Annotated in this window: 184 protein-coding genes, 2 tRNA genes and 2 pseudogenes; 87 read left to right on the forward strand and 101 right to left on the reverse strand. The window is 63.5% G+C overall.

What is annotated here, in order from left to right:
* Positions 1–109 precede the first annotated feature (109 nt).
* From ettA to QQL24_RS12320, 4 genes are all read right to left on the reverse strand, one after another.
* Entirely contained in the window at positions 110–1,765 is a 1,656-nt protein-coding gene (ettA, locus tag QQL24_RS12305; protein WP_284312370.1) for an energy-dependent translational throttle protein EttA, read from the reverse strand.
* A 172-nt stretch (positions 1,766–1,937) separates the two neighbouring features.
* Positions 1,938–2,702 (reverse strand): site-2 protease family protein, encoded by a 765-nt coding sequence (locus QQL24_RS12310; protein WP_284312371.1) that lies wholly within the window; start codon positions 2,700–2,702, stop codon positions 1,938–1,940.
* Positions 2,703–2,808: 106 nt separating this feature from the next.
* Positions 2,809–3,843, reverse strand: coding sequence for a CorA family divalent cation transporter (locus tag QQL24_RS12315; RefSeq protein WP_284312372.1), 1,035 nt, complete (start codon positions 3,841–3,843; stop codon positions 2,809–2,811).
* Positions 3,844–4,217: 374 nt separating this feature from the next.
* On the reverse strand, positions 4,218–4,670 hold the full coding sequence (locus QQL24_RS12320; RefSeq protein WP_284312373.1) for an NUDIX hydrolase: 453 nt from the start codon (positions 4,668–4,670) through the stop codon (positions 4,218–4,220).
* Positions 4,671–5,074: 404 nt separating this feature from the next.
* Between QQL24_RS12320 and QQL24_RS12325 the strand changes: the two genes are divergently transcribed.
* From QQL24_RS12325 to QQL24_RS12345, 5 genes are all read left to right on the forward strand, one after another.
* Positions 5,075–5,356, forward strand: coding sequence for a hypothetical protein (locus tag QQL24_RS12325; RefSeq protein WP_284312374.1), 282 nt, complete (start codon positions 5,075–5,077; stop codon positions 5,354–5,356).
* Positions 5,357–5,532: 176 nt separating this feature from the next.
* Positions 5,533–6,300 (forward strand): glucose 1-dehydrogenase, encoded by a 768-nt coding sequence (locus tag QQL24_RS12330; protein WP_284312375.1) that lies wholly within the window; start codon positions 5,533–5,535, stop codon positions 6,298–6,300.
* A 284-nt stretch (positions 6,301–6,584) separates the two neighbouring features.
* Positions 6,585–6,872: a hypothetical protein gene (locus tag QQL24_RS12335; protein ID WP_284312376.1), complete on the forward strand. Its 288-nt coding sequence runs from the start codon at positions 6,585–6,587 to the stop codon at positions 6,870–6,872.
* Between the two features lie 224 nt (positions 6,873–7,096).
* Complete coding sequence (locus tag QQL24_RS12340) at positions 7,097–8,722, forward strand: SulP family inorganic anion transporter (protein ID WP_284312602.1); 1,626 nt, start codon at positions 7,097–7,099, stop codon at positions 8,720–8,722.
* The gene (locus tag QQL24_RS12345; RefSeq protein WP_284312377.1) at positions 8,719–9,357 is read left to right on the forward strand and encodes a ParB-like protein; all 639 of its coding nucleotides are present in this window, start codon (positions 8,719–8,721) and stop codon (positions 9,355–9,357) included. The genes QQL24_RS12340 and QQL24_RS12345 overlap by 4 nt, the downstream gene beginning before the upstream one ends.
* Positions 9,358–9,373: 16 nt before the next feature.
* On the opposite strand, the gene QQL24_RS12350 is transcribed toward QQL24_RS12345, so the two are convergent.
* Positions 9,374–10,261 carry a hypothetical protein gene (locus QQL24_RS12350; protein WP_284312378.1) on the reverse strand — a complete coding sequence of 296 codons (888 nt, stop codon included), beginning with the start codon at positions 10,259–10,261 and terminating at the stop codon, positions 9,374–9,376.
* A 249-nt stretch (positions 10,262–10,510) separates the two neighbouring features.
* Here QQL24_RS12350 and QQL24_RS12355 point away from each other — a divergent pair, with 249 nt between their 5' ends.
* The gene (locus QQL24_RS12355) at positions 10,511–11,005 is read left to right on the forward strand and encodes a hypothetical protein (RefSeq protein WP_284312379.1); all 495 of its coding nucleotides are present in this window, start codon (positions 10,511–10,513) and stop codon (positions 11,003–11,005) included.
* A gap of 16 nt (positions 11,006–11,021) precedes the next feature.
* On the opposite strand, the gene chrA is transcribed toward QQL24_RS12355, so the two are convergent.
* Positions 11,022–12,245 carry a chromate efflux transporter gene (gene chrA, locus QQL24_RS12360; RefSeq protein ID WP_284312380.1) on the reverse strand — a complete coding sequence of 408 codons (1,224 nt, stop codon included), beginning with the start codon at positions 12,243–12,245 and terminating at the stop codon, positions 11,022–11,024.
* Between the two features lie 326 nt (positions 12,246–12,571).
* Here chrA and efeU point away from each other — a divergent pair, with 326 nt between their 5' ends.
* The 4 genes from efeU to efeO (QQL24_RS12380) are packed head-to-tail and all read left to right on the forward strand — an operon-like array spanning position 12,572 to position 16,799.
* On the forward strand, positions 12,572–13,411 hold the full coding sequence (efeU, locus tag QQL24_RS12365) for an iron uptake transporter permease EfeU (RefSeq protein WP_284312381.1): 840 nt from the start codon (positions 12,572–12,574) through the stop codon (positions 13,409–13,411).
* Positions 13,408–14,595 carry an iron uptake system protein EfeO gene (gene efeO, locus QQL24_RS12370; protein ID WP_284312382.1) on the forward strand — a complete coding sequence of 396 codons (1,188 nt, stop codon included), beginning with the start codon at positions 13,408–13,410 and terminating at the stop codon, positions 14,593–14,595. The genes efeU and efeO (QQL24_RS12370) overlap by 4 nt, the downstream gene beginning before the upstream one ends.
* Before the next feature lie 14 nt (positions 14,596–14,609).
* On the forward strand, positions 14,610–15,920 hold the full coding sequence (gene efeB, locus QQL24_RS12375) for an iron uptake transporter deferrochelatase/peroxidase subunit (protein ID WP_284312383.1): 1,311 nt from the start codon (positions 14,610–14,612) through the stop codon (positions 15,918–15,920).
* A 48-nt stretch (positions 15,921–15,968) separates the two neighbouring features.
* Positions 15,969–16,799 (forward strand): iron uptake system protein EfeO, encoded by an 831-nt coding sequence (gene efeO, locus QQL24_RS12380; RefSeq protein WP_284312384.1) that lies wholly within the window; start codon positions 15,969–15,971, stop codon positions 16,797–16,799.
* Positions 16,800–16,960: 161 nt separating this feature from the next.
* Here the strand turns inward: efeO (QQL24_RS12380) and QQL24_RS12385 are convergent, their stop codons facing one another.
* Both QQL24_RS12385 and xylB read right to left on the reverse strand, forming a co-directional pair.
* Positions 16,961–18,151, reverse strand: a complete 1,191-nt coding sequence (locus QQL24_RS12385) for a hypothetical protein (RefSeq protein WP_284312385.1) — start codon at positions 18,149–18,151, stop codon at positions 16,961–16,963.
* Between the two features lie 85 nt (positions 18,152–18,236).
* Complete coding sequence (gene xylB, locus QQL24_RS12390) at positions 18,237–19,694, reverse strand: xylulokinase (protein ID WP_284312386.1); 1,458 nt, start codon at positions 19,692–19,694, stop codon at positions 18,237–18,239.
* A gap of 192 nt (positions 19,695–19,886) precedes the next feature.
* Here xylB and QQL24_RS12395 point away from each other — a divergent pair, with 192 nt between their 5' ends.
* Both QQL24_RS12395 and QQL24_RS12400 read left to right on the forward strand, forming a co-directional pair.
* The gene (locus QQL24_RS12395; RefSeq protein WP_284312387.1) at positions 19,887–20,510 is read left to right on the forward strand and encodes a L,D-transpeptidase; all 624 of its coding nucleotides are present in this window, start codon (positions 19,887–19,889) and stop codon (positions 20,508–20,510) included.
* Between the two features lie 335 nt (positions 20,511–20,845).
* On the forward strand, positions 20,846–21,331 hold the full coding sequence (locus QQL24_RS12400) for a lipocalin-like domain-containing protein (protein ID WP_284312388.1): 486 nt from the start codon (positions 20,846–20,848) through the stop codon (positions 21,329–21,331).
* 68 nt (positions 21,332–21,399) lie between these two features.
* On the opposite strand, the gene QQL24_RS12405 is transcribed toward QQL24_RS12400, so the two are convergent.
* The 5 genes from QQL24_RS12405 to QQL24_RS12425 form a co-directional block, all read right to left on the reverse strand.
* Positions 21,400–22,248 carry a sugar phosphate isomerase/epimerase family protein gene (locus tag QQL24_RS12405; protein WP_284312390.1) on the reverse strand — a complete coding sequence of 283 codons (849 nt, stop codon included), beginning with the start codon at positions 22,246–22,248 and terminating at the stop codon, positions 21,400–21,402.
* A gap of 117 nt (positions 22,249–22,365) precedes the next feature.
* Entirely contained in the window at positions 22,366–23,394 is a 1,029-nt protein-coding gene (locus tag QQL24_RS12410; protein WP_284312392.1) for an ABC transporter permease, read from the reverse strand.
* On the reverse strand, positions 23,391–24,422 hold the full coding sequence (locus QQL24_RS12415; protein ID WP_431310679.1) for an ABC transporter permease: 1,032 nt from the start codon (positions 24,420–24,422) through the stop codon (positions 23,391–23,393). Before QQL24_RS12415 ends, QQL24_RS12410 begins: the two co-directional genes overlap by 4 nt.
* Positions 24,415–25,932: a sugar ABC transporter ATP-binding protein gene (locus QQL24_RS12420; RefSeq protein ID WP_284312394.1), complete on the reverse strand. Its 1,518-nt coding sequence runs from the start codon at positions 25,930–25,932 to the stop codon at positions 24,415–24,417. Before QQL24_RS12420 ends, QQL24_RS12415 begins: the two co-directional genes overlap by 8 nt.
* A 132-nt stretch (positions 25,933–26,064) precedes the next feature.
* Positions 26,065–27,102 carry a substrate-binding domain-containing protein gene (locus QQL24_RS12425; RefSeq protein ID WP_284312395.1) on the reverse strand — a complete coding sequence of 346 codons (1,038 nt, stop codon included), beginning with the start codon at positions 27,100–27,102 and terminating at the stop codon, positions 26,065–26,067.
* A gap of 177 nt (positions 27,103–27,279) precedes the next feature.
* On the opposite strand from QQL24_RS12425, the gene QQL24_RS12430 reads away from it, so the two are divergent.
* Complete coding sequence (locus tag QQL24_RS12430; RefSeq protein ID WP_284312398.1) at positions 27,280–28,320, forward strand: substrate-binding domain-containing protein; 1,041 nt, start codon at positions 27,280–27,282, stop codon at positions 28,318–28,320.
* A gap of 258 nt (positions 28,321–28,578) precedes the next feature.
* On the opposite strand, the gene QQL24_RS12435 is transcribed toward QQL24_RS12430, so the two are convergent.
* From QQL24_RS12435 to QQL24_RS12450, 4 genes are all read right to left on the reverse strand, one after another.
* Positions 28,579–29,649 carry an FUSC family protein gene (locus tag QQL24_RS12435; protein ID WP_284312399.1) on the reverse strand — a complete coding sequence of 357 codons (1,071 nt, stop codon included), beginning with the start codon at positions 29,647–29,649 and terminating at the stop codon, positions 28,579–28,581.
* The gene (locus QQL24_RS12440) at positions 29,646–30,650 is read right to left on the reverse strand and encodes an HlyD family secretion protein (RefSeq protein ID WP_284312400.1); all 1,005 of its coding nucleotides are present in this window, start codon (positions 30,648–30,650) and stop codon (positions 29,646–29,648) included. The genes QQL24_RS12435 and QQL24_RS12440 overlap by 4 nt, the downstream gene beginning before the upstream one ends.
* Before the next feature lie 479 nt (positions 30,651–31,129).
* Positions 31,130–31,633: an SRPBCC family protein gene (locus QQL24_RS12445; RefSeq protein ID WP_284312401.1), complete on the reverse strand. Its 504-nt coding sequence runs from the start codon at positions 31,631–31,633 to the stop codon at positions 31,130–31,132.
* Entirely contained in the window at positions 31,626–31,949 is a 324-nt protein-coding gene (locus tag QQL24_RS12450) for an ArsR/SmtB family transcription factor (protein WP_284312402.1), read from the reverse strand. The genes QQL24_RS12445 and QQL24_RS12450 overlap by 8 nt, the downstream gene beginning before the upstream one ends.
* A gap of 250 nt (positions 31,950–32,199) precedes the next feature.
* Here QQL24_RS12450 and QQL24_RS12455 point away from each other — a divergent pair, with 250 nt between their 5' ends.
* Positions 32,200–32,472, forward strand: coding sequence for a hypothetical protein (locus QQL24_RS12455; RefSeq protein ID WP_284312403.1), 273 nt, complete (start codon positions 32,200–32,202; stop codon positions 32,470–32,472).
* 117 nt (positions 32,473–32,589) lie between these two features.
* On the opposite strand, the gene QQL24_RS12460 is transcribed toward QQL24_RS12455, so the two are convergent.
* The 3 genes from QQL24_RS12460 to QQL24_RS12470 all read right to left on the reverse strand — a co-directional run bounded on the left by QQL24_RS12460 (position 32,590) and on the right by QQL24_RS12470 (position 39,863).
* Positions 32,590–32,991, reverse strand: a complete 402-nt coding sequence (locus QQL24_RS12460; RefSeq protein WP_284312404.1) for a cupin domain-containing protein — start codon at positions 32,989–32,991, stop codon at positions 32,590–32,592.
* Between the two features lie 65 nt (positions 32,992–33,056).
* Positions 33,057–37,847 (reverse strand): anti-phage protein ProA, encoded by a 4,791-nt coding sequence (proA, locus tag QQL24_RS12465; RefSeq protein WP_284312405.1) that lies wholly within the window; start codon positions 37,845–37,847, stop codon positions 33,057–33,059.
* 249 nt (positions 37,848–38,096) lie between these two features.
* Entirely contained in the window at positions 38,097–39,863 is a 1,767-nt protein-coding gene (locus QQL24_RS12470; protein ID WP_284312407.1) for an MFS transporter, read from the reverse strand.
* 457 nt (positions 39,864–40,320) lie between these two features.
* Between QQL24_RS12470 and QQL24_RS12475 the strand changes: the two genes are divergently transcribed.
* The gene (locus QQL24_RS12475; RefSeq protein WP_284312409.1) at positions 40,321–40,848 is read left to right on the forward strand and encodes a DUF1697 domain-containing protein; all 528 of its coding nucleotides are present in this window, start codon (positions 40,321–40,323) and stop codon (positions 40,846–40,848) included.
* Between the two features lie 302 nt (positions 40,849–41,150).
* Here QQL24_RS12475 and QQL24_RS12480 read toward each other — a convergent pair whose 3' ends face one another.
* Positions 41,151–41,963 carry a class I SAM-dependent methyltransferase gene (locus tag QQL24_RS12480; RefSeq protein WP_284312410.1) on the reverse strand — a complete coding sequence of 271 codons (813 nt, stop codon included), beginning with the start codon at positions 41,961–41,963 and terminating at the stop codon, positions 41,151–41,153.
* 323 nt (positions 41,964–42,286) lie between these two features.
* On the opposite strand from QQL24_RS12480, the gene QQL24_RS12485 reads away from it, so the two are divergent.
* Positions 42,287–43,198, forward strand: coding sequence for an NAD-dependent epimerase/dehydratase family protein (locus QQL24_RS12485; RefSeq protein ID WP_284312411.1), 912 nt, complete (start codon positions 42,287–42,289; stop codon positions 43,196–43,198).
* Positions 43,195–44,199 carry a hypothetical protein gene (locus tag QQL24_RS12490; protein ID WP_284312413.1) on the forward strand — a complete coding sequence of 335 codons (1,005 nt, stop codon included), beginning with the start codon at positions 43,195–43,197 and terminating at the stop codon, positions 44,197–44,199. Before QQL24_RS12485 ends, QQL24_RS12490 begins: the two co-directional genes overlap by 4 nt.
* Positions 44,200–44,479: 280 nt before the next feature.
* On the opposite strand, the gene QQL24_RS12495 is transcribed toward QQL24_RS12490, so the two are convergent.
* Genes QQL24_RS12495 through QQL24_RS12505 form a run of 3 tightly spaced genes read right to left on the reverse strand, consistent with a single transcriptional unit; the run spans position 44,480 to position 47,287 of the window.
* Entirely contained in the window at positions 44,480–45,268 is a 789-nt protein-coding gene (locus tag QQL24_RS12495) for an ATP-binding cassette domain-containing protein (protein WP_284312414.1), read from the reverse strand.
* Entirely contained in the window at positions 45,265–46,302 is a 1,038-nt protein-coding gene (locus QQL24_RS12500; protein ID WP_284312415.1) for an ABC transporter permease, read from the reverse strand. The genes QQL24_RS12495 and QQL24_RS12500 overlap by 4 nt, the downstream gene beginning before the upstream one ends.
* 1 nt (position 46,303) lies before the next feature.
* On the reverse strand, positions 46,304–47,287 hold the full coding sequence (locus tag QQL24_RS12505; RefSeq protein WP_284312418.1) for a sugar ABC transporter substrate-binding protein: 984 nt from the start codon (positions 47,285–47,287) through the stop codon (positions 46,304–46,306).
* Positions 47,288–47,596: 309 nt separating this feature from the next.
* On the opposite strand from QQL24_RS12505, the gene QQL24_RS12510 reads away from it, so the two are divergent.
* The 4 genes and pseudogenes from QQL24_RS12510 to QQL24_RS36615 form a co-directional block, all read left to right on the forward strand.
* Positions 47,597–48,712 carry an ROK family protein gene (locus tag QQL24_RS12510; protein ID WP_284312420.1) on the forward strand — a complete coding sequence of 372 codons (1,116 nt, stop codon included), beginning with the start codon at positions 47,597–47,599 and terminating at the stop codon, positions 48,710–48,712.
* 327 nt (positions 48,713–49,039) lie between these two features.
* Positions 49,040–50,182, forward strand: a complete 1,143-nt coding sequence (locus QQL24_RS12515) for a DegT/DnrJ/EryC1/StrS family aminotransferase (protein WP_284312422.1) — start codon at positions 49,040–49,042, stop codon at positions 50,180–50,182.
* Positions 50,182–50,844, forward strand: coding sequence for an acetyltransferase (locus tag QQL24_RS12520; protein ID WP_284312423.1), 663 nt, complete (start codon positions 50,182–50,184; stop codon positions 50,842–50,844). Before QQL24_RS12515 ends, QQL24_RS12520 begins: the two co-directional genes overlap by 1 nt.
* Before the next feature lie 453 nt (positions 50,845–51,297).
* Positions 51,298–51,519: pseudogene (locus tag QQL24_RS36615) on the forward strand (CatB-related O-acetyltransferase); the annotation flags it as partial.
* 73 nt (positions 51,520–51,592) lie between these two features.
* On the opposite strand, the gene QQL24_RS12530 reads toward QQL24_RS36615, so the two are convergent.
* The 6 genes from QQL24_RS12530 to QQL24_RS12555 all read right to left on the reverse strand — a co-directional run bounded on the left by QQL24_RS12530 (position 51,593) and on the right by QQL24_RS12555 (position 58,691).
* Complete coding sequence (locus QQL24_RS12530; RefSeq protein WP_284312427.1) at positions 51,593–52,474, reverse strand: glycosyltransferase family 2 protein; 882 nt, start codon at positions 52,472–52,474, stop codon at positions 51,593–51,595.
* A gap of 198 nt (positions 52,475–52,672) precedes the next feature.
* Entirely contained in the window at positions 52,673–53,725 is a 1,053-nt protein-coding gene (locus QQL24_RS12535; protein ID WP_284312429.1) for an ABC transporter permease, read from the reverse strand.
* Between the two features lie 80 nt (positions 53,726–53,805).
* Positions 53,806–55,335 (reverse strand): sugar ABC transporter ATP-binding protein, encoded by a 1,530-nt coding sequence (locus tag QQL24_RS12540; protein WP_284312431.1) that lies wholly within the window; start codon positions 55,333–55,335, stop codon positions 53,806–53,808.
* Between the two features lie 231 nt (positions 55,336–55,566).
* Positions 55,567–56,496: a sugar ABC transporter substrate-binding protein gene (locus tag QQL24_RS12545; protein WP_284312433.1), complete on the reverse strand. Its 930-nt coding sequence runs from the start codon at positions 56,494–56,496 to the stop codon at positions 55,567–55,569.
* Positions 56,497–56,573: 77 nt separating this feature from the next.
* Positions 56,574–57,404 (reverse strand): TIM barrel protein, encoded by an 831-nt coding sequence (locus QQL24_RS12550; RefSeq protein WP_284312434.1) that lies wholly within the window; start codon positions 57,402–57,404, stop codon positions 56,574–56,576.
* 264 nt (positions 57,405–57,668) lie between these two features.
* Positions 57,669–58,691, reverse strand: a complete 1,023-nt coding sequence (locus QQL24_RS12555) for a LacI family DNA-binding transcriptional regulator (RefSeq protein WP_284312435.1) — start codon at positions 58,689–58,691, stop codon at positions 57,669–57,671.
* Positions 58,692–58,847: 156 nt separating this feature from the next.
* On the opposite strand from QQL24_RS12555, the gene QQL24_RS12560 reads away from it, so the two are divergent.
* The 4 genes from QQL24_RS12560 to aac(6') are packed head-to-tail and all read left to right on the forward strand — an operon-like array spanning position 58,848 to position 62,003.
* Positions 58,848–59,963, forward strand: a complete 1,116-nt coding sequence (locus QQL24_RS12560) for a fatty acid desaturase family protein (RefSeq protein ID WP_284312437.1) — start codon at positions 58,848–58,850, stop codon at positions 59,961–59,963.
* Positions 59,964–59,993: 30 nt separating this feature from the next.
* Positions 59,994–60,311 carry a MocE family 2Fe-2S type ferredoxin gene (locus QQL24_RS12565; protein ID WP_284312438.1) on the forward strand — a complete coding sequence of 106 codons (318 nt, stop codon included), beginning with the start codon at positions 59,994–59,996 and terminating at the stop codon, positions 60,309–60,311.
* Positions 60,308–61,552: an NAD(P)/FAD-dependent oxidoreductase gene (locus QQL24_RS12570; RefSeq protein WP_284312439.1), complete on the forward strand. Its 1,245-nt coding sequence runs from the start codon at positions 60,308–60,310 to the stop codon at positions 61,550–61,552. Before QQL24_RS12565 ends, QQL24_RS12570 begins: the two co-directional genes overlap by 4 nt.
* A gap of 4 nt (positions 61,553–61,556) precedes the next feature.
* Positions 61,557–62,003, forward strand: coding sequence for an aminoglycoside 6'-N-acetyltransferase (aac(6'), locus tag QQL24_RS12575; protein ID WP_284312441.1), 447 nt, complete (start codon positions 61,557–61,559; stop codon positions 62,001–62,003).
* Positions 62,004–62,041: 38 nt separating this feature from the next.
* Here aac(6') and QQL24_RS12580 read toward each other — a convergent pair whose 3' ends face one another.
* The 6 genes from QQL24_RS12580 to QQL24_RS12605 form a co-directional block, all read right to left on the reverse strand.
* Positions 62,042–63,082, reverse strand: a complete 1,041-nt coding sequence (locus QQL24_RS12580) for a Gfo/Idh/MocA family protein (protein ID WP_284312605.1) — start codon at positions 63,080–63,082, stop codon at positions 62,042–62,044.
* A 101-nt stretch (positions 63,083–63,183) separates the two neighbouring features.
* Positions 63,184–63,969, reverse strand: a complete 786-nt coding sequence (locus tag QQL24_RS12585; RefSeq protein WP_284312442.1) for a ThuA domain-containing protein — start codon at positions 63,967–63,969, stop codon at positions 63,184–63,186.
* A gap of 184 nt (positions 63,970–64,153) precedes the next feature.
* Entirely contained in the window at positions 64,154–65,245 is a 1,092-nt protein-coding gene (locus QQL24_RS12590) for an ABC transporter ATP-binding protein (protein ID WP_284312443.1), read from the reverse strand.
* A 5-nt stretch (positions 65,246–65,250) separates the two neighbouring features.
* Positions 65,251–66,072: a carbohydrate ABC transporter permease gene (locus QQL24_RS12595; protein WP_284312444.1), complete on the reverse strand. Its 822-nt coding sequence runs from the start codon at positions 66,070–66,072 to the stop codon at positions 65,251–65,253.
* Positions 66,069–66,995, reverse strand: a complete 927-nt coding sequence (locus QQL24_RS12600) for a carbohydrate ABC transporter permease (protein ID WP_284312445.1) — start codon at positions 66,993–66,995, stop codon at positions 66,069–66,071. The genes QQL24_RS12595 and QQL24_RS12600 overlap by 4 nt, the downstream gene beginning before the upstream one ends.
* 329 nt (positions 66,996–67,324) lie before the next feature.
* Positions 67,325–68,584: an ABC transporter substrate-binding protein gene (locus QQL24_RS12605; protein ID WP_284312446.1), complete on the reverse strand. Its 1,260-nt coding sequence runs from the start codon at positions 68,582–68,584 to the stop codon at positions 67,325–67,327.
* A 569-nt stretch (positions 68,585–69,153) separates the two neighbouring features.
* On the opposite strand from QQL24_RS12605, the gene QQL24_RS12610 reads away from it, so the two are divergent.
* A complete protein-coding gene (locus QQL24_RS12610) occupies positions 69,154–70,170 on the forward strand; it encodes a substrate-binding domain-containing protein (protein WP_284312447.1) in 1,017 nt (338 codons plus the stop codon).
* Here the strand turns inward: QQL24_RS12610 and QQL24_RS12615 are convergent, their stop codons facing one another.
* Complete coding sequence (locus tag QQL24_RS12615) at positions 70,171–71,064, reverse strand: DMT family transporter (RefSeq protein WP_284312448.1); 894 nt, start codon at positions 71,062–71,064, stop codon at positions 70,171–70,173. It abuts the gene before it with no gap.
* A 320-nt stretch (positions 71,065–71,384) separates the two neighbouring features.
* On the opposite strand from QQL24_RS12615, the gene QQL24_RS12620 reads away from it, so the two are divergent.
* On the forward strand, positions 71,385–72,341 hold the full coding sequence (locus QQL24_RS12620; protein WP_284312449.1) for an NADP-dependent oxidoreductase: 957 nt from the start codon (positions 71,385–71,387) through the stop codon (positions 72,339–72,341).
* Between the two features lie 25 nt (positions 72,342–72,366).
* On the opposite strand, the gene QQL24_RS12625 is transcribed toward QQL24_RS12620, so the two are convergent.
* Positions 72,367–73,014, reverse strand: a complete 648-nt coding sequence (locus QQL24_RS12625; RefSeq protein WP_284312450.1) for a cyclic nucleotide-binding domain-containing protein — start codon at positions 73,012–73,014, stop codon at positions 72,367–72,369.
* A 179-nt stretch (positions 73,015–73,193) separates the two neighbouring features.
* Between QQL24_RS12625 and QQL24_RS12630 the strand changes: the two genes are divergently transcribed.
* Positions 73,194–74,030: a S1/P1 nuclease gene (locus tag QQL24_RS12630; protein ID WP_284312451.1), complete on the forward strand. Its 837-nt coding sequence runs from the start codon at positions 73,194–73,196 to the stop codon at positions 74,028–74,030.
* Between the two features lie 16 nt (positions 74,031–74,046).
* Here QQL24_RS12630 and QQL24_RS12635 read toward each other — a convergent pair.
* Positions 74,047–74,122, reverse strand: a tRNA-Ile gene (locus tag QQL24_RS12635).
* Positions 74,123–74,272: 150 nt separating this feature from the next.
* Between QQL24_RS12635 and QQL24_RS12640 the strand changes: the two genes are divergently transcribed.
* Together QQL24_RS12640 and QQL24_RS12645 are read left to right on the forward strand one after the other, a co-directional pair.
* Positions 74,273–74,989 carry an SIMPL domain-containing protein gene (locus QQL24_RS12640; protein ID WP_284312452.1) on the forward strand — a complete coding sequence of 239 codons (717 nt, stop codon included), beginning with the start codon at positions 74,273–74,275 and terminating at the stop codon, positions 74,987–74,989.
* A 188-nt stretch (positions 74,990–75,177) separates the two neighbouring features.
* Positions 75,178–75,663 (forward strand): Lrp/AsnC family transcriptional regulator, encoded by a 486-nt coding sequence (locus QQL24_RS12645; protein WP_284312453.1) that lies wholly within the window; start codon positions 75,178–75,180, stop codon positions 75,661–75,663.
* Between the two features lie 151 nt (positions 75,664–75,814).
* Here QQL24_RS12645 and QQL24_RS12650 read toward each other — a convergent pair whose 3' ends face one another.
* The 3 genes from QQL24_RS12650 to carB all read right to left on the reverse strand — a co-directional run bounded on the left by QQL24_RS12650 (position 75,815) and on the right by carB (position 80,359).
* On the reverse strand, positions 75,815–76,297 hold the full coding sequence (locus tag QQL24_RS12650; RefSeq protein WP_284312454.1) for a hypothetical protein: 483 nt from the start codon (positions 76,295–76,297) through the stop codon (positions 75,815–75,817).
* A 162-nt stretch (positions 76,298–76,459) separates the two neighbouring features.
* On the reverse strand, positions 76,460–76,933 hold the full coding sequence (greA, locus tag QQL24_RS12655) for a transcription elongation factor GreA (protein WP_284312455.1): 474 nt from the start codon (positions 76,931–76,933) through the stop codon (positions 76,460–76,462).
* A 120-nt stretch (positions 76,934–77,053) separates the two neighbouring features.
* Complete coding sequence (gene carB, locus QQL24_RS12660) at positions 77,054–80,359, reverse strand: carbamoyl-phosphate synthase large subunit (RefSeq protein ID WP_284312457.1); 3,306 nt, start codon at positions 80,357–80,359, stop codon at positions 77,054–77,056.
* A 182-nt stretch (positions 80,360–80,541) separates the two neighbouring features.
* Here carB and QQL24_RS12665 point away from each other — a divergent pair, with 182 nt between their 5' ends.
* Positions 80,542–80,982, forward strand: a complete 441-nt coding sequence (locus tag QQL24_RS12665; protein WP_284312459.1) for a transthyretin-like family protein — start codon at positions 80,542–80,544, stop codon at positions 80,980–80,982.
* 453 nt (positions 80,983–81,435) lie between these two features.
* On the opposite strand, the gene QQL24_RS12670 is transcribed toward QQL24_RS12665, so the two are convergent.
* A complete protein-coding gene (locus QQL24_RS12670) occupies positions 81,436–81,561 on the reverse strand; it encodes a hypothetical protein (RefSeq protein WP_284312460.1) in 126 nt (41 codons plus the stop codon).
* 500 nt (positions 81,562–82,061) lie between these two features.
* Positions 82,062–82,964 (reverse strand): LysR substrate-binding domain-containing protein, encoded by a 903-nt coding sequence (locus QQL24_RS12675; protein ID WP_284312461.1) that lies wholly within the window; start codon positions 82,962–82,964, stop codon positions 82,062–82,064.
* 553 nt (positions 82,965–83,517) lie between these two features.
* Here QQL24_RS12675 and QQL24_RS12680 point away from each other — a divergent pair.
* Positions 83,518–84,390 (forward strand): hypothetical protein, encoded by an 873-nt coding sequence (locus tag QQL24_RS12680; protein ID WP_284312462.1) that lies wholly within the window; start codon positions 83,518–83,520, stop codon positions 84,388–84,390.
* Between the two features lie 312 nt (positions 84,391–84,702).
* Here the strand turns inward: QQL24_RS12680 and QQL24_RS12685 are convergent, their stop codons facing one another.
* From QQL24_RS12685 to carA, 3 genes are all read right to left on the reverse strand, one after another.
* On the reverse strand, positions 84,703–85,587 hold the full coding sequence (locus QQL24_RS12685) for a glycoside hydrolase family 16 protein (protein ID WP_284312463.1): 885 nt from the start codon (positions 85,585–85,587) through the stop codon (positions 84,703–84,705).
* A gap of 243 nt (positions 85,588–85,830) precedes the next feature.
* A complete protein-coding gene (locus QQL24_RS12690; RefSeq protein ID WP_284312464.1) occupies positions 85,831–86,904 on the reverse strand; it encodes an extensin-like domain-containing protein in 1,074 nt (357 codons plus the stop codon).
* Between the two features lie 20 nt (positions 86,905–86,924).
* The gene (carA, locus tag QQL24_RS12695) at positions 86,925–88,136 is read right to left on the reverse strand and encodes a glutamine-hydrolyzing carbamoyl-phosphate synthase small subunit (RefSeq protein WP_284312466.1); all 1,212 of its coding nucleotides are present in this window, start codon (positions 88,134–88,136) and stop codon (positions 86,925–86,927) included.
* A 245-nt stretch (positions 88,137–88,381) separates the two neighbouring features.
* Between carA and QQL24_RS12700 the strand changes: the two genes are divergently transcribed.
* Together QQL24_RS12700 and QQL24_RS12705 are read left to right on the forward strand one after the other, a co-directional pair.
* Positions 88,382–88,843, forward strand: a complete 462-nt coding sequence (locus tag QQL24_RS12700; RefSeq protein ID WP_284312467.1) for a GatB/YqeY domain-containing protein — start codon at positions 88,382–88,384, stop codon at positions 88,841–88,843.
* A gap of 171 nt (positions 88,844–89,014) precedes the next feature.
* Positions 89,015–90,154, forward strand: coding sequence for an alpha/beta hydrolase (locus tag QQL24_RS12705; RefSeq protein WP_284312469.1), 1,140 nt, complete (start codon positions 89,015–89,017; stop codon positions 90,152–90,154).
* Positions 90,155–90,157: 3 nt separating this feature from the next.
* On the opposite strand, the gene QQL24_RS12710 is transcribed toward QQL24_RS12705, so the two are convergent.
* Positions 90,158–91,081, reverse strand: coding sequence for an NAD-dependent epimerase/dehydratase family protein (locus QQL24_RS12710; RefSeq protein WP_284312471.1), 924 nt, complete (start codon positions 91,079–91,081; stop codon positions 90,158–90,160).
* An 83-nt stretch (positions 91,082–91,164) separates the two neighbouring features.
* Between QQL24_RS12710 and QQL24_RS12715 the strand changes: the two genes are divergently transcribed.
* Complete coding sequence (locus QQL24_RS12715) at positions 91,165–92,076, forward strand: LysR family transcriptional regulator (RefSeq protein ID WP_284312472.1); 912 nt, start codon at positions 91,165–91,167, stop codon at positions 92,074–92,076.
* Positions 92,077–92,088: 12 nt separating this feature from the next.
* On the opposite strand, the gene QQL24_RS12720 is transcribed toward QQL24_RS12715, so the two are convergent.
* Complete coding sequence (locus QQL24_RS12720) at positions 92,089–92,256, reverse strand: hypothetical protein (RefSeq protein WP_284312474.1); 168 nt, start codon at positions 92,254–92,256, stop codon at positions 92,089–92,091.
* A 726-nt stretch (positions 92,257–92,982) separates the two neighbouring features.
* Here QQL24_RS12720 and QQL24_RS12725 point away from each other — a divergent pair.
* Positions 92,983–94,248: a porin gene (locus QQL24_RS12725; RefSeq protein ID WP_284312475.1), complete on the forward strand. Its 1,266-nt coding sequence runs from the start codon at positions 92,983–92,985 to the stop codon at positions 94,246–94,248.
* A 181-nt stretch (positions 94,249–94,429) separates the two neighbouring features.
* A complete protein-coding gene (locus QQL24_RS12730; protein ID WP_284312476.1) occupies positions 94,430–95,392 on the forward strand; it encodes a threonine dehydratase in 963 nt (320 codons plus the stop codon).
* A 150-nt stretch (positions 95,393–95,542) separates the two neighbouring features.
* On the opposite strand, the gene QQL24_RS12735 is transcribed toward QQL24_RS12730, so the two are convergent.
* The 3 genes from QQL24_RS12735 to QQL24_RS12745 all read right to left on the reverse strand — a co-directional run bounded on the left by QQL24_RS12735 (position 95,543) and on the right by QQL24_RS12745 (position 98,866).
* A complete protein-coding gene (locus QQL24_RS12735; protein WP_284312477.1) occupies positions 95,543–96,793 on the reverse strand; it encodes a DUF6386 family protein in 1,251 nt (416 codons plus the stop codon).
* Between the two features lie 195 nt (positions 96,794–96,988).
* Positions 96,989–97,873: an alpha/beta hydrolase gene (locus QQL24_RS12740; RefSeq protein WP_284312606.1), complete on the reverse strand. Its 885-nt coding sequence runs from the start codon at positions 97,871–97,873 to the stop codon at positions 96,989–96,991.
* A gap of 105 nt (positions 97,874–97,978) precedes the next feature.
* Positions 97,979–98,866 (reverse strand): VOC family protein, encoded by an 888-nt coding sequence (locus QQL24_RS12745; RefSeq protein ID WP_284312478.1) that lies wholly within the window; start codon positions 98,864–98,866, stop codon positions 97,979–97,981.
* A gap of 166 nt (positions 98,867–99,032) precedes the next feature.
* Between QQL24_RS12745 and dnaG the strand changes: the two genes are divergently transcribed.
* On the forward strand, positions 99,033–100,940 hold the full coding sequence (gene dnaG, locus QQL24_RS12750; protein ID WP_284312480.1) for a DNA primase: 1,908 nt from the start codon (positions 99,033–99,035) through the stop codon (positions 100,938–100,940).
* Between the two features lie 457 nt (positions 100,941–101,397).
* Positions 101,398–103,401 (forward strand): RNA polymerase sigma factor RpoD, encoded by a 2,004-nt coding sequence (gene rpoD / locus QQL24_RS12755; RefSeq protein WP_284312482.1) that lies wholly within the window; start codon positions 101,398–101,400, stop codon positions 103,399–103,401.
* 153 nt (positions 103,402–103,554) lie between these two features.
* Here rpoD and QQL24_RS12760 read toward each other — a convergent pair whose 3' ends face one another.
* The 3 genes from QQL24_RS12760 to QQL24_RS12770 form a co-directional block, all read right to left on the reverse strand.
* Positions 103,555–106,731 (reverse strand): efflux RND transporter permease subunit, encoded by a 3,177-nt coding sequence (locus tag QQL24_RS12760; RefSeq protein ID WP_284312484.1) that lies wholly within the window; start codon positions 106,729–106,731, stop codon positions 103,555–103,557.
* 11 nt (positions 106,732–106,742) lie between these two features.
* Positions 106,743–107,906, reverse strand: coding sequence for an efflux RND transporter periplasmic adaptor subunit (locus QQL24_RS12765; RefSeq protein WP_284312485.1), 1,164 nt, complete (start codon positions 107,904–107,906; stop codon positions 106,743–106,745).
* Between the two features lie 184 nt (positions 107,907–108,090).
* Complete coding sequence (locus QQL24_RS12770; protein WP_284312486.1) at positions 108,091–108,327, reverse strand: hypothetical protein; 237 nt, start codon at positions 108,325–108,327, stop codon at positions 108,091–108,093.
* 219 nt (positions 108,328–108,546) lie between these two features.
* On the opposite strand from QQL24_RS12770, the gene QQL24_RS12775 reads away from it, so the two are divergent.
* Positions 108,547–108,852, forward strand: a complete 306-nt coding sequence (locus tag QQL24_RS12775) for an HlyU family transcriptional regulator (RefSeq protein ID WP_284312487.1) — start codon at positions 108,547–108,549, stop codon at positions 108,850–108,852.
* Positions 108,853–108,937: 85 nt separating this feature from the next.
* Positions 108,938–109,014: transfer RNA gene (locus tag QQL24_RS12780), tRNA-Arg, on the forward strand.
* 210 nt (positions 109,015–109,224) lie between these two features.
* On the opposite strand, the gene QQL24_RS12785 is transcribed toward QQL24_RS12780, so the two are convergent.
* Positions 109,225–110,304: a class I SAM-dependent methyltransferase gene (locus tag QQL24_RS12785; RefSeq protein ID WP_284312489.1), complete on the reverse strand. Its 1,080-nt coding sequence runs from the start codon at positions 110,302–110,304 to the stop codon at positions 109,225–109,227.
* Positions 110,305–110,403: 99 nt separating this feature from the next.
* Positions 110,404–110,634 (reverse strand): nitroreductase family protein, encoded by a 231-nt coding sequence (locus QQL24_RS12790; RefSeq protein WP_431310680.1) that lies wholly within the window; start codon positions 110,632–110,634, stop codon positions 110,404–110,406.
* Positions 110,635–111,485: 851 nt separating this feature from the next.
* On the opposite strand from QQL24_RS12790, the gene QQL24_RS12795 reads away from it, so the two are divergent.
* Entirely contained in the window at positions 111,486–112,061 is a 576-nt protein-coding gene (locus QQL24_RS12795) for a hypothetical protein (protein WP_284312492.1), read from the forward strand.
* 234 nt (positions 112,062–112,295) lie between these two features.
* Positions 112,296–113,051: an outer membrane protein gene (locus QQL24_RS12800; protein WP_284312493.1), complete on the forward strand. Its 756-nt coding sequence runs from the start codon at positions 112,296–112,298 to the stop codon at positions 113,049–113,051.
* Between the two features lie 33 nt (positions 113,052–113,084).
* On the opposite strand, the gene QQL24_RS12805 is transcribed toward QQL24_RS12800, so the two are convergent.
* Entirely contained in the window at positions 113,085–113,714 is a 630-nt protein-coding gene (locus QQL24_RS12805; RefSeq protein WP_284312494.1) for a hypothetical protein, read from the reverse strand.
* Between the two features lie 572 nt (positions 113,715–114,286).
* On the opposite strand from QQL24_RS12805, the gene QQL24_RS12810 reads away from it, so the two are divergent.
* The 9 genes from QQL24_RS12810 (at position 114,287) to wrbA (ending at position 123,456) form a co-directional block, all read left to right on the forward strand.
* Positions 114,287–115,171: an amino acid ABC transporter permease gene (locus QQL24_RS12810; RefSeq protein ID WP_284312495.1), complete on the forward strand. Its 885-nt coding sequence runs from the start codon at positions 114,287–114,289 to the stop codon at positions 115,169–115,171.
* On the forward strand, positions 115,171–115,932 hold the full coding sequence (locus QQL24_RS12815; protein ID WP_284312496.1) for an amino acid ABC transporter ATP-binding protein: 762 nt from the start codon (positions 115,171–115,173) through the stop codon (positions 115,930–115,932). The genes QQL24_RS12810 and QQL24_RS12815 overlap by 1 nt, the downstream gene beginning before the upstream one ends.
* A gap of 32 nt (positions 115,933–115,964) precedes the next feature.
* Positions 115,965–116,792, forward strand: coding sequence for an ABC transporter substrate-binding protein (locus QQL24_RS12820; protein WP_284312497.1), 828 nt, complete (start codon positions 115,965–115,967; stop codon positions 116,790–116,792).
* A gap of 138 nt (positions 116,793–116,930) precedes the next feature.
* Complete coding sequence (locus QQL24_RS12825) at positions 116,931–117,809, forward strand: polysaccharide deacetylase family protein (protein ID WP_284312499.1); 879 nt, start codon at positions 116,931–116,933, stop codon at positions 117,807–117,809.
* Between the two features lie 47 nt (positions 117,810–117,856).
* Positions 117,857–118,699 (forward strand): polysaccharide deacetylase family protein, encoded by an 843-nt coding sequence (locus QQL24_RS12830; RefSeq protein WP_284312500.1) that lies wholly within the window; start codon positions 117,857–117,859, stop codon positions 118,697–118,699.
* The gene (locus QQL24_RS12835) at positions 118,692–120,056 is read left to right on the forward strand and encodes an MmgE/PrpD family protein (RefSeq protein ID WP_284312501.1); all 1,365 of its coding nucleotides are present in this window, start codon (positions 118,692–118,694) and stop codon (positions 120,054–120,056) included. Before QQL24_RS12830 ends, QQL24_RS12835 begins: the two co-directional genes overlap by 8 nt.
* Before the next feature lie 7 nt (positions 120,057–120,063).
* The gene (argH, locus tag QQL24_RS12840) at positions 120,064–121,452 is read left to right on the forward strand and encodes an argininosuccinate lyase (protein WP_284312503.1); all 1,389 of its coding nucleotides are present in this window, start codon (positions 120,064–120,066) and stop codon (positions 121,450–121,452) included.
* A gap of 67 nt (positions 121,453–121,519) precedes the next feature.
* Positions 121,520–122,419, forward strand: a complete 900-nt coding sequence (locus tag QQL24_RS12845) for a LysR substrate-binding domain-containing protein (protein ID WP_284312504.1) — start codon at positions 121,520–121,522, stop codon at positions 122,417–122,419.
* Positions 122,420–122,856: 437 nt separating this feature from the next.
* The gene (gene wrbA / locus QQL24_RS12855; protein WP_284312505.1) at positions 122,857–123,456 is read left to right on the forward strand and encodes an NAD(P)H:quinone oxidoreductase; all 600 of its coding nucleotides are present in this window, start codon (positions 122,857–122,859) and stop codon (positions 123,454–123,456) included.
* A gap of 139 nt (positions 123,457–123,595) precedes the next feature.
* On the opposite strand, the gene QQL24_RS12860 is transcribed toward wrbA, so the two are convergent.
* Positions 123,596–124,540 (reverse strand): cupin domain-containing protein, encoded by a 945-nt coding sequence (locus QQL24_RS12860; RefSeq protein ID WP_284312507.1) that lies wholly within the window; start codon positions 124,538–124,540, stop codon positions 123,596–123,598.
* Positions 124,541–124,655: 115 nt separating this feature from the next.
* On the opposite strand from QQL24_RS12860, the gene QQL24_RS12865 reads away from it, so the two are divergent.
* The 6 genes from QQL24_RS12865 to QQL24_RS12890 all read left to right on the forward strand — a co-directional run bounded on the left by QQL24_RS12865 (position 124,656) and on the right by QQL24_RS12890 (position 131,984).
* The gene (locus QQL24_RS12865; protein ID WP_284312509.1) at positions 124,656–126,050 is read left to right on the forward strand and encodes an FAD-dependent oxidoreductase; all 1,395 of its coding nucleotides are present in this window, start codon (positions 124,656–124,658) and stop codon (positions 126,048–126,050) included.
* A 23-nt stretch (positions 126,051–126,073) separates the two neighbouring features.
* Positions 126,074–126,265, forward strand: coding sequence for a hypothetical protein (locus QQL24_RS12870; protein WP_284312510.1), 192 nt, complete (start codon positions 126,074–126,076; stop codon positions 126,263–126,265).
* A 231-nt stretch (positions 126,266–126,496) separates the two neighbouring features.
* A complete protein-coding gene (locus QQL24_RS12875; protein ID WP_284312608.1) occupies positions 126,497–126,961 on the forward strand; it encodes a phytanoyl-CoA dioxygenase family protein in 465 nt (154 codons plus the stop codon).
* 140 nt (positions 126,962–127,101) lie between these two features.
* Positions 127,102–128,724 (forward strand): ABC-F family ATP-binding cassette domain-containing protein, encoded by a 1,623-nt coding sequence (locus QQL24_RS12880; protein WP_284312511.1) that lies wholly within the window; start codon positions 127,102–127,104, stop codon positions 128,722–128,724.
* Positions 128,725–128,923: 199 nt separating this feature from the next.
* The gene (locus QQL24_RS12885) at positions 128,924–130,138 is read left to right on the forward strand and encodes an MFS transporter (protein ID WP_284312512.1); all 1,215 of its coding nucleotides are present in this window, start codon (positions 128,924–128,926) and stop codon (positions 130,136–130,138) included.
* A 151-nt stretch (positions 130,139–130,289) separates the two neighbouring features.
* A complete protein-coding gene (locus QQL24_RS12890) occupies positions 130,290–131,984 on the forward strand; it encodes a dihydroxy-acid dehydratase (RefSeq protein ID WP_284312513.1) in 1,695 nt (564 codons plus the stop codon).
* A gap of 469 nt (positions 131,985–132,453) precedes the next feature.
* Here QQL24_RS12890 and QQL24_RS12900 read toward each other — a convergent pair whose 3' ends face one another.
* On the reverse strand, positions 132,454–132,681 hold the full coding sequence (locus QQL24_RS12900; RefSeq protein WP_284312515.1) for a hypothetical protein: 228 nt from the start codon (positions 132,679–132,681) through the stop codon (positions 132,454–132,456).
* A 175-nt stretch (positions 132,682–132,856) separates the two neighbouring features.
* Here QQL24_RS12900 and QQL24_RS12905 point away from each other — a divergent pair, with 175 nt between their 5' ends.
* Positions 132,857–133,240: a hypothetical protein gene (locus QQL24_RS12905; protein ID WP_284312516.1), complete on the forward strand. Its 384-nt coding sequence runs from the start codon at positions 132,857–132,859 to the stop codon at positions 133,238–133,240.
* Positions 133,241–133,470: 230 nt separating this feature from the next.
* Here QQL24_RS12905 and QQL24_RS12910 read toward each other — a convergent pair whose 3' ends face one another.
* Positions 133,471–134,133: a FadR/GntR family transcriptional regulator gene (locus tag QQL24_RS12910; protein WP_284312610.1), complete on the reverse strand. Its 663-nt coding sequence runs from the start codon at positions 134,131–134,133 to the stop codon at positions 133,471–133,473.
* A gap of 714 nt (positions 134,134–134,847) precedes the next feature.
* On the opposite strand from QQL24_RS12910, the gene QQL24_RS12915 reads away from it, so the two are divergent.
* Positions 134,848–135,162: an ArsR/SmtB family transcription factor gene (locus tag QQL24_RS12915; protein ID WP_284312611.1), complete on the forward strand. Its 315-nt coding sequence runs from the start codon at positions 134,848–134,850 to the stop codon at positions 135,160–135,162.
* A 24-nt stretch (positions 135,163–135,186) separates the two neighbouring features.
* Here the strand turns inward: QQL24_RS12915 and QQL24_RS12920 are convergent, their stop codons facing one another.
* The 5 genes from QQL24_RS12920 to QQL24_RS12935 all read right to left on the reverse strand — a co-directional run bounded on the left by QQL24_RS12920 (position 135,187) and on the right by QQL24_RS12935 (position 139,651).
* The gene (locus tag QQL24_RS12920; RefSeq protein ID WP_284312518.1) at positions 135,187–136,896 is read right to left on the reverse strand and encodes a M20/M25/M40 family metallo-hydrolase; all 1,710 of its coding nucleotides are present in this window, start codon (positions 136,894–136,896) and stop codon (positions 135,187–135,189) included.
* A gap of 208 nt (positions 136,897–137,104) precedes the next feature.
* Complete coding sequence (locus QQL24_RS12925) at positions 137,105–137,503, reverse strand: dimethylsulfonioproprionate lyase family protein (protein ID WP_284312520.1); 399 nt, start codon at positions 137,501–137,503, stop codon at positions 137,105–137,107.
* A gap of 79 nt (positions 137,504–137,582) precedes the next feature.
* On the reverse strand, positions 137,583–137,759 hold the full coding sequence (locus QQL24_RS36620) for a 2Fe-2S iron-sulfur cluster-binding protein (protein WP_431310681.1): 177 nt from the start codon (positions 137,757–137,759) through the stop codon (positions 137,583–137,585).
* Complete coding sequence (locus tag QQL24_RS12930) at positions 137,674–138,408, reverse strand: FAD-binding oxidoreductase (RefSeq protein WP_284312522.1); 735 nt, start codon at positions 138,406–138,408, stop codon at positions 137,674–137,676. Before QQL24_RS12930 ends, QQL24_RS36620 begins: the two co-directional genes overlap by 86 nt.
* 4 nt (positions 138,409–138,412) lie before the next feature.
* Positions 138,413–139,651, reverse strand: coding sequence for an aromatic ring-hydroxylating oxygenase subunit alpha (locus tag QQL24_RS12935; RefSeq protein WP_284312523.1), 1,239 nt, complete (start codon positions 139,649–139,651; stop codon positions 138,413–138,415).
* Between the two features lie 208 nt (positions 139,652–139,859).
* Here QQL24_RS12935 and QQL24_RS12940 point away from each other — a divergent pair, with 208 nt between their 5' ends.
* The 8 genes from QQL24_RS12940 (at position 139,860) to QQL24_RS12975 (ending at position 148,737) form a co-directional block, all read left to right on the forward strand.
* On the forward strand, positions 139,860–141,203 hold the full coding sequence (locus QQL24_RS12940) for an NAD(P)/FAD-dependent oxidoreductase (protein WP_284312524.1): 1,344 nt from the start codon (positions 139,860–139,862) through the stop codon (positions 141,201–141,203).
* A 21-nt stretch (positions 141,204–141,224) separates the two neighbouring features.
* Positions 141,225–142,196, forward strand: a complete 972-nt coding sequence (locus QQL24_RS12945; RefSeq protein WP_284312525.1) for a GlxA family transcriptional regulator — start codon at positions 141,225–141,227, stop codon at positions 142,194–142,196.
* A 231-nt stretch (positions 142,197–142,427) separates the two neighbouring features.
* Positions 142,428–142,784, forward strand: coding sequence for an ArsR/SmtB family transcription factor (locus QQL24_RS12950; protein WP_284312527.1), 357 nt, complete (start codon positions 142,428–142,430; stop codon positions 142,782–142,784).
* Entirely contained in the window at positions 142,771–143,280 is a 510-nt protein-coding gene (locus QQL24_RS12955; RefSeq protein ID WP_284312528.1) for an SRPBCC family protein, read from the forward strand. Before QQL24_RS12950 ends, QQL24_RS12955 begins: the two co-directional genes overlap by 14 nt.
* A 232-nt stretch (positions 143,281–143,512) precedes the next feature.
* Positions 143,513–144,763, forward strand: coding sequence for a sarcosine oxidase subunit beta family protein (locus tag QQL24_RS12960; RefSeq protein WP_284312529.1), 1,251 nt, complete (start codon positions 143,513–143,515; stop codon positions 144,761–144,763).
* A 113-nt stretch (positions 144,764–144,876) separates the two neighbouring features.
* Positions 144,877–145,152: a sarcosine oxidase subunit delta gene (locus QQL24_RS12965; RefSeq protein WP_284312530.1), complete on the forward strand. Its 276-nt coding sequence runs from the start codon at positions 144,877–144,879 to the stop codon at positions 145,150–145,152.
* Positions 145,149–148,130, forward strand: coding sequence for a sarcosine oxidase subunit alpha family protein (locus tag QQL24_RS12970; protein ID WP_284312531.1), 2,982 nt, complete (start codon positions 145,149–145,151; stop codon positions 148,128–148,130). Before QQL24_RS12965 ends, QQL24_RS12970 begins: the two co-directional genes overlap by 4 nt.
* A complete protein-coding gene (locus QQL24_RS12975; protein ID WP_284312532.1) occupies positions 148,123–148,737 on the forward strand; it encodes a sarcosine oxidase subunit gamma in 615 nt (204 codons plus the stop codon). Before QQL24_RS12970 ends, QQL24_RS12975 begins: the two co-directional genes overlap by 8 nt.
* Before the next feature lie 130 nt (positions 148,738–148,867).
* Here the strand turns inward: QQL24_RS12975 and QQL24_RS12980 are convergent, their stop codons facing one another.
* Both QQL24_RS12980 and QQL24_RS12985 read right to left on the reverse strand, forming a co-directional pair.
* Positions 148,868–149,776, reverse strand: a complete 909-nt coding sequence (locus QQL24_RS12980) for an aldo/keto reductase (protein ID WP_284312534.1) — start codon at positions 149,774–149,776, stop codon at positions 148,868–148,870.
* A gap of 45 nt (positions 149,777–149,821) precedes the next feature.
* Positions 149,822–150,742, reverse strand: coding sequence for a LysR family transcriptional regulator (locus tag QQL24_RS12985; RefSeq protein WP_284312535.1), 921 nt, complete (start codon positions 150,740–150,742; stop codon positions 149,822–149,824).
* Between the two features lie 110 nt (positions 150,743–150,852).
* Here QQL24_RS12985 and QQL24_RS12990 point away from each other — a divergent pair, with 110 nt between their 5' ends.
* The 3 genes from QQL24_RS12990 to QQL24_RS13000 all read left to right on the forward strand — a co-directional run bounded on the left by QQL24_RS12990 (position 150,853) and on the right by QQL24_RS13000 (position 154,231).
* The gene (locus tag QQL24_RS12990; protein ID WP_284312537.1) at positions 150,853–151,602 is read left to right on the forward strand and encodes an SDR family oxidoreductase; all 750 of its coding nucleotides are present in this window, start codon (positions 150,853–150,855) and stop codon (positions 151,600–151,602) included.
* 250 nt (positions 151,603–151,852) lie between these two features.
* Complete coding sequence (locus QQL24_RS12995; RefSeq protein WP_284312538.1) at positions 151,853–153,283, forward strand: aldehyde dehydrogenase family protein; 1,431 nt, start codon at positions 151,853–151,855, stop codon at positions 153,281–153,283.
* Positions 153,284–153,610: 327 nt separating this feature from the next.
* Positions 153,611–154,231, forward strand: a complete 621-nt coding sequence (locus tag QQL24_RS13000; protein WP_348536449.1) for a hypothetical protein — start codon at positions 153,611–153,613, stop codon at positions 154,229–154,231.
* Here the strand turns inward: QQL24_RS13000 and QQL24_RS13005 are convergent.
* From QQL24_RS13005 to QQL24_RS13040, 8 genes are all read right to left on the reverse strand, one after another.
* Complete coding sequence (locus QQL24_RS13005; protein ID WP_284312541.1) at positions 154,217–154,891, reverse strand: tetratricopeptide repeat protein; 675 nt, start codon at positions 154,889–154,891, stop codon at positions 154,217–154,219. The two genes, QQL24_RS13000 and QQL24_RS13005, sit on opposite strands and share 15 nt — an antisense overlap.
* Positions 154,892–155,178: 287 nt before the next feature.
* Positions 155,179–156,924 (reverse strand): ABC transporter substrate-binding protein, encoded by a 1,746-nt coding sequence (locus QQL24_RS13010; protein WP_284312543.1) that lies wholly within the window; start codon positions 156,922–156,924, stop codon positions 155,179–155,181.
* Between the two features lie 50 nt (positions 156,925–156,974).
* Positions 156,975–157,301 (reverse strand): DUF2160 domain-containing protein, encoded by a 327-nt coding sequence (locus QQL24_RS13015; RefSeq protein WP_284312544.1) that lies wholly within the window; start codon positions 157,299–157,301, stop codon positions 156,975–156,977.
* A gap of 2 nt (positions 157,302–157,303) precedes the next feature.
* Positions 157,304–158,101, reverse strand: coding sequence for a carbohydrate ABC transporter permease (locus QQL24_RS13020; protein ID WP_284312545.1), 798 nt, complete (start codon positions 158,099–158,101; stop codon positions 157,304–157,306).
* Positions 158,098–158,991, reverse strand: a complete 894-nt coding sequence (locus tag QQL24_RS13025; RefSeq protein WP_284312546.1) for a carbohydrate ABC transporter permease — start codon at positions 158,989–158,991, stop codon at positions 158,098–158,100. The genes QQL24_RS13020 and QQL24_RS13025 overlap by 4 nt, the downstream gene beginning before the upstream one ends.
* Positions 158,991–160,073 carry an ABC transporter ATP-binding protein gene (locus QQL24_RS13030; RefSeq protein WP_284312548.1) on the reverse strand — a complete coding sequence of 361 codons (1,083 nt, stop codon included), beginning with the start codon at positions 160,071–160,073 and terminating at the stop codon, positions 158,991–158,993. The genes QQL24_RS13025 and QQL24_RS13030 overlap by 1 nt, the downstream gene beginning before the upstream one ends.
* Before the next feature lie 9 nt (positions 160,074–160,082).
* A complete protein-coding gene (locus tag QQL24_RS13035; protein ID WP_284312549.1) occupies positions 160,083–161,159 on the reverse strand; it encodes an ABC transporter ATP-binding protein in 1,077 nt (358 codons plus the stop codon).
* Positions 161,160–161,287: 128 nt separating this feature from the next.
* Positions 161,288–162,100, reverse strand: a complete 813-nt coding sequence (locus QQL24_RS13040; protein WP_284312550.1) for a DeoR/GlpR family DNA-binding transcription regulator — start codon at positions 162,098–162,100, stop codon at positions 161,288–161,290.
* Positions 162,101–162,657: 557 nt separating this feature from the next.
* On the opposite strand from QQL24_RS13040, the gene glpD reads away from it, so the two are divergent.
* The 3 genes and pseudogenes from glpD to QQL24_RS13055 all read left to right on the forward strand — a co-directional run.
* Complete coding sequence (gene glpD / locus QQL24_RS13045) at positions 162,658–164,205, forward strand: glycerol-3-phosphate dehydrogenase (RefSeq protein WP_284312551.1); 1,548 nt, start codon at positions 162,658–162,660, stop codon at positions 164,203–164,205.
* 362 nt (positions 164,206–164,567) lie between these two features.
* On the forward strand, positions 164,568–166,064 hold the full coding sequence (gene glpK, locus QQL24_RS13050; protein WP_284312552.1) for a glycerol kinase GlpK: 1,497 nt from the start codon (positions 164,568–164,570) through the stop codon (positions 166,062–166,064).
* A gap of 69 nt (positions 166,065–166,133) precedes the next feature.
* Positions 166,134–166,331 (forward strand): annotated as a pseudogene (locus QQL24_RS13055) (sugar phosphate isomerase/epimerase); the annotation flags it as partial.
* A 165-nt stretch (positions 166,332–166,496) separates the two neighbouring features.
* Here QQL24_RS13055 and QQL24_RS13060 read toward each other — a convergent pair.
* Both QQL24_RS13060 and QQL24_RS13065 read right to left on the reverse strand, forming a co-directional pair.
* The gene (locus tag QQL24_RS13060; protein ID WP_284312553.1) at positions 166,497–166,847 is read right to left on the reverse strand and encodes a hypothetical protein; all 351 of its coding nucleotides are present in this window, start codon (positions 166,845–166,847) and stop codon (positions 166,497–166,499) included.
* A 227-nt stretch (positions 166,848–167,074) separates the two neighbouring features.
* A complete protein-coding gene (locus QQL24_RS13065; protein WP_284312554.1) occupies positions 167,075–167,479 on the reverse strand; it encodes an oligopeptide/dipeptide ABC transporter ATP-binding protein in 405 nt (134 codons plus the stop codon).
* 148 nt (positions 167,480–167,627) lie between these two features.
* On the opposite strand from QQL24_RS13065, the gene QQL24_RS13070 reads away from it, so the two are divergent.
* Positions 167,628–168,293 (forward strand): TetR/AcrR family transcriptional regulator, encoded by a 666-nt coding sequence (locus tag QQL24_RS13070; RefSeq protein WP_284312555.1) that lies wholly within the window; start codon positions 167,628–167,630, stop codon positions 168,291–168,293.
* Positions 168,294–168,545: 252 nt separating this feature from the next.
* On the opposite strand, the gene urtE is transcribed toward QQL24_RS13070, so the two are convergent.
* From urtE to urtA, 5 genes are all read right to left on the reverse strand, one after another.
* On the reverse strand, positions 168,546–169,241 hold the full coding sequence (urtE, locus tag QQL24_RS13075) for an urea ABC transporter ATP-binding subunit UrtE (RefSeq protein ID WP_284312556.1): 696 nt from the start codon (positions 169,239–169,241) through the stop codon (positions 168,546–168,548).
* Between the two features lie 257 nt (positions 169,242–169,498).
* Positions 169,499–170,272: an urea ABC transporter ATP-binding protein UrtD gene (gene urtD / locus QQL24_RS13080; RefSeq protein WP_284312557.1), complete on the reverse strand. Its 774-nt coding sequence runs from the start codon at positions 170,270–170,272 to the stop codon at positions 169,499–169,501.
* A 53-nt stretch (positions 170,273–170,325) separates the two neighbouring features.
* The gene (urtC, locus tag QQL24_RS13085) at positions 170,326–171,480 is read right to left on the reverse strand and encodes an urea ABC transporter permease subunit UrtC (RefSeq protein WP_284312559.1); all 1,155 of its coding nucleotides are present in this window, start codon (positions 171,478–171,480) and stop codon (positions 170,326–170,328) included.
* A complete protein-coding gene (urtB, locus tag QQL24_RS13090; RefSeq protein ID WP_284312560.1) occupies positions 171,477–173,069 on the reverse strand; it encodes an urea ABC transporter permease subunit UrtB in 1,593 nt (530 codons plus the stop codon). Before urtB ends, urtC begins: the two co-directional genes overlap by 4 nt.
* 137 nt (positions 173,070–173,206) lie before the next feature.
* Entirely contained in the window at positions 173,207–174,511 is a 1,305-nt protein-coding gene (gene urtA, locus QQL24_RS13095; RefSeq protein WP_284312561.1) for an urea ABC transporter substrate-binding protein, read from the reverse strand.
* Between the two features lie 358 nt (positions 174,512–174,869).
* On the opposite strand from urtA, the gene QQL24_RS13100 reads away from it, so the two are divergent.
* Positions 174,870–178,259 (forward strand): hybrid sensor histidine kinase/response regulator, encoded by a 3,390-nt coding sequence (locus QQL24_RS13100; RefSeq protein ID WP_284312562.1) that lies wholly within the window; start codon positions 174,870–174,872, stop codon positions 178,257–178,259.
* Positions 178,252–179,136 (forward strand): response regulator, encoded by an 885-nt coding sequence (locus tag QQL24_RS13105; protein WP_284312563.1) that lies wholly within the window; start codon positions 178,252–178,254, stop codon positions 179,134–179,136. The genes QQL24_RS13100 and QQL24_RS13105 overlap by 8 nt, the downstream gene beginning before the upstream one ends.
* Positions 179,137–179,146: 10 nt before the next feature.
* On the opposite strand, the gene QQL24_RS13110 is transcribed toward QQL24_RS13105, so the two are convergent.
* On the reverse strand, positions 179,147–179,476 hold the full coding sequence (locus QQL24_RS13110; protein ID WP_284312565.1) for a HepT-like ribonuclease domain-containing protein: 330 nt from the start codon (positions 179,474–179,476) through the stop codon (positions 179,147–179,149).
* Between the two features lie 32 nt (positions 179,477–179,508).
* Positions 179,509–179,799, reverse strand: coding sequence for a nucleotidyltransferase family protein (locus QQL24_RS13115; RefSeq protein WP_284312566.1), 291 nt, complete (start codon positions 179,797–179,799; stop codon positions 179,509–179,511).
* Between the two features lie 379 nt (positions 179,800–180,178).
* Here QQL24_RS13115 and QQL24_RS13120 point away from each other — a divergent pair, with 379 nt between their 5' ends.
* The 4 genes from QQL24_RS13120 (at position 180,179) to QQL24_RS13135 (ending at position 183,221) form a co-directional block, all read left to right on the forward strand.
* Complete coding sequence (locus QQL24_RS13120; RefSeq protein ID WP_284312568.1) at positions 180,179–180,880, forward strand: DUF899 family protein; 702 nt, start codon at positions 180,179–180,181, stop codon at positions 180,878–180,880.
* Positions 180,881–180,963: 83 nt separating this feature from the next.
* Positions 180,964–181,338 carry a YciI family protein gene (locus tag QQL24_RS13125; protein ID WP_284312569.1) on the forward strand — a complete coding sequence of 125 codons (375 nt, stop codon included), beginning with the start codon at positions 180,964–180,966 and terminating at the stop codon, positions 181,336–181,338.
* Complete coding sequence (locus tag QQL24_RS13130) at positions 181,335–182,657, forward strand: RNA polymerase sigma factor (protein WP_284312570.1); 1,323 nt, start codon at positions 181,335–181,337, stop codon at positions 182,655–182,657. Before QQL24_RS13125 ends, QQL24_RS13130 begins: the two co-directional genes overlap by 4 nt.
* A 21-nt stretch (positions 182,658–182,678) precedes the next feature.
* A complete protein-coding gene (locus QQL24_RS13135) occupies positions 182,679–183,221 on the forward strand; it encodes an SRPBCC family protein (protein ID WP_284312571.1) in 543 nt (180 codons plus the stop codon).
* A 93-nt stretch (positions 183,222–183,314) separates the two neighbouring features.
* Here the strand turns inward: QQL24_RS13135 and QQL24_RS13140 are convergent, their stop codons facing one another.
* The 5 genes from QQL24_RS13140 to QQL24_RS13160 form a co-directional block, all read right to left on the reverse strand.
* Entirely contained in the window at positions 183,315–184,022 is a 708-nt protein-coding gene (locus QQL24_RS13140; RefSeq protein WP_284312573.1) for an MgtC/SapB family protein, read from the reverse strand.
* A gap of 40 nt (positions 184,023–184,062) precedes the next feature.
* The gene (locus QQL24_RS13145) at positions 184,063–184,383 is read right to left on the reverse strand and encodes a plasmid stabilization protein (RefSeq protein ID WP_284312575.1); all 321 of its coding nucleotides are present in this window, start codon (positions 184,381–184,383) and stop codon (positions 184,063–184,065) included.
* Between the two features lie 196 nt (positions 184,384–184,579).
* Positions 184,580–184,951, reverse strand: a complete 372-nt coding sequence (locus QQL24_RS13150; RefSeq protein WP_284312577.1) for a DUF3175 domain-containing protein — start codon at positions 184,949–184,951, stop codon at positions 184,580–184,582.
* A 205-nt stretch (positions 184,952–185,156) separates the two neighbouring features.
* A complete protein-coding gene (locus tag QQL24_RS13155; RefSeq protein ID WP_284312579.1) occupies positions 185,157–186,050 on the reverse strand; it encodes an SDR family oxidoreductase in 894 nt (297 codons plus the stop codon).
* Positions 186,051–186,130: 80 nt separating this feature from the next.
* On the reverse strand, positions 186,131–186,871 hold the full coding sequence (locus QQL24_RS13160; protein WP_284312581.1) for an SDR family oxidoreductase: 741 nt from the start codon (positions 186,869–186,871) through the stop codon (positions 186,131–186,133).
* A 107-nt stretch (positions 186,872–186,978) separates the two neighbouring features.
* On the opposite strand from QQL24_RS13160, the gene QQL24_RS13165 reads away from it, so the two are divergent.
* A complete protein-coding gene (locus QQL24_RS13165; RefSeq protein ID WP_284312582.1) occupies positions 186,979–187,869 on the forward strand; it encodes a LysR family transcriptional regulator in 891 nt (296 codons plus the stop codon).
* Between the two features lie 112 nt (positions 187,870–187,981).
* On the opposite strand, the gene alkB is transcribed toward QQL24_RS13165, so the two are convergent.
* Positions 187,982–188,629 carry a DNA oxidative demethylase AlkB gene (gene alkB, locus QQL24_RS13170; RefSeq protein ID WP_284312583.1) on the reverse strand — a complete coding sequence of 216 codons (648 nt, stop codon included), beginning with the start codon at positions 188,627–188,629 and terminating at the stop codon, positions 187,982–187,984.
* 3 nt (positions 188,630–188,632) lie between these two features.
* Positions 188,633–189,430, reverse strand: coding sequence for a DUF72 domain-containing protein (locus QQL24_RS13175; protein WP_284312584.1), 798 nt, complete (start codon positions 189,428–189,430; stop codon positions 188,633–188,635).
* Between the two features lie 618 nt (positions 189,431–190,048).
* Between QQL24_RS13175 and QQL24_RS13180 the strand changes: the two genes are divergently transcribed.
* Positions 190,049–191,134: a hypothetical protein gene (locus QQL24_RS13180; protein ID WP_284312585.1), complete on the forward strand. Its 1,086-nt coding sequence runs from the start codon at positions 190,049–190,051 to the stop codon at positions 191,132–191,134.
* A gap of 27 nt (positions 191,135–191,161) precedes the next feature.
* Positions 191,162–191,527 carry a peptidoglycan-binding domain-containing protein gene (locus QQL24_RS13185; protein ID WP_284312587.1) on the forward strand — a complete coding sequence of 122 codons (366 nt, stop codon included), beginning with the start codon at positions 191,162–191,164 and terminating at the stop codon, positions 191,525–191,527.
* Here QQL24_RS13185 and QQL24_RS13190 read toward each other — a convergent pair.
* Positions 191,503–192,234, reverse strand: a complete 732-nt coding sequence (locus QQL24_RS13190; RefSeq protein ID WP_284312588.1) for a helix-turn-helix transcriptional regulator — start codon at positions 192,232–192,234, stop codon at positions 191,503–191,505. The two genes, QQL24_RS13185 and QQL24_RS13190, sit on opposite strands and share 25 nt — an antisense overlap.
* A gap of 122 nt (positions 192,235–192,356) precedes the next feature.
* Between QQL24_RS13190 and QQL24_RS13195 the strand changes: the two genes are divergently transcribed.
* Entirely contained in the window at positions 192,357–192,998 is a 642-nt protein-coding gene (locus QQL24_RS13195; RefSeq protein WP_284312589.1) for a LysE family translocator, read from the forward strand.
* A gap of 49 nt (positions 192,999–193,047) precedes the next feature.
* Here QQL24_RS13195 and QQL24_RS13200 read toward each other — a convergent pair whose 3' ends face one another.
* The 3 genes from QQL24_RS13200 to QQL24_RS13210 form a co-directional block, all read right to left on the reverse strand.
* The gene (locus QQL24_RS13200) at positions 193,048–193,251 is read right to left on the reverse strand and encodes a hypothetical protein (RefSeq protein WP_284312590.1); all 204 of its coding nucleotides are present in this window, start codon (positions 193,249–193,251) and stop codon (positions 193,048–193,050) included.
* Positions 193,252–193,317: 66 nt separating this feature from the next.
* Positions 193,318–193,902 (reverse strand): TetR/AcrR family transcriptional regulator, encoded by a 585-nt coding sequence (locus QQL24_RS13205; RefSeq protein ID WP_284312591.1) that lies wholly within the window; start codon positions 193,900–193,902, stop codon positions 193,318–193,320.
* A gap of 250 nt (positions 193,903–194,152) precedes the next feature.
* Positions 194,153–195,745: a rhomboid family intramembrane serine protease gene (locus tag QQL24_RS13210; RefSeq protein ID WP_284312592.1), complete on the reverse strand. Its 1,593-nt coding sequence runs from the start codon at positions 195,743–195,745 to the stop codon at positions 194,153–194,155.
* 327 nt (positions 195,746–196,072) lie between these two features.
* Here QQL24_RS13210 and QQL24_RS13215 point away from each other — a divergent pair, with 327 nt between their 5' ends.
* Complete coding sequence (locus QQL24_RS13215; protein ID WP_284312593.1) at positions 196,073–197,887, forward strand: DEAD/DEAH box helicase; 1,815 nt, start codon at positions 196,073–196,075, stop codon at positions 197,885–197,887.
* Between the two features lie 42 nt (positions 197,888–197,929).
* Here the strand turns inward: QQL24_RS13215 and QQL24_RS13220 are convergent, their stop codons facing one another.
* Both QQL24_RS13220 and QQL24_RS13225 read right to left on the reverse strand, forming a co-directional pair.
* Positions 197,930–198,301, reverse strand: a complete 372-nt coding sequence (locus QQL24_RS13220; RefSeq protein ID WP_284312595.1) for a hypothetical protein — start codon at positions 198,299–198,301, stop codon at positions 197,930–197,932.
* Between the two features lie 97 nt (positions 198,302–198,398).
* Entirely contained in the window at positions 198,399–201,437 is a 3,039-nt protein-coding gene (locus QQL24_RS13225; protein WP_284312597.1) for a S8 family peptidase, read from the reverse strand.
* A 763-nt stretch (positions 201,438–202,200) separates the two neighbouring features.
* Here QQL24_RS13225 and tuf point away from each other — a divergent pair.
* Positions 202,201–203,406 carry an elongation factor Tu gene (gene tuf, locus QQL24_RS13230; RefSeq protein WP_284312598.1) on the forward strand — a complete coding sequence of 402 codons (1,206 nt, stop codon included), beginning with the start codon at positions 202,201–202,203 and terminating at the stop codon, positions 203,404–203,406.
* A gap of 141 nt (positions 203,407–203,547) precedes the next feature.
* On the opposite strand, the gene QQL24_RS13235 is transcribed toward tuf, so the two are convergent.
* The 3 genes from QQL24_RS13235 to QQL24_RS13245 all read right to left on the reverse strand — a co-directional run bounded on the left by QQL24_RS13235 (position 203,548) and on the right by QQL24_RS13245 (position 206,260).
* On the reverse strand, positions 203,548–204,399 hold the full coding sequence (locus QQL24_RS13235) for an EamA family transporter (RefSeq protein WP_284312599.1): 852 nt from the start codon (positions 204,397–204,399) through the stop codon (positions 203,548–203,550).
* A gap of 211 nt (positions 204,400–204,610) precedes the next feature.
* Positions 204,611–205,228, reverse strand: coding sequence for a LysE family translocator (locus QQL24_RS13240; protein WP_284312600.1), 618 nt, complete (start codon positions 205,226–205,228; stop codon positions 204,611–204,613).
* A gap of 342 nt (positions 205,229–205,570) precedes the next feature.
* Positions 205,571–206,260, reverse strand: coding sequence for a hypothetical protein (locus QQL24_RS13245; RefSeq protein ID WP_284312601.1), 690 nt, complete (start codon positions 206,258–206,260; stop codon positions 205,571–205,573).
* Between the last annotated feature and the right edge of the window lie 69 nt (positions 206,261–206,329).

Here is a 206,329-nt window from a genome sequence, read left to right on the forward strand (position 1 = left end):
CCATGATCGCCTCCAATAACTGCTATAATCGTAGCAATTTATCGATCATGACACTAGGGCGTTTTGCGATTTGACGAAATCGGCAAGAATCGCAAAACGTTCCAGAGATTTAGCGCGAAAACTTCTTGTACTGAATGCGCTTGGGAATGGTGGAATCGATGCCGAGGCGCCGCTTCTTGTCTTCCTCATAAGTCTCGAAATTGCCTTCGAACCACTCGACATGGCTGTCGCCTTCGAAGGCCAGGATATGGGTGGCGAGGCGGTCGAGGAAGAAGCGGTCATGCGAGATGATGACGGCACAGCCGGCATAGTTCTCCAGCGCTTCTTCCAGGGCCCGCAGCGTTTCCACGTCGAGGTCGTTGGTCGGCTCGTCCAGGAAGAGGACGTTTGAGCCTTCCTTCAGCATCTTGGCCAGTTGCACGCGGTTGCGCTCGCCGCCCGAGAGCACGCCGACCTTCTTCTGCTGGTCGCCACCCTTGAAGTTGAAGGCCGAGGTGTAGCCGCGCGAGTTCACTTCGCGCTTGCCCAGATACAGAATGTCGTTGCCGCCGGAGATTTCCTGCCAGACCGTCTTGTTCGGGTCGAGCGCGTCGCGCGACTGGTCGACATAGCCCGGCTGCACGGTATCGCCGAAGGTGATGGTGCCGGCATCGGGCTTCTCCAGGCCGAGCAGCATGCGGAACAAGGTGGTCTTGCCGGCGCCGTTGGGCCCGATGACGCCGACAATGCCGCCTGGCGGCAGGGTGAAGTTCAAATCGTCGATCAGCAGGCGATCGCCATAGGCCTTGGAGACGCCGGCGACCTCGATGACCTTGCCGCCGAGGCGTGGGCCGGTCTGGATCATGATCTGGGCCGTGCTCGGGCCCTTCTCATTGGCTTTGGCGAGCAGGTCCTCATAGGCATTGATGCGGGCCTTGGACTTGGCCTGGCGCGCCTTGGGGCTGGCCGCGATCCATTCCTGCTCGGCGGCGAGCTGCTTCTGGCGGCTCTCCTCCTCGCTCGATTCCTGGGCGAGGCGCTTCTGCTTCTGCACCAGCCAGGTGGAGTAGTTGCCCTCATAGGGAATGCCACGGCCGCGATCGAGCTCGAGGATCCAGCCGGTGACATTGTCGAGGAAGTAGCGGTCATGGGTGACGATCAGGATCGCGCCGGGATAGGTGCGCAGATGGCCTTCGAGCCAGGCCACGGTCTCGGCATCGAGATGGTTGGTCGGCTCGTCCAGCAACAGCAGTTCGGGCGCTTCGAGCAGCAGGCGGCAGAGCGCCACGCGGCGGCGTTCACCGCCGGAGAGATTGTCGACGGCGGCATCGTCTGGCGGGCAGATCAGCGCATCCATGGCCTGGTCGACCTGGCTGTCGAGATCCCACAGATTCTTGGCGTCGATCTCGTCCTGCAGGTGGCTCATCTCGTCAGCCGTCTCGTCCGAATAGTTCATGGCGAGTTCGTTGTAGCGGTCGAGGATCGCCTTCTTGGCCGCAACGCCGTCCATGACGTTCTCGCGCACCGTCTTGGTCGGATCGAGCTTGGGTTCCTGCGGCAGGTAGCCGACGCGCGCGCCCTCCGCCACCCAGCCGTCGCCGGTGAAATCCTTGTCGATGCCGGCCATGATGCGCAGCAGCGTCGATTTGCCCGAGCCGTTGACGCCGAGCACGCCGATCTTGGCATCGGGGTAGAAGGAGAGATGGATGTTATCCAGCACCTTCTTGCCACCCGGATAGGTCTTGTTCAGACCCTGCATGTGGTAGACGAATTGATACGAGGCCATGGTGCCTTGCTGCCGCTTGTCAGAGAAATGGGGATTGGGGCGGTGTGTAGCGGAGGCGGCGCGGCGGGGCAAGGGCGCGCCCGCGAAACTTCCAGCGTCCCGCCCTACGGGTCAGACAGGAGCACAGCCCGCAGAGGCAAGAGTCCGCCCAGGGGCCGGCGCCCCATCGCCGTCAGTTCCAGAAGCGGAACAGGCTCAGGCCGTAGAAGATATATTGCGGGTCGAGGCCGAAGAGATCGGTGAGACGGAACACGGCACCCCAGACCATGCCACCGAACTGGGTGTTCCAGAGGAGGAGCAGCGCCAGCATGGAAACGATGGGGGCCGCCCGGATCGCCTGTGCCTGCATGTCATAGGGCAGATAGGGCCTGATGATGCCGAAGCCATCGAAGCCGGGGATGGGCAGGAGGTTCAGCACCACGGCCGAGCCCTGGAGCGCGGCCAGGAAGGCAAGGCCGCCCCAGAAGGGCGCGGTGCCGACCTGTTCGTGCATGCCCAGCATGAAGGGAATGGAGAGAACCACCAGCACGACGAGGTTGGCGAGCGGCCCCGCCGCCGAGCAGAACGCATCCCAATGCTTGCTGCGCAGGGCGCCCGTATTGATGTAGACGGCGCCGCCCGGCAAGCCGATGCCGCCCAGCAAAAGGAAGAGGATCGGCAGGCCAAACGTCATGAGGGGATGGGCATAGGCGAGCGGATCGAGCGTGAGATAGCCCCGCTGCACCACGCCTCTGTCGCCGCCCCAATAGGCCACCAGCGCGTGGGCCGATTCATGCAGGCAGAGCGTGATGATCCAGCCGGCAACCACGAAGGCGAAGACGGCGATCGGCGCATAAAGCCAGCCGGTGAAAAGCGCGAAGCCCGTCACCAGGAACACTGCCAGGATCGGCAGGAAATTAGGGCTAAGGCCGTTCGGCGCGGAGACGACGCGGGACAAGGATCACTTCCATGATGAGACCACCAAAGTTGCAGGTTCTTATGGAAGCGCGACCGCTCTTTCGCAAGGGCGGCCGCGACGTTTTGGCCCGATCCTTACCAATCCTTCACAGGCGCAGACCCGCTCCCACCCGCTTCAGCACCCAGTAGAACACCGCCGTCGCAGCGACGCCGATGATCATGGCGAACCAGAAGCCGCCTTCCGTATCCGTGAAGGGCAGGTCCTTGGTGTTCATGCCGAAGATGCCGGCCACCATGCTGCCCGGCAGCAGCAACGCGGTGATGATCGACAACGCCCGCAAGGAACGGTTGGTCTCGTCGGCCTGGCGGGCCGCCACCTCGTCGAGCAGCAGCTTGGCGCGCTCCTGCAGCGTGTGCATGTCGTGATCGAGCGATTCGAGCCGGTCGGCCAACCGCTTCGACGAGATGTGCATCGCCGGCTTGTCCTTCTCGTCGCGCGGCCGGGCATGCCAGTTGCGCAGCACCGAGGAGAGCGAGGAAAGCTGGCGATGCACCCGCACCGTGATGCGGCGGACATTGATCAGCCTGCTGCGCTCGGTGGTCGCCATATCAACGACGACGCGATCCTCGGCGGTGTCGAGCTCATCCGTCATCGCCGCGACGCGGCGGGCGACGGCATCGCAGAAGCGATCGATAATGGTTTCGATGAGCTGACCCGCGACGGGAAGGTTGAGCCCGCCCTGGACGGCGCGGTGGATCTCCTCCACCGAGCGTAGCGGGTGCCGGCGCCCGGAGATCACCAGCCTCTCGCTGAGCGCGAAGCGCAGGCGCCCGATATGATCGCTCTCGCCCGCCAGCTCGCTGTGGAAATCGGCGATCACGCCGTAGATGACATCGCCGCCGGCCTGCAGGCCGAGCGGTTCGTCGCTGGCCATGAACAGGGAGCGGACTTCCTCCGGCAACTGCTCGAGCGAAGAGATCCAGTCCCGGGCCAGCCTGTCGGTAAGGCTGAAATGCAGCCAGAGCCAGCCATCCTCGGCCAGGAGCGCGCCCGGCACGTCGCCGGCTTCAAGCGCCTCGGGGGCATACCCTTCGCGGAAACGATAGGCCCAGACCAGGCCCGATATCGCCACCGGCACGAAATTCGTGCCCGGCAGACGTTCCTGTCGAATATTGTCCATGACGGCTCCGCCAGGACCGCCGCCCCGCCCAGCCCGAACAGCCGACGCGCCCTGGGAAGTCACGGGCTAGATCAAGCGTGCGACAGACTCATGACGGTTACCCCAGGGCTCCGAACTCGGGTTAACGGGGGTGTAGACGGCTGGGGCGTCATTCCCACAACCAAACCGGAGGTTTGGTTGGGGAGCGTGTCCTCACAAGCTTTGCTTGTGAGTGGGAACGCCGGAATCCATGAACACTGTCCTCATAGGGTAGTGTTCTTGATTCCGGGTCTCCCTTCGGTCATCCAACCAAACCTTCGGTTTGGTTGTGGGAATGACGATGTCCCCGCCATTATTAACCCGAGTTCTCAGCCCTGACACTGACCCGGCAACGGTCACGCTGCTTCTTCCAGCCCTTCCAGCAGGGCCGACAGGCCCACCTCCTCCACCAGCAGCGCGGCGTCGTGGGGCTTGAACCAGCGCACTTCGCGCTCGCCCATTTCGCGCCAGGCAGGCAAATGGCCGGTCACGTCAAGCTGGTAGACGAGGACGCGGACGAGGTCGAATTGCAGATTGCGCCGCTTCCAGTAGAGGAACTCGCCAACCGGTTCCTTCCGGGTCTTGCCCAGGAGGCCGGCTTCCTGTTCGGCCTCTATGGCGGCGGCGCGGCAGTCCTTGATATCCTTCATCGGCCAGCCCTTGGGGATAGTCCAGCGCCGGGTTTCCCGCGTGGTGACCAGACACACTTCGAGTTGACCCTGCTCCGTGCGCAACGGGAGGGCCGCGACCTGTCGCAGCTCCGGCAAGAGGGATGATGATTTCAGGGGGTGTTTTGCGGCCTTGCCCATGTTTTCGTAAGAAAACCTCTATCGTCGCTTCTCGAAACAGATTTCGATTCCGAATATTTCAAACATAAATGAGTCGGTGTGCGCTTTCGCACACTGTTTTGACTTCTCCCCCAGGGGATTGAAATCGTCCGACAAACAGTCCGGGAGCGATCAAGCCCTGCGGCCCAGAGTGGCTTCCTAAACGGAAAGCGGGACTGGATCTGCTTTATTAGCAACAAACTTGTTATTTTTTTGTCGCCATACGACGGCTCGGGCAGGAAAATGCACGGTTTTGACGATTTTGCGACATTCCTGTCTTGCCAAGCATGCCCGAACCTCCGCTGTTGAAAGACGCTGGGGCTTCGCCTATGCGGGCTGGCAATGGCCGATTCGATCCCCGGCCCGAAAGACAAGGAATGGCCCTGGTGAAATCCGCCCTGCTCGGCGCTCTTGCTTTCGCGCTCGCCTCCTGTGGCGGTGGCGAGGATTGCACGCCCGAGGCGCTGCAGCAAAAACACCAAGATCTGCAAGATGCCATGACAGCGGCCCTCGCCAAGGATCCGGCCAAGGCCACCGCCAATCCCGATGCCTGGGGCAAGGCTTTGGACCTGATGGCGAAGGCGCAATCGGCCGGCGCTTCACCCTCGCAGGATATCTGCAAGGCCTATGACGAGCAGATCGAGGCCGTGAGAAAGCAGTCAACCTGACGCCAGTGCGTCACATTTGTCGGACGAACCAGCTGGCCTCTCCCACCCTCACGCGCTAGGGTCAGGAGATTTTCAAGCGGCACGCCTAGCTCGCGCAAAGGAAATGCGACAAGACAGAATCTGGAGCGCCATCCGGTTCCTTTGGAACCGCTAGCGACCCGGCGCGGGAGGAAACCATGCTGACGGATATGTTCGACCTGACGGGCCGCATCGCCCTTATCACCGGCTCCAGCCAGGGCATCGGCCTGGCGCTGGCCAAGGGGCTGGCCGAGGCCGGCGCCACCGTGATTCTCAACGGGCGGGACCAGGCCAAGCTCGACAGCGCCGCCCGCTCCCTGGTGGAGCAGGGCCTGACGGTCGAAACCGCGGCCTTCGACGTCACGGACCGCGCTGCCATCGAAACGACCGTCGGCGCCATCGAGGCACGCCACGGCCGTATCGACATCCTCATCAACAATGCCGGCATCCAGCGCCGCATGCCTTTCATCGAGTTTCCGGCCGAGGTGTTCCGCGAAGTGCAGACCACCAATGTCGACGGCGTATTCTTCGTGGCCCAGGCCGTGGCGCGCGGCATGATCGCCCGCAAGGCGGGCAAGATCATCAATATCTGTTCGGTGATGAGCGAACTCGGCCGCGCCAACATCGTGCCCTACACCGCCGCCAAGGGCGCGGTGAAGATGATGACCAAGGCGATGTGCGCCGAGCTTGGCCGCCACAACATCCAGGTCAACGGCATCGGCCCTGGCTATATCGAGACCGAGCTCAACACCGCCCTGATGGCGGATGAGAAATTTTCGGCCTGGGTGGAAGCCCGCACGCCGGCCGGGCGCTGGGGCAAGGTCGAGGAGTTGGCGGGTGCGGCTGTCTTCCTGGCGAGCGACGCCTCGAACTTCGTCAACGGCCACATCATCTATGTCGATGGCGGGCTGACGGCCAGCGTCTGACGGCTTCCCGATTGCGGGACCACGACCTTGCGGACACCTTCGCCTGACCTGCGCTCCGGTGCTGCTGATATGGCACACCCCCAAGTTGCACCTTATTCGCATCGCCTCCATGGCGAGCAGGCCGGATCGCCACCGATTCGGTTGCGCGATGTGCGCTTATGCACGTCATGCGCGAATACGGGCAGCTAGCCGTGTGCTGCCCGCGCCGGCTCACCTGCGCTGCGGCACCGAAGAATCATGGCCGGTCAAAGCCGGCCGCCGAAGGTGAGGAAAGGAAGCTTCCCATGAAAAAACTGTTGATCGCCGCCATGACCGGCGCCGTCGCGCTCTCGCTCGCCTCCTGCGGCGGCGGCAGCTCGAGCTGCACGCCCGAGGTGCTGAAGCAGAAGGGCACGGACCTGATGGCCGCCATGCAGGACGCCATGAAGGATCCGGCCAAGGCGGCCGCCAATGCCCAGACCTGGCAGCAGAAGGCCCAGGAGCTGATGACCAAGGCCCAGGCTGCCGGCGACAAGCCGACCGACGACGTCTGCAAGGCCTATGACGACCTGATCAAGACCATCAAGGGCTGATCCGCTCCCATCGCATGGGCGATCCGCCGGTTCTCCAGAGCCGGCGGATTTTTTGTGGCTGCGCGGCAGGGGATGATACGACAGATTACTCCTCCCACGATTTCCCCCTTTCCCATGCAAGCTGGGGATGGAAAGAATGTGAAACACAACTGCCACAATGGCGCCATAATCGAGCCCGCTCATGCGGCAATTCCGTTTGCCGGCAAAAGGATTTGAGCTTGGCGGTGCAGCGTAGCGATGTCCTGGCCGGACTGTCCGTTGCGGGCCTGCTGGTGCCCGAGGCCGTGGCCTATTCGACCATTGCGGGTCTGCCGCCGCAGCACGCCGTCTTTGCCGCTATCGTCGGCCTGGTGGTCTATGCCCTGCTCGGACGCAGCAGTTACGCCATCACCACCGCGACCTCGTCCTCCGCCGCAATTCTCGCCGCCACCGTTGGCTCCTTCCAGTCGGTTGGTGGCGCCGACAAGCAGGCGATCGCCTTCAGCGCCGTTGTCATCGCGGGCGTGGTCTTCCTCGTCGCCGGCTTTGCCAGACTGGGCTCGCTGTCGAGCTTCGTGTCCCGGCCGGTCCTGCGCGGCTTTGCCTTCGGCCTCGCCATCACCATCGTGCTCAAGCAGATCCCCTCCGTCCTCGGCATCCAGGCGAGCGGCGATCCCCTGAGCCTCGTCATCGGCATCGCCAGGCAGTACTCCCAATGGAACGGCGTTGGTCTCATCACCGGCACGGTGGCGCTGGCGGCTCTGCTGACGCTTCGGCGCATCCCTGTCCTGCCCGGCGCCTTCCTCGTGCTGGCTGGTGGTATCGCCGCGACCTATCTCGTCGATTTCCCCGGCCACCACGTCGCCATCGTCGGCCCGATCGACGTCACGCCGGAACTGCCTGTCATCCCCGATCTTACCGGGCGCGAATGGTCGCGCCTGGTGCAGACCTCGGTGCCTCTCGCCCTTATCCTGTTCGCCGAATCCTGGGGCACGGTGCGCTCGCTCGCCCTGCGCCATGACCAGCAGGTCGAGGCCAATCGGGAATTGCTGGCGATCGGTACGGCCAACCTGATCTCCGGCCTCGTGCGCGGCATGCCTGTCGGAGCTGGCTTTTCCGCCTCCTCCGCCAATGAGGCGGCGGGAGCCGTGAGCCGCTGGGCCGGCGTCGTGGCCGCGATCGGCGTCGCCATCCTCATCGGGGTTGCTGGCAGCCAGGTCGCCCGCCTGCCCGAACCGATCCTCGCCGCGGTGGTGATCGCGGCGATGACCCACGCGCTCGATCCCCAGCCCCTGTTGCGGCTGTGGAAGATGGACCGCGACCAATATGTCGCCTGCGCGGCCGCGCTGGCGGTGATGGTGCTCGGCGTGCTCAACGGCATGCTGGTCGCCATCGCCCTGTCCATCGCAGCGACGCTGCGCCGCCTCGGCTCGCCGCAGGTCGCCATGCTGGGCGAACTCGGCGATTCCCGCGACTTCGTCGACGTCGCGCGTCATCCCGAGGCCCGTCTGGACGAGAGGATCGGCATTTTCAGGCCCACGGAGCCGCTGTTCTTCTTCAATGCCGAGGCAAGCCTGGGTCAGGGCCAGCGCCTTTGCCTCGACAAGCCAACCATGCGCGCCGTCATCCTCAGCCTGGAAGACAGCTCCGACATGGATTCGACCGCCCTCGATGCCCTTGTCGAGTTCGAAGGCGTGCTGAGGGGCAAGGGCAAGGTGCTTTACCTGGCGCGGCTGAAGGACGATGCCCGGGCCGGCCTGGTCAAGGCGGGGGCCGGAGACCTCGCCGGGCCCGATCGCTGCTTCTGGAGCGTGTGGGATGCTTATGAAGCCGCTTGTTCCGCGCTCTCATCATCGGGAAGATCACCATGACAAGTACAGCCCGTGTCGATCACTATGTCGATCCCGTCATCAAGCCGGTTCCGATCGACAGTCTCCGGCCCACCCAGATCACCGTCGGGAGGAAGGAGGTCGAGGACAAGCGCAAGCGCTGGAAAGCGCAGGGCATCCGGAAAGAGATGAGCTATGTCAAAGATCACATGATCCCCGTGATCGTCGGCCCCAAGGGCAATTACTACATCCTCGACCACCATCATCTCTCGCTCGCGCTGCATGAGGAGGGCGTCGAAAAGGTCTTCGTGACCGTCCGGGCCAATTACTCCAAGCTCGACAGGCGAGCTTTCTGGTTCGTGCTGGACAATCTCAACCTGATGCATCCCTTCGACGAGAATGGCGTGCGCCAGTCCTACGATGCCATCCCCAAGCGGATCACCGGCCTGGTGGATGATCCCTACCGCTCGCTCGCCGGCTCCCTGCGCCGGGCCGGCGGCTATGCCAAGTCGGATGCGCCCTATGTCGAATTCCTCTGGGCCGACTTCCTGCGCCGCCGGATCACCAGGAGGCAGATCGAGACCGATTTCGGGGGTGCCCTCGACCGCGCGCTGCAACTCGCCCGCTCGGAAGAATCGAACTACCTGCCCGGCTGGGCCGGCCCTGAAGAGGGGTAGAGATGACGAGTAGACTTTACTTCCAGGCTGCCAGCAACGTGCGCAGATGGGCCTCCGCGGCGCCGGCCTCGGTGCCGATCTGCCCCGTCACGGTGCGGAATTCGACGCGCGCCCGCAGCCCCTTGTCGAGGCCGAGCGTACCGACGCAGTAATGCTGGCCCGTCACCGGCCAGACGTCCGCGTCGCAGGAGACGAGGAAGGGATCACCGCCCTTGCCGTCACGTTCCAACCAGACGCCGCCGGGATAGACATCGAAGGTGCCATCGGGCTGCACCGGCGGCGGAGTGCCAGCCTTGATCAGCTGGTTCTTCCAGGCCAGGAAATTCACATATTGCGGCGCTTCCTGGGGAAACATGCTCTCGCCATTGAAGGTGTTGGCATCGTAGATCGCCACCAGGGCAAGGCGGCGCGGCGTGCCCTTGGGCCGCTCCTCGCCATCGCACAGGAAGCGGATGGCCTCCTGCGCCGCATCCGTGCAGAACTCGCTGCGCCAATTGGCGGCAACGCCCCAGTCCTTCTCCATGGCGTCGAAATTGAGCGCGATGGCCTTGGCCGTGATGGCAGGCGCCTGGCAGGCCTTGTCCACGCCCGCCTTGGTGGCGAAATTGATCTCATCGTCGACGCCATCGCCGGTGATCAGCGTCAGGGCCGGCGGGCCGGAGATGTGGAAACTCGCCTGGCTCAGCGTCACCGCGATACCCTCGCGCAGGCAACTTTCGGCACCCCGCGGCGTGGGAACCGAGGCGGCCGGAGGCGCGGGTGGCGATGCCGGCGCTGCAGCCGCCATATCCGCCTCGACGGCGCGGGACGGCGCGGCCGGACGTTGCAGCGCGAAGCCGCCGAACGCCAATGCCAGTCCGATCACCCCAAGGGCCGCCAGGCCGATCTGCTGTCTTGATTCCATCTCGCTGCCTGGACGGAGTTTTTCCACGCCATCGCATGGATGAGCCCGGATATCGCCGCGTCGTCTAGAAATCCGAGTCTTCTCAGAATCCCCGGCCGAAAACTCCGTATCACCGAAGCCGGCGCCTGATAGAACCGCCGAATGCGGCGAAACGGTGGGAAACCCGATCTTTTGGTGATTCTTGCACGCAGCTGTTGCAATCGCGCTACGCCTCCACACATTGTCGTGTGGATTACCCGGGATTATCCCATGACGCTCAAGCGCCTTTTGCTTCTCCCCCTTCAGATCGTCGTCGGCTTCATCGTCATCATCGACGAGCTTGCCCGTCCGCTCTACCGTCCGCTCATCCGGCGCTTTGCGGAACTGCATGTTGTCGAGGTGGCCGAAGCGCAGGTGGCGCGTCTGCCCCGCTTCGTCATCCTGGTGCTGCTCTTGGTGCCGCTCGCCATCGCCGAGCCCCTGAAGATCTACGGCCTGCTGCTGATCGGCGAGACCCATATCACCCGCGGCCTCCTGATTCTGGTCTTTGCCTATCTCGCAAGCTTCCTGCTGATCGAGCGCATCTATGAGGCTGGCAAGCCCAAGCTGATGACCATCGGGTGGTTCGCCTGGCTGATCAATTTCATCGCCTGGATCCGGAGCTCGATCCTGAACTGGCTGAAGGGCACGCCGGTGTGGGGCGTGGTGACGGCCACGAAGGACCTGGTGGCGCGGGCGGTCGCTTCGATCAGGACGGCCCGGTAGCTCTCCGGGGAAAACTTCAGGCCATCACGCCCCGCGCGATACCAATGGCGCCCAGCGCGATCACCACAAGCCAGGGCGGTGCGCGGCAGAAAACCAGCGCGGAGAAGCCTCCCAGCGCCAGCACGATATCGCCGACGCCGGTGATCGTGGATGTCCAGAGCGGCTGGTAGAAGGCGGCGGCGAGCAGCCCGATCACTGCGGCATTGACGCCGCGCATCGCGGCCTGCACGGCACCGATGCGGCGCATATCGTTCCAGAAGGGCAGCATGCCATAGATCAACAGGAGCCCGGGCAGGAACAAGGCCAGCACCGCGATCATGCCGCCGACGATACCGTTCGGCGCCGGTGATGCCACCGCTCCGAGAAAGGCGGCAAAGGAGAAGACCGGGCCGGGCATGGCCTGCGTCGCGCCATAACCGGCGACGAAATCGCTGACGCTCACCCAACCAGGCGCAACCACCACATCGTGCAACAGGGGCAGCACGACATGACCGCCGCCGAACACCAGCGAGCCGGAGCGAAAGAAGCCGGTGATCAGGTCGAGGACATGCGAACCCGTGCCGGCGGCGAGCAGCGGCAGCCCGAGAAAGAGGACCGCGAACGCGACGAGCGCCGTGCCGCCCTGCCCGCGTGAAATCGGCAGTATCGCGTGAGAGATGTCCGGCCCCTCGCCGCCCTTGATCAGGGCGAGCCCGGCCAGCGCGCCCATCGCGATCACGCCGATCTGCGCCCAGGCGCCTTCGAGCGTCAGCGCCATCGCGGTGGCGGCAATCGTGATGGCGATCAGGCGCCCGTCCCAGGCCAGTGTCCGCGCCATGCCCCAGACGGCGTGCGCGACGACGGCGACCGCCACGAGCTTGAGACCGTGCAACAGCCCGACCTGCCAGGGCGCCTGGAAGGCCGGGGCACCATGGGCAAAGGCAAGCAGGAAAATCACCGTCGGCATGGTAAAGCCGAGCCAGGCCGCAAGGCCGCCGGCAATCCCCCCGCCCCTCAGCACCCCGAGCGCGAAGCCGACCTGGCTGGAGGAAGGCCCGGGCAGCAGCTGGCTGAGGGCGATCAGGTCGGTGTAGCCGGCCTGCGAGATCCAGCCCCGGCGCTTGACCAGGGTCTCGTTGAAATAGCCCAGATGCGCGATCGGACCGCCGAAGGAGAGCAGCCCCAGCCGCAGAAAGACGCCCAGAATCTCAAGGAAATGGCCGCTCTGTCGCGGATGCGCGGTGTCGGACGTCTCTGTCATGGCCCATCAGCCGTTGAGGGAGGCGCAAGACTAGCCTCTCCCCATGACGATTTGAAGCAGCGGCAATCTGCCTGGGTCGCCTGGCGTGCTCGCTCCAGAACGCAGCCGGACGTTGCAGGATCAATGGCAACAGCGACAGTTTTGAAAAACTCTAAAGAACAATTTCACACTACGCAGTTTAGAACTACTCATAACTATAATTTAGAACTCCTCTTATCTTTGATTTCTAACATATTTTTGTATCATTACCTCTTGTTCATCAAATTCGATAGCGTGTATTAGCCCTGCACATCGGCAACGCTGCGGGGGCACGCGAGACCACCATTATGCTCGTACCTTTTCTCATCATGCTGCGCGAAGGCATTGAGGCAGCGCTGATCGTCGGCATTGTCGCCTCCTATCTGCGGCAGACCGGACGCGGCAACTGGATGCCGGCAGTGTGGTGCGGAATCATTCTGGCGATTGGTCTTTCGCTCTCGGTCTTCGCCGCGCTCTATGTCGCCGCCGCCGAATTTCCCCAACGCACGCAGGAACTGTTCGAGGCTGTCGTCGGCGTCATCGCGGTGTGCCTGCTCACCACCATGGTGTTCTGGATGCACAAGGCAGTTCGCACCATCAAGGCCGAGTTGCAGCATTCCATCGACGAGGCGCTCGCCTCGCATGATCACCAGGGCATGGCGCTGGTCGGCATGGTGTTCCTGGCCGTGGCGCGCGAGGGACTGGAATCGGTGTTCTTCCTGCTGGCGACCTTCGAGCAGAATGCCGGCTATGGCGCGCCCATCGGCGCCTTCCTCGGTCTGGCCTGCGCCGTTGCCTTCGGTGTCGCGCTCTATTACGGCGGCGCCCGCCTCAACCTGCGCATGTTCTTCCGCTGGACCAGCATCCTCATCATCTTCGTGGCCGCCGGGTTGGTTGCCACCGCCCTGCGCTCGCTGCACGAGGCCGGCCTGTGGAACTACATGCAGGGCGTCGCCTTCGACGTCTCCGGCATCCTGCCCGATGACAGCGCCGTCGGCTCCGTCCTCGCAGGCATCTTCGGCTACACGGCCACACCCAGCAATGGCGAGTTCATCGCCTATCTCCTCTATCTCCTGCCGGCGCTCTTCCTCTTCCTGCGCGCGCCCGCGGTGCCCTCCACTCCAACCTCCAAGGCAGCCCAATCGTGACAGCCCCGCGTATCAATTATCTGGCTGTCGGCGCCGGCATGCTCGTGATCATGGCGGGCGTTGGCGTGGGAACCTATTTCCTCGCCGCCCGCAAGGAGGCGGCGGAAGGGCCGAAGCCGCGCGATGCCGTCGCAATGACCATCACGGCCACCGCCTGCGAGCCCAATGAATTGACCGTTCCGGAGGGGCGCACGACCTTCGTCATTACCAATAAGGCCAATCGGGGGCTCGAGTGGGAAATCCTGCAAGGGGTCATGGTGATCGAGGAGAAGGAGAACATTCTCCCGAGCGAGAACACGTCTCCCGACAAGCTCCCGCGGCTGACGGCCAGGCTCGAGCCGGGCGACTATGAAATCACCTGCGGCCTGCTCACCAATCCGCGTGGCAAGCTGCATGTCACGGCGCTCGCCAATGCACCCAAGCAGGCCACGCCCGGGCTGGTCGACCTCATCGGGCCACTCGCCGAGTACAAGGTCTATATGAGCCTGGAGGTCGACGATCTCGCCGACGCCTCCAAGGCGTTCACCGACGCCATCAAGGCCGGTGACCTCGCCAAGGCGCAGGCCCTCTATGCCTCGACGCGCCCGCACTACGATCGCATCAAGCCGGTGGCCGAGCTTTTCTCCGATCTCGACAAGGCGATCGATGCTCGCGCCGACGTCTATGAGAAACTCGAGGCCGATCCGAACTTCGCCGGCTTTCATCGCCTCGAATATGGCCTGTTCAAGCAGAAGAGCACGGATGACCTGGGACCCCTCGCCGACAAGCTTATGAAGGATGTCACCGAGTTGCAGGGCCGGGTGTCCACTCTCGCGGTCCCGCCCGAGAAGATGGTGGGCGGCGCGGCGATGCTGATGGAGCGGCTCGCCTCCGCCAAGATCTCGGGCGAGGAAGAACGCTACAGCCACACCGATCTCGCCGACATCCAGGCCAATGTCGAAGGCACCGAGAAGATCACCGACCTGCTCGTGCCGCTGACCACCAAGGCCAATGCCGCGCTGCAGAAGAACATCGACGACAATTTTGCGGCGGTGAACACCATTCTCGCCAAATACAAGACGCCGGACGGCGGCTTCAAACCCCATGACACGCTGACACAGGACGATCGCGCGGCGCTTCAAAAAGCAGTGACGACCCTTGCGGATAGCCTGTCGACACTGCGTGGCACCCTCGGGCTGGACTGACAGGGCCAATGACCATGACGAACAAATCCTCCCTCCCCCCCGAAACTGAAAAAGCAGCCGGCCGCAATCCGGCCTCTCCCGGCCGGCGATCGATGCTGCTGGGCCTCGGCGCCGCCGGCGGTGGCGCCCTGCTCGCCGCACTCCCCAGCAAGGCGCAGGCGCAGGGCCAGGCCGACGAACCCGGCGCCGTCACCAGCCTGCAGGACCGCCAGCCCTATCTCGGCATCTACCAGGCCGGCGTCACCACGCCGCGCCAGCCCATGGGCCTCGTGGTCGCCTTCGACGTGCTCGCCACCAAGCGCACCGATCTCGAACGCCTGTTCCGCACCCTCACCGAGCGCATCGCCTTCCTGACCCAGGGCGGCACCCCGCCGGTGATCGACCCGAAATTCCCGCCGCCCGATTCGGGCCTGATGGGTCCCGTGGTCGCCCCCGACAATCTCAGCATCACGGTCGGCGTCGGCGCTTCGCTGTTCGACCAGCGCTTCGGCCTTGCCGGCAAGAAGCCGTCGCAGCTGGTCCGGATGCCGCAATTCTCCAACGACGCGCTCAAGGAAGATCTCTGCCACGGCGATCTGATGGTGCAGATCTGCTCCAACACCACAGACACCAATATCCACGCCCTGCGCGACATCGTGAAGAACACGCCGGACCTGTTGATGGTGCGCTGGCGGCAGGAAGGCTTCGTTCCGCCGCCGCGCGCCGCTGGGGAGAAGCAGTCTTCCCCGCGCAACCTGCTCGGCTTCAAGGACGGTACCGCCAATCCCGACCATAACAACGACGTGGAAATGAAGCGCCTCGTCTGGGTGCAGCCGGACTCGAGCGAGCCCGCCTGGGCGATCAACGGCACCTATGGCGTGGTGCGCATCATCCGCAACTTCGTCGAGCGCTGGGACCGCACGCCGCTGCAGGAACAGGAATCCATCATCGGCCGCCACAAGCCGACGGGTGCGCCGCTCACCGGCAAGGCCGAGCTCGATCTGCCCGTCTACAGCGACGATCCCGAAGGCAAGCGCACGCCGCTCGACGCCCATATCCGCCTGGCCAACCCGCGCACGCCGGAATCGCTGAAAAACCTGATCCTGCGCCGCCCGTTCAACTACTCGAACGGCGTGACCAAGTCCGGGCAGCTCGACATGGGCCTGCTCTTCATCTGCTTCCAGTCCGACCTCGAGGCTGGCTTCGCCCATGTGCAGAGCCGGCTGAACGGCGAACCGCTCGAGGAATACATCAAGCCGGTCGGTGGTGGGTATTTCTTCATCCTGCCAGGCATTGCCGATAAATCCGCCTTCCTCGGGCAATCGCTTCTCGAAGCGACGGCCTGACGAAGACCTGCACGATCCTTCAACCTTGAACTGAAGAGAGAGAACCGCATGAAGAATCTCAGATGGCGCATCCTGCTGGGTGCGGCCGCTTTCGGCATCGCCACCGCGGCCGGCGCGAACACCACGGCGGTCTCCCCGCTCGACCTCGTGCAGCCCGTCGCCGACTACAAGGTCTATGTCGCCAAGGGCGTGAAGAGCCTGGTCGAGGACACCGCCAAGTTCACTGCGGCCGTTAAGGCGGGGGATCTCAAGAAGGCGCAGGAACTCTACGCGCCCACCCGCTTCCATTATGAGATGATCGAGCCCATCGCCGAGCTCTTCTCCGACCTCGACGGCAGCATCGACTCGCGCGCCGACGATCATGAGAAAAAGGAAGAGGATCCGGGCTTCGTCGGCTTCCACCGCATCGAATACGGCCTGTTCGAGAAGAAGAGCACCGATGGTCTGGCGCCCATCGCCGACAAGCTGAACGCCGACGTGCAGGACCTGCAGAAGCGCATCGCCGGGCTCACCGTGCCGCCGGAAAAGATGGTGGGCGGCGCCGCCGCGCTGATCGAGGAAGTCGGCGCCACCAAGATCACGGGTGAGGAAGACCGCTACAGCCACACCGACCTGTGGGACTTCAAGGCCAATGTCGACGGCGCCAAGAAGATCGTCGATCTCCTGCATCCGCTGACCGTCAAGGCCGACAAGGACCTGTCGGAGAAGGTGAACGACAACTTCGCCACGGTCGAGAAGATCCTCGCCAAGTACAAGACGGGACATGGCTACGAGACCTACGACAAGCTGACGGAGGAAGACCGCAAGGCCCTGCAGGGCCCGGTCACCACGCTGGCCGAAGACCTCTCCAAGCTGCGCGGCACGCTCGGCCTGAACTGACCTGGGAGCGCGGACGTCCTACGACACTCAAGAGAGTGTCGGACGATCCGCCTCTTGAACCACTGACATTACAAGGGAAAACGCCGCGGTCGTCACTGGCCGCGGCGTTCTTTTCTCAAGCGCTACCGTTTCAAGAGCGGACGAGACGTCCGCGCTCCCAGCTACTTGTCCAACAACTCGATCGAGCGGCTGAGGGCCACCTTCTTGCCGCCGATGTTGTCCTTGAGCAGCACATCGATGCGGTACGGCCCAGGCTTGTCCTCCGGCTCGAAATGGATGCTGAGGGTGGAGCGGCTGTCCAACACGTTGAAGCGTCCGGGTATCTTGTCCTTGAGGGCAGCGACGCCGCTCTGGCTCGAATTCGGGTCGACCTTGCCGTCCGGCGCCGTCACCTTGATGTCGTAGCTGACGTCGGCCGAGAGATCGTCCGCCAGTTGCATGCCGGAGAACAGCACGGTCACCCCGATCGTGTCGCCGCGGCGGGCCGTGTGCGGCCCATTCGGGCCTGCCATGGCCATGCCATCGGCGTCGTCCTTCTCAGGAAGCAGCAAGGTCGCGATGGTGCCGGCAAAATCGCCATCGTGATCGGGCCCCGGCTTGTATGCCGCCTCGCGGGAGGCCAGCAGGGCGTTGAGGACCTGCTTGTAGGCTCCACTCGCCTCGAGGGAGCGCTGGCGGATATAGCGCTCCAGCACCTCGTGCTGGCGCATGTTGAGGGTCAAGCCTGCCAGCGATGTGTTGCGGATGGCGGCATCGAGTTCGCGACTGCCCGTAAGTGGCCGGCCAGCGTCGAGCGCATCGACCATGGCCGCAACGAAGCCGGGATTGCCCGTCGCGAAGAAGGCGCCCCATTTCAGATCCATCTCAACGTCCGAGCGTGGCGTCAGCGTGTAGAGATTGCCCGGCTTGTCGGTGGCGAAGTTCGGCAATTCGTGAAAGAGCGGATAGATGAGATCGGTATTGCCGGATTGCCAGAGCGCGAAGATCAGCACGGACTTCATGTCCGGCGGGTAGTTGGCGCCGGGGCCGATCCAGCCTTCCAGGCGCGACCGGTTCTGCAGGAAGACCATCGACAGGAAGCCGGCCAGGGATGCCCGCGACAGGCGTGTGCGCGTCAATCCGCCTGGTTCGCGTAGCGCGGCGAAGACCGGGAACAGGGTCGTCGGATCCTTGCGCACATAATAGAAGACGATGGTCTCGGCCAGCCTGATGTCGGCGGGTGTGGGTCTTGCCGGCGAAGCGGCCCGCGCCGCCTGCGGGGTGGGCGCTGGAGAAGGCTGGGCAGCATTCTGCGCGAAGGCCGGCGTGATGCCGAGGCTCCCGAGCCAGATCGCCAAAAGCAATGCACGCATAAGCACCTGTCGAAGATCAAACTGTTCCGTAGACCTGATTCCAGGCACATTAGTTACGGCACAACGCGGCAAAATTGCGCTCGACCTATTCGGTAGCCCCCCTCATGGCCGGATAAAGCCTGCGCCAGCCCGCCCGCGCCTCGACATAGGCGGCGGCGAGCGCCGGATCCGGCTCGATGGTTTCGACCCGTCGCGGCGGCGTGCACACTACGGCTGGATCCTCACCGGTCACCGCCAGGCGAGCCAGGCGAGCCGCCCCGAAGGCGCCGCCGGTCTCGCCATCGGCCAGGCGATGAATGGGAAAGCCCAGCACGTTGGCGAGCACTTCCAGCCAGAAGCGCGAGCGCGAGCCGCCGCCGATCACATCGGCGCCGGCAATGGTGGTGCCGGCGGCAGCCAGCGCATCGCGACAATCGGCAAAAGCGAAGGCCACCCCTTCCAACACGGCCTGCACCATGGCGTCGCGGCCGTTCTCATGGGCGAGCCCGGCGAACACACCGCGGATGCGGGCATCGTCATGGGGCGTGCGCTCGCCGGAGAGGTAGGGCAGGAACTGCACGGGCGATGGGGCTGCCGGCTTGTCGCCGAGCGGGGCCAGCAGCACGGGCTCCCTGGTCTGCAGCACATTGGCGATCCAGGCCAGGCTCGAGGCCGCCGAGAGAATCACGCCCATCTGGTGCCAGGTCTGCGGGATGGCATGGCAGAAGGCGTGCACGGCCCGGTCCGGATTGGGCAGGAAGCGGTCGGTCGTCGCCCAAAGCACGCCGGAGGTGCCGAGCGAGACGAAGGCCGAGCCCGGCTTGATGGCGCCAAGGCCAACGGCGCCGGCGGCATTGTCCCCTGCCCCACCGGCGAAGACCGGTGCCTTGGCCATGCCCCAGCGCGCCACGAGATCGGCGCGGAGCTGGCCGGCGGGCGCGGAGCCTTCCACCAGGCGCGGCATATTCCGGCGCGTCAGGCCGGTGGCTTCGAGGGCGGCATCCGACCAGTCGCGCTTGCCGACATCGAGCCAGAGCGAGCCGGCCGCATCCGACATCTCCTCGATCGCCTCCCCCGTCAGCGCCAGGCGGATATAGGCCTTGGGCAGCACGACCAGCCTGGTGCGGGCAAAGATCTCCGGCTCGTGACGGGCGACCCAGAGAAGCTTGGGCGCCGTGAAGCCCGGCATCGCCTTGTTGCCGGTCACGGTGCGCAATTGTGGCCATTTGGCTTCGAGCTCGGCGCATTCGGCACTGGAGCGGCCATCGTTCCACAGGATCGCTGGCCGCAGGGGCCTGTGGTCGGCCCCCAGCAGCACCGCGCCATGCATCTGGCCGGAGAGGCCGATGCCCTTGACGTCAGCCACTTCCTGCGGATGGGAGGCCTTCAGCACATCGACGGCCGCGATCACGGCGTCCACCCAGGCATCGGGCGCCTGCTCGGAAAAGCCGGGATGGGGGCGCTGCACCGTGAGGGCCACGTCGTGGCTGGCCAGCACGCGCTGCTCGCCGTCGGCCAGAAGCGCCTTCACCGACGAGGTACCGATATCAAGCCCTAAAAACACGCCGCATCCTCCCGAGATTCTCTGGGCCGCGATCATGCGTCAGGGAGAAAAGCGGGAGCAAGCCCTATCGCGGGAATCGGGTCAGGCCGTTTCAGCGCCAATCCCGGCGCCCAACCGCCATTCGTGAAGTCATCATTACGTAAGGTAACTTTCTTTCTTCAATTCGTGCCGATTATCTGGCATGAGGGCAGCATGAAAGCCACGATATCCTGCCTCCTCCTCTGCGGCCTCGCCATGGCCGGCCTCGGCGGCTGCACCGGCAGCTTGACCGATAGCGGCAACGACCATCCCGTGGTCGCCGACGCCTCGCGCTTCTCCGGCGAGCGCTACCCGGTGCGCCTGATCAACCGTGCCCGCTTTCCGGCCGATTTCGCGGTGGCAGAAGTGGCGTATCCCACCACGGAGGCCCGCGGCACCATCATCGTCGATACCGGCGCCAGCAAGCTCTACCTCGTCGAGGGCGACGGCAAGGCGCGGCGCTATGCCATCGCGGTCGGCAAGACGGGCTATGCCTGGAAGGGCGTCGCCGACATCCGGCGCAAGAGCGAATGGCCGTTCTGGTATCCCACCGACGAGATGCTGTCCCAGGCCCCTGGCATGCCCGGCAAGATCCCGCCCGGCGCTGACAATCCGCTTGGCGCCCGGGCGATGTATCTCTATGCCAACGGCAAGGACACGCTCTACCGCATCCACGGCACCAGCGAGCCCTGGACCATCGGCACCAAGGCCTCCTCCGGCTGCATCCGCATGTTCAACGAGGATGTCATCGATCTCTACGCCCGCGCCGACATCGGCGCCAAGGTGATTGTGGAATAGAGCAAAACGCGTTCAGGTTGAAACGTTCTTCCAGCATGACTCACCGAGGCAGGAGCATTTTGCGGTTCCTGGCGATCCGGCCTGAAAATAAAGCCCTCCAGCAACCGCGACGTGCGGTTTTTCACGCACGCGTCACTCACCCTGCCCTATTGAAATTGCTCGTGGACCCCGACTTCCCATCAGGGGCTGCATGACGGAGACGCCATTCCCCGTCATGGTCCGGAGCACCAAACGCTCTGCAGCCCCTGATGCTTTTTTTCGCCAGGTTGCGGCCACGATATTGACTATCCCCTCCTGGCATATTTCGCCGCGATGCAACCATCGCGAGAGTCATTATGGGCACCCCACTCATTGCCAGACTTGAGACTCAGCGCGCGCCCATCCGCCTTCGCGCCATTCTTGTCTGTGTTGCTGCGTCGATTGTCACCACGCCGACCGCCTGGGGCAAAACCGAAGGGACCAAATCCATCGTCGGAAGTTGGGTCTGGAACCGGAAGAACCTGAGCCCGGAAGATCAGCGGATCACGACAGGCTTCACCTTCAAAGCTGACGGAACCATGGAGGCCATGGAGTGGTCGAAAGATGGAATCGGCCCGAACATGGGTGAGGGGCTAGGTGATGAGGGGCATTATCGTCTCAGGGGCGATCAATTGACGATCACGAGTTCGTCGGATCCCCAAACCGGCTGGCCGATCTGGCGAGCCGGTCACCGCGTCCGCTATCATTGCCGGGTGAGATTCGCCGCCAATGCCTCGAGCTTCCATCTTAGTCAATGCGCGATATCGGGAGAATGGCTACGGCAGAAGAACTCTTTCCCCTAAATCTCGCCTTTCGATCCCTTCCCTGGCCAGAGAAAGCCGGCCAGGGGTGACATGAAAATCCATGCGGCTCAGATCAGCCCATACTGCTTGGCCTTGTTGCGCAGGAAGGGCAGGCCTTCGGCCAGGATCTCCTCGCGCGAATTGGCAACGGGACGCCAGACCGACAAAGCCGAGGCAAGCTGCGGCGGCATGTGGATGAAGCTTTCCATCGCCATGCCCCCCTTGAAGCCGATGCCGGCGAGGCCCGCAAAGACCTCGTCCCAGGCGATCGTGCCCATGCCGGGCACGCCGCGGTCGCTCTCCGAGAGATGGATGTATTTCAGATGCTCGCCGGCCTTCAGGATGCCGTTGGCCTGGCCCTTCTCCTCGATATTCATGTGGTAGGTGTCGAGGTGAAGGAAGACATTGGGCGCGCCGATGCGCTCGATGATGCCGACCACCTGATCGGTGGTGTTCATCATGTGGTTCTCGTAGCGGTTCACCGCTTCCAGGCCGATCTCCAGGCCCAGCGTGCGGGCATGGGCGGCGACCTTCGTCATCACCTTGGTCACGGCATCATATTCGGCCTGTGTCGGCGGATTGCCGGTGCGCTCGCCGATCGAGCCGTAGATCACACCCGAGAGAGCCTTGGCGCCGATCTCGGCCGTCTTGTCGAGGGCCAGCGTCAGGAATTCCAGCGCCTTGTCCGGATTGTTGGTGGGGCGGGAATCGTTCGGCAGGCCGAGCGAGCAGACCGCGCCGATCTCATGCTTCTCGAGCAGCGCCCTTGTGTGCGCTGTATCGGCCTTGGCCGGTTCGAGCAGCGCGATCTCCACGAAAGCGAGCTTGTACTTCGCTGCTTCCGCAATCGACAGCTCCGCCGCCTCCCGTGTCCAGCTATGTGCCCAGAGGCTGGTGTGAATGCCAAAGCCCTTCATGATTCAATCCTTACAATGTCAGTTTTCTGGTTAGGAGAGAGGATTTCCCTGGGAGAGCGAACGGGGACACCCGCGCTCCCAGCAGTCGAATGCTAAAGTCTTGCACGGGTCCCAGCCTCACAATGTCGGTTTCCTGGTGAAGAGGGACTGGAGGAACTCCCGTGCCCAGACCCAGCGCAGGATCATGACCACGAGCAGGAAGGCGCCCCACATCGCGGTGGCCAGATGCTGGTTGGCGCCCAGCAGATTGAGGCCGGACGCGATGACCTGGAGGATCACCAGCGCGATGACCACGGGAATCACGCGCCCGAAGCCACCGAAAGGATCGACACGCCCGAGGAAGCAGGCAAGCACCGTGATCAGCAGATAGGATTCGCCATGGCCCACGCGCACCGAATTGAAGCGCGCCAGCATGACGACGCCGGCGATGCCGCACATCAGGCCGGAGAGCGTGTAGATCAACGTCAGCGCCCGCCGGGTGTCGATGCCGGAGTAGCGCGTCGCCTCGATGTTGGAGCCGATCATGCGGGTGGCGAAGCCGAGGCGCGAGCGCGTCATCACCACATGCCAGAGCAGCGCGGCGGCAACCAGGATCCACATCGGCGCGGGCACGCCGAGCAGCGTGCCGTGGCCGATCTCGCCAACAAAGGCGGGAAAGCCCGAAATGTCGCCGCCATGGGTGAGGAACTCGCCAAGCCCGCGCAGGAAGATCATCATGGAGAGCGAGACGAGAATGGGATGGGCGCCCGTATAGGCGATGATGGTGCCCATCAGCCAGCCCGCGGCGGAGCCCGCAGCCAGCGCCGCGATGACGCCGAGGATGAAGGCGCCGACGCCCGCATCGACGCCGCCATAGCTCTGCAGCACCCAGGCCATGGTGAGGCCGGCGATATTGGCGGTGAAGGTCGCCGCCAGGTTGAAGCCGCCGGAGATGATCGGCATCAGCATGGCGAGCGTCAGCAGGCCGAGCTCGGGCAGCTGGAAGGCGATGGAGACGAAGGTGGTGTCGGAGAGAAAGTGATCGGTCGTCAGGCCGAGCAGCACGATGACCACAAGGAGGAAGCCAAGCAGGCCGACAACATCGTTGGCGAGGAGAGCTTTCAGGCCGGACTTGCCGCCGCCCGTCGAGGCAGGAAGGGAACTCATGCCGACGCTCTCCGCGCTTTGGGGCTGCGCCAGGAGCCGATCAGCCTGTTCACGCCGTCGCTCGACAGCGTGATGGCGATCAGGATGATGGCGCCGATGATCATCTTGAAAGCATAGGGGCTGATGCCGAGCAGGTTCAGCCCGTTCTCGGTGATCGCCACCAGGAAGATGCCGAGGATGGCGCCGAGCAGCGTGCCCTTGCCGCCGCCGAGGCGCGCCCCGCCCAGCACCACGGCGGCGAGCACGTCGAGTTCGCGGCCATAGAGCGCGTTTGGCACCACCTCCTGGGCGTAATGGGCCTGCATCAGCCCGGCGATGCCGGCCATCAGGCCGAGCCACCCGAAGGCGAGATAATGCATGGCCCCGATATTGATGCCGACGCGCCGCGCCGCCTCGGGATTGTCACCCATGGCATAGAGCTGGCGCCCGCTGGTGGTCCGCCGCAGCAGCAGCCATGTGAGAAAAACGCACATAGCCATCACGGCGACCGGCAGGGTCAGCTCAGCCGAACCGTCGGCGGTGTCGAGATGCAGGAGCACGATGCGGTCCGACAGCCAGTCCGGCAGGTCGTAGAGCGAGACGCCGCCTGTGCAGAACATCAGCGCGCCGAAAAAGAGATTGAAGGTGGCGATGGTCACCACGATCGAGACGATGCGGAAATGGTAGATCAGCGCCGCGTTGAAGGCGCCGAGCAGGAAGCCGAAGCAGCCGGCCGCGAGGAAGCCGAGCGCCCAGTTGCCGCCGCCGACATACATGACCGTCAGCGTGGTGAGATACTGCACCACCGAGGCGCCGACGGCGAAGGAGATGTCGATGCCGCCCGAGATCAGCACCACCAGCAGGCCGGCGGCGAAGATGATGCTCACGGCGCTGGTGTTCATGAGGTCGAAGATGTTCGACAGCGTGAGGAAGGTGTCGGTGGTCAGGCCGAGGCCCGCCATCATGACCAGGATCACCAGCATCAGCCAGCGTTCGGTGCCGCCGATCAGCCAGCGGCGCTTTTCGCGCGCGGCGGTGTTCTCAGGCATGCACATCCTCCTCGATCTTGTCGATCGGCACGAGGCCCGGGACATAGTCGCCGATGATGCGGCCATCGCGCATATGGAGGATGCGGTCTGCGTTGAAATAAACCTCGGTGATCTCATCTGAGATCAGGAGGATGGCCATGCCTTCCTGTGCGAGCTTGTGGATGATGGCGAAGATGCCGGCGCGGGCGCCGACATCGACGCCCACCGTGGGCGAATCCAGGATCAGCAGCTTCGGGTTGGTAGCCAGCCATTTCGACAGGACGACGCGCTGCTGGTTGCCGCCCGAAAGGGTCGAGACGGCATTGTCGGGCGAAGAAACCTTGATGGCGAGCGCCCGCACCCATTCGTCGATCAGGCCGCGTCGCTTGGCTGGCGAGATCAGCCGGAAGAGATCGAGCAGGCGGTCGAGCACGGTGATGGTGGCATTGTCGCCGATCGATTGCGGCTGGATCAAGCCGAGTTGCAGCCGGTCTTCCGAGACATAGGAAATACCCGCGTCGATGGCGGCTCGGTTGGAATGTAGCGACAGCGCCTTGCCGTTGAGACGGATGGCGCCTGCGGCCGGACGCGTAAGGCCGAACAAAGAGAGCGCCAGCTCCGTCCGCCCTGCCCCGAGGCGTCCGGTCAGGCCGAGGATCTCGCCCTTGCGGATGGCGAGGCTGATATCCTCATACTCGCCCGGCCTTGTGAGTTTTTCGACCTCAAGCACCACCGGCGCGGATGAATGGTCGCGTGCCTGCACGGCCTGGTCGAAGATCTTGCCGGTCATCAGTTCGGTCAGGCGGGTCTGCGTCATGCCGGCGGTGGGAAAGGTGCCGACATAAAGGCCATCGCGCAGCACGGTGACGCGGCTGCAGACATCCAGCACCTCGGCGAGACGATGGCTGACGAACACCACGGCGATGCCATCAGCCGCCAGGCGCCGCACGATCACCAGGAGCGCATCGGTCTCGGCCTGGCTGAGCGAAGCGGTCGGCTCGTCCATGAAGACGAGACGGGCATCGGCGACCAAAGCGCGGGCGATCGCCACGATCTGGCGCTGGGCAATGGAAAGCGTGCGCACCGGCGCATCGAGGTCGAGCCCGACGCCGAGGCGATCGAGGATGCGCCGGGCATCGGCCCGCATGGCGGCATAGTTCACAAGCCTCGGTTTGCCGCCGAGATTGCGCTCGAAGGCGATGTTCTCCGCCACCGCCATTTCGGGAAAGAGCGCCAGGTCCTGCCAGATCACCTGGATGCCGAGCGCCCTCGCCTTCGACGGGTTGAGATTGTCCATGGGCTGGCCGTCGAACAGCATCTCCCCGCCGGGCTCGGGCTGGTAGACGCCGCTGATCAGCTTGATGAGCGTGCTCTTGCCGCAGCCATTCTCGCCGGCAAGGCAGAGCACCTCCCCAGGCATGACGTTGAAGGACACCGACTGGAGCGCCTTCACGCCGCCGAAGCGCTTGGAGATGTTGCTGAGGGAAATCAGCGCCTGCGCGGGGGCAGGCGCCTCAGCCACAGTGGTCATCGCAACCTCACGGCCGTGCAATAGGAGTGGCGGTCTCCGACCGCCATTCTTGGAAACGAGGCGTTAGCGGGGGAAGGAAGATGGCGATCCCGCCTCTTCGGGAGGCCAAAGGGGCTGAAGACCGCCACTCCATTACAACCCCATCTTGGCGAGGTCGTCGACCGTCTTGTCGTTGAGCTGGACAAGCTGGTCGACGATCAGGTTATGACCATCCGGATGCACCACACCGAGGCCTTCGATCTTGGTGCCGTCCTTGATCTCCTCGCCCTTGGTCAGCATGGTGCCGATGGTGACGAAAACCTCGCCGGCCTGCTCCGGGTTCCACATGAAGCCGCCGGTGAGCACGCCGTCATGCACGAGCTTGCGGCCCTGGCCGGGCGAGAACGGGCCGAGCACCAGGATCTGGCCCTTCTTGCCGCGCTCGGCCACGGCGCGCGCGGCACCGATCGGTCCCTGGCTGCCGAAGGCAAGGAAAGCCTTGAGGTCGGGATGGGCGCGGATGAGATCGAGGGCGGTAGAGCGGGAGGCATCGACATCCTCGGCAACGCCGTAGCGATCGCCGATCAGCTTCATGTCGGGGGCATTCTTCTTGATATAGGCGTTGGCCGCATCGGCCCAGGCATTGTGCAGGGGCACGGTGAGCGAGCCGACAAACACCGCATAGCCACCCTTGCCACCAAGCGCATCGATGAGGTTCTTGGCATAGGCCTCGCCGAAGCCCTGCACCGAAGCAAGCTCGAAATCCCAATCGGCCTGCTTCTGCTTCGGCGATTCATGGGTGACGACCTTGATGCCAGCCTTGCGGGCACGCTCGAGCACCGGTTCCAGCACTTCGGCATCGTTGGGCACCACGCCGATGACGTCGACATTCTTGGCGATGAGGTCCTCGATGGCGCGGACCTGGAGGGCCGGGTCGGCGCTGGTCGGCCCGACCATGAAGGCATCGACGCCGAGTTCGGCCGAACGCTTCTTGATGCCGGCCTCCATGGCGTTGAACCAGGGAATGCCGCCGATCTTCACGACCACGCCGATGACGGGTTTTTCCTTTGACGCCCGGGCGGCGCCGAGCACGCCCGGCAGCAGGAGCGAGCCCGCACCCAGGCTCGAGGCGATGAGAAATCTGCGGCGATCGATCTTGGCAGCGCGAATGGAATCGAAGCTCGAAGCCATGTCATTTCCTCCATGAATTATCTTTGCCTGCAGCGGCAACCGCGAGTTGTCGCCCCGCGGAGAATTGCGAGCTAAATCCATTTAGCTTTTGTTGTCAAGCAGACTGAATGGATTTAGCATCCACCCCCGTAGGGTGGGTTTTACTGTCCGCTCTACGGTATCGGAGTGAGGAAACGAATGCCGCGGGCAGCAGGCGGGCGACGGTCCACCATCTACGACATCGCCGAAGCGACGAGCGCCTCCCCGTCCACGGTCAGCCTGGTGCTGAATGGCAGCTGGACGCGCTATCGCATCAAGGAGGAAACCGCCAAGCGCATCCTGAAGACGGCGGGCGAGCTCGGCTATGCCGTCAACATGAAGGCGCGGGGCCTGCGCCTCTCACGCTCGGGGCTGGCCGGCATGATCATCCCACATTACCGCAACCGCTTCTTCGCCGGCCTTGCCGAAGCCTTCGAGGCCGAGAGCCGCAAGCGCGGCCTCTGCCCCATCGTGGTGAGCGGCCAGCGCGAAGAGGAGGTGGAGGCAAACGTTACGTCCACCCTGCTCTCCCAGCAGGTCGAATTCCTGTTCTTTGCGGGCGTGCACAACACCTCGCCTCTCAACGCGCTCTGCCACGCCGCCGGCATCCCCTGCATCAATATCGACCTGCCCGGGAATGATGCGCCTTCGGTGGTCACGGACAACTACGGCGGCGCCTATGCCCTTACCGAAAACCTCCTGCGCAAGATCAAAAAGCGCAAGGCCCATCCGCGCGACCTGTTCTTCCTCGGCGGCGTCCCGGGCGAACACGCCACCGAACAGCGCCTCGCCGGTTTTCGCGATGCCGTCGCCGCCAGCGATCTCGGTACGGAGCCGGAAGTGCTGTGCTGCGGCTATCGCCCCTCCGCGGCCAAGGAGGCGCTGATCGAGCACTTCAACAGCCATGGCCGTATGCCCGGTGGGCTGTTCATCAACTCGATCACCACCTTCGAGGGCCTGATGCAGTTCTCCCTGCTGGTGCCGCGCAGCGCCATGCACCATGTCAGCACCGTCTGCTCCGACTGGGATCCCTTCGGCGCCCACCTGCCCTTCGACGTGACCATGACGCGCCAGAATGTCGAAGCCCTGATCGCCGAGGGCTACGCGCTGGTCGACAATTACACGCCTGGGCAGAACCCGGTGGTGGTGGTGCCGCCGGAGTTCGCTCCGAGCCAGGAGAAGGAGACTATTTGGCGGTAGCGGAAGGGAGCGGGATTGGGAGGCTCCTGAGAAATACATGGATCGACTTTGGGCTGTCATCCCCGGCGAGCACGTCACAAGCTTTGCTTGTGACTGCGAGGGAAAGGGATCCAGGAGCCAAAAGTCTCTACCCCTTCGACCCCTGGATCCCCTTCCCCTCGCCCTCTCTCGCTACGCTCACGAGTGGCTCGGCCGGGGATGACAGGAGCACTCATTCATCGACGGCTCCCTGAGGATCGCTCCAGGTTACTTCGTCATTCACGCCTTCGGCTGAACAATCCGCAAAACACACCAGCGCACCGCCGGCGAGAGCAGGATCTGGAACAGGGATACCAGCACGATGCCGCCGAAGATGCCCACCAGCCGGTCGATGGCCGGCAGGATGTCGGCCGAGGGCGCCTCGCCTGCCACCATGGCGATGATCGCGGCGACGCCCGCCTGCTGGCCGGCATAGGAGGCATCGCCCTGGCGATGCAGGACGTGGCCCGAAAGATAGAGGCCGAGGAACAGCAGTCCCAGCCAGAGGAACAGGGAATCGCCGACGAGGCCGAGGCACAGCAGGCCGTAGGCACCGCCCGCAAGGCAGCCAATGGCGCGCGTCGCGGCAGTCCATTGCGGATCGCGCCGCATGGCGATCATGATGACGAAGGCGGTGATGGGCGTCTGGCCAAGGCCCGGTAGTTCGAGGCTGGTCCATACGCTCGGCACCGACGCAATGGCGAGCCCGGCCGAGATGGCGATGACCAGTTGATCCACATCGACCGGTCTGGAGAAGATCCCCGGTTTTGGGGCGCCTTTCGCCGCATCGCCCCGCTGGGGCGCGAGCATGATATCCACGAAACTCGCCACCGCCACCCCGACGATGATCTCGAGCCCACGATAAACAGCGAGATCGAGGGCCGCGTCCGGCGTCGAGAGTGAGCCGAACATCACGAGGAGGGCGGTGACGCCGACGAGCAGCACCGCATAGCTGTGATCCATGCGCGCCTGGCCGTAGAGCGTGAAGCTGACGATCACCGCGCAGAGGCCGGTAAAAACGGCATGATGGGCCACGGTGGCGGCCGCCACATAGCCGAGGACAGCGCCGGCGATGCTGCCGAGCACGCGGTCGAGCGCCCGCGAGAGCGTGGCGGCGACGTCCTGCTGCAGCAGCCCGAAGGCGGTGATGCCGGCCCAGTAGGGATTGTCGAGATGGGCGGCCAATGCAACCACCACGGCGAGCACGCCCGCCAGGGCGGCGCGGAACGCCAGCCCGGCCGTGGCGCCGGAAAGGGAGATGGCGCCGATCTCGGTCCTGATCTCCCGTCCCAGCCGCTCGAAGGTGCTCACCGGATGATCAGGACGCGCGCGTCCGCTCCCATATAGAGATCGCCCGGCGGCACTGGCGGGTCGAAGACGATGGTGACGGGCAGCCGGCGCAGAAGGCGAATCCAATTGGTGGTGGGCGTCACATAAGGCAGGAGGAGACCGGGCGTATCGTTGCGGGCAATGCCGCGGCCGACACTCTGCACACGTCCCGGGAACAGCCGCCAGGGATGGCTGTCGAGCCAGATCCACACCGTCTTGCCCGGCGCGAGGCTCGCCGCCACATTCTCCTTGAAATTCGCGGTGATGCGGAAGCGGCTGTCATCCACGATGCCGATCAGGGGAGCGCCGACCCTCGCATAGACACCGGGCCGCAAGGTCAGGTTGGTGACATAGCCGTCTACCGGCGCCTTGATCTCGGTGCGGAAAAGGGCATAGGCGGCGATGGCCTGCTCGGCCTTGGCGGTCTCGACCGCCGTCTTCGCGAGGTCAACCTGCCGCCTGGCCACATCCGCCTGGGTGTGCGCCTCGGCGAGTTGGTCCTGCGCCCGGCGCAAGGCATCCGTCGCGCGGTTCAACTCCTCCTGGGACAGGGCCTGGTCCGCCACCAGGGGCTTGATGCGGTTGTATTCCTGCTGGGCGAGTTGAAGCGCCGCATTGGCGGAATCGATCTGCGACGCCGTCAGGGCCGCAGCGCCTGTCTTCTCGTCCGCGTCGGCCGCGGCGGCAGCCACCCGGTCCTGCTTGAGCGCCAATGCAAGGCGATAGGATTCCGGATCGAGCTGGAGAAGGCGGTCCCCGGTCTTGACGGACTGGTTGTCCGTCACCGCGACCGACTGGACCACGCCGTCGACTTCCGGCGCGATGGCCACGAAATCGGACTGCACATAGGCGTCATCCGTGTAGGCGATGACGGAGTCGCCGCCGAAATAGACCACCGCCCCGAGGCACAGGAAGAGAACGATCCACCAACGAAGACGCGACTTGCGCGGAGGAACGGGCGTTTGCGGGGGGTCTGATGCCATGGGAACGCTGAGGGAAAGGGAGATCGGAGGCCGGACTGCGGCAGCGGAGAGCGGCTTCGTCCCGGCCTCTATGCACTATCCGCCCGAAGGGAAGGCAACACCGATAATCCCGTGAAACTCGGGCATCTTTCTCGCCATCCTGCCGATGGAGGTGGTGGCCGGACGATGTCCGGTCCAGGTCGCAGAGGACAACGGCGCTGCACGCCTCATGGCTCATCCCTATGGCTTGCACACATCTGGACATATAGAGCAAAGGCGCCAGGAATCCTTCCCCGACTGCGGGGAAGGTGTCGCCGCGCAGCGGTGACGGAAGGGGGAGAGCGGCGCGATATCACCCATTTCAGATAGGCTGGCACCACGCTACCCCTTCCGACCTCGCTTTGCTCGGCCACCTTCCCCGTAGTCGGGGAAGGATGACCCGCGCTCTTCTTGCATGTGTCGAGCTAGGTGCATGCCATAACCCGCTCATCCGCTCCGTTTCAGGAGCGGGCGGGGATGTCCGTGCTCGCATGTGGGTTCGCGTTCGCGGGATATGCCTGGCGGAAGGCCACCTCTCCCGTCTCCAGCAGGGACTTCAGGTTGGAGAGGATTTTCGGCCAGCCGCCAGAAACGGCCTCGACGAATTTCTCGCCGGGTCCCTCAAGGCCATGGGTGATGGTGAGCTTCACCGCGTCTTCCAGCGGTTCCAGTTCCATCGTGCAGCGCGAATAGCCCTCGTCCCTGAGCTCCGGTCGGAATTCGTTGCGCCATCTGATCACCAGGCGCTTGTGGGCCTCGACCTCGAGGATCTCGCCGGCATCGGCGGTGCGGCCATCCTCGAAGACCAGGCGCCAGGGAGAGCCCGGCTTCCAGCTGCTCTCCTGATGGGTGCCGAACCAGAATTTCTTGTTGAATTCGGCATCCGTCAACGCCGTCCAGAGCTTTTCGGGCGTGGTGCGGATGTAGGTAACATAGACGAACGAGTTGCCAGCCGGGTTAGTCATGGTCGTCTCCTTCAAGGCTCTTCTTCAGGTGAGAAAGCGCGCTGAGGCGCGGGCGGTCGAACTTGCCGATCCAGCGCTCGGCGATCTCGTTGATCGGCACCGGATTGATGAAATGTAGCCTCTCCCTCCCCTGGCGCAGCCAGGAAATGAGATTGGCTTCCTCCAGAATGGCGAGATGCTTGGTCACCGCCTGACGCGTCATGTCGAGGCCCTGGCAAAGTTCGCCCAGCGTCTGGCCGCTGCGCTCATGCAGCCGGTCCAGCAATTGCCGGCGGCTGGCATCGGCCAAGGCGCGGAATACAGCATCGTCATTCATGAACCCTAATATGCAACCATTTGGTTGCATGTCAAGTCACGATGAGAAGCACAGTCTTCTCCTGGCGTCCGATTTGATCCTGCCCTGACCATCGCACGCGCTCGCGTAGGAGAAAAAGACAATGGAAATCAAAAGCATAATGGAATTACCGGAGCCCTGCCATTCGCCGCCCTTATGCTTTCTTTATTTGTGCGGCCCTGCCCGACGGCCTAGCCTCTGCGGCTATGGTTTGCCCGGAGATTTTGGGCCGATGATCGGATATTTGGCAATTCCCGCGCATGTCGCGAAAGTCCTGCTCGTGGTGGCGCCGTTCATGACGGACGAGCCGCGCGTGCCGCTCGACAAGCTGCTGGCGGACGGCTTCCAGGTGCAGTCGGCCGTGCGCGACGACGGTATCGTGCTGTTCCTGCAGAAGGGGCCGGAGCTCTATGGCTGCCAGGTACCCACCACGATGCTGGCCTCCGGCTTTCAGCCCGCCGGCGAGATCCCCTCGCACGAGATCCTCTGCGCGCCTTTCCGGTGAGGTTGGCATCGGAGAGGGAGGCAACCGGCATCGGGGGGCGGGTCTTCAGACCCGGCTCTTTGTGGCGCTGCCGCGGCCAAAAGGCGGGTCTGAAGACCCGCCCCCTAATGCTACTTCCTAACCGACCGTCGGCTCCCAGATGCCTTCGACCGGAAGCGCGTCGCCCTCCAGCGGCCATGGCGGCATGGTCACGCCGAGGATGGCGAGCGGCTCGTCGCCAAGGGAACGGAACTGGAAATGGGTGCCGAGCGGGATGGTGATGCAAAGCCCGGGAAAGACGTCCGTCACGCTTTCCTGTCCGCCCTGCTTGCGCCAGATCTGCCCGCGGCCGGAAAGGATGTACCAGATCTCCTCGACGGTCTTGTGGGTGACCGCCAGCGATATCAGACCCGCGGCCAGCTCGAAATGCGCCATGCCACCGCGCGGCAGGTTGAGCAGGACGCGCACATCCGAGCCGTCGGGTGCCCTGGCATCTGGCTTGTCTGACAGTTTCCTGGTTTCGGGGTAGACGATGGTCATCGGCACTCTCCCTCAGATGAGCCAACCGGCCCCTTCATCAACACGGCGCAGGCGCCAGAGGGGCCCTACCCGCTCACAATCAGATCGTTCTGCCGCTTCAGCCGGCCCTTGAACAGCATCGCGGCGAGCACGTCGTCCAGCCGCTCCTTCAGCACCGAGCTCGTCGCGGCGAAGCCGAACAGGCGGGCGGCGGCGGTGAGCAAGGCGTCGCGTGGCGCGCCATAATTGGCGGCTATGACGGCCAAGAAGGCGGCCTCGATCTCGTCGTCCGGCAGCATATCGGGGCGGCGCAGGCCCAGGCTGACGACCGCCGAGCGGTCGCGCACCGCCACCGGCACATCGGGCAGCGCATAGAAGGGGCCGCCGGTGATCTTGCCGGTCATGCGGGCGACGTCGATGCCGTCCTGGACCGCGTCGCGCACGCGGCTGCCGGCGCGCGCCAGGCCGAAGGCGTCACGGATTCGGGTGACGATCTCCTGCTCATGCACCGGTCCCTCGACCTGCACGACGCCGACGACATAGGCTGCCATGCGGGCGGTCGAGATCTCGTGGAGTTCGTGGGTCCTTGTGGTCTTCAGCAGGGCCTCGACATAGGGCCGGCTGAGCGAGGGCACCTCGACCTCCGCGATAATCGAGACCGATGCGGGGGCCGGTTCGAGTTCCGGCGGCAAGGAGGACAACTCCGGCCGCATCCGGGCGTCGGTCTCGGCGGGCGATGCCGTCGAGACGAGATCCGCCTCCCGCTCAGCCCATGTCGCCTTCGCCCGTGCGATCGCCGCCTCGACCTTGTTGAGTTCTTCCTGCGGGCGCAGATACCAGTCGGTCGACCAGATGCGATGGATGATCCAGCCCTGCGCCTCCAGCACATGCTGGCGCAATCGGTCGCGGTCGCGCGCGGAGCGCGAGGCATGATATTGCGCGCCATCGCATTCGATGCCGAGCAGAAAGCGTTGCGGCTTGTCGGGATCGACCACGGCGAGATCGACGAAGAAGCCGGCGCTGCCGATCTGGTGGGCGATGGCGTGACCGCGCGAGCGAAGTTGCGCCGCCACCTGTTCCTCGAACAGCGAGTCGGCGCCCCTGCCCGTCTCGACCGCTTCGCCCAACTGGCCCGTCTCGGCATAGGTCAGGAACAGCTTCAGGGCGACGACACCGCGGGCATTGGCGCGTTCGAGATCGATATCCTCGCCGCGGATGGAGGAGAACACCTCGCAGCGATATTTGGCGCGCGAGATCAGCACGTTGAGCCGCCGCTCGCCGCCCTCCAGATTGAGCGGGCCGAAGCTCATGGCCAGGTACCCTTCGGCGCTGCGGCCATAGCCCACCGAGATGAAGATCACATCGCGCTCGTCGCCCTGGATGTTTTCGAGGTTCTTGACGAAGAAAGGCTCGTTGCCCTCGCGCGTGAAGAAGGTTTCCGTTGCCGGGCTCTCCCGGCGCAGCACTTCCAGCTCCTTGAGGATGGCCTGGCGCTGCGCCACCGAAAAGGTCGCCACGCCCAGGGACTGCGAGGCGTGGTAGCGGGCATGGGCCATGATCGCCGCGGCAACCGCCTTCGCCTCTTCCGGATTGGTACGGGTATTGCCGCGGTCATAGGCCGCCTTGGGCAAATAGCGGAAGACCAGGCCAGCGGCCTCCGCCCCGCTCGTCCCGCCGCCGAGATAGGGGCTCGGCACAACCATCAGGCGGTTGTCGTAGAATTCGCGGTTGGAGACGGTGATCAGCGACTGATGCCTGCTGCGGTAATGCCAGTTGAGCTGGCGGAAGGACATGCCCTTGGCAAGGCAAAGGTCGAGCACGCTTTCGGCATCGCGCGCCTGGAAGGTCTCCTCGTCCTCCGGCGCCTCATCGCTCTCGCCGGTTAGCTTGGCAAAGAAGCGCGTCGGTGGCAGCTGGCGCTCGTCGCCGACGACCACGATCTGCTTCGCCCGCGCGACGGCGCCGAGAGCATCCACCGGCTCGACCTGCGAGGCCTCGTCGATGACGAGCAGATCGAAGGCGAGCACGCCGGGCTTGAGGAACTGGCTGACCGAAAGCGGGCTCATCATCATCACGGGTTTCAGCCGCTGGATGGCCGGGCCGGCCTTGTCGAGCAACTGGCGGATCGGCAAATGATTGCGCTTCTTGGCGATCTCGCCATTGAGCACGCCCAGCGGGCCGATGCCACCGAGGGCTGTCGGCCGCTCGCGCTGGTGCTTCAGTGCCACGCTTTCGCGGGCCAGGGCGATACGGTCGCGGTCGTGGACCCTGAACTGCTCGACCAGCCGGTCCTGCAGGATGCCATCGAAGCGCTTGAGCTCGGGCTGGCGGGCGAAGAGGTCGGTCCGCAGCGCCTCGTAATAGGCACGGTCATAGGTCGGCACCAGCGCGGCGCCGGCGATGCCGCCGGCAAGCAGTCCGTCGACCAGAGGCCCAAGGCCGGCTTCGCGGGCCTTGCGGCAACGATTGGCGAAGGCGATCCAGCGGCTGACCGATTCCAGATTGGTGAGCCAGAGGCGCAGTTGCGCCAAAATCTCGGAGATCGGCAGGTCGGCGCATTCGCCGACGCCATGGCTGGCTTCCAGATCATAGTCGAGGAAGACGCTGAGCTGCTTGAGGTCCTCGAACAGCCGCGGCACGCTCTGCGTGATCACGGCGCCGAGCGAGCCGAGGTCCCTGCGCGGGCGGGCGGCGAGACGATCGAGGAAGTCAGGATGGTCCCCCCGGCCGAGAGAATCGGGCCGGTGGTCGCGCCACCAATCGGTGACCGCCTGCAGCCTGTCCCAGTCCGAATTCTCGCCGGCCCAGCGCGAACCGAAGGCCCGGGCGCCGAGCGGCGCCAGCGCCTCGAAGCGCCGCCGCTCGTCCTGGGCCGCGACCATGCCGTCGAGCAGGGCCAGGCGCTCGGTGAGCTCACCCGGCATTTCGATGGCCAATACCGCCTTCAGCTGCGTCTTGGCGCTTCTGTAGCTGCCCGACAGGAAGCGGAACCAGGAGGCGCCGCGGGCCGCGAATTCCGCCCTGACCGGCTGCAGGTCGGCACTCCAAGCCTGCTGCCGGAACAGGGTTGCCGCCGCAGCCGCCATCTTCTGATAGCTGCGCCCGAGCACCACCAGCTCGCCGAGGCGGCCGCCTTCCTCGCGCCAGACGGGTTGAGCCAGGAGCTGCCGGTCGGCATCCGCCGGTAGCGCGGCGGTGGACCTTGCAATGCGCAGAAGCGTGTCGAGATCGCGAATCCGGCTCACGGCGACGCCGAAATCCCGGCCGATCGTGGCAGCCGCTTCCTGAACCGCCTCCAGATCCGCCTCGACGCTGCGCATCAGGCTGCCAAGGCGTTCGAGCTCGGCAGGATCGATGGCACCGCGCCGGACGCCGCGCCAGATATTGGCCGTGGGATCGCCCACCGTGCCGAGCCTTGCGGCAAGCTCCACCATCAGGTCCCGACGGGCTTGCGCCTCATCGGCCGTCCAGCCCGCGCCGTTGTCGAGCGCGAAGCCTGATAGGCCGCCGGCCTCGCGGATCGCCAGGAGATGACCGAACAGGCGATAGGGGCTCATGCCGCTCGGGCCTGAGGATGTATGCAGCAAAGCGGCGTGTCGGTTGAGCTCGCCCTGGACCTCGTCCAGCCGCCCGACGACCTTGGGATCCTGCACCGGCATCTTCAGGGTGAGCTCGCGGGTGCGCCGCAGTTCCTCCAGCAGCATGCGCTTGTTGGCCTTGGTGGAATGGAGCTCCAGCGTCATCGGCCCGAGGCCGACATGGCGCAGGCGTCGCTGCACCACGTCGAGCGCCGCCATCTTCTCGGCGACGAACAGCACCTTGCGGCCCTCTAGCACTGCGCCAGCGATGATGTTGGCGATGGTCTGGCTCTTGCCGGTGCCCGGCGGCCCCTTGATCACCAGGTGATGGCCGCGCAGCACTTCCTCGATGGCGACGGCTTGGGAGGAATCGGCATCGAGCACATGGTTGAGCGCCAAAGGCGGGATCACCGGATCGATCGGCTGGTTGTCGGCTACAACGGGCTCATGCGCGGCAAAGCCGTCGCCAAGCAGCGCCGACACCGGCGCATGGGCATCGATCGGACTGCCCAGCGGCCAGTTCTCGGGATCGAGATCGCGATACATCAGGAATTTCGCGAAAGAAAAGAAGCCGAGCACCATGGCATCCGGCAGCACTTCCCAGCGCGCCTTGCCCGTGACCGTACGGGCGACATCGGCGAGATAGGCCGCGATGTCGACGTCGTCCTCGTCCTTGAAGTCCTCGATCGCCAAGCCGAAATCGCTGCGCAGCTTGGCCTGAATCGAGAGGTTCGGCGAGGCAGGCTCGTTGCGCCAATGCAAGGTGAAGCGCTCGGCCGCACTGGAGCGCTCGAGGCGGACGGGCAGCAGGATCAGCGGGGCATGACGGGCGACGTCGGACTTATCGTCCTCGAACCAGCGCAGCAGGCCGAAGGCGAGATAGAGGATGTTGACGCCCTGCTCTTCCTCGAAGCTGCGCGCATCGTACCAGATGTCGAAGAGACGCTTCTGCAGCCCCTCCCCGGTCAGCCGGGTCTGCAGCCTGAGGTCGGTGTAGCGTCTGGGGATGCCGTTCCGATCGAGCTCCTCATCCACCGGTCGGGGAATGACGGCTGTCGCCTCGCTGGCGACATCGAGTTCGGCCTGCTCCTCCTGTGGCGGCTCCCGCCCTGGCAGGAAGGTCAGGCCCTTGCCCTGCGTGAGCAAGGCATAGATTTCGCTGCATTTCTCGTCGACGATCTCGATGGTGCGCACGCCCTTGAGGCGCAGCGGCACATTGATCAGCCGGTTGCGTGTGCCCAGATCGAGCAAAGCCTGCCGCTGAGCCAGCAGACGCTTGCGCACCATCGTGTCAGGCATTGATTCGAAACCCCTTCGCCGGCGAAGTCTATCTTGGCGAGAGGCTGGTTTTCCAGCGTGCGCGCCCGTGCCGGCGGCGCTGTTCACCGGAAATGGAAACGGCACGGCATCACGCCATGCCGCGCCGCAGTTTTTGACCAAAGCGTTTTGCGATCTGACGGCATCGGCAAGACTCGCAAAGACGCGTCGAAACAAAGAGCTAGAGCAAAGCAGCGTTTACGCTTAAACGCGCTTTGCTCTAGGGATCGATCAGGACGGAATGTTGTCGAGATCGCGATCCTTGGTTTCCGGCACGAAGATCAGCCCGATGATGAAGGTCAAAGCCGCCACCACGATCGGGTACCACAGGCCGTAGTAGAGATCGCCGCTGGCCGCGACCATCGCGAAGACGATGAAGGGCACGAGACCGCCGAACCAGCCATTGCCGATATGGTAAGGCAAGGACATGCCGGTGTAGCGGATGCGGGTGGGGAAGAGTTCCACCAGCGCGGCGGCGAGCGGGCCGTAGACCAGCGTCACCAGGATCACCAGCACCGTGAGGACGACGACGAGCATCGGCTTGTTCATCGCTGCATTATCGGCAGGAGCCATGGCATAGGTCGTGGTCGTCTGATCGGTGCCATCGGCATTCTTGGCGACATTGCCGCTGGCATCCTTCACCGGCGTCTGCTTTTCGCTCACCGGATATTTGTGATCCTTCAGGGCCTTGTAGAGGGCGGTGGTGAACTCGCCCGTCTTGGCCTTGGCCGCGGCGGCGTCGAGGCCGGTGGTGGAGACCGACGGGATCACCGTATCGCCGATCTTCACGCTGGCGACGGTGCCCGGTGCGGCGGCCTCATTGGTGTAGGACACCGAGCCGCTGGCGAGGAAGTTCTTGGCGACGTCGCAGGTGGAGGTGAACTTCGCCTTGCCCACCGGATCGAACTGCACCGAGCAATCGGCCGGATCGGCCGTGACGGTGACCTGCGAGGTGGCGAGAGCCATCTCCAGGGCCGGATTGGCATAATGGGTGATGGCCTTGAAGATCGGCATGTAGAAGACGGCGGCAAGCAGAAAACCCACCAGCATGATCCATTTGCGGCCGATCTTGTCCGACAGCCCGCCGAAGATCACGTAGAAAGGCGTGCCGATCGCGAGGGCGATGGCGATCAGGACATTCGCCGTGGTGGCATCGACGCGCAGTGTCTTGGTGAGATAGAGCAGCGCGTAGAACTGGCCCGAATACCAGACCACCGCCTCTCCGGCGACCAGGCCGAACAAGGCGATAAGGGCGATCTTGAGGTTGCTCCAGCGCCCGAAGGCTTCGGAAATCGGCGCCTTGGAACGGGTGCCTTCCTCCTTCATCCTGACGAAGGATGGGCTTTCCGAAAGCTGCATGCGGATCCATACCGAGATGCCGAGCAGCACCACCGACACCAGGAAGGGGATGCGCCAGCCCCAGGCGGCGAAGGCTGCCTCGCCGACGGACAGGCGCACGGCGAGGATCACCAGCAGCGACAGGAACAGGCCGCCGGTGGCGGTGGTCTGGATCCAGCCGGTGTAGAGGCCGCGCTTGCCGTGCGGAGCATGTTCGGCGACATAGGTCGCTGCGCCGCCATATTCCCCGCCGAGCGCCAGGCCCTGGATGATGCGCAGCGCGATCAGGGCGAGCGGTGCGGTAATGCCGATCGAGGCATAGGAGGGCAGAACGCCGACCAGGAAGGTCGAGGCGCCCATCAGCGTGATGGTGACGAGGAAGGTATATTTGCGCCCGACGAGATCGCCGACCCGTCCGAACACCAGCGCACCGAGCGGGCGCACGATGAAGCCCGCGGCGAAGGCGAGCAGCGCCGCCAGGAACGAGGTAGTCTCGTTCAGGCCCGAAAAGAACTGTGCGGCGATGATGGCCGAAAGCGAACCATAGAGATAGAAATCATACCATTCGAACGCCGTGCCCAAGGAGGAAGCGAAGATGACCTTCCTGTCCTCCCTGGAAATCGGCCCGGCAGAACTGGCCGTTACCGAGCTATATGCCATTGGCTTTCTCTCCCAGCCGGCACGGCGCGGCTGAGCGCGAGCGCACCGGTCAATGCGTTTCCCGACGGGCCGTTGGCCGGCCTCTCATGATCTTGATGCCAGCGGATGCTGCTGAAAAGCATAGGCCTTTCCGCCTCAAGCGCTGGGGTCGAGAAAAGAACGGAGCGGGCCGGCGACTCGGCCGGAAGAGGCTGCGCTCCCATAACCTATTGCTTTCACAGATGCTTGGCAGCGTCAAATAGGGATGCGACTTATACTTAGCGGCGTTGGAACCTCCCCGCCTTGCCTGCCAATGGCGGGCCATGCGCGCGTCGTCCATGTGCAGGAAGCCGCGGCTGTCGCCCCCGAAGACGGCGTACTATACCGCATGCACGGTCATCCGTCCTGATTCCGGAGGCAGGCCGGCGCTCGGGTTTGCGCTATTGTGCCGTCCGATTCGCCTCGCTGGGATATCGCCATGCGCCACATCGCCCTGCTCCGCGCCGTCAATGTCGGCGGCACCGCCACGATCCGGATGGCGGAGCTGCGCAGCCTCGGCGAACGGCTCGGCTTTGCCGCGGTGACGACGCTGTTGCAGAGCGGCAATCTCACCTTCGAGACGGATGAGGCCGACCCTGCCCAATTGGAGCAGCGTTGGGAAAAGGCGGTGGAAGAGCATTTCGGCGTCGCCACCGCCTTCATCATCCGCACCGCCCCACAATGGCAGGCCCTGATCGAGGCCAATCCCTTCGCGGCCGAGGCGAAGGCGGACCCTTCCCATCTCCTCGTCCTGCCTTCCAAAGGCTCCATCGCGGAGGCTGGGGTCGGGGCTCTGCGCGGCGCCATCAGGGGGCGCGAGTCCGTCGCCGCCAGCGAGCGCTGCCTCTACGCCGTCTATCCCGACGGCATCGGCACCTCCAAGCTCACCACCAAGGTGATCGAGCGCCATCTCGGCACGCTGGTGACCGGCCGGAACTGGAACACGGTGCTGAAGCTGGCCGGCTGAGGCCGCCGCCAGCCAGCCCGGGTCCAGAGGGACCGCCAGCAGATGCCCGCGCTCAACTCCGCACGACCTATGCCTCCTGTTCCCGGAGTCACAGCCGTGTCCCCCCTCTTCGATTAGAACGCCGCCCATCGAGAACGACGAGACGGACGAGACCGATGACACCCACCGACATTGCCGAGAGCCTGTTCGCCATGGCCCTGCTGGCGCTGGCCAGCCTGCTGCTGATCTCATCCGGCGTGTTCGCGGCGTAACGCTTCAGCAGCTTTCGCGTGCGCCTGTATTCAAATCATGAAGAACAAGCCTTAAACGTCAATATTGGTAAAATACTTCTTGAGAGACGAATTCTGCCGTCGCATCTCCCGCTTCAGCAGCTTCTTATAGATATTCCGAACCAACCCCTTGCTGCTTTCCACTTTTTCGCTGAGTCGCTCCGCCGCATTTTTTTTGAATCGATAATCCACGGCATTGCTCGAGATACCGCCATTCCTGACGATTTCACTCATCTTGGTCTTTCGGCGATCGATCGAGAACACCGTCATGGATTCAAAAAACTCGACCGAATGTATCTGCCGGGCAGGCGGCTTGGTGCCTCGGGTATTTCCCGTGTAACGGCCGTGAATGCGGTCGATAATCGATTTTGCAAATGCGATGAAGCTGTACGGCGAGGGGTTGCCGAACGATTTCATATAGCTGGCATGGGTATCCTCGACGATCAGCAGACCGCCGTCGCGAATGTGATGTACGGCCTTCTGCACCGTAACGATCTGCTGATGGTTCGTGTGACCGCCGTCATCGATCAGGATATCGACAGGCCCCACCTCCTTGAAGAAATTGTCCCAGAACTCCTCGGAGGCCTGGTCTCCGGTAAAAATCCTGAAGCCGTGTTCTTCCCACTTTTTGGCGGATGGATTAAATTCGACGCCGATTATGTTGGCGTTCTCACCAAAATAATCACGCCACATGAAGAGAGAACCGCCGTTCAGTACGCCAACCTCTACTACTGTTACAGGTTTTCCGACAAATCTGTTCAATACTTTGTCGTAGGCATCGAAATAGCTATCCTGCTTGACGGATAAATATTTCGAATTATCGAATGATTCACGCAGCGTCTTCATGTCTCGTCCTTAATTCGATGTCGTGTCGAGCGCTTCGTGGTCGACAAATTTGCGCGTTCGTAGGGCGTATCATGGAAAAAATCAATTCGAGGAAGAAGCGCGCGTTCTTGTCTGAACTTTCGTTCGAGACGATGTTTTAGAGCGTCCTCCAGGTTGATAATTCACACTTTATCTGTCTTCGCGCCCGGAAGAGGCCCGGTTCAAGTTCCATCAGGAAAACCATGGATCGAAGTCCGCATGAGAGGTATACGACCTTCCATGAATGCTCCTGCCTATGGCACTGAGTTCCGAGAGCATCGACTGTATAAGAAGACAGCTCCAGCATGCGAATTCTCGTTACGGGCGGTACCGGATTTGTCGGTCGATGGGCGGTGTCCGCTCTCAAGGAGGCCGGCCACGAAGTCGTTGTTTGCGCCCGGCGCGAGAGCGCCATTCCGGGCTGCCGCACGATCGAGGCGGACCTCCTCGACGACCGGGCGGCAGGACGGGTTATGGACTGGTCCCGTCCCGAGATCGTGCTGCATCTGGGCTGGTATGTCGAACACGGCAAGTTCTGGAACGCCCGGGAAAACCTCGATTGGGTGGCCGCGACAATGCGGCTTGCCACCGCGGCGAAAACCGCAGGTGTGCGAAGGTTCGTCTGCGCCGGCACCTGCATGGAATATGATCTTGAAGGCGAAAGAGGCCCCCTTCCCGAGACTGCCGCCACCAAGCCGAGCAGCCTCTATGGCGTATCGAAAGACGCCACCCGCCAGCTTCTCGAGGGTTATTTCGGGCCTCACGAGATCGAATTTGCCTGGGGGCGCCTGTTCTTCATCTTCGGCCCGAACGAGCAGTCTGACAGGCTGGTTTCTTCTATCGCGATCAGCCTGCTGTCCGGCCGGCCAGCCCTGATGACCTCCGGCGTGCAGGTACGGGACTTCTGCCCTGTTCAGGATGCGGGCGAGGCGCTGGCGGCGCTCGCCGTATCCACCGTAACCGGTCCGGTGAACATCGGCTCCGGCCAGGGTATGCGGATAGCCGAGCTTGCCGAGGAAATACGCGGTGCGGTCGGGGCCGGCGAACTTCGCTTCGGCGCATTGCCCGATCGAATCAACGAGCCCCGGACCATCCTCGCGAATATAGACAGGCTGCAGTTGGAGGTGGGCTACGAGCCAAGGCATGCAATGCGCGAGCGTGTCATTGAAACCGTGCAGTGGTGGAGAGATCGGGTCAATAGCCGCACACCGATTTGACCCTCGGAGCCAAAGCCGTCAGTCCCCCGGGTTATGATATTGCATTCGGCATCCACGACAGAAAGCCAACTCTATTTGGAAGCAAGGCCACCATGGCACGTGTGACTGTTGTATATCTCTGGCGAAAGGTAAACGACCCGAGGTATGCCCACGCATTCTTTCGAAGCATCAGCCAGTTTGCAGCCGGTGAAGACTTCGACTTCGTGTTCGCGGTGAAAGGATACGGTGCCGGGGAATTGCCCCCTTTCGCCGCGAAGATCGACCATGTGCCGGCATCCACGACCAAGGTGATGCATTTCACGGATGATCAGACGCCCCTCACGGTATTTCGGGCCGTCTCGAAGGTGTGCGGCACCGAATTCATCCTGAGCTTCAACTCCTGGAGCCGCATCCTGGCGCCAAATTGGCTGAAGAGTTACCTTGCGGCGTTCGAAACCGTGCCGGATTGTGGCCTGGTCGGCGCCAGCGGCGGCTATGAGACCGTGTGGGATCAGCCGTTTCCAAATATCGGGATCCGCTCCAACGCGTTCATGATCCGGACCGATCTGTTCAATTCGCTCGAGCCAGGAAACCTGGCGACAGTCGCTGGCGACCACCTCCTGGAAGCCGGGCCCAACGGAATGACCAAACAGATCATGGCGCGGGGCCTCCAGCCTGTCATCGCCGATCGCTTCGGCAACGCCTGGCAGGCGAAAGATTGGCCGCGCAGCCGCACCTTTCGCCTTGGGGAACAGGAAGGCCTTCTCATAGCGGACAATCGCACCAACCAGTATGCCTGTGGCAGCCGCCGCAAGCGCGGCCGCCTCGTTGCCCGCTGCTGGGGCCCCGGCGCCAAGGCCAAGCCAGGCTCCATGGCACGCAAGTTCCTGGAATGGCTGTGGTGGAATTATCCGCGCGGTCCCATCGACATCTATCCTGATGCCATGGCCAAGTTTGGTGAGATCCTTGCCAAGCTAACCGGGCGTCCGCCCAAGCCCCGGTCCACCGTCTTCCCAAACTAGAGCGTTCTACCTTCAAATCGAATCACCAAGAATCGCAAAATGCTTTTGATACCAGCAAGTTAATTTCGAAATTCGCTCCTACCTGAACGCTTTTTGCTCCAGCGGGTATTGGCTAGAGCAGAGGCGCTACTCGCGACGCTAGCTAGATGGCGCTCAGGCTTCTGCCAAAGGTCTCCGCCGAGACGCGTGTGCTTGGGTTCGAAAGGGCCCATGAATCGCGAAGGGGCACGAAAGTGTTGCCGCCATGGCATCGGCGACGCATCGAACGTGCATTTCTCCGCTACGCCGCACCCATGATCATCGCGACGAGTTCACGCTGCACGCCCTCTCGAACATCCATCTGGCCTACATCGCGGCCACGTCGCATGACCACCGCACGATCGGCCACGCGGACGACATGATCCATGTTGTGGCTGACGATGATGACGGACAGACCTCGCTTTGGCAGTGCTCGAACCATTTCAAGGATTTCGTCCGATTCGCGCACGCCCAGTGCGGCCGTCGGCTCGTCGAGAATGATTACACGCCGAGCGAACGCCACGGCGCGAGCTACTGCAACAGCCTGACGTTGGCCACCCGACATCAAACCGATTTCATGATCAGGCGCGACATGGCCGACACTTAGCTCCCCAGCGTGCTGGGTCCAACTGGCCCGCTCGCCGCGGGTAGAGATGAAGCCGAGCGGACCCATCCATCGCGGCCAGGTCGTTTCGCGCCCGATCAGGAAATTATCGGAGACCGTCAAATTGTCGAAGACAGCCAAATCCTGAAAAACGGTTTCAATGCCGGCCGAACGCGCGTCTGCCGGCGAACGCAACTTCAGCGGCTTGCCGTCGAGGACAATATCGCCCGAGTCGATCTGCACGATCCCCGTAATTGACTTGATCAGCGTCGACTTTCCAGCGCCGTTGTCGCCTAACAAGGCGAGCACCTCGCCTTTGTGAAGGTCGAGTGAAGCGCCGGCGAGTGCTGTCACGAAGCCATAGGACTTTCGCGCGTCGCGCACCGACAAAACGACGTCGCCGGTCCGTTCCGAGCCGTATGTTTCGAGAGAGGCGGTCGCGATCATGTGTTGGCCTGCCTTGCGCGCAAGACGCGGATTTTGGTTTCGACCTTCTTGCGAACGACATCGAGCTCGAGCGCGACGAGAATGCCGATCCCGATGGCCACCGAGGACCAGAATGGCGAGACATCGAGCTGCTGCAGGCCACCCCGGATGACCGCGATGATGAGCGCCCCAAAGATCACATTGGCTATGTTGCCACGCCCACCGAACAGACTGGCACCACCTACGACGACTGCGGTGATGGCATCGAGTTCGTATCCCGCACCCGATAAAGGCGAGGCCGAGCCGGTGCGCCCGTGATAGAGCATGCCGGCCACGCCGGCCATCACCCCGCACAAGGCGTACGCGCTCATGATAAGTCGATCACGCGGCAAGCCGACCCATTGCGCAACGTCCGGATTGCCGCCCACCGCGTAGAGCCAACGTCCCCACTGCGTTCGTCGCAGCAGCAACCAGAACAGGCCACACAGCAAGATAACCAGGAAGGCATTTGCCGGAATGCCGAGTATCTTCCCATTCGCCAGCCAGTGCACAGCGGGAGAGACGCCGACCAGGGTGTTGCCTCCGCTGATCAACAACGCGACACCGGCAGCAATACCGAGCATCGCCACGGTGACGACCAGCGGCTGAGGGATGCCACCCTTTACGATCAGAAGGCCATTCAACAGGCCGACCGCGAGTCCAACCAAAGGATAGAGCGGCAGTTGGGCCAATGAGCTGGGTGCGTCGACGCCTGTCAACGTCGCGACGACCACGACACTTAACGCCAAGGTGCTGCCCACCGAGACGTCGACGCCGCGCACAAGTATGACAAGAAACTGGCCTAGTCCCAGCGCGCAGACGATTGCGCTTTGCGCCATGAGATTCTGTAAATTGTGAACGGTCAGGAAGTTCGGCGCGATGGCGCCAAATATCGCCACCAGAGCCACCAGGATTACAATGGGCCCGGATTGAAGGAGCAACATGAAGGCGGCGAGATGATCTCGCCGCTCCTGCTCTTTCGCCCGGCCCTCGGAAGGGGCCGCGGATCCAGTCATCTTACTTCACGATCGCGTCTACATTACCGGCGACAACGTCCGAAACAGTCTTCACCATCTGCCCGGCATTCTCAGACGTTTGGACAGGCTGTGCTGGAACGACGACCTTCGCAGGCACGCTTTCGCCACGTGCGAGCGCCGCAGTTGTGTCAGTAGCGGTTTTGGCAATAACCTCGAAGGGATACGGCACAGTGAACTTCCAATTCGCGTCGCCCGCAGCGATGGCCTTCAGTGCGTATTGTTGTCCCCCGATCGAGCCGAGAATAACCTTGCTGTCGGCTGCCTGCAGGGCTTGCGACGTACCCTGCGCGGAAACGTCGAAGATGTCGTAGATCGCCACGAGGTTGGGGTGTGCGTTCAACATACCTTCGGCGATCGTGCGCGAATTGTTCGGATCGCAGCGGGCATCCCCTTCAGCGACGATTTTCAGATTGGTGTCCTTGATCGCATCCTTGAAGGCGTTGATGAAGGCATCAGTGTCGGAGAGGCCGGCGATACACCGGATCGCACCAATTTCTCCGCCTTTCGGCAGCAATTTCACAAACTCCCCCACCACTTCCTTCTCAGCGGCGATTGGATCGTAGTTGACTTGAGCGGTGAGCTGATCGATTGGCGGCGGGGCACCGTCGAACGAAATAACCTTCACTCCGGCTTTTGTCGCTTCGTTGAGGGCTGCGACCAACTCCTGCGAGGTCGCGCCGGTGTTCACGGCGATGACCTTATAGCCGTCAGTAGTTGCGTTGTTGATTGCCTGGATGAAGAAATTCACATCACCGCGCGAAGTGCCCGATTTCACATCGATCTGGACATCGTTGATGAGCTTGGCGCGGCCGAGAGCGACATTGTATTGCCGCACATACGACTGGTCTCCGAGATAGGAGAACAGCATGAGAGCTTTTGGCTTGCCGTCTGCAAAGGCGGGGACAGCAGTGGCCGCAAGCAAAACTGCCGCGGCCACGCCGCAGCGGATGGTGCGAAAGCGCATCACAGTTTTCCTCCCGGTTGGCAAGCGGCGGCTTCTTTTCACGGCACCGGCATGCTGAGGGAACATGGCGTCGAAGGGATATTATGTCAATCTCTTTTCGTTATGGGGTCGACTTATGTATTTTTTTTATCATAATGCGTTGTGTTGAGCAGCTAGTTGATTTAGTCGGGCAATTGTCGTTCGGTGGCACTCGTTGATGGATTTGCTGTGACCCCTAAAATTCGCCGTCCTCGGCTGCCGTCCGCGGGAGCGCTTGAACTGCTGCCTCGGATTGTTTCCGCCAGGCAACCAATATCACGCGGCGGACTGATGGAATCGGCCGGACTCAGCCGAGTTACGATTGGTCAGCGCTTGGGCGAGTTGTTCGAGGCATCGATTATTCGCGAAGGTGATGGCACGTTGTCGTCCGGAGGGCGGCCTAAACGTCAGATCGAGTTAAACAACGAAGCCGGACTCATCGCGGCGGCGGATGTTGGTGAAACCCATCTGCATGTGGGGATCGCGGATCTCGCTGCGAACGTTCTGGCCGACAAGACAATCGCTTTCGATCTCACGCAATCGCCCGAGTCGACGCTGTCCGAGATTGCCGAGGCGGTCGATAGTCTGCTTGCGTCAAACGGCCGGCGCGTGCGTGAGTTGATCGGTATGGGTCTATCCCTGCCGGCTCCGGTAAATTTTCTGGAAGGGACTGTTGTCGGCCCGTCGGTTATGGCGGGATGGGATGATTTCGATATTCGGAGCTTCCTTTCCAGCAGAATTTCAGTACCGGTTACCGTTGACAACGACGTGAACATTTTGGCGCTCGCCGAATCAGCATGCCGCAAAGATCGTTCCGCACAGATAGCGTTTGTAAAAGTTGGTACGGGTATCGGGTGTGGCATAATTGCGGACAACCGTTTGTTTCGTGGTGCCAGTGGCGCGGCTGGCGATATTGGACACATTCAGGTCTCGAGCAATGCTGTGCATTTATGCAGATGCGGCAAGCTGGGATGTGTTGAAGCTTACGCAAGCGGTTGGGCTCTTGCGCGCGACCTCCGAGACAATGGCTTCGACGCTCATACAGCACGCGACGTCGTTGCCTTGGCGCGGAGCAATGTACCGATAGCAATTCAGCTCGTCCGACAAGCCGGAAGAGTTGTGGGTGAAGTCGTCGCGGACCTGGTCAGCATTCTCAATCCAGATCACATCATCATCGGCGGCATGCTGTCGGAGACGGGACATCACTTGCTGGCGGGGGTCAAGGAGATGGTCTATCAGCGCTGTCTGCCCCTTGCGACGCGCAACCTTTCGATCACGCTCGCGGGGCATCGGCCGCTCGCCGGAGTTGAGGGTGCGGCACTCCTGGTCCGCTCGGAAGCCTTCTCGAACGAAAGTGCAAACGCCACGGTGAATAGAATTTTCGACAACCTTCATCCACGAATATGAGCCGTACCCGCCTTATCGCCAAGGTTAAATCTATGCTCGGCAGAGCGTGAGTTGGACCGTCCGAGCTAGGCCGACTGAGCCGGCGAGACCGCCTTTCTCCAGAACACCGGCCTTGGATCGAATGTCGGCTTTTCCTGACGATGCCCAAAAGTGGACTGACGGAAATCCGCCAAGGCCGTCCATCCCGAGAGAACCCACAAGCGCTAGGCAGCTAGGTCGCGTTGAACCCATCAAAAGCTCTGTGCGGAGATACTGGCATCGCACGGCTGGCATCTGCCTGGCAGTCGCGATATGAGTGACCACCCCACTGAAGGCATTTGAGTCACCGTGATCATTGCGCCTGAACGCATCCCTGTCGCCGGCCCCTCCATCACAGATCGCGAGCCGGAGCTCGCCGCCGAAGCCGCGCGCACCGCGTGGTATGGCAACCACTATGCCTACAATGCCCGCTTCGAGAAGATGATGGCCGAATATGTCGGCGTTCGGCATGCCGTCGGCGTGCCGCACGCGACGGCCGCCTTGCACGTCATCTTCGCGGCCCTCGGCATCGGCCCGGGCGACGAGGTCATCGTGCCGGATGTGACCTGGATCGCCTCGGTCGCGCCGGTCGTCTATGTCGGTGCTGAACCCGTCCTGGTCGACATCCTGCCGGATACCTGGTGCATCGACCCGGCGGCGGTCGAGGCGGCCATCGGACCGAAGACCAAGGCAATCCTCGGCGTCGACCTCTACGGCTCCATGTGCGACTGGGACGCCCTGCAGGCGATTGCGGACAAGCACGGCCTCCATCTCATCGAGGATGCGGCCGAAGCCCTCGGCTCGAGTTATAATGGCCGCCGCGCCGGCTCCTTCGGGCGCGCCGCCGCCTTCAGCTTCCATGGCTCGAAGACGGTCGCGACAGGCGAAGGCGGCATGTTCGTCACCGATGACGCGGATCTGGCCAAGCGCATGCTTTTCCTGCGCGATCACGGCCGCAATCCGGGCGACCGCTTCTTCCTCAACCACGAGGTTGCCTTCAAATATCGCATGAACGCCGTGACGGCCGCCCTGGGCATCGCCCAGATGGAGCGCATCGACGAGTTGATCACGCATAAGAGGGCGATCTTCCGCTGGTACCAGGAACGCCTCGGCAATCTGAACGGCATCACCCTCAATGCCGAGCCGGCGGGCGTGGTCAACTCCTATTGGATGGTGACTTCGGTTTTCGATCCGGCGCTGGGCTACGACAAATTCGAGCTGATGGCGGCTTTCGACAAGCGCAACATCGATACAAGGCCTTTCTTCTCGCCCCTGTCTTCCCTACCGGCCTTCGATGACCGCCCCAATGCCAAGCGGCTAGTGAAGCCGGATGATCGTGGGCAAGCCATCGCCAAACATTCGATCAACCTGCCTTCCGGCTACAACATGACCGAGGAGAAGGTCGACATTGTGTGCCGGGCCATGCGCGAGATTCTGTCAGTACCGCGGTGATGACCGATGCAAGCCGCCCTTTGGTGATCTGGGGAGGCACCGGCCATGCCAGGGTGTTGCGCGAACTCGCGCAGACTCTGGGGGCGAGCGTCGCTGTCGTCGTCGATAGCCGCAGCGTGCCGGCTCCGTTTTCAGGCGTCTCCATCGTGCAGGGGCTGGACGGTTTGAGGGCATGGCTCGCCGGGCAGCCCCATTCGCTGGATGCCTATGATTTTGCCATTGCCGTGGGTGGGGGCTTCGGCCGCGATCGCCTGATGCTCGCCTCTCAGTTGAAGGATCTCGGCCTGGTGCCGCGCACACTCGTCCACCCGACCGCAAACGTGGCCGTCGACGCCAGCCTGCAGGAGGGTTGCCAGATCTTGATGGGAAGCGCGATATCGGCCTGCGCGACCATAGGTCGATTCACGATCATCAACACCAAGGCAAGTGTCGATCACGACTGCAGGATCGGAGATGGTGTGCATGTCGCCCCCGGAGCCACGCTGTGCGGAGAAATCCAGGTGGGCGATGGCGCCTTTGTCGCGGCGGGCGCAACCATCTTGCCGAGACTGCGCATTGGAGCCGATGCGGTAGTTGGAGCAGGTGCCCTCGTCACCCGGGACGTACCCGCCGGAGCCACGGTCATGGGCTGCCCTGCGCGGGTCATCTCACCTCTCTCCTGAAGGCACTCCCCCACTCGTTGAAACTGCAGGAAGGCTGGTGCTGATTTGTCCAAGGAAACGAACCCGGAAAGCTCCCGCCAGGTCCTTCTGGATTACCCGCCGGATAATATCATACTGCGCTCGGGCTTCGATCGCTGGCTCAGCCAGGCAAGGCTGCCGCGCTCCTTGCTTAACTCAATACGCAAATACTCCCGAAGCAAATACGCTGCCCGGGACGATCTCATGCGTGCGACCGTGGAGAAACGCTTTGGCATCCCGGTTGGCAAGTACAGTTATGGTTATAAACAGTTCTGTTACAAGAATTCACCTGTGGTAGAGATCGGGGGTTTCTGCTCGTTCGGCCCCAATATCGGGGTGTCTATGGGCAATCATCCCCTTCACCTCGTCTCGACCAGCCCGGTCTTTTACCTGGACAAATGGGGTATCGTGACCCGTACGCGCGATGAAGTCCGGCCCGTGGATGGCCCAATCCGCATTGGCCATGATGTTTGGATCGGCCTCGATGTGACTTTGTTGACCGGCGTCACCATCGGACATGGGGCGGTCATCGCCGCCGGCGCCGTGGTGACGAAGGACGTGCCGCCCTATGCCGTGGTCGGGGGAGTGCCGGCCAAGCTGATCCGCTACCGCTTCGACGAGCCGACAATCGAACGCCTTCTGGCCAGCAAATGGTGGACCTGGCCGGACGATCAGCTCCGGACCGAAGCCGAGGCCTTCCTCAATCCTGCCAGTTTCAATTCGGCCAGTTTCAATTCTGGGTCGTCGGAACCGGCCGCTTGAAATGGCCGGCCAGCTCGCGCTTCAGCACGCGGCGCGCCTTGTAGACGCGCTTGCCGGTGTACGGCCATATGGCTGCGTTCAGGATGAAACGGGTCGTCGCTCCGAAATCACGCTCGGCGAGAAAATCCTGGCAGGATTTGATGAAGGTGGCCCGCATCTTCTTCACATGGTCGAGCGAAGGCTTCTCCCCCTTCTTGGGCGTATATTCCTTGACGACCAGGCGCTGGACAAAGCGCGTCTCCGGCACCGCCACCACCGCACGGTCGAGCAGAAGGGGATAGAGCGTCAGATGATCGGAAGCCCAGGCATAAGGGAATTCGGTCCAGACGCGGTGGACCAGCGGGCGCAGGGTCGCCGTGTCCCATAGGCCATAATACCAGCCGGCATGGGAGCGGAACATCAATTGCACGATCTCGATCGCCGGCAGTGACCGCGCTGGCAATCGGGGCACCAGGATCTCGGTCTTACGCCCGGCGCGGCGGACATGCTCGATCGTTCCGGTCGCCAGCTTCGCCCCAGGATTCTGCTTCAGGCCAGCGAGCAGCTTCTCGATGTAGTCCGGCGAGGAGAGATCGTCATGGGCGCGCCACATGAAATAGGGAGAGGTCGCCTGGTCAAGGGGATCGATGAAATTCTTGATGGCGCCCATATTCTCGGGACGCCTGAGATAACGGATGCGCGGATCGCGGGCAGCAAACCCTTCGATGATCTGCTGGGTTCCATCGGTGGAAGCATTGTCGAAGATCAGGATCTCGATGTCCCGGAAGGTCTGGTTGACGAGGCAGTCCAGGCTCTCGGCAATGAGATCCGCGCCGTTGTAAACCGGCACTCCAACAGTCACCTCAGCCATGGTCACTCCGCCTGAACCGGCAGGCGCCACCATCCTTTCGGCACGCCGGCGCCCTTCCTATTATGGGTCTTACTTACCCATAGCGGCAATACATTGATAGCCCCACAGCGGCAATACATTGATAGTGAGTCCTCCAACATGAAGCGGCCCATTCACCGGGAATGGGCCGCGCCGGTCTCGGTCGAAAGGGCTGGAGCCTTACACCTTCCGGCGCTTGTTCCGGCGATACTGATCGATCACCACGGCCGTCACGATGATGGCGCCGAGCACGATCTGCTGCGGGGCGGCCTGGACGCCCACGAAGGTGAATCCGGACTGCACCACGCTGAGGATGAGGAGGCCGATCACGGTGGAAGTGATGCGTCCGACACCACCGGAGAGCGAGGTACCGCCGATCACCACTGCGGCGATGGCCTGCAGCTCATAGCCGAGGCCCGCACCCGCCTGGCCGGAGCCGGCCCGCGCAATCTGCACCACGCCGGCGAGACCCGAGAGCAGGCCGGCAATGCCGTAGACTTTCACCAGATGCCATTTCACGTCGATGCCGGAGACACGCGCGGCCTGCATGTTCGAACCGATGGCATAGGTGAACTTGCCATAGCGCGTGTAGCACATGGCGATGTGGAAGATCAGCGCCACCGTGAGGAAGATCACCGTGGGCACGTCCACCGAGAAGCCGAACAGTTCCACCGGCGAACCGAGCACGCGGAAGGAGGGCGTGAAGGTCGAGACGGGCTGGCCGTTCGTGTACCAGGTGGCGAAGCCGCGCGCCGAGACCATCATGCCGAGCGTGGCGATGAAGGGCGGCACACTGGCATAGGCGATCAGGGCGCCGTTGATGGCACCGGCGATCAGGCCGGTCGCCAGGCCCGCGAGCACGGGTATGATGAAGGGCAGGTCCGTGAGATGGGAATAGACCACCGAGCGCGCCGTGCTGACCTGCGCCAGCGAGGCCGCGATCATCGCCGTGGCGCCGACGACCGAGCCCGAGGAAAGATCGACGCCGCTGGTGATGATGGTCTGCGCCACGCCCACGGCGATGATGCCGATCACCGCCACCTGCAGGAAGATGATGCTCAGGCGGCCGGAATTGAAGAAGAAGCTCTGGCCCTTCAACGGCCAGCCGATGGCCTCGAACACCGCAATGATGGCGGCGAGTACGACCAGAATGCTCAGTTCCTGCGGCAGCCGTCGATGCGCCTTCACGCTCGATATCTGCGGCGACTTGCCGGTTGCCTCATTCGCAGACATTGGATCCTCCAGTTCTTCTCTTTGAGCGCCCTCTGGGACGCGTTGTCGGGGTTCTTTCCAATTCCAAAACGCAACTCGCGCTAGCGCGCGGCCAGTTCCATGATGCGCACCTGGTCGGCCTCGGCCCTGTCGAGGATGCCGGTGGCGTGGCCGGCATGCATGACCAGGATGCGGTCACTCATGCCCAGCACTTCGGGAAGTTCGGACGAGATCATGATCACCGCCACGCCCTCGCCCGCGAGGTTGCTGATCAAGCGGTGGATCTCCGCCTTGGCGCCGACATCGATGCCACGGGTCGGTTCATCGAGGATGAGGATGCGCGGCTTGGTGAGAAGCCAGCGGCCGATGAGCACTTTCTGCTGGTTGCCGCCCGACAGATTCTCGATACGCTCATGCATGTTGGGCGTCTTCACGCGCAGCGTCGTGCTCATCTGGGAACAGGCGGGTCCGACCTCCGCCGAGGAGACGAAGCCGGCCTTGACAAAGCGTTGCGTCAGCACCGCCATCTGCATGTTCTCGAGGATGTCGAGAATGAGGAAACAGCCGGTGTCCTTGCGGTCTTCGGTGAGGAAGGCCATGCCATGGCGCATGGCCACCGACGGCGCCCCGATGTTGACCTTCCTGCCGTCGATCTCGATGCTGCCGCTGGAAGCGGGGGTCACGCCGAACAGGGTCTCGGCCACATTGGAGCGCCCTGCCCCAACCAGCCCGGCAAAGCCCAGGATCTCGCCGGCCCGCAGGTCGAAGGAGATGTCGTGGAAGACGCCGTTGAGGGTGAGATTCTTGACCGAGAGCACGACGTCGCCGATCGGCACCGTCTCCTTGGGAAACATCTGCGTGATCTCGCGACCCACCATGCGGCGGATGATCTCGTCGCGGGTGAGGTTCTTGGCGAGGTCCGTGCCGATATATTTGCCATCGCGAAAAATCGAGACTTCGTCAGCAATCTGGAAGAGTTCGTTCATCTTGTGCGTGATGTAGACGATGCCCTTCCCCTGGGCCTTGAGGTCATGGATGATCTCGAAGAGGTGGGCAACCTCGGTCTCGGTGAGGGCCGAGGTGGGTTCATCCATGATCAGCACGTCGGAATCATAGGAAACCGCCTTGGCGATCTCGACCATCTGGCGGTTGGCGACGCTGAGCGAGCCGACCTGCACCGTCGGGTCGATCCTGATCTTGAGCTGCTCGAAGAGCTTGGCCGTGCGGCGATTGAGTTCGCCATGGTCGACGAAGCCGAAGCGGGTCAGGGGTTCGCGGCGGATCCAGACATTCTCGGCCACCGTCATGAACTGCATCAGGTTGAGCTCCTGATGAATCATGGCCACGCCATGCTCGAGGGCGTCGAGCGGACCGGCGAAATGCACCTCCTGGCCGCGCAGTTTCATGACCCCGCCATCCGGCTGGTAAACGCCCGCGATGATCTTCATCAAAGTGGACTTGCCGGCGCCATTCTCCCCCATCAGCGCGTGCACCGTTCCCGGCCGCAGCTTGAAGGAAACATTGTCGAGTGCGAGCACGCCGGGAAAGCCCTTGCGGACGCCCTCCACTTCGATGAGATAATCAGAGCTTCCAATGCCGCGGCTCGGCGCGGCCGATTGCGCAACAGCCATCCTTGTTCTCCCTGTGCCAGCGCGCAATCCATTCAGCGAGCTTGATTGCGCTCTTAAGCCCTTGTTTCGTCGCACTTTCCTGACACGAAACGCCATCCGTTCCGCCTGAAAATGCGCCGGCCGCTACTGCGTGCTTCACCGGTTCGGATTCGCATCCAAACGCATGCAGCAGGTGGAGAGAAAATCATGAACTCCTCCGGCCATCGCCGGAGGAGCCATGGCGCAGTTCAATCAGTTCTTCTTGATGTATTTGTCGGCATTGGCCGGCGTCACCAGCTCGAAGGGGATCCAGACCATCGGATCGGCGATCTTCTCCCCCTTGGCGAGCTTCAGCGCGGTATCGACGGCGCCCTGCCCCTGGCCGGCAGCGTTCTGGAACACGGTCACCTGCAGGTCGCCGTCCTTCAAGGCACCGAGGCCATCCTGGGTGGCGTCGACACCGCCGACGAGGGTCTTGCCGCCAGCAATGCCCGCCTGCTTGAGGGCCTGGATGGCGCCGATGGCCATTTCGTCATTGTTGGAGACCACGGCGGCCGGCTTGATGCCGGAGGTCAGCCAGTTGGTCATCAGGTCGATCGCCTGGGTGCGATCCCAGTTGGCAGTCTGCTTCTGCACGATCTTGATGCCGGTGCAAGGCTCCTTGGAAATGACGTCCTCGACGTCCTGCGTGCGCTGGCGGGCAGCCTGGTTGGACAATTCGCCCATGATGACCACGATGTCACCCTTGCCGCCGAGCAGCTTGCAGATTTCCTTGGTCTCGAGCGTGCCGGAATCGACCTCGTTCGAGCCCACGAAGGCCACCTTCTCGGGCAGCTTGTCTTCAGAGGGCATGCGGTTGACATAGACGAGCGGAATGCCGGCATCGGTGGCGAGCTTCGTCATCTGGGGCGTCGCGTCGGTGTCGACGGGATTGACGATGATGGCGTCGACCTTCTGGGCAATGAAGTTCTGGATCTGGCTGAGCTGCTTGTTGACGTCGTTCTGGCCGTCTTCGATCTGCAGGTTCACACCGGGCTTGGTCTTGGCATAGTCGGTCATGCCGTTGCGCAGCACGGTGAGGAAGTTGTCGTCGAATTTGGCCATGCTGACGCCGATATTCTCGGCATAGGCCGTGCCGCACAACAAGGCAGACGCGGCAAGAGCGATAAGGGTCCGTTTCATTGTCATTCCTCCTGGATGTCCGGATGCACCCGTCATTTTCCGGATAATCCCCGTTCAGCGGGGAATTCGCTTGATTGTCAGGACATTACACCAGCCGTGATGAAAGCCATACTGGCGGCGAGAGCCTCGCGGATCTGTGAAGCATCGAGCTCTTGCACGCTCTCGGCGAAGGGCTCGAAGGAGAACGGGCCTGCATAGCCAGTGGCGCGCAAGGCCCTGATCTGGATGAGATTGCCGAGGCGGTCGGCGCCATCGACCAGCACGCGATGGCTGTCGCGCATGTCGCCGACGGTGACCGCGGCATCATCGACCCCGGAAATGTGAACGAGGCCGGTCCGCTCCGGGAATATCGCCCCTTCACCTGCCAGGTGATGATGGAAGGTGTCGTGCACCAGCTTGAAAGTATCGGCACCATCAACCGCATCGATGCCAGCGACGGCCTCGGACTTGCGGCGCAGCGAGCAAATCTCGAAGCCGAGCGGCTCGACGAGGCCGATCAGCCCTCTCTGCGCCAGGATGGGCTTGAGGGCCGTAAGTGCGGTGACGAGATTAGGCAGGCGCTCGGCGTCGCCTCGGCCTTCGCCGTCATTGCGGGGCACCAGCACCAGGCCCCTGGCACCGGAGGCGGCGGCATAATCGGTGAGCTCGATCGCCTCGCGCTCACGCTCCGGCGACCAGGCGTTGAAACGCTGCAGGGCATTGATGGAGATGATCTCGATGCCGGCCCTGCCGGCGGCCTCGGCCACATCGCCCGCCGGAGTGCCGTCGATAATGGCGTTGCCGGCAAGATCGTTGCGGATCTCGACACGCGTGATGTCAAGCGCCTTCGCAAGCGCGAACAGCTCGGCAAGACGCAAATTCGGCGCCGCCATGTGATTGAGTGCGAAGAGCTGCGCTCCGCCTGCCATAGACCTCTCCCTGGTGGCGCAGTGGCGCCCCTCGCTTCCAAAACCCGGCCGGGCGAGAACGCCTTGCCACCATATCAGGCTCAATCAAAATAGAATGATTGAACCTTTTTTATTCTGAATTGGAATTATTATTCCATTTTTAGGAGAGGCCTGTCAAGAGCCCTTTTGCCGCGCAGGCTCGCGCGCGATACTTTTTCGGATTGGTTCAGAAGGGCGGCATTTCGCCTTCGACACCCTTTCACCATGTCACAACCGATTGAATCTTCAGATGTTTTCTGGAAGATAAAGGGTGAAGGGGAGGAAGCTCTGGCTGGGAACGTCGGCGCTGCCCACCAGGCAGGCGAGGGCCATCACGCGGATTAATTCGGCCGGCAGTTGGGCCAGAGGCGTGCCGATGACATAGGTGATCACCTCTTCCGTCAGCGCCAGATGCGAGTCGGTGGTGAGTTCGGGACAAATGGCGATAAGACCCTTCCTTCCCTCCTCCCGCAGCGCCGTGATCACGCCCTCCATGCCGCCCCCGGCGACATAAAGCCCGACGAGGTCGGGATAGCGGCGCAGCAGGCCGAACGTCGTCTCATAGGCGATGCTCGGCTCCTCCAGGTTCACGCGGCTGTCGAGCACCTCGAAATCCGGCGCGTTCTCACGGAAGTAGCTGCGCAGGCCCATCTCGCGCAGCTCATGGCCATGGAAACGATGGCTGCCGACCATGATGCCGACCTTGCCGGTCTGGCGCGCCGTGCGGGCGATCAGCCAGCCGGCGGTACGGCCGGCCTTGAGGTTGTCGATCCCGACATAGCCTGCGCGCAAATCCGTGGCGAAATCGGACAGCAGCGCGAAGACCGGCACACCGCGTTCCTTCAAATCCGCCACGGCCACCGCGATCAGGGGATGGTCGACCGAGACCACGGCGAGCACCTGGCACCGCTCCCCCAGCGCACGCATGCGTTCGGCGAGATGAGCAGGCGAGGTATCGCCGACATGCTCGATGAGGACGGTGATGCGATAGTCGCGCGCCGCGGCGGCAGTCTCAGTGATCAGCTGCGCGAGTTGGCGATAGAAGCGTGAGCCCTTCAGCAGGAGGAAGCCCAGGCGCAGCAGCGGCACATCCCGATCCAGGCGCTGCGCGATCAGCCCGGCCGCGTGATAGCCAAGCGCGCTGGCGGCTTCCGCCACCCTTTTGGCCGTCTCTGGCTTTACCGGAAGGCGCGCGTTGAGTACGCGATCGACCGTCGCGGGGCTGACGCCGGCCTCTCGGGCAACATCCTGGATGGTCGGTCGGGGCATGTGGCTCTGATAGTTTTACATCATAATGACATTTGATTTGATGTGTTTTGATAGATACTGTCAACACCAGCTTGAGCGCCACGCCGCTGCGTCATAGCATTCCCTTCCAAGAACGGAGCGCCTGATAATAGCGGCGCCCGCGGAGGACGTTTTGCGATGATACCTACCCAGCGCGATTACAGCCTGATCGGGCGCGACGCCAAGACTGCGGTCGAAAGCGGGCTCGCCGCCGCCGAATGGTATCGCTGCGATATTCCGCGCAAGCGCCTGAAGGAGCTCATGCAGCGCGAGGATGGCCCGGCGATCCGCGACACAGCCCTGTGGTTCGCGGGCCTGGCGGGCTGCGCCCTCGCCGGCAGCCTGCTCTGGGGCACCTGGTGGTGCCTGCCTTTCTTCGTGCTCTACGGCATTCTCTACGGCACGGCGTCCGACTCGCGCTGGCATGAATGCGGCCACGGTACAGCCTTCCGTACGCGCTGGCTGAACGATGTCGTCTACAGCATCGCCTGCTTCATGATCATGCGCGAGCCGACGATCTGGCGCTGGAGCCATACGCGGCACCACACCGATACGATCATCGTCGGCCGCGACCCCGAGATCGCCGCCATGCGCCCGCCGGCCATGCTGCGGCTGCTCTCCAATATCTTCGCCATCGCCTCGACCTGGGCGGCGGTCAAGGCCGTGTTCCGCCACGCCGCCGGCCGTCTCAGCGAGGAAGAAAAGACCTTCGTGCCCGAGATGGAATGGCCCAGGGTCTTCATGACCTCCCGCATCTGGCTCGCCATCCACGCCGCCGTCATCGCCCTGGCGCTCGTCCTGCAGTCCTGGCTGCCGGTGATGTTCGTGGGGCCCCTGCCCACCATGTATGGCGGCTGGCTGATGCTCTATTTCGGCCTGACACAGCATGCCGGCCTCGCCGAGAACGTGCTCGACCACCGGCTGAACTCGCGCACCATCTACATGAACCCGTTCTTCCGCTTCGTGTACTGGAACATGAACTACCATGTGGAGCACCACATGTTCCCGATGGTGCCCTATCACGCCCTGCCCGAGCTGCACCGAGCGATGCAGGCCGATACGCCTCGCCCCTATGCCAGCACGATCGAGGCCTATCGCGAGATCATTCCCGCCCTCTTGCGCCAGATGAAGGATCCGGAGTTCTTCGTGCGCCGTACCCTTCCCTCCAGCGCTCGGCCCTATCGCCCCGACCTGCATGGCGAGGTGGTGACCGCGGACGACCCGCGCGCCCGCTTCGCCGGCCAACATCCGTGATACAACACCTCAAGACTTTGGGAGGACCTGATGACCACAAGCTGGATCGATGCCTGCGAGGCTGACGATATCGACCAGGAAGACGTGATGCGTTTCGATCACGCCGGGCGTACCTATGCGCTCTATCGCAGCCCGGATGATGAATATTTCGCGACCGACGGGCTGTGCACCCACGAGCAGGTGCATCTTTCCGACGGCCTCGTGATGGACGACATCATCGAATGCCCCAAGCATAATGGCCGCTTCAACTACAAGACCGGCCAGGCCCGAGGCGCCCCCGTCTGCATCAACCTCAAGACCTATCCGGTCCGGGTTGAGGGCGGCAAAGTCCAGATCCAGCTGGGATGAGCGCCATGCATCCCGGGATGGTCATTGTCGGAGCCGGCGAGGCCGGCGCCCGCGCCGCCTTCGCCCTGCGCGAGCAAGGCTGGACGGGACTGGTCACGCTGATCGGCGAGGAGATCCACGCGCCCTATGAGCGTCCGCCCCTGTCGAAGGCTGCCCTCGTCGACGAGGCCCATCCGACCCCGCGCTACATCGTCGGCCAGGAACGCTTTGCCGCCGAGGGCGTCACCCATATCGCCGACCGCGCCGTCACCACGATCGATCGCCAGATGCGCCATGTCGGTCTCAACGACGGCAGCACGATCGCCTATGACAGGCTGCTGCTCGCCACCGGCGCGACCCCGCGCAGGCTGCCCATTCCCGGCGCGGATCATGCGGGCTGCGTGACGCTGCGCCGCTTCGAGGACGCGCTGCATCTGCGCGAGCGCTTCCGCCCCGGTGCCCGCATCGCCATCATCGGCGGCGGCTTCATCGGCCTGGAACTCGCCGCCAGCGCGTGCCAGAAGGGGGCCGAGGTCACCATCATCGAAGCCCTGCCCCGCCTGTTGAGCCGCGGCGTCCCGGCCGAGATCGCCGGGGCCGTGCAGGAGCGCCACCGCGCTGCCGGCGTCACCATCCTGTGCGGCGACGGCATTGCCGCCATTGAGGACCATGGAGCCGGCCCGGCCGTCCGCCTCGCCAGTGGCAAGCGGATCGAGGCGGATCTGGCCGTGCTGGGCGTCGGCGCCGTGCCCAATACCAGCCTCGCGCAATCGGCCGGGCTTGCCGTCGACAACGGCATTGCCGTTGATGACCGGCTGCGTACCAGCGATGAGACCATCCATGCCGCCGGGGATTGCTGCTCCTTCCCCCTCCCGATCTATGGCGGACGCCGCGTGCGCCTGGAATCCTGGCGCAACGCGCAGGAACAAGGCACGCATGCCGCCAAGGCGATGCTCGGGAGCAGCGAAGCCTTCGACGCGGTGCCCTGGTTCTGGTCCGACCAGTACGACCTGTCGCTGCAGGTCGCCGGGCTGGTCGACGAAGGGCGCCAGAGTGTCCGGCGCGATGGCGCCGACGGTTCCTTCATCCTCTTCCATCTCGATGACGACGCTCGCCTCGTCGCGGCCAGCGGCATCGGACCGGGCAACGCCATTGCCAGGGACATCCGCCTCGCCGAGATGCTGATCGCCCGCCGCGCCAGACCCGATGCCGCGGCGCTCTCCGATCCGCAGACACGGCTCAAATCGCTCCTGGCGGCCTAGCGCCATGCGGATCGAGGCCTGCACGCCGGCCGATATCGACGACTGGGCGCGGATGCGTGCCGCGCTCTGGCCGGAGGAAGATGCCGAGCGTCTTCACCGCGACTGCGACGCCCTGCTGTCCCGCAGCGAGGACAGGATTGCCTTCATCGCCCGTGAGGAGGTGCTGCCCCTCGGCTTCGCCGAAGCGAGCCTGCGGCGCGATTACGTCAATGGCTGCGAGACCAGCCCCGTCGGCTTCCTGGAAGGCATCTATGTCGAGCCGGGCTGGCGGCGCTGCGGCGTGGCGCGAGGCCTGGTCGAGGCCGTGAAGCGCTGGACGCTGGCGCAGGGCTGCAGCGAGCTCGCCTCAGATGCCCTTCTTGACAACCAGGCAAGCCACGCGATGCACAACGCGCTCGGCTTCCAGGAAACCGAGCGCGTCGTCTATTTCAGGCAGGTGCTGAGGGGGTGAGTGGACAGGTGCGTGCCACTCGATAGTGCCGCTTGCCCTCACGCAATCGCAGGCGCCGCGCTGGTATCTGGGTCGTAGCAGCGGTCGATGACGCGCTGGAGATTGGCGGCGTGGCGGAAGCTCGGTTCGGCGTTCTCGCCAAGCTGGATGGCGGTGAGGAAGCGCTGGTAGTTGGTGCGCACCGGATCGGCGTGGAGGTCGCGCCAGGCCTGGTTGTGGATGTCCTCGCCGGCGCAGATGCGCAGGCTGGTATAGGGACCGTGATTGATCTCGATGGCGCCATTGGTGCCGAAGACGCTGAGCTTCAGCGTATTGGCGTAGCCGGTCATGAAGCGGCTGGTGTGGATTACGCCGAGTGCGCCGTTCTCGAAGCGCACCGACATCACCGCGCTGTCATTGGCGTTGAGCGGATATTCGCCGATCTTGTCGCCTGGCGCCTTGTGGAAGGTGGCGAGCTGGGCCTGCAGCGCCACCGGCGTCATGCTGACCGCATAGCTGGCGAAATCGAGAATGTGGACGCCGACATCGCCCAGAACGCCCTTGGAGCCGTGGTCCTCGGACAGGCGCCACAGCCAGCGCGGCTCTGTGGCCCAGTCGCCCCAATGGTTGCCCACCAGCCAGCTCTGCCGGTAGGAGGCCTCGACATGCCTGATATCGCCGATATCGCCGCGGGCGATCATGGTGTGCGCCGTCTGCAGCGCCGGCACGTCGCGATAGGACAGGTTCACCATGGCGATCAGCCCGGCCGCCTCGGCGGCGGTGGCCATCTCGTCGGCCAGTGGATAGGTCTCGGCCAGCGGCTTCTCGCAGAAGACATGCTTGCCGGCGAGGATCAGCTTCATGGTCGTCGGGTGGTGGAACTTGTCCGGCGTCACGTTGGCGACGGCATCGAAGGCGCCCCAGGCGATGGCCTCGTCGAGATCGCCGAAGGAATGGGGGATGCCATGTTCCTCGCTGAAGGCGCGGGCGCGGGTGGCATCGATATCGACGCCGGCCACCACTTCCGCATCGGGAGAAGCCTGGAAGTGGCGGGCGTGGTTGGCGGCCATATTGCCGGTGCCGAGCACCAGGATACGGATCTTGGGCATGGGGATACCTGGGAGCGCGGACATCCTGTCCGCTCTTGGAAACGACGCGTTCTACGAGAAAGGAAGAGCGGACAGGATGTCCGCGCTCCCAGCTACTTATATCCCTCTTCGCCGTCCTCATGCAGGCGCGGCCCCTTCACTTCCAGCGGCACGGGCGCCTTGTCATGCGGCGTGTTGGGCGCCTGGTTGACGCGCTTCCAGGCCGTGGCGGGGTTGTAGGCCCACCTCACCGCATTGCCGAGGATCTGGCGCACCGTGGCGTTGTGATAGGTCGGATAGGCCTCATGTCCCGGACGGAAATAGAAGATCTTGCCGGCGCCGCGCTGATAGGTCAGGCCGGAGCGGAAGACCTCGCCGCCCTCGAACCAGGAGATGAACAGCGTCTCCATCGGCTCGGGCACCGTGAAGGGCTCGCCATACATCTCCTCATGCTCGATTTCGAAATGCTCGGGCAAGCCCTCGGCGATGGGATGGTTCTTGTTGAGCACCCAGATGCGCTCGACCTCGCCGGCTTCGCGCCAGGACAGCGCGCAGGGCGTGCCCATCAGCTGCTTGAAGATCTTCGAAAAATGGCCGGAATGCAGCACGATCAGCCCCATGCCTTCCCATACGCGTTCCTGCACGCGCTTGACGATCTCGTCCTTCACCTCGCCATGGGCTTTGTGGCCCCACCACAAAAGGACATCGGTGTTCTCGAGTTTCTCCACCGTCAGCCCGTGCTCTGGTTCGTCCAGGGTCGCGGTCTCGACGGAGATGCCGCCGGCATCCTTCAGCGCCTCTGCAATCGCGCCGTGGATTCCCTGCGGGTAGAGCCTGCGAACCAGGGCGTTGGTCTGCTCGTGGCGGTTCTCGTTCCAGACCAGGGCACGGATCGTCATCTCGGATTTCCTTTGCAATATACGAATAGCCAAAGCGCTTCGGCGCGCCGACCCTTGCCCCAAGAACGGATAGAAGAAAAGTGGGATCTACAGAAATATTCCTCGGCGGAAAAGCCGCCGAGGATGTGGTTGATGAAGTGCGTTCAGAAGGCCTTAAGGCGACCAATTCAAGGCATGCAAGAGCTCAGGCCGACAGGCGCCTGAGCGCGCTGCCTTCAGCAGTGAAGACATGGCAGAGCTCGCCCGGCACGCCGATCGAGGCTCTGGTCGAGGCCTCCACCGGCGCGTCGCCGCTGTGACGCAGCGTGACGAGCTTGCCGTCGGCGGTGCGCACATAGAGGAAGTGGCTCTCGCCCAGTTCCTCCACCACCTCGATGTCGCCGCTGAAGGACGTATCGACCCCGCTCTCGGCAAGATGCTCGGGCCGGATGCCGAGCTTGACCTTGTCACCCGTGCGAACGCCGGTGCCATCGACCTTGGCGACCACGCTGCCGCCGCCCGGCAGGCCGACCTTCACGCCGCCGGCATCCGCCTGCATCACCTCGGTGTCGATGAAGTTCATCTGCGGCGAGCCGATGAAGCCGGCGACAAAGAGGTTCTTGGGGTTGTGGTAGAGCTCAAGCGGGGCGCCGACCTGCTCGACATTGCCGGCGTTGAGCACGACGATCTTGTCGGCGAGCGTCATGGCCTCGACCTGGTCATGCGTCACATAGACCATGGTGGCGCCCATCTGCTTGTGCAGCTTGGCGATGGAGATGCGCATCTGCACGCGCAGCGCCGCGTCGAGATTGGACAGCGGTTCGTCGAACAGGAAGACCTTGGGGTTGCGCACGATGGCGCGCCCGATAGCCACGCGCTGGCGCTGGCCGCCCGAGAGCTGCTTGGGCAGGCGTTCGAGGAGCGGCGTGAGCTCCAGGATCTTGCCCGCCTCGCGCACCTTCTGGTCGATGGTCTGGGTGTCCGTCTTGGCCAGTTCCAGGCCGAAGGCCATGTTCTGGTAGACGTTCATATGCGGGTAGAGCGCATAGGACTGGAACACCATGGAGATGCCGCGGTCCTTCGGCGTCTTGTCGTTGACGCGCTGGCCGTCGATCATCAGGTCGCCGGAGGTGATGTCCTCCAGCCCCGCGATCAGGCGCAGCAGGGTCGACTTGCCGCAGCCCGACGGGCCGACGAAGACCACGAAATCCTTGTCCTCGATTTCCAGGTTCACGCCGTGCACCGTCTCGATGCGCCCGAACGACTTGCGAATATTCTTGAGCGTCACATTCGCCATGATGCTTACCCCTTGACGGCGCCGGCGGTAAGGCCCGCCACAATTTTGCGTTGGAAGATGAGAACGAGAACGATCAGCGGCAGCGTCACGATGACGGAGCCGGCCATGATGTTGCCCCAGGGCAGCTCCTGCTGGCTGGCGCCTGACATCGAGGCGATCGCCACCGGCACGGTGCGGTTGTCCGGGGAGAAGGTGAGGGCGAAGAGGAACTCGTTCCAGGCTGCGATGAAGGCGAGGAGCCCCGTGGTGACCAGAGCCGGCCACATCAGCGGCAGGAAGACGCGGCGGACCACGATCCAGGGGCTGGCGCCGTCGACGAAGGCGGCCTCCTCCAGTTCCTTCGGCAATTCCTTCATGAAGGTGGTGAGCACCCACACGGTGAAGGGTAGCGTCAGGATGAGGTTGGAGAGGATCAGCGCCGGCATCGTGTTGTAGAGGCCGAAGGTGCGCACCACCTCATACATGCCCGACAACACCGCGACCTGCGGGAACATCGAGACGGCGAGGATGGTCATCAAGAGTAGCCCGCGCCCCTTGAAATGCACGCGGCCGAGCGCATAGGCCGCCGTGACGCCGAGGAAGAGCGAGATGATCACCACCGAGACGGCCACGATGATCGAGTTCAGGATGTTGGTGGCAAAGGGCTGCTGCTGGAACACCCCGACATAGTTCGAGAAATCGATGCTGTCCGGCAGCAGCGACGTGCTGAACAAGGCCTGCCCGGTCCGCATCGAGGTGACGATGGCGTAATAGAACGGGAAGACGGCATAGACGACGATGACGGCGACGAGCAGCCAGAATCCAATCGGCTTGAGAACCTTGCTCATTTTGCGACGTCCTCTGAAACGCGAACCTTGCCGACAGTCATGGCCAGCACCGTGATGAGACCGATCACCAGGAAGAGCAGCGTGGCCGCCGCCGAGCCGAGACCGGTCTTGGCGAAGTCGACGAGCTGCAGCCTGGCAAAGCCGGACATTGAGATGGTGTCGCGACTGCCCGAGGTCAGCACATAGATGAGATCGAAGATGCGCAGGGCATCGAGGGCGCGGAACACCACCGCCACCATGAGAGCGGGCCGGATCAGCGGCAGCGTCACCCTAAAGAACACCTTCACGGGATGAATGCCGTCGACCTTGGCGGCCTCATAGCAGTCGGAAGGCATCATCTGCAGGGCGGCGAGGATGAGCAGCGCCATAAAGGGCGTGGTCTTCCAGACGTCGACCATGATCACCGCCCACATCGCCGTGGTGGAATTTGCGGTCCAAGCCACCGGCGAGGAGATGACGTGCAGGCTCATCAGGATGTGATTGATCACGCCGAACTGATCGTTCAGCATCCACAGCCATATCTTGGCCGAGACGATGGTGGGAATGGCCCAGGGGATCAGCACAGCAGCGCGGACAATGGCGCGCCCCTTGAAGTTGGCGTTCAGAACAAGCGCCAGGATGGTGCCGAGAATGGTCTCGAGCACGACCGAGAACACCGAGAACCACACCGTATTCCAGACCGAGAGCCACCAGACCTTGTTGGCAAGCAGTCCCAGCCAGCGGCCGTCGATGTAGGTCAGATAGTTGGTCAGGCCGATGAATTTGTAGCTCCCGGGGGTCGAGAGTTTGGCATCGGTGAAACCAAACCAGATGGTCCGCAGGAGCGGCCACCCGGCGACGATTGCCAGGACGACCAGCATGGGAGCCAGGAATATCCATGCCGATGTCACCCTGGCGCGCGTCAGTTCAGATTGACTGGCCATGTGGCCCTCCCAGGAGAATATGAAAGGCCAGCCCGGCGGATCGCCGGTCGCTGTGTATGAACGGGCCTTGAAAGCGACACGCGCAGGCGTGCGGCGTGCGGCGTGCAAGGCTTTCGGACCGCCGGTCTCGTCTATAGCGTTTTGCGATTTGACGGGATCGGTCAGAACCACAAAGACACGTCAAAACAAGGAGTTAGAGCAATGGGCGGTACGTGAAAACGCGCTTTGCTCCAGGGAAACGAGGAGGCTCCGGGCGGCCGGTCCGTAGATTGTCGATGAGAAAGAGCGCCGCGGAACCCCGGGGCTCCGCGGCGCAGTCGGGGAGGATCTTACCAGCCCGAGCCCTTGATGTTGGCGAGTTCGCCGTCAAGGTCAGACAGGGCTTGGTCAGCCTTCGCCTTGCCGGCGAGGACGCTGGCAACCGAGTTCCAGAAGGCGTTGGAGACCTCGTTGTAGTTGGTCCCGGTGATCTTGGAGGGACGGGCGACAGCGCTGGTGAAGGTGGCCTTCAGATCGCCGAAGAAGGGCACGGCCTTGAGCACGTCCGGATCTTCGTAGAGGCTGGCGATGGTCGGGTTGTAGCTGCCTTCGATGGCGCGGCGCTTCTGCTCTTCCTTAGAGGTCAGGTAGACGACGAGATCGGCCGCCAGATCCTGATTCTTGGAATATTTCGAGACGGCGAGCTGCCATCCGCCGAGCGTGCCGGTGTTCTTGCCGTCGGCGCCGCCCTTCGGCAGAGCGACCACACCGATCTTGCCCTTGACCGGGCTGTCGGCGCCGTTGCCGAGCGACCAGGCATAGGGCCAGTTGCGCATGAAGGCAGAGTTGCCGGACTGGAACACGCCGCGCGCTTCTTCTTCGCCATAGTTGAGGACACCGTCGGGCGCGATCTTGCCGATCCAGGTCGACGCCAGCGTGAGCGCCTCGGCAGCCTTGGGATTGTTGACGGTGATCTTGCCTTCACTGTCGACAATGGCGCCACCGCCATAGGAGTCGATCCATTCCAAGGCGTCGCAGGTCAGGCCCTCATAGGCCTTGCCCTGGAATACGAATCCCCAGAACTTGTCGTTGCCGGCCTTGCGCTCGCCATCCTGGATCTTGGTGGCCGCGTCAGTCATTTCCTGCCAGGTCGTGGGAGCCTTGAGACCATACTTGTCCAAGAGGTCCTTGCGGTAATAGAGCACGCCCGCATCGGTGAACCACGGCATCGCCACCAGCTTGCCGCCCACGGTATTGTTGTCGATGATCGCTGGGAAATGATCCTTCTCGGCACCCTTGGTGTAGGATGCGAGATCGATGAAATGATTGCCGAGGATACCCGGCCAGATCACGTCGATCTGGAAGACGTCGATATCGCTAGCGCCGGCGGAAAGAAGCTGCTGATAGAGGGCCAGGCGCTCATTGGTGTCGTTCGGCGTCGAGACGATCTTGACGGTGTTGCCCGTCTTCTTCGCCCAGGCTTCCGCGCCGCTCTTGCACAGGCTCAGTTCCTGGCCGACGGCGCCGCAGGAGATCGCGATCTCCGCAGCATTGGCATAGCAAGTGAGGGCGATGGACGCGGTAGCGGCTAGGGCCAAGCGCATGAACATGCAGACTTCCTCCTCTTATGGTGATTGGCTGCCTACTCTATGGAAGGTCAGCAAAGGCCATGATCGTTTCCTCAAGCGGCAATTTATCGTTGGGGCAGCCGCAAAGTCACTTCAAAGCGCTTTGAGCCTTCAATCCGACAAAAATCTGACTTTGTCAAGACAGACTGTGACAGACATGTGTAACAACTCTTGCAGGCAAGGAGAACAGGCAGGAAGCACCAGCATCATTGAGATTTTTTGAAAAAAAATCCGCTCGGTTGGCGGACTTTGATCGAATGATCGAAAAAACTGTGAATTTCGCAATAAATATGACAAACGGAATGCACTCTGCCCTGGAAATGACTATGGTGGCGCGGATCAACGCGTAAAAAAGGCCCCTCAAAGCGCTTCAACAAGGTGTCAGCAAGGCTTTCCCCTCGTCGAATCCACGAGCCGCTTCGAGTGAACGTCTTCACAATTGGAAGAGCCGTAGAACAGCTCCCGCACAAAAGGGCGCCGGCAAGTCAAGCCGGCAAGCAACGAAAGTCTACCGACAGAGAGAAGCGAGAAGGCCTGGAAGGATCGTTACGGTGAACTTGAAGGAACTTTCCGAACATCTGGGCCTGTCGCAGACGACCGTCAGTCGTGCACTCAACGGTTTTCCGGAGGTGGGTGAGGCGACGCGCCAGCGTGTGCTCGAGGCCGCCGAGCAATTCCAGTACCGCCCCAATGCAAGCGCCCGCAAGCTCGCGACCGGCCGGGCCGGCGCCATCGGCATCGTCTTCTCCGCCGAGCGCAACATGCTGCTCGACCCGATCTTCACCGATTTCCTCGCCGGGGTCGCCAGCCAGTGCTCGCTGGCCGATAATGACGTGCTAGTCTCTTCCGCGCATGGCGACGAGGCGGGAACCTACCGGCGCCTCGCCCGCATCCGCTCCGTCGATGCGGTGGTGCTGTCCTCTCCCACGGTGGACGATCCGAGAATTGCGCTGCTGCAGCGCTTGGGCATGCCCTTGGTGGTGCATGGCCGCTGCCTGACCAACCTCCCCTACGCGCATCTCGACATCGACAATGAGGCAGCCTTCTTCCAGGCGACCACCCTGTTGCTGGATCTCGGCCACCGCAGCATCGGCCTCATCAACGAGAGCTTGAACTACACCTTCGCCATGCACCGCTCGGAAGGCTGGCGCAAGGCACTCGGCGAGCGCGGCCTGCCCGCTCCGCCGGAGCTCGAATGCAGCGCCCGCATGACCGAGGAAAACGGCTATCGCCTCGCCCGCAACCTGTTCGACCTGCCAACCCCGCCGACCGCCCTGCTCTGCTCGTCGATCTTCGCGGCGCTGGGGGCAATGCGCGCGGCCCGCGACACCGGCCGCATCATCGGCAAGGATCTGTCGATCATTGCTCATGACGACGGCCTCGACGCCATTCGCCCGGAAACCCTGACGCCGCCGCTTACCACCACCTTCTCTTCCATCCACGCCGCCGGCATGCGCGTTGCCGAGATCGCCATGGCGGTTACCAGCGGCGCCGATCCGGCCACGCTCACCGAAATCTGGCCGGTGGACCTGGTGTTCCGCGGCTCGACGGTGCCGCCGGTGAGTTGATCACTCCGCCGGGACGGGCCTTGCCGAGCGGTCCACGTAGAACACGAACAGCCCGCTGCCGATGATGATGGCATTGCCGATGATGATCGGCAGCGTCGGCACGTCGCGCCAGACCAGCCAGCCCATCAGCGTCGCCCACACCATGGCCGAATATTGGAACGGGGCGAGCGTTGCCGCAGGCGCCATGGCGAGCGCCCGGGTGATGCAGATGAAGCAGACCATGGCGACGATGCCGACGAGGAACATCAGGCCGGTGTCGAACCAATCGGGCGTTGTCCAGGCAAAGGGCAGCGTAGCGCCGCCGATCACCGCCGCGCCGGCGAATTGCCAGACCACCAGCGGCAGCCAATGGGTGCGCCGGAGCCGCCGCGTCACCGTAACGGCAAGACCGAACATCAGGGCGCCGAACAGGGCGATCGGCGAGGACGAGGAGAACAGGGCTGCGGAAGGCTGCAGAGCGATAACGACGCCGACAAAGCCGGCGACCACCGCTGCCCAGCGGAAAGGTTCGACCTTCTCGCCCAGCAGCGGCACCGACAGCGCAGTGATGATCAAGGGCGCCGCCATATAGAAGGTCATCACATCGGCGAGCGGCATGGTGCGGGTGGAATAGTAGAAGGCGAAGGTGTCGCCGGCCATGCACAGGATGCGCAGGATCTGCAGCCGCCACTGGCTGAAATCGAACAGGTCGATCCTGAGGTGCCAGACCATCGGGACCAGCACCACGGCCGCGCCGACCGAGCGCAGCAGCATCAGTTGGCCTACGGAATAATCGGTCACCAGCCATTTGCCGAGTGCATCGTTGAGGGCGAAGAAGAACACGCCGGTCAGATAAAGGCCTATGCCCATCCTGACGTTCGCGCTGCCGATGCCGGCCGGCCGGGGGGAAGTCATGTCGATCTCGCTCGGCGCAGCAAGGCAGCCGGTTAAAACGTTTTGCGATTTGACGGAATCGGCAAGAATCGCAAAGACGCGTCGAAACAAAGAGTGAGAGCAAAGGCAGCGTTTACGCTTAAACGCGCTTTGCTCCAGCGCCCCTTGAGTCGGTGCTTTTTTGACCAATTGATATAGCCAATATCAGCTTTCGCGGGCGGGGCAAGCGGGTTAGTCATGTCCTGTGCTCAGCCTGCTCACCATGAAAACCGGCCTTCGCGAAGGCGTCACCGCGCACCGACGCCCGTTGTCCCGGACATGCAGATCAAGGAAGCCAAGCTATGAATTCGTCTCTTCCCGCCCGGATGAAGGCAGCCCGCGTCAACCGATTTGGAGCACCCGGCGTTATCAGCCTGGAAGAGATCGCCATTCCCGCGCCCGGCGAGAACCAGGTGCTGGTTGAGGTAAAGGCCGCGGGCGTCGGCCCCTGGGACGGCTGGATCCGCTCCGGCAAGAGCGCCCTGCCCCAGCCCTTGCCGCTGACGCTCGGCTCCGATCTCTCCGGCATCGTCGCCGCCATCGGCTCCGGCGTCAGTGGCTTCCAGGCGGGCGAACAGGTGTTCGGCGTCACCAATCCCCGCTTCACCGACGCCTATGCCGATTATGCCATTGCGAGTGCCGCAATGATCGCCCGCAAGCCAGCAGCCCTCGACGATGTCGAGGCGGCCTCAGTGCCGGTGATCGCCGTCACCGCCTGGCAGGCCTTGTTCGAGCAGGCGCATCTCAAGGCCGGGGAGAGCGTGCTGATCCACGGCGCGGCCGGCAATGTCGGGGCCTTCGCGGTGCAGATGGCTCATCAGGCCGGCCTTCATGTCCTCGCCACCGCCGGCGCGGACGATCTCGAAACCGTGCGTGGCCTTGGCGCCGATGTCGTGGTGGATTTCCGTAACGAGCGCTTCGAGGATGTCACCGGTGATCTCGATGCAGTCATCGACCTCGTTGGCGGAGAAACGCAGACACGCTCCTTCGCCGTGCTGAAGCGGGGCGGCTCTCTTGTCTCCGCCGTCTCGCAGCCTGACCAGGCGCTGGCCGCTCGGCATGGCGTCACCGCCGGCTTCTTCCTGGTCGAGGTGACCACGCAGCGCCTCGACGAGATCGCCGGCCTGATCACCGCCGGCAAGCTCAAGACTAATGTCGGGCTGGTGCTGCCGCTCGCAGAGGCGCGCATCGCGCATGAAATGCTGGAGGGCACCAGACCACGCCCGCATGGCAAGATAGTGCTGCGGGTCTCGGCCTGACCGGCAGTTCAGCCACGCCTCAGCCTCACGCCGCCGCCATCTTGGCGGCCATGTCGGAGGCGAGCAGGCCGTCGAGCGCGACCTTGATCAGCGGCCGACGCAGCTGCAGGGCCTGCAGCGCCTTGGCCGGCCATTCGACATAGCAGGCGCCGGGCTCGACCGTAACGGTCGCGCTGGCCGGCGCCTTGCGCAGGAAGCCGATCTCCCCGATGAAGGCGAACGGGCGGAGCGGGAAGCTGCGGCCAGCCTTGGTGACCTTCGGCGTGCCATCCAGCACGTAATAGACCTTCTCCACCGGGGCGCCTTCCCGCAGCAGGATCTGCGTGGTCTCGGCCCTGCGCCAGGTGGCGATCTTCATCAGCGCGCGGAACTCGCCCGGCGAGAGCGGGCCGAAGGCGGCGAACAGCCGGCGCTCGTCCTCGCTCAGGCGGAACTGCGTGCGGGCAAGCAGCAGGCTGCTCATCATGAAGAGATTCACGCCCAGATTGACGGCGGTCCAGAAGATCGCATCCCAGAGCAGGACTTCGGGCACCACGAAATAATAGAGGATGTAGAGCAGCGTCGAGACGACAAGCAACGCTCGCAGCACGATCTGGTCCCGGCAGGTCAAGGCGGCGACGGAAATGAGGGCGGCTGCGTGAATGAGGCCGAGCCGGAAGATATCGAAGAACATTGCAACACCGAAAGTCCACTCCCGGCCCCTGTGGCCGCGATGTGTTGGCGTGGATATCGTTTGCCTGCGAACGAATTTCTGTGCCGGCGCGCACGCCACCTTCCTCCGCTGCCCCCGTCACTCCCTCGTCACGCGAAGGGTCGATGCTCCAGCATCCTTCGATGAGCGGAGTTCCTTCGATGCGCCGAATTCTCCTCGGATTGTCCCTCTGCCTCGCGCTTGCCATCAGCTCCGGCCCCGCTCTTGCCTGGGGTGACCGCGGGCATTCGGTCGTGGCCGAACTCGCGCAGCGCCATCTGACGCCGAAGGCGGCCGACGCCGTGCGCGAACTCCTGGCCGGCGCGTCGATGGCCGGTGTCGCGAGCTGGGCCGACGACTACAAGTTCCGCCCCGAAGGCGCCTCCACGCAGGCCTGGCATTTCATCGATATCGACGTCGCCAAGCCGGCCTATAGCGAGGATGATTGCAAGGGCGCCTGCCTCGTCTCGGCCCTGCGCCTGGAAAGCGCCATCCTCGCCGATCCGCATCGCGACGAGGCCGAGCATCGCCAGGCGCTGATGATGCTGATCCACCTCGTCGGCGACAGCACGCAGCCCTTCCACTGCGCCGAGCGCGACAACGACAGTGGTGCCAATCTCGTGCCCGTGACGCTGGCCATCGACGGCCCCGACGGCAAGCCGCTGCCCGTCGTGCAGACCAACCTGCATGCGATCTGGGACGACGCGCTGATCAACGCCCATGCCTATTCCTGGGGCGTCTATGCGGACGATCTAGAAGCTCGCCTCTTCGCCAAGCTGCCGGCGCCGACCGTCTATGGCGACTGGGCCGCGACCTGGGTGGACGAATGCCACGTCGTCGCCCAGCGCCTTTACAAGATGACGCCAGCCCCCGCAGCCGGCGCCTCGGTCAATATCGGCGCCGACTACCAGAAGGCAGTGCAGCCGACGATAGACCTGCAGCTCGCCACCGGCGGAGCGAGGCTGGCGGCACTGCTGAACCATCTGTTGGGGGAGTGAGGCGGAGGACGAAATCTGGTGGGCCCGGAGGGACTTGAACCCCCAACCAGACCGTTATGAGCGGCCGGCTCTAACCATTGAGCTACAGGCCCGGCTGTGCCAGACGGCGCATCTATAGGCAGAGTCTTGCTTGGGTTCAATCCGCTTGACGCTTTCCGTTCACAGCCCGCTTGCCGTCATCATGCCGCCGCCTTCGGTTGCAAGCTTGCCGTTCCACACCATTTCGTTTCCGGAGTTCCGCCATGCGACCGTCCCTCCTTGCCCGCCCTGCCCTTGCTGTCTTTCTGCTGGCGGGCTCGCTTGGCCTCGCCCATGCCGACGACCTCAAGCGTTCGATCTCGATCACCGGCGAGGCCTCGGTCAGCGCGAAGCCGGATGTCGCCTATGTCAGCATCGGCGTCGAGAATGCCGGCAAGGTTGCCAATGAGGTTCTTGCCGCCAATTCGAAGACCACCGGTGATGTCCTCGCCGCGCTCAAGGGCGCCGGGATCGATGCCAAGGACCTGCAGACCTCGGGTTTCACCGTGCAGCCGCAGATCCTGCGTCCGCAGAACAGTTCCCTGTCGAGCTCCGACGACAGCCCTTCGATCACCGGCTACACGGTGGCGAATACGGTGAATGTCACACTGCATGACCTGCCTAAGCTCGGCGACGTGCTCGACAAGGCCGTCACGGCCGGCGCCAATTCCATCGACGGCATCCAGTTCGATGTCTCCAACCCTTCCGCCCTGCTCGACGATGCACGCAAGGCGGCCCTGGCGGATGCGCGGCGCAAGGCGCAGATCTACGCCGATGCAGCCGGCCTCAAGCTCGGCAAACTGGTTGAACTGAGCGAGAATGCCGGACCGGTGGTCGGGGCCGTCTATCGGGCCAGGATGGCGACGGCGGCAGTGCCGATCGAGTCCGGCTCAAACACCCTCAACGTCACCGTCTCCGTGCGCTTCGAGCTGGATGAGTGAGTCGACGCAGATAAGTATCGTGCAAATTTCGGTTGCAGCGCACTGGTTTTGCTGCAGCCGCTCACCTTGCGCGAGACCGTTGCGCAAGTTTGTTTCACAGAACAAACCGCTCTGCGTAACAAAGATGCTTGCCTGCCCCCTCCTCCCGGTTTAGGACGGCTTACCTGTTCGCAACCGGAAAGCTTATCGTGCGCGCACGCCTTGACGCCGTCGACTGGAAAATCTTAGCGGAACTTCAGGCCGACGGCCGTATGACCAATGTGGAATTGGCCAAGCGTGTCGGCATCTCGGCCCCGCCCTGCCTGCGCCGCGTGCGCGCGCTGGAGGATGCGGGCGTGATCAAGGGCTATCGCACCATCCTCGACGAAGCCTCGCTGGGCTATGAGATCACCATCTTCGCCATGGTCAATCTCACCTCGCAGGCCGGCGCCGACCTCTCCTCCTTCGAGAGCTACGTGAGGAGCCAGCCGCTGGTGCGCGAATGCTGGATGCTGTCGGGCGACATCGATTTCGTGCTGAAATGCGTGGCGCGGGACCTGCGCTCCTTCCAGTCCTTCGTGGCGGAACTGACGGCGGCGCCGGCCGTGCGCAATGTGAAGACGGCGCTCACACTGCGCTCCATCAAGGACGATCCGATCGTGCCGCTGGAGCTGGATCTCGGCGAGACGGCGTAACTGGGAGTGCGGACATCCTGTCCGCTCTTGAACCGCCGCGCGATGGAAGTGGCGCTCGACGGCGAGTTGCTGCCTCATTCTCGAACTCTGGCGCTTCACGAGAGGACACCGCGACATGCAAGCATGTCGCTGAGATATCCCCGCTCCCAGCTTACCCCAGCTTGCTCAGCACCCAGTGCGCGTAGCTCGAAGCCAGCCAATCATAGCGGCGCGGCGTGGGCATCGGGACTTCCGCTGCCGCATCCACCGAGGTGGTGGACGAAAACAGCGGGAAGCTCCTCAGCACGGCGCCCGAAGAAGAGGTCAGCGTTATCCGGCCATCGAGGGTATCGACACTGTCCCAACTGATGATGCCGGCGTCGGAATCGGTCGGGAAGCTGATGTCGGTCAGTTGCACCGTCAATATCGCGCCGCCCTTGGCGCCAGGCTGGTAGCGCGGGCCGAGCTGCTTGATGAGGTTGCGCTGCACGAAGGGCGGCATGGTCTGCAGCCACAGATTGCCACCGCCGCTGACATGCACCGCCCTGATGACGGGAAGGCTGGCCACATCGGCATAGGAGGTGGCGCAACCGGCCAGCATCAGACTGGCGCCGAATGCGAGAAAAGCCCGGCGCGCGATCATACCCGTGGTCATGACACTCTCCTCAAGAAATAGTTCTGTTCTTTATAGAACGCCATGGTGCGTCTATCGAGGCAATTTCGCGTGACGCGGAGGCGGCCTTGCCAGCACGATAAACGCCGCACCCCAACGGAATGCGGCGTCCATACTTAGCAAACACCCGGACCTGGAAAAAATTCAGTTCCAGGCGACGTTGGCGATCTCATAAGCCTTGGGGCCCTTGGGTGTGTTCACCTCGACGGAGACGCCCATCTTCTTGCCCACCAGCGCGCGCGCCAGGGGCGAGCCGATCGAGATCTTGCCGGAGCGGACATCGGCCTCGCTCTCGCCCACGATCTGATAGGTCTTTTTCTCCTCGGTATCCTCGTCGATCAGCGTGACGCGCGCGCCGAACTTGACGGTATCCCCGGACAATTTGGTGACGTCGATCACTTCGGCACGCGACAATTGGTCTTCGAGCTCAGCGACGCGGCCCTCATTGTGGCCCTGGGCCTCCTTGGCGGCGTGATACTCGGCATTTTCGGAAAGGTCGCCATGGGAACGCGCCTCGGAAATCGCCGCGATGATGCGCGGGCGTTCGATCTGCTGGCGTTCCCTCAACTCTGCCTCGAGCGCGGCGTAGCCTGCCGGCGTCATCGGGATCTTGTCCATTGCTTCGTCTTCTCTTCAAAACGCAAAAGGCACGCGCGCGCCGGACCGGAAATCCTGCGCGACACACGCATCTTATCGCAAAGTTTTAGCGCCCTCCCCGGCCGGGGGCAGGCGCTCTCTTCAGAAATAGGACTGCAGGGGTCTGACTTCCAGATCGCCGCCCATATAGGCCTTGATACCCTGTGCAGCCGCTATGGCTCCAGAGAGAGTGGTGTAATATGGGACTTTATGCAAGAGGGCGGCGCGACGCAGCGAACGCGAGTCCTGCAGGGCCTGCGCCCCCTCGGTGGTGTTGAACACCAGCTGCACCCCGCCATTCTTGATGGCATCGACGATGTGCGGGCGCCCCTCCAGCACCTTGTTGACGCGCGTCGCCGTCACGCCATGCCCCGCCAGGAAGCGCTGCGTGCCGTCGGTGGCGGTGATCGCGAAGCCGAGTTCGGCGAGGCTGCGGATCGAATCGAGGATGCGCGCCTTGTCGCTCTCCTTCACCGAGACGAACACCGTACCGCCCGTCGGCACCGAGGTGCCACCGCCGAGCTGGCTCTTGGCGAAGGCCACGGCGTAGTCGCGGTCGAGGCCGATGACCTCGCCGGTCGAGCGCATCTCCGGGCCGAGCACCGTGTCGACGCCCGGGAAGCGGGCGAAGGGGAATACCGCTTCCTTTACCGCGATATGGTCGAGCTTCTTCTTCGTGAGGTTGAAGGAGGCCAGGCTCTCACCGGCCATCACGCGGGCAGCGATCTTGGCGATCGGCTCGCCGATCACCTTGGCGACGAAGGGCACCGTGCGCGAGGCGCGCGGATTGACCTCGAGCACATAGATCTCGCCGTCCTTGATGGCATATTGCACGTTCATCAGGCCGCCGACATCGAGCGCCAGCGCCATCGCCTTGGACTGGCGCTCCAGCTCGGCGAGGATCTCCGGGCTCAGCGAGCGCGGCGGCAGCGAGCAGGCCGAGTCGCCCGAATGGATGCCGGCTTCCTCGATATGCTCCATGATGCCGGCGATGAAGACTTGCTTGCCGTCGGAAAGGCAGTCGACGTCGACCTCGATCGCATCGGAGAGATAGCGGTCGAACAGCAGCGGATTCTTGCCGAGCAGCGTGTTGATCTGGCCGGTCTTGTCGTTGGGATAGCGCAGCTTGACTTCCGGCGGCACCATCTGCGGCAGCGTGCCGAGCAGATAGTCGTCGAAGGTCGCCTCGTCGCGGATGATCGCCATGGCGCGCCCGCCGAGCACATAGGAGGGACGCACCACCAGCGGCAGGCCGAGATCCGCGACCACCATGCGCGCCTGCTCCACCGAATAGGCGATGCCATTCTTGGGCTGGCGCAGGCCGAGCTTGTCGAGGAGGCGCTTGAAGCGGTCGCGGTCCTCGGCGAGGTCGATGGCGTCGGGCGTGGTGCCGAGGATGGGAATGCCGGCCTCTTCCAGGGCGGCCGCGAGCTTCAGCGGCGTCTGGCCGCCGAATTGCACGATCACGCCATGCAGCGTGCCGTTCGACTGTTCGAGCTTGAGGATCTCCAGCACGTCCTCGGCCGTCAGCGGCTCGAAATAGAGCCGGTCCGAGGTATCGTAATCCGTCGACACCGTCTCCGGATTGCAGTTGATCATGATGGTCTCGTAGCCCGCATCCGAGAGCGCGAAGCAGGCATGGCAGCAGCAATAGTCGAACTCGATGCCCTGGCCGATGCGGTTGGGGCCGCCGCCGAGGATCACCACCTTCTTCCGGTCGGAGGGGCGGGCTTCATCGGCCAGCGTGCCGGCGAAGGGCGGGGCGTAGGTCGAATACATATAGGCGGTGGGCGAGGCGAACTCGGCCGCGCAGGTGTCGATGCGCTTGAACACCGGCTGCACGCCGAGCTCGGAGCGGAGTTTCTTGACCGTTCCTTCCGGAACCCCGGCGAGCGCATCGAGGCGACGATCGGCAAAGCCCATCGCCTTGAGGGAGCGCAGGGCGCCCGGCGTTTTGGGCAGGCCGGCCCGCTTGACCTTCTGCTCGGTCTCGACGATGCCGCGGATCTGGGCGAGGAACCAGGAGTCGATCTTGCACACGCCATGGATCTCGACATCGGAAAGGCCGAGGCGCATGGCCTGCGCGACGTTGAGCAGGCGGTCCGGGGTCGGCTTGCCGAGCGCGGCGCGGATGGCGTTCTTGTCGTCGCCCTGGCCGAGGCCCTCGATCTCGATCTCGTCGAGGCCGTTCAGCCCGGTCTCCAGCGAACGCAGTGCCTTCTGCAGGCTTTCCTGGAAGGTGCGGCCGATGGCCATCGCCTCGCCCACCGACTTCATCGCTGTGGAGAGGATCGGCTCGGCGCCCGGGAACTTCTCGAAGGCGAAGCGCGGGATCTTGGTGACCACGTAATCGATGGTCGGCTCGAAGGAAGCCGGCGTGGCGCCGCCCGTGATGTCGTTCTCGATCTCGTCGAGCGTGTAGCCAACGGCGAGCTTGGCGGCGACCTTGGCGATCGGAAAGCCCGTGGCCTTGGAGGCGAGCGCCGAGGAGCGCGACACGCGCGGGTTCATCTCGATGACGACGAGGCGTCCATCGGCCGGATTGACGGCGAACTGCACGTTGGAGCCGCCGGTCTCCACGCCGATCTCGCGCAGCACCGCGATCGAGGCGTTGCGCATGATCTGGTATTCCTTGTCCGTCAGCGTCAGCGCCGGGGCGACGGTGATGGAATCGCCCGTATGCACGCCCATCGGATCGATGTTCTCGATGGAGCAGACGATGATGGCATTGTCCGCCTTGTCGCGGACGACCTCCATCTCGAACTCCTTCCAGCCGAGCACGCTCTCCTCCACCAGCACCTGCGAGGTGGGAGAGGCGTCGAGGCCGCGCTCGATGATGTCGATGAACTCGGCCTTGTTGTAGGCGATGCCGCCACCGGTGCCGCCCAGCGTGAAGGAGGGGCGGATGATGGCGGGCAGGCCGATGAAGTCGAGCGCGTCCAGCGCTTCGCCGAGGCTGTGGGCCAGGCGCGAGCGTGGCGTCTCCAGGCCGATCTTGCCCATGGCCTCGCGGAAGCGCTCGCGGTCCTCGGCCTTGTCGATGGCGTCGGCATCGGCGCCGATCATCTCTACGCCGAACTTGTCGAGCACGCCCATCTCGGCAAGCTTCAGCGCCGTGTTCAGCGCCGTCTGGCCGCCCATGGTCGGCAGCAGCGCGTCGGGCCGCTCCCTCTCGATGATCTTGGCGACAATCTCCGGGGTGATCGGCTCGACATAGGTGGCATCGGCCAGATCCGGATCCGTCATGATGGTGGCGGGGTTGGAATTGACCAGGATGACGCGATAGCCCTCCTCGCGCAGCGCCTTGACGGCCTGCGTGCCCGAATAGTCGAATTCACAGGCCTGGCCGATGACGATCGGGCCGGCGCCTATGATCAGGATGGAGGAAATATCGCTACGTTTTGGCATTGCTCGTCCGAAATAAGAGGGCCGGCATGAAAAAGCCGCGGAGGAGGCTCCACGGCACCGGGCGGATCGAGCGGTTCGACTAAACCATTTTGGCCTGTGGGGAAAGGGGCGCGGCGCGGTTCTGCCATGAAATCAACGCGAAGCTTGACGAGTTTCCCGCCACCGCCACGAAGATCCTTGAAATGAAGCCGATTCTTGCCCTGATCACCGTCTGTGCAGCCCTCGCCGCCTGCCAGACCGACCGGCCGCTGGAACGACCGGCCCGGATCGGAATCACCGGGCGCCTTCTCGACAAGGGCAGGCCCGTGGCGGGCACGCAGGTGCGCATCACCTCTGCCAACCGCCCCAGCCACACCATCGCCACCACCACCGACGAGGGCGGGCGCTTCTATCTCAGCACCGACGACACCGGTCCGGCCTCGCCCGATGGCGACATCCTGCGAATCGAGGTCCTCGGCCAAGACTACCACGCGGCCGGCGAGGTCTCGCCCGCCTCGCTCCAGGTCACCTGCGACCTCGCGGCTGAGGCCGCCTATACGCTCGGCAATGACAAGCGCTTCTGGGACGGCAACGACACGCAGGCAAGCCTGTCGCCGGTGCCGCGCGGGTTGAAGTGCTGGTAGCCGCAGACAAGTCTTCAACGCCCGACTCGAAAATCCTGTCGTTTAGGGATCGTCAAAGAATAAGTGTTGCAAACGCGACGCTTGCGCGCCTCTCCTGCTCGCTGAACACCGGCTTGCCGAGTCACTGATTTCTTGACGATCCCCAAGCGTCAGCTTCTTTGGCCTCCGCCGCCTTCCCACCACAACGCGCAAACGCTCTCGTTCCCACGCCCTTTCCGGCTGGGTTGATGAGGGAGACCGGGCGATGGCGGCTGCGGAGCAGCCGTGAATGCAAGATCATGGAAGATGCAGGCCGCACTGTCGGTGCGAGCCGCCATCGCCCCGTTCCGGCTGCCTGGCCCGCTGACAAGGCGTGCAAGGCCACCTGTTTTTCCGCCTTCCGAAGGCGGAGGCAAGCCGGGAGCGGATGGCACGGACCATCCGAACCTGAGCCAGCCGGCTCGGTCAAGGGGCTCAGCGCTGCAGTCCTGGCCGGACAGTGGCATAGGCCGTCTTCACCGCATCGGCGGGAGATGGGACGAAGGCGTTGCCGGGCTCAAGCCCGTCACGGCCCGTCCAGGGATCGCGTGGCACTTCCATGGGGTGCCGATCCCGTCTGTCCCGCTCGTCACCCCTGGAGGCCGGCTTCCAGAGAAGCACCGCCTCCGCGTTCGCCCACCGCTTGGATAGGCTGTCGGGGTGGATGGAGGCGTTCGGAGCCGGGTTGTACCTGCGCCGGCTGCTGACGCCTCATTCCGTTAAGGAATAAAACATGACAACGAACGAAAGTCAAGACCCGTTCTCTTTTTGTGTCAATGAACACCAACGGGGTGTATCACCGGCGGAGGAGGTCGCGGTGTGTCGTCGATTGATCCGGTCGCCGACGACCGGTTTGACCGGATAACCGAGGGATCGTTTAAGAATAGCGCTTCCAGCTCCGCGCCTCTCCTGCAATCTCAATACCCGCATTCCGATTCACTGATTTTTCTAGGGCGTTTTGTTTTCAGATCGAATCACCAAGAATCGCAAAATGCTTTTGATACCAGTAAGTTAATTTCGAAATCCGCTCCTGCCTGAACGCATTTTGCTCTAACGGCCCCTTAGTCCAGGCGGGCCCGAGGACTGCCCTCGCTTGCGCGCGCCTGCGCGAGGGCGAAGCGCCTGAAGGCTGCCACTTTCGGCAAGGCGAGAGCGCCCGGTGGATAGGCGAGATAATAGCCATAGCTCAGCGTGACCTGGCGGTCGAACAGAGCCACGAGCCGCCCCTCTTTCAACAGGGTCTCGACAACGCTGCCGACGGCCAGCCCGACCCCCTGCCCGGCCAGCGCCAACTCGATCAGCACATTGTCGTCATCGTACACCGGCCCGCTCTGTGCGAGAGCGGGATCGAGATGGGCCACGATCAGCCATTCGCGCCAGTCACTGCGATCGCCGTCATGGAGGAGCGTGGCTCGGGCGAGATCGGCGGACTCGGTCAGAGCAAGCCGCCTGATGTAGTCGGGCGAGGCCACGGGGACCGTCACCGAGGAACCTAGCAGTTCCGTCGTCAGCCCCGGCCATTTGCCGAGGCCGCCGCGAATGGCGAGGTCGAGCCCTTCGGCTGCCAGGTCGAGCGGCGTCTCGGTATGGCGGACCGATACCTCGATTTCCGGATGCAGTTCGGCGAAGCGCGGCAGGCGCGGGGCAAGCCAGCGGGCGCCGAAAGATGCCGTGGTGGTGATTGCCAGCAGGGTCTGGGCGCGGCGCACCCCGGCAACCGCCCGCTCGATCTGCGCGAAGGCGGCGGCCGCAGCGGGCAGCAGTTGCTGGCCCGCCGCCGTCAGGCTGAGGCTGCGCGTGGTGCGCTGGAACAGCGGCACACCGAGCTGGTCCTCCAGCACGCGGATTTGATGTGACACCGCTGCCTGCGTGACGTTCAGAATCTCCGCAGTCTTGGTGAAACTCAGCGTCCGGCCAGCGACGGCAAATACGCGCAACGCGGGCAGCGACGGCAGCGTGTCCATGCACCCTCACAAGAAATACTTATGAATGAGGCAACATATTCAAGACGAACTCGTTTGTCGATTCCGGGCGCCAACGGCACAATCCGTCACATGATTTGCCGTGGCCAGACGGCCTCGAGACGGAGTTCGACATCATGATCAATTCTTATTGGGCAGCCGGGCTGACGCGGGGGCTGAGCTTGCGTCTGGAGGATTCCAGTTCTGAAGTGGAGACATCCGAACGCTTCGAGCGAGAGAGCGAGAGAGGTGAGCGCAAGGTCAGCTCGGCGAAACAAAAAACGGATCACGAGAGACCTTTGTTCCCCTGGCGGGCATGGCGGCGGCGCCTCGCCTTGCGATAGCCTCAAGAAGCTGCGTCACCCTGCCTTCTGCGCAAGTCGTCGTAAATCTGACGCCCAAATGCTGCATCTGCTAGAGCAAAGCGCGTTTAAGCGTAAACGCTGCTTTACTCTAACTCTTTGTTTCGACGCGTCTTTGCGATTCTTGCCGATGCCGTCAAATCGCAAAACGCTTTAACGGACTTCAAGTTCCTGACATCCGGGAGGCCAGCGACATGAACGCAGAGCGTACTGTGAACGAAGGCGGGTCGAAGAGGCCTCTTAGTTTCAACCCCTTGCTAGCCTTCTGGCCGACATGGCCCGCCGGGGGTTGGGGCAGAGAGCGGACCGGCACCCTTGCTGACTTCGCCACCGGCTATGCCGACTACGTGACTGAGGCGACTCAGCGGAGCATCGTTCTTGTTGATCTCCTGCGCCAGCACGGCAATCCCTTCCGCCACCTTGAATATTCGGCGGCCGGGATGATCGAGGCTTCCTGGAAGAACTACGGGGCGCTGCTCGACCTCTGGAAGGAAGCGGCTCTGATGACCGCCCACGGCTCTCCGCTGCTGCGGGCCGCCGTTGGCGTGCCTGAGCGCGAGACCGACACGGCGCGCCGCCCCACCCGCGTCGAGGCGATTCTCTATCCACCCGCCGCCACCGTCGAGGCATTGGCTGACGAAGCCGAGCCCGAGCCTGCCCCGGCCGGGCCGGTGGATGAGATGCCGGTGGTTGCCCCCGAATCCAATCCCGCCGCTGAAGAGCCCACTGTCGAAGGCAGCGAAGATAGGGCGGCGATGGCTCTCCCGAGCGGTGAAAGCGATGTAGCGCCGCACCTTACCCCGAGCGAGACACCGGTGGACGAAGTCGAGCCGCAGCTCGCGCCGGGCGAGCCTGCGGATGAGACACTGGCAGTCGCCCCCGAATCCGAACCCACCACTGAAACGCCCGCTCCTGAAGAGCCTGCCGCCGAAGTTCCCCAAGACAAACCTGTTACCGCCAAGCCGGCCGCTGCCCGCAATGCCTCTATCAAGACCTCGGCCCGCCCGGCCACGGGCACCAGGCCTGCACCGGGCCGCAAGAGGAGCGAAGGGAACGACGCCGAGTAAGACCTGTGATGATCTTGCCGTCGGCGACGAAGCTTTCATCGCAAGGCTGCTGACGCCGGATGATCTCCATGTCTTCGCTCATGCCAGCGGCAATCTCAATCCCGTGCATAGGATGGCGACGAGCGGGACGACCGCAACCCCGTTCCCTCCATGCTGCACTGCCCGATGTTCTCCGCGGTGCCCGGCGTTGACATCAACCTTCCGGAGGCCGGTCATGGCGCATGCCATCACATTGAACGCCTCGCCCCTGTCATAGGGATGGGTTGAGGCATGTCGGCACACCGTCGCTCAGCTTCGCGCCGACCGGCGGCATCACTTGACGGCCGGCTCTGCCTTCACCGCCACCGCATCCTTATCCTTCGAATAGATGCGGATATAGTCGATCTGCATGTCGTAATGCCCGCTCGCCGGCATGGCGATCGGCCAGCCGCCGCCCATGGCGAGGTTGAACATCCAGAAGAATTTGTCGTCCATATTGGGGCGGAGCATCTTCAGCCTCTGAACCTCGGCGCCATCGAAATAGCAGATCACCTCGTTCTTGGTGACCTCGAAGCCATAGGTATGAAAATTGGCTGACATGTCGGGCAGATTGTATTTCACGCCGCCGGAATCGGTCTTCTTGCCCCAATCATGCACGGTAGAGCGCATCACGGTCATGTCGTTGCCATAGGCCTCGATGCCGTCGATCTCGAAAGTGCCTTCCGGATCGCCGCCGGCATTTTGCGACTTCATGTTGATGGCCCAGTTCGCTGGCCACACGCCCGAGCCCGTCGGGAACTTCTGCCGGACCTCGACATAGCCTTCGCGGAACACGGCGCTCGGTTTACGGCCGTTCGAGAAGGCGGTCGCGATCATGCCGGAATACCATTTGCGCTTCCAGCCGTTGGGATCGACGAAATTGGGATCATGGATGGCGCGAATGTTCAGGACGCCGTCCTTGACGGTGTAGACCTGATTGAACTTGTCATGTTCCTTCGGATCGATCGTGATGAAATAACTGTCCGATCCCCATTGCGCGCCATTGGGCTGCTTGCCGACCTGCCACTTCGTCAGGTCCAGCTTGTCGCCTTTGAATTCGTCGTCGAGGATGAGCTTGTAGCCGGTGAGATCGGGCCCGGCCGCCTGGGCCAGCGCCGGAACGGCAAGGAAACAGGCAGTCGTCAGCATCAGGGCCATGCGCCGGGCTGCGAGAGTCATGGTCACTTCCTTTCGGGCCGCCGATCGGCGACCGATGTCGAGACAGGAGCCGGTTCTGCCGCCCAAAGCGATGGTCGTTGGCCCGGCGGCATGGTGCGTTGCGAAAGACTGCCAAACGCCATAGCAGCGGGCAACGCCCACTTTATGACGAACCCTGACCAATTGATTGACGGGCGGGGATCGGAGCGCCACCCCTACATTGGATTGCTCATCCCTATAAGTGCAACTTAAGGATGCGCAATCTTATCGGCAGGCTTTCCAGTGACCCATGTCCATATGGAAATGGTCTTCGTGATAGCCGTCGGAACCGGGACCGAGCACGACCTGGAAGACATCGCAGGTCACTCCATGCACATCCTTGAGGAAGGCAGCATCGGCGCCCTTGCCATAGAAATCCTTCTTCACCGTGATTTCCTTGCCGCTAGCGGTGATGTAGCCGGAAATATCGATGGCATTGCCGTGGGCATGTTCGGAGAGCTTGGCGCCCTTGATGTTGTTCATGCCGCGGCAGTCATAGGAAGCGGCCACCCTGATCGCCACCACGCTTTCGCCGAGTTCCTTCCTGGCCGCCGCCTGCATCCCCGCCTCCCAGCGCACCAGCCCACCGACCATGGCGCTGTCGACGGTTGCGGCAGGCTCCAGCGTGGTGCGGCTGCTGGGCCCCAGCGCCATCAGCCGGTAGGGCTGGGGCACGCTGCAGGCACCCTTGGCGATCGCCGCCTCAGGCGTCATGCGCGCGAGGTTGTTGATGGCGATGCCTGCCCCGGGGAAGGCGCCGAGCATGGCGACCTTGGTCTCAGGCTGGGGCGGATTGGCGCCGGGATCGAGACTCATGCGGTCGTCGATGCCGCCCGGGCGGCGGACCGGCAGCGGCACGAAGGCGTGGGTCAGCGTGCCCGGCGGGATCACGCTTCCGGGCCGCACTTCCGGCTGCGTCGGTACGGTGGCGCTGGCCTGCCCCTCGGGCTGAGCGTTCGGCTGGGGCGCCGGCTGCGCCATGTCGATACCAGTGTCGGGCCGCTCGGGCGGCAGCGGCGTGTCTGCATAGGCGGCCACGGTCCCCGGCAGATCCGGCCGTTCCGGCGGCGTGGGCACGCCACGTGTGATGATCTCCGGCAGGTCGTCCAGGCCGATCGAGGCCTTGATCGCCTTCATCAGCCTGGGTTTGGGCGTGAAAGGCTTCAGCGGTCTGGCCGCTGCTGCGTCGAAGCTCTTTTGGAAATAGTCCGGGAGGGGAACCAGCGGGGCATCGGCCGTCTCAGCCGCCGCACTGCCGCAAAACAACGCCAGAAGAACACAAGCGACGCCAACGCGCATGCACACTCCTCCGGTTGCGGTCAGGCGTTTTGTTGCGCAACTGCGGCAACACCATGGCGGGACGCCATGTTTTCGACAAACCGCTTAAAGAGGTAGTGACTATCCTGTGGACCGGGCGAAGCCTCGGGGTGGTGCTGCACCGAGAAGACCGGCCGGCCCTTGAGGGCGATGCCGCAATTGGAGCCGTCGAACAACGAGGCATGCGTCTCGACGACGCCCTCGGGCAGGCTGTCGCGATCGATGGCGAAGCCGTGGTTCATCGAGACGATCTCCACCTTGTCGGTGGTGAAGTCCTTCACCGGATGATTGGCGCCGTGGTGCCCCTGCTTCATCTTTTTGGTACGGGCGCCAAGCGCCAGGCCCAGCATCTGGTGGCCGAGGCAGATGCCGAAGATCGGGATGTCCATCTCCAGGAGGGCCTTGATCACCGGCACGGCATATTCGCCCGTCGCAGCCGGATCCCCCGGGCCGTTGGAGAGGAAGACGCCATCGGGCTTCAGCGCAAGGATATCCTCGGCCGGCGTCGTGGCCGGCACCACCGTGACGGCGCAGTCGGCAGCGGCGAGCAGGCGCAGGATGTTGCGCTTGATGCCGTAGTCGACGGCGACGACGCGATATTTCGGAGTGCCGAGTTGGCCATAGCCGTTCGACCACTCCCAGGTGGTCTGGTCCCAGTCGAAACGCTGGGCGGTGGTGACAGGCGGCACGAGGTCGAGGCCGTCCATCGAAGGCAGGCCGGCAGCTTCGCGCTTCAAGGCCTCGACATCGAAATTGCCGTCAGGATCGAAGGCGAGCACCGCATTCGGCATGCCGCCCTCGCGGATGCGGGCGGTCAGAGCACGGGTGTCGATTCCGGTGATGCCGGCGATGTTGCGGGCCTTCAGCCAGCCGTCGAGATGGCGGCTGGCGCGGTAATTGGCGGGCTCGGTGATCGGCGCATGCAGCACCACGCCACGCACGCCCGAACTCGCGGCCATGTTCACCGTCTCGATGTCCTCGTCATTGACGCCGACATTGCCGATATGGGGAAAGGTGAAGGTGATGATCTGGCCGGCATAGGAGGGGTCGGTGAGGATTTCTTCGTAACCCGTCATCGCCGTGTTGAAGCACAATTCGCCCGAAGCCTTGGTGATGGCGCCGAGGCCCTGGCCTTCGATCACCGTGCCGTCGGCGAGGACGAGAAGAGCGGTCGCCTTGGGTTCTGCCCAGCCGTCTTGCCAGCCATTTTCCATGCGATCGACCTCATCCTTGCTTGTGCGACTGTCATTTTCATCTTAAGTGCCAGATGAATGGCGGCGGCATAGCATGCGCCGCCCGGCAGACGCGGCGGAAATTAGGGATCGGACGGCCTGCCGTCAACCCTTCTCGCTAACCAAATAATCAAGCAATAACAATGGCTTGCGTTTGGAGCGGCAAATAATCCACTGCGGCAGGCCGTTTTCGAAGGTTTTGATTCTAAGGAAGAAGGCAGGCACCCATGTCTCTGCGCGAGGAATTCACCACCGCCGTCAAGGACGCCATGAAGAGCGGCGACAAGCCGCGCCTGTCGGTCGTGCGCATGATCCAGGCCGGGCTGAAGGACCGCGACATCGCCGCGCGCGGCGGCGAGCATGACGGCAAGATCCCGGAGAGCGAGATTCTCTCCATGCTGCAGAAGATGATCAAGCAGGCGCAGGAAACGCTGGAGACGGCGACCAAGGCCGGCCGCGCCGAGATGGCGGAGAACACCAGGGCCGAGATCGAAACCCTCTCCTCCTTCCTGCCCCGGCAGATGGACGTGTCCGAGACCAAGGCCGCCATCGCGGCTGTCGTGACCGAGATCGGCGCAGCCGGCGTCAAGGATATGGGCAAGGTCATGGCCGTGCTGAAGGAACGCTTCGCCGGTAAGATGGACTTCGCCAAGACGAGCCCGCTCGTGAAGGAAGCCTTGAGCGGCTGATAGCAGGCCGGGCAGGCCAGTTGGCCGCAGCGAGATCCTGCACTTTGCAAAAGAAGGGGCGGCGCAACTGCCTCCCGTTACCTTAACCTTCTTTTAACACTTTCGCGCTCTCCCCTTCCCTGTTCCCGCCGGTCCGGCTAAATTGCCGGGCGCTCACGGAACGAGAACGGCATGGCGTCTATCCTTAGAATGTTCCTGCAGCTCTGCGCCATGCTGGCGGTGGCTGCAAGTCTCGCCTCCTGCTCAGACCGGCCGGGCCCCAATCTGCTGCATCCGGTGGTGGGCGCCGCGGGCGTCGGAACGCCCATCAAGGTGCTGGTGGCGACTACGCGCCAGCGATCGGACACCGACAGCCTTGATTTCACCAACAAGCGCAATTTCGGGCTGAGCTACGAACAATACTCCATCTCGATTCCGCCCAATCACCTGCCGGGCAAGATCGAATGGCCCAGTTCCCCACCGGGCGATCCAGCTCGCAATTTCGTGGTAACCAGTGCCAGCGAACTCGATGAGAGTGGCTTCAACCGCGCGCTGTTCGCCGGCAAGAAGGGCGGCGGAGACGTCGTCGTCTTCATCCATGGCTACAACACCAATTACCAGGAAGCGGTCTACCGCGTTGCCCAGCTCAGCAAGGACAGCGGCTTTCCCGGCGCGGTGGTGGCCTTTGCCTGGCCTTCGATGGGCACCCTCACCGGCTATGTCGCAGACCGCGAGGCGAGCACCTATTCACGCGACTATTTCGAGACGTTCCTCAACGATCTCGCCCGCGCGCCGGGTGTAAAGCGCATCCATATCATTGCCCACTCCATGGGCAACTGGCTGACGGTGGAGACGCTGCGCCAGGCCAAGATGCGCGGCAACTCGGCTTTCCTGCCCAAGCTGGGCGAAGTCTTCCTGATGTCACCCGATATCGATGTCACTGTCTTCCGTACCCAACTCGATGCGATCGGCAAGCTCAACGAACCGATAACGGTGGGCGTCTCGCGCGACGATCGCGCACTCGGAGCCTCGCAACGCCTGGCCGGCGACGTGCCACGCGTCGGCAATGTGCTCCTCGAGGATCCGAAGGCGCAGGCGGCCATCCAGCATTATGGCCTGCGTGTAATCGACATGTCGGACAGCAAGAGCATCGATTCGATGAACCACAGCAAGTTCGTGTCGATCCTGCCGGCGCTGAACGAGGTCGCCAAGAACGACACCATGGTGGCGCGCGGCAACCCGGTCTCGCGCACCGGCGTGTTCGTCGTGGACACCGCCGGCACCATCCTGACGGCGCCGCTGCGCCTCGGCGAAGCCGTGCTGGGGCAGTGAGCCTCACGCCTTCCTGAAGCTGTCGGCGGTGAGCGGTATGCCCTCCTCCAGCGGCGTCGGCTTCAGGCCGAAGCGGCGCTCGAACTTGCTGCTGTCGACCAGGAAAGGACGATCGTGCTGGAACGAGGTCTCGTGCCATTCGCGGATGAAGGGCATGAACAGGCCGACGAGCGGCATGAGCCAGCCGGGCATCTCCATCAGGCGCAGCTTCACGCCGAGCCGGCCCGCCGCCATGGCGAGGATCTCGCGCGGGGTCCGCGCTGGCACGCTCGGCGCATGCCAGACCTGGCCATAGGCGTCGTCGGGCGCATCGAGCAGCAGGATGGCGGCGCGGGCGACATCCGGCACATAGGCCAGCGCATGCGGCGCGTCGGGCTTGACGACGAGCTGCGCGCTCCTGCCCCGCGCCAGGGCGCCGATGGTGGGCGTGCCCAAGATCGAATTGGCGACGCCAGGCCCGTAGAAATCGGGCGCGCGTAGCGCCGCGGCCTTGACGCCGGAAGCCTGCCACTGCCGCGTGATGGCGGCGCGCACCTTGCCCTTGCGGCCGTTCGCGGCCATCGGCATGTCCTCGCGCAGCGGCTCGACCTGCGGGCCGTACATATAGAGATTGTCGATGAAGATCAGCCGCGCGCCGCTGGCGATGCAGGCCGCCAGCATGTTCGCCATCACCTTGGGCCAGGTCGTTTCCCACACCGCGGCCTCATAGGGCAGGCCGATGGTGCAGATCAGTACGCTGGCACCGTGCATCAGGCGCATCAGCGCGGCGCCGTCGACGGCGTCGCAGGGCTCGAATTCGGCCCCTGGCGGCAGTCTGCCTGGCTGCTTGCGCTGCGCGATCACGCTTGCCCGCCCCGCCTGCCCCAATTGCTCGGCTATCGACAGGCCGACCGGGCCACCGCCCAAGATCACAATCCGTTCCGACATCATTGCCTCCTCTTGATAGGAGAGGGATAGCAAGCGCCCTATCATAATTCCAATGCATGTTTTATATTCACACTATGCGTAGCATGCATTTGAAGGCGATCGATCTCAACCTGTTGACGGCGCTCGGCGCCCTGCTCTCCCAGCGCAGCGTCAGCCGCGCGGCACGCGAGGTCGGCCTCAGCCAACCGGCGATGAGCCGGGCGCTGGACCGGTTGCGCCACCTCTTCGGCGACGATCTGATGGTCCGCTCCGGCGCCGGCATGGTGCTCACCGCGCGGGCCGAGGCGCTCGCCCCGCGCGTGCAGGTGCTGCTCGCCGATATCATCGATGTCGTGGCGGAGCCCGATTTCGATCCTGCCCGCGAAAGGCGCACCGTGCGCATCGCCGCCGTCGACTCACAGACGGCGCTGTTCTTTCCTGGCGCGATGGCGCGCCTGCTCAAGGAGGCGCCGGATGTCGATCTGCGCGCCGTGCCGATCGGTCCCGACATCAGCAGGCGCATGCAGGCCTGCGAGATCGACCTCACCTTCTCGCTGGCCAACTATCCCCTGCCGTCGGGCGCCCATAGCGAGCGCCTCCTCGACGACAGGCTCGCTTTGATACTGCGCCGCGGCCATCCGGCGGCCGCCGGCCAGACCCTCACCCTCGCCGACTATGCCGCCCTCAGCCATGTCACCGTATCGATCTTCGGCGACAGCTACACTGAAGCCGACGCCGCCCTGGCTGCCGCCGGGCTCGAACGGCGCATCGCCCTGACGACGCCGCATTTCACCGCGGCGCTGGCAGCGGTGGCGCAGACCGATATGGTGACGGTGCTCTCTCGCGCTTTTGCCCTGCAATTCGCCGAGCCGCTCGGCCTCGTGCTGCGCGAGCCGCCGTTCCAGGCAAGGGCCCTGCCCGTCACTTTGGTCTGGCCTGCGGCCCGCAAGCACGACCGCCTGCTGGCCTGGCTGCGCGGCGTGTTCAAGGATGTCGCTGCGGGGCTGGCGGCCTAAGGCGAGTAAAGATCAGAAATCGTTTGGATGAACATATCCCCGCCGATTGCGGATAAACGAAACCCTGCCGGTGAACAAAGCGATCATGAAGGCGAAAGCACCACCAATGGCGTGGAGGCTGGCGGCAATATCAAGCGCCTGCAAGAGCCATAGTAACGTGATCAATAGTAAAGTGATCATGTGCCCATCCCAATGAAGCGTGCCGTGATCCGATACCCTGAAGCCGGCATTGGTGTGTCGGAACCATGGCGGCCGCGGCCCTTGTGTCGCTACTTCGTCGTCCGATAAGCATGTCAGCCGCTATTGAGCTTGGGCTTCGGCCCTTGTCGCTCGGAACAATGACCGCACCGTCGCCTTGAGACGCCCAAGGGATCGAGCACAATCGGCCGCGCCTCGAATTGCTGTATCCAAGAATATACACAACCATGGATACGACCGCCGGGCAGCGGCGTTTCGCATTTCACGGGCAGTCACGGCCAGCGCTCAGAGTAGCCATGCTGCTTTGTCGATCCTCGGCATCGCCAAACTGATTATGCATGCCATCCAAACTCCTATTCATTATCAAATTTTAATGTCGGATTATGAAGTATATATTGTGATTAACCCTGCTCTTTGAGCAATCTTACTTTAGGTATTCATTCTGTCATAAAATATAACTTCAATATAATCATTTTGTCATAAATATATATGTGACTTTTAAGGCACATATCCTTGTTATAAAATCGTCACATCAATCTCAGATTGTATTTTATATTGTAAGTACACTCCTGATTCAGCAAGTAGGTTGCGGCTCTCGTTTCGCGAGCATCATGTGCTGATTGCATCTTATAGCAAGCAGGCCGGAGCTTGGTACCGGAACGAACCAGCCCAAACGTACGCAATCCAACTTGCTCAGAGAGCCTTCCGATGATGATCAAATCTCTTCTGCTCGGCGCCGCGGCGAGCGTTGCCGCTCTTGCCGCCGCTCAGGCCGCCGACCTTCCCATGACCAAGGGGGAAGCCGTCGAATATGTGAAGGTCTGCTCGGCCTTCGGCCCCGGCTTCTTCTATATCCCCGGCAGCGATACCTGCTTGAAGATCGCTGGCGAAATCCGCGCCGACTACCGCTTCTACAACCAGAGTGGTGACAGCCGCACCACGGCCGACGGTTTCAAGCAGACCCGCAACATCCACGACACCGCCTTCGACACCGAGGCGCGCATCTCCTTCGATGCCCGCACCCAGACCGATTACGGCCTGCTGCGCTCCTTCTTCCAGATCCGTGCCAACAGTCGCCCGATTCCGGCCAACTGGACCGTTGCCAGCGATACGCAGACCAGCCTCTTCCGTGTCAAATACGCCTACATCCAGTTCGGTGGTTTGACGGCCGGCTTCGCCCATTCCTTCTTCGGTTTCTACGACTACGAATACGGCAACACGATCTGGGGCCCGTATTATGCCGAGTCGAACGTCGTCAACCTGCTCGCCTACACGGCCGATTTCGGCAGCGGCTTCACGGCCACCCTGTCGGTCGAGGACGGCCGCGACCATCGCCAGAATGCCTTTTCGAGCAGCCAACAGGGCGGGCAACAGGCTCCGGATGTCGTCGGCCAGGTCCGCCTGAAGCAGGATTGGGGGTCAGTGGCCGCCCAGGCCGCCATCCATCAATACCGGACGGCCGAAGTCATCGTTCCGCACGAAGACAAGTGGGGCTATGCGGTCGGCGGCAGCTTGCTCGTCAACATCCCGGCCATCGACAAGGGCCACTTCGTGATCGAAGGCCAGTACGCTGATGGCGCGCTGGACTATCTCGGCGTCGGCAACTCCAAGCTCAAGGGCCAGGACTATTTCGTCAATACCAATGCCAGCCTTGATGGCGGCAAGGGCTGGTCGGTCGTGGCCGAACTCGGCGGCAACTTCACGCCGCAGTGGGGGGCCAACCTGGTCGGCAGCTACATCGACACCAGCTATGACAAGTTCAGCGCGATCGGCGACGACCTCAAGGTGAAGGAATATTCGATCACCGGCAACGTCACCTATACGGTCGTGAAGGGCCTGAGCATCACAGGCGAGGTCTCCTACACTAACCAGGCGATCGACAACACGGTGTACACGACGCCGGCCCCCGCCCATGCCTTCGACGCCAAGTCTGATTTCGTGATGGGTGGTATCCGCATCAAGCGTACCTTCTGATCCGCTTCTCTTCCTGGAAGACGACGACGGGCCCGGCATCAGCCGGGCCCTTTGCGTTGTGGCCTGTGCTTGAGGCGTCGACAAGATGAGCGCATGAGAAGCGAGGGGCCGTCTTCATCTCGTGCCATTTCCGCGGTAACGCTACGACATCTCGACAACATTGAGTCGCAACGGATTGATAATGCCGCTTTTTTCCAAGGACGAACTCGTTTCCGCCAGCCAGCTCATCCATAGCAGGATGCTCCCGACGCCCCAGCTCGTCTGGCCGCTGCTCAGCCAGCGCGCCGGCGCCACGGTCTGGGTCAAGCATGAAAACCACAGCCCTATCGGAGCCTTCAAGGCGCGCGGCGGCATCAGCTTCATCGACTGGATCCGGCGCGAAAAGCCGGAGGTTGGAGGCATCGTCACCGCCACGCGGGGCAATCACGGCCAGGCGCAGGCGCGCGCCGCCACGGGGGCCGGTGTCAAGGCAAAAATCCTGGTGCCCTTCGGCAATTCGACCGAGAAGAACGCGGCCATGCGTGCCTTCGGCGCTGAGTTGATCGAGTTCGGCCAGGATTTCGACGAAGCGCGCCTCGAGGCCATCCGCCTGTCGCAGGCCGAGAACCTCTTCCTGGTGCCGCCCTTCCACAAGGAGATCGTGCGGGGTGTCGCCATCTATGCCCTGGAGCTCTTCACCGCCGCGCCCGATCTCGACACCGTCTATGTGCCAATCGGCTGCGGCTCGGGGATTTGCGGCGTGATCTCGGTTCGCGATGCCCTCGGTCTCAAGACGAAAGTGGTGGGCGTCGTCTCCACCGAGGCCGCAGGCGCCAAGCTCTCCTTCGAGGCCGGCCGCATTATCGAGACCAACTCCGCCAACACCCTCGCCGACGGCATGGCCGTGCGGGTACCGGTGGCCGAGGCCTTCGAGATCTATTCGAAGGGCGCCGACCGCATCATCGCGGTCAGCGAAGAAGAGGTGAAGGAAGCCATGCGCATCCTCTACCGCGACACCCACAATCTTGCCGAGGGCGCCGGCGCGGCCGCCTTCGCCGCCCTGATGCAGGAGCGGGAGGCCATGGCGGGCAAGGAAGTCGCCGTCATCCTGTCCGGCGGAAATGTGGACATGGCCGTCTATGCGGGGATCTTGGCGGGAGCGTAGGTCGAGTGCCCCTGCTAGAGCGTTTTACTTTCAGATCGAATCACCAAGAATCGCAAAATGCTTTTGATACCAGCAAGTTAATTTCGAAATGCGCTCCTACCTGAACGCATTTTGCTCTAGGGAACAGGATCGGCGCACCAGCCCTCACCATCAGTTCGCCCATAGCCCCTTGTGCGACCAGTTCATCAAACCAGAGGCTGGTGCTGGCGAGGATGGCGGCGTTCCGGTGTCCAGGAGATCGTGCAGCATTCGCAGGCGCCCGGCCACTGGGCTCGCATAGCCCTTGACGCGCATGGCGAAGGGCAGGTCGAGATGCATCAGCGCCCAGGTGGTGACCGCTTCGGGCGAGATGAGTGCCGCGAGACGCTCCGTTTCGAAGGAAGGATGGCCGAGGCGAGCCTGGACGGCCGGATTGCCGTTCACCTGCATGATCAGCTTGGCTTTGAGGGCTTGTGCGGCCGCGGGATCGCCGGTCATGTCCGGTTTCTCGACGGGGGCGATCTCGACGGGCCTGAGCGACGCAGCGGGCCCGCCTTGGACGAGGCGCACCAGGCATAGGCCATTCATGCCCAGCACCGCCTTCTCGTCACCGCGCCAGGACAGCTGGCTCTGGCGCGCCAGGATGGCATAGGCGCCGGTTTCGAAGGAGGGGGCAACCACAAAGCCTTCGGCGCGCGCGGCCCGCTGGATGGTCTTGGGAAAGGCCGCTTCGGCGATGTCGTCGCCGACGCACAGGCGTGCGAACTGGCGGGGCAGAAGCGCCATCGTGTCGGGCACCGCCAGGCTGGGATAATGCATTGGGCCCCGCAGTGCCTCGGGCCAGCGATAAAGCTCTTCGCTCGCGGCATTGTCCAGGAGCCTTGGCGTCCAGTCGCGATCGGGGCGGATGTCCGGCGGCGTCGCCGCTACGGGAATGCCGGCAATATCGGCCACCGGCTGGAACTGGATGACGTAATTGGGGCGGATGGTGCCGGCCTCGCGCGCCGAGTTTCCAGGGTCTCGCCACGCGATCGGATGCACCGTCACGTGATAGGCGCCGTTGGCGAGCTCGAACCAGTGATCTCCAATCGCAGAAAGATCCCTCATCTGCTCGTCGCTCGGCAGGGCATCCGTGTTGTCGAGAAGGATGCGGCCGTGCCGAACGATCAGCGGAAAGCTCCAGGAAGGACAGGCATCAGCGGCTTCGGCCGGCGTGAGATCGCCCGTCGTCAGCCGGATAGCATAGCCGCCATCCGAGCCCGTGCAGAAGGCGATCAGACGGCCCGCCGCCGATTCACTGCCATAGGCAAAATCATAGCTGTACCAGTCGAGCGGATCCCGCGCGCGATGGGTCAGGTCGTCCGGATGGAACAGGACGAAGGTCGCCACATCGGTGCCAAGCAGAATCGTCTTTTCGGCCATGGAAATCGCGCTCCTCGAGACTTTATGGCCGCCAACATAGAGGCAAGAGCGGGGCCCAGGTGTTTCGGCCGGAACGCCTTTTGGCTGATCGCGATTGGGAGATTTGCCGCGGACATCCACCTCTCCTGGGGTCGGGCCTGGCGATCCTTGGCGTCCGCGAGGCAGGCGACGACATCGGGCCTGCAGCGCTTTCCCTCACCCGAGCATGCCTCTCTGGCGAAGCCATGCCTCGTAGTGATCCGGCCATGCCGCAGTGGGTGTACCCGGCCGCCCCATGCCGAAGCCATGGCCGCCGCTGGCAAGGCGCATGAGTTCGACGGGAACGCCCGCGGCCTGACAAGTCTGCGCCATGATCGCGGTGTTGGCTGGGTTGGAGACCGGGTCATCCTGCGCCTGCGCCAGGAACATCGGCGGGCAGTCTTTCCGGACATGCGTCTGGACGGACCATTCCGCGCTCTCCCCGGCCGAGGGGTGCCGGCCTATTAACACGCGGCGCGTGGACGTGTGGTCATAAGGCGGCTCCAGCGTGATGATTGGGTAGATCAGGGCCGCATTGTCGGGCCGGGCCGATTGGGTATCGGCCTCGTCCACCCCGGGATAGGCCTTGAAGGCCGAGCGGGCGGAGGCCAGACCGAGCAGATGGCCGCCGGCGGAAAAGCCGAGCACCCCCAGGCGGCCGGGATCGATGCCGTAGCCCGTGGCGCCGGCCCGGATGAGCCTCATTGCGCGCTGGGCATCCTGCAGCGGCGCGAGCGGCCCTGCCTTCCAGCCCTCCTCCGGCAGCCGGTAGGCGAGCACGAAAGCGGTGACGCCCCTTGCCGCCAGCCAGGCAGCGGCGGGATGGGCCTCGCTGCCCATCTCGATCCGCTTGTAGCCACCGCCCGCCGCCACCAGCATGGCCGCTCCGTTGGGCTTGTCCGGCCGGTAGAGCTGCAGCGAGGGCAGCGCGATGTTCGACCACGCGCCCCGCGAACTGACACGGACCGGACCGCTCGGCCCTCCCCCGCCAGGCGGCATTCCCGGCCAGAGCGGAAGCGCCTGAGAATCGGAGGCGCCAGCACGGGAGGGCAAGCCCAGCATTGCTGCCGACAAGAAAAGCAGGGATCGGCGATCGAGAAGCATGGCGGCGCCTCGCATGACTACACAAGCTATCTCCCCCCGGCCTGCCCCGTTCCATGGCCACTCTCAAGTCGGGGCATGAATCTCCGCGATATAGCCGCCCGGGAAGCGGACAATCACAGCCCGCCGGCCATCGACGGCATAGGATGGCACCAGGATCTCGACGCCGGCAGCCTTCGCCCTGGCCAGGGTCGCCTCGAGATTGCCGACTTCATAGCCGGTCAGGTCGCGGCCATAGGGCCAGGGCAACTTCCCATCCGACACGAACACCACCAGCGCGCCGAAGCCCGAGCTGATGCGTATGCGCCGGATCGTGTCCCCCGGCCGGCCCACTTCGACGCCCGGCGCCTTGGCGTCGTCGGAGACGATCTTGCCACGCGAAAAGGCCAGCCAGCGGGAAAGGAAAGCATCGGCGGCGTCGGCCGTCAGATAGACGCGGTTCTCGGGCACGGTGGCCAGCGGGGGATAATTGGGCTTCACCGTATGCCAGTAGAGCTGCATGTTCACGCCGCCCGGCCATTGGATCAGCGCATCCCGGCCGATCGGATCGGGAAAGGTGTCGACAAGACGCATCGCGCCACTGTTGACCGCCGCGCCCACCGCCGCATCGATATCGCTGACGAGATAGCCAGTGCGCTCCTCCCCGAAGGGGTAGGGAACCGGCGTCCTGAAGCCGAAGACGGATACGATTCCCACCGGCGTGGCGACGATCTGCGACAGGGTCTGGCTCGGCGTGGGCGTGACCTGGAACACCCCTTGTTTGCTGGCAGTACCGCCGAAGGTCGCGATGAAGCTCGCCACGAAGCGGGCGAAATCGCCCGGCTCGACATAGACATGGGTCGAGTCGTATTGCGGCCCCACCGAATAGTCGGTTGAGGTCTGCGCAGAGGCGCCGCCGAGGAGAGCAAGATAGGCCAGAGCCACGACCAAGGCTCTGAAACGGAAGGCAATCATGGTTCCCCGACTCCATGCGGGCTTAAGGCGTGTCGTCGGCGCAGACCCTACCCGCCTTCCAGCCCCTTGTCTTCCGCAGTAGAATAGCGGGGATGAGTCGCCCGGGCCAAAGGCCGGCGGCCCGAGCACCCTTGCTATATCGCTCGCCGCTCTCACATGTGAACAGATGAAATACCCGCCCAACCTGCTCGACGAGATCCGTGCCCGTCTGCCCGTCACGGCGGTAGTGGGCAGGCGCGTCAAGCTGAAGAAGCAGGGGCGGGAATGGCGCGGGCTCTCCCCTTTCAACGCCGAGAAGACGCCCTCCTTCTATGTCAACGACCAGAAGGGCTTCTATCACTGCTTCTCCTCAGGCCGGCATGGCGACATCTTCCGCTTCCTGATGGAGACGGAGGGCGTCTCCTTCCCCGAGGCGGTGGAGCGCTGCGCCGGCGAGGCGGGTGTCATCCTGCCCAAGCTCACGGCCGAGGATATCAAGCGCGAGGAAGAGCGGGCCTCGCTGCATGAGGTGATGGAGATGGCGGCGGCCTTCTTCCAGTCCCGCCTGCAGGCGCGCGAGGGGGCGGCGGCGCGCGGCTACCTCGCCGATCGCGGCCTGACGCCGGCGATCCAGGCCGAGTTCGGCATCGGCTATTCGCCCAATGAGAGATTCGCCTTGCGCGACCACCTCGCCGGCAAGGGCGTCGACCGCGACGCCATGATCGAGGCTGGCCTGCTCGTCCATGGCGAGGACATCCAGGTCCCCTATGACCGCTTCCGCGACCGCATCATGTTTCCGATCCATGACGCGCGTGGCAAGGTCATCGCCTTCGGCGGCCGCGCCATGGATAAGGAGGCCTCGGCCAAATATCTCAACTCGCCCGAAACCTCGCTCTTCCACAAGGGTTCCTGCCTCTACAACCACCACCGCGCCCGCAAGGCCTCCCATGAGAAGGGCGGTGTCATTGCGGTGGAGGGCTATGTCGACGTCATCATGATGAGCGTCGCTGGCTTCGGCCACACCGTCGCCCCGCTCGGCACCGCCTTGACGGAAGACCAGCTTACCCTGCTCTGGCGCATGAGCGAGGAGCCGGTGCTGTGTTTCGATGGCGACAAGGCCGGGCGCAAGGCTGCCTACCGCGCCATCGATGTCGCCCTTCCCCAGATCGGGCCGGGCAAGACGCTGAAATTCGCCCTGTTGCCGAGCGGGCAGGATCCGGACGAGTTGGTGCGCTCCTCCGGAGCCAGCGCGGTCAGCGAGGTGCTGCAGGGCGCCATGCCGCTCGCCGATATGCTGTGGACACGTGAGACTGAGAGCGGCGATTTCGAAACGCCGGAGCGCCGCGCCGCCCTGGAGCGCAAAGTCATGGACGCGCTCACGCCCATCCGCGACGAGACGCTGCGCAAGCATTACCGCGCCGAGATGCAAGGGCGCCTGAACAACTTCTTTGCACCTGTTCGCGCCGCCGAAGGTCGCTTCGAAGGCGGCCAACGCTCCTGGCGCCGAGGGCCGGGCGGCCGGCAGGAAACACGGTCGGGCCCTCCTCCCGTCACCGCCGGCGTGCGCGAAAGCGCGCGCGTGCGCGGTGGCCATGGCGTGGTGCCGGCGCGCGAGGCGCTGATCCTTGCTGCCGTGGTCGCCCATCCCGTCCTGCTCGACGATCATTGCGAATTGCTGGCAGGGCTCGAATTCGACAATGCCGAAACCAATCGGCTGCGCCAGGCCCTGATCGATTGCGTGGCGCATGGCCTTCGCGAATCACCTGAGATCGAGACCGAGCTTCTCGGCCTCGGATTCGAGCGTTTGCTCCATCAGATTACCTCCGCGAGCGCGCTGGGACACTTTTGGGTGCGGCGCGACGCCGCTTTTCCCGACGTTCGGGACGGATTCGTGCATGCTGTGGCCTTGCATCACAAGAACCGTACGTTACATAAGGAGCTCAGGCTCGCAGCGACTGCGCTGGAGCAGGACCTCACCGACGAAAATTTTGCCAGGCTCCAGGACATCAAGGCGCAAATCGCCACGATGGAAGGGACGGAGGCGATGATCGAAGGGTTCGGGGCCTCCTCCGGGCGCTCGTCTCGAGATATGTGACGGAGCTATGAGTCGATATTCAGGGTTAACGGCGGATTAGCCTTTGCCCGGTTAGTGATAGCGTCAATCCTTTGGGGATCGGCGGGTTCCTTGTCATCGCCTTGCCGCGAAGATATGGGAACCGGCACCTCATGGGATATGGGGCAAGGCGGCGACCAGTCGGGTGGCTCCGGGTACCGGATGCTGCCCTTTTTGGTGTTGTCGCTCCAGCCCTCCCTCTACGGGAGGGAATCGTGCCTTAACCCGCAAGGGTGTGGCACAGGGTGATTGTGTTCGCCAGCGCTTTCGAGCGGGATTTTCCGCTCGGCGGGCTGGCAGCGGAGAGCAGGGTTTCCCGAGTTGGAGCAGGATTCCAACCCGGAAAACCCTGCTGGGAACTTGGAAGGACGCAGCAATTTGCGGGGCCGCCCGACGGATGGCCTCACAAATTCTGCTTTGGCGATCGAGGGAAAGCGATATGGCGAAAAAAGAAGCTGACAAGGAAGAGACGCCGGAGACCGAGGCGCCGAGCCAGGACAGCCCCTTGCTCGACCTGTCGGATGCCGCCGTCCGCGCCTTGATCAAGCGCGCCAAGAAGCGTGGCTATGTCACGCATGAAGAGATCAATAACGTGCTCCCCTCCGATCAGGTCGAAGGCGACCAGATCGAGGACGTGCTCGCCATGTTCTCCGAGATGGGTATCAATGTCGTCGAGAACGAGGAGAACGAGGAGACGGAGGAGGCCGCCCCGGCCGAGGAAGAGGAAGCCGAGGGCGGCGACCTTGTCGAGGCCACCTCCACGCGCGCGATCGCTTCGACCACCACGGCCAAGGAACCAACCGATCGCACCGACGATCCCGTGCGCATGTATCTGCGCGAGATGGGCACCGTCGAGCTGCTGTCGCGCGAGGGCGAAATCGCCATCGCCAAGCGCATCGAGGCCGGCCGCGAGGCGATGATCGCCGGGTTGTGCGAAAGCCCCCTCACCTTCCAGGCCATCATCATCTGGCGTGACGAGCTCAACGACGGCAAGATCCTGCTGCGCGACATCATCGATCTCGAAGCGACCTATGCCGGCCCGGATGGCAAGAACGTGCCGACGGCCGTGATTGGCGAAGTTGCGGCCGAGGTCGAAGGCGAGGCCGCGCCCGCCCTGGACGACGACGCGCTGCCGCCGATGGACAGCGAGATGGACGAAGACGACATGGAGAACAACGTGTCGCTTTCGGCCATGGAGGCCGAGCTGAAGCCGAAGGTGCTCGAGACCTTCGACCTGATCGCCGACGACTACAAGAAGCTGCGCCGCCTGCAGGACGTGAACGTCGAGAGCCGGCTGCAGAACCGCTCGCTCTCGCCCTCGCAGGACCGCAAATACAAGAAGCTGAAGGAAGAGATCGTCACCAACGTGAAGAGCCTCTCGCTCAACCAGGCGCGTATCGATGCCCTGGTCGAGCAGCTCTACGACATCAACAAGCGCCTGATCGGCTATGAAGGCCGCCTCATGCGCCTGGCCGAGAGCTATCGCGTCGACCGTTCCGACTTCCTCAAGACCTATCAGGGCTCGGAACTCGACCCGAAGTGGATCCTGCGCGTCTCCAAGCTCGGCTCCAAGGGCTGGAGGGAGTTCGTGGCGCACGAGCTCGAGACCATCAAGACCATGCGCGAGGACATCCATAACCTCGCGACCGAGACGGGCCTCGAGATCACCGAGTTCCGCAAGATCGTGCATATGGTGCAGAAGGGCGAGCGCGAAGCCCGCCAGGCGAAGAAGGAAATGGTGGAGGCCAATCTGCGCCTCGTCATCTCCATCGCCAAGAAATACACCAATCGCGGCCTGCAGTTCCTCGATTTGATCCAGGAAGGCAATATCGGCCTGATGAAGGCGGTCGATAAGTTCGAATATCGCCGCGGCTACAAGTTCTCGACCTATGCCACCTGGTGGATCCGGCAGGCGATCACCCGTTCGATCGCCGACCAGGCCCGCACCATCCGCATCCCCGTGCACATGATCGAGACGATCAACAAGATCGTGCGCACGAGCCGCCAGATGCTGCACGAGATCGGCCGCGAGCCGACGCCGGAGGAACTGGCCGAAAAGCTCGCCATGCCGCTCGAAAAGGTGCGCAAGGTCCTCAAGATCGCCAAGGAGCCGATCTCGCTGGAGACGCCGATCGGCGACGAGGAGGATTCGCATCTCGGCGACTTCATCGAGGACAAGAACGCCATCCTGCCGATCGATGCGGCGATCCAGTCCAACCTGCGCGAGACCACCACGCGCGTGCTGGCCTCCCTCACCGCCCGCGAGGAGCGCGTGCTGCGCATGCGCTTCGGCATCGGCATGAACACCGACCACACGCTGGAGGAAGTCGGCCAGCAGTTCTCGGTGACGCGTGAACGCATCCGCCAGATCGAGGCGAAGGCGCTGCGCAAGCTCAAGCATCCGAGCCGCTCGAGGAAGCTCCGGAGCTTCCTGGATAACTGACCGGGAGCGTCGAATAGTCGAAAGAGCCCTCTGTGCCAACGCGCAGAGGGCTTTTTTGGGCGCCGCGGCTGGGAGCGCGGACATCTTGTCCGCCTCTTCCCATCCTGCAAACTCACCGTTTCCAAGAGGCGGACAAGATGTCCGCGCTCCCGGTTACGCCTCCCCGGCCACCGGTTCAGCTTTCACCACTGCTTCCTTCTTCCGCCCCGCCCCAGTCAGCAAGCGTAGCGTCACATAGAACACCGGCGTGAGGAACAGGCCGAAGAAGGTCACGCCCAGCATGCCGAAGAACACTGCCGTGCCGAGTGCCTGGCGCATCTCGGCGCCCGGACCGGTGGCGATCAGCAACGGCACCACGCCGAGGATGAAGGCGAAGGCCGTCATCAGGATGGGACGCAGGCGCAGGCGGCAGGCCTCGACAACCGCATCGATCGGCGACTTGCCCTCGTTCGCCTCCGCCTCGCGAGCGAACTCGACGATCAGGATGGCGTTCTTGGCGGCGAGGCCCACCAGCACGATCAGGCCGATCTGCGTGAGGATGTTGTTGTCCATGCCGCGCAGCATCACGCCCAGAAGTGCGGAGAGCACCGCCATCGGCACGATCAGGATGATGGCGAGCGGCAACGACCAGCTCTCATATTGCGCCGCCAGCACCAGGAAGACGAACAGCACCGACAGGCCGAAGATGAAGATCGCCGTATTACCGGTGGCGCGCTCCTGGAAGGCAAGGTCGGTCCACTGGAAGCTGGTGCCCTGCGGCAGGGTGGCTTGGGCGAGCTTCTCCATCTCGTCCAGCGCCTGCGCCGTCGAGGTGCCGGGGCCGGCATTGCCTTGCAGTGGAACCGAGGGATACATGTTGTAGCGCTGGATCAACTGGGGACCGGAAACCTCCTTGATCTCGACCAGAGTGCCGAGCGGCACCAGCGCGCCGCTGGAGGAGCGGACCCTCAGCCCGGCGATCTGGTCGGTATCGTTGCGGAAGCGCTGATCAGCCTGCGCCTGAACCTGGTAGACACGTCCGAACGCGTTGAAGTCGTTGACATAGGCGGTGCCGAGATTCTGCTGCAGCGTATCGAAGATGTTGGAGATGGGAACGTTGAGGATCTCGGCCTTCTGACGATCGATGTTGAGGAAGATCTGGGGCGAATTGGCGGAAAACGTGGTGAAGACACCAGCCAGCTTCGGATCGGACCGCGCCTTGCCCATCATCTCATAGGCCGAGCCCAGCACGCGCTGGATGTCGGAGCCTAGCCTTTCCTGGAGCTGCAGCTTGAAGCCGCCGGCATTGCCGATGCCGCGCACGGGCGGCGGTGGAATGGCGATGATGAAGGCTTCCTGGATCACCTGCATGCGGCCGAAGAGATCCTTGATGATCTTGTCAGCCGTCAGCCCCTGCTTGATACGCTCGTCAAACGGCTTGAACGGCACGAAGATGGCGGCCGAGTTGGTGGCGTTGGTGAAGGTCGCCGCCGAAAAGCCGGCAAAGGCTACCGCATCCTGCGCGCCAGGCGTCGCCTGCGCGATCTCGGAAACACGCTTGGTGACGGCATCGGTGCGCGAGAGCGAGGCGCCATCCGGCAACTGCACGACGACGATGGCATAGCCCTGGTCGAGCGTCGGGATGAAGCCTTGCGGCACTTTCTGCGCCACCCAGACGGTGGCGGCGAGGAGGCCGGCATAGATCGGCAACATGATGATCTTGCGCCGCACCACCCGGTTGACGCCGTGGGCATAGCCATTGGCCAGCCCTTCGAAGCCGCGATTGAAACCGCCGGCCAGGCTGTTGCCGAGGCGGGAAAGAGGATTTCGCGGCGGCGCATGGCCGTGCGGCTTGAGCAGGATGGCGGCCAGTGCGGGTGAGAGAGTGAGCGAGATGAAGGCCGAGATGAAGGTCGAGACCGCAATCGTCAGCGCGAACTGCCGATAGAACTGACCTGAAATGCCGGGAATGAAGGCGGTTGGAATGAAGACCGCGCCCAACACCAGGGCGATGGCGATCACGGCCGTGCCGACCTGGTCCATGGTCTCGTGGGCCGCATCCCTTGGCGACATGCCCAGAGAGATGTTTCGCTCGACATTCTCGACGACCACGATGGCGTCGTCGACCACGATGCCGATGGCCAGCACCATGCCGAACAGGGTCAGCGTGTTCAGAGAAAAGCCGAAAGCCGCCATCACGGCGCAAGTGCCGATCAGCGACACCGGGATGGCGATGACGGGGATGAGCGCCGTGCGCCAGCTCTGCAGGAAGACGATGATCACCAGCACGACGAGGATCACGGCCTCGCCCAGCGTATGGTAGACGGCGTTGACGGACTCCGCGATGAAGGTGGTGGGGTTATAGACGATCTTGTAGGCCACCCCCGGCGGGAAGGACTGCTTCAGCTCCTCCATCTTCTTGATGATCTCGTCGGCCGCCTGAAGCGCATTGGTGCCGGGGCGCTGGAAGATCGCCAGCGCCACGGCTGGCTTGCCGTCGAGATAGGAGTTGGTGACATAGTCCTGCGCACCGAGCTCGACGCGCGCCACATCCTGCACACGCACGAGCTGGCCGTTCGGTGTCGAGCGCACGATCACCCGCCGGAACTGGGCGACATCCTGGAAGCGGCCCTGCGTGTTGACCGTGATCTGGAAGGCGGCGCCGGATGTCGTCGGCTCCTGGCCGATGGCGCCGCTGGAGACCTGCACGTTCTGCGCCTGGATGGCCTGCACCACGTCCGACGAGGTCAGGCCATAGCTCGCCAGCTTGTCGGGGTCGAGCCAGACACGCAGGCTGTATTGGCGCTCGCCGAAGATGGTGAGGTCGCCCACGCCATCGAGACGCAAGAGGTCGTCGCGTACATTGTTGCGGGCATAGTTGGAGATGTAGAGCTGGTCGTAGCGGTCATCCGGCGAGAGCATGTGGATGACCATCATCAAATCGGGCGAGGATTTCAGCGTCGTCACGCCGAGGCGCCTGACATCATCGGGCAGGCGGGGGGTCGCGATGGCGACGCGGTTCTGCACCAGCACCTGCGCGGTATCGAGATCCGTGCCGAGCTTGAAGGTGATGGTCAGCGACATGCTGCCGTCATTGGAGGCATAGGAGGACATGTAGAGCATGTTCTCGACGCCGTTGACCTGCTGTTCCAGCGGCGTCGCCACCGTGGCGGCCACCGTTTCGGCATTGGCGCCCGGATAGGTCGCCCGCACCACGATGGTGGGTGGCGCGATCTCCGGATATTGCGCCACCGGCAGGCCGAGATAGGCGATGCCGCCCACCAGCACGATGACAATGGCAAGCACCGCCGCGAAGATCGGGCGATCAACGAAGAAATGGGAAAATTTCATCGACCCCGCCCTCAATTGGCCATGCTTGCCACCGCCACGGGCGGCAGCGTCATCAGCTTGGGATCGACCTTGATGCCTGGCCGCACGCGCATCAGGCCGTTGACGACGATGGTCTCATCGCCCTTCAGGCCCACGCGGATGACGCGGTAACCATCGACGCGCGAGCCCACGCGCACGGGCTGCAGCGAGATGGTGTTATCCGCGCCCACGACATAAACGACGCGGCGGTCCTGATCGGAGCCGATCGCGTCCTCGGGCACCAACACGCCCTTGTACTTGTCCGAGCCGAGGATGCGGATGCGGCCGAACAGGCCCGGCACCAGCGAGAGATCCTTGTTGTCGAGTATGGCGCGCGCCCGGATGGTGCCGCTGGCATTGTCGAGACGGTTGTCGGTGAAGTCGAGATGGCCCTTGTGGGTGGGCTCGTTCTCATCCGAGGTCGCCACCAGTACTTCGTTGAGAGCACCATCGTTCGAGGTGCGCAACGAGCCGGTCGAGAGCTTCTGATATGCGAGGAAGGAACGCTCATCGACGTCGAAATAGAAATTGATCGGATCCATCGACACGATGTTGGAGAGCACGGTGTCGTTGGCATTGACGAGATTGCCGAGGGAGACCAGGTGGCGCGACATCCGGCCGGCGATGGGCGCGCGGATCTCAGTGAACTGCAGGTCGAGCTTGGCGCGGTTCAGCGTCGCTTGCGCACGGTTGACATCGGCCTGCGCGGTGGCAAGCGTCTGCGCGCGCTCATCATAGATCTGGCCGGTGATGTTGCCCGATTTGCGCAGGTTCTCGGCACGGGCGACATCGCCCTGCGCAAAATCCACCCGCGCCTTGGCGGATTCCAAGCTGGCCTGCGCTTCGTCGAGCGCCGCCTGGTAGGGGCGCTGGTCGATAGTGAAGAGCAGGTCGCCGGGCTTGACGACGCTTCCGTCGGTGAAATTGATCTTGTCGACATATCCGGAGACACGGGCACGGATATCGACCTGGTCCACCGGCTCGAAGCGGCCGATGAAGTCGTCATATTCGACGACGTCCTTCACCACCGGCTTGGCGACGGTGACGGGTGGCGGCGGAGCGTCCTGTGCCCTGCCCGGCTGGGATGCGCCCAGAAAAGCCAACACAACCAGAGCGCTCCAGGCGATCTGCCGCCCGGTACCGGTAACCTGCCTCATGATATCCCCCGTACGATGCCGGCTCTCGCCGACTGGCCAAGTACCCTTTTCGCAACAAGTCCGTGTTCGGAACCATGGCGGGCCCCCGCCTGCCATGGAACAAGGGGGTATCGGCCCTGCGGCCTTGCCCCCGTTAGCGGCGCTTCGGGCGCCGACGAAACGCCGATCCCGAGCCCATTATCGTCTAGAAGCGGTGACGGCCATGATGGCGGTTGTTCCAGTCATGCCAGTTCTGGCCATCCGGCGCCTCCTGGATGGCTTCGTCGCAGGCGCCGAAGAAACGATACCAGGGCAGGATGCATTCCATCCGGGCATTCTCGGCATAGTCCCGGCTCTGATAGCGCGGCGCGGCCTGGGATTGTCCGGCTAGGCCATACAGCCCGCCGATGACAATCGTGCCGGCCATAATCAGCTTCTTCATATCGGTACCCTGAAAATTGCTACAACTTCAAACGTTCTATCCGAACATTAGAGTAGCAAGATGGCAGGGGCAATCTTGTCTGCAGTCTCGGCGGGAAACCAATATTGGATGCAACCATGGCCGCGACTTCTGGCCAAGGGGGCCGGATGACCGCCCCATTGGCGAGAAGCGCCGATAAGGCTATCCTCGCGGCAACATCAACAAGACCGGGACACGCTCGTGGCTTCCTTCCTCAAATCCCTCTCTTCCCTGTTCGGCGGCCGCGATTCGGGCGGCGGTGCCCCGGCGGCCGCGCCCAAAGGCGATGGCGAGGAATATAACGGCTTCATCGTGCGCCCCGCCCCCTACAAGGAAGGCGGCCAGTACCAGACCTGCGGTTTTGTGGAAAAGGAGATCGGCGGCGAATTGAAGAGCCACAAATTCATCCGCGCCGACCGTTTCGCCAGCCTCGATGACGCCGTGCAGTTCTCGCTGACCAAGGGCAAGCAGCTGATCGACGAGCAGGGCGAAGGCCTGTTTCGATAAAGTATGAAAAAAGCGCATAAAGCGCTTGCATCCCCGGACGCCCTTGGCTATCAGGGCGCCTCGGAAGCGTTCGCCGCTTCCCCGCGCGCCCGTAGCTCAGCTGGATAGAGCATCAGACTACGAATCTGAGGGTCAGAGGTTCGAATCCTTTCGGGCGCGCCATACTCATTTCCATCATGAAACACCGATCTTGGTCACGGAATCGCCGTTCCGTCGCACGTTTTCCATCGGGCACTAGAGCAAAGCGCGTTTAGGCGCAAACGCTGCTTTGCTCTAACTCTTTGTTTCGACGCGTCTTTGCGATTCTTGCCGGGTCCGTCAAATCGCAAAACGCTTTAGCCTTCAAATTGTATGGGCCTGGCTTTAATTTATTCATTCCCGAACGAGCACCAACGCAGCGAGCGGAATCATCATCTTCTCTGGCGATAAAGCCAGCCTCTGCGCCATTCCCGTCTCCATCCGAGCTTCAAACGCCGCCGCGCGTGGATCGGCCGCCCCTCCTGACAAACTCGATGCCAGCGTGGGGAGCACGGATGCGGAGGAAAATGCCGCCCATTTGGCTCCGAAAGCACGGGCGTTGCCGTCGGCGGCGAATGCTTCCCAGATTCTATCCTCGCCCTCGAAAATCTCGATGTGATTAAGCGACAGCTCGGGAATACGGCCGTTAGCGAAAGGATCGCAGAATTCCATCCTAGTCCTGCCCACCGTGGGAATAGCCATTCGAGCCTTCTCCTCCGGCAGGATCAGCCCCTCATCTGCCAAGGCGCAGAGCGTCTCGTACATCGCGGCGAGGAGAGGTCCGTAGCCGAAATTGCCGTCGTCGGTGCGGGCCATCGTCAAGATGACGAGACGGCCGCCAGGCAGCAATTCCTTACTTCGCTGGTGTAGGAACGTTGCCCAGTCCTCGGCAGCTTGTCTGGCGTAGGCAGCACGCGCGTTCTCGTCTCGGCTGCACGCGATCTGCACGTGATCCAGGATCATCGCCGGCGTCCGGCTGAGCCACTGCACGGCCCACCCACTCCAACCGAGCGAAACGCTAGCCGGAGGCAACACCTGTTCGTAAAACGAGCGGCCGACAGCACTTGCGAAAACCGCGGGATCACCGCGAAGGTAGCTCGCGGGATCGCCGTCGAGCAGTTGGAACAGAGCCGAAAAATCGTTGCCCGGAAGATCCGTGTGTACCACCGACAACGGGCGGGAGCCGCCCACGCGCGACCGCAAGACCTCGATGGCCGCCGACATGGGAACGAGCGAATTGCGACCTTGAGACGAGCCATAGTCAGCAACGATGACAGGCGCTCCGTCATCCGTCGGCAGCGAGGCGCCGTAAGCGGCCTTTTTCAACAGAGCCAGAGCGGGCACCGCTCCTGTGGCCTGAACCGACGATTTCCGGTTGTACTCTCCGTGTCCTTCCATCGGGGCCGGACCTGCGAGATTTGCATCCTCGTTCATGACGATTTTCTCAACGAATTCAGTTCTGTCGATACGATTTTATCCTGTCATGCGCGTAGTTCTCGAGAAACAAGGTGCGTCGGGCCAGAGGCTTGTCCTTCAAGCCTCGACAAATACGATATTGTCTTTGATCGGTTCACGGCCGACATGGACCTTGTTCATCGGATAGTCCGGGTCCGCATAACCAATCGCCAGTCCACACAGTATCGTCAGTTCCGCCGGGATAGCCAGTTTGCTTCGCAGGACATCCGGGTATCCTGCGACGGAAACTTGGACGCAAGAACCCAAGCCTCGCTCCGACAACGCCAGGAGCGAGGTCTGCGGGGGCATTCCCACACTCAAGGCGTCGGCGGGGGCAAGGTCCTACGCATTACGGTGACACTGCATTTAATTCCTTCGTCATTGATCCAAGCGTCGACCAATCCTCCATTTTTGGAATTATATCGCACAAACAATGACATGGTAGTGCCCAGGTTTATCCTCTCCCGCGCGCCATTTATCTCTTTGAAATCACTAAGATTTTCAGCATCTCGGGAATCGAGAGGCTCGCGCTGATATTCGAAAAGGTAACGAAAAGGTGACAACGCCGGGTCGCCGTCACCTTTTGACCTTGCTCGATATTGTCGAGCCAGCGCGAATAGTCCTTGGCGTGCAGGTTTAACGGCATGCGGTTGTGGATTTGGCCCACAAGCGAGTTTGGCGGGGGTCTAACTCTTAGCTAATTCAGGTTGTGTTCAGCAGGGCAGTGCAATGATGGCGCTAACATCATTGGGAGGTTCCCATGCCCCGCTTACGTCTGATTGGTTTGGCCGTTGGGGCGGCAACCGCCGCTCTCACCTCTGCCGCGACTGCCGGTCCACTCGTCCCCCCTTTGCTTCTTGATAGCAACGTCGGAGCCACGCAAGTTCAATATTATTCAATGTACGGCTGCCCACCGGGTTATAGAGTTACCAGCTATGGTGGCTGTAAGCTGAGCCATTATCTGCGCCGGCATCCGTATCAAAGGCCAGATTATTACGGTTACTACCGGTACAACCGACCGCACTACTATCATCGGTATTATTACAACCCCTACAATTCGAACGAGGATGGCGATTGGAATGATTGACGGACGCATCTCTCGCGCGTCCACTTTTTTCCTTCTTAATTCTGTGGGGCTGGGGAGCCACAAGGAGAAATTCATGCTTCGCACCAGCAACCTGACGACCATCGCCAAACTTGCATCGGCCGCCCTGTTGGGCGTTTCCCTAGTCGTCACCCCGGTTCTTGCCAACAACGGCAAGGGAGGCGGCAATGGCGGTGGGAACGGCAATGGTGGAGGAAACGGCAATGGAGGCGGTCATGCTCATAGCCACGACGCCGCCTCTGCATCCACCAATTCGGGCAGTCATGCCAAGACCGGCCAGGATGCGATCAAGCGGCGTGCACGTACTTTCGGCAAGTTGAACGGCTTCCTGCATGCCTCGCCATCCGCTCTGAAGCATGCCTCGCCCAAGTCCGAGGTCGGCAAGGTCGCGACTGTCTATGCGGGTCTTCTTCAAAACTATCTTTCGCCCGCCCAAGGTACTACCGCTCCAACGGCCGATCAGGTAAGGGCTGCCCTTGCGGCCGCGGCGAACAAGCCTCTCTCGATTGCCGTGATCGAGGCCGTCAACGCCAAGCTTGCGGCGACCAATCCAAACCTGGCGACAGAGATTTCGGCCTATAATGGCGGGGCGTCCGGCCTGGCAACGGACATCTACAAGGCAGCACCATAACCCACCTGTACAATGGCCTCGCTGCCCTTCGGCAGCGAGGCAACCGCGCCCAAAGAAAAACGCCGGCGCTGCCGCGGCGCGTTGCGCCTTGACCATCGCTTAGCGTCCCTAAGCATTGTTTAGTTCCTGAAATAAATCGCATTGCTAATCGATAAAGTTCTAGTGTTGCCTCAGCGCAACAGCTTTCCTGTGAAAGTTGCGATATTTGATGTAGATCCAGTTCGGGGATCACCCATGAATCGCCTTTTACTTGCCGTTGCGGCATCTATGCTTGCCACCACCGCGCTTGCAGCAGATCTCGCGCCTGCGCCGGCCGAACCGGTAGCGCCGGCTGCAGCGCCATTTAGTTGGACAGGATTCTACGCTGGTGTGAATGCTGGATACGGCTGGGGTAATGCCAGGGACAACGTGTTACCGTCGCCGCCTGGGATATTCCCAGTGGCGCCTTTCCGCGTGTCCATCGATCCCCGTGGCGCGCTTGGGGGACTCCAGGCCGGATACAATTGGCAAACTGGCAATTTTGTCCTGGGCGGGGAAGCCGATATTCAGATTGCGGATATTGAGCGCACCGGCCGCATTAGCGGACTGAACGGCAACCCGGCTTGGTTCAATACGACCAGCGAGAAAATTGACGGCTTTGGCACGGCCCGCTTGCGCGCCGGCTACGCCTTCGACCGACTGCTAGTCTATGCAACCGGCGGCTTGGCATATGGCCATATCAAATACTCGAGCTACACCCAGTTCGAACCACATGCGGACGTTGAATACCCCGGCGATGCCTCGAAGTGGAAAGCAGGGTGGACAATCGGTGGTGGTCTCGAATACGCCGTCACCGATCATTGGACCGTCAGGGGCGAATATCTATACTACGACCTTGGCAAATCCAGCTATCGGGCCGAGCCGCTTGCGGCGCACCCTCCCTTCAACATAAAACACACTGTTGATGCGGCAGGCAGTATCGGCAGATTGGCCGTAAACTATAAGTTTTAAACGTTGAGGCCCGGCTTTTGCCGGGCTTTCTTTTTAGATTTCCATTCGAGGCCCGCGATCGACCTTGATTTCGCGGAAGAGAGGACTGTCGTTCGATTTGACACCCACAGGGTTGTCCTTTGACTTCACTGTGATATCGACCTTGCCGTGTGGGCCTCGAGCGCCGGTTATGGTGGCCGCCTTCTTTGCTGCGGTGTCGAATGCAGAAGGGCGAGGCGGCAGCGCGGCGACGTCGGGCGCCTTGGCGCCAAAGCGCTGCGCAATAGCGCGGAAACCGGCCGCCACGTCTTCACCGCCAGTTCGCAGGATGCCAGCCCCAGCGCCGATACCGGCGCCAACGACCGGTTCGGCCATCTGCATGTCTGTTGGGGCCTGTCCAAGCAGCTTCTGGTTTTCGCATGAGCCCGTCGTAAGCTCGACGGCCTGCGACACCGCGTTGACGCCCATTTCAGACGTAACCTTGGCAACTACTGTCTTGCCGGCTCCTCCCAAGGCGAGCGTAGCCAGGTTCATCGGGTCGCGGATGGTAAAGCCGCCTATCGCGCCACCGGCGATAGAGCCAAGGGCGCCCATGAAGGTCGAGCACGAATAGTCGTCGGCCACAGTGTCCGCATAGCCCTTCGCCTTCCCCCTGAGGTGGTCGAACATCTGGTCGTAGTTCATGACGCCGGGATATTGCAGTAGGTAGACCTAAAGAGGTCGCAGTCACGGTGTTATGGCTGTGCGGCCCAGGGGCGAGTTCTATCCTAGGCGTCGCACCGCCGGTCGATGGGAGATTTGTTGCTCACTAGCCAGATGTTTAGTCTCGCCGCCCGTCAGTTTGAAATTATTGAGCAAAAATAATAACATAAGAGTGCCCAGTTTTATCTTATCCGGCGCGCCATTTTCCCCCACTCCATAACAAAGCCGGGCACCGGGTCTGTATCTGACCCCTTGGTGATCTTCGTCGCAGGCATGATGAATGCGGATTTGCGCCCAATGCAGGATCGAATGGCCGACTCGGGCGTAGTTCGGACGCCCAGAATCGGGCTGCAGGTGTCCGGCATCGGCCAACGCCGGTCGTTCCAGAGCGGCCGCTCAGCTCACTCTCCCGCGAGGGCGGCGAAACCTCCGATTTATGCAAATCTGTAATCAATCGGATGTCCATATCTCGTTTGCGGCAACTGTGCTCCCACGGCTAGGCTCTCCCTCATCAAAATAAGAGTGAGACGTTCAGGCTTCGGGGAACCATCTTCATGGGCGATATCGAAAGCGCCGGGTCGGGTCGATTTATCATCGTGCCACGACGAAGAATCGGCACGAAAATTCTCGCCGTCGTTTTCATTGTCCTGCTTCTCCTGCTGGTCAGGGCCTTCTGGGTCGGTGACATCGCGTGGAGCTATGTCGGCGGCAATCTCTTCTCCCCGAGTGTCCTTGCAGGCGTTGTCAACTCCATCATCATGACCTTTTGCGCGATGGCGCTCGGCATCGTGCTCGGTGTGATCGCCGCCATCATGCGCATGTCGGCCAATCCGGTGCTAAGGAATGTCTCGATTGGCTACATATGGCTGTTCCGGGGCACGCCGGCGCTTCTGCAACTGCTGCTCTGGTTCAATCTTGCGCTGATTTTCCCCACGATCGGGATCCCGGGTCTCTTCTCGTTGAGAACCGTGGACGTCATGACGCCCTTCGTTGCCGCCTTCCTTGGTCTGGGTATTCAGCAAGGCGCCTATACGGCCGAAGTGGTGCGCGCCGGCATTCTTTCCATCGACAAGGGCCAGGCTGAAGCCGCCCTTTCAATCGGAATGACGCCATTGCGCTCGATGCTGAAGATCGTTCTGCCCCAAGCCATGCGCGTAATCGTTCCACCTATCGGGAACGAAACCATTGGTATGGTCAAGCTCACGTCGCTCGCCAGCGTCATTCAATATGCCGAAGTGCTCAGAAGTGTCGAGGATATCTACTACGTCAATTCCCGTGTCATCGAACTGCTGATCGTTGCCGCGATTTGGTACATGGTCGTGGTCACCGTGCTTTCCATCGGCCAGGTCTTCGTCGAGCGTCATTTCTCCAAAGGCTGGGGCGGTCACCGGAACGCTGCGCAAACGGCTCAGCAGCCCCTCACCGAGGAGGCCGCGTGATGGACGCCCTGATCACCACTCACGGCCTGCAGAAATATTTCGGCTCCTTCCACGTCCTGCAGGATATCGACTTCTCGATCGCCAAAGGCGAGGTCGTCTGCATCATCGGTCCCTCCGGCTCGGGCAAGAGCACTTTCCTGCGCTGCATCAACCAGCTTGAAAGCATCGACGGCGGCTATGTCACGGTCGATGGCGAAATCGTCGGCTACCGCCGTGACGGCGACAAGCTCTACCCGTTGAGCGATCGGGAGATCGCGCGCCAACGACAATTGGTCGGCATGGTCTTCCAGCGGTTTCTTCTCTTCCCCCACAAGACGGTGCTGCAGAACATCATCGAAGGGCCGGTGGGCGTGCAGAAACGCCTGAAGGCCGAATGCATCAGTGAAGCCAAGACCCTGCTCAAGCGCGTTGGCCTCGCCCACAAGACGCACGCCTATCCAGGCGAATTGTCGGGCGGTCAGCAGCAGCGCGTGGCAATCGCCCGCGCACTCGCGATGAAGCCGAAAGCGATGCTGTTCGACGAACCGACCTCCGCGCTTGATCCGGAACTGGTCGGCGAGGTGCTGGGCGTGATGAAGGAACTTGCAGCCTCGGGAACCACCATGATCGTCGTCACGCACGAACTCGGCTTCTGCCGCGAGGTGGCTGACCGGGTGGTGTTCATGGATGCAGGCCGCATCGTCGAAACCGGAATGCCCACCGAAATACTCGAAAATCCCCAAAATCCCAGAGTGAAAAATTTCATTTCTGCGGTGCTCTGAAAACCAAGAACAGCCTTCAAGAGGAGAATGTCATGAAATTTATTCGCATAGCCGTCTCGGCCGCCGCCCTTCTTGCAGCCGGTACGGCGGCCGCACAAACCAAGCTCAACCTCATCAACGAGCATGAGCTTCGCGTTCTGACCAACCCGATCTATCCGCCCATGGAATTCGTCAATCCCGATCAGGGCACGCTGGACGGCTTCGATGTCGACCTGATCAACGCCATCGCCAAGAAGCTCAATCTCAATGTCTTGTTCGTCACCTCCGCCTTCCAGGAACTCCAGAGCGGGCTTCAGACCGGACGCGGTGACATGATCATCTCCGGCATGAGCGACAATACGAAACGTCAGGCCAGCATGGATTTCGTCGACTACATCACGAGCGGTCCGATCCTCTTCACGATGAAGGCCAACGCAGACCAGTACAAGCAGACGACGGACTTCTGCGGCAAGACCGTCGCAGGCAGCCGTTCCACCTCCTTCGGCGAGAATGTGACGAGCTGGAGCGACGCCAACTGCGTGGGCAAAGGCAAACCGGCGATCAAGTTCGAAGGAACCGCCGATTCCAACGCTGCCCGTCTCGGCATGAAGCAGGGCCGCTACGACGCCGTGGTGCAGGGTATCGAAACGATCGCCTACCAGATCCACCTTGAGCCCGACACCTACCAGCTCGTCGGCGACCCGCTGCTCAGCAACGATACCTTCGGGATGGGCTTCAAGAAGGACAATACGGGTCTTCGCGATGCGGTGGCCGGCGCCCTGGACGAACTGATCAAGGACGGCTCCTACGACGCCATGCTCAAGAAGTGGGGCCTGGTGCATAACGCAGTGCCGAAGGCCGTCATCAACGGCGTGAAATAAGCAAAAAAGCGCCTTCAAGCCTTTCCGAATGCTCACGATTTTCAACCGGCCGTTCGGTCGGGACGGAAAGCCTTTGCCTTGAAAACCCGCGCCCGGTTTCCACCGGGCGCGGAGATATCGCGAAAGATACTCGCATACATGTCGCAGCCAGCTCCTTCCACCCACACGCTTTGGCCGGCCGGAAGACAATCCGCCGCCGCCCTTGCCTTCGATCTCGACGGCCCGACGGGAGACGCGATGCTCGACGGTTCGCTGCTCTCCAATCCCCGCTACTTCACGCAAGGATCCTACGGCCCGTGGCGCGCGCTACCGAGATTGCTCGACCTGCTGGCAGCCTACGACCTCAAGGCCACCTTCTTCATCCCAACCTGGGTCGTTCAACACTGGCCCGAACGATGCGAACGCATTGTCGCCGAAGGTCATGAGGTCGGATATCACGGACATCGCCATGAGGTTTTCATCGACCTCAGCGTGAAGCAGCAATTGGACACCATGGAGCGATCGCGTCGGATTTTCCGCGATCGGCTCGGCGTGACGCCTATCGGCTTCAGAACACCGTCCGGCGACTGGAGCCATGAGACGGCCGCACTTCTTGATAATTTCGGCGTTGTCTATTCGAGTTCCATGCGTGGCGACGACCGTCCCTATTTCCACCCCTCCGACAAAGGCGTTGGGCTCGTCGAGATCCCGGCACGCTGGGACATCGATGACTATACGGCCCTCGCCTACACCGAGGCACCGGATTTCCCGATCGGGCTCGACCGTATTTCCGACTATCGCGCCGTCGAGCGCAATTGGCGCGCGGAATTTGAAGGCTATCACCGCGAAGGGCTCTGCTGGACAACGATCCTGCATCCGAAGGTCTGCGCCAAGCCGGGGCGCCTTTCGATCCTCGAGGGTCTGTTCAAGGCGATCCGGGGCAAGGGTGACGCCGTCTGGACGGCGCGCCTGGGCGACATCGCCCGGTGGTGGATCGAGCACCATTCTCAGACTGATACCCGAAAGCTGACGGCATGAACGCGCAACGGCGGACAATTTGGCCGGAAGGCAAAAGCTGCGCCGTCATGGTGGCAGCTCTGTTCGACGATGGGGCCGATGCGGTGGCGGCAGAGCCGGATCTTGCCAACAGATCGAAAAGCTTCTCCGTCTGGCAGTATGGCGCGGCGCGCGGCGTTGAGCGTCTTTGCCGAGCCTTCGCAACCCTCGACGTCAAGACCAGCTGGTTTCTGACCGCGGAGGTGGCCGATCGCCACGCCGGCCTCACGCGGAGCATCGCCTCCGCGGGACACGAGATCGCAAGCGCCGGCCTTTCCTTTGACCCCTATGATGCGCATTCGTCAGCCCAATCGCTCGAAAACCTCCGGCGCTCCAGGGATGTGCTGAGCGCGCTGGCAGCAAGGGAAACCAGCGGCTTTCGCCTGCCGCTGGGCAATTGGCCGCCGGGGTTCGACAAGGTCCTGCTGCAGGCAGGCTATGGCTGGTCGGCAAGCCTCAATGGCGACGACGTCCCCTACACCCATCCCTCCGGCCTCGTCGAAATTCCGCTTCACGTCGAGCTCGAGGACCGGCCCTATTTCCAGTTCAATTTCACGCCCGCCTTCCCGAAGGGCCTGGGCCGGATACCCGACTACGAAGGCGTCCTGCACAACTGGATCGCCGAGTTCGACGCCTATCGCCGTTTCGGCCTGTGCTACGTGATCCAGCTTCGACCGGAATGGAGCGGGACACCAGGACGCATCTCGCTGGTCGAGGATCTCCTCCGTCATATCCTGAGCTTCGACGACGTCTGGATAGCCACCGGGGCCGAGATCGCCGAACGCCAGCGGCGCTTCGGGCTCCCGATTGAAGACGACCATCCGATCCAGGTCTTCGAAGCCTATCGACGGGAGCCACCCATCGATGGCTGAGACTATTCTGGTCGCATTTGCCGGCAAGATCGCGGCGACGGACTTCTCCGATTTTCCTGAAGCCACGATCGGGAAAGCCAGGCTCCACATCCTGGATACAATCGGGGTTTCGATAGCGGGCTCTACTTCCATCGAGACGAAGCTCGTGATTGAGGCCTCGGGGCTGAACAAGACAACCGGAGAGGCGTGCGTCTGGGGACTGCCGCTCAAGGCGGACGCCCGCACCGCAGCCTTCGTCAACGGCGTTTCGGCCCACGCCTTCGAACTCGACGACTCCGGCGGTTGCGATCACTCCGGCGCGGTCGTGCTGCCTGCCGTCATCGCAGCGCTCGAGACGAGCAATTCGCCGGTTGATGGTCGCCTTTTCCTCAAATCCGTCCTTCTGGGATATGAGGTGGGACGCCGTGTTCTGGAAGCCACCGGGGGCTATGAGGCCCACAATGGCAATGGCTGGCATTCCACCGGCACTTGCGGAACCTTCGGCGCGGCGGCAGCCGTGGCGACGCTGATGGGGCTGGACGAAGACCGTATCGCCTCGGCGCTCGGTTGTGCGCTCTCCTATTCCGGCGGCACCTGGGCCTTCATCCATGATGGCGGGCCGGCCAAGAAACTTCATGCGGGACGCGCGGCCGAAGGCGGCCTGATCGCGGCGCGGCTCGCCAGGGCCGGCTTCGCGGGCCCCCGTTCGGCTCTTGACGCGAAGGCCTGGGGCAGCTTCTTCCAGACCTTTGGAGACCACCGGGCCGTGCCGGAGGTACTGTGTCATGAGTTCGGCCAAGACTGGCGGCTCAACCGTTGCTCCATCAAGCCGCACGCAACGTGCCGCGGCACGCATTCGGCCATCGACGCCGTCGATCATCTGCTGTCAGGGAATGGCTTGACGAGTTCGGACGTCGCTTCGCTCACCATCGACATGAGCGGCTTCCAATTCGGCATGTGCGGTCACAAGAGCTTGGGCTCGCGGGCACAGGCGCAGATGAGCCTCCCCTACGCGGTCGCCGCGCGCCTTCACTATGGCAAGGTCTCCCTCGCGGAACTCGAGGAAGGCGCCTGGCGCAATCCGGCGATCGACAAATGGCTGAACAGGCAGACCGTTCGGATCAACGATGCGATGCGGGACGAGGACGAGCCTTCTGTGGAAATTCGCGCCCATGATGGCCGAAGCTTCGCCGCGACGGTGGAACACCCCCTGGGCGGGCCTCTCAACCCACTGAGCAATGAGCGCATTCTCGCCAAATACACGGATCTCGCCCACGCCGTTCTGCCGGAGGCGCGTGTGACCGCGCTCCGCGACATGATCCTCGACATCGACTCCATCGCCGACATCCGCCCGCTTATCGATCTGCTCAAACCGTGAGATGACAATGGCCACCGCCTCGAACGCAACATGGTCGCCGCTCTTCAAGGAAGCCGTCTCGACCGACTTTCGCGACTTTCACGAATGCCTCGACCAGGACAAGCGCCTCGCACTTCATGATATCGCAGGCTCCAAAGTTCACGCCCGGATGCTCGCCCGCGCCGGGGTGCTGACGCCCCTGGAGCACGATGCCATCCAGAACGGCCTCGACACCATCGCCGAGGAGATGCGTTCTGGTGCCTTCCAGTGGAAAAAGGAGCTCGAGGACGTCCATATGAACGTCGAGAGCCGGCTGACCACGCTGATTGGCGAGGCCGGCAAGAAGTTGCACACCGCCCGTTCACGCAATGATCAAGTCGCGACCGATATCCGCCTCTACGCCAGAACGGAACTCGATGCGCTTGGCGATGAACTCAAGGCGTTGATCCTCGCCTTTATCGATCTCGCCGAGCGTCATGCGGACGCGATCATGCCGGGCTTCACACATCTTCAGGTCGCCCAGCCCGTGACGTTCGGCCATCACATGATGGCTTATGCGGAGATGTTCCTTCGCGATCTCGAGCGCGTCGGCCAGGCGCGTGAGCGTCTCAACGTCTCTCCGCTCGGCGCGGCGGCGCTTGCTGGAACGAGCTATCCGATCGATCCCGACTTCAGCGCGCGGGAGCTTGGCTTTTCACGCGCTTTCCGCAATTCGCTCGATGCCGTCTCCGACCGCGACTACGTCGTTGATATCTGCGCGGCCGGTGCGATCATCATGGGCCACCTGTCGCGTTTTGCCGAAGAAGTCATCCTGTGGTGCACCCCGATGTTCGATTTCATCGAGGTCGGCGACCAGTTCTGCACGGGATCCTCGATCATGCCGCAGAAACGCAACCCGGATCTCGCCGAACTCATCCGTGGCAAGGCGGCGCGCGCGATCGGCAACCTGGCCACATCGGCCGCCTTGATGAAATCGCAGCCCCTGGCCTTCAACAAGGACCAGCAGGAGTCCAAACCGCCGCTCACGGACACACTCGAGAATGTGCGTGGCGCGGTGGCTGTCACGGCCCAGATGCTGCCGACGATCAAGGTCAGGACTGAAAGAATGCGGGCTGCCGCCGAGCAAGGCTATTCGACTGCAACCGACCTGGCCGATTATCTCGTACGGGCCGGCCTGCCATTCCGGGATGCCCACCATGCCGTGGCGGCGATCGTCGCTGCGGCGAGAGATCGGGGCTACGCCACGCTTTCCGAGATGCCGCTTGCGGCCCTGCAGGCGTTCGCCCCCGTCATTTCGGACAATGTGAAGGACGTGCTGACGACCGAAGGTTCGGTCGCCTGCCGCAGCCATCGCGGCGGCACGGCCCCCTGTCAGGTGCGGCGCGCCGCCGACGAGTTGCGCACCTTGCTTGAGTGACACCGGAAGACCTGCTTTACCTTCGCAACAGTGCCTGTCCAATGACAAGCCATCGCGGAGAACGACGTTGAGACCGGCACTGCAGCCCAATCGAATGCCGCCGTTGCAGACTCTGCAAACCTTTTCCGTCGTCGCGGAAACCGGCAGTTTCACCTTGGCTGCATCCGAGCTCAATCTCAGCCAGAGCGCCATCAGCCGTCAAATACAGCAGCTCGAGCATTATTTCGGATGCAGTCTTTTCCAACGCCACACCCGCAAGGTGGTTCTCACCGAGCAGGGAGAAGCGATCGTTCCGATTGTCAACGGATTGCTCATCTCGCTCCGCAACTCCTTCGAGGCAACCCGGAAGAAGGGACGGTCTCTCACGGTGCGCATGCCCCCCACCTTCGCGCGGCGCTGGCTTCTTCCACGGCTGACGGATCTTCATGACCACCACGAGAATCTGAACATCACGATCGACACCGCCTGGTTCGCCCGCCCGGTCTTCGGGACCGGAGGCATCGATCTGCTGATCACCTATGGCAACGGCCATTGGCCCGGCATGCGTGTCGAGTTGCTTTTGCCTGAAAAACTCACCCCCATGTGCTCGCCTGAGCTTGCCGGCTCGCTCGGCGAGCCCGCGCGGATCGCGAGCCTGGCCAACTGCGTGCTGCTGCACTCCAACCCGCGCCAGAGCGACTGGGCGCTCTGGCTGCAGGCCGAAGGCGCCTATCAAATAACGGGGGCCCGAAACCAGATATTCGACACCCAGGATTTTGCGATGACGGCTGCGGCGAGTGGTTATGGTGTGACTATGGGTGACCTGCATCTCGCGCGACAAGATCTGGAAAGCGGCGCGCTCGTCACTCCCTTCCCGCGTATTATTGAAAGCGGATACGGCTACTACGCCATCTGCCCGGCACGGGCAGACGCAAAAGCCGGCGTATCCGATCTGATCGATTGGCTGGTAGGCGAGCGCCCGACGTAGAGCGCTGATCGCAGCGTCGAAACCTTCCCCGATCACATCGGTCATCGCCTCGCTCAAATGCAGATCGATCGAGATCCTGGGGAAGGCAGCAAGAAAGTCCCGCAGCGACGGAGCCTCATGCACCATTGGTTTCGACAGTTTCTATTTCTAAATTGAATTGCTGTCCTTACAGTTATTTGAAGCGGAACCTGCTGTGTCCCCCGATAGCGTCGGAACAGCGAGCACAGATGGAAAAATGCCTCCGAGAATTGCCCATGGAGTTACAAACGCGCGGAGCAAAAAAGTATACCATTTCTGCGTTGTTGGGACCGTCCGTCGCGCCGCAATTAAAGGCGTCGGCATTCTTGCCATCCCGGCAATCGAAAATGCAGATCTCGTCATAGCCGATGTCCTCTAGAATGAGATGTCGACCGCATTATTTGTGAGAGGAGAAAGCCATGTCGAAAGTTCTGGTCCTATATTACTCGTCATACGGCCATATCGAGGCAATGGCGCAGGCCGTCGCCGAGGGAGCCCGGGAAACCGGTGCACAGGTCGATATCAAACGCGTCCCCGAACTCGTACCCGACGAAGTTGCACGCGCCTCCCACTACAAAGTCGATCAGGCCGCTCCGGTCGCGACGATCAATGACCTTGCCGAGTACGACGCAATCATCGTGGGCACGGGGACCAGGTTCGGGCGGCTGTCGTCGCAAATGGCCAATTTCCTCGACCAGGCAGGTGGCCTTTGGATGCGAGGGGCGCTGCACGGAAAGGTCGGCGGCGCATTCTCCTCGACCGCCACGCAACATGGCGGACAGGAAACGACCCTATTCTCGATCATCACCAATCTCCTGCATTTCGGCATGGTGGTCGTCGGCCTCGACTATGGCCACGCCGGGCAGATGACGCTCGACGAGATCACCGGCGGATCGCCATACGGCGCTACGACGATCGCCGGCGGCGATGGCTCGCGCATGCCGACCGCGAACGAACTGACCGGAGCACGCTACCAGGGCCGAAAGGTCGCCGAGGTCGCCAACAAGCTGCACGGCTAACACCGCTGGCGCCTGGCCAAAACAATCGCACGTGGGAGGCGCATGCGCCTCCCACGTGCTCCCTTCGCTGTGTTCTTGCAAAGGGTGAAGTTTCGCAATGCGATCTGCAAGGCGGACACGAGTAAGGTGACCCTCCCCCCTAATCGGCTGCACGCGCCGTCAGGCGCCATCGCGCCGGGGTCACGCCCATCTGCTGCTTGAACACGCGCTGGAAGGCAGCCTCCGAGTGATAGCCGACGAGTTCGGCGACGGCTGCCGTGGATTGCATCGGCTTCTTCAGTTCGTTGGCCGCCCGCGTCATGCGGATGTCGAGCAGGAGATCGGCGGCGGAGCGGCCGAGGCTTTCCTGGAAATGGCGCGCCAGCGTGGCCCGGGACATGTGGCACAGGTGCGCCAACTCAGGAAGCGTCCAGGGTCGGGCCGGTTCCTGGAACATCGCGGAGAGCGCGGGTGCCAGGCGGGGATGGCCGGCGAGCGCGAGCAGGCCGGCCGGCGGCTCCTCGCCCTCGCTGGCGAGCCGCAGGGCCAGCGTGAACAGGGCGGCCGAAAAGGCGTTGAGCATGGCGCGCCCGCCGAGAGTCTCGCCGTCCGTCTCGACCCGCATCAGCGTGACCAGGCCGCCCACCTGAACGCCGGCGGTGCTCTTGCCGGTCGCGGCCGGATCTCTTGCACCGCGCACCACCAGGAGGGGCGGCAGATAATGCCGCAGCATGCGATTGTGCTGGAGCGAGGTGATGAAGTGGCCGCACAGCATATCCAGCCTCTCGCCAGGCCCGTCATTCTCGCTGAAGATGAAGTTCAGGGCCAGGCGGCTATGGGCCGGCACCGGGGCCGCGCCTCCCCCATCGTGCAGCGTGTGCGCAAGGCCTGACGGCAACAGCAGGATGTCGCCGGCAAGCAAGCGATGTGGTGGGCCTCCCTCCGGATCCTCGATGATCGCCGAGCCGGCCAGCACCGCGTGATAGGCGATCGCCCCCGGCTCGGCCGCCGCCTGGTCGATGCGCCAGGGCGCGCCATAGAGGCAGCGCAGATCGAGGCGCCCGCTCACCGGCACCATGGCCAGAAGGTGACTCAGCCAATCCATCGGGCTATGCTCCGATTGAGACGAATGAGCATATTAGTGAGCTATACTGGCATTAACAAGCTCGAACTCTTCTCATACCACTTCTCCCATCGGCATTGCGGCACAGGAGAGTCCCATGGCACAGCCTGAACATTTCGACACCTTGATCCTCGGCAGCGGCCAGGGCGGCAAATTGCTGGCCTGGCACCTTGCCCGCTCCGGTCAGAGGGTTGCCGTGGTCGAACGCCGCTGGGTCGGCGGTTCCTGCCCCGCCGTCGCCTGCCTGCCGAGCAAGAACGAAGTGTGGAGCGCTCACGTCGCCCACACTGTGCAGCATGCCGGCGAATACGGCACCAACACCGGCCCTGTCTCCACCGACATGGCCAAGGTGCGCCAGCGCAAGCAGGCGATGGTCGAAGCCGAGATCGCGTTCCATCTCAACGCCTATCAGGAGAGTGGCGCCGAGCTGATCATGGGCAGCGGCCGCTTCGTGGCGCCCCGCACCATCGAGGTGCAGCTCAACGAAGGCGGCACGCGCCTGCTCGAAGGCAGCCAGGTCGTGGTCAATATCGGTACCCATGCCGCCATCCCGGTGATACCAGGCTTGGAGGCGGCCCGGGCCCTCACCCATATCGAAGCGCTCGAGCTCGATTATCTCCCCTCGCACCTCATCGTGTTGGGTGGGGGCTATGTCGGCATCGAAATGGCGCAGGCCTATCGCCGCTTCGGCAGCCGCGTCACGGTAATCGAGCCCGGCACCCAGCTGATGGGCCGGGAGGATGGCGACGTTGCCAGGGAGATGCAGGCCATCCTGGCCCGCGAGGGCATCGAGGTCTTGCTGGGCGCCAAGCCGGTCGAGGTTCGCGGCCTGTCAGGCGATGAGGTGACGGTGGTCGTTGAGACGCCGGCTGGCCGGCAGCGCATCGAGGGCAGCGACCTACTCGTGGCTGTCGGACGGGTGCCGAACACCGCCGATATCGGCCTCGACCTTGCCGGCATCGAGCTCGACGCCCGCGGCTTCATCCGCGTGACCGAGCGCCTGGAGACCACGGCGCCCGGCGTGTGGGCCATCGGCGAAGGCGCCGGCAGCCCGCAATTCACGCAGGTCTCTGTCGACGATTTTCGCATCGTGCGCGACAATATGGCCGGCGGCAACCGCCGCACCGACGATCGGCTGATCCCCTATGTGATGTTCACCGATCCGCCGCTCGCCCGCGTGGGCCTGAGCGAGGGCGAGGCACAAAAGCGCAATATCCCGGTGCGCGTGGCGCGCCTGCCGATGCACAACGTGCTGCGCACCGAGGCGACCGGCGAGACGCAGGGCTTCATGAAAGCGCTGGTGAGCAGCGAGGACGACAGCATTCTCGGCTTCACCATGATCGGTTCGGAAGCCGGCGAGATCGCCGCTGTCATACAGACAGCTATGCTGGGTAGCTTGCCCTATACCAGGCTGCGCGATGCCGTTATCGTCCACCTCACCATCGCCGAGGGGCTCGGGCCGCTCTTCGCCAATGTCCCGTCCCGCGCCTGATTCCTTATTGCCAAGAGACCGCCATGTCCGACTTCGACGAACTCGACGCCCGCATCGCCGTCCTCCGGGAGAACCTGCGCGAGCTGGTCGAACAGGCTGCCGCCTATTCGGGCGCCGGCGATGACGACCTCGGCGCCGAGCGCATCGCCGAGCAGGAGGCGGAACTCGAACGCCTGCTCCGCCAGCGCGAGACGCTCACCGAAGCCAAATCCTGATATGGATTTCCCCGCCCCGCCTGAAGCCGATGCGATGACCATCGGCATACACGGCGCGCAACACTTCCCGTCGGCTCTCGACGAGGCCGATCTCGCTCGCCTCGAGGCCGCACTCGCGGGCCTGCCGGACGAACAGGCGGGCCTGCGGCTGCACGGCCTTTCCGCCCTTCAGCCCTTCCTGACGCCGTCGGGAGCGCTCGGCCTTATCGCCTCCACCTTTCTGGGGGAGAACTGCCGGGCCGTGCGCGCCGTGCTGTTCGCAAGACGGCGGCGACCAACTGGTCGCTCGCCTGGCACCAGGACCGCACCATCGCCGTGGCCGAGCGCCGCGAGGTGGAAGGCTTTGGCCCCTGGTCGATAAAGAACGGCATGCAGCATGTCGCGCCACCGATCGATATCCTTGCCGGCATAGTGACGTTGCGCGCCCATCTCGATGCCGTGCCCGCCACCAACGCGCCGCTGCTGGTCGCACCCGGCTCGCATCGGCGCGGCCGCATCGCGGAGAGCGAAGTGCCGAGGGTGGTGGCCGAATGCGGCAGCGTGGCCTGCCTCGCCGGGCGCGGCGACGTCTGGCTCTATGCGACACCGATCCTGCATGCCTCGGAGGCCGCCAGCCAACCGCGGCGCCGGCGCGTGCTGCAGGTCGACTTCGCGGCGGTGGGACTGCCCGGCGGCCTGCGTTGGCTCGGCGTGTAAGGACAGGGCTGGCGACATCGGCCCGTCACACCCTCGGGAGATATGGGGACGGGCCGACCGAGCGATAGCGGTCGCCGCCCTTTCCCCCGTGCGGAGCATCGCTTAAAGAGCCCCGCAACTCCCATCGGCTTCCGGCATCCATGATTCGCCTCGAAAACATCTCCAAGCAGAACGGCAACCACCTCCTCTTCATCGAGACCTCCGCATCGCTCCTGAAGGGTGAGAAAGCCGGGCTCGTCGGACCGAACGGCGCCGGCAAGACCACGCTTTTCCGCATGATCACCGGCGAAGAAGAGCCCGATGAGGGCCGGGTCGCCGTCGATCGCGGCGTGACCATCGGCTATTTCAGCCAGGATGTCGGCGAGATGGCGGGCCGCAGCGCCGTTGCCGAGGTGATGGACGGCGCCGGACCGGTGAGCGAGGTGGCGGCCGAGTTGAAGGCGCTGGAAACCGCCATGGCCGATCCCGATCGCATGGACGAGATGGACGAGATCGTCATGCGCTATGGCGAGGTGCAGGGCCGCTTCGAGGAACTCGACGGCTATGCGCTGGAAGGCCGTGCGCGCGAGGTACTGGCCGGCCTCAGCTTCAGCGAGGCGATGATGGACGGCGATGTCGGCGCCCTCTCCGGCGGCTGGAAGATGCGTGTGGCGCTCGCCCGCATCCTCCTGATGCGCCCCGATGCCATGCTGCTCGACGAGCCGAGCAATCATCTCGATCTCGAAAGCCTGATCTGGCTGGAAGGGTTCCTCAAAGGCTATGAGGGCGCCCTGCTAATGACCTCGCATGATCGCGAGTTCATGAACCGCATCGTCTCCAAGGTGGTCGAGATCGATGGCGGCTCGCTCAACACCTATTCGGGCGACTATGAATTCTACGAGCAGCAGCGCGCGCTCAACGAGAAGCAGCAGCAGGCCCAGTTCGAGCGCCAGCAGGCCATGCTCGCCAAGGAGATCAAGTTCATCGAACGTTTCAAGGCGCGCGCCTCCCATGCCGCACAGGTGCAGAGCCGGGTCAAGAAGCTCGAGAAGATCGAGAAGGTCGAGCCGCCCCGCCGGCGCCAGACCATCGTGTTCGAGTTCCAGCCCGCCCCGCGCTCGGGCGAGGATGTGGTCAGCCTCAAGAACGTCCACAAGAGCTATGGTGCGCGCAGCATCTATGAGGGCCTGAACTTCCAGGTGCGCCGCAAGGAGCGCTGGTGCGTGATGGGCGTCAACGGCGCCGGCAAGTCGACGCTGCTGAAGCTGATCGCAGGCACGGCGGAGCCCGATACGGGCTCGGTCACCCAGGGCGGCAGCGTGAAGATGGGCTATTTCGCCCAGCACGCCATGGACCTTCTCGACGGCGAGCGCACCATCTTCGAAACCCTGGAGGATTCCTTCCCGCAGGCTGGCCAGGGCTCGCTGAGGGCGCTGGCCGGCTGCTTCGGCTTCTCGGGCGACGATGTGGAGAAGCGCTGTCGTGTGCTCTCGGGCGGCGAGAAGGCCCGGCTTGTGATGGCCAAGATGCTCTACGACCCGCCGAACTTCCTGGTGCTGGACGAGCCGACCAACCATCTCGACATGGCCACCAAGGAGATGCTGATCCAGGCGCTCTCGCAGTTCGAGGGCTCGATGCTGTTCGTCTCGCATGACCGCCGCTTCCTGGCGGCGCTCTCCAACCGCGTGCTGGAGCTGACGCCCGAAGGCATCCACCAATATGGCGGCGGCTATAGCGAATATGTCGCGCGCACCGGGCACGAGGCGCCTGGGCTGCACGAATAAATCCGGGTGCACAGGCATCCTGCCCGTTCCTTCCTTTCTACAAGCGCGGCGGTTCAAGAACGGGCAGGATGCCCGTACGCCCGGATTGCCCTTGCTTTCCTCGGCGAATAATCTCACCCACCCCTGTCGGTTTGCGTCCCTCTCATTCGTCCTCAGTGCATGACAGCAACAGCTTCGGCTCGAGACGGGAATCATGCGGATGAAACTCTTCTATGGTTGGGTGATTGTCGCGGTTGGTGCCTTGATGACTTGTGTCGGGGCCGGCGCCATGTTTTCGCTGGCGGTGTTCCAGCGGCCGATGTCTGCCGATACGGGCTGGTCGCATGCCGGCATTTCGAGCGCGATGACGCTCGACTTCCTGTTCATGGGCGTGGCGGGCTTTGCCTGGGGTACGGCGAGCGATCGCTTCGGTGCGCGCCCGGTGGCGCTGGCGGGCTCCGCCCTGCTCGGGCTGGGCCTGGCGCTGGCAAGCCGGGCTGAAACGCTCCTCGAATTCCAGCTTACCTATGGCATCATCGTCGGCATCGCGGGCGGGGCCTTCTTTGCGCCGATGATCGCCTCGGTCACCACCTGGTTCGAACGCAATCGCAGCCTTGCCGTCTCGCTGGTCTCGGCGGGCATCGGGGTCGCGCCGATGACGGTGTCGCCCTTCGCCACCTGGCTGATCGGCGTCTTCGGCTGGCGCGACGCCATGCTGACCGTGGGCATTGCAGCCTGGGTGCTGCTCCTCCCGGCCACCCTGCTGATCAGGCCCGCGCCGCTGGCGTCCGGTGAGGGCACTTCGGCGATGCAGACGGAGAGCGGGACGACAAGCTTCACGGCGGCGCAGGCCTTCCGCACACCGCAATTCATTGTGCTCGCCCTCACCTTCTTCTTCTGCTGCGCCGCCCATTCCGGGCCGATCTTCCACATGGTGAGCTATGCCATGATCTGCGGCATCTCGGCGCTCGCGGCCGTCAGCATTTACAGCGTCGAAGGCCTGGCGGGGCTCGGTGGGCGCCTGCTCCTGGGCGTGATGGCCGATCGCATCGGCGTCAAGCCGGTTCTGGTCGCCGGGCTCCTCGTGCAGGCCCTCGCCATCAGCGCCTATCTCTATGTCACCCGGCTCGAGCAGTTCTATCTCCTCTCCCTGGTGTTCGGCACGGCCTATGGCGGGGTGATGCCGCTCTATGCGGTGCTGGCGCGCGAATATTTCGGGCCGCGCATCATGGGCACGGTATTCGGCGCGGTGACGATGGCCTCCAGCCTCGGCATGGCCTTCGGGCCGGTGGCCGGCGGCTGGATCTTCGACAATTTCAACGATTATCGCTGGCTCTACATCGGTTCCTTCGCCGTCGCCCTCGGCGCGGTGGCGGTGTCGCTGGCCTTTCCGCCCCTGCCGTCCCGCTCGCGCGAGCAGTTGCAGCCGTCGTGAGAGCGGGCAGGTCGCCTTCGCCCCCCGGCGATATCGGGAGCATTGGCCGTCGGTAAACATGTCGTTTATTGACCTGCGCCAGCAGGGAGGGCCTATTGCCGGGAGACACGCCCGAACCCGAGGCGCGGTTTTCCTGACGACAGAGGGCCCCATGCCTGCCCCTCCCCCCGGCATCGCCGACGGCCTGACCAATTACGGCGATCCGCGCTTTGCCGCCTATCTCCGGCGCTCCTTTGCCCTCTCCATGGGCTATTCGCGCCGGATGCTGTCGAAGCCGATCATCGGCATCACCTGGACGGCGAGCGGCTTCAACAATTGCCATCGCGGCGTGCCCGAGCTGATCGAGGCGGTGAAGCGCGGCGTGCTGGCGGCCGGCGGCCTGCCGCTAGACTTCCCCGTGACCTCGCTCGGCGAAGTCTTCCTCAACCCGACCAGCATGATGTTCCGCAACCTGATGGCCATGGACGTGGAGGAGATGATCCGCGCCCAGCCAATGGATGCGGTGGTGCTGATCGGCGGCTGCGACAAGACGCTGCCGGCCCTGGTGATGGGCGCGGCCTCGGCCGGCAAGCCAGCCATCCTGCTCGCCACCGGGCCGATGATGACGGGCCGCTACCAGGGCGAGCGCCTGGGCGCCTGTACCGATTGCCGCCGCTTCTGGGGCCGTTACCGCGCTGGCGAGCTCAGCGACGAGGCAATCGACACAGTCGAGGGCCGGCTCGCCACCACCGCCGGCACCTGCGCCGTGATGGGAACGGCGAGCACGATGGCGATCCTATGCGAGACGATGGGCCTGATGCTGCCCGGCACCGCCGCCATCCCCGCCGTGCATGCCGACCGCCTGCGGGCGGCGGAGGCAAGCGGCACCGCCGCCATGGAGCTGGCGTTCTCCGGCCGCACCCTCGACACGGTCATCACCCAGGCCAGCGTCGACAATGCCGTCAGGGTGCTGCTCGCCATTGGAGGCTCGACCAATGCGGTCATCCACCTCGCCGCCATCGCCGGACGGCTCGGCCTCAAGGTCGATCTGAAGGCGCTCAACCGGGTCTCGGATGCGACGCCCGTGCTCGTCGACCTCAAGCCCACCGGCCAGGGCTATATGGAGGATTTCTTCAATGCCGGCGGTGTTGGCGCCCTCCTGCGCCGGCTCGAGGCCCATCTCGATCTCGGTGCCCTGACAATCACCGGCGAGACGCTCGGCGAACAGCTGCCGCCGGCCGGCGAGTGGATCGACGGCGAGATCGTCCGCCCACTCGACAAGCCGATCCGCGCCGATGGCGGCCTCGTCGCCCTCTATGGCAATCTCGCGCCCAACGGCGCCATCCTGAAGCGCGCCGCCGCCGATGCGAGCCTGTTCGAGAAGACGGCCCGCGTGGTCGTCTTCGAGGGGCTACGGGACCTCGCCGAGCGCATCGACAGCCCCGATCTCGATGTCGAGCCTGAGGACGCGCTGGTGCTGCGCAATGCCGGCCCCAGGGCCTGCGGCATGCCGGAGGCCGGCTATATCCCCATCCCCACCAAGCTCGCCCGCCGCGGCGTCAAGGACATGCTGCGCCTGTCCGACGCGCGCATGAGCGGTACCGCCTATGGCACCATCGTGCTGCACATCTCGCCGGAAGCCGCCGCGGGCGGGCCGCTGGCACGCATCGAGACGGGCGACCGCATCCGCATCAGTGTCGCCGAGCGCCGGCTCGACCTGCTGGTCGAGGATGCCGTTCTGCAGGCCAGGGAAGCGAAGATGCAGGCGATGGCCGGCGAGCGCGGCTGGGCCAAGCTCTATCGCGACCACGTGCTCCAGGCAGAGGAGGGCTGCGACCTCGATTTCCTGCGCTCGGCCGCGGGGTGAGATCCGCGCGGGCTTGGCGCCGAGGCACAATTGAGGAGACAGCCCTGCCCTATGCGGCTATTGATTGCCCGTGGAGGGATTTCAGATGGTAAAAACACTTCTGCTTTCGGCCGTCCTCCTCGCGGGTCTCCAATCCTCCCTGGCCGCCCAGACGCTTCCCGGCAGTGGTGCGTTTTATGTGCAGGCCTGCCACAGCCTTGCTGCCAATGACGCCTCGACCAGCAACGACCTCATTCTGCCGAGCTTCTACTGCGCCCTCGAGATCGATGATCTCCAGGGCGTCGGCCGCATCCTGCCGGCTGACAGCCGCTTCTGTAAGCCGGCCGATGTCACCCTTCCACAGATGGCCGGCGTGGCCGCCGCCTATCTCGACGCCCATGCGGACAGGCAGAGCGAATCCTTCATGACGCTCGCCGGCACTGCCTTTCACGAGAAATGGCCTTGCTCCTGAGCGCTCGCTACAGCCGTCTCAGGGACTGAGAATCAGGCGCGCCTTGCCGACGGCGCTCTCACATTCCTGCGTCTTGCCGTGAGCGTCATAGGTCTGCGCCTGCATCAGGGCAGCCCCGACATTGGCCTGTGCACTCTGCTTGGCACGCTCGATCGCAGCGGGCGTCGGCTGCCGGTCGAGCTGGGCGCCAACGGATTGCGGCGCCGAAGCAACCACCGGAGCCGGGGCGCCAGTATCGCGCGGCATCGTTTACTGCAATCGTGCAATCTGGCTGGAACAGACACTTGCGGTTGCACTGGCAAAAGGCATCAACGAAACAACGAAAATCAAAAGTAGCTTTTCAGCAGAATACCTCATCGGAACATCTCCTGATCTTTGGCTTATGCAATGCTGTCAAACTAATAGACGAAAAAGGCTTTCCATGGACGAGACTTTGCCCGGCCCTTCACAAAAACGGATTATCCCGGCAGCAGGTTCCAACTGGCTTCACTACTTGCTGCATGAGGCCGAAATCTCGCGCCGCAACCGGCCTGTCCGAATAAAAGCGCGCAAGTCCCATCTCGACAGCCAGATCGTGACCTGGGCGAGAGGCTATCTCGACGGTTACACCGGGGCGATGACGCAGACGGATTACACCGCCTCCATCGGTGGCAGCGAGCCTTCGACAGTCCTGAACGACAATACGGTCCTGCGGAACCAGCTGCGGGCCTATTGCCTTCGACACCGCAGCCAGCCCCTGGAGAGCGCGCTTCGGCAGATCCTGGACCGGATCGGCCTACCTGTCGGCGAGGCGCCCACGCACTAAGCGGCGCCCTCACAGATGCTCGTGCACCTCGTCGATGCTCGTCGCCGACACCCGCTTGTCGAACACGATCTGGCCGTGGCCTCCGAGAGCAGCTCCTCCGCCAGCTTATCCGCGCGATGAGGAAAGGCGTCCAAGTCGTTGAGATTCTTTTCCTCCAGCCCCCAGTTGAAGGCATTCTGCCCGCGGCCCTGGCGCATATATGCCGTGCCGAGGGCGGTGATCTTCATGGCTCAGACGATCCCGGCCGCGAGCAGGGCCTTCACGGATTTGTCGAAATGCTCGGCCATCGTCGCCTCCGCCAGGTGCTGGTCGCCGGCGGTGATCGCCGCAGCGATGCGGATGTGGCAGTCGACCGAATTGAGCCGGTCGGCATCGGAGGGGCGGCTCGTCCAGCCGATGCGCCAGGTCTGCCGCGTGACCACCTCGAAGGAACTAACGATCAGGGCAAACAGCGGATTGCGCGAGGCCCGGCCGATGGCGGCGTGGAAGGCGATGTCGTGCTCCATCACCCGATCGGGGGTATGGAAATCCTCCAGCATGGCGGCGGCGAAGCGGCCGATCTCGTGCGCCTCGCGATCGCTGCGGCGCAAAGCGGCGAGAGCCACAGTGCGCATCTCGATCGTCCGCCTGACGTCGTAGATCTGCTGGATCGAGGCCTGATCCGTCTGCACCGCATGGTCGAACACCATGCCCAGCACATTGTTGTCGATCGAGCCGACGCGGGCGCGGCGGCCATTGCCGACATCGATGATGCCGAGCGTGGATAGCGAGCGATAGGCCTCGCGAACCACGGTCCGCGAGACGTCGAGCTCCGTCGCCAGGGTCGCTTCGCTCGGAATGGTGTCCCCCCGACGCAACCGGCCGATTCGAATATGATCGGTCACCGCCCGCATCACGCGCCCGACCAGGCCGCGATCGGCGTCCGAATTGGCAAGAAGGGCGGCGGTGTTTATCAAAACTCAACACCTATATGATAGGTTACTGAATTTTGCAACATAGAGATGGGAAAATTGGCGATGTCAATCAGCAATCTTCTCAGACAGGTCTGAGACCAAGGCGCCTCCCGGATACGCGCGCATCCGCATGGCAGGATGAGATGTTACCGATTTGCAGTCTGCCGCTGCGTCAGGGCAAACACGTCATATTTGACGGAGTGTGCGAGGGGCGAATGACGTCTAGATTGTACTGGCGAATGGCGCAGCGATCTCCGAACAGATCCCCTCCATGCTGTGTCGTTCGCACCTTCGCTCGGTTCTCTCGGTACCCTATACAAGCCCGCGCCGCGGGCTTCTTTTTGCGGCCCCAGGATCTTGAATACAACAGCTGTCGTTATAAAATTCGGGATTGTGATAGAAGGTTAGCCGATCAGCGAACCGTTGGTAATCGCGCTTTTATTTCAGACAACACTTAGCCAAATGGTGAAGTATTGGAGACAGAAAATCTACCGATGACCTCTATTTCACCTTCCTTGCTTCTCAGACCAGCACAGTTTTACCTCCAGCCAGTCTCCTGCGATGTTGATGTTTCCAAGCGCTTCTGCTTCTGTTTCCCGGTCGAGAAAGGCAGCTGACGTGGCATCCAGCCCCGACGCGCAAGCCCTCGACAGAATGTTTCATGCCCTTGCCGATGCGAGCCGTCGCAGCATGGTGGATCGGCTCTGCCAGGGCTCCGCCACGGTGACCGAACTCGCCGTGCCGCTTTCCATGGGCCTGCCGGCCGTGCTCAAGCACCTCAGCGTGCTCGAGGCCGCCGGCATCGTCACCTCCGAAAAGAGCGGTCGGGTGCGAACCTATCGCATGACGGCGGACGCCCTCAAGCTGGCCGAGGGCTGGCTCGCCGAGCGCAAGGCCTTGCTCGGGCAGCCGCGCATCAAGCCTGACCGGCATCGCAACGGCGAATCGCTCGAAGTCAAGGAGGCGTGATTCGGCTGACGAATCCGTCTCCCGTCAGGCATCTCCCCGAACGCCTGACGGCGACGTCTCCAGGCGTGGCAGGGACCCTGGACCGAGAACCTCCCGGGTGATGGCCCGCAGGAAGTGTGGCAGGATGCCAAAGGCGTAAGGCGCGTGGACACGCTCCAGCCTTTGGTGAAACTCACGCCCCCAGGGCCCGATATTCACGGTGGGATAGGACAGCGCGTCGGGTACGATCCCGTCGATATGCCGGGTAGCCGGCGTATTGGCAGCAACGATGCGGCTATCGTCTTCCCTCGATGCATGGCCGAGGAAGCTCATGTCGGAAATGCCGGTGAAATAGTCACGGTATTTGAAGTGCGTATCCAATTCCCGTTCCGTGGCGAGGCGTGCTGCTTCCAACGCCCGCGCAAAAGCTCTGTGGGACGGGCGCGCATCATCGAGATGGGTGTGGGGGTAATGCAGGCTGCCGAAGCCGACGATGACGGTAGGCCCAGTGACACGCGCCTCCGCCACCATCGCATCCACAAGCGCACGCGTGAGCTGGAGCGGATTGTCATTGCCGGCGAGCGAGGCTTCCAGCACCTTGATGCGATTTACGGCCGCTTCGCCGCCGACGCGGGCAAGTTCCAGCAGCAGTTCGGAAACCGTCAGCACCCGGGCGTCCTGCCCACCGGAAGGCTGGGCGGCGCCGAGATAGTGGGCATAACGCTCGGCCTGCATGTTGAAATGCTGAAGAGCACGTGACAGCGCCCCCTGCACTTTCGCCCGGAACACGCCGAACAATTCCTCGGGCGTGCGCGAATGGGAGAGCCAGTTGAAGGCGATCCAGGTGCGCTCGGGCGTAGTCACCTCATAGCCGCCACGGAAATCGCGGGCCTCCAGGCAGATCGGTGGCGGGGAAACCTCGCCGCCGGCGCGGTCGCAAAGCTCGGCATTGGCCTCGATCGCCCGCATGATCTCCGCCGCGATCAGATGGGCACTGATGCCTTCGAACGGGTAGCTCGCATGCGAGGGCTGGCCGATCACGAAAGCGAAGGGCAGGAGCTTGCCGATGGTGCCCCGGTAGATTGCCCTCCCCTCCGCGCCGTCGCCCTGGTCGCTGGTGGCGTCGAGATTGATGCCCGCGACGATGTCGAGGCCCCAGCGCGCCGTCAGCGCCGGCAGGGCCCGGCGCAGGCTGCGCATGCCCTGCGAGTTGCGCTCCTCGTCGGGCGTGACGAAGAGGATGAGGTTGCCCTCGCGCTCCTCCTGCGCCGCGAACTCCTCGAGCACGGCGATGCCGGCCGCAACGCCACTCTTCATGTCGAGCATACCCCGCCCCGGGATGAAATCGCCGCCGCGGAAATCGGCAAGCGCCCGCTCCTCATTGGGAGCCAGGGGCCGGCTCGACAGGTCGGCGATCAGTGCCTCCCTCAATTGGTCCGGCTCGAAGGCCAACGGCGCGAGATCGCGATAATTGCCGATGGACACCACATCGTAATGCCCTGCCAGTGCCAGCGTGCGCCGGCCGCTGCCGCGCACCACCGCCACCACGCTCCGCGTCAGCGGCGAGCCATGGCTGTCGATCAGGGCGATATCCTCGGTATGGTCCTGGAAATAGGGAATTTCGCGAAGGAGCCCCGCGAGCTTCTCGCCGAAGGACGCTTCATCCGGCGTGCCCGTTTCACTCGGCCAGCGCACGAGGCGATAGGAAAGCTCGCGGACCCGTTCGGCGGGATTCCAGGCAGCGTCGGTGGTCACGGGTCTTTCCTTGTGGTTGCCGGTGCAGCTTGCCAAGCCTGCGGCCGGGATCGGGAACGCTATCAGGCGAAACGAATGATGAAAACGCCAATCCCGTTGAAAAGTCGCCAGATTGCACCGGGTCTTCGACCTCATCTCGGATGCGCGTTCGTCGCGCTTCGCCCTATCGATGGCCGGGGCCTGCCGGTCGCCTCTCCCGATCATTCTGTCAGGCCGGGAACTCGTAGACGACGTCCGAAAAACGGCCAGTGGGAAAGACATAGAACAGCCTCAGATCGCCCTCGCCGCTGTTGCGCAGCGCATGCCAGGCATTGCCGGGAATGAAGATGGCGGCTCCGTTGGTGACGGTGCTTTCCTTGCCGTCGACGGTGAGCACACCCGAGCCTTCCAGGATCAGGTAGATCTCGGCTTCGGCATGGCGATGCGGCGGATTGTTGCCGCCTGGAGACAGAATCGCGATGCCGGCGCATAGAGCGTCCGTGGGTGTGATGTCGGCGCTGAACAGCGTATGCCAGGCGACACTCCCCTTGGCCGGATCGTCCCACACCTCTCGCGGCCGCTCCTCGGCTCGGGTGATGACGGTCTGCGCCTGCGATGTCGTGCCCATGGTGGGCTCCCTTGCATGTCTATCGTTGCAGACTATGGCATGCCGGCGCCGCTATGAAACAGGTTGTCGGCCCCTGCCCTCAGCGAAGCTTGATCTCGCGGTCGGATCGCAGGCGCGAGGAACAGGCAAGGATATAGCCGGCCGCTTCCTCTTGGGGGCTGAGCCCCCCATCATGACGGAGATCGATCTCGCCGCTGACCTTCTCGACCCGGCAGGTACCGCATTGGCCCTGCCCGCAGCCGCAGGGGATGATCACACCCTGGCGCAGCGCCGCCTGCATCATCGTCTCGCCCGGGCCGACCCCGATGTCCCGCTCCCCAATACGCAGCCGATATTGCGGGGCGCCTGCCTCGCCGCCCGGAGGCAAGGCGGCAGGCTTCGTGATAGGGCCGAACGCCTCCATATGAAAGGCGGTGCTCCGGTCTCCTTCGGCGTTCGTCCGGCGCGCGGGCCAGATGGAACCAGGCGATATCCGCGTCGGGCTCCACGAGAACGAGGCTCCGCAGCATCGACATCAGCGGTGTCGCACCAGGGCCCGCGGAAACAAAGGCAAGGGGCGCGCCAGGCCGGCGCCCTTCGAGGGTGAAACGCCCGCGCGGCGGCCAGGCCTCGATGGTGGCACCGGCCAAGATATGGCGGTGCAGCCAGTTGGTGGCGCGGCCCTGAGCATGGGCCTTGATGGTGATCTCCACCTTGCCCTCCGCCGGCGCGGAGAAGATGGAGAAGGTCCGCATCAGATCCTCCCCGCCGTAAGGCACTTTCAGCGTCATCGCCTGCCCGGCTTCATGCTCGAAGGAGGCCTGCGTCTCGAACAGGAAGGAGCGGATCGTCGGCGTTTCCCGACGCACACCGACGCAGGACAGGCGGATCAGCCCGGCGCCGGGCTCGGATACTTCCACGGGCACGGGGCTACTCGGCCGCTGCCAGCACGGGCCTGGGACTGCCGGCATAGGCTTCCATCTTGGCGACATACCAATCTGAGAAATTGTTCAGGAGGAACTCCGAGGGCGCGTAAGGGCCGGGGCGGTAGGCGCTGGAGCGAATGCCCAGGTGATTGTTCTCCGCGAGTTGCCGGTCCTGATCGTTGGTGGTGAGCCAGACGGCCGTCAGGCGCCCGACGTCGTAGTCGACGCCCTCCACCGCATCTTCGTGCACCAGCCAGGTCGTGCTCACCGCCGTGCGATGGGCCGAGAGCGGCAGGACGCGGAAATGCATGATCTGGTCGGAGAGGAAATGGTTCCAGTTGTTGGGCACCCGGAACAACCGAACGGAGCCGAGCTCCGGCTCGGTAAAATCGGCCAGGAGCTTGGCGCAACCAGGCTTGCCGTCGAGCGTGAAGGACGTCGTCCCCTCGTTGAAGGGCAGGCGGATGCAGCGGAACTCGACACCGCCATCGGCGGGCCGGTGCGGAAGGCCGAGACGGTCCCAGCGCGCGGTGGAGCGCTCCATCAGCCCCCTGAACGTCGCGCTGGCAGCCGGATCGTCCGGCAAGGCGAACTCCACCAGCGTGACCAGGAGTTCGGGATGGTTGCCGGAGCAGTGATAGCATTCGCGGTTGTTCTCGATCACCAGCTTCCAGTTCGCCTCCTCGATGATGGTGGAAGTGAAGGCAACCTTGGTGCGATCGGGCATATGGGGCGCGATATAGGGCGTCACCGCCGCCCGATAACGCTCCAGCGAGGGCGGCTCCTCGGCGATGGAGACGAAGATCATGCCGCAGATGACCTCGACGTGGGCGGGCCGAAGCCCGTAGCCGGCCGGATCGAAATCGTCGGGCATCTGGCGGGCGTTGATCAGTCGCCCGTCGAGCTCATAGACCCATTGATGATAGGGGCAGACGAGGCGGTTCACATGCCCGCTCTCGGTCAGGCAGAGGCGCGAGCCGCGATGGCGGCAAACATTGTGGAAGGCGCGGATCTGGCCGTCGCGGTCGCGCAGGACGATGAGCGAATTGCCGCCGATCTCCAGCGTGTGGAAGTCGCCCGGCCGCTTGATCTCGCAAGCATTGCAAGCGAACAGCCAATCCGTGGCGAAGACGGCGTCGAGCTCGGCCTGGAAGATCGCATCGTCGACATAGAGGCCCTGCGGCAGACTGAAGCCGCTCCGGCGCTGGGCGAGAAGATCGCGGACAAGCTCTTGATGCGGCATGGGGTGTCTCACTGGATCACTGTCGGCTCCCGCATTGTGGCGGAGAAGTTGCCTATGGGCGCTGAAGTTTCCGACAGGGGACTCGCGATTTCCGACTGGGGTCATCCGCCGCATATGTCGTTTTTCTCCTGCCTCATGTCGAAAACATGATGTCCTTGCCTTACCCGCGGGATGATGATTGGGCGGCCATCCCTTTCTGGAGCCTTCCATGCCCCTCCCTTCCAAGGCCCGCTATGTCGTCATCGGCGCGGGCATCCACGGCCTCTCCACGGCCTATCACCTCGCCGGGAAGCTCAAGTCCCGGGGCCGCGGCGCGAAGGCCGATATCGTGGTGCTCGACAAGGGCAAGGTGGGTGCGGGCGCTTCCGGCATCGCCTGCGGCGTGGTGCGCAACAACTACTTCCAGCCAGCCATGCGCGAGTTGATGGCGCATTCCGTAGGCGTCTGGGAAAGCGATCCAGAGGCCTATTCCTATCATCCGGTCGGCTACATGCAGATCAGTCCCGAGGTGATGCATAAGGATGTCGCCAGCATTTATGAGCAGCAGAAGGCGATCGGCTACGAGTCGGACTTCATCGAGGGCGCGCCGGATTGCAGCCGCTACATGACCGGCCTGTTCGATGACTGGCAGGCCAGGGGCATCACCTCGGTGCTGCACGAGAAGCGCGGCGGCTATGCCAACAACATGGCCTCGCTGGAGGGTCTCTCCAGAAAGGCCCGCAATGCCGGCGTGCGCATCCTGGAGGGCGTCGGCGTCACCGGCTTCGAATTCGGCCAGCACTCCAACGCCATCAGCGCCGTCGAGACCGACCAAGGCCGGATCGAATGCGACTATGTGGTGATCGGCGTCGGCCCCTGGGTGCGCAATTTCTGGGACATGCTGGGGCTGCCCAAAACCATCTCGATCAAGGGGCGCGACGGCACGATGCACCACGACGTCCCAATGTGGCACTTCTGGCAGCTGGAGGAGGGCGTGCTGGCGGTCGATCCCGGCTTCCTCACCACCAATGACGGCACGATGCCGCCGGTGATCCATGTCGACACCGATGCGCCGCTCTATTCCGACAAGACCGGCAAGCTGATCACCGAGGATCTGTGGGGCGTCTATTACAAGCCTGACTTCCACTTCAACGGCGTGCAGGGCGGCGCCATGCCCTACAAGGTGAAAACGCCCGTGGACGAGGTGGCGATCGACCCCTATGGCCCGAAGAGCCCGGAATTCGTGGCTTCGGAGGAGTTCGTCGACATGTGGACCTCGGCGCTCGCCTTCTGTCACAAGCGCTTCGAGGGTAAGCATGTCAGCTATCACGAGGAGAAATCCGGCGGCATCGGCTGCTTCACGCCCGACAGCTTCCCGGTCTTCGATGTCTTCCGCGAGAATTGCTATGTCGTGGCCGACTCCAACCACGGCTACAAGATGCTCGGCGTTGGCGCCCTGGTGGCCGAGGAGATCACGGGCGGCCGGAGCGCGTTGCTGGAGCCCTTCCGCCTGTCACGCTACGCCGAGGGCAGGCTGCATCCCGTCTCGAACAGCCCGTTCCCCTGGAGTTGAGGCCGTTGCCATGATACTGCCATGACGTCAGACAGCGGCCAGGCTGAGATCTTCGCCTTCCTGCTGGTGCCCGGCTTTTCAATGATGAGCCTGGCTTCGGCGATCGAGCCGCTACGTTCGCTCAACCGCCTCGCCCGCAAGCAAGCCTATGGCTGGCGCCTGTGTGGGCTAGAGGCAGGCGAGGTCCTGGCCTCCAATAGCCTGCCCTTTGCGGTCGTCGACCATGCCGAAGCCCTCGCCGATGCAGCCTACGTCTTCGTCTGTGGCGGTCTTCGCATCGACGAGGCGGAAGAGAGGCGCTATCTCTCCATCCTGCGCCAGGCGGCGCGGCGCGGGCTTGCCATCGGCGCGATCTCGACCGGACCCTATCTCCTGGCACGGGCCGGCCTGCTCAACGGCTATCGCTGCACCATCCACTGGGAGAACCGCTCCGCCTTCCAGGAGGATTTCCCGGATCTCGATTGCACCAACAAGCTCTACGAGATCGACCAGCGCCGGATGACCTGCTCCGGCGGCACGGCGGCGATGGACATGATGCTGCATCTGATCGCCAACCGGCACGGGGCGGACCTCGCCCGAGGCGTCGCCAACCAGTTCCACCACGAGCGCATCCGCGACCAGCGAGAGGACCAGCGGGGCGGACGGCTGGAGAATCTCGCTTTCCTTCCGGACAAGGTGCGCCAGACCATCACCCTGATGCAGCGCCAGATCGAGAATCCGGTGACGCTGCCCGGTATCGCGCGCAAGGTCGGCGTCAGCCCGCGCCAGCTCGAACGGCTCTTCCTGCAACACACGAGGATGACGCCGCTGCGCTACTACATGCAGATCCGCGTCGAGCGGGCACGCGAGCTCCTGCTCTACTCGGATCGTTCGGTGATCGACATCGCGGTGACCACCGGCTTCACCTCGACCTCGCATTTCGCGACCTGGTACCGGCGCGTCTATGGCAGCCGCCCCTCCGACATGCGCGGCCGGGGCAGGATGAGTGCCTAGGGCCTATAGCGTTTTGCGATTTGAGGGAATCGGCAAGAATCGAAAAGACTTGCTAAAACAAGGAGTTATAGCAATGGACGTTTGCGTGTAAACGCGCTTTGTGCTGGGGATCCCCGAGTCTGTCGAAACTGCATCGAAATGAAGTCGATTTGGGAGCGAAGGCGGTGGGCAACGCAGCGCGCGCGGCCTCTCCTTGCATGCCGCCAATCCGCGTGTTACATACTGAACCACATGGTTCAGTATGGACGGACCCGCTTCGATGCCTCATTCGCCGCGCTCTCGGACGCCACCCGACGCGGCGTTCTGGAGCAGCTCGGGCGTGCAGACGCTTCGATCACGGACCTTGCCGAGAAGTTCCACATGACCCTCACGGGCATGAAGAAGCATGTCGGCGTCTTGGAGCAGGCGGGGCTCGTCACCACGGAAAAAGTCGGGCGCGTGCGGACCTGCAAGCTCGGCCCGCGCCGACTGGAGGAAGAGGCGGCATGGATCGAGAGGTACCGCCAACTCTGGGACGCACGCTTCGACGAACTGGACAAGGTTGTCGAGGAACTGAAATGGAAGGAGAAGGTCGATGGACGCAAGTGAGCCTACCCCCATGAAGAACCGCACGACGGTGGATCGGAAGTCCGAGCGTGAGCTGGTCGTTACACGAACCTTCAACGGCCCGGCGCGCATCGTGTTTGAGGCGTGGACCAAGCCCGAGCTGTTCATGCGATGGTGGGCGCCGAAATCGATGGGCGTACCCCTGCTTTCCTGCGAGATGGATGTTCACGTCGGAGGCAGATACCGTCTCGAGTTCGGACACGACGCCTCGAACTCTATGGCGTTCTTCGGTAGGTATATCGAAGCGACACCGCACTCGCGCCTCGTCTGGACCAATGAGGAAGACGACGACGCTCCCGTGACCACGGTGACCTTCGAGGAACAAGGCGGCAAGACGCTGCTGGTCCTGCACGAACTCTATCCCTCGAAGGAAGCTCTCGACGCTGCCATTGCCGGGATGGCGGATGGGATGCCCGAGCAATTCGAGCAGTTGGACGAGCTTCTCGTCACCCTGGGCGCGAGCGCGGGAGGGTCATGAAGTCGTCGGTCTCGCAGTCGGCCATCTGACAGAGAAGTCTGCGGAAAGCGCGGAAAGAGGTTGCACGTGCAGGAATAATCTTTCACTGTCGGTAACATCCTGTGTGGGTGTGATTTGATCTGGACGTGAGTTCGCAAGTGTCGCTTTCCTCATCCAAGATGTCGCTGAACCGCGCGACCGTTCACCCCGCCCTGTCCGAAGCTCTCCGAACCCGTCCCCGGCAAGAAGCCTGATGCATTATTCCGTTTTCTCTCTTCTGAAGAACGCCCTTACCGGCCATCGCGGCTGGCAGCCGGCCTGGCGCGATGCCGAGCCGCGGCTTTCCTATGACGTCATCATCATCGGCGGCGGCGGGCACGGCCTGGCGACGGCCTATTACCTCGCCAAGGAATTCGGCATCACCAAGGTCGCGGTGCTGGAAAAGGGCTGGATCGGCGGCGGCAATGCCGGTCGCAACACCACCATCGTGCGCTCCAACTATCTGCTGCCTGGGAACATCCCCTTCTACGAGCATTCAATGAAGCTGTGGGAAGGGCTGGAGCAGGACTTCAACTACAACGCCATGATGAGCCAGCGCGGCGTGCTCAATCTTTACCATTCCGACGCCCAGCGCGATGGCTATGCCAGGCGCGGCAATGCCATGCGCCTGCATGGCGTCGATGCCGAGCTGCTCGACCAGGACGGCGTCAGGGCGATGGCGCCCTTCCTCAATTTCGACGATGCGCGCTTTCCCATCCAGGGTGGCCTCTTGCAGCGCCGCGGGGGCACCGCCCGCCATGATGCGGTGGCCTGGGGCTATGCGCGCGGGGCCAGCGATCGCGGCGTCGACATCGTGCAGAATTGCGAGGTCAAGGGCTTCGTGCGCGAGGGCGGCCGCATCGTCGGCGTCGAGACCACCCGCGGCACGCTGAGGGCCAAGAAGATCGGCATGGCGGTGGCCGGCAACACCTCGAAGGTCGGCACCCTCGCCGGCCTGCGCCTGCCCATCGAGAGCCATGTCCTGCAGGCCTTCGTCTCCGAGGGGCTGAAGCCGCTGATCCCCGGCGTGATCACCTTCGGGGCCGGACATTTCTATGTAAGCCAGTCCGACAAGGGCGGTCTCGTCTTCGGCGGCGATATCGACGGCTACAATTCCTACGCCCAGCGCGGCAATCTGCCGGTGGTCGAGGATGTCTGCGAGGGCGGCATGGCCGTGATGCCGATGATCGGGCGCCTGCGCCTTCTGCGCAGCTGGGGCGGCATCATGGACATGTCGATGGACGGCTCGCCGATCATCGACAAGAGCGGCATCGACGGCCTCTATCTCAATTGCGGCTGGTGCTATGGCGGCTTCAAGGCAACGCCCGCCTCGGGCTGGTGCTTCGCCCATCTTATCGCGAAAGACGAGCCGCATGAGGTCGCCAAGGCCTACCGGCTCGACCGCTTCGAGACCGGCGCGGTGATCGACGAAAAAGGCCAGGGCGCCCAACCCAATCTTCACTAGCGCTTCATTTTCAGACCGAATTACCAGGAATCGCAAAATGCTACTTCTGCCACCGCGTTTCGTTGGAATGGCGTTCCAACCTGAACGCATTTTGCTTTAGAAGGCGCTGTTCGATGCGGATTGCCTGTCCCTATTGCGGTGCGCGCGGCGTGCACGAATTCACCTATCTCGGCGATGCCAAGCCTGTGCGGCCCGATCCCGCTGCGCCCGACGCCGGAAAACTCTTCTTCGATTACAGCTATTTGCGTGACAATCCGGAAGGAGAGCATGAGGAGCTCTGGTACCACTCCTCCGGCTGCCGCTCCTGGCTCAGGGTGAAGCGCAACACGCGCACTCATGCGATCTCGGAAGCCGTGCTGGTGCAGGACGCGATGGGAGCCGCATCATGAGCGACGCCGTCTCCTTCCGCCTGCCGTCCGCCGGCCTTCTCGACCGCGCCAGCCCCGTCGGCTTTCAGTTCGACGGCAAACGCTATCAGGGCCTGGCCGGCGATACGCTTGCCTCGGCCCTGCTCGCCAACGGCGTGCGCCTGGTCGGGCGCTCCTTCAAATATCACCGCCCGCGCGGCGTCTTCACCGCCGGCCCCGAGGAGCCGAACGCCCTGGTGGAACTGCGCACGGGCGCAAGGCGCGAGCCGAACACCAAGGCGACCACGGTGGAACTCTATGACGGGCTAGAGGCCGCGAGCCAGAACCGCTGGCCCTCGCTGTCCTTCGACCTGCTCTCGGTGAACCAGCTCGCGGGACCGCTCTTCGTCGGCGGCTTCTACTACAAGACCTTCATGTGGCCGGCTTCCTTCTGGGAGAAGGTCTACGAGCCGATGATCCGCCGCGCCGCCGGTCTCGGCAAGGCGAGCGGCGCGCCCGATCCCGACCACTACGAGAAGGCTGCTGCCTTCTGCGACGTGCTAGTGATCGGCTCCGGCCCTGCCGGCCTGATGGCGGCGCTGGAAGCCGGCCGTGCCGGCGCCCGCGTCATCCTCTGCGAGGACGATTTCCGCCTCGGCGGCCGCCTGCTCGCCGAGCGCCAGGAGGTCGACGGCAAGCCTGGTGCGGTGTTCGCCACCGAAATCGAGGCCGAACTCTCCGCCATGCCGGAGGTGCGGATCATGCGCCGCACGCAGGTGTTCGGCAGCTATGACGGCGGCACCTACGGCGCGCTGGAACGAGTGTCGGATCATCTGCCGCTGCCGCCGGAGCACCAGCCCCGCCAGCGCCTTTGGCACATCATGGCCAGGCGCTGTGTCAACGCCATGGGCGCGGTGGAGCGGCCGATCGTGTTCGGCGGCAATGATCGGCCGGGCGTGATGCTCGCCTCCGCGGCGCGCACCTATCTCAACCGCTATGGCGTGGCGCCGGGCCGCAAGGCCGTGGTCTTCACCACTGCCGACGATGGCTGGCGCAGCGCCGCCGATCTCACCGCCGCCGGCGTGACGGTGGCGGCCATCATCGACGCCCGCCAGGAGGTCAGCCCGGATGTTTCCGGCTGGGCCTCCAAGATCGGCACGCGCGTGATAACAGGCGCCCGCGTCACCGACGCCAAGGGCGGCGCCTCCGGCATCAAGGCGGTGGACGTCCTCGGCGACCGCAGCCGCGAGACCATCACCGCCGATTTCCTCGCAATCTCCGGCGGCTGGAATCCGCAGGTTGCACTCACCACCCACAAGGGCAACAGGCCGCGCTGGTCGGACGAGCTGGCCGCATTCCTGCCCGGCGACCTGCCCGAGAGCATGGCGGTGGCGGGCGCTGCCAATGGCGATTTCTCGCTGGGCGCCTGCCTGCGTACGGGCGCGGAAGCCGGACGCCTGGCCGCGGCCGATTGTGGCTTTTCCGCCGGCGGCGCCCCCCTGCCCTCCTGCGAGGACGAGGCGGTCGGCCTCAAGCCGCTCTGGCATGTGGCCGAGAGCGGTTCGAAGGCTTTCGTCGACCAGCAGAACGATGTCACCGCCAAGGATATCGAGATCGCCCATCGCGAGGGCTTCCGCTCGGTCGAGCATCTCAAGCGCTATACCACGCTCGGCATGGCGACGGACCAGGGCAAGATCTCGGGTGTATCAGGGCATGCCATGATGGCCGCGCTGCTCGGCCGCTCGATGACCGATGTCGGCACCACCGCTGCCCGCCCGCCGCATCTGCCGGTAGCAATCGGGGCGCTCGCGGGACCCCATCGCGGCAAGCATTTCAAGGCAACGCGCCTCACCGCCGGCCATGACTGGTCGATTGCCAATGGCGCCACCATGGTCGAGGCGGGACAGTGGCTGCGCCCGCAATGGTTCACCCGGCCCGGCGAGAAGGACTGGCTGGAGAGCGTCTCGCGCGAGGTGCGCACCACCCGCTCCATTGTCGGCATCTGCGATGTCTCCACCCTCGGCAAGATCGACATCAAGGGCGCCGATGCCGGCGCCTTCCTCGACCGCGTCTACATCAACACCTTCTCCACCGTGGCGGTCGGCAAGGCGCGTTACGGCCTGATGCTGCGCGAGGATGGCTTCGTCATGGACGACGGCACCTCCGCTCGCTTCGCGCCCGATCATTTCGTGATGTCGACCACGACTGCCAATGCCGTGAAGGTGATGCAGCATCTCGAATTCTGCCGCCAGGTGCTCTGGCCGGAACTCGATGTCTCGCTCGCCTCGATCACCGAGCAATGGTCGCAATATTCGGTGGCCGGCCCGAAGGCGCGCGAACTCCTGCAGAAGCTCTATGGCCCCGATGTCGATCTCTCCGACAAGGCCTTCCCTTATATGGGGTGCGCGCCCCTCCCGCTCGGCAATGTCTCGTCCCGCCTCTACCGGCTCTCCTTCTCCGGCGAGCTCGCTTATGAGATCGCCGTGCCGGCCCATTACGGCCTGGCGCTGCTCAAGGCGCTGATGGCGCTGGCCAACGAGTTCGGCGGCTGCCCCTATGGCACCGAGGCGCTTGGGGTCATGCGCGTCGAGAAGGGCCATGTCGCCGGCAACGAACTCAACGGCCAGACCACTGCCAGGGATCTCGGCCTCGGCAAGATGATGTCCACCAAGAAGGATTATATCGGTCGTATACTTGCGGGACGCCCCGCGCTGGTAGCCGCCGATCGACCCACGCTTGTGGGCCTCAAGCCAGTCAACCCGGCCGACCGCCTGCGCGCCGGGGCGCATTTCCTCAGGAAGGGCGCTGCCGCCGAAGCGAAGAACGACGAAGGCTTCGTCACTTCGGTGGTCTACTCCCCGATGCTGGAAAGCTGGATCGGCCTCGGCCTGCTAGCCAGTGGCCCCTCGCGCCATGGCGAAGTGCTGCGCGCCTATGATCCCGTGCGCAACGGCGATATCGAGGTGAAGATCGTCTCGCCTATCTTCTTCGATCCGGAAGGGAGCCGCCTCCATGTCTGATCCCCTCACGGCCAGCCCGCTGCATCTCGGAAAACGCAGCGCCTTCGACGGCCTGCTGAAGCCGATCGGCCATGGTACCGGCGTCACGATCCAGGACCGCTCGGATCTGGAGCTGATTGTCCTTGCCGCCCGCAAGGGCCAGGCGGGAGCACTCGCGGCGCGCATGGACGCGGGTTATGGCCTGCGCCTGCCCTCCGCCCCCAAACGCGTTGTTTCCGGACACCTGGCCGCCATCGGCACCGGCCCCGGCACCTGGCTGCTGACGCGGGAAAGCGAGGCAAGCGACAAGCCGGGCGCCTTCGCCGGTGAACTCACTCAGGCGCTTGCCGGCTTGGCCGCCGTCACCGACCAGTCCTCCGGCTATGCCGCCCTGCGCATCGGCGGCCCCCGCGCCCGCGACACCTTCGCCAAGGGCCTCGACATCGATCTGCACCCCCGCGTCTTCGGGCCGGGGGATGCTGCCGTCACCGCCTGCTCCCATATCGGCGTGACGCTTTGGCAGCTCGACGATGCCCCGACCTATGAGATCGCCCTCTTCCGCTCCATGGCCGGCAGCTTCTGGCACTGGCTGAGCGAGAGCGCGGGAGAGTATGGATTGGCGGTATGACTGGAAGCGCGGACGTCCTCGTCCGCTCTTGAAACATTGCGCCTGTTGCGCGGGCGCAACATGAATGTCGGCCACGCTCTTTTCTATGCCGCATGCGGTTCAAGAGCGGACGGGACGTCCGCGCTCCCAGCTACGGCAGCTTCTCGCCGCGGGAGGCGACCAGGACCGCGTACCACTCCGCCCGGCCCCAGCGCGGCACATAGGCCTGCGGTATCTCGCGGATGCGGTCGAGGTTCTGGGTGCCGACGATCGGGATGGTGCGGGAGGGGTGGGCCATCAGCCAGCTCAGCGCCGCGGCGGTGCGCGAGACTCCCGTCTCGGAGGCCTTGGCGTCGAACAATGCTACGACCGCACGCGATCGCTCATCCTGAGGCTGTGCCAGCCGGCCGCCGCCGAGCGGGGACCAGGCCAGCACGGCCATGTCGCTCTGGATTGAATGATCCAATATGCCTTCGGTAAGCGGATCAAGATGCAGGGCGGAGAATTCCGGCTGGTGGCTGACGATGGGCAGGCTGAGAAAGGCGGCGAGAGCCTGCGTCTGCGCCACCGTATAGTTGGAGACGCCAATGGCGCCGATCTTGCCGGCGCGATGTGCAGCCTCCAGGGCGGAAGCAATCTCGCTGGGATGGGTGAGGATATCGGGCCTGTGGATCTGCCACAGGTCGATGCGTTCGACATTCATGCGCCTGAGCGAGGCATCGATGGCGGAGGACAGATAGGCCGCCGAGGAATTGTAAGGCGTGCCGGGAACGATGCCACCCTTCGAGGCCAGGATCATCGGTGCGCGCAGGCCGAGGTTGGCGCCGAACACCCGGCCAAGCTGTGTCTCAGAGGCACCGAAGCCGCCATGGCTCTTCGGGCCGTAGATGTCGGCGGTGTCGAACAGGGTCACGCCGGCTTCGAGCGCCGTCTCCACCAGCTTCTGCGCCGTTGCGAGATCCTCCCCGCCGAAGCGCCACATGCCCCAGGCGACCGAACTCACGGAAAAGCCGCTCCTGCCGAGAGGGCGCGTCTTCAGGGGCGCGGGTAGCTCGCTCATTTGTTAATCCTGCTGCTGGGAGGCATTTGATGTAGGACCTTCCTATCAAGCGGGAGCGTGGATGGACACCCCCTCCTCCCAATAAGGTGGATCGCCGAAGGCCCGGCGCAGGTGATCGGCTAGCGCCCGCAGCTTGGCGGAAGGGCGCCGCCCTTCGGGATGGGCGAGGAAGATGGCCTCGCCTTCGGGGCGGATGCCGACATCGACGACGCGCAGGCCGCCGGTGCGAATGAGTGGCCCGGCAATGAAGGTCGGCAGCAGGGCGATGCCGAGGCCCGCCAGAGCGGCGTCGAGGATCATGGCGCCATTGTTGACGCGCAGCGCCACCTTGGCCCGCACGATCTCGACGCCCTCCGGCCCGAGGAAGCGCCAATCCGCCACGCCGCGATTGGTGTAGAAGATGCCCCTGTGATCATCGAGTTCGGCGATCGAGTGCGGCATGCCATGGCGGGCGAGATAGTCGTCGGAGGCCACCAGCAGGCGCCGACTCGGAGCGAGGCGCCAGACCATCAGGCGTGAATCGTCGATCACGCCATGCCTGATCACGCCGTCATAGGCCCCCGAGGCAATGTCGACGCGGCGGTCGTCGAGATCGAGGGTGAGTTCGATCTGGGGATGGGCGGCGAGGAAGGGATAGAGCGCCGGCCCCAGATGCATATGGCCGAAGGTGATGGGCGCGGCGATGCGCATCGGTCCGGCCAGCGTGCCCCGCCGCTCGGAGAGATCCGCGCTCGCCTCCTCTACTTCCCGCAGGATGCGCCGGGCGCGATCGAGAAAGGCCGCCCCATCCTCTGTTACCGACAGGCGCCGCGTTGTACGGTGCAGCAACCTCGCCCCGACGCTTCTTTCCAGTTCCCCCAGCCTTTCGCTGACCACCGATTTCGAGAGGCGCAAGCTTCGCGCCGCCTCGCTGATCGAACCCGCTTCGGCAACCGCCACGAAACTTGCAATACCGTCCAACTTCATCGTTCGGGTTTTCCGGAAGATAGATCCATCTTCTGCAGCATAGTCCGAACGCCTGTCTTGCGCCATATTCCGCTCATCCAAACGGATCTCAAGCAAAGGACCAGACGATCATGGACAGGCTCAAAGGCAAACGCGCGCTCATCACCGGCGGCACCAGCGGCATCGGCCTCGAAACCGCCCGCCAGTTTATCCAGGAAGGCGCCCGCGTGGCGGTAACCGGCACCAATCCCGAGACGCTGGCGGCGGCTCGCAAGGCCCTCGGCGAAGGCGCCCTCGTCATCAAGGCGGACGCTTCGGACGTCGCCGGCCAGAAGGAGGTGGCGGAGGCCGTCAGGCAGGCCTTCGGCGGGCTCGACATCCTGTTCGTCAATGCCGGCATCGCCCTGCTCAAACCGATCGAGGCCTGGACGGAGGCCGACTATGACCGCGTCTTCGCAATCAATGTGAAAGGCCCCTACTTCCTCATCCAGGCCCTGATGCCGCTCCTCGCCAATCCTGCCTCGATCGTGCTGAACACCTCCGTGAACGCCCATATCGGCATGCCGAACTCCAGCGTCTACGCGGCCTCCAAGGCGGCGCTGCAATCGCTGATCCGCACCCTCTCGGGCGAGCTCATCGGCCGTGGCATCCGCCTCAACGCCGTCAGCCCCGGCCCAATCTCAACGCCGCTGTACAGCAAGCTCGGCTTCTCGGAAACAGAGCTGAAGGGTGTCGCCGAAAGCATCAAGGGCCTGGTGCCCGCCGGGCGCTTCGGCGAGCCGAGCGAGATCGCCAAGGCCGTGGTCTTCCTTGCCTCGGACGAGGCGGCCTACACGGTCGGCAGCGAGATCATGATCGATGGCGGCATGGGCACGCTGTAGGAGACTGGCATCATTTCCTCGCAGGCCCGGCGCTCTCCCGGGCCTGTGCTCTTTCATCCTCTTGCACGCTGCTATTGTCGGCTTGTATGGTAGTTCTCCAGCAAACGGCTTTCGGTTTGGAAAGCAATTTGCCCCAAGTATTTTCCTTTCAAAAAGACGCTGTTTCCTTATTGAAAATCCTTTTGCAAAGGCAAAGGCGGCCGCTATATTCGACTGAATACCACCCATAAAATCGCATAGGGAGCGAATGATGAGCCACAATCTGCAGTTCTATATCGATGGAGCCTGGGTCGATCCGGTGGTGCCGAAGGTGCTGGACGTGATCGATCCTTCCAACGAAGATGCCTTCGCCCAGATCTCGCTCGGCTCCAAGGCCGATGTCGACAAGGCCGTCGCCGCCGCGCGCCGCGCCTTCGAAACCTTCGGCTTCACCTCGCGCGAAGAGCGCCTCGACCTCCTCAACCGCATCATCGAGATCTACAAGAAGCGCAGCCAGGACCTTGCCCTCGCGGTTTCGCGCGAAATGGGCGCGCCGCGCCAGTTCGCGCTGGATTCGCAGGTCGGCGTCGGTCTCGCCCATCTCCAGAAGATGGCCGAAGTGCTCAAATCCTTCCAGTTCCAGCACGCCAAGGGCACCTCGGTGGTGGTGAAGGAGCCGATCGGCGTCGTCGGCCTGATCACCCCGTGGAACTGGCCGCTCAACCAGATCACCTGCAAGGTCGCCCCTGCCCTTGCCGCCGGCTGCGCCATGGTGCTAAAGCCCAGCGAGATCGCCCCGCTCGATGCCATCATCTTCGCCGAGATCATGGACGAGGCCGGTACGCCGAAGGGCGTGTTCAACCTCATCAACGGCGACGGCCCCACGGTCGGCGAGGCCCTTTCCGCCCATCCCGGCATCGACATGATGTCCTTCACCGGTTCCACCCGCGCCGGCATCATGGTGGCCAAGGCCGCCGCGGATACCGTCAAGCGCGTGCATCAGGAACTCGGCGGCAAGTCGGCCAACATCCTGTTCCCTGATGTGGACCTCGCCGATGCCGTGCCGAAGGGCGTCAGGGGCTGCTTCGGCAACAGCGGCCAGTCCTGCAACGCGCCCACCCGCATGTTCGTGCCGCGCGAGCATCATGACAAGGCAGCCGAGCTCGCCAAGACGGCGGCCGAGAAGTTCGTGGTCGGCGCGGCCGACGCCTCCGGCACCAATCTCGGCCCGGTGGTCAGCCAGATCCAGTATGACAAGATCCAGGGCCTGATCGAAAGCGGCATCGCCGAGGGCGCCACTCTCGTCACCGGTGGCCCCGGCCGTCCTGCCGATCTCAACCGCGGCTATTATGTGCGCCCTACCGTCTTCGCCAATGTGACGTCGGACATGCGCATCGCCCGCGAGGAGATCTTCGGCCCGGTGCTCTCCATCCTGCCCTATGACAGCGTGGAAGAGGCCATCGATCAGGCCAACGACACCGTCTACGGTCTTGCCTCCTATCTGCAGACCAAGGACCTCGACAAGGCCCGCGCGGTCGCCCGGCGCATGCGCACCGGCAATGTCCATATCAACTATCCGGCCTGGGAGGCCGGCATGCCCTTCGGCGGCTACAAGCAGTCCGGCAATGGCCGCGAATATGCCGAATACGGGCTGGAGGACTTCCTGGAGACCAAGGGTATCCTCGGTTACGAGGCGGCCTGACCGACTCCGTCGCGCGCAGTCAATCGCGCTTTACATCTTGCATGCAATTGGAAGAGGCCGGGTTTTCCCGGCCTTTTCCTGTTTGGCGGAGCCTGAACGGATTGGCTCGCCGGAGCCTGATCGGCCTGTCGCCGATGACAAAAGCAGTTCCACGGCATTGATCGATAGCGTAAGCGGGATCAGGCGTGTTGCGCGGGCAGCGCGCGATTGATTTGACCTGAAAGGACTGCAGCCTTGCGCATCGTTTTTCGCTGCGATCCGCATCTGGCGGATTATCTGCAACGGCCAATGCCTGCGCGTGGCATTCTGCCCGATTGGCTGCGGTCGATGCCGGCCAAGGCCTTTTCAGAGGTCCATGGTCGCGAAATCCGCACAGTCAAGCAATGCCCGCCCTTCGTCGACGCCATGGCACATGGTTTCGTCATCCCGCTTCCCTGCGATGTCAGCGTCGAGAACGGCGTCTTTTCCTGGGACTGGCGCATTCCCGAACCCGCAACCAGGGGGCATCCGCGCGCGCCCTTGAGTTTCCATGTTCCCGAGCAACTGGTGGGAGCGCCCTTTGCCGACGGCCAGGCTGCTCTCAAATTCAACAGCTTCTGGACGATCGAGCTTGAGGAGGGTTGGTCGCTGCTGGCCGTTCACCCCATCAATCGCGACGATCTGCCGTTCCGATTGATTACAGGGTTGGTCGATTCGGACCGGTTTCACGATGGCGGCATCAATTTTCCGGCTGTATGGACCGACCGGGCGTTCAACGGCGTTCTGCCCAGAGGGACACCGGTCGCGCAATGCCTGATTGTGCCGAGAGAGCAGCCCGATCTCGTCTTCGAGCAACTCGAAGGCCCTGCGAAAACTGCCTATGAATCAACCGTTGCCGAGGTCCTCGCCCAACCGGGCATCTACAGAAAGCGCTTTCGCGCCAAGCGCCGGCGTTCATCCGCCGAGTGAGTGCCGCAGCGCCTCGCGATCCAGCCAGAGCCGACCGGTCTGCGCCGATGTCAGCGCCATGGCGATCATGCCGAGGGTCGCAGGTTTCTGCTTGTAGGCGGTACCGTAGGCGATCATTGCGGCATCCATGTCGCCCTCTTCCTGCAGCTGAATCGCAAGGTTGACTGCGGCTTCGGCGAAATCCGGGCGGATGGAGAGAGCCTTGCGATAGGCCGCGATCGCACCTTTTCGATCCTTCAGGTCCTCCCGGGCGGTTGCGAGATCGAACCACACAGAAGCAGGCGCCTTTGCGTTCGCAGCATCGGTGAGCCAGCGAACGGCCTCTTCAATCTCGCCGCCTTCCCACAGCAGCCGGCCCAGCCGGGCCTTGGCTTCCGCGGAACGGACATCAGCAGCAAGGACGGCTCGCCAGGCGGCGACGGCCCCCTTGTCACGGAGGGCGGTCAACAGGCGCGCATGTTCGAGCAAGGTCTCCGGCGTCCGTCCAAGCGCGAGCGCCTGCTCGCAGTGCTGGAGTGCCGCAGGCAGGTTGCCGCCGGCGCGGAAGATCTTAGCCGCGAGCAAATGGCGCGGGAGCGTGACCGCCTGCCCGGCGAGCGCCGTGAGGATGGCTGTCTCTGCCGCCGCAAGCTCGCCCCTGGCGAAGCTGATGGTGGCCATCAGATGGTTGAGTGCCGGATCGCGCGGTGCGGTGCGAAGTCCCGCGGCGCATAACCGCCAGGCTTCCTCCGACCGGCCGGCATTGAAAGCTGCGACGGCGCGGCGGAGGATTTCGATATCAGCGCTTCCAGATTGCCCGCCTATTGCCATGAGGATGCCTGCCTCGCACCGGGAAGCGGCCTTACCGGGCCGACTACTCCGCAGCCGGACGGCCTCGAGAAGAGACATCGCCCAGCTCCAAACGATAGGGCCGGGTTACCCCGACCCTCTCTCTTCGTATGCAGATATCACTTCTTGGGCGGACTTGCCGGCCAGGACTTGATCAGCGCGTCATAGTCGATGGTCTCGCCCTTGGGCTTCTCGTTGTCGAGCACGGGTTGGGGCGCGATGGTGCCGTTCTTCTTGGCTTCCTCGACCCAATGCTCCAACGAGGTCTTCGGGTTCAGCTTGGGACCGCATTTGCCCTGGACGCCCGATTTCTCGAGGCGCGCCATGACGGCGTCCTGCGCAGCGGCGAGGCCGTCCATCGCCTGCTGCGGCGTCTTGGCGCCCGAGGCGGCGTCACCGATGTTCTGCCACCACAACTGCGCCAGCTTGGGATAATCGGGCACGTTGTTGCCGGTCGGGGTCCACTGGACGCGGGCCGGGGAGCGGTAGAACTCGATCAGGCCCCCGAGTTGAGGCGCCCGTTCGGTGAAGCTCTTGTCCCAGATATCGCTTTCGCGGACGAAGGTCAGGCCGACATGGCTCTTCTTCAGCGAAACGGACTTGGACGTGATGAACTGCAGATAGAGCCAGGCAGCCTTGCGGCGATCAGCCGGGGTCGACTTCAAGAGCGTCGCGGAACCGACGTCCTGATAGCCAAGCTTCATGCCATCCTTCCAGTAGGCGCCATGCGGCGAGGGTGCCATGCGCCATTTCGGCGTGCCGTCTGCGTTCATGACGGCGATGCCGGGCTTCACCATGTCGGCGGTAAAGGCGGTATACCAGAAGACCTGCTGGGCGATATTGCCCTGCGCGGGCACGGGTCCGGATTCGGAGAAGGTCATGCCCTGCGCATTCGGCGGCGCATATTTCTTCAGCCATTCCAGATATTTGGTGATGGAGTAAACCGCCGCCGGACCATTGACGTCGCCACCGCGCGCCACGTCCGAGCCGACCGGGTTGCATCCTTCCATGCGGATGCCCCATTCGTCGACAGGCAGGCCGTTCGGCAGACCCTTATCGCCATTGCCGGCCATGGACAGCCAGGCGTCGGTGAAGCGCCAGCCAAGCGACGGGTCCTTCTTGCCATAGTCCATATGGCCAAAAACCTTGACGCCGTCGATGGTGCCGACATCGTTGGTGAAGAAGTCCGCGATGTCTTCATAGGCGGACCAGTTCACAGGCACGCCGAGCTCATAGCCATATTTGGCCTTGAACTTGGCCTTGTAGTCCGGATTCTGGAACCAATCGTACCGGAACCAGTAGAGGTTCGCGAATTGCTGGTCGGGCAATTGGTAGAGATGGCCGTTCGGCGCCGTGGTGAAGGACTTGCCGATGTAGTCATCGATATCGATGCCGGGATTGGTGACATCCTTGCCCTCACCGGCCATGTATTCCGTCAGGTCGACGGCCTGGCCATAGCGGAAATGCGTGCCGATGAAATCGGAGTCGTTGATCCAGCCATCATAGATGTTCTTGCCGGACTGCATCTGGGTCTGGATCTTCTCGACGACGTCGCCTTCTTGGATGACATCGTGATGGACCTTGATGCCCGTGATCTCCTCGAAGGCCTTGGCCAGGGTCTTCGATTCATAGGCGTGGGTGGTCAGGGTCTCGGAGACGACGTTGATCTCCATGCCCTTGAACGGCTCGGCGGCCTTGGAGAACCACTGCAGTTCCTTGGTCTGGTCTTCCTGCGAAAGCGTGGAAGGCTGGAACTCCGGCAGCCACTTCTTGATCGCCGCGTCATCGGCGAATGCCGGGACGGAACTCAGGATCAGTGCGAGCGCAACGGCAGCCAAGCCGGTGCGCCTTGTCGATGAGCGCATAGTCTTTCCTCCCCATAAAGCCAGCATGGCAGCCGGCGTTCCCTACTCCTCTAGACCGTCAGGAACACCCCTACGGCAAAGACGAGCGAAATGATCGAGGCCCACCACAAATCCACCTCGGCCGGCGCGATCGCCAGCCAGATGACGTGGATGAAGGCGGCTCCCAGCAATGAAATGAACAGACGGTCGCCGCGCGTGGTGGCGATGGTCAGGATACCGCGCCGCGGTGTCTCGGGACGGAATACCGCCAGCAGCGTGAAGATCACCAAAAGGAGCGCGATCGCGATGAAGAACAGCGCCACCTGCCAGGTCCAGGCCATCCAGGCATAGGAGTCCGGATCGCTGAGCCGGGTAAAAAGGGTGTTGAGCGTCTCCATGATCACACCCTCCCCAGGGCGAAGCCCTTGGCGATGTAGTTGCGCACGAACCAGATCACGATGGCTCCGGGAATGATGGTGAGCACGCCGGCCGCCGCCAGCAGACCCCAGTCCATGCCGGAAGCGGAGACAGTGCGGGTCATGGTCGCTGCGATCGGCTTCGCGTCGACGCTGGTCAGGGTGCGCGCCAGCAGCAGTTCCACCCAGGAGAACATGAAGCAGAAGAAAGCGGTGACACCGATGCCTGAGGCGATCAGAGGGATATAGATCTTGATGAAGAAGCGCGGGAAGGAATAGCCGTCGAGATAGGCCGTCTCATCGATCTCGCGCGGCACACCAGACATGAAGCCTTCGAGGATCCACACCGCCAGCGGCACGTTGAAGAGGCAATGGGCGAGCGCCACGGCCCAGGGCGTGTCGAACAGGCCGACCGCCGAATAGAGGTTGAAAAACGGCAGGGCAAACACCGCCGCAGGCGCCATGCGGTTGGACAACAGCCAGAAGAACAGGTGCTTGTCGCCGATAAAGCGGTAACGCGAGAAGGCGTAGGCCGCCGGCAGCGCCAGCGTGATCGATAGTACCGTGTTGATCACCACATAGGTCAGCGAGTTGATGTAGCCGGAATACCAGGACTCGTCGGTGAAGATCTTGACATAATTGTCGAAGTTCAGCGTCCGCGGGTAGAGCGTCATCGAGGAGACGATCTCCTCGTTCGTCTTCAGGCTCATGTTCACCAGCCAATAGATCGGCAGCATGATAAAGAAGATATAGACGGCCATGATGGTGGAACGGCCCCTCATGACGGCTTCCTTTCCGCATCCACATTGACCATGATCGTGTAGAACACCCAGCAGACGCCGAGGATAATCAGGTTGTAGACCAGCGACAGCGCCGCGGCCTTACCGAGATCGAACTGACCGAGGGCAAACTTCACCAGCTCGATGGAGATGAAGGTGGTGGAATTGCCCGGCCCGCCGCCGGTGACGACGAAGGGTTCGGTGTAGATCATGAAACTGTCCATGAAGCGCAGCAGCACGGCGATCAACAGCACGCGGCGCATCTTGGGCAGTTGGATGTTGACGAAGATCGCCCAGCGCGAGGCACCGTCGATGCGGGCGGCCTGGTAGTAGGCATCGGGGATGGAGACCAGGCCCGCATAGCACAACAGGGCCACCAGCGAGGTCCAGTGCCAGACGTCCATCACCACCACGGTGGCCCAGGCCGATAAGGGATCGCTGACATAGTTGAAGTCGAGGCCTAGCCAGTTGTTGAGCGCATAGCCGAACAGGCCAATATCCTCACGCGCGAAGATCTGCCAGATCGTGCCGACCACGTTCCACGGAATCAGGAGCGGCAGGGCTATCGAGACCAGGCAAAAGGCGACGGCGATGCCCTTGCGCGGCATGCACAGCGCAACCAGGATGCCGAGCGGCACCTCGATCGCCAGGATGATGGCAGAGAACAGCAGGTTGCGCAGGAGGCTATCGCGGAAACGCCCGCCCAAATCCGTGGTGCCATCAAGCAATTCCTGGAACCAGCCGATGCCATTCCAGAAGAACTGGTTGTTGCCGAAGGTGTCCTGCACCGAATAGTTCACGACCGTCATCAATGGGATCACCGCCGAGAAGGCGACGATCAAGAGCACGGGCAGCACGAAGAACCAGGCACGATTGTTGATCGGCTTTTCCATCAGGCAGCCTCCCCCTCGACGCGGACGCCGCCGGCATAGACATGGATGTTGCGAGCATCGAAGATCATGCCGGCTTCGGAACCGGCGAGTTCCAGCCCGTCCGGAGCCGTGATGATGATGGGAGTGCCACCAAGGTCGACGCGCGCCATGCGGCGGGCGCCGAGATCGTCGATCCGCCTGACGCTGACGGGGAGCCCCTGCCCGGGTTCTGCCAGCAGCGCATGCTCGGGCCGAATGCCGACTTCGACATCCCCGGCCGGCAATCCGCGATAGGCCCGCTCCAGCGGAATAGTCACCGCGCCGGCCCGGGCCGAGCGACCCTCGACCGTGGCCTTGATCAGGTTCATGCCGGGCGAACCGATGAAATAGCCGACGAAGGTGTGGGCCGGCTTTTCGAAAAGCTCGGCCGGCGAGCCCATCTGCACCACCGCGCCGTCATGCATCACCACCACCGTATCGGCGAAGGTAAGCGCCTCGGTCTGGTCATGCGTGACATAGATCATGGTGATGTCGAGCTGGCGGTGCAGCGCCTTCAGCTTCGAACGCAGTTCCCATTTGAGCGCCGGGTCGATGACCGTGAGCGGCTCGTCGAACAGTACCGCGGCGACATCAGGGCGGACGAGGCCCCGGCCGAGCGAGATCTTCTGCTTGGCGTCCGCGGTCAACCCCCGCGCGCGCTTGTTGAGGTCCTTGTCGAGATCCAGCAGCGCAGCGATTTCACTGACCCTGCGGTCGATATCCGGCCTCGCCATGCCGCGATTCTTCAGCGGGAAGGCGAGATTCTGCGCCACCGTCATGGTGTCGTAGATCACCGGGAACTGGAATACCTGGGCAATGTTGCGCTTTTCGGTCGGCAGGCGGGTCACATCGCGCCCGTCGAACAGCACCGCGCCCTCGCTCGGCGTCACCAGCCCTGAAATGATGTTGAGCAGCGTGGTCTTGCCGCAGCCCGAGGGGCCGAGCAGGGCATAGGCACCGCCCTGCTTCCAGACGTGATCGATCTTCTTGAGCGCGTAGTCGGAGGGCTGGGACGGCGTCGCCTTGTAGGAATGGGCGAGGGATTTCAGCGTGATCTCGGCCATGATCCTCTCCTAGGCTACCGGCGCCGCGGCAAGCCGTCCTGCCGTGTCGAAGACGAAGAGGCGCGAAGGCGACACGAACAGGTCGACCGGCGCGCCCGGCACGATCTCGCGGACGCCGGGAACCAGCGCGACGAAGCGATCGTCGTGATAATCGGCATGCACGAAGCTCTCGGAGCCGGAGATCTCGGTGACCGAGACGATCGAGGGCAGGCGCAGGGCGTCCTGGCCGGGCGGCTCGAGCAGGAGATGATTGGGCCGGATACCGAGATGGTAGTCACCATCTGCAAGGCCAGCCGTGGTGCCGGACGCCGGCACGACTTCTCCCGTAGGCAGCCGCAGATCGCTACCCTGTTTGCGGGCGCTGAACACGTTCATCGGCGGATCGGAAAAGACCTGGGCAGTGGCCAAGTCCTTCGGACGGCGATAGACCTCGATGGTGCGCCCGAACTGGGAAATGCGGCCCTGCCAGAGGGTCGCAGTGTTGCCGCCGAGGAGAAGCGCCTCCTGCGGCTCGGTGGTGGCATAGACGAAGACCGCGCCGGACGCCTCGAAGATGCGCGGCAATTCCTCGCGCAATTCCTCGCGCAGCTTGTAATCGAGATTGGCGAGCGGCTCATCGAGCAGGACGAGATCGGCGCGCTTGACGATGGCGCGGGCGATGGCGGTGCGCTGCTGCTGGCCGCCCGAGAGCTGCAGCGGCGTGCGATCCAGCATCGCATCAAGCTTGAGCAGCCGGGCGGCCTGGCGCACTTCGGCATCGATCTCGGCCGCCGGACGCTTCTTCACCCGCAACGGCGAGGCGATGTTCTCGTAGACACTGAGCGAGGGGTAGTTGATGAATTGCTGGTAGACCATCGCCACCGAGCGAGTGCGCACATGAGCGCCGGTTACGTCCTTGCCGTCGACGACAACCCGGCCCGCGCTCGGCCGGTCGAGCCCGGCCATCAGCCGCATCAGCGAGGTCTTGCCCGACAGGGTCGGCCCCAGCAATACGTTGAGGGATCCGCTTTCGAGGGTCAGCGACACATCGGAGATATGCGTCTCCGCGCCGACCGTCTTGCTAACGTTTTCGAGCGTAAGACCCACGCTACGCTTCCCCCGATCAGGACGGCCGCATCACGTGCGGCTCGCTCTTTTTCTCAACCCAGACGAGTTATGAGCGAAAATCGTACCCTCTGCAAGCGAATAAAATGATCATCATAATGAAAAGCCACTCACTCGCCGTCGTCGCTTTCCAGCGCTGAAACCGCCCCTGTCTCGATCACCTCGACCTTGTGTGCGCGGCAGAGGTCGGCGATGGCGGCGGTTGGGAGACGGTCGGTGACGAACACATCGATCTCGCTGAGATGGGCGACGCGCACCGGCGCCGAGCGCGCGAACTTGCTGCTATCCGCCACCAGGACGACCTTGCGCGCATGGTCGATGATGGCGCGCGAGGCCTGCACCTCGAAGATGTCGTAGTCCAGCAGCGTACCGTCGGTATCGATGGCGGAGGTGCCGATGATGGCGAGATCGGCCCGGAACTGGCCGATCATGTCAACGACCTGCGCCCCCACGATGCCGCCATCCGACTGGCGCACCGAGCCGCCGAGCACGAGGACGTTGATGCTCTCCTTGCGGTAGAGATCGGCGGCGACATGCAGATTGTTGGTGATCACCAGCAATCCCTTATGGCCTCCGAGTGCATGCGCCACCTCCTCGGTGGTGGTACCAATATTGATAAAAACGGTGGAATGATCGGGAATGAGAGCGGCAGCAATTTCGCCGATCCGCTGCTTCTGTTCCCCAGCGATCATCTTTCTCGCTTCGTAGCTGAGGTTGACGACACCTGAGGAGACCATGGCGCCACCATGCACGCGCACGATGATCTGGGCCCTGCTCAGGTCGTTGAGATCGCGGCGGATGGTCTGTGGCGTGACGGCAAAATGCGCCGCCAGGTCCTCGACGGTGGCGCGGCCCTTGATGCGCAGCCACTCGACGATCTCCTGCTGTCGGCGGGCGGTGGTTTTCGAACTGGGCAGAGCCATGGCGCTGTGTCACCTGGGATAAGAGACGAAGAACGGGCTGGACGGTGCGGCCGCCTTGACCCGCATGAAACGGAGGGAGAAGGGGTCGGACCAGGCGGCGGCACGGGCGCCGCAGCCTCGGCTTTGCTCCCCGGGGCCAAGCGTCAGAAGTGCGCGGTGCCACACGTGTTCCCCCAAAAACCAGCATGCCTCCTGCGTTCGCCTGCATTTTCGCTATGATCACCTGTTTTGGAAAAAGATGCGACTCTTATCGAAAATGACCGATGGAGCCGGCCTGCTGATTTCCAACCCGACGCCCAAGTTGCATTTATGGTAATTTATTACCATAATTTTTTGGGACAAAGCGACTCAAGTTTTCATATGGACCGTATGATTTTCGTTTTTTCTGGAAATGAGGACAAAACGAACATAAGGATAGCATACACGAACTTTAAGAAACGGATCAGTGGGACCCCGGCTGGGACGGTCCCGGGCAGGGAGGCGGATGCCATGACTTCGACAGTTCCGATAGCCGGTGACCGGCACCACGCAACTCGGTCAGGCGGTAGCGATCTGTGATGACACACTCCCAACCCAGCCCCCCAGCCCCAGCAGCGGATGCGCCCTTCGACGTCTTCGTCATAGGCGGCGGCGTCAATGGCTGCGGCATCGCCCGCGATGCGGCGGGACGCGGCTACAAGGTGCATCTCGCCGAGATGAACGATCTAGCCAGCGGCACCTCGTCCAAGGCCACCAAGCTCATCCACGGGGGCCTGCGCTATCTCGAATATTACGAGTTCCGCCTGGTGCGTGAAGCCCTGATGGAACGCGAGATCCTCTGGCGCAATTCGCCCCATCTCATCCGCCCGCTACGTTTCGTGCTGCCCTATTTCAAGGGCCTGCGCCCGGCCTGGATGCTGCGCCTCGGCCTTTTCCTCTACGACCATATCGGCGGCCGCAAGAAACTGCCTGCCACCCGCACGCTGAACCTGCGCAGCGACGAGGCCGGCAAGCCCCTGAAGCCGATCTTCGACAAGGCCTTCGAATATTCGGACTGCTGGGTCAACGATGCCCGTTTCGTGGCGCTCAACGCGCGCGACGCGGCCGACCGGGGCGCCACCATCCGCACCCGCTGCAAGGTGATCTCGGCCCGGCAGGAGAACGGTCTGTGGCGCATCCGCCTGCGCGACGAGCGCAGCGGTGCCGAGAACGAGGTGACCGCGCGCCTGATCATCAACGCCGCGGGCCCCTGGGTCGACAAGGTGATGGAGGGGGTCCTCTCCCATAACGAACCGAACCAGGTTCGCCTGGTGCAGGGCAGCCATATCGTCGTGCCCAAGATGTTCGAGCACGACCGCTGCTACATCTTCCAGAACCCTGACGGGCGCATCATCTTCGCCATCCCCTATGAGGACGAGTTCACGCTGATCGGCACCACCGACCAGGACTACAAGGATGATCCGGCCAAGGTGGCGATCACGCCGGAGGAGACGGACTATCTGTGCAAGGCGGCAAGCGAATATTTCATCAAGCCCGTGACGCCTGCCGACGTCGTCTGGACCTATTCCGGCGTGCGCCCGCTCTATGACGACAAGGCGAGCGCGGCGCAGGCGGCGACGCGCGATTATGTGATCAAGGAAGAGCGCATCGGAAGTTCGCCGCTCCTCAACATCTTCGGCGGCAAGATCACCACCTATCGCCGCCTCTCCGAGCATATGCTCCAGCATGTGGAGAAGATCCTCGGCGCCAGGAGCGGGCCGTGGACGGAGGATGCCCCGCTGCCTGGAGGTGATATGCCGGGCGCCGATCTCGAAGCTTTCATCCGCAAGCTCACGGCGGACAAGCCCTTCCTCTCCCCTGCCCTGGCGCGCCGCCTCGCCAAGGCCTATGGCACCCGCGCCATGCGCTTCCTCGACAAGGCCAACAGCCTGGCCGATCTCGGCCGGGATTTCGGCATGGGCCTCAGCGCATCCGAGATCGACTATCTGGTCCAGGAGGAATGGGCGGTGACCTCGGAGGACATCCTCTGGCGCCGCTCCAAGCTCGGCCTGCATCTGCCCGCCGAGGTGGCGGGTGAGATCGACGCCTATCTGGCGAGCAAGCACGTCGCGGTCGCTGGAGCGTGACCCAATGGCTCTGGCTACCTGCCCATCGGCAATGAAGAGCTGTCATTCCCGGCCGTATCCTCACAAGCTTTGCTTGTGAGTGCGCTCTTGAGCGAAGCGAGAGAGGGTGAGGGGAAGGAAATCCAGGGGCCAATGGAGCTGAGACTTTTGGCCCCTGGATCCATCCCCTTCCCTCCCAGTCACAAGCAAAGCTTGTGACGTGCTCGCCGGGGATGACAACACCATTCTGCGCCATTGGGTAAAGAGTAAGGGCCGTTGGTATGACTGGAATGTCGACCAGGAAGTCGACCTCCAAACTACCCCGCCCGCCCTCACCAGCGGGCAACCCTGCACCACCATAAGAATCAATGCGGGAGCAAACGATGTCTCGTTATGTCGGCTCGATCGACCAGGGAACCACCAGCACGCGCTTCATCATCTTCGATCGCAAGGGCGAGATCATCTCAAGCGACCAGAAGGAGCACGAGCAGCTCTATCCCAAGCCGGGCTGGGTGGAGCACGATCCGGCCGAGATCTGGCGCAACACGGAGGCTGTGATCGCCGGCGCCCTCCAAAGGAAGGGCCTGGCCGCCGGCGATCTCGCTTCCGTCGGCATCACCAACCAGCGCGAAACCACCATGCTGTGGGACCGCAAGACCGGCAAACCCGCCCACAATGCCGTGGTGTGGATGGACACCCGCACCGACCAGCTCGTCGCCCGGCTGAGCGAGGACAGCGGCAAGGATCGCCTGCGCGCCAAAACCGGCCTGCCGCTCGCCACCTATTTCTCCGGCCTCAAGCTGCGCTGGCTGCTCGACCATGTGCCCGGCGCCCAGAAGGCGGCGGAGGCCGGCGATCTCCTGTTCGGCAACATGGACAGTTGGGTCGTCTGGAACCTCACCGGCGGCACCGAAGGCGGCCTGCACCTCACCGATGTCACCAACGCCTCGCGCACCCAGCTGATGGATCTGGAGACGCTGGACTGGGACAGGGACATCCTCAACCTCTTCGACATCCCCCGTGCCTGCCTGCCCGAGATCCGCTCCTCCAGCGAGGTCTATGGCAAGGCCAGGGGCGTGCTGGCCGACGTGCCGGTGGCCGGCATCCTCGGCGACCAGCAGGCCGCCCTGTTCGGCCAGGCCTGCCTGCAGCCGGGCGAAGCCAAGAACACTTATGGCACCGGCTGCTTCATGCTGATGAACACCGGCGAGAAACCCTATCAGTCGAGCCATGGTCTGCTGACGACGCTCGGCTACAAGCTGGGCAAAGAGAAGGCGGTCTACGCCCTTGAGGGCTCGATCGCCATCGCCGGAGCGTTGGTGCAGTGGCTGCGCGACAATCTCGGGCTGGTGAGGACCGCCCCTGAGATCGAAACGCTGGCCGGCACCGTGCCCGACAATGGCGATGTCTATTTCGTGCCGGCCTTTTCGGGCCTCTACGCCCCGCATTGGAAGGAAAGCGCCCGCGGCGTGATCGCCGGCCTCACACGCTTTGCCAACAAGGGCCACATCGCCCGCGCCGCCCTGGAAGCCACCGCCTTCCAGACGCATGAGGTGATCGAGGCGATGACCAAGGATTCGGGCGTCGAGATCACGGAGTTGCGCACCGATGGCGGCATGGTGGTCAACGAATTGCTGATGCAGTTCCAGGCCGACATCCTGAACGTGCCCGTGGTGCGCCCACGGGTGATCGAGACCACGGCCCTCGGCGCGGCCTATGCGGCCGGCCTTGCCACCGGCTACTGGAATTCGACGCGCGACATCTCCGACAATTGGGGTGTCGACAAGCGCTGGCATCCCGCCATGGCGCAGGCCCAACGCGCCAAGCTGCTGGCGGCCTGGACCAAGGCCGTCGACCGGTCGCTGGACTGGGCGGAGTAGCTGGGAGCGCGGACGTCCCCACGACACTCAAGTGAGTGTCGGACGATCCGCTCTTGAAACGATCGGTTCAAGGATGTCGACGCAGCCGGGAAATGGAGCATGCTCGGTCAGGGCATCTGCGACCTGCCGGCGGTGGTCGACGTCGCTGCAGCAGGTCTGAACTTCAACGGCTGGCTGGTCCCGGAGGAAGAGTCCGACCAGGCGGCCGCCGATCCCGCCGCCGCCGTGAAGGCGAACCGGGAAACGTTGCGCAGCTATGTCGCCTGAATGGGACAGGCCAAGAAAAAGAGCCCCGAAAGGGCTCCTCGCAAGTTCCGTGCGAACATCTTCTACAGCACAACCAAACCACGAGCCTTAACCGCATCGGCAAGGCTTTTGTTCAAGTGGGTGGATACATCACGCGTCCCGTCTTACGAGGCGACACTACAGATCTCACATATGAGCAGTATGGGTGCCGCGCTGTTCGGCCAGCGGAGGCGCCGTCATGGCGGGGCGGCGGTGTTGCAAAACGTGAAACGCGATGCGGCCCGTGCCGATCAGTTCATAATAACGCACGACAGCATCGGCGACACGAGGCCCGTGCCCCGCAAGATTGGCCCGCAGATGTTCTTCCTTGGCGACGACCTTGAAGTCGCCATTGGCGGCCATCAGGCGGCGGGCGCACAGCGCTTCGATGATCGGACGTGTTTCGTCGTTCCAAACATACCAGCCATATTCATCAGCGTTGGCACGCAGGAATTCGAGCTCCTCGGCAGTGAAAATTGAGGAATAGGTGTCTGGCATGGCTCCACCCTATCGATTGACCCTGCTCACAAAACGCGGGCAAGGCTCATTTGGTTCCGTCAATGCAGGCAGTGTGTGACTATAACCCGGGCAGGTGGATTCACCTAGGTACGGTTATCGATTTATCTTTTAAATCAATGCACTTAGTTTAACCATGCGCGAGCAGGAATTGTGCAATCTGTGTCATAATCGAGCAGAACTGTCACAAAAAGGACTTGGGCAAATGCTCAGGCATCGAGCATATGATGGCAAGCCGCCTGATGGCCGGGCGCCACCTCTTGCAGCATCGGGTCTTCGCGCCGGCATAGTTCGCTTGCGCGCGGGCAACGTTTATGGAAACGGCAACCGGCCGGGATCGACGCCGGGTCCGGCGGCTCGCCTTCCAGGGAAGCTCGGCGGCGCTGGCGTTCGCGCACCGGATCGGGCAGCGGAATGGCTGAAAGCAAGGCCGCGGTGTAGGGGCGGCGCGGCGTCCTGAACAGCAACTCGCGTGGCGCCTGTTCAACGATACGGCCCAGATACCTCGCTGCCACCTTACGGCACATATGGGCGACGATGACGCAGGCGAGATAGGGCCCTGTCGCCTGCGGCCCAGCCGGTGTCCTGCACCCGACATGTCGTGGAAACGTCATCCCAGGCGTGCCGGTAAATCCTTGGCGGTACCGCAGAGTCGGAAGCAAGGGGTGCCTCCACCAAAGCAGTGGATGGCCGCTCACATCGCTTGCGTGGATTTTTACGCCCGTATACTCCTCCGCCACCAAGGTCCACAGAGGCACCGCCATGGCCCAGAAAAAAGCCGCCGCCCACAAGTCCAGGGCCGCCAACCGCTCGAAACCGACTGCCGCGCACAAGCGTCCACGCAATGCGGTGGCGACGCGCGAGGCGATCCTGCAGTCGGCGCTCCTCGCCTTCTCGAGGGCCGGCTATGACGGCGTCGGCCTGCGCGAGATCGCCGGTGAGGCCGGCGTCACCGCCATCCTGGTCAACCGCTATTTCGGCTCGAAGGAAGAGATGTTCGTCGAGGCGGTCAAGATCACCTTTGCCGATACCAGCCTGTTCAGCGGCGACGCTGCCTCCATCGCGGACCGGGTGGCGCAGGCGATGGTCGGCAAGGCTGATGAGGACAAGCCCGATGCGATCCGCCTAATGCTGCATTCGGCCTCCAATCCACGCGCTGCAACCATCCTGCGCGAAGCCCTTGCAGGCCAGTTCGAGCGCCCCCTCGCGGCCATGCTCGGAGGGCGGGATACCGGCGAGCGCGCCGCCCTGTTCCTGGCGCTCATCGCCGGCTTCGATCTCATCCGCAACGTCGTCGGCAGTGCTCCGCTGACCGAGGCCGACCAGCCCGGGCTCGCCAGGCGCATCGCCACGATGCTGAAGCCGCTGGTCGAGGACAAGCAGGGCAAGAAGACCGATAAGCCTCAGCAGCTGACGCTGTTCGGGTGAAAAGTCGTAGGGCGCGGCGCGAAGCCTCCCCCACGAAGCTGGGGGTATCGCCCACACAATTGTGTGGGCTGGGCATTGCGAAGCAATGACGGAGGGGGTGTGGGCAGGATAGGGCGCACGAAAGGAAACCTGATCTCCGGTTCCCGAGCCTTGTTCTGGCCACACCCCCTCCGAGCCGGCTTCGCCGGCCCACCTCCCCCAGCTTCGTGGGGGAGGCTCGCCGCGCGCCCTTTTTTGCTTGGTCGAGCTCGTTTACACAGACATACGCTTGCGCACCTCCCTCTCCACCATGCTCTCGCGGGTACCGGACATCACAACCTCGCCGCGGTCCATCACATAGAAATCGTCGGCGAGTTCGCGGGCGAAGTCGAAATATTGTTCCACCAGCACGATGGCGATGTTGCCCTTCTCGCGCAGATACTGGATGGCGCGGCCGATATCCTTGATGATCGAGGGCTGGATGCCTTCCGTCGGCTCGTCGAGCACGAGGAGCGAGGGCCGCGTCACCAGAGCCCGGCCGATGGCGAGCTGCTGCTGCTGGCCCCCGGAGAGGTCGCCGCCGCGCCGGCGCAGCATGTCCTTGAGCACCGGGAAGAGCGAGAAGACGTCCTCGGGGATGAAGCAATCGGCCCGCTTGAGCGGCGCGAAACCGGTCTTGAGGTTCTCCTCAACCGAGAGCAGCGCAAAGATCTCGCGCCCCTGCGGCACATAGCCCACGCCTCGCCGGGCGCGATCCGAGGCGCTGAGCGCGGTGAGATCGGCGCCGTTCCAGCGGATGCGGCCCTTGCTGATCGGCTGGTGGCCGACGAGCGCCCGCAGCAGCGAGGATTTGCCGACACCGTTGCGGCCGAGCACGCAGGTGACTCTGCCGGGGGCGGCCTTGATGGAAACGGAACGCAGCGCCTGCGCCGCGCCGTAATGGAGATCGATGTCGGTTACTTCGAGCATGGTGAGGCTCCTTTGCTGCCTTTCTAGCGAGGTCGCGTAGCCCCTCACCTCTATCCTCTCCCCGTAAGAACGGGGCGAGGGGACTTCGAGGGCACGCCCCTTCTTCAGAACGCTCATCTCGCACTGCGGCTGGGCGAGATGAAATGTTCACAGGCAAATCTCGACGATCGCGCCCCCTCGCCCCGTTCTTACGGAGAGAGGATAGAGGTGAGGGGCGGCGCCACCTTCTCCGTTATCCCAAACCACAGCACCCGCCCTCACCGTCCCAGATAGACTTCGATGACGCGGTCGTTGTTGCTGACCTGGTCGAGCGTGCCCTCGGCCAGCACCGCGCCCTCGTGCAGGCAGGTGACGCGCACGTCGAGGTCGCGCACGAAATGCATGTCGTGCTCGACCACCACGACCGAATGGCTCTCGGCGATACGCCTCAGCAGGATCGCCGTCTGTGCCGTCTCGGCATCCGTCATGCCGGCGACCGGCTCGTCGACCAGGAGGAGCTTGGGGTCCTGCGCCAGCAGCATGCCGATCTCCAGCCATTGCTTCTGGCCGTGGGACAGCGAGCCGGCGAGGCGCGTGCGCAGCTTGGTGAGGCGGATGGTCTCGAGCACCTCGTCCACCTTCTGCCGGATCGCCGGTGTCGCGGCCCAGAATAGGTTCGCCATCACGCCGCGCTTCGATTTCAACGCCAGCAGGATGTTGTCCTCGACGCTCTGGCTGTCAAACACGGTGGGCTTCTGGAACTTGCGGCCGATGCCGAGCTGGGCGATGTCGGCCTCGTCGCGCTTGGTGAGGTCGATCTTGCCCTCGAAGAGAACGTCGCCCTTGTCGGGCCGGGTCTTGCCGGTGATGACGTCCATCATGGTGGTCTTGCCGGCGCCGTTGGGGCCGATGATCGCCAGCATCTCGCCGGGCGCCACCGTCAGCGACAGGCCGCGCAGGGCGCGGTAGCCGTCGAAGGAGACCTCGACACCGTCGAGATAGAGCAGCGCGCTGGTGAGGGCGGCAGGATCGGCTTTGACGGGTGCGTTCATGAGAGCCCCTGGGAGCGCGGACATCCTGTCCGCTCTTGGAAACGAGTCGCCTGTTATCGAGGAAGAGCGGACGAGACGTCCGCGCTCCCAGCCTCCGCGAGCCTGGCGGCCGCTCGCGCCTGCCGCCTCTCCTGCCATTGGCCGATCGTGCCGATCACGCCCTTGGGCAGGAACAGCGTCACCACCACGAACAGGCCGCCGAGCACGAACAGCCAGTAGGGCGCGAACACGCCGGATGTGAAGATGGTCTTGGCGAGGTTGACCAGCACCGCGCCGAGGGCCGCGCCCACCAGCGTGCCGCGTCCACCGACCGCCACCCAGATCACCACCTCGATCGAATTGGCCGGGGTGAACTCGCCGGGATTGATGATGCCGACCTGCGGCACATAGAGCGCACCGGCAAGACCGGCCATGCAAGCGGAGACCACGAAGACGAAGAGCTTATATTTCTCAACGCGGTAGCCGAGGAACCTCGTGCGGCTCTCGGCGTCGCGCACCGCCAGCAGCACCTTGCCGAGCTTGGAAGTGACGATGGCGCGGGCGACCAGGTAGCCGAGGGCCAGCGCGATGATGGTGAGCACCAGCAGAACTGTGCGCGTGGACGCTGCCGTGATGTCGTAGCCGAGGATGTCCTTGAAGTCGGTCAGGCCGTTGTTGCCGCCGAAGCCCATGTCATTGCGGAAGAAGGCCAGCATCAGGGCATAGGTCATGGCCTGCGTGATGATGGAGAGATAGACGCCGGTGACGCGCGAGCGAAAGGCGAGCCAGCCGAACAGGAAGGCGAGCAGGCCCGGCACCAGGAAGACCATCAGCACAGCATAGGGGAAGAAGTTGAAGCCGTACCAGGTGAGCGGCAGCTCCTTCCAGTTCAGGAAGACCATGAAATCGGGCAGGATCGGATTGCCATACTGGCCGCGCGGACCGATCTGGCGCATCAGATACATGCCCATGGCATAGCCGCCGAGCGCGAAAAAGGCGCCGTGGCCGAGCGAGAGGATGCCGCAATAGCCCCAGACGAGGTCGAGGGCGAGGGCGAGCAGCGCGTAGCACAGATATTTGCCGAGCAGCGCCACGATCCAGTCGGGCACGTGGAAGGGCGAGCTCTCGGCCATGGCGAGGTGGCCGATGGGCACGAACACGGCGAGGAGCGCGAGGACGGCCAGGAAAATCAGGCCGCGGGGATCGGCGAGGAGTCTGGCAGTGATCATGTTTCAACCGCCCTGCCCTTGAGCGCGAACAGGCCGCGCGGGCGTTTCTGGATGAAGAGGATGACGAGGACGAGCAAGGCGATCTTGCCGAGCACGGCGCCGGCGAACGGTTCCAGCAGCTTGTTGGCGATGCCGAGCGTGAGCGCGCCTACCAGCGTGCCCCAGAGATTGCCGACGCCACCGAAGACCACGACGAGGAAGCTGTCGATGATGTAGCCGGTACCGAGGTTCGGCGAGACATTGTCGATTTGCGATAGCGCCACGCCCGCCAGGCCGGCGATGCCCGAGCCAAGGCCGAAGGTGAAGGCGTCGACCCAATTGGTACGGATGCCCATGGCCGAGGCCATGCGGCGGTTCTGGGTGACGGCGCGCATCTGCAGGCCAAATTTGGTAAAGCGCAGGAGCAGGAGCAGCGCCGCGAAGACGAGGCCAGCGAAGACGACGATCCAGAGCCGGTTCCAGGTGATGTCGAGCCCGCCCAGGGCAAAGGAACCGGTCATGAAGGCGGGCGCGCCGACATCCTGGTTGGTCGGGCCGAAGAGGGTGCGCACGGCCTGCTGCAGCACGAGGCTGACACCCCAGGTCGCGAGCAGCGTCTCCAAGGGCCGGCCATAGAGCCAGCGGATGATGGTGCGCTCGATGAGCACGCCCACCGCTCCTGCCACCAGGAAGGCGAGCGGGATGGCCACCAGCATGGAATAGTCGAACAGGCCCGGCGCGAAGCTTCGGATCAGTTCCTGCACCACGAAGGTGGTGTAGGCGCCCAGCATCACCATCTCGCCATGCGCCATGTTGATGACGCCCATCACGCCGAAGGTGATGGCCAGGCCAATGGCGGCAAGCAGCAGCACCGAGGCGAGCGAAAGGCCGAACCAGAGGTTCTGCGCGCCGCTCCACAGCATCAGCGTCTCGTTGATGGATTTCACCCCGGTAGCGGCGGCATCCTTCACCGCCTGGGGTGCGTCATTGGGCAGGGACTGCAGGAGGCCGAGCGTGTCCTGGTCGCTTTTTCCGGCAATCAGGTTGGCGGCGTTGACGCGGTCGGCGGGCGAAGCGGAGGAAGAGAGAAAGACCACCGCCGCACGCGCCCGCTCCATGGCCTGCTTCACGCCCGTATCGGTCTCGGCGGAGAGCGCCTTGTCGATGGCCGGCAAGGCCGCCTCGTCATGGGACTTGAACACGGCATCGGCTGCCGCCAGGCGCGTGGCCGGATCGGGTGCCATCAGCGTCAGGGCGCCCTGCGCAGCCTCGATGGCGCGGCGGATGCGATTGTTGACCTTGACCTTCTTCAGCCCCGACGGAGGCGCGGCAACCTTGCTGCCGCTGGCGCCTTCGAACGTGTCGGAGCCCTTCTGGTAATAGAGCGCCTTGCTGGCGGGATCAAAGGCGAGCTTGCCATCGGCAAGCGCGCCGATCACGGCGGAGGCCTGGGGATCGCCGGAGGTCGCGAGGGCGCTCACGCCTGCTTCGATGTCGTCGAATTTCTCCGAGGCAAGCTTCGACTGGGCGGCGGCGTCCGCGAAGGCGGACGTGAGACCGCCCAGGAGAAGGACGACGACCAGGCCGGCGATGCGAAGAAAGGCTTGCATGGGCGCTCCTGGGAGCGCGGACATCTTGTCCGCTCTTGGAAACGGATTGTTTTCAAGAAAGGCGGAACTTCGACGGTTCCGCCCTTCCCTCTCGCGCGGCGGTTCAAGAGCGGACGAGGACGTCCGCGCTCCCGGCGTCAGGCAGCCTTGCCACCGCATTTTCCGGACTTGATGTTGAAGTTTCCGCAGGCCAGCGGCTTGCGCCAGTCGGCGATCAGGTCCTTGGAGCCATCGAGATAGTCGGACCACTCGCGGCCGACCACCATCGGCGACTGCTGCACGATGTTGAACTGTCCGTCCTCCTGGATCTCACCGATCAGCACCGGCTTGGTGATGTAGTGGTTCGGCATCATGGTGGAGAGGCCGCCCGAGAGGTTGGGGACGGAGATGCCGAGCAGGGCGTCCTGCACCGCCTCGGAGTCCGTGGTGCCGGCCGCGGTAACGGCAGCAACCCACATGTTGAAGCCGATATAGTGGGCTTCCATCGGGTCATTGGTGGTGCGGTTGGCTTTGCCGGTGAAGGCATGCCACTTGTCGATGAAGGCCTTGTTCTCAGGCGTGTCGACCGACATGAAGTAGTTCCAGGCGGCGAGATGGCCAACGAGCGGCTTCTTGTCCATGCCGGCCAACTCTTCCTCGCCCACCGAGAAGGCGACAACCGGAATGTCGGTGGCCTTGATGCCCTGGTTGCCGAGTTCCTTGTAGAAGGGCACGTTGGCATCGCCGTTGATGGTGGAGACCACGGCCGTCTTCTTGCCGGCGGAACCGAATTTCTTGATGTCGGAGACGATGGTCTGCCAGTCGGACTGCCCAAAGGGCGTGTAGTTGATCATGATGTCTTCGGCGGCCACGCCCTTGGCCTTGAGATAGGCTTCCAGGATCTTGTTGGTGGTGCGCGGATAGACATAATCGGTGCCGGCGAGCACCCAGCGCTTCACATCCTCGTTCGCCATCAGGTAGTCGACGGCCGGGATGGCCTGCTGGTTCGGCGCGGCGCCGGTATAGAAGATATTCTTGGAGGATTCCTCGCCCTCGAACTGCACGGGATAGAACAGGATCGAATTCAACTCCTCGAACACCGGCAGCACCGACTTGCGGGACACCGAGGTCCAGCAGCCGAAGGTGGCGACGCATTTGTCCTTGGTGATCAGTTCGCGGGCCTTCTCGGCGAAGAGCGGCCAGTTGGAAGCCGGATCCACAACTACGGCCTCCAGCTTCTTGCCGAGCACGCCGCCCTTCTTGTTCTGCTCGTCGATGAGCATGAGCATGACGTCCTTCAGCGTGGTTTCGCTGATGGCCATGGTGCCCGAGAGCGAGTGGAGCACACCGACCTTGATGGTTTCGTCGGCTGCGAAGGCACCCCGCGTGCCGAGGGCCAAGGCGCTGGCGGCACCCGCGAGGCTGAATAGAGCGGTACGGCGGTTGATCACCGGATGGTTCATCGAACTCCCCTTATTTCGATGGTGAGACGGAGCTGAAAAGGATGGAACGGCACGAACAGCGATGCCGATGCGGGGAGTTCACGCCCTTTGTGCGTTGCAGCATATACGTTGATTGACGTATTCGGGCGCCAATGCTGCCAATTTATGCTGCATGACTAAAGAATGAGCACGGATTTGGTGTGCCGGTCTTCAGACCGGCATGGAAACGATGCCTTCTGAAATTAGAGCTTCCCGAATAACCACCTCCGTCGCGGTTCCATGCCGGTCTGAAGACCGGCACACCAATACCGCCTCCCCGGCACGCGCCTTGCAACGGATAGGCTTCGGACACTGCCCAAACCTCGGAGACCCGCCACTCATGCCAGGCCGCCAACGCATTCTGCCGGTGCGGCGCGCCTATAACCGCTGGGTGGCCAACCAGACGCTGGAAGACTACGCGTTGCGTTTCACCGCCAAGAGCGCGCGCAAATGGTCGTCGCCCCGCGTGGCGCAGACGGCGATTGGCGCCATCTCCTTCCTGGCGCTGGAGGCGATCGGCGGCGCGATCACCCTCTCCTACGGCTTCACCAACGCGCTGGCGGCGACGCTGGTGGTGGGCGTGTTGCTTTTCGCCACCGCCTTGCCGATCAGCCGTTATGCCGCGCGCTATGGCGTCGACATCGACCTGCTCACCCGCGGCGCCGGCTTCGGCTATATCGGCTCGACCATCACCTCGCTTGTATACGCCACCTTCACCTTCATCCTCTTCGCCATCGAAGCCTCGATCATGACGACGGCGCTGCAGCTGTGCTTCGGCATCCCGCTCGCCATCGGCTACATCATCAGCGCCGTGGCGGTGATCCCGCTGGTGACCCATGGCATCACCTGGATCAGCCGCTTCCAGCTTCTCACCCAGCCGCTCTGGATCATCCTCAACATCCTGCCCGTCGGCTTCATCCTGGCGAGCGATCCCGGTTCGATCACGCGCTGGCTGAATTTCCCGGGGCTGCATGACGGCAACAACGCGCTCGACATCCTGAAATTCGGCGGTGCCGCCTCGGTGATCCTGGCGCTGATGCCGCAGATTGGCGAACAGGTCGACGTGCTGCGCTTCCTGCCTTCCCCCAAACCGGGCTCGCGCTTCGCCTGGGCGTTCTCGCTGCTGGCTGCAGGGCCTGGCTGGATCGTGCTCGGCGCGCCGAAACTGCTGTTCGGTTCCTTTCTCGCCGTGCTGGTGCTCGGCCATGGCATCGCTCCCGAGCATGCCGCAGAGCCGGCGCAGATGTACCAGATCGCCTTCGGCTATGCCCTGCCCTGGCCCTATGCGGCGACGGCGCTGACCGCCGCCTTCGTGGTGGTCTCGCAGCTCAAGATCAATGTGATGAACGCCTATGCGGGCTCGCTCGCCTGGTCGAACTTCTTCTCGCGTCTCACACATTCCCATCCCGGCCGCGTGGTCTGGCTGGTCTTCAATGTCGCCATCGCCCTGCTCCTGATGGAACTCGGCATCTACAAGGCGCTGGAGCAGATCCTCGGCCTGTTCGCCGTGGTGGCGGTGGCCTGGCTCGGCGCCATCGTGGCCGATCTTGCCATCAACAAGCCGCTCGGCCTCTCGCCGGAGGGCATCGAGTTCAAGCGCGCCCACCTCTACGACATCAATCCGGTGGGCACGGGAGCGATGGCGATCGCCGCGCTCTGTGCCCTGCTCGCGGCCGCCGGGATGTTCGGCGAGGTGCCCAGGGCGCTCGCCCCCTTCGTGGCGCTGGGGGTTGCCCTCGTCACAGCACCCGCCATCGCCGCACTGACGCGCGGCAAATATTATCTGGCTCGCAAGCCTCGCGCCTCCTGGAAGCTGCGCAGCGAGATCACCTGCTCGATCTGCGAGCTGGCGTTCGAGCCGGAGGACATGGCCCATTGTCCGGCTTATTCCGGGCCGATCTGCTCGCTGTGCTGTTCGCTCGATGCCCGCTGCCATGACCTGTGCAAGCCCAATGCGCGCATGCAGGCCCAGCTGACCCGGGCGATCGAGGTCACGCTACCCTCCTTCATTTCCAGCCGCCTCAGCCCGCGCATCGTCCAGTTCGCTGGCACATTCTCTTTGTTCGTCAGCGTGATAGGGCTCGTCCTTTACCTGATTTCCTTCCAGGCCTCCGGCTATGGCGGGGTTCGCGCGGAGACCATCGACGATGCCCTCTGGGTGTCCTTCTTCATCCTGCTGATCGTCTCCGGCGTGATCGCCTGGTTCTTCGTGCTGGCGCATGAGAGCCGCAGGGTGGCGCAGGAGGAATCCGCCCGCCAGACCACGCTGCTCCTCAAGGAGATCGAAGCCCACCGGCGCACCGATGCCGCCCTGCAGCGCGCCAAGGATGTCGCCGAAGCCGCCAACCTCGCCAAGAGCCGCTATGTCGTCGGCCTCAGCCATGAGCTGCGTACGCCGCTCAATGCCGTGCTCGGCTATGCCCAGATCCTGGAGCGCGACGATACCATCCCCGCCAATCGGCAGGGCGGCGTGCGCGTGATCCGGCGCAGTGCCGAGCATCTCTCCGGCCTGATCGACGGGCTGCTCGACATTTCCAAGATCGAGGCCGGGCGCTTCCAGTTGCAGCGCAACGACGTGCGCTTCAACGATTTCCTGGATCAGCTGGTCGATATGTTCCGCCTGCAGGCCGAGGCCAAGCGCCTCGCTTTCCGCTTCGAGCGGCCCGACGTCCTGCCCGATACCGTGCGGGTCGACGAAAAGCGCCTGCGCCAGATCCTGATCAACCTGCTCTCGAATGCCATCAAGTTCACGCAAACCGGCGGCGTGACGCTGAAGGTCGCCTATCGCAGCCAGATCGCCACCTTCACCGTGGAGGACAGCGGCAGCGGCATCCCCGCCTCTGAGCTCGACCGCATCTTCGAGCCCTTTGAGCGCGGCAGCCATGCGAGCGGCCTCGGCCCCCATGTGCAACCGGGCCTCGGCCTCGGCCTCACCATCACCAAGCTCCTGGTGCAGATCATGGGCGGCGAGATCTCGCTGACCAGCACGCCGGGCGAAGGCTCGACCTTCCAGGTCCGCATGATGCTTTCCACCGTCGCCTCGGTCCTCCCGCCGGCCACCGTCAACATCAGCGGCTATGCCGGGCGGCGGCGCACCATCCTGGTTGTCGACGACGATGCCGATCACCAGGACCTCATGCGCGCCATCCTGGAGCCGCTCGGCTTCGGCGTGCTCACCGCACGCGACGGGCCGACCTGCCTCGCTCTTACCGAGCATGCCGCGCCGGACCTTTTCATTCTCGATATCTCCATGCCCGGCATGAGCGGCTGGGACCTCGCCCGCACGCTGCGCGAAACCGCAGGGGTGACTGCGCCCATCCTGATGGTTTCCGCCAATGTCGGCGAATCCATGCCGGCACCCAGCGAGAACGATGCCCATGACGGCATGCTGCCCAAGCCTTTCGACCTCGCGCAGCTGCTGGAGCGCATCGGCTTTCTGATGCGCCTGCAATGGCTTACGGACGGCACCACACAAAATGCTTCGGCACATGAAACGCCGGCCCTGATCTCTCCGGGCACCCGTCATATCGAGGAATTGCTTGAGCTCGGCCGTATCGGCTATGTCCGCGGCATCGAAGCCAAGCTGGCGCAACTCGCAGCCGATCCCACGGCGCAACCCTTCATCGATGCCATCCGGGGCCATCTGCGCAATTTCGATTTCGAGCGTTACACAGCGACGCTGGAGGCTCTGGGCGACCGAGCGGTCGCCCATGAGGATGCCCATGAGTGAGATCAGCGCCCGCAACATCGTCCTTGTCGTCGACGATGCGCCGGATGCCCTGGCGATGCTGACGGATGCGCTGGAGCCCGCCGGCTTCACCGTGCTGGCCGCAATCTCCGGCAGCCAGGCGCTCGCCATTGCCGGCCGCATCACGCCCGATATCATCCTGCTCGACGCCGTGATGCCGGAGATGGACGGTTTCGAGACCTGCCGCCGCATCAAGGCGACGGCGACAATCGCCGGCGTGCCGGTGATCTTCATGACCGGCCTCAGCGAAACCGAGCATATCGTACGGGGGCTCGAGGCCGGCGGCGTCGACTACCTCACCAAGCCGATCAATATCGAGGAACTGATCGCGCGTATCCGCGTGCATCTGGCCAATGCCCGCGCCTCGCAGAGTGCCTATGCTGCGCTCGATGCGACCGGCCGCTTTCTCTTCGCTGTGACGCGTAGTGGGGATATCCTGTGGTCGACGCCGCAGGCCCAGCGCTTGCTCGCCGATGCCTTCCCGCCGCCCGAGGGCCAGGTGCGGCTGCCCCGCGCCCTCATGGAGGTGGCGCGAGCAGGCGGCACGGTACATGCGGCGCAGGGTCTGCAGCTCTCCTTCATGGGCCAGACCTCCTCCGACGAATTCCTCTTCCGCCTCTCGGTCGACCAGGCGACGAGCGAAGCCGACCAGTTGCGCGCCCGCTTCGCCCTCACCCAGCGCGAGGCGGAGGTGCTGGTGTGGATCGCCCGCGGCAAATCCAACCGGGACATCGGCGACATCCTCGGCCTCTCGCCACGCACGGTGAACAAGCATCTGGAGCAGATCTATGTTAAGCTTGGCGTCGAGAACCGCGCCTCGGCGGCCGTGCTGGCGAGCGGGGTGGTGAACGGGCGTTGAACGCCTCCGCTTAAGCCGCTCTGGCAGCTTCCATCAGGGCCGGAAGTTGGCCAAGCAATTCGGGTAGCGCAATCTGAACGGTCTTCCAGACCAGCTCAAAATCGGTGCCAAAATAACCATGCGTTATTCGATTGCGCATGCCCCGCATCTCCCGCCATCGGACATTGGAATGCTGCTGTATGAAATCGGGGGTCACCTCGGCAATCCGGGCCGCAGCCTCACCAATGACTATCAAACTCATCACAACGGCATTCTGTGTCTTTCTGTCGGCGAGAAATTCGGCTTCGGTCATATTCTCTACGAATGAGCGCGCTTCAGCTGCGGCTACCTCCATATTCATAAGGTAGTCTTCTAAACGGGCCCTCTTTTCACTCATAGGGGACGAGCTTCCGAAAGAACCTTGACTCGCATAGACAGAGGTAGATCGCCCGGCGTGAGCAGATCCACGCGGATGCCCAGCAGGTCTTCGAGCTCTACCTGCAAGCCACCGAGATCAAACAGCGTCGCCCCAGGTAGCGTATCGACCAGGATATCCACGTCGCCGCCTTCCTGATCGGTTCCATGGAGAACCGACCCAAACACCCGGGGGTTTGTGGCGCGGTACCGGCCAATTGCTTCGCGCACAGCCTCGCGCTTTCTCGCCAGGGCTTCGGAGGGTTTCATCAACGGCATTCCCCTAGAATGATCGGATCTTAGCAGATCTGACACATTGAGATCTCATCTCATTTACACGGCATGGACGAGCCAGACACCGGAGCTGTTTCTCTCAAAAATTGTGCCCCTCATGTCGGCTACCTCCTGGCTCATTCGTCCTTGGCTCAAGAGGGACGCTCGACATGCTCTACACCATCCCTTGCTACGATTACGAAGACGTTGTCGGCGCCTGGACAAAGGAAGAGTTTGGTGCGCCTTACCTTGCAAAGTCAGCGCTCTCCGTCATCCTTGCCTGTCGAACGCAAATCACGACGGGCATTGACACATACCAGGATGAACCAATCGCACCGGCCTGCGTTCACCGCCTACAGGCAAGAAGGAGGATCCCATGCCTGATAGTCTCGTTCCCGCCGCCGAACTCGCCCAGCGCGGCCCCGTTCGTTTCCCCAATGAAAGTCCGGAATATCGGGCCGCCCGAACCGCCCTGCTGGCGGAAGAGATCGAGTTGCGCCGCCATGTCGAGCGCGTGGCCGCGATGCGCCGTACGCTGCCGCCAGGCGGAAGCGTGATCGGCGACTACAAGTTCGAGGGTGAGAAAGGACCGGCCACCCTTGCCGAGCTCTTTGGCGACAAGGAGAGCCTCGCCGTCTACAGCTACATGTTCGGCCCTCAGCGCGAACGCCCCTGCCCGATGTGCACCAACCTGCTCGGCGCCGTGGAAGGCAACGCCAACGATATCGGCCAGCGCATGGCGCTCGCCGTGGTGGCGCGCTCGCCGCTCGAGAAGCTGCTCGCCTGGAAGAAGGAGCGCGGCTGGAAGGACCTGGGGCTCTATTCCGATCTCAATGACAATTATTCGCGCGACTATCACGGGGGGCTGCCCGACGGATCGGATATTCCGGCCCTCAACATCTTCACCCGCCGCGATGGCACCATCCGTCATTTCTGGGGTAGCGAGATGACTGGCGACGCCGCCGATCCGGGCCAGGACCCACGCGGTGCGCCAGAGCTGGCGCCCCTGTGGAACTTCCTCGACATGACGCCCGAGGGGCGCGACCCGCATTGGTATCCCAAGCTGGACTACAAATAAGGCGTGTGCCTCGAAATTGTGCTCCACGCCCATGTCGGCTACCTCTTGCCCCATTCGTCCTAGGCTCAAGAGGGAAGCTCGACATGCTCTACACCATCCTTTGCTACAATTACGAAGATGTCGTCGGTGCCTGGACGAAGGAAGAGGACGATGCCGTGATGGCGAGTCTTCTCAAGGTCCATGAGAAGGTCGCCAAGGCCGGCAAACTCGGCCCGGTGGCGCGTCTCCTGCCGACCACAGCCGCCACGACCCTGCGCAAGACGGGCGGCGAGCCCCTGGTGATCGACGGTCCCTTCGCGGAAACCAAGGAGCAGCTGCTCGGCTTCTATGTGGTCGATTGCACCGATCTCGAAGAGGCGCTCGACGTCGCCCGCGAGCTCGCCAAGGCCAATCCGAGCGTCGGCTCCTATGAAATCCGGCCGCTCGCCATCTTCTACCCGGGGGTCCTCACCACATGACGGACGCCGCCTGGATCAATACCGCACTGGTCACCGCCCGGCCGCAGGCGATGGGTGCGCTGCTGCGCTATTTCCGAGATCTCGACACCGCCGAGGAAGCCTATCAGGAGGCCTGCCTCCGGGCGCTCAGGACCTGGCCGACGAACGGGCCCCCGCGCGATCCCGCCGCCTGGTTGATCTTTGCCGGGCGCAATTCCGGCATCGATGCCAAGCGCCGCGAGAAGAAGCAGGAGGCGCTGCCGGACGAGGACCAGATCTCCGACCTGGAGGATGCCGAGACCGCCCTCGCCGATCGGCTCGACGGCCAGCATTATCGCGACGATATCCTGCGCCTGCTCTTCATCTGCTGCCATCCCGAGCTGCCGGCCACCCAGCAGATCGCGCTGGCGCTACGCGTCGTCTGCGGCCTCACCGTCAAGCAGATCGCCCGCGCCTTCCTGGTCGGCGAGGCGGCGATGGAGCAGCGCATCACCCGCGCCAAGGCCCGCATCGCCAAGGCCGACATGCCCTTCGAGACGCCGGGCGCGGTGGACCGCTCGGAGCGGCTCGCTGCCGTCACCGCCATGGTCTATCTCATCTTCAACGAAGGCTATTCAGGTGGTGGGGAAAGCGATGGCACGCGCCTCCAGCTTTGCGACGAGGCGATCCGCCTTGCCCGCCTGCTGCTGCGCCTCTTCCCGAGCGAGCCGGAGATCATGGGGCTGACCGCCCTCATCCTGCTCCAGCATTCACGCTCGCCGGCGCGCTTCGATACCAATCGCCAGCTCATCCTGCTGGAGGACCAGGACCGTCGCCTCTGGAACCGCCAGATGATCGCCGAGGGTCTGGCGCTGATCGACAAATCCGCCCGCCACCACCAGGCCGGCAGCTACCAGATCCAGGCCGCCATCGCGGCCGTGCATGCCCGCGCCGCCACGCCCGACGACACCAATTGGCGGCAGATCGACTTCCTCTACTCCCTGCTGGAGGAGATCCAGCCCTCGCCGGTGGTGACGCTCAACCGTGCGGTTGCCGTCTCCAAGACGAAAGGTCCGGAGGCCGCGCTCGCCATGATCGAGCCCCTCGAAAACCGCCTCTCCGGCTATTTCTATTTCTACGGTCTCCGAGGTGCGCTTCTCCTCAAGCTGGGCCGGGCCAAGGAGGCGCATTGCGCCTTCGACCAGGCCATCGCCCTCGCCAACACCGCGGCCGAAGCCGATCATATCAGGCAGAATATCGACCGCCTGAAGGCCGAGAGCGAGCAGCGAACTTCCGAGCTGAAAAACAAGCCTTGTCAAGAGGATGACGACCATTCCTCAGACCACGCGCCAACACATTGAACCGGAAAGACGAAAACGGCCATGACTATTCTCCTGCTCCTTGTCGTGCTCATCATCGCGGCCGTGGCTGCCTATGCCGCCACCCGGCCGAACAGTTTCCGCGTCGAGCGCTCGCTGACGATCCAGGCGCCGCCCGAGCGGATCTTCACCCTCATCAACGACTTCCACCAATGGCGACGCTGGTCGCCCTATGAGAAGCTCGACCCCAACCTGCAGCGCGACTACAGCGGCGCCAGGAGCGGCAAGGGCGCCGTCTATGCCTGGGAGGGCAACGGCAAGGCCGGCAAGGGGCGCATGGAGATCGCCGACACGCAGCCACCGTCGCGCGTCACCATCAATCTCGATTTCATCAAGCCGTTCCGGGCCAGCAACAAGGTCGACTTCACCATGATGCAGGAAGGCGCCGCCACGCGCGTGACCTGGGCCATGCAGGGCCAGTCGCCCTATATGGCCAAGCTGATGGGGCTGTTCATGAACATGGACCATCTGATCGGCAAGGATTTCGAGCAGGGCCTTGCCAATCTCAGGGCCGAGACCGAGCGCTCCGAGCTGCCGCCGGCGTGACGGGACCAGATGGCAGTGGGGGGCGGGTCTTCAGACCCGCCTTCTTGCGGTGCCGTCGGGGTCAACGGGCGGGTCTGAAGACCCGCCCCCCGGCTAATGGTTCGCGCGTGAGACGATCTGAAACACGCGCACGGTATACTCCGAGACGACGGCTTCTATCAGTCCCCGCGCGGGCGGCTCCTTCTTCTTCTGCTTCCAGCGAATCTCGAAGCTGACGAGCGCCTCCCCGTCGGCCGGCCGGCGCAAGTGGTGGAACTGCGCCCTGTAGCCGAGCGGCGCGAGAGAGGCGTCGAGATCGGGAGGTGCAGCACCGCGCGGCATGGCGATCGTCAGCAGGGCCTGGTAATCGCGCGGGACCCGATCGTCGACCCAGGACATGCCCCAGAGCACCACGAAAGCGAGCACGGTGCCGATCGCGCCCAGTTCATATTGCCCGCCGCCGAAGCAAAGGCCGATCGCCGTGATGATCCACAGCGTGGCGGCCGTGGTGAGGCCTGTGATCGAAGCACCCTGCTTGAGGATGGCGCCGCCACCGATGAAGCCGACGCCGGTCAGGATGCCGAGCGGGAGGCGCATGACATCCATCGTGGCAAAGCCACCTTCCGGCTTGCCCGCCATCGGCAGGAGGATATTGGCCTGGATCATCGCAAGAGCGGCTGCGAGAGCTACCAGGGTCGTGGTACGCAGCCCGGCCGCATGCCCTTTCACCTCGCGGTTGAGGCCGATCATGCCGGCCGCAACCAAGGTGGCGAGAAGGCGCAGACCGATATCCTCCCAACTGGGTTGGAGCGGCATCAGCATGGAGGGTCACGCCTGACCGGCGCCTCACGAGAACCAAACGTTAGGAATGCGGACGGTGCTCGGCATGGCGCTTGCGCGTCGCCGCAGCTTTCTTGGCCGCGGCAGAACGAGCCAGCGCCGAACGGCGGGCCGAAGCGGCGCCGTCCTTCTCACCACCCTCATGGGCAGCAGGATGACCGGCCTGCTTGTCCTGTCCCGAGCCGCCCAGCATCTTGCCGCCGCCGTCTTCCTTGTTGACGGTGGCCCAGGCGCGCCGCTCGGCCTCCTTTTCGGAAACGCCGCGCTCCTCGTAACTCTCGGCAATATGCTCGGCCTTGCGTTCCTGCTTGTCAGTATATTTCGACTTGTCTCCCTGCGGCATGGGACTGCTCCTTCATTGAACGCGTTTGACGGAAAGCTTGCGCAAAAGCGTTTTGCAATTTGACGAACTCGTCGAGGATCGCAAAGACGCATCTCTAGAGCGCTTTACTTTCAGATCGAGCCACCAAGAATCGCAAAATGCTTTTAATGCCTGTGAGTTAATCTCGAAATCCGCTCCTGCCTAAACGCATTTTGCTCTAGTGGCCGAAGAGCCGGCGCAGTTGGTCCTTGGCCGCCATCAGCGTGCGGCGGCGGCCTGCTGACAGGTTCTTGCCGGCGCGATTGATGTAGAAGGTCAGCATCGACAGGGCCGAGCGGAACGGATCCGCCTTGCGGCGGTGGCTCACCTCGGCCGAATGCTTGAGGGATTTGGCGATCTTTTCCGGACTGTCCGAGGTGAATACGCCCTTCTGAAGATCGAGCGCATTGCTCTTCTCGGTGACGTCGCCGGACCACTTCCTGGTGGAACGGCGGGCATTGGCGGCCCCGCCGCGCTTGCGCTGCTGCGGCTCGGCGCGCGAGACACGCTTGGCTTCGCCTTCCGGCTTCACGGCTTTCTTGCTAGACATGCAACGCTCCATGGGCTGAAGGTTGGTCCTCACCCGTTTCGAACTTGTTCGCGGCAGGTCGGCACCGCGAAAAACGGGCTGTTGTCCGGGTCTTAACGCCTGTCCGCAATGGAAGGTTCCACGCTATCCCGCTAGGTCGACCGCCATGTCGACCCTCCCTGTTGCTCCCCACCGATGATGGGTTGATCCTCTGATAAGTCCGCCGTCACATCGCCGGCTTCAGCACATCCTCCAGTCCGATGCGGCGCAGCAGCTCCGCTCGCACACGATCGGCGACGCCGTTGACGATCTCGGCGCCGTCCTGCGAAGGGTCGATATGCACCCGGAAAGGACGCTTGCCGAAGGGCAGGTCCACGACCTTGACGATCGCATCGGCCACCGCGCCGGCATCGGCGTCGGCCGGTTCCAGCGAGGCGAGGCCCTTGAGCGCCACCTCGGGAATGCTGCCGGTCGGCCCGTTCCTGTACTCGGCCTCGCGCGCCTTGTCGGCCGGAGAGCCGGCATGGGCGAAGTGGTTGGTGCCCTTGGTGAAGGCGCCGGGCACGATGATCGAGGTCTCGATGCCCCAGCGCGCAAGCTCGCCGGCATAGCTGACCGCCAGTGAATCCATGGCAGCCTTGGCTGCGAAGTAGGGCGCGAGATAAGGCGGCGTGCCACCGCGGCTGCTGGAGGAGGACACCCACACCATCAGCGCCCTGCCCTGCTCGCGCAGCTGGGGCAGCGCAGCGCGGTTGACGCGCTGGGTGCTAAGCACATTGACATCGTAAAGTTCGGCGAACTGCTCGGGCGTGAAGGCCTCGGCCGGACCGAAGGTCATGTGGCCGGCATTGTGGAGGACGACGTCGAGGCGGCCATTGTCGGCGACGATCTGCGCAACAGCGGCATCGGCGGAAGCCTGCGAGGCGACATCGAGTTCGATGCTGCGCAGATCGACCTTATGCTCGACGGCAAAGGCCTTGACCGCTTCGACCTGCGGCGCATTGCGGCCGGTGGTCTCGCGCATGCTGGCATAGACAATGTGGCCGGCATCGGCGAGCGCGCGGGCCGCAAGGGCGCCGAAACCGCTGGATGCACCGGTGATGAGGATGATCTGGGACATGGGTGTATTCCTTTTTCCTGGGAGCGCGGACATCTCAGCGACAGGCTCGCATGTCGCTGAGATGTCCGCGCTCCCAGTGGTCAGATGATCCCGCCATTGGCGCGCAGGGTCTGGCCGTTGATCCAGGCCCCGTCCGGGCCGGCGAGGAAGGCGACGGAAGCGGCGATGTCCTCCGGCTGTCCCAGGCGCTCCAGCGGCGCCAGCTTGGCGAGGCGGTCGACGAGCTCGGGCGACTTGCCATTGAGGAAAAGATCGGTGGCCGTCGGGCCGGGGGCGACCGAGTTCACCGTGATGGTGCGGCCGCGCAGTTCCTTGGCGAGCACGGAAGTGATGGCCTCGACGGCCGCCTTGGTGGCGGCATAGACGCCGTAGCCCGGCTGCAGCAGGCCGACCACGCTGGAAGAGAAGTTGATGATGCGGCCGCCCGGACGCAGGCGCTTGGCCGCCTCCCGCAGCGTGTTGAAGCTACCCTTGAGGTTGATGGCGACCTGACGGTCGAAACTGGCGTCGTCCGTCTCGCCGATCGGGGACAGCGTCATCACGCCGGCATTGTTGACCAGCACGTCGACACCGCCGAAAGCCGCCTCAGCCGCGTCGAACATGTGCCTTACCGCGGCGGGATCGCTGACATCGGCCTGGGCGGCAAGCGCCCGCCCGCCGGCGCCCTCGATCTTGCGCACCAGTGCCTCGGCCAGGTCGGCGCTGCCGGCATAGTTGACCACGACCGTGAAACCATCCCGGGCCAGCCGCTCGGCAACAGCCGCGCCGATGCCGCGGGAAGCGCCGGTAACGAGAGCCATCTTGTTCGCATTCGTGTTCATGTCCGTTCTCCTTGTTTCAAGCCTTGCTCGATGGAGCGGACTATCTCCCTTTCCTTGATACGGATAATCATCCATTATCCGGTATTACTATTCGGAAACTGGGAACAATGGATCGCTTCGAGGCCCTGCGGGTGTTCACGCGCATCGTCGAGCGCCGCAGCTTCACCTTGGCCGCCCAGGACCTCGGGCTGCCACGCTCGACGGTGACGGAAGCGGTACAGCAGATCGAGGCGCGGCTCGGCGTGCGGCTGCTCCAGCGCACCACGCGCCATGTCAGCCCGACACTGGACGGGGAAGCCTATTACCGGCGCTGCATCGCCATCCTCGCCGATATCGAGGATGCCGAGGCCGCCTTCTCGGACGCCAAGCCGCGGGGCCTGTTGCGGATCGATGTCCATGCCACGCTGGCGCGCTTCTTCGTGCTGCCGGGCCTGCCGGACTTCATGGCCGATTACCCTGACCTGCAGCTCCATATCAGCGAAGGCGATCGCTTCGTCGATCTGGTACGCGAGGGCATCGACTGCGTGCTCAGGGTCGGCGATCTTCAGGACTCCTCGATGGTCGCCCGCCGGGTCGCCATGCTGCCGGAGGTGACCTGCGCGAGTCCGGCCTATCTCGCCCGCTTCGGCACCCCGAAGACGCCGGACGATCTGGAAGGCCACCGCATGATCGGCTTCGTCTCCTCGGCGACGGGCAGCGTCATCCCGCTCGAACTACAGGTGGACGGCGCCATCCGCAATATTACCTTGCCGACGCCCGTCACCGTGGCCGGTGCCGAGACCCTGTTCGGCGCCGCGCTCGCCGGCCTCGGCCTCATCCAGGTGCCGCGCTATCGCCTCGGCCCCTATTTCGAGGCGGGCACGCTGGTGGAGGTCCTGAAGGATTATCCGCCGACACCGACGCCGGTATCCCTGCTCTACCCCCACAACCGCCAGCTTTCACCGCGGGTCCGGGTGTTCATCGACTGGGTGACGAAGGAGTTTGCGGCGAGGGTGTAGCTGGGAGCGGCTGTTTTTCCCGGGTGCGCGGACGTCTCGTCCGCCTCTTCCTCTCCCGTCCACACGGCGGTTCCAAGAGCGGACGGGACGTCCGCGCACCCGGGAAACCCAGTTACACCCGCCTGAACGTCAGGTTGATCCTCTTCCTTCCCAGCAGCGGATGCTCCCCATCCTTAAGCGCCAGCACCCCGTGATAAGCCAACCTCGCCGGGCCGCCCCAGGCCACGACGTCGCCATGCTCCAGCGCCACCTTCGTCATCTTGTCGCTGCGCGAGAGGCCGCCGAACTGGAACGTCGCCGGCAGGCCGAGCGACACCGAGACGATGGGTTGGCCGAAATCCCTCTCGTCCTTGTCCTGGTGCGGCGACATCTTCGCGCCCGGCTCATAGCGGTTGATCAGGCAGGCATCGGGCGCAAAGCCGGGAAAGCCGGCTTCGGCAGCGGCCTCCGTGGCGAGACGAAAGAAGATTTCGGGCATGGCGGGCCAGGGCTTGCCGCTGAGCGGATCCCCGCTTTGATAGCGATAGCCGCGCCGGTCGGTGACCCAGCCGGCCGTGCCGCAATTGGTCATCGCCACCGACATGGTGAAGCCGCCCGGCGTCACCATGTGCCGGAAGGGGGCGGCTACCACCACGGCGTCAAGCGCGGCAAGCAGGTTCGCTTCCTCAGCCAAGGCCCGGCCACGCAGCAGTACGGCGCCCTCGGCGATCGCCTGCCGGGGCGGCTCGACGATACCGGCATGGCCGAAAAGATCCTGCATGGCTCAGCCGAGTTTGCCGATCAGCGTCTTCGCCGCCGTCGGCGCCTTGGGCTTGAAGCCGTTGATCATGAAAATGAAGACGTCACGCCCATCCGCCGCCCGCGGCGCCGGGCTCCCCACGCGGCCGAGATCGTCAGGCTCGCCGCCCTTGGCCCAGAGCTTGGCGCGCTCCGCCCATTTGGCGATGGCCCCGGCGGAATAGCCGGTCTCCTCGTCTTCCGAGGCATTCTGTAGACGGGCGTAGACAAAGGGTGCCGTGACATCCGGGATCGACGGGAAATCCGGCTTGTCGGTATAGACGACGGCAACGCCATAGCTGCGCACGAGGTCGACGAATTCGGGCACCTTGAAACTGTCGTGCCGGACCTCGACGACATGGCGCAGGGCATGGCCGTCATGGCTCTTGGGCAGCAGTTTGAGGAAGCCTTCGAAATCGGCCGGATCGAATTTCTTGGTCGGCATGAACTGCCAGTTGATCGGGCCGAGCTTCTTCTTGAGCTCGGTGACGCCGCTCTTGATGAAGCGCTCGACGGACTCGCCCGCCTCGGACAGCACCTTCTTGTTGGTGGCAAAGCGCGTCGCCTTCATCGAGAAGACGAAATCGTCTGGTGTCTCGTCATGCCATTTGGCGAAGCTCTCCGGCTTCTGCGAGCCGTAATAGGTGCCGTTGATCTCGATCGCCGTGACCTGCCGGCTGGCATATTCGAGCTCGCGCTTCTGGGCAAGGTCGCCGGGATAGAAGGTGCCGCGCCAGGGTTCGAAGGTCCAGCCGCCGATACCGACGCGGATTTGGCCTGTCATGGGAGTCTCCAAGCTTTTCACTGAGCGTGAGCCGACCATAGCATGGCGAGTCAGGCAACCCGAAACCTGCGGACCCAGCCTCGGACGTGGAACGCCTCCGAATCCTTCCTCGTCTGGGGCTGTCGAATTCACACATCTCAGCCTGGCTGCAAGAGGCGCAGTAATCCTTCCCCGACTGCGGGGAAGTCGCCCACACAGTTTTGTGTGGGCTGGGACGAACGCAGTGAGGCCGGAAGGGGTAGAGTGGCGCTTGCCTGTCCCGAAAACCGGCTCTGTCGTGTCGCTCTCCCCCTTCCGTCACCGCTGCGCGGCGACACCAGTGCACACACTTGTGTGCGCGATACCCGAAGTCTGGGAAGGATGACCCGCGCCCTTTCCGGCTTAAATGGGCGCTTGTGGGGGCCGAGTCCGCGCATTGAATCCGCATATCACGCGGTCCACCGCAGACGGGCTGAAACAGTATTATGCGCGACGGTTTACTTGCGCGTATACCGTCTATAAGCTGCCCTCTGCTTCCTATGCGAGTATATCGGACCTCGGGCGCGTCGGGGTTATCCTGCGGAGGCACTTCTTTGCTCGATCGGTCAGGATCTCAAACAGCAACGGCCAGCAAGTCTCATGTCCAACATCGCGAAAAGCATTCTGGGACCGCGGCTGCCGACGGATGGGTTCGATCCTGACGTCCCCTATCAATTCATCGAGCTGCGACGCGAGCGGCCGATGGGGGTGCGTACCTTCGACTTCAAGTCCTTGATCGAGATCAGCAACCCGGGGATCTGCCGGATGTCGAACTTCAAGATTGTTCGCCAGGAGGTGCCGAATATCACGCCGGTGCCTTTCCCCGGCCCCGGAACGCTGGTTTCCCGCATGGCGCTCCCCGCCAGCTCCTACGTCACGTTTTCCCTGCACGGCCTTGCCGAGGGCCGGACGTTCCTGAAAGGCCGCGACCAGCGAGACGATGCGGAGATTATGCCTGGCGCCAAATACACGCTGGAGATCGCCGTGCACCCGCGCAAGCACAAGCAGTTCGCGACCTGCTACGTCTTCGACCGCATCAACCGGGACATCGGGCGCCGCATCGATTTCACATCCACGTTCAAGGAGATCAACGACGCTTTCGAGCAGCAGGCGGCGCTGACGGTCGAGAACATCGATGCCGCCAAGACAGGAGCCGATGTCCGCACCGTGACCCTCGACGTTCCCATGCGGGGAGGTTTCGAGATCCTCACGCCCGAAGCCAACCGCCATCTCATCGAGAAATTCGAGGAAGACCATCCTGGCGTCCTGCAGTCCGTGGACGCGTTGATTGTCGTGCTGCCGGTGCCGATGACCGTCGAGGGCAGGGATACCGGCCTCGTCGGACTCTACCAGGAGCTCCGGCGGGCGAGCGACGACAGCCGGATCAGCCTGCTCCTGATCAGCTCGATCGCCTTTGCTGAGCTGCCCGGCCTCACCTCCACAATGGCGCACGAGATGGGTCACTTTTTGGGCCTGCACCATCTTCCGGAAGTGGTGCGCAGGGCCGATATCCCCGAATCCGAGCGCGGGAAGGAGAACCCGGATCCGGACGCGTTTCCCTTCTTCCAGCGCACGCTGATGTACCCGTTCACCTTCATGCGGTCGTTGCGGCTGAACAGGGTGCAGATCGAGCTGATGCAGCTCAATTTGCGCGGCATCACGCAGGAATTGGTGATCACCATCTAGAGCCCAGGACAGGGCGGGAGGCGCAGAATGCCGCTCAATTCTCGCACGTTTGCCGGAGACTCCAAGCTGGAGGCCTGCCTCGTCGACGACGCCGCCCACCTCACCATTGGTGCGCAGGGCGAGCATGTCGCCAAGGTGCAGTCGGCCGTCATCTACCTGGACGGCCTCGACATCGATGCGGCCGAGCTGCAGGCTGGCCGCTACGGACCATCGACCGCGGCGGCGGTCCTGAAATTCAAGACAGCGCGCAGCATCATCAATCGCGCCTATCAGCAGTCAGCCGACAATATCGTGGGCAAGATGACGATCAAGGCGCTCGACGATGAGCTGTTCGCGGCCGAGAACGCGACGGTGCAGGTGGTGCCGATTCAGATGTGCCCCCGTCCGAACTGAGGGGCTTTGGCGCCCTGCTCCTTGTTGTTGCTCTCCCATCCCGCCATCCACAATTCGCGCAAGCGGTCGCCCTCATGCCGGAAATGGGCGCCGATCGGCTCGCAGCGCACCACCCTGTCGGCGCGGAAATTGCGGAGGGCCTCGCGCAATTCGCACCAGGCGACGACAACGAAGGCCTGCGAGTAATAGATCAGAGCCAGCGGCCGTATGATGCGCCGGCTCTCGCGCCCCTGTTCGTCGCGATAATCGAGCAGCAGCTTTTCCTCGTCGCGGATCGCCTTGCGCACGAGCGCGAGGTCGACGCCGTCCGGCGCCGGCGCCACGCTGCCCCAGGCATGGAGCGTGCGTGAGGACAGCACCTGGCGCAAAGGCGCTGGCACGGCCGCCGCCACCTTGGTCCCAGCCCGCCGGGAGGCTTCCATGAGTTCGCCATCGCCGGTGCGCTCGATCAAGGCGAGACCGAGCACCACGGCCTCGATCTCCTCGATCGAGAACATCAGCGGCGGCAGGTCGAAGCCGGGGCGCAGGATGTAGCCGATGCCGCGCTCGCCCTCGATCGGCACGCGCATGGCCTGCAGCGCGCCGATGTCCCGGTAAATCGAGCGCACCGTCACCTCCAAATCCTCGGCGATGGCGGCCGCCGTCACCGGCTTCCTGGCCAGGCGCAGGATCTGGATGATTTCGAACAGCCGCGACGCCTTGCGCATGAGTGCTCCCAATTACAACTGACACATCCTTGTCAGTTGGCCCTCTCTATAGCCTGCTCCAATCCCTTGAAAAAGCGGGAAGTCCTGAGAAGGCACCCGCTGCACGGCATGGAGCAACTGACATGAGCTACGGCGAAAATCTCTGGGTCTTCTTCATCCTGCTAGCCGGCATCGTGGCAGTGCCGGGCATGGACATGATCTTCGTCCTTGCCAATGCGCTGACCGGCGGCCGGCGCGCCGGCCTCGCCGCCACCTTCGGCATCATGGTGGGCGGCGCCTGCCACACGCTATTCGGCATGGCGGCAGTGGTGGCGCTCAGTCGCCTTGTGCCCACCCTCTCCACCAGCATGATCCTGCTCGGCTCGGCCTATATGGTCTGGATCGGCCTGAAGCTCGTGCGCAGTTCGATCACGGTCAACACCGTGGACGGCGGCCGGGCCGCGTCGATGAGCACCGTCTTCGGCCAGGGCCTCCTCACCTGCATCCTCAATCCCAAGGCCTGGCTCTTCGTGCTGGCGGTCTATCCGCAATTCCTCAAGCCCGCCTTCGGCCCGCTCTGGCCGCAGGCCCTGGTGATGGGCGTGCTGACGGTGCTGGTGCAGCTGGCGATCTACGGCTCGCTCGCCCTGATGGCGGCACGCGGGCGCGATGCCATCACCGCCAGCCCGGCGCTCACCATCTGGACCGGCCGCACCGCCGGATTGCTGCTAGTGGGCGCGGCGGCCCTGGGCTTTGTGGAGGGGGTAAGGGGGCTGTACGCATGAGCGTCCCTGGGATCGCAGGCGTGTCGCCTGCTCTTGGAAACGAGGCGGTTCAAGATGCAGGCGGGACGCCTGCGGTCCCAGGAACGCCCCCGGCGCCCCGCCACAGCGTATATCCCCCATCGATATTCAAACTGGCGTCGGTGATGAAGCCCGCCTCGAGACCGGCGAGACAGGAAACGAAGCCGGCGCCGACGCCGCGCGAGCCCCCAATCACCAAAGCTATCTTCTCGAGCAGTACTTTGTTTTCAGTCATGATTTTCCCAATAATTGACTAAATAGTCCATAATTTGGCTAAAAACAGCGGCACTCTCGACAGGGTTTACCGCCGCTTCAGAGCCTCCAAGGCAAAGTCCACGATCTGCCGCAGCCCCGCCGTGTCAAGCCCGGCCTTGGCGCTGACCTTGAGGCCGAGCAAGGTGGACTCCACGAAACGAGCTGCTCCGGAAATATCGATGTCGGCGGCAACTTCCCGGTCGGTCCTTGCCTTGCGCAGCGCCTTTTCCACGGCAGCATGCAAGACTTCGCCGCTCTGCCGGCCCATGGCGTTGATCTCGGCATCGGCCTGGCCGAATTCGGAGATCGCTCCCACCCCCATGCAGCCCAGCGCCCGGAAGCCCGGGTCGGCATTGGCCATCGCCATCAGCATCCTGCGGATGCCGGCAAGCGCGGAGGTTTCGGATTCCAGCAAGGCGATCTGGTTGCCGACACTGACGTTCTGGTAGCGTCCGAGCGCCTCCAGATAGAGCCGCCTCTTGTCACCGAAGGTGTCGTACAGGCTCTGGCGGCCGATCTTCATCGCCGCGAGGAGATCCTCGGTCGAGGCAGCCTCGAAGCCCTTGGCCCAAAACACCGAAATGGCGTGCTTGAGCGCTTCGTCGCGATCAAATTCCCTGGGTCTAGCCATAGCGGCAGCAGATATGTTCCGGATTGTGTTGTCAAGAATTTTTGGTGCGTTGCACAAAATTGAGGCAAACGGGCGAAAAAAGCTGATTTGAGGCCATCTTGGAGGCAAATCGGGGGCGATTATAGCCAGAGTTGCCTTGGCAACGGGACGTCGTGGGTGCCTCGAATTCGCAGATGCGAGCACCATACCCGCAGATCTCTGGTTCGCTCGCCGATGGGGACTTCGCGGCCGGGCATTGAACCGGCCGCAATTACTCGCAGAGGGAATATTTCTTCAGATAATCGGCAAGCGGTCCGCTTTTCTCAGCCGCGCAGGCCGGCGCCACGATCGTCCGTGCCTCCTCCCTCTTGCCGTCCTGCCGTACTATGGCGGCCAGGATGGTGCGGATCCTGTTTTCGAGATCCGGCGGGACACTGGCGTCCTGGAGAAGATCGCGCTCGCCGAGTGCCGCTCTGAGATCGGCTTCAGCGCCGGCGAGGTCGTTGCGCTCGAGCAGGTTCTGGGCATGGACGGAGAGCAGGCGCGGATCACGCGGATGATCCTTGAGCAGCCTGGTCACGTCGGCATCCTGCTCGACCGACGCCGAGGTCAGGTCCGGCGCCAGCAATCGCTGCCGCTGATACTGTTCCTGAATGGGAACCAAGGCGCTTGCCGCTGTCGCGAAGAACAGGACAGCGATGAGTGCCCCCAGATTGGCCCATCGCGGGCGCGGCAACCGCGCCGGCCAAAGGCCCAAGAGAATGAAGCCCATGGTGACGCCGCCGATCGCACCACCAAAATGGGCACCGTAATCGACCTTGCCGCCACTCATGGCGAGGTTGAGGAAAGGCAGCAGGGCCGGCACCAGGCCATAGAGGGCCTGCGTAACCAGCCGCACCCGCATGAAGCCGGCGGGAATGCGCAAGGAAACCGTGAGCGCCGCTGCAAAGAGGCCGACGATCCCGCCTGAGGCGCCAATGCCGATGATGTTGGCGGGATTGACGGCGAGCGACATCAGCGAACCACAGATCGCGCTGACGGCAAAGGTCGCAGCTGTCCAGCGCCAGCCGATCAAGGGTTCGAGCAGGCGTCCGATCAGGAAGAGTGCGAAGCAGTTGAAGCCGATATGGGTCAGGTCGGCATGTAGCAGCGGCGCTGTGAAGATGCGCCACCATTGGCCGGCCTCCGTCACCAGCGGATAGCTGAGACCGCCCAGGGTCTGCAAGGTGATCAGGGTCGGCCCCGCCATGTTTCCGGCCTTGCCGATGCCGAACGCCTGCTCGCAGACAAAAATGGCCACCAGCAAGGCCATCAGCACGAAGGTGAAGATCGGACGGCCGACGGCCACCGCCATCTCCGGACCCGACAGGTCGGCAGCCGAAAGCCGCGGCGCCTTCATCAGCCTCTCGATTTGCCCCGCCAGGCTGAAGCGGCGGCCGAAGGGCGGCAGCGGCCAGGCCCTCTGCGCCTGCGTATCCACGCCGACCGCCGCGGTCCGATAGCCCTTGCCGCGGCCTTTATAGGCGGCGAGGCGCGACTTGGCGGCTCTGTCGATCTCCTCCGGGCCGATTTCCAGGATGGCGATCCGCAGCATGATCGGCGTGCGCTGGGCCGCGACCGTCTCCCTCGCAACGCGGGCGAGATCCTCCGGCGGCATGGTGAAGGTCTTGCCGGGCTCGCTCTCGCCGTTGACGATGACGATAGTGGAGATGACGTTGCCGGTGTTCTTGGTCAGCACGTAGTCGCTATGCTGCAGGAGGCCCTGCGCCGCCTGGACCACGCCGAGCTTGTAGCCCTTGCGGGTGATCAGATAGCGCACGTAATAGCGCGCAAAGGGTTCGCGCGTCGTTGCAGACTCGTTCATCGGCTCGCCATTCAACCACCGCCTTCCCCCGCCGCATGCTTGCATGAGTGGCCACCTGCTTGGCAAGGCCCTCTGGGACCGCCGGCTTTCCAGCCGGCTCCTGGAACCGCAACGCTTGCAGGAAAGGAAGAAGCCGGCTGGAAAGCCGGCCGTCCCGGGGAAGCCCCATGCCCCCGACGCACGGCAGCCTCCCGTATTCAGGCTCGCAATTGCCCGGCTTTTGCTGTAAGGGCAGCACAACTCGTGATTTCTCAAGAATTTCTCGCCCGAGCCCTGCCCGCAGCGGCTCGCTTTGGCGTTTCGTTCGCCCCTCTGACAGGCTTTCCCGTGACCCTTCCTTCCCTGAACCCGGCGCTGCGCCAGGCCTTGGCCGAACGCAGCTATGATGAATTGACGCCGGTTCAATCCGCTGTCCTGGCCGACAATGCCGGCGGCCGCGACCTTCTCGTCTCCGCCCAGACTGGCTCTGGCAAGACGGTGGCCTATGGTCTTGCCATCGCCGACGATCTCCTCGGCGAAGCACAGCGCTTCGAGAAGGCCGGCGCACCGCTCTCCCTTATTATCGCTCCAACGCGTGAACTCGCCATCCAGGTCGAGCGCGAACTCGCCTGGCTCTACAAGCCGGCGGGCGGGCGCATCGTCTCCTGCGTCGGCGGCATGGATCCGCGCCGCGAGCGTCGCCTGCTGGCCGACGGCGCCCATATCGTGGTCGGCACGCCCGGCCGCTTGCGCGATCATATCGAACGCCACGGCCTCGATCTCGGCTCCCTGCGCGCCGTGGTGCTCGACGAGGCCGACGAGATGCTCGACCTCGGCTTCCGTGAGGATCTCGAATTCATCCTGAAGGCGATGCCGGAGGAGAGGCGCACCCTGCTTTTCTCGGCCACCATGCCCAAGGGCATCGTCGCCATCGCCCGCGACTACCAGAAGGATGCGCTGCGTATCGAGGTGAAGGCGGCCGAACGCGGCCATGCCGATATCGAATATCGTGCCATTCGCATCCTGCCCAAGGAGACCGAGCACGCCGTCGTCAATCTGCTGCGCCAGGTGGCTCCCCCCACGGCGATCGTGTTCTGCAACACCCGCGAATCCGTGCGCCATCTGCACGCCACTTTGCGCGAACGCGGCTTTTCGGCCGTGCTGCTTTCGGGCGAGCTCGGCCAGAACGAGCGCAATCATGCCCTGCAGGCCCTGCGCGACGGCCATGCCCAGGTCTGCATTGCCACCGATGTGGCCGCGCGTGGCATCGACCTGCCCAATCTCGCCCTCGTCATCCATGCCGATCTGCCGCATGACGCCGAGAAGATGCAGCACCGCTCCGGCCGCACGGGACGTGCCGGCCGCAAGGGCATCAGCGCCCTGCTGGTGCCGATCTCGCGCCGCCGCAAGGCCGAGATCATGCTGAGCCAGGCCGGCGTCAAGGTGCAGTGGATGGGGCCGCCGACGGCAGACGAGATCCGCGGCCTCGACCGAGAGCGCATGCTGCATGACCCGCTCTTGACGGAGGCGCCGGGCGAGGAAGACCTCGCCATCGCCAAGCTCCTCCTGGAGAACCGCAGCGCCGAGGATATCGCCGCGGCGCTCGCCCGCGTCTACCGCTCGCGCCTGCCGGAGCCGGAGGAAGTCAGCGACCCGGGTGAACGCCCCGAGCGCCGGGATCGCAAGCCCTCGCGTTTCGAACGCGACGACCGCTTCGGCCGCGATGAGCGCCCTGCCCGCTTTGAGCGGGATGACAGGCCGCGCCGCTTTGAGCGCGACGACAGGCCGGAACGCTCCGAGCGCCCGCGCCGCTTCGAGCGCGAGGAGGCTCCGTCCAATCCGGATGCCGTCTTGTTCCGTCTCTCGATCGGCCGGCGCAACAATGCCGATCCGAAATGGCTGCTGCCGATGCTGTGTCGCCGCGGTGGCGTGAAGCGCCGCGACATTGGCAACATCAAGATCCTCGACAATGAGACGGTGGTGGAGATCACCAGGGAAGCCGCCGACCACTTCGCCGCCAATGTCCGCAAGCCGGATGAAGAAAACATCCGTATACAGCCCTATCGCGACCGCGGCGGGGATGAGATGAAGCGCGAGCCCAAACCACATGGGGAGCCCAAACCACACCGGAAGGGTAAGCCACGCAAGCCCGATCAGGCCTGACGAGCCTGGCGGCGGTCGGCACGGCTCCAGAGACTGGGCCGATCAGTTTGCAGGCGAGAGCTGATCGAGGCTGATACAGGCAATGCGCGCGTCCTTGCCCGCCGCCAGCAATTTGTCGCGGCTGAGTTCGGCGACCACCAGGGGCTGGCCGCCGATGGATTCGGCATGGGCAGCGCCTGCCTTGGTGAGACTGTCGGCAAGGGCCTGCGCATGATTGTCGGTGGTGGCGCGATCGGCACCCTGCTCAACCTTGACGGTGATCAGCACGCGGACGGTTTCGGCCGTCATGCCCTTCGCCAGGATCTCAGCGTTCTGCTCCGCCGTATCGTTGCACATGGCCCCTCCCATTGCGGCGCCAGACAGGCCGAATGCAGCAGCCATCATCACCAGTCCTGCGGCAAGTCTGTAAGACATGCGGCCACCATCCTCGCATTTTGTGGCAAACAGAGGGCTGGAAGAAGCTGCCGGAGTCCGATGGCGATGGGTCGCCGCCAAGAGCTCCGGCCTGTGCTCAATTGGCGGCCCCCGCCGAGATCTGGCGGGTGCGCCCATTGTTGTCCAGCATCTGCCATCCGGGGCAGGATTGGCCCTGGCAGACACCGCCCGTCGAGCGCCAGATGCGGCCGTCGCGATGAAGCTGGAACAGCTGGTTGTCACCGGCGCTGATGCCAACGGTGCTGGGATTGTTGTCCAGCATCTGCCAGCCGGGACAGGACTGGCCCTGGCAGACACCGCCCGTCGACCGCCAGATCCGCCCGTCGCGATGAAGCTGGAACAGTTGGTTGCCGCCGGCAACGATGGCGATGGTATTGGGGTTGTTGTCGAGCATCTGCCAGCCGGGACAGGATTCTCCCTGGCAGACGCCGCCCGTCGACCGCCAGATCCGGCCGTCACGATGCAACTGATAGAGCTGGTCACCCGCGGCGGTGATCGCAACGGTGTTGGGATTATTGTCCAGCATCTGCCAGCCCGGGCAGACATTGCCCTGGCAGGCTAGGCCCGTCGAGCGCCAGATCCGGCCGTCGCGATGCAGCTGATACAATTGCCCGCCTCCCGCGGCAATGGCGATGGTGCGGGGATTGTTGTCGAGCATCTGCCAACCCGGGCAGGACTGGCCCTGGCAGGCTGCACCCGTCGAGCGCCAGATGCGACCGTCGACATGCAGCTGATAGACTTGGCCATTGGCCGTGGCGATGGCCTGTGTGCGCGTATTGTTGTCAAGCATCTCCCAGCCGGGGCAGCTTTCGCCCTGGCAAGGCCCGAAAGTGGCGCGCCAGATCCGGCCGTTGTTATGCAGCTGATAGGCATAGCCACGATCGAAGCGCAGTTGCGTGGTGGCCGGATTGTTGTCGAGCATCTGCCAGCCGGGGCAGTTCTGGCCCGCGCACGGACTGCCGGTGGCCTGCCAGAGGCGGCCATCGACATGCCGCTGCGTCACCGCCGTGCCGTGCAACTGATAGAGCGCGCCGCCGGCGGTCACGATGGCACGCGTCAGCGGGTTGTTGTCGAGCCGGCGCCAGCCGGGGCAAGAATCCCCCGTGCAGGGAACGCCCGTATATTCCCATACGGCGCCATTGCGGTGGAGCTGATAGAGCTTGCCGGCCGAAGCGGCGATCATGTTCGCCATGGGATTGTTGTCGAGCAGTTGCCAACCCAGGCAGGACTCACCCTGGCAGGCCACTCCGGTCCAGCGCCAGATACGCCCGTCGCGATGCAGCTGATAGAGCTGGTCGCCCCCTGCGACGATGGCGAGCGCCATCGGATTGTTGTCGAGCAGCGACCAGCCAGGACAGCTGTTGCCATTGCAGGGCGTGCCGGTATAGCGCCAGATACGTCCGTCGCGATGAAGTTGGTAGAGCTTGCCGCCGCCGGCGGCGATGGCCGTCGCCATCGGGTTGTTGTCGAGACGCGCCCAGCCAGGACAGCTATTGCCGTTGCAGGCCGTGCCGGTATAGCGCCAAATCGCACCGTCGCGGTGAAGCTGATAGAGCTGGCCGGCATCGGCCACGATCGCGATGCCCATCGGGTTGTTGTCCAGCCGACGCCACCCCGGGCAAACATCGCCGTTGCAGGGTGTGCCTGTATATTCCCAGATGCCGCCGTCGCGCTGGAGCTGGTAGAGCTTGCCGGCGCTCGCCACGATGGCAATGCCCATCGGATTGTTGTCCAGCCGCACCCAGCCAGGGCAGCTGTCGCCATTGCAGGGCGTGCCGGTGTGCTGCCAGATCCAGCCATTGCTGTGCATCTGGTAGAGGGCGTCACCTGCGACGATCGACACGGTGCGCGGATTGTTGTCGAGCCGCTGCCAGCCTGGGCAGGACTCACCGGTGCAGGGCACATTCGTGTAGCGCCAGATCGCCCCCGACCAGACCGGTGTGGTGACCGCGCGGACGGCGGCCTCCAGATCGATGCGCGGACGCGCGAGATTGTTGCGGCTGTCGGTGATCGATACGCCGGTGCTTTCCAGCGCCTGCTCGATCTGGTCGACGGTCAGGTCGTTGCGCACCGAGCGCAGGGCGGCAAAGGCGCCGGCGACGTGCGGCGTGGCCATGGATGTGCCGCTCTTGCTGCCGAAGCCACCCGACAGCACCGAGGACGTGATATTCGTACCTGGCGCCAGCAGGTCGACCACCGCTGCGCTGTCGGAAGTCGCGGAAACGACATCCGACTTGGTGGTGTTGCCCACCGTGATGGCCGTGGAGATGCAGCCCGGCGCGCCCACGCCGGTGCTTGAACCGCCATTGCCGGAGGCGATGACGGTGGCGATTCCGGCGGCTCTGAGCTGGTCGATCGACGCCTTGCGCGTATCGGTATCGCAGGTGGCGTTGTTGCCGCCGCCCAGGCTCATATTGACGGATGCGATGGTGAAATTGTTGCGCCAGTCGAACACCTGCTGCAAGGCGCGGATCTGGTCCGAGGTGAAGGACAGGATGCAGGGCGAGGGACGGCTGACATTGGCGCAGGATTGCGGACCGCCAGGCGTGTCGTCGAAGCGGGAGAAGACCTGGATGGCGATCAGATTGGCCTGTGGCGCCACGCCGCGACGATTGGCGTCCTGACCGGCAGCGATGCCGGCCACATGTGTGCCATGATCGCAGCCACTAACCCCGCAAGGCGCCGCGGAACCGGCCGCCGTCGATGTGGTCGCGCCGCCGGGACAGACACTGGTCGCGCCCTGCGCCGGAACGTTGGAGGAGAAGCAGGCTTGCGCCACCACGCGGCCACCGAAGAAGGGATGGTTCGCTTCGACGCCGGTGTCGAGAATGGCGATGGTCTGGCCGGCGCCGCTGGCACCGAGGGTGAGTGCCTGCGTGGCGTGGATGAGCGGAATGCTGTCCTGAAGCGTTGGCGGCACAGGGATGTCTTCCACCACATCGGAGACGAGCCCGGCATCGACCATCTTCTGGAGCTGGTCGGCGGTCACCTCCAGGACACTCAACGGCAGATCCCCGATGGGGGCGCTCTCTGCCACGCCCAGATCGCTCAGTCGTTGCCTGAAGTCGGTGTTTGCCGCCGCAAGGCTCGCGTCCGTGCCCGGTCCCAACGGCATGCCGGACGGCCTGGCCACCCTCGCAATTATGCGTATCGTACCCGACCGGCCGGCTTTGGCCGTCAGCGAGCGCAATTGTGGCGCCGCCGCATCCAGCGGAGCATTGAGGGTACGAAGTTCACTCGCGATGGAAAAGTTATCGCGATCTGCTGCTTTTGACACAGCCATGGAAAGCATAGCGATGCCTGTCCCGGCAATTGCCAGGCGAAGAAGATTGCCAATACGCATAGTCGGTCCCCCTGAGTCCTATACGATTGATCTGATGGCGATGTATGGGAGCGAGCACTGCTGGAAATGGACGGCAACACCCACAATCAGCAGTTGCAATTATTGAACTTCAAGAGTGACACTTGCGTGATTCATTGAAAATCACGGAGGCGACAGGCGGGTACCATATACGGTCTCACTAACCGCGAGGCGCAGGGCGCGACACTCTTTCCCTCTCCCGGGCCGGGAGCGCGGAACGCGACGCTCAGCGAAACTTCCCCCTTGCTTTTCCCCGCCATCCCCCCTATTTGCCCGATCCCTATTCCATCCACGCCAACAGGCACCGGACCCATGCGGAAGTCGTCGTCGATATCGTCGATCAGCCCGAGGAACATCGATTCCTCGGCCGCATTCGCTTTGCCCTAGGCCGGACCGAAATCACCTGAGATCGAGCCAGCCCGGACGCAAAAGCGGTTCCGGGCATCTTTTTGGCTCTCGTGGTGCCCGAGCCGTGCAACCTCCTACGAGGGCCGGAGAAGGCACCACAGGTGTAGTTATGGCTAAGGAAAAGTTCACCCGCACGAAGCCCCATTGCAATGTGGGCACCATCGGCCACGTCGACCATGGCAAGACGACGCTGACCGCGGCGCTCACCAAGGTCTCGGCAGACCGAGGATGGGGAGCTTTCGTGCCATATCGGGATGTGGCCCGCGCCTCCGCCGCCCAGGGCACGCGCGATGCCACCAAGATCCTCACCATCGCTTCGGGCCATGTGGAGTTCTCGACTGAGAACCGCCACTACGCCCACGTCGACTGCCCCGGCCATGCCGATTATGTGAAGAACATGATCACCGGCGCGGCGCAGATGGATGGTGCGATCCTGGTGGTCTCCGCGCTCGACGGCCCGATGCCGCAGACGCGCGAGCATATCTTGCTGGCCCGCCAGATCGGCGTGCCCCGCATCGTGGTGTTCGTGAACAAGTGCGACGCGGTGGAGGATCCGGAGCTGATCGAGCTCGTCGAGCTCGAGACGCGCGATCTCCTCACCAAGCATCACTTCGAGGGCGACAAGGTGCCCTTTATCCGTGGCTCCGCCATGCAGGCGCTCAACGGCGTCAAGGGCGAACTGGCGGATGAGGCGATCCTCCGTCTCTTCGAGGCGCTGGACAGCACGATCGAGCTGCCCGACCGCTCCGAGGGCGAGGCCTTCATGATGCCGATCGAGGGTGCGCGCACCATCTCCGGCCGCGGCACCGTGGTCACGGGCCTCATCGCCCGCGGCGCGGTGAAGCTGGGCGAGGAAGTCGAGCTGATCGGCTTCGGCGCCGGGCGCAAGACCGTCGTCACCTCTATCGAGACCTTCCAGAAGATCCTGGACCAGGGCCTCGCCGGAGAGAATGTCGGCTGCCTGCTGCGTGGCGTCGATCTCGCCGAGGTGCGGCGGGGCCAGGTGCTGGCCAAGCCCGGCACGGTGAAGCCGCATCGCCGCTTCGAGGCGGAAGTGCATGTCCTCTCGAAGGACGAGGGCGGACGCCACACGCCCTTCCTCGGCAATTACCGTCCGCAGTTCTACTTCCGGACGGCAAGCGTCACCGGCCGCATCGGCCTGCCGGAGGGGGTGGAGATGGTGATGCCGGGCGACAGCCTGACGCTGACGGCCGAGCTGAACGACGCCATCGCCATCGAGCGGGATACCCGCTTCGCCATCCGCGAGGGCAACAAGACCGTGGGCTCCGGCATCATCACGAAGGTGCTGGACTGACGATGAGCGGCTGGGAGCGCGGACGTCTCGTCCGCTCTTGAACCGGAAACGTATGCGGAAAGGGCGCGGCCATTTGAGGTTCGCGCCCTTTTTTCTGGTTTCCTCGTTTCAAGAGCGGACTGGAAGTCCGCGCTCCCAGCATTATCCCAGCCGCATGAACACCAGCCCCAGCAGGATCAGCACCGCCGAGATCCCCCGCACCGGCGTGAACGGCTCTTTGAGGAACACCACCGCGATCAGGCCGCCGAACAGCACGCTGGTTTCGCGCGTGGCGGCGACCAGCGCGATGGGCGCCACCGTCATCGCCCAGATCACGATCCAGTAGGCGGCAAGCGACATGGCGCCGCCGGCAAAGCCCGGGAGCAGGAACTTGAAGGCGGGCCGGATGCCCTCGAGACCCTTGCGCCACAGGCAGATCGCCAGCATCGGATAGGCGTCGACCGCGAAAAGCGCGGCGGCGTAGGAATTCGGGCTGCCGGCGGTCCTTGCGCCAATGCCGTCCACGACGGTGTAGAGCGAGATGGTGCCAGCCGTAAGCAGTGCGTAGATCACCGCCGCCCGGCTCGGCACCACACTGCCGCGCTGCCCCTTCAGCGAGATCAGCAGCACGCCGAGGCCGAGCAGCGCGATGCCGACGACATTGCCGGGGCTCATCGGGTCATGGATGAAGGCCAGCGAGATCACGGCCGTGACGAGCGGCGCGGCGCCGCGCGCGATCGGGTAGACCTGGCTCATATCGGCCCGCCGATAGGCCTCGGCGAGAAAAAGATAATAGAACAGGTGCAGGACGGTCGAGGCGGCCACCCAGATCCAGGCTTCCCGGTTCGGCAGGCCCGTGATCGGCAGGGCCGCCAGCGCGATGATGCCGCAGGAGACGCAGATCAGCGTCATCGCCAGGAAGGGATCGAGCCTGATCTTGACGAGCGCGTTCCAGCCGGCGTGCAAGGCGGCCGCACTGAGGACAGCGAGAAAGACCGGCAGTTGCAGTTCCATCGGGTGGCCACTTCGGATACGGCGCCCGACTGGTTGGCCTGAGGCCATGGCATAGGGGGCGGACAGGAGAGAGCTTGCAAAGTGCAGACCGGAATCCGGCAGCACTTTCAGTGCCCTCCATGTCACCATGACAGTTTTATGTCAAAGATTCGCAGGAGCTTCCTCGCGAAAGACCGTTGGCAGGCCCGAATGCACGGCGACGAGAGCGCAGCTATTTCACCCTCACCATGGCAAGCGCGGCCCCTGCCCCCATCAACAGGCCGCCCGACAGGCGGTTGCGCAGACGGCCGCGCGAGGCCAGTACGCCGCGGGCGCGGCCGGCGAGGAAGGCCCAGCCGCTGTCGACCAGCACGGCCATCGCCAGGAAGCTCAAGGACAGAATGGCGATCTGCAGGCTGACATGCCCTTCCATGCTGACGAACTGCGGGAAGAAGGCGCCGTAGAACAGCAGAGTCTTGGGGTTGGTGAGCGAGACCAGCAGCGCCCGCATGAAGATGCGGCGCGGCGATTTCGGCTCCGGCCGGCTCTTCGAAAGATCGGCGGCGGGCGCGCGCCACTGCGCGATGCCGAGCCAGACGAGATAGGCGACGCCGATCCAGCGCAGCACCTCGAACCAGGTGCCGAGCGCGCCGAGTAGTTCGGACATGCCGAGAGCCGTCAGGGCCAGCTGCAGCACCATGGCAGAGCTGGTGCCGGCCACGGTGAGCAGGCCGTAACGCGGCCCGTGGGCGATGCTGTTGGCGACGATCAGGGCGACATTCGGCCCTGGAATCAGCATGAGCACGAGGACGGCGCCGAGGAAGGCGGCATAGAGACTGAGGTCGATCATGGGACTCTCCTGTGTGGGGAAGCGGCGGGGAGTCCGGACATGAAAAACCCCGCCGAGATGCGGGCGGGGTTGGGTGCGGAATGGCAGGAGGCGCTGCGTTCAGCAGGACCCGGAAAGCCAGACGCGCGCGAAGACCGCCGCCGAGGGAAGGCAGCGTTGTTGCGGTATCGCGTGGGCCGGGTTTCTCACCATACGGAAGCTATACACGAAAAGGATCGAACAGGCCAGCGGGCAAGTCTGGTGGCCGGTCCTGAGGCCCGGCTCCGACATGCGCTGGCCTCCGGACAGCCGGGTCCGAAGGTCCCCCCAATCCTATCCCGTCGGCAGCCCCCACCTCACCCCTCAGGCGGCACGCTTGCACAGTGCCTTGGGCGGCGTTTCGAGATTGGGATAAGGCTCGGGCTTGCCCTCGGCGCGAGCCTGGGCGTTGATACGGGCTCTCGCCTCAAGGCAGGATTGCGAGCCATCGCATTGCCCGCTGCGGTGACCAGGTGGCACAGGTGGCAGCTTACGGAGCATGGCATCCGGGATATTCTCGCCATAGTGCAAGAAGCGTGGCTGACCGTTCGCATCCTTGGGGTAATAGCTCAGCAAGTCTGGACTGAGGGGCGTGGTGCCCCCTCCCCTCAGCAGGTCCTGACGCCGCTCAAAGAGTTCATAGCCCGGCATCGGCACCGTGCCATCGCAATGACATTTCATCTCTTCCTCAATAAGGCGCTTGCTCGACGGGCCGACCGCTCCCGAAATGGCGCGTGTCGAGGCGTCCGCCTCGATCGAGGGCGCCGTGGCCACTGTCTCCATGCCAAAGGCATAGAGATCGCCCATGATGAGCTCGATACAGCTCATGCGCTTACGCCCGGAAGCCACTGCGGCGACATCGGCGATGCTGAAGCGATTGGGATCGGCCTGTTCCGCAGCCGTGAGGGGCCGGATGCTCGCATAGGCAACAGGCGCGCGGTCCTGGCCGCATGCAAGCAAACTCAAGGCGAGCGAGGCGTAGGCTCCGAAGAAAAGAAATGTACCAGGCCGCATGGACAACGATCTCTAGATGTGAGCTTTCAGGAGGTTGTCCATTCGGAAGCGACCGGGAAGATTGAGGTT

Origin of the sequence: Labrys miyagiensis, from assembly GCF_030160835.1 — a bacterium.
Classification (GTDB): domain Bacteria; phylum Pseudomonadota; class Alphaproteobacteria; order Rhizobiales; family Labraceae; genus Labrys; species Labrys miyagiensis.

Excerpts from the sequence above, each read along its gene's own strand:
- QQL24_RS13070 (WP_284312555.1), top strand. The coding sequence starts at position 167,628 with ATGGCCCAGAAAAAAGCCGCCGCCCACAAGTCCAGGGCCGCCAACCGC.
- ettA (WP_284312370.1), bottom strand. The coding sequence starts at position 1,765 with ATGGCCTCGTATCAATTCGTCTACCACATGCAGGGTCTGAACAAGACC.
- QQL24_RS12540 (WP_284312431.1), bottom strand. The coding sequence starts at position 55,335 with ATGGCTGTTGCGCAATCGGCCGCGCCGAGCCGCGGCATTGGAAGCTCT.
- QQL24_RS12925 (WP_284312520.1), bottom strand. The coding sequence starts at position 137,503 with ATGGGCACGACATCGCAGGCGCAGACCGTCATCACCCGAGCCGAGGAG.
- QQL24_RS12945 (WP_284312525.1), top strand. The coding sequence starts at position 141,225 with ATGACGTCAGACAGCGGCCAGGCTGAGATCTTCGCCTTCCTGCTGGTG.
- glpD (WP_284312551.1), top strand. The coding sequence starts at position 162,658 with ATGACACACTCCCAACCCAGCCCCCCAGCCCCAGCAGCGGATGCGCCC.
- QQL24_RS12625 (WP_284312450.1), bottom strand. The coding sequence starts at position 73,014 with ATGTTCTTCGATATCTTCCGGCTCGGCCTCATTCACGCAGCCGCCCTC.
- QQL24_RS12720 (WP_284312474.1), bottom strand. The coding sequence starts at position 92,256 with ATGATCACTTTACTATTGATCACGTTACTATGGCTCTTGCAGGCGCTT.
- QQL24_RS12455 (WP_284312403.1), top strand. The coding sequence starts at position 32,200 with ATGATCGGATATTTGGCAATTCCCGCGCATGTCGCGAAAGTCCTGCTC.
- QQL24_RS12395 (WP_284312387.1), top strand. The coding sequence starts at position 19,887 with ATGAAAGCCACGATATCCTGCCTCCTCCTCTGCGGCCTCGCCATGGCC.
- QQL24_RS13010 (WP_284312543.1), bottom strand. The coding sequence starts at position 156,924 with ATGCGCTCATCGACAAGGCGCACCGGCTTGGCTGCCGTTGCGCTCGCA.
- QQL24_RS12910 (WP_284312610.1), bottom strand. The coding sequence starts at position 134,133 with ATGCGGGCGGTGACCGATCATATTCGAATCGGCCGGTTGCGTCGGGGG.
- QQL24_RS12615 (WP_284312448.1), bottom strand. The coding sequence starts at position 71,064 with ATGACTTCCCCCCGGCCGGCCGGCATCGGCAGCGCGAACGTCAGGATG.
- QQL24_RS12820 (WP_284312497.1), top strand. The coding sequence starts at position 115,965 with ATGAAATTTATTCGCATAGCCGTCTCGGCCGCCGCCCTTCTTGCAGCC.
- QQL24_RS12825 (WP_284312499.1), top strand. The coding sequence starts at position 116,931 with ATGTCGCAGCCAGCTCCTTCCACCCACACGCTTTGGCCGGCCGGAAGA.
- QQL24_RS12570 (WP_284312439.1), top strand. The coding sequence starts at position 60,308 with ATGAGCGCCATGCATCCCGGGATGGTCATTGTCGGAGCCGGCGAGGCC.
- QQL24_RS12955 (WP_284312528.1), top strand. The coding sequence starts at position 142,771 with ATGGACGCAAGTGAGCCTACCCCCATGAAGAACCGCACGACGGTGGAT.
- QQL24_RS13020 (WP_284312545.1), bottom strand. The coding sequence starts at position 158,101 with ATGAGGGGCCGTTCCACCATCATGGCCGTCTATATCTTCTTTATCATG.
- QQL24_RS12935 (WP_284312523.1), bottom strand. The coding sequence starts at position 139,651 with ATGCCGCATCAAGAGCTTGTCCGCGATCTTCTCGCCCAGCGCCGGAGC.
- QQL24_RS12320 (WP_284312373.1), bottom strand. The coding sequence starts at position 4,670 with ATGGGCAAGGCCGCAAAACACCCCCTGAAATCATCATCCCTCTTGCCG.
- urtE (WP_284312556.1), bottom strand. The coding sequence starts at position 169,241 with ATGCTCGAAGTAACCGACATCGATCTCCATTACGGCGCGGCGCAGGCG.
- QQL24_RS13225 (WP_284312597.1), bottom strand. The coding sequence starts at position 201,437 with ATGCCGTTGGGACCGGGCACGGACGCGAGCCTTGCGGCGGCAAACACC.
- tuf (WP_284312598.1), top strand. The coding sequence starts at position 202,201 with ATGGCTAAGGAAAAGTTCACCCGCACGAAGCCCCATTGCAATGTGGGC.
- QQL24_RS13125 (WP_284312569.1), top strand. The coding sequence starts at position 180,964 with ATGCTCTACACCATCCTTTGCTACAATTACGAAGATGTCGTCGGTGCC.
- QQL24_RS12335 (WP_284312376.1), top strand. The coding sequence starts at position 6,585 with ATGAAAAAACTGTTGATCGCCGCCATGACCGGCGCCGTCGCGCTCTCG.
- QQL24_RS12970 (WP_284312531.1), top strand. The coding sequence starts at position 145,149 with ATGAGCGACGCCGTCTCCTTCCGCCTGCCGTCCGCCGGCCTTCTCGAC.
- QQL24_RS12985 (WP_284312535.1), bottom strand. The coding sequence starts at position 150,742 with ATGAAGTTGGACGGTATTGCAAGTTTCGTGGCGGTTGCCGAAGCGGGT.
- QQL24_RS12965 (WP_284312530.1), top strand. The coding sequence starts at position 144,877 with ATGCGGATTGCCTGTCCCTATTGCGGTGCGCGCGGCGTGCACGAATTC.
- QQL24_RS13135 (WP_284312571.1), top strand. The coding sequence starts at position 182,679 with ATGACTATTCTCCTGCTCCTTGTCGTGCTCATCATCGCGGCCGTGGCT.
- QQL24_RS12460 (WP_284312404.1), bottom strand. The coding sequence starts at position 32,991 with ATGACCATCGTCTACCCCGAAACCAGGAAACTGTCAGACAAGCCAGAT.
- greA (WP_284312455.1), bottom strand. The coding sequence starts at position 76,933 with ATGGACAAGATCCCGATGACGCCGGCAGGCTACGCCGCGCTCGAGGCA.
- QQL24_RS12860 (WP_284312507.1), bottom strand. The coding sequence starts at position 124,540 with ATGGATTGGCTGAGTCACCTTCTGGCCATGGTGCCGGTGAGCGGGCGC.
- QQL24_RS12940 (WP_284312524.1), top strand. The coding sequence starts at position 139,860 with ATGCCCCTCCCTTCCAAGGCCCGCTATGTCGTCATCGGCGCGGGCATC.
- QQL24_RS12590 (WP_284312443.1), bottom strand. The coding sequence starts at position 65,245 with ATGGCGAATGTGACGCTCAAGAATATTCGCAAGTCGTTCGGGCGCATC.
- QQL24_RS12555 (WP_284312435.1), bottom strand. The coding sequence starts at position 58,691 with ATGCCCCGACCGACCATCCAGGATGTTGCCCGAGAGGCCGGCGTCAGC.
- QQL24_RS12530 (WP_284312427.1), bottom strand. The coding sequence starts at position 52,474 with ATGGCTGAGGTGACTGTTGGAGTGCCGGTTTACAACGGCGCGGATCTC.
- QQL24_RS12630 (WP_284312451.1), top strand. The coding sequence starts at position 73,194 with ATGCGCCGAATTCTCCTCGGATTGTCCCTCTGCCTCGCGCTTGCCATC.
- QQL24_RS13195 (WP_284312589.1), top strand. The coding sequence starts at position 192,357 with ATGAGCTACGGCGAAAATCTCTGGGTCTTCTTCATCCTGCTAGCCGGC.
- QQL24_RS12565 (WP_284312438.1), top strand. The coding sequence starts at position 59,994 with ATGACCACAAGCTGGATCGATGCCTGCGAGGCTGACGATATCGACCAG.
- QQL24_RS12760 (WP_284312484.1), bottom strand. The coding sequence starts at position 106,731 with ATGAAATTTTCCCATTTCTTCGTTGATCGCCCGATCTTCGCGGCGGTG.
- QQL24_RS12535 (WP_284312429.1), bottom strand. The coding sequence starts at position 53,725 with ATGTCTGCGAATGAGGCAACCGGCAAGTCGCCGCAGATATCGAGCGTG.
- QQL24_RS12805 (WP_284312494.1), bottom strand. The coding sequence starts at position 113,714 with ATGAACTACGACCAGATGTTCGACCACCTCAGGGGGAAGGCGAAGGGC.
- QQL24_RS12605 (WP_284312446.1), bottom strand. The coding sequence starts at position 68,584 with ATGTTCATGCGCTTGGCCCTAGCCGCTACCGCGTCCATCGCCCTCACT.
- QQL24_RS12495 (WP_284312414.1), bottom strand. The coding sequence starts at position 45,268 with ATGATCGCGACCGCCTCTCTCGAAACATACGGCTCGGAACGGACCGGC.
- QQL24_RS13145 (WP_284312575.1), bottom strand. The coding sequence starts at position 184,383 with ATGCCGCAGGGAGACAAGTCGAAATATACTGACAAGCAGGAACGCAAG.
- efeU (WP_284312381.1), top strand. The coding sequence starts at position 12,572 with ATGCTCGTACCTTTTCTCATCATGCTGCGCGAAGGCATTGAGGCAGCG.
- QQL24_RS13030 (WP_284312548.1), bottom strand. The coding sequence starts at position 160,073 with ATGGCCGAGATCACGCTGAAATCCCTCGCCCATTCCTACAAGGCGACG.
- QQL24_RS12385 (WP_284312385.1), bottom strand. The coding sequence starts at position 18,151 with ATGCGTGCATTGCTTTTGGCGATCTGGCTCGGGAGCCTCGGCATCACG.
- QQL24_RS12520 (WP_284312423.1), top strand. The coding sequence starts at position 50,182 with ATGACCGATGCAAGCCGCCCTTTGGTGATCTGGGGAGGCACCGGCCAT.
- QQL24_RS12980 (WP_284312534.1), bottom strand. The coding sequence starts at position 149,776 with ATGAGCGAGCTACCCGCGCCCCTGAAGACGCGCCCTCTCGGCAGGAGC.
- QQL24_RS13220 (WP_284312595.1), bottom strand. The coding sequence starts at position 198,301 with ATGTCTTACAGACTTGCCGCAGGACTGGTGATGATGGCTGCTGCATTC.
- rpoD (WP_284312482.1), top strand. The coding sequence starts at position 101,398 with ATGGCGAAAAAAGAAGCTGACAAGGAAGAGACGCCGGAGACCGAGGCG.
- QQL24_RS13110 (WP_284312565.1), bottom strand. The coding sequence starts at position 179,476 with ATGAATATGGAGGTAGCCGCAGCTGAAGCGCGCTCATTCGTAGAGAAT.
- QQL24_RS12420 (WP_284312394.1), bottom strand. The coding sequence starts at position 25,932 with ATGACCACTGTGGCTGAGGCGCCTGCCCCCGCGCAGGCGCTGATTTCC.
- QQL24_RS13105 (WP_284312563.1), top strand. The coding sequence starts at position 178,252 with ATGAGTGAGATCAGCGCCCGCAACATCGTCCTTGTCGTCGACGATGCG.
- QQL24_RS12315 (WP_284312372.1), bottom strand. The coding sequence starts at position 3,843 with ATGGACAATATTCGACAGGAACGTCTGCCGGGCACGAATTTCGTGCCG.
- QQL24_RS13040 (WP_284312550.1), bottom strand. The coding sequence starts at position 162,100 with ATGGCTCTGCCCAGTTCGAAAACCACCGCCCGCCGACAGCAGGAGATC.
- QQL24_RS12550 (WP_284312434.1), bottom strand. The coding sequence starts at position 57,404 with ATGGCAGGCGGAGCGCAGCTCTTCGCACTCAATCACATGGCGGCGCCG.
- QQL24_RS12665 (WP_284312459.1), top strand. The coding sequence starts at position 80,542 with ATGAAGCCGATTCTTGCCCTGATCACCGTCTGTGCAGCCCTCGCCGCC.
- QQL24_RS12355 (WP_284312379.1), top strand. The coding sequence starts at position 10,511 with ATGACGCTCAAGCGCCTTTTGCTTCTCCCCCTTCAGATCGTCGTCGGC.
- QQL24_RS12890 (WP_284312513.1), top strand. The coding sequence starts at position 130,290 with ATGCCTGCCCCTCCCCCCGGCATCGCCGACGGCCTGACCAATTACGGC.
- QQL24_RS12975 (WP_284312532.1), top strand. The coding sequence starts at position 148,123 with ATGTCTGATCCCCTCACGGCCAGCCCGCTGCATCTCGGAAAACGCAGC.
- QQL24_RS13000 (WP_348536449.1), top strand. The coding sequence starts at position 153,611 with ATGCCGGCCAAGGCCTTTTCAGAGGTCCATGGTCGCGAAATCCGCACA.
- QQL24_RS12330 (WP_284312375.1), top strand. The coding sequence starts at position 5,533 with ATGCTGACGGATATGTTCGACCTGACGGGCCGCATCGCCCTTATCACC.
- QQL24_RS12725 (WP_284312475.1), top strand. The coding sequence starts at position 92,983 with ATGATGATCAAATCTCTTCTGCTCGGCGCCGCGGCGAGCGTTGCCGCT.
- QQL24_RS12620 (WP_284312449.1), top strand. The coding sequence starts at position 71,385 with ATGAATTCGTCTCTTCCCGCCCGGATGAAGGCAGCCCGCGTCAACCGA.
- QQL24_RS13190 (WP_284312588.1), bottom strand. The coding sequence starts at position 192,234 with ATGCGCAAGGCGTCGCGGCTGTTCGAAATCATCCAGATCCTGCGCCTG.
- QQL24_RS13175 (WP_284312584.1), bottom strand. The coding sequence starts at position 189,430 with ATGACAGGCCAAATCCGCGTCGGTATCGGCGGCTGGACCTTCGAACCC.
- QQL24_RS12705 (WP_284312469.1), top strand. The coding sequence starts at position 89,015 with ATGGCGTCTATCCTTAGAATGTTCCTGCAGCTCTGCGCCATGCTGGCG.
- QQL24_RS12685 (WP_284312463.1), bottom strand. The coding sequence starts at position 85,587 with ATGACTCTCGCAGCCCGGCGCATGGCCCTGATGCTGACGACTGCCTGT.
- QQL24_RS12500 (WP_284312415.1), bottom strand. The coding sequence starts at position 46,302 with ATGACTGGATCCGCGGCCCCTTCCGAGGGCCGGGCGAAAGAGCAGGAG.
- QQL24_RS12795 (WP_284312492.1), top strand. The coding sequence starts at position 111,486 with ATGCTTCGCACCAGCAACCTGACGACCATCGCCAAACTTGCATCGGCC.
- proA (WP_284312405.1), bottom strand. The coding sequence starts at position 37,847 with ATGCCTGACACGATGGTGCGCAAGCGTCTGCTGGCTCAGCGGCAGGCT.
- QQL24_RS12880 (WP_284312511.1), top strand. The coding sequence starts at position 127,102 with ATGATTCGCCTCGAAAACATCTCCAAGCAGAACGGCAACCACCTCCTC.
- QQL24_RS12410 (WP_284312392.1), bottom strand. The coding sequence starts at position 23,394 with ATGAGTTCCCTTCCTGCCTCGACGGGCGGCGGCAAGTCCGGCCTGAAA.
- carA (WP_284312466.1), bottom strand. The coding sequence starts at position 88,136 with ATGGAAAATGGCTGGCAAGACGGCTGGGCAGAACCCAAGGCGACCGCT.
- QQL24_RS12800 (WP_284312493.1), top strand. The coding sequence starts at position 112,296 with ATGAATCGCCTTTTACTTGCCGTTGCGGCATCTATGCTTGCCACCACC.
- QQL24_RS12740 (WP_284312606.1), bottom strand. The coding sequence starts at position 97,873 with ATGCTGGGCTTGCCCTCCCGTGCTGGCGCCTCCGATTCTCAGGCGCTT.
- QQL24_RS12900 (WP_284312515.1), bottom strand. The coding sequence starts at position 132,681 with ATGCCGCGCGATACTGGCGCCCCGGCTCCGGTGGTTGCTTCGGCGCCG.
- QQL24_RS12560 (WP_284312437.1), top strand. The coding sequence starts at position 58,848 with ATGATACCTACCCAGCGCGATTACAGCCTGATCGGGCGCGACGCCAAG.
- QQL24_RS13180 (WP_284312585.1), top strand. The coding sequence starts at position 190,049 with ATGTCCAACATCGCGAAAAGCATTCTGGGACCGCGGCTGCCGACGGAT.
- QQL24_RS12670 (WP_284312460.1), bottom strand. The coding sequence starts at position 81,561 with ATGGAAGTGCCACGCGATCCCTGGACGGGCCGTGACGGGCTTGAGCCC.
- urtB (WP_284312560.1), bottom strand. The coding sequence starts at position 173,069 with ATGCAAGCCTTTCTTCGCATCGCCGGCCTGGTCGTCGTCCTTCTCCTG.
- QQL24_RS12450 (WP_284312402.1), bottom strand. The coding sequence starts at position 31,949 with ATGAATGACGATGCTGTATTCCGCGCCTTGGCCGATGCCAGCCGCCGG.
- QQL24_RS12400 (WP_284312388.1), top strand. The coding sequence starts at position 20,846 with ATGGGCACCCCACTCATTGCCAGACTTGAGACTCAGCGCGCGCCCATC.
- carB (WP_284312457.1), bottom strand. The coding sequence starts at position 80,359 with ATGCCAAAACGTAGCGATATTTCCTCCATCCTGATCATAGGCGCCGGC.
- QQL24_RS12790 (WP_431310680.1), bottom strand. The coding sequence starts at position 110,634 with ATGCCCCCGCAGACCTCGCTCCTGGCGTTGTCGGAGCGAGGCTTGGGT.
- QQL24_RS12545 (WP_284312433.1), bottom strand. The coding sequence starts at position 56,496 with ATGAAACGGACCCTTATCGCTCTTGCCGCGTCTGCCTTGTTGTGCGGC.
- QQL24_RS12680 (WP_284312462.1), top strand. The coding sequence starts at position 83,518 with ATGAACGCAGAGCGTACTGTGAACGAAGGCGGGTCGAAGAGGCCTCTT.
- efeO (WP_284312384.1), top strand. The coding sequence starts at position 15,969 with ATGAAGAATCTCAGATGGCGCATCCTGCTGGGTGCGGCCGCTTTCGGC.
- QQL24_RS12710 (WP_284312471.1), bottom strand. The coding sequence starts at position 91,081 with ATGTCGGAACGGATTGTGATCTTGGGCGGTGGCCCGGTCGGCCTGTCG.
- QQL24_RS12470 (WP_284312407.1), bottom strand. The coding sequence starts at position 39,863 with ATGGCATATAGCTCGGTAACGGCCAGTTCTGCCGGGCCGATTTCCAGG.
- QQL24_RS13100 (WP_284312562.1), top strand. The coding sequence starts at position 174,870 with ATGCCAGGCCGCCAACGCATTCTGCCGGTGCGGCGCGCCTATAACCGC.
- QQL24_RS12745 (WP_284312478.1), bottom strand. The coding sequence starts at position 98,866 with ATGATTGCCTTCCGTTTCAGAGCCTTGGTCGTGGCTCTGGCCTATCTT.
- QQL24_RS13015 (WP_284312544.1), bottom strand. The coding sequence starts at position 157,301 with ATGGAGACGCTCAACACCCTTTTTACCCGGCTCAGCGATCCGGACTCC.
- QQL24_RS12950 (WP_284312527.1), top strand. The coding sequence starts at position 142,428 with ATGGTTCAGTATGGACGGACCCGCTTCGATGCCTCATTCGCCGCGCTC.
- QQL24_RS12675 (WP_284312461.1), bottom strand. The coding sequence starts at position 82,964 with ATGGACACGCTGCCGTCGCTGCCCGCGTTGCGCGTATTTGCCGTCGCT.
- urtC (WP_284312559.1), bottom strand. The coding sequence starts at position 171,480 with ATGATCACTGCCAGACTCCTCGCCGATCCCCGCGGCCTGATTTTCCTG.
- QQL24_RS13150 (WP_284312577.1), bottom strand. The coding sequence starts at position 184,951 with ATGTCTAGCAAGAAAGCCGTGAAGCCGGAAGGCGAAGCCAAGCGTGTC.
- glpK (WP_284312552.1), top strand. The coding sequence starts at position 164,568 with ATGTCTCGTTATGTCGGCTCGATCGACCAGGGAACCACCAGCACGCGC.
- QQL24_RS13115 (WP_284312566.1), bottom strand. The coding sequence starts at position 179,799 with ATGAAACCCTCCGAAGCCCTGGCGAGAAAGCGCGAGGCTGTGCGCGAA.
- QQL24_RS13200 (WP_284312590.1), bottom strand. The coding sequence starts at position 193,251 with ATGACTGAAAACAAAGTACTGCTCGAGAAGATAGCTTTGGTGATTGGG.
- QQL24_RS12585 (WP_284312442.1), bottom strand. The coding sequence starts at position 63,969 with ATGACGATCCGTGCCCTGGTCTGGAACGAGAACCGCCACGAGCAGACC.
- QQL24_RS13160 (WP_284312581.1), bottom strand. The coding sequence starts at position 186,871 with ATGAACACGAATGCGAACAAGATGGCTCTCGTTACCGGCGCTTCCCGC.
- QQL24_RS12430 (WP_284312398.1), top strand. The coding sequence starts at position 27,280 with ATGCCGCGGGCAGCAGGCGGGCGACGGTCCACCATCTACGACATCGCC.
- QQL24_RS13240 (WP_284312600.1), bottom strand. The coding sequence starts at position 205,228 with ATGATCGACCTCAGTCTCTATGCCGCCTTCCTCGGCGCCGTCCTCGTG.
- QQL24_RS12475 (WP_284312409.1), top strand. The coding sequence starts at position 40,321 with ATGCGCCACATCGCCCTGCTCCGCGCCGTCAATGTCGGCGGCACCGCC.
- alkB (WP_284312583.1), bottom strand. The coding sequence starts at position 188,629 with ATGCAGGATCTTTTCGGCCATGCCGGTATCGTCGAGCCGCCCCGGCAG.
- QQL24_RS12960 (WP_284312529.1), top strand. The coding sequence starts at position 143,513 with ATGCATTATTCCGTTTTCTCTCTTCTGAAGAACGCCCTTACCGGCCAT.
- QQL24_RS12690 (WP_284312464.1), bottom strand. The coding sequence starts at position 86,904 with ATGCGCGTTGGCGTCGCTTGTGTTCTTCTGGCGTTGTTTTGCGGCAGT.
- QQL24_RS12700 (WP_284312467.1), top strand. The coding sequence starts at position 88,382 with ATGTCTCTGCGCGAGGAATTCACCACCGCCGTCAAGGACGCCATGAAG.
- QQL24_RS13155 (WP_284312579.1), bottom strand. The coding sequence starts at position 186,050 with ATGTCCCAGATCATCCTCATCACCGGTGCATCCAGCGGTTTCGGCGCC.
- dnaG (WP_284312480.1), top strand. The coding sequence starts at position 99,033 with ATGAAATACCCGCCCAACCTGCTCGACGAGATCCGTGCCCGTCTGCCC.
- QQL24_RS13205 (WP_284312591.1), bottom strand. The coding sequence starts at position 193,902 with ATGGCTAGACCCAGGGAATTTGATCGCGACGAAGCGCTCAAGCACGCC.
- QQL24_RS12915 (WP_284312611.1), top strand. The coding sequence starts at position 134,848 with ATGTTTCATGCCCTTGCCGATGCGAGCCGTCGCAGCATGGTGGATCGG.
- QQL24_RS13165 (WP_284312582.1), top strand. The coding sequence starts at position 186,979 with ATGGATCGCTTCGAGGCCCTGCGGGTGTTCACGCGCATCGTCGAGCGC.
- QQL24_RS12445 (WP_284312401.1), bottom strand. The coding sequence starts at position 31,633 with ATGACTAACCCGGCTGGCAACTCGTTCGTCTATGTTACCTACATCCGC.
- QQL24_RS12440 (WP_284312400.1), bottom strand. The coding sequence starts at position 30,650 with ATGGCATCAGACCCCCCGCAAACGCCCGTTCCTCCGCGCAAGTCGCGT.
- QQL24_RS12505 (WP_284312418.1), bottom strand. The coding sequence starts at position 47,287 with ATGCGCTTTCGCACCATCCGCTGCGGCGTGGCCGCGGCAGTTTTGCTT.
- QQL24_RS12870 (WP_284312510.1), top strand. The coding sequence starts at position 126,074 with ATGTCCGACTTCGACGAACTCGACGCCCGCATCGCCGTCCTCCGGGAG.
- QQL24_RS12715 (WP_284312472.1), top strand. The coding sequence starts at position 91,165 with ATGCATTTGAAGGCGATCGATCTCAACCTGTTGACGGCGCTCGGCGCC.
- QQL24_RS12735 (WP_284312477.1), bottom strand. The coding sequence starts at position 96,793 with ATGGCCGAAAAGACGATTCTGCTTGGCACCGATGTGGCGACCTTCGTC.
- QQL24_RS12730 (WP_284312476.1), top strand. The coding sequence starts at position 94,430 with ATGCCGCTTTTTTCCAAGGACGAACTCGTTTCCGCCAGCCAGCTCATC.
- QQL24_RS12835 (WP_284312501.1), top strand. The coding sequence starts at position 118,692 with ATGGCTGAGACTATTCTGGTCGCATTTGCCGGCAAGATCGCGGCGACG.
- QQL24_RS12905 (WP_284312516.1), top strand. The coding sequence starts at position 132,857 with ATGGACGAGACTTTGCCCGGCCCTTCACAAAAACGGATTATCCCGGCA.
- QQL24_RS13210 (WP_284312592.1), bottom strand. The coding sequence starts at position 195,745 with ATGAACGAGTCTGCAACGACGCGCGAACCCTTTGCGCGCTATTACGTG.
- QQL24_RS12425 (WP_284312395.1), bottom strand. The coding sequence starts at position 27,102 with ATGGCTTCGAGCTTCGATTCCATTCGCGCTGCCAAGATCGATCGCCGC.
- QQL24_RS13235 (WP_284312599.1), bottom strand. The coding sequence starts at position 204,399 with ATGGAACTGCAACTGCCGGTCTTTCTCGCTGTCCTCAGTGCGGCCGCC.
- QQL24_RS12600 (WP_284312445.1), bottom strand. The coding sequence starts at position 66,995 with ATGGCCAGTCAATCTGAACTGACGCGCGCCAGGGTGACATCGGCATGG.
- urtA (WP_284312561.1), bottom strand. The coding sequence starts at position 174,511 with ATGAACCATCCGGTGATCAACCGCCGTACCGCTCTATTCAGCCTCGCG.
- QQL24_RS12995 (WP_284312538.1), top strand. The coding sequence starts at position 151,853 with ATGAGCCACAATCTGCAGTTCTATATCGATGGAGCCTGGGTCGATCCG.
- QQL24_RS12885 (WP_284312512.1), top strand. The coding sequence starts at position 128,924 with ATGAAACTCTTCTATGGTTGGGTGATTGTCGCGGTTGGTGCCTTGATG.
- QQL24_RS12485 (WP_284312411.1), top strand. The coding sequence starts at position 42,287 with ATGCGAATTCTCGTTACGGGCGGTACCGGATTTGTCGGTCGATGGGCG.
- QQL24_RS12815 (WP_284312496.1), top strand. The coding sequence starts at position 115,171 with ATGGACGCCCTGATCACCACTCACGGCCTGCAGAAATATTTCGGCTCC.
- QQL24_RS12770 (WP_284312486.1), bottom strand. The coding sequence starts at position 108,327 with ATGAAGAAGCTGATTATGGCCGGCACGATTGTCATCGGCGGGCTGTAT.
- QQL24_RS12765 (WP_284312485.1), bottom strand. The coding sequence starts at position 107,906 with ATGAGGCAGGTTACCGGTACCGGGCGGCAGATCGCCTGGAGCGCTCTG.
- chrA (WP_284312380.1), bottom strand. The coding sequence starts at position 12,245 with ATGACAGAGACGTCCGACACCGCGCATCCGCGACAGAGCGGCCATTTC.
- QQL24_RS13120 (WP_284312568.1), top strand. The coding sequence starts at position 180,179 with ATGCCTGATAGTCTCGTTCCCGCCGCCGAACTCGCCCAGCGCGGCCCC.
- QQL24_RS12405 (WP_284312390.1), bottom strand. The coding sequence starts at position 22,248 with ATGAAGGGCTTTGGCATTCACACCAGCCTCTGGGCACATAGCTGGACA.
- QQL24_RS13185 (WP_284312587.1), top strand. The coding sequence starts at position 191,162 with ATGCCGCTCAATTCTCGCACGTTTGCCGGAGACTCCAAGCTGGAGGCC.
- QQL24_RS12350 (WP_284312378.1), bottom strand. The coding sequence starts at position 10,261 with ATGGAATCAAGACAGCAGATCGGCCTGGCGGCCCTTGGGGTGATCGGA.
- QQL24_RS12415 (WP_431310679.1), bottom strand. The coding sequence starts at position 24,422 with ATGCCTGAGAACACCGCCGCGCGCGAAAAGCGCCGCTGGCTGATCGGC.
- wrbA (WP_284312505.1), top strand. The coding sequence starts at position 122,857 with ATGTCGAAAGTTCTGGTCCTATATTACTCGTCATACGGCCATATCGAG.
- QQL24_RS12510 (WP_284312420.1), top strand. The coding sequence starts at position 47,597 with ATGGAATCGGCCGGACTCAGCCGAGTTACGATTGGTCAGCGCTTGGGC.
- urtD (WP_284312557.1), bottom strand. The coding sequence starts at position 170,272 with ATGAACGCACCCGTCAAAGCCGATCCTGCCGCCCTCACCAGCGCGCTG.
- QQL24_RS13065 (WP_284312554.1), bottom strand. The coding sequence starts at position 167,479 with ATGACGTTTCCACGACATGTCGGGTGCAGGACACCGGCTGGGCCGCAG.
- QQL24_RS12830 (WP_284312500.1), top strand. The coding sequence starts at position 117,857 with ATGGTGGCAGCTCTGTTCGACGATGGGGCCGATGCGGTGGCGGCAGAG.
- QQL24_RS12480 (WP_284312410.1), bottom strand. The coding sequence starts at position 41,963 with ATGAAGACGCTGCGTGAATCATTCGATAATTCGAAATATTTATCCGTC.
- QQL24_RS12810 (WP_284312495.1), top strand. The coding sequence starts at position 114,287 with ATGGGCGATATCGAAAGCGCCGGGTCGGGTCGATTTATCATCGTGCCA.
- QQL24_RS13140 (WP_284312573.1), bottom strand. The coding sequence starts at position 184,022 with ATGCTGATGCCGCTCCAACCCAGTTGGGAGGATATCGGTCTGCGCCTT.
- QQL24_RS12345 (WP_284312377.1), top strand. The coding sequence starts at position 8,719 with ATGACAAGTACAGCCCGTGTCGATCACTATGTCGATCCCGTCATCAAG.
- QQL24_RS12990 (WP_284312537.1), top strand. The coding sequence starts at position 150,853 with ATGGACAGGCTCAAAGGCAAACGCGCGCTCATCACCGGCGGCACCAGC.
- QQL24_RS13130 (WP_284312570.1), top strand. The coding sequence starts at position 181,335 with ATGACGGACGCCGCCTGGATCAATACCGCACTGGTCACCGCCCGGCCG.
- QQL24_RS12865 (WP_284312509.1), top strand. The coding sequence starts at position 124,656 with ATGGCACAGCCTGAACATTTCGACACCTTGATCCTCGGCAGCGGCCAG.
- QQL24_RS13245 (WP_284312601.1), bottom strand. The coding sequence starts at position 206,260 with ATGCGGCCTGGTACATTTCTTTTCTTCGGAGCCTACGCCTCGCTCGCC.
- QQL24_RS12595 (WP_284312444.1), bottom strand. The coding sequence starts at position 66,072 with ATGAGCAAGGTTCTCAAGCCGATTGGATTCTGGCTGCTCGTCGCCGTC.
- efeB (WP_284312383.1), top strand. The coding sequence starts at position 14,610 with ATGACGAACAAATCCTCCCTCCCCCCCGAAACTGAAAAAGCAGCCGGC.
- QQL24_RS13060 (WP_284312553.1), bottom strand. The coding sequence starts at position 166,847 with ATGCCAGACACCTATTCCTCAATTTTCACTGCCGAGGAGCTCGAATTC.
- QQL24_RS12650 (WP_284312454.1), bottom strand. The coding sequence starts at position 76,297 with ATGACCACGGGTATGATCGCGCGCCGGGCTTTTCTCGCATTCGGCGCC.
- QQL24_RS12785 (WP_284312489.1), bottom strand. The coding sequence starts at position 110,304 with ATGAACGAGGATGCAAATCTCGCAGGTCCGGCCCCGATGGAAGGACAC.
- QQL24_RS13025 (WP_284312546.1), bottom strand. The coding sequence starts at position 158,991 with ATGGAAAAGCCGATCAACAATCGTGCCTGGTTCTTCGTGCTGCCCGTG.
- argH (WP_284312503.1), top strand. The coding sequence starts at position 120,064 with ATGGCCACCGCCTCGAACGCAACATGGTCGCCGCTCTTCAAGGAAGCC.
- QQL24_RS12640 (WP_284312452.1), top strand. The coding sequence starts at position 74,273 with ATGCGACCGTCCCTCCTTGCCCGCCCTGCCCTTGCTGTCTTTCTGCTG.
- QQL24_RS13005 (WP_284312541.1), bottom strand. The coding sequence starts at position 154,891 with ATGGCCACCATCAGCTTCGCCAGGGGCGAGCTTGCGGCGGCAGAGACA.